Here is a 215,999-nt window from a genome sequence, read left to right as displayed (position 1 = left end):
GAGCAATTGAATAACCGGCCCAGAAAACGGCTGGGCTACCGGACACCGGCAGAAGTGTTCTGGGGTGAATATTCCGGGGCACTGTGAATGAGTGGTGCTGCGGTTATTGGTTGAATCCACGACCCACCCACCCTCCACTTTGCGCTAACCTAAGCAAAAAGGAGGCACGTATGCTCAAGCGAGCGCTGGTTTTTATTGGTTTTTTCATTCCTGTATTTGGCTACGCCGCTGTGTATCAGTGTGAAAGCGATGGCCAGACCATCTTCTCCGACCAACCCTGCGGCAGTGATGCCAAGCGCATTCACGTTAAGGCGCCGGTGCGTATGGGCGGTGGGCCTATGGTGAATGAGCGTGGGCAGAAGTTTCTTGAGAGCCGCGACCGGAAAAAAGAAGTGGCGGGGATAGACAGGGATATCGAAAGCCTGCGCCGCCAGAAGGCGAGGGCGAAGATGTATCTGGATAATACGCTCATCCGGTATCAGCGCCAGAAAGCCCATGCCAACAACAACCTGGCCGGGGCGACCTGGGAAGGTTCGCTGGCTCAGGAGGCGGAGGTGATGCGTAAGCGTTATCAGTCGGAGATAGATGAAGCCAATCGCCAGATTGAACAGTTGCGGTCGCAGCGGCGCAGGGTGCTTCAGGGTGATTGAGCCACCACCTGCCTCAAGTTAACTCCCACCGCGCCGTTACAACTGATAACAATCAATTTTTTAAGCTGGTGCGTAAGCAAAATTGCGCAGCTTGGCAGGGTGTTTTTATGTTTGTAAGCGAGAAGCGGGCAAAGGAAGTTATTCAGAACGTGCTGGAGAATGGTGTCACTTCATCCTGTCCCTCTTGGGCGGAGCCGTTGGCTCACTACCTTCAGGCTACTGAGACTGCAGATTTGGCGGTGGCCAATACAACCGTCGCCGCCTCGCGGCATATTTCAGAGTTAGGGCAGGGCGCTCTGGAGTTTGATGGTCGCGTTCACCGGCTGGTAAGTCATATTCAAACATTATCTGCTGCTATTGAAGAAATGTCAGCCAGTGCTTCCGAGGTTGGGTCTCTGGGTCAGGAGGTGCTGAACCAGGCAACGCAGGTTAATGAGTATACCGAAGAATCCATCGCAGCCCTGGAAGACATGGAAGAAAGACTGGCAGAGGTGGATGTCGCACTTACCCAGGCCAACGAAGAAATGCGTTTGCTCGCCGAACAAACCCATAGTATTGAATCCTTGACCAATACCGTGAATGAAATCTCGGACCAGACCAACCTGCTGGCCCTTAACGCCGCTATTGAAGCGGCCCGGGCAGGTGAGGCCGGCCGGGGCTTCTCTGTGGTGGCTGATGAAGTGCGGCAGCTGGCAGCGCGAAGCTCCAGTGCGGCCCAGGAAATTAATAGCATAGTAACCGGAGTAATCTCACGCTCTGAAACCGTACAGACAGGACTGGGTAGGTCTGTACAGGCGGTTCAGGCCTCAGGGGAGAGCCGGGAGCGCGTGGCGGGAGTGATTCATCAGTCCCGGAAGTCTTCCAATATTAACTACGACCAGGCCACCTCCATTGCAACTGCAGCGGAAGAGCAAAGCCAGGTGGCAGCAGACATGGCACAGCAGGTAAGCGCCAACTCGGATGATTCAGATGCACTGGCCAGAATATTCAGCGAGTTGATGCAAGCTATCCAGCCCTTGCGTGATGAAGTCTCTCAGGTGTTTGGCAATATACGCCTGAGCAGCCCTAGTCTGATGCTGGCAAGCGCAAAACAGGATCACGTCGTCTGGGTTGATAAACTGATTCGTTATGCCGTGTTTAATGAGAACTCAATTACGGAAAATGAAGTAAGAGATCACACCCAGTGCAGACTTGGCCTCTATCTTGGCAGCGAAGAAGCAAAGCCCATGTACAACCTGCAGGCCGCTGACCGCCTCATAAACCATGCGCATCCACAGGTTCACAAGGCAGGCAGAGAACTCTATAAAGCCGCGACAGATTACCATGCGAATAAACTGAGCCCAGAGCGCTATACCAACATATCCCAAGAGCTGGTAGAAACGCTGAAAGCATCATCTGGTGAGGTGGTTGAGCTGTTGGATCGGATGATTGCAGAAGTGCTTGAGAGGTAGGTGGGCAACTGGTTGCTCGCCGTCGGTGATTTCGTGGACAGGCACACCTGAGCCTGCGAGCTTATAAGTTCAGTTAGCTGTGATTGTTTCACCCGCAAAGTGATACTATAGTGTCACTATTGACCTGGATCAGGGTGAACCCATGAAAGTTGAGCTTGTTACAAACCTTAAGCGTCAGGCTACAAAAATCCTGGCAGACCTTCATCAGTCTCAAGAGCCGGTACTGATCACTGAACATGGCAAGCCATCGGCTTATCTTGTAGATGTACAGGATTACGAGTTCATGCAGCGTCGGCTTGAGCTGCTTGAGGGACTCTCACGAGGAGAGCGTGCTGTACTTGAGGGAAGAACGTACAGTCAAAGTGAGGCCAGGGAGAAAATGAGTAAATGGCTGAAGTAATCTGGACTGAGCCAGCCCTTGAAGAGTTAAACGCAATCGCAGAGTACATTGCTCTGGATAATCCTGTCGCTGCAAGACGCTTGGTAGAAGAGGTTTTCGATAAAACCGACCGTTTGCAAGATTTTCCCCAATCCGGTCGGGTTCCCCCAGAGCTCCCTGATTCGGTATACAGGGAAGTCGTTTTCCCACCGTGTCGCATTTTTTATCGTGAGAATGAGACGCGGGTTTTTGTCCTCTATGTTATGCGAGAGGAGAGGCGGCTTCGTGCGTTCATGCTTGGGCGCGAATAATTAAGAACAGGTACTCCTTAGCTGTGATGAACCAGTTACAGAAGACTGGGTAGAGGTTGTCGTGGACAGGCACAGCCTATCCTCAGGCGCCGATCACACCTCCATCATCACGAGTAACGATCACCGTTGCGTCCCGGGGATGATCTCCCTCATTTCCGAACGGCCAGTCTTTTGCCGGGTGCTGAATATTTACAAACATGGTTTTAACGTCGGGTGTTGTCACCACTCCGGTCACTTCGCATCCCTGGGGTCCCACAAAGAACCGCCTGATATCACGGGTTGCGGGGTTGGCCGCCAGCATCATGTTGTTCTGATAAGGGGGCGCATCAGACCCGTCAGTCTGAATCCAGAGGCGACCGTTGTAGTCAAACCACAAACCATCGGGGCTGTTGAATATGTTGTCGTCGGTAAGTGATGAGGCCATGGACAGGCACTCGAAGCTGATCATGACAACGGGTCATTAGTTGTAACGGCTTGCATTCCATCGCGGCGGGTTCAGGCTTTCTGCAAATATCGGTTGCCGCGATGGCCTGAGATCCTTATCGCTTCTCCCGTGTGTGCCACAGTCGCAGAACATAAATCATCTCGCCCGCAATCTCATACCGGATTTCGTACTGGTCAATGAGGATACGCCGCACCTCGCGCGGCTCGAATAGGAATAGCTGCTCGCCGACGCGCGGGTTGCTCAACAGCAGCGTTGGCGCCTTGGTCAGCGCTTGGATCGTGCGTGCGGCCGCCGCAGGATTCACTGGCGCCAGGAACTCGTAAAGCCGTTCCAGGCCGAAGAGCGCCTTGCTGGTCCACTTCAATTCCATCAACGTGGCGCCGATAAGGGCGCATCGGTACCGAGACTGTCCGCCCAGGCCTGTATCGCCTGGTGGTTGATGACCTGGCCAGCATCCACGTCGGCCAGCGCTTCTAGAGTCAGGCGATCGCGCTCTTCCTCCTGAACTATCCAGGAGGAAAGCGCCTGCTTCATGATCCAGCCGCGCGAGCGCTCAAGACGGTGGGCCAACTGGTCCACCTTCTCGGCCAGCGGGACGGGGACGTGTGCGGTCAGCACACGGGTTTCGGCTTTGGCCATGGTCAATCTCCTTACCTGAAATGATTGCCTTCAATCATAATGATTAATATTAAATCACGCAATCAGGAGAAAATTATCAGGGACGCATGGTCATGGACAAAAATAATCATGGACAGAATAATTATGGACAGGCACACCCCCATGGACCTCTTCGGTCACCTCACTCCACCAGAAAACCTCCTGCCGTACGATGGCGATGTCCGGTATTACGGCCAGGTGATGGGCCTCAATCAGGCGGATCACTTCACCGAGCGCTTACTGGCAGAGATCGCCTGGGCTCACGATGAACTGGTCATGTTCGGCCGGCCGGTGGTGACTCGCCGTAAAGTGGCCTGGTACGGAGACCGGCCTTTCTCTTACACCTATTCCAGAGCCACCAAGCAGGCACTGCCGTGGACCCCGGTTTTGCAAGAGCTGAAAGCGCTTGTTGAGCAGCAAAGCGACGAAAGCTACAACTCCTGCCTTTTAAACCTCTATCACCATGGTGAAGAAACCATGGGCTGGCACAGCGACGCCGAGCGCGACCTCAAAAAACACGGTGCCATCGCGTCGTTAAGCCTTGGCGCACCTAGGCGCTTCGCCTTCCGGCACAAACAAAGCAAAGAGCAGGTGAAGGTTATGCTGGAGCATGGCAGTTTGCTGGTCATGCAGGGGGTTACCCAGACCTTCTGGCAGCACAGCCTGCCGGCTATGAAGAAGGTGCAGTCGCCGCGAATTAACCTCACTTTTCGGACGATTGAGGGTTAAGATACAACTACCCAACTTTTGATATCATACGAAACTCAGGGCGAAACCGTACTCATTCAGGCGTTTATATGTATTTTGCTACCGATCTCCATTGGTCAATCCAGCCAAATCGCGAGAGGGCGTTAATGCTCGCGCAGCGTGAGGTGTCGGTTTTTGTTTACGATGCCGTTCAGCTTGAGGGGCTCAACTTCACCCTGCCCGAAGTGCAAACGCTGATGCAGGGGATAACCGTGGGTGGGCATCGGCTCAGTGATCAGCAAATTGCTACTAACCAGGCCGATGCATGGAAGGAATTGTTCCGGCTGATCAGAGAGAATCAATTCGAGTTAACGCAAGATTGTGCGTGTAGTTTGCACCGTATTGCCGGAAAGGAGGAAGCGCTGGAGTGGGGCTGCTTTCGTTCAGGCAGTGTACTGATAGCGGGTACGGACTATGAGCCTCCGGGGGCGGATCAGCTTGTTGGCCTTTTTCGGGAAATGATTAACCGCCTGTCGGACTTCGAAGATGTGTATGATCAGGCCATTCATCTGTTCCTGACGATGGCGCGCTACCGCTTTTTTTACAACGTTAATAAGTGCATGGCCCGCTTTATAATGAATGGACATCTGCTGAACTGCGGGTATCCAGCTATTAATATCCCGGCATCGCGCCAACTTGAGTTTAATGAGCTGATGCTCGAGTTCTATAGCTCAGATGACCAGGCAAAAATGAACCGGTTTGTGCGTAGCTGCATGGATGAACGAGTTGTCCGGATTATGAAAGAATAATTATGATTGACGTATCTGCATTCCCAAGGATTATGACTGTAAATGACTAAAAGCGATTTGGTTTTTCAGAGCTATGGACGGTGCTGTAGCCGTGATGAGTTCTTTGTGGATTTTTATGATCACTTTATGTCGAGTTCTGATGCTATCCGGAACCGTTTTGTAAACACCGACATGGCCGCGCAACGCCACCTTCTGCGTAACGGGATTATGCAGCTGATCCTAACGGCCCGCGGCATGCCGGATCGCAAACTCAGAGCTCTGGGTGAAAGCCATAACCGCTCAAACTACAACATCAAACCGGAATGGTATGAGTTCTGGCTTGATGCGCTTATGAAAACCGTACGCCAGCATGACCCCGAAAATACCCCGGAACTTGAAAAGGCCTGGCGTGAGGTGCTTGCGCCAGGGATTGAGTTGATTCGGGGGGCTTACTGATTATTAGGTCCATGGACAGGCACAGCCCACCAACAAATGTTTTCAAAAACGAAAACTGTGACTAGGCTTGTTGATGAGTATTCATATCACAGGGTCGGTGAGGCTGCCTGTGTCAGAGACGCAATATGTGCCAATTATTATCACGCTTTTGGTAATAACCTCATAATTCAAAGGGGCAAGGAGAAAAAACCATGTATAACAAAATCCTGGTTCCCGTAGATCTGGCTCATACAGATCAGATGTGGAAAGCGCTCAATATCGCCATCGACCTTGCGCAAAAATACAACGCCTCACTGTGTTACATCACCATAACCAACTCTACCCCCTCCTCAGCTGCCGGAAATCCGAAGGAACTGGAACAAAAGCTGGACACCTTCGCGCGTGAGCAGGGGAAATCTCACGGCATTGATACCGAAAGTATTATGGTTCTGACTGCCGACACCAGCGTAGAGCTTGAGCGGCGCATTCTCGAAGCTATTGAAAGCACCGGGGCCGATCTTGTGGTTATGGATTCCCACGTACCCGGTATTGGCGACCGGTTGCACTTCATAAGATCGAACAGTGCAAACGTTGTCAAACATAGCAGCGTGTCGGTGTTTGTGGTTCGGTAGGATCGCTCAGAGCTTTTTCATGGACAGGCACCCCCCAAACATTGCGTAACTGTTTTAAATTGTTGGAATTGCTTCCTTGGCCGCCAGTTTGCGTTAGACTTCCGTTTTCAGGATTTTCGGGAAACTTGCTAAGGAAGTGATGCATGGCGTTTGAATACGGTACTCAGAAGCTCAATATCCGGAACCCATTCCGGTTTGAGGGGCTTATCCGGTCTGTTCGCGGGGTGATTCTGACAGCAATTGGCGTTTATCTTCTGCTGCAGATTCAGCCGCTGCTCTCTACGGATAAGGCCCAGGCCTGGCTGAGTCTGGCAATTGGCAGTGTGTTTGTTATCGGTGGTTTCAAAGCTCTGGGTGTGGGGCTTTTTCAGGTGATGCGCTTTTTTGTGGGGCGCATGGCACCAGCGTCGCTCACTGAAAACGTCGCACGGGAGGCGGTACAGGAACGCGAGCCAACGCTGTATAACCCTAAAACCATTCACAGCATGCTGATGAGCAAAACCAATCCCACGTTCACCGAACCCAAAGGCTGGTTTGCCCGCGCCGTGCATTCGGTGTTTCCCGGTCTGATTGTGACTCCCTGGCCAATCCGCAATGCCGCTAAAACGCTGGTGATGAAAATAACCCGAAGCCTTATCGCCCTGGGTGCTTTTCTGGTTGCATCGCTTGTGGTAATGATGGTGTTTGCTGGCTCGGAAGGCGGCGAAGCCGGAAGCATTGTCGTATCACTGGCTCTGCAATTGGTACTGTTGATTTACCTGGGGCTTGTGTGGGTAAAACTGGGTAACCCGCTGGCTCGGGAGAACATGACCAAGCTGCACACATATTCCAGTGGTGGCCTGGCCCTGGTGGTGATTGGTGCCATTGTGGTGCCCGTATTGATGGCCCAGGGTTGGATTGCGCTTTGGGAGAACCTGAGCCCCGGAGACCGTGCCAGCTTCATTCAGTTATTGCCGGCGGTTGAGCCGGTTTTTAGAACCGGCACTCTGCTGACTCTCACCATTATCTGTGCTATTGGCCTTACTGCACTGGCGGTGGTGTTGATTCGCGCGCGCATCAGCATGGTTGAAATTAAAACCAGCAGCTCAGAGAAAAACAGCAGCTGGCGTTTTGATCTGCATCCAAGGCAGATTTTCACCACGCTCAGAGACCTGGTTCTGATGCAAAGGCGTGAGCAGGAATTGCCGAACCGAATGTATCTGGATGAGAACGATACAGGCCAGGCGAATCGCGATAACGAGCAGTTTAATGGCGATTTGATCACGGAAATCCAGCCGGTTGTTGAGGAAGTGTCTGAGTCGGCGGCCATGCGCTATTCGCGGATTGCGGGCACGGTCACGGCACAGGTTCTTATGCTGATCGGCGCAATATTGTTCTGGCAGGCGGCTGTAAGTGTGTTGCCGCATATGAACGCCTGGGACCAGCTTGTCTCTCAGAATGCCGGCGTTGACGCTGTATTCACTCAGTTATTTATTCCTGCCGGTGGCACCGCCGCCATGCTGCTTGCCGGCCTTCTGATGATGGGCTTTGGTCGCACCCTGGACAGAATCTGCCACATGTTCTGGGCCGAGATTTTCTTCCGTTCCAAGGTGTTCGATTTTCATTGCGAAGGCACGGTGATGCGCGCCACCCATTACCGCGGGGCCGACCGCCATAGCTCGTCCAGCGAGCAGGATGTGTTCACCTTCGATACAACCTATTTTGCCTTGGCTGCAGACGCTGTGAGCTCAACGTTTGCGGTGTCCGGGCAGTATAACCTGGAGCAGCCGCGCTACGTTCTGTCCATGAACGCGTGTGACGGTTTCATGAACAGCGTTATGGGGGATCTGGAAGACGAATTCCGTCGACGGAATGACGAGATTCAGAACGAAAAACGGGAAGACAAAGACCAGCGGCTCGATTACATCCGCCAGGAGCAGGAAGCCCGCCGAACCGGAGACATGACCGCCCAGGGCCTGGCCACGCATCAGCAGCAGGCACTTGATTCTGCAATGCCGGAAGCCGATCCGGAGCGCCAGAAAATCAGTCGCTGGGAAGGGGAGGGGGACTAGCCAGAATGCTTAACGAATTCTGACTAGTGTCATCACGGCGAAGAAGCCATGAACAGGCACAGCCTGGAAGCCGCTTGTTGGTTGGTTTTTGCGTCGCTATAATTGTGTTAATTATTAATACAGCGAAAGCAGGAGTGCTAGCTATGTCCAGAACGACAAGTGTGACTATCGGGGCTCCATTAGACGACTTTGTAGGGAAGCTAATCGAGTCCGGGCGGTATGGCTCAACCAGTGAAGTCGTACGTTCAGCATTACGACTGCTTGAGCGCCAGGAAAGCCAGTTGGCGGCATTAAGGCAAGCAGTGGAAGCGGGAGAGCGAAGCGGCGAAAGCGATCTTTCTCTAAGCGATATTGCCACTCGGGTGAAGCAACAGCACCGTGTATAAGCTCTCGAACCTGGCGGCTGAAGATTTTGCAGGAATCTATGAATATACACTGCTCAACTTCGGAGATGTTCAGGCGGATACTTACGCCGACGCCCTGGATAAAACCCTGAACTTGTTGTCAGAGTCGCCGTTGATGGGATACGAGTGCACTGAAATTGCCAACAATATACGCCGCCATGATCACCAGAAACACGCTATCTTTTACCGACAGCGTGGGTCCGATATCTTTGTAATTCGAATACTTCATCGGCAAATGGAGCCAGCAAAGCATTTCTTCGAGTTATAGAAATAGCAGCTTTTTCATGGACAGGCACATCTCCATTGGCACATCTCCATTGGCACATCTCCATTCACCGCCTTTTCCTTAAGTTAGTTTCCGCTCTGCCGTTACCGTTGATAATGATCAACTTAGCAGGAGGCAGGGCAATAGCAGCTCTGTGTGCCTTACCGGGGTGTTTTGATGTTTGTAACCGAGAAGCGAGTCAAGGAAGTCATCCAGAGCCTTCTGGAGAATGGTGTCACCTCATCCTATCCCAACTGGGCGGAGCCGTTGGCAGAGCATCTTCGCGCCACGGATTCTGCGGATCTGGCTGTGGCTAATGGAACGGTAGCTGCTTCACGACATGTTTCTGATCTGGGGCAGGGTGCATTGGAGTTTGATGGGCGCATCCATCGTCTGGTCAACCACATTCAGACGCTGTCTGCTGCTATCGAAGAAATGTCTGCCAGTGCTTCTGAGGTAGGCAGTCTGGGGCAGGAGGTGCTGAATCAGGCGTCGCAGGTAAATGAGTATACCGAAGAGTCCATCACAGCTCTGGAAGATATGGAAGCCAGGCTGGCGGAGGTGGATGTAGCGCTCACTCAGGCAAACGAGGAAATGCGTTTACTTGCTGAGCAAACCCGCGGCATCGAATCCCTGACCAATACCGTGAATGAAATCTCAGATCAGACTAACCTGCTCGCGCTTAATGCGGCAATTGAGGCCGCCCGGGCAGGTGAAGCAGGCCGGGGGTTCTCCGTGGTTGCAGATGAGGTGCGGCAACTGGCCGCCCGTAGTTCCAGCGCGGCCCAGGAAATCAACGGAATTGTTACAGAAGTTATTTCTCGCTCAGGAACGGTGCAGAGCCGTCTGGGCCATTCAGTGCAGGCCGTTCAGGCCTCAGGAGAGAGCCGGGAGCGTGTAGCGGGAGTCATTCATCAATCCCGGGAGTCCTCCAATATCAACTACGACCAGGCCACATCTATTGCAGCTGCGGCTGAACAGCAGAGTCAGGTGGCAGCCGACATGGCGCAGCAGGTCAGCGCCAACTCTGACGACTCAGATGCACTGGCGAGAATATTCGGAGAGCTGATGCAGGCAATCCGGCCGCTCAGAGACGAAACTTCGGAAATCTTCAGCAATATACGTCTGACTAACCCCAGCCTCGTACTGGCCAGCGCCAAGCAGGATCATGTGGTATGGGTCGACAAGCTGATTCGTTATGCTGTGTTCAACGAAAACTCAATCACGGAAAACGAAGTGAGAGACCATACCCAGTGCAGACTGGGCACCTTCCTTGGCAGCGAAGAAGCCAAGCCTATGCACAGTCTGCAAGCAGCCGATCGCCTTATAAATCACGCGCATTTGGAGGTCCATAACGCAGGCAAAGAACTCTACAAAGCCGCGACAGACTATTATGAGAACAAGCTGAGCTCCGAGCGTTATACCAGTGTCTCTCAGGAGTTAGTGGAAACACTCAAAGCCTCATCCAATGAAGTGATTATGCTACTGGACCAGATGATCGCGGAATTACGGCAGGCACCACCTGGTCGCGTTTAAAAGCAGGCTTTCCATGGACAGATTTTCCATGGACAGGCACTGCTCTCAACAAAGGTTTTAAAAACCGGGAATGGTGACTAGGCTTGTTGGTGAAGGTTCATATCACAGGGCCGGTGAGGCTGCCTGTGTCATAAACAGAAGAGGAGACGAACATGCAACGTATGAAATCCGCGCTACCCCTTCTGGCAGCGTCCGCTGCTTTGGTTCTGTCGGCTTCGCAGGTGCTCGCAGAGCCGAAACTTGAAGTGGAGATGTTTGAAGTAGGTGTTGAAGGCCAGGGGGATTCTCTGGGGACAGTCACTCTCGTTGCTTATGATCAGGGCGTATTGATCGAGTCCGATCTTCGTGAGCTGGCGCCGGGAATTCACGGTTTTCATCTTCATGAAAATGGTGATTGCAGTCCCTCAAAAGGCGGTGAAAAAACAACGCCGGCAGGCGCTGCTGGTGGACATTATGACCCTGAAAATACCGGACAACATAAAGGCCCGTTCGACAAATCAGGGCACCTCGGGGATCTGCCGCGATTGCACGTAGGCCAGAGTGGCGAAAACGCCCAGACCAATATTGCGCCACGGCTGAAACTGGACGACTTCAAAGGCCGGGCACTGGTGATTCACAGTGGCAGCGATAACTACTCGGATACGCCTCAGCCTCTGGGCGGCGGTGGTGCCCGTGTGGCTTGTGGGGTTGTTGCTGATTAGGTAAGTGCTTTCTTAGTGTGGACAGGCACTCCTTTTCCTTGGACAGGCACTCTCCAGTAGACTCTGCCCATGTTTGAGGGAATGAGTCTCACATCTCTGGCAGGGCAGTTGGTCAGTCTGGTTGCTTTGGGCTTGTGCATCGTAGGCTTTGCCAGCAAGCGCGACGACCGGCTGATGCTGTTGTTAATTTCTGCAAACGTGGCCTTTGCACTGCAGTTTGCGCTTTTCGGTAGCTGGACAGCAGCGATCCTGAGCCTGCTGGTCATCGGCCGCATTATGCTGGCGCGGCGCTATGTGGGCAGTTGGCGTGTATTGTTGGCCGTGCTGGCGGTGAACCTGATTGCCGCGGTGTTGACCTGGCAAAGCGCGGTAGACATTTTCGCCATTGCCGCGGCGGTTTTTGGCTCCGTGGGCATGTTCATGCTTCGGGGTATCCCCATGCGGCTGATGCTGGCTGCTGCCGCAGTTGCCTGGATGCTGAACAATATCGCCATAGGTTCCATTGGCGGCACACTGGCTGAAGCCATGGTTTTGGTTACCAACTTCATCACCATATACCGGCTGGCGAGAATGAAGCGGCGCTATCCTGGGGTTTTTTAGTGTGGACAGGCACTGCATGGAGGCAGGCTACCTCATAGAATACGGAAGTCCTTGTGGAGCATGCTCCAGTGCTGGGTGAGCCATTGTTTGTGGCCTTCGTTCATCGGCAGGTCTTTGAGTTTCTCAGGCCAAAGGCTTCTGGCTTTTTCCATGGTTTTATCGAGATGAGGCTTGATTGCACGCCACGGAATTCCTGAACGGTTAGCCCAAGAGCGAAAGTGCTCATATGAAGTTGTATACCAAGCCTTGGTTTTCCCTAAATTCAGTGCGTAATGCCTTTCATCTTCAATGTAAACACTGGTTGTTACGATATCATAAGCAGGGGAGAGCCTGGGCGTAACCTGGTCAGGGTAGAGTAAGCTCCAGTTCTTGAGATGTGCATCGCCATTAGCAAGTAAGATATTAACCAGTAATCGTTTTGCAAACTGTTGCGCATCAGCCAGCCCTTCACCAGAAAACTCGTACAGAGCCCTGCCAATCTGTTCGTAGTTTGCTGAGTTGTATTTTTCATGGGGATATTTCATTAATACCTGAGCAAAGTCTTCCATGTGAATGCGCGCATTAGCATTTCGATCAAAACGCTTGATCGCAAAGGCCATGTTTTCGTCAGGTAGTCGTATTTGGGGAAGATTTTCCAGTCTGGTGAGCTCAACTAGCTTAATTTCTGGAATATTGACTCCCGCCTCTGCCGCAAGCGACATGGCTGAGAATTCGTTTGCCGGCACCTCTTTATGGTGTGTCGATGGCGTTTTAATAATCCAGTCGCCCAGTGCGTCATTACTGGAGAGATTGTAACGCCCTTCTTTTTCTTTCATCGAAAATTTCATCTGTACGCCGGCCAGAGAAAATTTGTTTATTCGCGAGAACTTTCTGAGTTCAACTGCTCTGGCTTTATTATGGGCACTTAAAATACTGTCTGGTATATCTTCCGGTTCCATAGGGTCTGCTATCAGTGCACCGGGCAAGTCCCGGCCAAGATATGACAGAATCTGAAACTCGTTATCAATGTGTACCTTGAGCCCTTGCGCAATCAGCTCTCTTAAGGCTCCTTCTGGAAGTAAATTAGATAGGGTAGGATGGAGCCTTTGATGTCGTGCCCAGGACTCTGCCATTAACGTTTCTGCGTGCGGAAACGCGGGGTGGGTAGTCAAGCTGAACGTGGGGCGGTCTGGATCGTTCTTGTACTCTTCAGAAAAGCTGAGTACATTTCGGCCGTTTTGGAAGCCTGCCAGATGGCCAACCAGCCTGTCATGCAAGGTTAGTCTGAGCACACTCATTGAATCATTGCTCATCAATCATCTCCCAGCAAACCTTCCCACGGGTCGTCGGATAACTGTTTGCTACCACCCTCTCTTGCTGAGTCATCCGGCAGTTTACCAGGTGCATCTCCTTCCAATGCGGCAATAACAGCAGGAAGCTTGTCCCGCGGGATGAGCATAAGCTCGCTGCTGAGCCCCGCCGCTAAGAGCTCTAGCGTGTTCAGTCTGGGGTTTCCTTTGGATTCTAGGCGCTGATACTGCTGACGCGACATACCGGCTCTCAGCATCATATCGCTTTGTTTGAGGCCGAGTGCCAATCGTCGCTTTTTGAGTTGTTGAAGTAAGGAGGCCATGGCTGTAAACGTATATGTTGCTTACTTTAGGTATAGAAACATACTAGATGCTTTTGGGAACCTAGGCAACATATATGTTGCTGGATGTGATTGTGCCTGTCCATAGCTTGCCTAAAACGAGTGCCTGTCCAGGGGAGAGAATGCCTAAAACGAGTGCCTGTCCAGGGGAGAGAAGAAGCCATGGACAGAGAAGAAGCCATGGACAGAGAAGAAGCCATGGACGAGAAGAAGCCATGGACAGGCACTGCCCTGATCAGAAGGACAAGTCGAGCCCCATTTGCCAGAAGTCGATTTCAAGCCGGGTAGCATCACGGAAAATGGTGGTAAGTTCTTCGAAGCGCTCATCGGTTACCGTTGCAAGGCGGGCGTTCAGCCAGTTGATCTCATCGCGCATGGCAGCCTGGAAACCTTCGCTTTCGTACATCGCAATCCAAGAGTCGTAGGGGTTGTCGGCGCCGCGCAGAGTGTTGGCTTCGCTGTTGAGCCAGTTGGCGATTTCGCCGTAGCCGACCAAGCAGGGTGCCAGAGCTACGTGCATGTCCAGCAGGTCGCCTCGGTTGCCCGTATCGAGAACATAACGGGTGTAGGCCATGGTGGCTCTGGCTTCCGGCAGCCGTGCCAGGTCTTCTTCTGAAACACCCCACTGCGTGCAGTAGTCCACGTGCAGTGTTAACTCCAGATCAACAATGACCTTCATGCCATCGAAACTATGGCGCAATTCCGCCATGTTACGGCTTTTGTAGGCGGCCAGGGCGTAGGCGCGAGCGAAGTGGATCAGAAACAGGTAGTCCTGCTGCAGATAGTGCCGGAACGCGGCCGGGGGCAGGGTGCCAGCGCCAAGCTGCTTCACAAAATCATGCTGAATATAGTTCTGCCAGTCTTTCTTACCCGCAGCTTTCAGATCATCAAAACTGTAACCCATGGAATCCTCCAAAGATAAAATGGCGATCCGGAGGTGCGGGTGAGCAGGGAGAAGCCGGGTGGGGCAGGCCAACGAAATCCACCGCTTGAATCCCTACGCCGGTACCCGTCTGCTAACGCACACATTCGCCGGATCAGGTTCAACGGGTTGGTGTTTAAGCGCTCACAAGAGCTACACCTCTCAGCCGGATTTGCCGGCACCCCGTCAAGCAAGTCCGACTAGTCTATCAACCTTTGGGGTGTTGTCTATCTTTGTCCATGGACAGGCACTGGCTTATTGGAATCACCAAACCCCGGCTGTTTTTTTAAAGCTCGGGGTATCGTCTTATTCGGAAGGTTCTGATTTTTGAGTAGCGGGGTCAGGAACATCTTTTGGGTTAATAAAAACCATAGGGAGTATAAGCGGCCCGTAGGGTCCCTTGGCAGTGACGCTGTGGAGGGCATCTCTGCAGCAGCCAGACAGTATCTGCACGGCGTTTACAACCAGAGGTTTTAGCGTTTTGTTCAAAAAGCTCTCATCAAGGCTGGGCTCGGGCGATTCCCCGCTGAGTATTTGAAAGTTAGCAAACGCTTCTAGTTTAAAGTCGTAGGCATCAAGCTCATTCAGCTCTTTGGTTTCTATTGCAAGCTCAATGATTAGCCAATGATTTTCAGCATCAAGGCGATACTCAAACTCCAGATTAAAAACAGGCTTCCTGCGTTTTTGCTCTTTTGCATTTGCGAAATGATCTTTATTCGCTTTTGAGCTAATGCTTGGAAACATGAAATGATTCAGTTCAAGCTGGTACGTCGCCATTACTTGCTCCACTGATGCGTGCCCTTTGGGAGTAAATGCTTTTTCCTTCGTCGAATTCATACTGCCCGAAGTGGGTCATGACCTCTTTAAAACCGCCGGAGGGAGTGCACTCAATCCAGTCAACCTTGTTGTGTTGATCGGAAATGTGAATGTGCAGGCGGCCGCCAACACTACTTGCAAGCTTAACCATAGACTCGATAGTCAGATTTTCGTCTCCTGCCATGACACGAGAGATATAAGGGGCAGATAAGCCAAGCTTGCGAGCCAGGGCAGATTTAGTCATACCCTTTGACTTCATTTGGGCAAACAAGGCGCCGGTGAAGTCAAGTTTTGACTTTTCTACCCAGTAGCCTTCAGATTTTCGAATTTTCTCTTTGAGTGATTTCCATTTTTTTATGCTCATGACGACACCCTGACTGTTGTGTTACTCAAGAAATTCAATAACCTGATATTCTCAGTTCAACGACCTTCATTGGCCAACCCAGATATTAACCTATGAGTTAAGTTTCTGCCACAACACCCAACCATAACCTAAGCAACCTTCAGCCGGCTCTCAGGCCGGCGGAAATCCTGATAGCTGTCCTCAAAATCAGTAGCCCGCTGGCACCAGCGCCCCGGATCCAGGTTCAGCCTTTCCAGAATCGGTAGAGCGCGTTTATCAATAGAACCGCGTTTAGCGCTTCGGCTGAGGCGTCCGGTGCTGTCCAGCAGTTTCAGATAATCGTCAAAACCGAAGGGAATCCCGTGCGGGGAACCCTGGCGGGTCGTGCCCTCAAAGCTCAGCAGAGGTTTAAGAGGCACTAAAAATTCGTTCAGCGCCTGCTGTTCTGTTTGTCGCGCTATGGCCTCAGCCAGGTTAAATTCAGGTCGGCAGCGCTCTTTAATGCTGGTGTGGTCAGACGTTTCCGGAGCGTTCGAAATACCGGCCCGGACAGGGTTCAGGTCGACATAAGCCATGCAGGAGAGCAGGGCCTCTTCAGTTTCCAGAGCCTGAGATTTGAAGCGGCTTTCCCAGAAATGGCCAGTGCATTCATCTTCCTTGTTGGCCTGGCGGGCGATGGGCTCATTCAGGCATTTCATAAACCAACTAAGACTGCCCAGGCGTTGTCGGTAGGCCTCAGCGTACTCTTCCACTCGTCGCAACTCTGCTGCACACAGGTTGTCGCCCCGGCGGTAGCGCTGCACCAGTGAAGGGCCTTTATAGAAGCTGCACCACCGCGCCAACACCTCATCGTCACACCATTTAGCCGCATCGTCCGGGCAAAGCTTCACCACCAGATGGTAGTGATTCGACATGATTGCATAAGCGGCGATATCAATGGCGAAAACCGATGCCAGCAGACGAATGCGCTCTTCAATCCAGCCGCGCCGGTGCTCGTAACAGCGCCCGGTGGCGTAATCCTTGCCGCATAGAAACGTTCGCCGCACACAGCGGGAAACAACATGGTAAAACGGCGTGTCTGATACACAAACCAGCTCAGATCGGGCTTTGGGCATGGTGCACTCCTTGTCTTCCGTGATTGGTGGTGCCAGGCATTGTCGAACACTGTGGTTATATACAGTAGTCGGGTTTGGGCAGGATCGCAAGTTTTGTTGGTGGACAGGCACTCAGCCAGGGCAGGCACTTAGCACGCACTTAGTGCCTGTCCGTAGTCAGTAGGGAGAATCCAGTGCTTAGTGCCCGTCCATCAGTGCTTAGTGCCTGTCCATAGTTAGTAGGGAATGCCTGTCCAGGAGTGAGCCATGGACAGGAGGAGTGAGCCATGGACAGGCACTCCCAATCCCGGCAAAGTACTGTTCCTGTTTCTAAGTGAGTGTCTGACTATGAGTATTAACTGGCTCTTGCTGATTATCGGCGGGCTTTTCGAGACTGGTTTTGCGATCAGCCTGGGCAAAGCCCAGCAAACGAGCGGTAAGCAGATGGGGCTTTGGCTGGCCTCGTTTGGGGTGTGCGTAGCCATCAGCATGTTTTTGCTGTTCAAGGCGATGGGCGGCGAAAAAGCGATTCCCGTGGGTACGGCCTATGCCGTGTGGGGCGCTATCGGCGCCATTGGCACGGTAGTGGCCGGTGTGGTGCTGTTCCATGAACCGGTTACGTTCTGGCGAATGTTTTTCCTGAGCAGCCTGATTTTGTCAGTGATAGGACTGCAGGTGGTTAGCACCTGAGAGTGCCTGTCCACGACAGAGAAGGCTAAAGCACGAGTGCCTGTCCCTAGATAGGAAGAGTGCCGGCAAAGAAGGCTGGACAGGCACTACAACCTGGGTTGACTAGCCCGACACAAGAGAAGTGCCTGTCCAAAGGGAAGGGGATGCCCGGCATTACATGCAGGGGCGGTGGCGACCTTCGTGAACTTTTACACGATCGATCTCAAAGCCATCAAATTTTCTTACGAAGGTATTTGTACCGACACGCTCGAAAACGCTGCAGCCTCCCCGGTGTCCGTAGCCGACGTTGATACAGAATTCTCCGTCTTTCACTTCCCACTTTCCAAGATACCGGGTATAGCCGGAGGCATGAGCTGCTCGTTTTTCCTGGCCATAGATCTTTCCATCTTCAGAAAAGTATTCGTAGAAGGTATGCCGGCATTCACCTGCTTCCTGATAATCAGCCTGGAGCGTGTTGCCTACTAAAATATCCCGAATCTGTTCACCTTCGAGGATTTCCTGGGCCGTAACAGCCCCAGAGAATGAGAGCAGGGCAGCCATTAGACTGAACGCAAACAGTTTTTTCATTTTTCTTCCTTGGTCATGAGTGTATAGGCAGGAGTATAGATTAGTTATTTGGTTTTAAAACACGACTCGAATCGTTGTCGGTGGACAGGCACAGCATTGGGTTTCAAAACTGTGAACTGTGTCGCCCAGTGCCTGTCCACACCAAAACTTGTCCACACCAAAACTTCGCCCGTGCCTGTCCACACCAAAACTCACTCCCCATTCCGCTTCTCAACATAAGCCGAGCGGGAGCCGCCTTCGGCTTCCATGCTCAGGTTGATTCTGGGGGCGGCTATGTCGATGAAGCGTTCTTCCATGTTGCGCTTTAGCAGGAGGTTGAAGGCGCGGGAGACGTCCCACTGGTACTCGGGTTTGGTGCGCATGCGCATGCGCAGTACCGGGCAGCCTTCTTCGAAGGAGTGGATGCCCTGCATTTCCAGGGGCGACCAGATCAGCCAGCGCATGTCGGGCTGGCTGCGGAGTTCTTCGGCGGTTTCGTTCATCAGCAGGATGGCGTCGTCGATGGGCAGTTCCCGGGGGATGCGGATTTTTATCAGGGCGATGCCGAACTGCCGGGACATGTTGTGAATCGAGCTGATTTTACTGAAGGTAATGTGGTGCACAATGGCGTCCAGATCGCGCATGCGCACGGTGCGCAGGTTGAAGCCCTCAATCGTGCCCATAAAGCCGTTGATCTCCACAAAGTCGCCCACCGACATGGAGTCTTCCACGACAATAAACAGGCCGGTGATTAAGTCCTGCACCAGCGTCTGGGCACCAAAACCCACGGCCAGACCCACAATACCGGCACCTGCCAGCAGCGGCGTGACATCCACGCCCAGGGTAGACAGGCTCACCAGAGTGGCAATTACCAGAATAGTGACCAGCAGGGTGTTGCGGGCAATGGGCAGAATGGTCTGGGCCCGGGCCGGGTTAATGCGCTTGTTGCGGTCGCCGCCGCGCATGGCCCGCTCCAGAAACTCATCCACAAAAATCCACGTCAGCTTGGCAACCAGCCAGGTAATCAACACTCCAAGCAAGCTGCCCGCCAGGCCGGCACTCACAGACGGGTGGCCGCCGACACCAAACAGGGAAAAGTCCCAGATCTGCAGAACCAGCTCAAGGAACAATAGCCACGCCGCCATCTGAACCAGGTGATACCCAAAACGCACCAGCCGCTGGCTGAATGTGCTCAGGGCCTGATGCGCCGGCCGGTTTTCCTGAATACCAATCAGCCCCTGCAGTGCCAGAGTCAGTGCCAGCATCAGCGCACAGATCATCGCTTTGCCCAGGGCGGCATCCGTCTCGCCGCCGTTCATGAACACCGCCACCACAGAGGCACTGATCGCCAGCAACATGGGAATGTGCCACAGCCGCGCCAGCAGGGCAGTGACCTCACGCCATACGCCCTGGTCCTTGCGCTGCTCGTAAGGCCGGTTGCGGATGAGGTGAGTCACCGGGCGCCGGTTACGGATAATCACGTAAAAACTCAGCAGCGCCGCAATCACACTGAACACCAGAGCCAGAGCACTGGCCAGCTCACTGCCCAGCATATCCGTCAGCTCCGGTGTCGCCAGAGCGTCTTCCAGGCCGAACAGCACACCAACAATAAATAGTGGCAACAGAATACGTCGACGCAGAATCAACACCGCCGTCAGCCGATGGCCGCTGGTAAAAATGGAAATCAGTACATCAAACAGCGACGTCAGCGCCCGGGCAATCAACGCTGCATAGGAGAAAATCAGAATGGTCGACTGGGCGCCTTCCGACATCCCAAACGTCGGCAGCCCCGCCAGCAATGCAGTGAAGGTGATCAGCCAGGGAGCGGTACGCCGAACAAAGTGCGCAATCAACATCCAGGGCCGTGCCTGTCTGGGCATCTGCAAAGGCCAGCCGCGCCAGAAAAAGAACAGGCTGGCCAGATGGGTCAGGCCCCATAACGCGCCGATCCAGGCAATCATGCCGGCGGTGATTTCCGCAATCGTGCGGAATGAGGCTCCGGCCACAAGCTTCTTGGCGGCGCTGTAAGCATTGCGGAAATGGGTTTGCCAGAGGCTCAGAGCCGTTTCATCCGACTGGGCCACCCGGGCGGTTTCATCAAAAAACTCTGCCAAAGCGCCCAGTAATCCTTCACCATCGGCAGCGGCCAGCCCCGTCTCGGTCGACTCCGCCTGCAGCCCCACCTGAATGGATTTGAGCTGCTTAACCAGTGCTTCCCGGCTTTCGTCGTCCTGCAGCGCCTTGATGGTGACGTTGATGGACTCTTCCAGCTCCTCCCGCGAGGCCGTTTGTTTCTCCTCCTGTTTGCCGAAGCCGGCCATGCCCGGAATCGAAAAAGACTGAGCCTGGGCGCCACCTACAAAGGAGAACAGCAGGAAAAAACCAAAAAAGAGAGTGCTTAACCTCAAACCTCTACCTCGTCAAATAAATCAGGCACCTCAGCGTCCCAGCCAAATTTGTCCTGGATACGCTTGCGCATAATATCGCTGGCCAGCATCTCGCCATGGGTGACATACACTTTGCTCGGCTGCAGAGACCCCTGCTCAAGCCAGTGCAGAAGCTCATTATAGTCACCGTGGGCGGAAAGCGAATTCATGTTGTGAATCGTGGCCCGTACTGGCCAGTACTCCCCGTGAATCCGTACCTTATCCACACCGGCCACCAGCCGGTCGCCGCGCGTGCCCGGTGCCTGAAAGCCCGCAAACACCACACTGTTCCGGTGATTCGGCAGCAGCGTTTTCAGGTGATGCAGCACCCGGCCGCCACTGGCCATGCCGCTGGCAGACACAATAATGCAGGGGTAACGGGCCGAGTTCAGCTTGATCGATTCGTCCACCGTGCGCACAAATTCCGTATGGCTGTCGATAACCTCGCACTGTTGGGCGCTCAGCTTGTGCTCCTTATGGTACCGGCAGAAAATCTCCGTGGCCTTAATCGCCATGGGGCTGTTCAGAAACACCGGCAGCCGGGGAATCCGGTCCTCCCGCATCAGTTTATGAATCGCATACAGCAGCATCTGGGCCCGGCCCACGGCAAACGAGGGAATCAGCACAATGCCGCCACGGCTCACGGTGGTGTTCACAATCTCCGCCAACTCTGTTTCCGGGTCTGTGTCTCCATGCAGCCGGTCGCCGTAGGTGGATTCACACACCAGTACATCGGCTTTCTGAATCGGTTCCGGTGGCCGCATAATCAGATCATCCTGCCGGCCCACATCACCGCTGAACACCACCGTGCGGTTATGGGGTTTATAGCGAACATGCACACAGGCTGAACCCAGAATGTGCCCGGCGGGGGTGAACGTCACCTCAAAGCCTTTCACCGGCTCAAACGTCTGGTGGTAATCCAGCGATTTGAACTGCTTCAGCGCTTCCCAGGCATCCTGAACGGTAAACAGCGGCTCCGGATGCTTGTGCCGGGAAAACTTCTTTCGATAGGCGTACTTGGCGTCTTCTTCCTGCAAATAACCTGCATCCGGCAACAATACCTTGCACAAATCGTGCGTGCCGCGGGTGCAGTAAATCGTCCCCTTGAACCCGTGCTTCACCAGCGCTGGCAGATACCCTGTGTGGTCGATGTGGGCGTGAGTGACCACCACCGCATCAATCGTGGACGGATCGACCGGGAATTTCGCCCAGTTCCTGCGGCGCAGGGTTTTCACTCCCTGGTACATGCCACAATCCACCAGAACCCGGTGGTTTTCGTCGGATAACAGATAGCGGGAACCGGTCACCGTGCCTGTACCGCCAAGAAAACGCAGTTTCATAGTAAAAACCTTATGCCCGACAGGAAAAAAAGCGCCAGAAATCAATTGCGCCAGATTGCCTCAAAACGCCTGTGTAAACAAAGCCTGAATACGGAACCATGGCAAACTTTGGTATCATATAAGGCCACACGCTCAGCAGGATGCAGGCAATGGACTACAGCGACCTACTCCGGGAAGTCATCAAAGTGGCAGACGAAGCCAGCAACAAAGTGTTGCAGATCTACCACACAGATTTCCAGGTGAACTATAAGGAAGACGAATCCCCCATTACCGCGGCGGATGTGGCCAGTCACGAGATTATCGTAAAAGGCCTGCGCAACATCAGCCCGCATATACCGATACTATCAGAAGAAGGGCTGCAGGCCCCGTGGGAAGAACGCCGCCAGTGGCAGCGCTTCTGGCTGCTCGACCCCATCGACGGAACCAAAGACTTCACCCAGCGCACCGGTGAATTCACCGTAAACATCGCCCTCATCGAAAACGGCGAACCAGTCCTGGGCGTCGTCACCGCCCCCGCCCTGGATGAAGCCTTCTGGGGCATCAAAGGCATAGGCGCCTGGAAGCGCGATGGGCGTGGACAGGCACACGCCGAAGAGCATGGACAGGATAGCCGTGGACAGGCACAAAGTGGTGGACAGGCACTCACCGAAGAGCATGGACAGGCACCGCAAAGTGGTGGACAGGCACAGCCCTTTGGCCATGGACAGGCACACCCCATAGAAGTCGCCGTGCCTCCGTCGACGCGGCGGGTGGTAGCCAGCAAAAACCATCTGAATGAGGAAACCCGCGCCTTTATCGACAGCCTGGGCGCCCATGAAACCCTGCAAGCAGGCAGTTCGCTGAAATTCTGCCGCATCGCCGAAGGCGCCGCCGACATCTACCCGCGCATGGGCCCCACCAGCGAGTGGGACACAGGCGCCGCCCACGCCGTACTCCTGGCCGCCGGCGGTAACGTACACACACTGGAAGGCAAGCCGTTACGGTACGGTAAGGAAGACGTACTGAACCCACACTTTATCGCCGCCGGCAACTGGTACTTCTGAAACACGGAGGGTTGAATGACCTGGTACGCACTACAACTGAAACCCGCCCAGGGCGACCGAGCCCTGGCCAACCTGCAGAATCAGGACATCGCCTGCTTCTACCCGAAAATCCAGGTGGAAAAAGTCCGCGCCGGCAAACGCACCAAAAAACTCGAACCCCTGTTTCCCGGTTACCTCTTCGTAAACCTGGAACAAACCGACCCCATGTGGGCCAAACTCCGCTACACCCGGGGCGTACTGCGCGTGGTCAGCTTCGCCAACAAACCCGCCCCCATAGCGGATGGCGTTATCCAGCAAATCAAAGACGGCCTCGACACCGTCCAGAAACAGGGCGGCCTCAAACCCGGCACCGCCGTACAGCTCACCGAAGGTGCCTTCGACGGCATCAACGCCGTGTTCCAGGCTTATGATGGGGAAGAGCGGGCGATAGTGCTGATTAACTTTATGCAAAAGCAGCAGAGGGTAAAAGTGCCTGTCTCTGCTATTCGTCCATAATCTGCCCTGCCCCCTCTCCCCCGGCCCCTCTCCCGCGAGGGGAGAGGGGAGGCTACTCCCCAGGCTTGAACATTAGTTAAGCCCCTCTCCCTAGCCCTCTCCCGCAAGGGGAGAGGGGAGGCTACTCCCCAGGCTTGCACATTAGTTAAGCCCCCTCTCCCTAGCCCTCTCCCGCGAGGGGAGAGGGGAAGCCACTCCCCAAGCTTGCACAAGCAAAGCCCCTCTCCCCCCGAGGGAGAGGGGTTGGGGAGAGGGGGAGTGAAGATTTAACAATCCTTTACTCCAATACGGCACGTCTTAACATTTGCCACTTGTGTCAAAAATTTGAACCAGTACAATTCCCACGCTTGAAATCCGTGAATTTTTGTTCATGCACAGAAAGCGCGGATTTTTTTCTTTTACGGTCGGTAATTTAGCCTATGTCCTTAAAGCACTGTGCCCTGGTCGGTGGGGCGGTAGCGTGCCTGAACGCCTTATCTGCAGTAGCCGCCCCCTGGGCAGAGCCAGGTGATCCAAGAGCCAGATTCGCCATTCAGAAGCTGGCCGACCGCGGCCATATAGAGCGTTCTGTCACCACCTGGCCCATCAGCTGGGCCGACGCCACTGCAGGTGCAGGCAGCGCTGGCCGGGATCAACAGGCCGTAGGCACAGCCGCGGCTTACCTTAACTTTGAAAAAGATCAGCAGGCCAGCCCGGGCTTTCGGGGTGAGTTCAATATTCGTGGCCAGAACGAAGTGCCCGGCATCACCGGCTTTACCCAAACCGGCACCGGCAAAGCTGAAACCAGTCTCAGCCTGCAATGGCAGGGCAGTGCCTGGGCCATGGGCCTCAACCCCACGTACACCAACGAGCCAGACGACGATGAAGAACTGCGCCTCGATGGCTCCTACCTGGCCTTTAACCCCGGCAACTGGGTATTCGGCGCCGGCGCTATCGACCGCTGGTGGGGGCCGGGCTGGCAATCCAGCCTGATATTGTCAAACAACGCCCGCCCCATGCCCAGCGTGTGGCTGACCCGCAACAGCACCGCCGCGCCACAGAACGATTGGCTGAACTGGATCGGCCCCTGGCAGTTCACCACCTTTATCGGCGAGTATGAAAGCGACCGCGAGGTACCGGATGCCAGATACGTGGGCATGCGCTTTGCCTTTCAGCCCATCCGCAACCTGGACATCGGCCTGTCCCGGGCCATCATGTACGGTGGGGAAGGGCGACCAGACGGTCTTTCTACTTTCTGGGATGCCTTCATCGGCCGAGACAACGGTCAGAAAGGTGAAGACGACCCGGGCAACCAGCTGGGCAGTATCGACATTCGCTACGGCTTCGCCGTGGGCCATCAGAGCATGGGCCTGTACATTCAGATGATGGGTGAAGACGAAGCCGGCGCCTTTCCGGCCCGAAAATCCTGGCTGATGGGTGCCGACTGGACCACACAACTGTTTGCCGCCGACCAGCAGTGGTTCCTGGAATACACCAACACCACTGCCGACGACCTGATGGGCAGCGCCATGCCCGGCATTACCTACGAGCACAGCCGTTACCAGACAGGCTACCGTTACTATGGCCGTAACCAGGCCACCAGTCTGGAAGGTGATGCCGAAGCCATTACACTGGGCGCACACCATTTTCTGAACAGCGGCAGCAACCTGAGCGCACGCATCACCTACGCTGAGCTGAACCGATTCAACCGGCTTCGGCCCAGAGGCACAGACCCGGATGTGTTCTATAACGTGCCCGCAGCAAACCAGACCGTTGCCATCGCAAAAGTCGGCTACGGCACAGAAATATTAAGCGGCTGGCTGGACCTCAGCGTCCAGGTCAGTGATAAAAAGATCGAATACACCAGCGGTGAAAAAGACCAATACACAGCCTCCGCCAGCTGGACCTACCGTTTCTGACATTTCAGCAAAAAAACCGGAACATAAAACCGTGAACTTTAAAAAACTCCTGCTCTCCATGGCCCTGCTGCTGCCCATCGCAGCCCAGGCCCAGTCCATCAGCCCGGCACAAATCGAACGCTTCAAAAGCCTGCCCAAGGCCCAACAGGAAGCGTTGGCTAAACAGTACGGCGTGGACCTGGATTCAATTGGCGGTTCAGGTACTGGCAGCACCAACGGTGATCAGGTGCGAAACCCACCTCCGGTGGTACAGTCAACCTCCGGCCAACAGGATGCTGAGCTGGAAGAAAGCAACGTAGAAACGAAAGGCAGCAGTGCCGAAAACAAACAGCAGACCAGTCGTCTTGAGCCATACGGATATGACCTGTTTGCTGGCAGTCCCAGCACTTTTGCGCCGGTTACCTCGGTGCCTGTCCCCGGCGAGTACACCATAGGCCCGGGTGATGAAATCCGTATACAAATGTGGGGTAAACAAAACCGGGAGTTCACGCTCACTGTAGACCGCAACGGCACAATCAGTTTCCCGGAAATCGGTCCGGAACCTGTCGCAGGGATGTCTTTCGCTGATCTGAAAGAACGAATCAGCGCGCTGGTTGATCAGCACTTCATTGGCCTGAAAGCCAGTGTCAGTCTTGGAGAACTGCGGAGCATGCGGGTGTTTGTACTGGGTGAAGCCAGAACGCCGGGTGCGTACACAGTGAGTTCCTTGTCTACTATTACCAATGCCCTGTTTGTATCTGGCGGAGTTCAGCGTACTGGTTCTTTGCGTAACATTCAGCACAAGCGCAACGGTAAACTGGTTGGAACCCTAGATTTGTACGACCTCCTGCTGGAGGGGGATACCAGTGAAGATGCGCGCTTGCAGCCAGGTGACGTTATTTTTATTCCGCCGGTTGGCCATCTCGCCGGTATAAAAGGCGAGGTGCGCCGCCCAGCCCTGTATGAACTTGAAAACGGCCAGTCAGTGGGAGATATTATCCGGCTTTCTGGTGGTTTTACCGCAGACGCCTACCCCAAACGCGCACAGCTGCAGCGGGTTGATGAGAGTTTTAATCTCAGCATTCAGGACCTGGATCTGACGAGTGCCAGCGCGAAGCGTACTGCACTGAAAACGGGTGATGTGCTCACTATTTCATCAGTCACTGAGCTGACAGAAGGCTTTGTTGCTTTAGAAGGTGAGGCCGTGCGCACAGGCCGCTACGCGTGGGAGCCTGGATTGAGAGTGAGTGACCTGGTCAATAGCCTGACCTTCGATGTCACCCGCAATGCTGACTACAACTATGCCCTGCGTATTCGGGAGCGAGTAGAGCGCAATATTGTTGAAGTTAAATCTTTCAATTTACGCAAAGCAGTGGCTGATGAAGATCCTCAGCATAACCTGAAACTTCAGTCCAGAGACAGAGTTCTGTTGCTGTCGGAAACCAGCGGCGAAGCGCGCCAGAATGCCCTGGCCGAGATCAATAGACGCTTGCAAGCCCAAACCGGCCCCAACGAATGGGCGCCGGTAGTCCGGGTAGCCGGAGCAGTGCGCTTTCCGGGTACCTATCCAATGCCAGAAAATGGCACTCTAAAGGAATTGCTGGATGCGGCCGGAGGCCTTCGGGAAAATGCTCTGCTACTGGAAGGCGAGATTACCCGTTACACCACAAGTGAGCAGGGAACCGGTGAAACCCGCGTTATCAATTTCACTCCATCTAAAGTGCTGGAAGGCAGTGATAATGTCGCATTACAAGGCCGCGACAGGATATTAATTAAAGGCGTTCCGGATTTTGCAGAAAACCGCACAGTTACCGTTTCTGGAGAAGTAACCTATCCAGGGGAATACACATTTCAGGATGGTGATACCCTGACTGATGTACTCAAACGGGCTGGGGGGCTTACCAGCAACGCATTCCCGAAAGGCGCTGTATTTACTCGCGCTAAGCTGCGCCGGCTTGAAGCTCAACGGCTGCAGGAAGCCGAAGAGCGCCTCAAAGGCGACCTGCTGGGAGTTCAACTGCAGGGCGACAGTTTAAGTGGGGATGCAGCCGAACGCGCTCAAAGCGTTGAAAGCCTGCTCGACGAAGTACAAGGGAGCCGCCCTGTAGGTCGAATGGTGATTGATCTGGCAGCTATAACCAGCGGGAATACGCACCAGCCCATTCGTCTGCAAGACGGCGACCGCCTGACTGTGCCGGAAATCCCACAAGCAGTAACAGTATTCGGCGAAGTCCAGTTCCCAACCAGCCACCTGCACCAGGCCAGCCTCACTGTAGAAGACTACCTGGAACGCTCCGGCGGCCCCACCCGCCAGGCCGACGAAAGCCGCGCCTACGTTGTTAAAGCCGACGGCTCCGTGATGATGCCCAAACGCAGCAACTGGTTCGGCGGCGGTGGCAGTCAGCTGGAGCCGGGCGACACCATCATCATGCCAATCGACGTCGACCGCCTGAACCAGCTTGAACTCTGGACCAACGTCAGCCAGATCGTATACCAGATGGCCCTTGGTGCAGCCGCAGTGGGTAACCTCTAATGAATCAACCCGTAATGACACAAATGGCCGAACAGCCATACTACCCGGATGATGAAATCGACCTGCGCGAACTCTTTGCCACCCTGTGGCAGGGCAAGTGGATCATCATCCTGTTTACCATCGTATTTGCAGCAGCCGGTGTGTTCTACGCCCTGAGCAAGCCCAATATCTACCAGGCCAATGTGCTCCTGGCCCCAGCTCAGGAAGAGGGCGGTGGCGGCGGCCTCAGCGGCCAGCTGGGTGGCCTCGCAGGCCTGGCCGGCATCAGCCTGGGCGGAGGCAGCGCAAGCCAGACGGTTATGGCCAAAGAAGTACTGCAATCCCGCGCCTTTCTGACCGACTTCATACACCGCCACAACCTGACCGTTCCGCTTATGGCGACCGAAAGCTGGGATATAGAAAAACAGGAATGGGTAATCAATAAAGAAGTCTACAACCCCGACTCCCGAGAGTGGCTGACCGACGACAAAGGTGAGAACCTCAAACCCACGGATTGGGATATGGTGAAAGCATTCAAGGAGCACCTCAGCGTTTCCAGCAACGACGAAACCGGCATGGTGACTGTGAGTATTAAAAGCCAGTCACCTCCGGTCGCCAAAGATTGGGCCACAAAACTTGTACACGACATTAACGAACACATGCGTGAGCAAGACGTAAAAGAAGCCGAAGCCCGCATTGCGTACCTGGAGCAAAAGCTCAGCGAAACCAACATTGCCGGCATGCAGCAGGTGTTCTACCAGCTGATAGAAAGTGAAACCCGCACCGTAATGCTGGCTAACGCGCAGGACGAATACGTGTTCAAAACCGTAGACCCGGCCGTGGTGCCACAAGAGAAAAGTGAGCCTAAGCGAGCACTTATTGCCGTCGTTGCCACTATGTTGGGGGGGATGCTTGGGGTATTTACGGTGTTTGTAGTTGCATTTGTGCGTTCAGGCAGGGAAGAGACTCCAGAAAAAGTGGAGAAATAATCAGTACTGATAAGGTGCCCTTATCAGTTTTCAAGGGGGCCAATATAATCAAAGAGTTAGGTTTTCGAATTTCCAGCACCGGAAACAGAGTTTCCAGTCCTTCTCAGAAATTTGTCACCGAAATTTATTTCCAGCTTTGGAAACTCCAGTAGCCCATTTCCAGCAATGTAAAAACCATTTCTACGGAAAGTCACCTTTCACAACCGATAGTATGTTTCCAGGCTCGGAAAGCCAGCTTCCAATTTTAAAGATTAAGGTGGTTGCAGGTTGTTTAAATTTAGTCATGTCAGCAAATCCGTCCTGCCCGAATTCTCACAAACAGACAGGCCCCAAGCTTGAGGAAATACCTTAGACACATACAAGGCGAAAGCCTCAAAGCCCAATTAATAAGGGGAGCAGGCGGATCAGCTGGGATCCAGGTGGTTAATCTTCTGCTTACCTTGGTAAGTGGTGTGCTACTGGCTCGCACTTTGGGGCCTGAAAGCTACGGTACCTACGCTTTTGTCCTATCAATTATCACATTGCTAAGCCTACCTGCAAAGGCTGGTCTCCCCACTCTACTGGTCAGAGAAACTGCGAAAAATCAGTTAAATAAAGACTGGGGATTGATGCGAGGCTTACTCAAAGCCTCAAATCTGTTCGCAATCGGCTATTCGGTCATCGTTGTGACGATTGTTGGATCGTGGCTGCTACTGAGGGGGGATGACACCTTAGAAACTGCCACATTGCTTTGGGCCCTCCTGCTGTTGCCGTTGATGGCGTTCGAAGCCGTTAGAACAGGTACACTAAGAGGGCTAAGGTGGGTACTCTCAGCCCAAGCTCCGGAACAAATTGTTCGACCGGCCACGGTCATCTTGCTCGTAGGGAGCGTGGTTCTTTTAGGCAGCGAGTTGAGCGCAGTTCGCGCAATACAGTTCAATGTGATCGGCGCATTACTGGCCTTTACGTTGGGTGTGTTTTTGTTACTCAAGGCGCTTCCTCAGCGCGCAAAAACAGCCGAATCCAAGTATAACATCAAGCCATGGGCGGCTAGCCTTTTGCCGCTATCACTGTTTGCTGGTTTGAAACTCCTGGATTCGCAAGTGTCGATACTATTTCTTGGTTTCTTGGCGACGAGCGAAGAGGTCGGCTTGTTTCGCGTAGCGGCTACAGGGGCAGCACTCGTAGCGTTTGGGCTGAATGCAGTCAACATGGCTATGGCACCACAGATTGCTCGCCTTTATAACTCCGGTGAGCTAGAGAAACTCCAAAGAACGATCACTCTTAGTACCCGGGTTGTTGCTTTAGTATCTTTTCCTGTTGCTATAGTTTTGATAGTTTTTGGTGGACCTATTATTGATATTGTGTTTGGTCAAGAGTACGTGTCGGCAGCAGCATTAACAATATTATGCCTTGGGCAACTTGTTAATGCATCAGCAGGGTCGGTTGCATTAGTTCTAAATATGACAGGCAATGATAAATCGACAGTGATAGGCGCTGCGCTAGCTTTGATAGTAAACTTGATTTTGTGTCTAATATTGGTGCCGTTTTTAGGGTTGGTGGGGGCTGCCATCGGATATTCTATTTCTCTGTCAGTTTGGAATGTCTTACTAATGTTTATGGTGAGAAAAAAGCTAGGAATAAATACTTTTGTTTTTGCTAAGTAAATATTAAACGTCATGGGGATAAGTCATTGATGAACATTTTTTTACTATCGCCTGGTCGAACAGCTACTACGACCCTTTCCGAGGCTTTCAAAAAGATTGAGGGTTATACGTCAGCACATGAATCGAACTGTCAAATGCTTGGAGAGAAGCGTGTTGATTATCCTGAAAACCACTTTGAGTGTGACAATCGACTAGTTTGGTTTTTGCCTAGATTGACCGCTCGATATGGCTGTAGCTCACTACTCGTAAAGGTGATAAGAGACAAGGAAAGCATATCAAAAAGCTATAATAGGAGGTGGGCGGGTATTAAGATGATGAAGTCGTATTCACAAGGAATACTGATGCGGCCTCTTGAGGTTAACGACATCAGGGTTTGTAGAGATTATGTCAATAATGTTTATGAACAAATTGATTATTTTTCTAAGGACTGGGCGTATTTTGTTGAGCTAGATCTAGATAACCCCAAGCCAGGGCTAGATAAAATATTTTCCATTCTTGAAGTATCTGGAGTGGGGGTTAATGAATATTTGTCAGCTAAATTTCTAAACAAAAATGTGTCCGGGCTGAAGCATAAGATTGATTATCTTAGGTATAACATTAAGCATACAATCATGGATTTCATGCATACTTAGTGGTATTGTCATTGTAAATTCCATTCATAGATAAAGTTTAATTATGATGGGATAGGGTGACTCGCTGCTTGAGCATTGTTCGTAAAAAAGCAAAACCTCGACGAGCTGGCAGCTATCAATACCAATTCCACGTGGCCTGTAGAGTCACCAGACCACCTCAACCATCCATGTCGACAGTTGTACGCTGGCAGTTTTAACCTGGGAACGGCGAGTGTTAAAGTGCTGATATTGATGCCCGCAGTTAACCTGAAGCAACCAACACCCCAAAACCACCCGAGCAAGCCACCATGAACATCAACCTCCTTTACCTGGACCAAATGGTCAACAAAACCGCCGAATCGCATTTGGCCGAGTTAGGTGGCCAGGCAGACAGGGCGGTGAGTAAGGCATTTGTGTTTCTGGCAGCCAAAACCCTGCTGGATCTGGATTCAGACGAAGAAGTGCTGGACTGCATCTACGATGGCCGGGGCGATTTTGGTATTGATGCGCTGTACATCTCAGATATTGTGGATGAGTCGTTCCACGTAAAGATTTTTCAGGGCAAGTACACGCGGCTGGAAAAAAGCAATGGCGCGAGTTACGAGGGTGGCAGCCACTTCCCGGCCAACGATGTGCAAAAAATGGTGTCTGTGGTGCGGACCATTTTTGACCCAAACCAGACCTATCAGGCCAGCCCGCAGCTGAAGGCCAGAATTGAAGAAATTCGGTCCATCATGGTGAACGAGGGCATTATTCCCTCCATTGAAATAGTGCTGTGCAACAATGGCTTGCCGGTTAATCGCGAGGGCCAGGATTACATTGATAACGCCCATTTCCCGGACTACGTCAACTTCCGGCACTTTAACCATGATGATTTCGTGGCGCTGTCAAAAGGCAAAAAGAAAGTTGACGAACACCTGAAGTTTGCCGGCTACCGGATAGTGGAAGACTTCAACCGCAAGCGTTTCTTCCTGGGTAAAGTGCCTGTCAGCGAATTTCACCGCATCTTTGAGAGCCACGGCGACGTGCTGCTGGAGCGAAACATTCGGAAGTTTCTGGGTACTAAAAGCAATAAGGTGAACAGCTCGATCGCTGAAACCCTGCGCAGTCCGGAAAAAAACAAAGACTTCTTTTTCATGAACAACGGCGTAACCATCGTTACGTCGAAGATCACCTACAACAACCTGCAGGAAAAAGACGTGCGTGTTGATATGAAAGGCATGCACATCATCAACGGCGGGCAAACCTGTAAGACCATACACACGGTGTTATCAGAGAATCCCGGGCTGGATGTAAACCAGTGCTTCGTGCTGGTGAGAATTTACGAACTGGATGACGACAACGACGACATCATCAGCAAAATAACGGTGGCCACCAACTCACAAAGTGTCGTGGATTTGAGTGACCTTAAATCCAACGACGAAATCCAGAGAACGCTGGCCCACTCCGTGCCGTTACTGGGTGAGAAAGACGGAAAGCCACTGTACGTTTATCAGACCAAGCGCGGCGAAAAGGCCCCTGCCAGCGTATACACCCCCATCAGCCTGGGCGTTGCCGCCGAGGCCGTGCTTTCTGTATGGAGAGCAAAACCGAACAACGCCCGGTTCCATAAAAACAAGCTTTTTGGCCAGTTGTATGACGAAATTTTCGGCGATCTGAATGCCGCGCAACTGGTGCTCGCCGTGAGCATCTGGCGGTACGTGGAAAACAAACGCAAACACGAATCCGAAAACTACATTGGCGAATATTTATTCTTGCCTTACGCCTCCAACGTACTGGCGATGCAAATCGGGCATGAACTGTTACGCGAAAAAGGCCTGACCCTGGCCCAGGTAACTCCACAAAAGTTCCCGGCGATGATCGAAGCCTTCGAAACCAACAAAGAAACGTTATACAACCAGGCCCTGACCAACACCAAACACGCCATGGAACAACTCGGCATCCGGTGCGAAGAAGCCAGTCTACAGCGAATAGCCGCAACCTTCCGGCGGGCAGATTTGACGGTGGCGATACGGCAGCGGTTTATGTGAGGGGTAGTAGCCTGAAGCTAGTATGCAATCCCTAATCAACCAGATCCTCCCCCAGCTCCAATCCAGAATCGCAAGCCCAATGTTCAACAAGGCCCATGCGATTGAGTGGTTGCAACACGGGTATGGTTTGCAGAGTTCGGTTTCTCTGAGTACCGCCAAGCGTCTCGACAGCGCGCTGGAAAAGTTCACCATAGAAATTAGCGGGTTAACTTTCCCGGCGTCGTCCGGCAAGGACGACGTACCCACTTATCAAGTGATTCTGAGCAAACTGAAACGAGTCCGCTTCAAAGACTGCACTTTTGACTGTGACCGTCTTGAGCTGCCAGGCGTTACTCAGTGGTTTGAAAGCTGCCACTTTTCAGCAGGTTGGTCGGTATCGTGCATCGGGTGCAATCATGGCTATACAGAGCAGGGCGACTCGCTGTTCGAGGATTGTACGTTTCAAGGTTCAGTAAGCATTCACCAACCCGGTGTTGACGCGGATAGTCTTGGACAATACAGCGGTCTGTTCTGGGAGTGCTCGGCAAAGTCGCTGATGCTTTCCTGCGTGAATCTACATACCCGGCTTTGGTACACCTCAGCTCCACCGTGGGAAAACAAGCAATACCTCGACGAGCTGGTAATCATCAATACCAATGCCACTTGGCCTATAGAGCTGAGCCACCAGACTATCTCAACCATCCATGTCGACAGTTGTACGCTGGCAGGCTTCGATTGCTCCGGTGTCAAGGCCGATAAGCTGAGCATCAGCGACACCGAATTGAATGGAAGTGTTAACCTGGGAATGGCAGGTGTTAAATCACTGACGTTTATGGATGCGACCTTCACCCGACCGGTTAATTGTGGTGACGCCAAAATCGGGTCTTTCGTTGTGTTGAGATCGGATTTTGAAAAGGTGTTGGCCTGCGGGTCGGCGGCTATTGAAGATGACATACGCCTCAGCTCAGTGCGTTACGCCGTCGCCCCGGATTTTCTGGATTTAGCCCTCACCGAGCAAGCTAAAGCCGCCGTCGACAGGGAAGCCTTTCGCCTGATCAAACACAGCTTTGAAGCCGTTGCTAACCGCATTGAAGCCAATCGCTTCTTCGGCCTGGAAATGGAAGCCTACCGGCGGGAATTGGAACAACAGGAGCCGTGGTATGGCCGAGAGCGCCTGCTGGTAGGCTTCAACCACTCTGTATCCCGCCACGGACAAAGTTACACCCAGCCCTTGGTACTGTTGCTGCTAACCGCAGCCATTAACGCATGGCTAGTCGTCAAGAACGGCTGGCAGCTGCCCGAGGGGCTGGTAAACGAAACCGTCCAGGCAAACATACTGGCAGTCGGCGACGCGCTTAATAACTTCGCCAAGGGCTTCACGCTGGCTCGCCCGGTTATGCACACAAACATGGAGTTCGCCAGCCTGGTGCTGGCACTGTTGATGTCTACATTCCTGTGGCACTTTCTGGTGGCGGTGCGGCGATTTCGGCGGGGGTAGGTGGACTAGGTAGGGAGGCTCCGAGGTAGAAACAGCTTTGTTGCGTTCACAAGCTGGCTATAGGTTGGTCAGTGGGCCTATTACTTGATCCATTGGTAACTGACTTGCACTGGAATGTTCATGCGGCGCATAAAGCCTGAAATCTGCTCAGGGCTCCAATGTTCCTTCAGCCGTTCAGAGACCCAATCTGTCAGCCACTGTACTCGTTTGTGGCGCTTGAAGGCGGTTCTACGCAGGGTGTTCGCCTGACGCTGCGCCATCTCTGGTTCATAGCCATGAACGCTGTTACGCCGCAACTCGCGGCTGATCGTGCTGTCGTGGCAGCCCAGCATTGCAGCGATCTGTCGTTGGCTTTTGCCGGCCACACGCAGGGCCGAAATCTGGTATCGTTGTGTCTGGGTCAGTTGTCGGTACTTCATCACTGCTTCACTTTGGTCGGTAAAGCCCGTGAGGGTACCGGCGACGGCCCTCCCGCCTCTACCTGGTTATGCCAAAGCGCTGCAGTTATTATCTGAATTCACGAGCAAAGTTACCGGTTGGAAGTACGTGAAGCAGAGCATCAGAAGAGTTCTTGGGGCAGATAACGTTCAAAAGGTCAAAGTGATTATGCGAAAAGCGCGAGTTTGAATTGGACTATAAAACAGTAAGCCCTATGAAAACCTACGACACCTTCAACGGCGACGCAGACGGCATCTGTGCCCTGATCCAGCTCCGCCTGGCTACCCCCTGTGAATCCACACTGGTCACAGGCGTAAAGCGCGACATAGCCCTGGTTCAGCGTATTCCGGCTGATGCCCCTGCGCAGGTAAATATTCTCGATATCAGCCTCGATAAAAACCGTGCTGCGGTTGATAAGCTGCTGGCAGCCGGTTGTTCCGTTTTTTACGTAGACCACCATTTCCCGGGCGATACCTTGCCGGATGCATCTGGCTTTATCTCGTTAATCGATACGCAGCCCACCACCTGTACCAGCTTGCTGGTGGACCAGTATTTAGGTGGCCGTTTTCATAACTGGGCGATTACTGCGGCCTTCGGGGATAACCTGAATTCAGTGGCTGAAGAATTGGCGCAAAAGGCGGGTCTGTCTTCAGAGCAGGCCAGCGCACTGAAAACCCTGGGTGTGTGCATGAACTACAACGGTTATGGCGCCACCGTGGAAGATCTGCACTTTCATCCGGCGGATTTGTACCGGGAGTTTGTGAAATTTGCAGACCCGCTTGATTTGATCGCCTCTGAGCCTGCCGCCTGGCAACAGTTGCGTGACGGGTATCAGGCGGATATGGAGAAAGGCCTCGCGGCGCCTGTACTAAACGAAACCACCACCTCTCTCGTGGTTAAACTGCCGGATGAAGCCTGGGCCCGCCGGGTGAGTGGTGTTCTGGGCAATGAACTGGCGAACCGCAATGCGGATAAGGCCTGTGCCATTGTGACGGAGAAGGCCGATGGTAGTTATCTGGTGAGTATTCGTGCGCCGTTGAATAACCGCACCGGTGCGGATGAAGTTGCACGCCAGTTTCCCACAGGTGGCGGGCGTAAGGCGGCGGCCGGGATTAATGAGTTGCCGGCTGAGCAGTTGGATGCGTTTGTTGGCGTGATGTCCAATTTTTGGGATAAATGATTATTTGCCACTAAATCCACTAAAAAACACGAACAAAGACTACTGATTAGATAGAGCAAGGCGTTTTATCTTTTATTTCGTGTTCTTTCGTGGATTTAGTGGCCAAACAAATAACTGGAAGAGTAATGACCTTAACACCCCCCAAGAAAACCCATCTCAAACAGCTTGAGGCGGAGTCGATTCACATTATTCGCGAAGTGGCGGCGGAGTTTGATAACCCGGTAATGCTGTACTCCATTGGCAAAGACTCAGCGGTAATGCTGCATCTGGCCATGAAAGCCTTTGCACCGGGCAAGCCGCCGTTTCCGCTGATGCACGTAGACACCACCTGGAAGTTCCGGGAAATGATCACTTTCCGGGACAGGATGGCGGAGAAGGTGGGCATGAAATTGTTGGTGCATACCAACCCGGAAGGCGTGGAGCAGGGCATTGGGCCGTTTACCCATGGCAGTGCCACCCATACAGATGTGATGAAAACTCAGGCCCTGAAGCAGGCGTTGGATAAGTACGGCTTTGATGCGGCCTTTGGCGGTGCTCGCCGGGACGAGGAAAAATCCCGGGCCAAGGAGCGGGTGTACTCGTTTCGGGATAAATTTCACCGCTGGGATCCGAAAAGCCAGCGCCCTGAGCTGTGGAATCTGTACAACGGCAAAGTGAGCAAAGGCGAGAGCATTCGGGTGTTCCCTTTGTCTAACTGGACCGAGCTGGATATCTGGCAGTACATCTATCTGGAAAACATCGACATTGTGCCGCTGTATTACGCGGCGGAGCGCCCGGTGGTAGAGCGCGATGGCACCCTGATCATGGTAGACGATGATCGCATGCCACTGGAGCCGGGCGAGAAGCCCATGATGAAAAAGGTGCGTTTCCGCACCCTGGGCTGCTACCCCCTCACCGGTGCCGTTGAATCGGAAGCCGCCACATTGCCGGAAATCATTCAGGAAATGCTGCTGACCACTACCTCGGAACGCCAGGGCCGGGTAATCGACCATGATTCCGCGGCGTCTATGGAGCAGAAAAAACGCGAAGGGTACTTTTAAGGAATAGTTATGTCTCATGCATCCGAATTAATTGAATCCGATATCCTTGCGTACCTGGATCAACACGAAAACAAAGACCTGCTGCGATTTTTAACCTGTGGCAGTGTTGATGACGGTAAGTCCACGCTGATTGGTCGCCTGCTGTTCGATTCCAAACTGATTTTTGAAGATCACCTGGCTTCTTTGCATAAAGACAACGAGCGCCAGGGCAATGCCGGCGATGCGCTGGATATGGCGCTGTTGGTGGATGGCCTGGCCTCTGAGCGGGAGCAGGGGATTACCATCGATGTTGCCTACCGGTACTTTTCAACCGATAAGCGCAAGTTCATCATTGCCGATACCCCGGGCCACGAGCAGTACACGCGCAATATGGCAACGGGTGCCTCGACCTGTGATCTGGCGGTGGTAATGGTAGACGCCCGTAAAGGTGTGCTCACCCAGACTCGCCGGCACTCGTTTATTGCCTCCCTGTTGGGGCTGAAGCACGTTGTGGTTGCCATCAATAAAATGGATCTGGTGGACTTCAATGAGGCCCGCTTTAACGAGATTCGTGAGGATTATGAACAGCTGGCCAGGCAGTTGGGGCTGGGGAATGTCTATTACGTGCCGATTTCTGCCTTGAATGGCGACAACGTGGTTAACCGGAGTGAGAATACCCCCTGGTACCACGGCGAAACGCTCATGAACATTCTGGAGCATGTGGAATTGCGCCAGGATCAGAACGTGACGGATTTTCGCTTCCCGGTACAAATCGTAAACCGGCCGAACCTGGATTTTCGGGGCTATTGCGGCACCGTAGCCAGTGGCGTGGTGCACAAGGGGGATGAACTGGCGGTATTGCCTTCGGGCATGACATCCCGGGTTAAAGGCATTCATACCTACGAAGGCGAGATTGAGCGAGCCTGGCCCGGTGATGCAGTTACCATCACCCTGGAAGATGAAATCGACGCATCTCGCGGGGATATGCTGGTGCACGCTAACCAGCAGCCGGTCATGGGCCAGCGCTTTGCCGCCCATGTGGTCTGGATGAGTGAAAACGCCCTGGTGCCCGGCCGGGAATACGGCATTAAAATGGGCACCAAAGTGACCGGATGCTTTGTGAACCGGGTGCTGGAAGAAATTGATGTGAACAGTCTGGAGCGCAGTACCCAGACGGCCAGTGGCCTGGAGCTGAATGGAATCGGCCTGTGTGATATTGAATTGGCAGAGCCTGTGGTTCTTGAAGATTACCAGAACCACCCCGGCACAGGGGCCTTTATCCTGATTGACCGGCTGAGCAACGTAACCGTAGCCGCAGGCATGGTGAACCATACACTGGACGGAGCTGGTGAACAGCCGGTGCGCGAGTACACCGAAGCCGAGCGCAACCTGAACCGGTACATTCGAGAGAATTTTCCCGAGTGGGGGTGTAAGGCGGTATGAGCAACATAGTCTGGCACAACCACAAAGTAACCCGCGCCGAGCGCGCATCTAATAAGAACCAGAAGCCTTGTCTGCTCTGGTTTACCGGCCTGAGTGGTTCCGGTAAATCCACCGTGGCCAATGCTCTGGATGTGGCTCTGCACGAGCGGGGCTATCACACCTTTTTGCTGGACGGCGACAATGTGCGCCACGCTCTGTGCAAAGACCTGGGTTTCACGGACAGCGACCGTATAGAAAATATCCGCCGTATTGGCGAGGTGAGCAAGCTCTTTGCAGACGCCGGCCTGATTGTGCTCAGTGCGTTTATCTCGCCCTTCACCAGTGATCGCCGTTTGGTGCGCAACCTGTTCCCCGCCGGAGAGTTCATTGAAGTGTTTATGGACACTCCGCTGGACACTTGCGAGCAGCGAGACCCTAAAGGCCTGTATGAAAAAGCCCGGGCGGGGGAGATTCGTGACTTCACTGGTATAGATTCGCCCTATGAGGCGCCCGAACGCCCGGAGTTGCGGCTCGATACGTCTTCAATGAGTGTGGATGAGTGTGTGAACGCGCTTATCGATTTTCTCATCGGCAACCAACTCATTCGTTAACGGGGTTAACCCCGATCCGGGCTTCATCGCATGGAATGGCAGGCGGTTTTAACGCTGTTTACATTAACCGGGGTGTTGGCAACTCTGGTGCTTACCCGGGCATCTGCCGATCTGGTGCTGATGAGTGCGCTGGCATTATTGCTGCTGACCGGGGTGCTGGGGCCGGCTGAAGCGCTTTCCGGTTTTTCCAATCCGGGTGTAATCACCATTGCCACACTGTATGTGGTGGCCGCAGGCCTTAAAGAAACCGGGGCCGTGCAGTGGATTGCTCGCTTACTGCTGGGCCATCCCAAAACGCCCCGCGGTGCCCAGCTGCGCATGATTGCACCTACCGGCGTGTTGAGTGGTTTTATGAACAATACGGCCGTGGTGGCCATGTTCATCCCGGCCATTCAGGACTGGGCCCAGCGCCTGGGTATTCCCGCTTCCAAGTTGCTGTTGCCCCTCAGTTACACGGCCATACTTGGGGGCACTTGCACACTGATCGGTACCTCCACCAACCTGGTGGTGGATGGCATGCTCCAGAGCCGACTCGGAATACATCTTGGGCTGTTTGAACTGGCCTGGGTGGGCGTGCCCTTATTGCTTGTAGGCGGTGCTTTTCTGGTACTGGTGGGCCATCGACTGCTGCCCGACCGGGGAAGCTTAACGGAAGAACTGGACCAGGTTCGGGAATACGGGGTTGAGGTGGAAGTGACCAGCCCCGGCCCGCTGGTGGGAAAGACCATTGCCGAGGCAGGGTTACGGGCGCTTACCTACGGTTACCTGACAGAAATAGACCGGGGCGGACGATTGCTTACAGCGGTAGGGCCAGACCGCACATTGCAGGGCGGCGACAAGCTCTATTTTGTAGGCGCCCCGGAATGCGCCAGCGAACTGCGCCGCATTCACGGCCTCAAACCGGCCAACGGTAATGTGCACAAACTGGCAATACAGAACAACCAGCGATGCCTGGTAGAGGTGGTGCTGGGGCCAGAATTTACGGCGCTGAATAAAACCATTCGCGACAGCCGCTTCCGCACCCGTTTTAATGCCGTGATTCTGTCCGTATCCCGCGAGGGCAAGCGGGTGCCGGGTAAACTGGGTGATATCACCTTTCGCATGGGCGACACCCTGTTACTGGAGGCCAGCCACCAGTTTGAAGAGCAATACCGCTTCCGCCGGGACTTTCTGCTGGTGAGCGCCTTAAACGATTCAACACCGCCGGATTTTCACAAGGCCCCCAGGGCACTGGGCATATTGGCGGTAATGGTATTGCTCAGTGCCAGCGGCCTGCTGTCGATTCTTGAAGCGGCGTTCTTAGCCGCCGGCGGCATGATTGTCTCCGGCTGCCTTACCGCCAGTCGCGCCAGACGCAGCGTCGATTTGCCGGTGCTGGTGGTGATTGCCGCCTCGTTCGCCCTGGGCAACGCCATGACACAAACTGGCGCTGCCCAGTGGGTCGCCGGTGGTTTACTGGGCTTCGGCCCGCTCACCCCCTGGCTGGCGCTGGCTATGGTGTATGCGTTAACCGCCCTGTTTACCGAAATGATCACCAACAACGCCGCCGCCGTGCTGATGTTCCCCATAGCACTAGCAGTGTCTGAACAACTGGGCGTGAATTTTATCCCCTTTGCCGTCGCCGTCATGTTCGCCGCCTCTGCGTCGTTTATCACCCCGCTGGGTTACCAGACCAACCTGATGGTATACGGCCCAGGGCGCTACCGGTTTACGGACTATGTGCGGATTGGGGTGCCGTTGTCGGTGCTGGTGGGGAGTGTAGCGGTTGGGTTGATACCGGTGGTTTGGGGGTTTTGATGCGATATTTGCAGCACCTCAGCGCCGTGCTTATAATGTGTACCTGAACACACCTATTGAGGTTGATTCTATGAGTGTTGCAGCAATGAGCTTTATTTCCGGAAAAGATGAAGCCACGACAAAACGCATCACCAAAAAGAAGTCGCCGATTAACCGCACCCGCATGAAGCAGGCCCTGAACAGCGGCAAAGCGACTAAAGTTCCACACGGACTCTCACGTGAAGAGATGCGTCAGTTCATCCTTAATGCGCAGTGAGAGTGCGCTTAACAAGGATGTTGTGAGTGCAGTATACGGTAGAGTTCCTGCCTAGGTTCGCCCAAGAATTTGGCAATTTTCCAGAAGAACACCAAAACAAAGTACTCGATTTCATACGAACATTTCAGATCCATGGGCTCTCAGATTTTTCCATCTATGAGGGAAAAATCGCGCCAAGTTGGGTGTCTGGAAGCCCTGAGTATTATTTTGCTCGTTCTAATGCCTTGTGGCACTACCACATAGGCATTCCTGCTTACACACAGCGCCACGGCCGCTATAAAACCTCTGATATGGTGCTTCACTTTCAGTGGAAGAACAAAGGAAACCATATAAGCTTGGTGGATATGTACGATCACTACACCAGCGAAGGCCGGTTTTACCTGCCTTCGGGACACTATCTGGATCGGTGACGGAATTACAACTGCGTCAGCCTCCTTTTCCTTTATCAACCCGCTGGGTTACCAGAGCAACCTGATGGTCTACGGCCCTGGCTGAGGAAGATCAGAAGCGATCATCTCAACGAACACCGACACTAGGTAAACCCTGATAAATGACCGAGCTCTTTCTCAAAAGCTGGAACTGCAGCAACCTGAAGCAGCAGCGATGAAAGAGGTAATGGAAGACCACGAGCTTTTTGCTGCCTTGTGTCGCTCCACCTACTTCAAGCAGGCGTTGGAAACCCACCCGGTCATAACCCGGCTAAGAAGTAACGTTTTTAATCCTGGGGGAGGTATTGCGCCTCTACCAATTTGTATAGATCTGGATGGCATCGCGCAGCATTACGGGCTCCCAACCCAATACCTGGATATCACCAGTAATTTTTCAGTGGCCAGCTTTTTTGCCACTCAGCGTTGGGACAGCAAGGCCAAAAAATTCGAACCCATGCGGATGAACCCGCTACCCGGTGTTATTTATCACCTTCAGCCGGATGTTCTCATAGCAAAACCAGGTAATGGCGGTATCCCATACACGCCCGTTGGCTGGCAACCGTTTCCAAGGCCAGAGCAGCAACGGGCGAATGCTATTCATCTGGGAGCAGGTGAGGATTTCGTTAAAACACTGCCTGTGGCCAGTTTCCGTTTTAAACACAGCCGCAACCAGTCGAAACGAATCCACGAGGAATTTGAGGGCGGAGACAAACTCTTCCCAGCGGATGATCTGGCTGATTTTGCCGAAAGTGTGCAAAGCAAAACCAGCTTTCCTCAGTGCACCCTCGACGAGGCCTTCAGGCTCTACGAAAAGCGCAGAAAGCCCCAAGACACAGCAGAAAAACGCGAAAGCCTAATGTCCCGGGCCGGTATTACACTGGACAGCCAGGAAAGCCATGTAACCCAGCAGTGGGATTTCTGCCAAAAGAAATTCGATGCCGAGATTCAGCGAATGCTGGGTAGGGTGCGGTTTCGAGGTGTGTGCTATGCCCTGTGAGCCGTTATTTCCAAGCCAATATGGAAGCATTGTTAACCACCTACCTGGACGAGTAGCTGGCAGGTTTCGATATTCGAAAAGAACTTGCGCTCCTCAACTCACCGGCGCCGCTAAGCGAAATAATACGGAACATTCTCATCAACTGATCGAAGTAACATTACATGACCACCAATAACCAAGCCCTAGCCATTATCGGCCTAGGCTACGTAGGCCTCCCCCTCGCAGTAGAGTTCGGCAAGAAACGCAGCGTAATCGGCTTCGACATCAATCAAAGCCGTATTGACCAACTCCGAAACGGCCGCGACGTCACGCTCGAAGTGGAAGATGAACTCTTGGCTGAAGCCACGGGCCTGAGCTTCACCAGCAATGCAGACGACCTGAAGGCTGCCAACACTTACATCGTCACAGTCCCGACGCCCCTCACAGAACACAAAGCGCCCGATTTGACTCCATTGATTAAAGCGAGCGAAACCATTGGTAAAACGCTCAATTCGGGCGACATCGTGGTTTACGAAAGCACGGTTTATCCGGGTGCGACTGAAGAAGACTGTGTACCGGTTTTGGAGAAGGCCTCCGGCCTGACCTTTAACCAGGACTTCTTTGTAGGCTACAGCCCTGAGCGCATTAACCCTGGTGACAAAGAACACCGAGTAACAAGTATCAAAAAAGTGACCTCCGGTTCCACGCCCGAAGTGGCAGAGTTAGTGGACAAGCTCTACAAGGAAATCATCACCGCAGGAACCCATAAAGCCAGCAGTATAAAAGTAGCTGAAGCGGCAAAAGTGATTGAGAACACCCAGCGGGATCTGAACATCGCTCTGATCAATGAACTCGCTGTGATTTTCAATAAGCTGGGAATAGACACCGAAGCCGTGCTTGAGGCAGCTGGCACTAAATGGAACTTTCTACCCTTCCGGCCAGGTTTGGTGGGCGGTCATTGTATTGGTGTGGACCCTTACTATCTCACCCATAAAGCTCAGTCCATTGGCTACCACCCGGAAATTATCTTGGCTGGCCGTCGCCTGAACGATGGCATGGGCGCTTACGTGGTCTCTCAGTTGGTGAAAGCTATGTTGAAAAAGCGGTTGCATATTGAGGGTGCGAGAGTGCTGGTAATGGGGCTGACTTTCAAAGAAAATTGCCCGGATCTGCGGAACACTCGTGTTATTGATATTGTTCGTGAACTGGCTGATTACAACACACAAGTGGATGTGTACGACCCATGGGTTTCGGCGGCTGAGGCTCAGGAGGAATACGGAATAGCGCCTGTGACACAGCCAGAGCATGGGGCATATGATGCCATTATTCTGGCTGTGGGGCACAAGCAGTTTAAAACGATGGGAGTAGAGGAAATTCGGAAGCTCGGGAAGGGTGAGCATATTCTTTACGACTTGAAGTACCTGTTACCTGCCGATTATGTGGACCTGCGGCTGTAACACACATAGATGTATGGCAATGAATGTATTTATAGTACGTAATGCGGAGCTTACCGAGCTACATTTTATCGAGCTGTTGTTAGAGCGAGGTGATAATGCCTTGCATCTAAAGATAAAAAATCAGAAAATTGAGTGAGTGATAATGCAAGACCCTGAGCTGCCATTTTTTAGTGTTATAGTCCCGGTTTATAATAAAGAGCTGCACATATCGCGTTCTATCGAGTCGGTTCTTAACCAATCGTTCTCAAATTTTGAACTGATTGTGGTTTGCGATCCCTCTACGGATAACAGTAATGCTGAAGTCGCAAAGTTTACCGATCCGCGTATTCGAGTTTTTTATCGCGATGAGCCTGGACCAGGGGGATATGCTGCCAGAAACCTTGGTATCTCAGAAGCTAAAGCAAAATGGATTGCCTTTCTAGATGCAGATGATGAGTGGTACTCTGAACATTTAATGAAAATGAAAGAGGGCATTAACAAATATCCAGATTGCATGTTTTTCTCATGTGCCAGAATAGCTGATTTTAAAAATGTTCGGAAAAGAGATGCCTTCTCTTTGTCTCAAAAATCAAATCCCGTGACAATAACATTTTTAGAATATTTGCAGCTCTGTAAATCTGGTAGACGGCCCAATAACACCAACTCTGTCGTGATAAATAAAAGATTGATGCCAAGCTCTATTTGGTTTCCAGAGAGTCGTTGTGATCGGTCAGGTGACCTCTATCTTTGGGTTGTTTTGATGTCTAAAGCGAAAGAAATGGTTTGGCTTTCGCATGTGGGTTCTATCTCTTATAGAGATATTGTTGGTGTATCGAAAAGTAGTGTCCCGAGTATAGACATTAATAAGCAAATGGTAGCAGAGGTATCTGAAGAGCTAACTGACTGTGAGTTGCAAGCTCTGAGGTCATATTCTAACAGGCTCATAAGAACAGCTTGGTTAGAGGTTCGCAGAATTGGTAGGTTTGATTCGGGAAGATTATATTCTCATTTTTTCTGGACAAAAAAAGATTTTGGATTTTGTTGTTTTTGGTCTTTTGTTTCTTTACTTCCATCTCAGGTGATAAATCTTGCAAGATCTATTAAAGGTGCGATTTAAATGGTATCGGAATATCTATCGATTTGTCAGGAATATCATCTGGCATCAGACCTAGCCGCCGAACACCCCCTATACCTCTACTGGCCAAAAGACAAATCAACCCTTCTCTACAGCCAGTCCATCACCGAGCTACTGGACGACTCCCGCGTACCCAAACCACTGGCCATCTCCAACGAAGGCGTCTCCTTCTTGCTACAGAGCGGCGTGGTTCCGCCGCCTAAAACCGCCTACGAAGATATCTATATTCTGGGTATTGGTGATCAAGCCAAGGTATCAACCCAAAACGGCAAGGTAGAGGTCGAATTCACCCACGAATTCCCATTCCTGAATGGCAATCGGTTATCACCCGGCGAAATGGAGCCGGACGAGGACAAGATCCTTGAAATGCTGGCGGAAGCCACGATCAGCCGTATAGACCCTTCCCGGCCTAGTTTTCTGTTCCATAGCGCAGGCAAAGACAGCAACAGCATCGCCCTGGCGCTGGCGGAAGCTGGCTGGCAAGACAAGGTGACGCTGATTACCCACAAGTCCAAGGGTAAGGTTGACGAAAGCGAAATTAGCGCGAAGATTGCCAAACAACTCGGCTTCAGGCACCAGGTCTTGCACGAGGTAGACAAGCTCAGGTCGGAGCACAAACAGGCAATCCACGACTACTTTGTGAATGCGCCTTTTCCGTGTACAGACAACGTAACGCTCGCATATCCACTCTACGCCTGCCAGATACCGGAGCTGAAAGGGGCGAATGTGATTGATGGCGGCGGCAACGATAGCCACATGACCACCCCGCCAACTACGCGTGACCTGAAAGCCATGCCTTTTGCTAAATTCGCACACAACGCGAGTGTGTTGCGTAACTTGGTTAAATCAGAAAGCGTTATGACCCCTATGCTGCGTACCCCGGCGGAGTGGTGTGGTATGAGTGGGTTTAGCCTGGGCGACACAAAGAAGATTTTTTCTGGCGCCAGTAATGTCTACGGGCACTGGAAGCATGAAAGCTTAGCGCGAGCAGATTGGGATTTGTTTGATCTGAAAACATCCGTGTATTCGTCGGTGACCATTGCGGAAATGCACATGAGAAAGGCACGGAATTTTTCCGACTCCATTAATTCAAACCTAGTACTGCCGTTCGCGCATGAGGGTATTGCAAAATACTTTCAACAGCTCCCGGAAAAACACCTCTTTGACCGCACCACTCTCAAAAACAAACTGATCCTCCGAAAAATCCTGAAAGACCGCCTGGGGCTTGATTCGGATGAGCTTGGCAAGCTTGGCTTCAGCTACGATTCTCGCTCCGTAGTGCTGCAAAACTGGGACGATATAACCCATGAAATCTATGCCTGCGAACTGTGGAGTCAGGCTGGGGTGCGTGAGGTTGTTCAGCGGTTGCGTAAGCGGATGGATGGGAAAGGCTGGGGGGCAGGTACTTCTGGCCGGCTGTTGTATAAGCTTTACGTTTTGAGTTGTTGGGTTAATAAGAATCGGTGGATTAATCCGATTACGGCTTCCTAAAAAGATGGGCGCTAGTTATTGTATGAAAAAAAAAGTGTTGCATGTGATCACTGGCTTGAACCAAGGTGGAGCTGAGCGGCAACTAGCTAACTTAGTCACGCGGATGCCAGATGAATCAGTGGTATTCTCATTGCTTAAGCCAGGGGTGATGGCAGATGAGCTAAAAGAGGCAGGTGTTCATCTGTACCATGGCGGTGTGACTCGAAGCTTCTCTCCGGCTTGGCTTGCCGCGTTGCGAATAGCGATAAAAACTGAGCGTCCTGATATTGTTGTGGGTTGGATGTATCATGGAAATGTTGCCGCATCACTCTCAGCTCTGTTAGGTCATAAAGGCCCAATATTGTGGAATGTTCGCCATTCGGTTCATGATATTGCGCGTGAAAAAACAACTACTCGACTGGCTATAAAGGCAGGAAAACTATTAGCGAAAACGCCTGCTCGTGTTATTTATAACAGCGAGGTGGCAGCAACTCAGCATGAGTTGCTTGGGTATCCTCGAAGCAAGCGGGTAGTCTTGCCGAATGGGTTTGACCTGGCGCGTTTCCGTGTTGATGATGAAACCCGTTGCCATTGGCGATCCAAACTAGGTCTTAGTTCAGATGCCTTACTATTAGGTGTTGTTGGGCGATCACACCCTATGAAAAACCACATTGGATGGCTCGAAGCGTTTTATGAAGTTGTTCGAGAAAAACCGTCCGCGCATTGTGTAATGATTGGCTCAGGCGTAGCCGAGAATAATGGCTCAGTAGCTAGTGCGGTGCGTGAGCTAGGGCTGTCGTCGAACGTAACACTACTTCGACCTACGGCTACACCGGAAACTTTATACCCTGCATTTGATCTCCTTGTCATGCCCTCTCTGTGGGGGGAAGGTTTTCCAAACGTCGTGGGAGAAGCGATGGCTTGCGGCGTTCCAGCGCTAGTCACTAACGTTGGTGACGCGGCTCTGGTAGTAGGCAATACGGGGTTTGTGGTTGATGGGGATTCTCCCGGCGCACTGGCCAAAAGGACTGTTTTAGCTCTTGATCTCGGGCAGTCAGGGCTGAAAGAGCTTGGTGGGCGTGCGCATGAGCGAATGCATGAGTGCTTCAGTTTAAACTCCGTAGTCCAGCGTTATCGTGATATTTTTGAATCCACTATAAAATGTTAGAGATGAAGGTTTGGATAGACAAATATGGCCGTTCATCTTGAGTACTGGCGTAGAGGTAACCATTTGCTCGTTAAATCTGTTCGAAAAAGCCTAGTCCCTCGTCGGCCCTTCAGCGACTAAGGCCAGCCCTACACTGTCTGATGGAAACTGCCAAGGCTAACAGCCGGGTTTGTCAAGGTATTTGGAACCATTGGCTTTTATCCACTATTTTCGAAAGCGAAGAGTCACGCAGATACTCTCGAAACTTGAAACACAGTTGTCCTGTAAAGCGCATTCGGCAGCTTAAGCAGTTGGAGCTAGTGAAATGACAGATCTTAATTGGGTGATGTCGGCAGGTTTTCTAGGCATGCGATTCTACGACTTGCCTAATTTCTTTATCTGTGCATTATGTGTTCTTCTTGGCTGCAAGCTCTTTCGAGTTAGGCTCGCAGTTCAGTTAGTACTGATGTTGCATTGCCTCATACCTTTTTTCTTGAACGATTTTCTTTTCCCCACCAGTTATATGTCTGATCAGTTTAAGTATTGGCGGCAATTCAATGCAATTCGCGCCGGTGATCTGTCGGTGGTAGATGCTTGGGCAGCCGGTGGAAATGTAGAGCAGGCCGCAGCATTGTTGTCATTCGTGCCTATGCCGCTGGCAGTCTCGCCTATTAGCCTAGGTTTTTTTAATACCTTTCTATGGATAGCCCTTTTTTTCTGGTTATATAAGAAGCAAGTTTTTACTCCAGTATCTATGTGGTTTTTCTTGCTTTACCCCAGCATGGCTCTATACACAGGTCTTTCGCTACGTGATACCTTTATTTTTGTATTTATGGTAATGGCCGTTCAGTTTGGCAGAGAAGGACGGTGGTTGCCTATGTTTTTGGTTTTTGTTCCTTTGTATGCGATAAAGTTCCAAAACTTTTTCATTTTGATGCCCGTTCTGCTGATTTATGTGTTGCTTGATATCCGCTCTAAGGGTGTAACAGTGTGGCGAGGAATTCTCACTGTGATCATTAGTTTGGTTGGTCTGGTGGCTGTATCACCGATAGCGTTGCCATTGGTGAACCATTTTCGTGCAGCCATGTTTAGGGAGGATGGTGGTGTCACAGACCAGCTCGAACTGATTGAGGGACCTGGGGAGTTTGTGAAAGAGGGAATGATTAGTGGATTTTATTTCTTATTAAAGCCTCTTCCTTGGGAGTCTCAAGGTTTCTTGCAGCTTATTCAGTCGGTAGAAAATTTGGCAGTGGTTGGTTTCCTAGCATTAATTGCTCGATCTGCATGGCATCGGGTACCAAAGCAGCTGGTTTTCTGGCTTTTATTTATGATTTTCGCGCTGTCTATATACGGTCTGGTGGTATTCAATTATGGAACGTCTGCGCGTTATCGCTATCCATTCATTGTTATTTTCGTGCTGTTCGTGTGCGCGGATTGCCATGTTCGGTCAATCTTTAAACCTTTTGCACCACCTCGTTGGCGTGTCAGGCGTGCTGGGTAAACATCAGGCATAGTAATCGTAACTTTAATGATACGAAGTTGTGAATTAAAGAAAGCATTGCAACGTTGATGCGCTGGTTCAGGGAGAATTAAATGAAAAAAATTGCTGTTATAGGCCTCGGCTACGTAGGCCTTCCACTCGCTGTAGCCTTTGGTGAAAAACGCCCCGTTGTCGGTTTTGATATCAGCACCAAACGTATTACCGAGCTGAGAAAGAGTGAGGACTATACACGTGAGGTGTCTACTGAGGAGCTGGCCGCTGCTTCCCAGCTTTCGTTCACCGACTCGTTGGGCGACATCGCAGGTTGCACAATATTTATCGTCACCGTGCCAACACCCATTGATGACTATAAAACGCCGGACCTTACTCCGTTGGTGAAGGCAAGTGAGAGTTTGGGCGAGGTTCTTAAATCTGGGGATATCGTGATTTATGAATCTACGGTATACCCTGGCGCAACCGAAGAAGTGTGTATGCCTGTACTAGAGCGTGTGTCGGGCTTGAAGTTTAATGAAGACTTCTTTGTTGGTTACAGTCCGGAACGGATTAACCCGGGTGATAAGGAACACCGGGTAACCACAATCGCTAAGGTCACCTCAGGCTCTACTCCCGCAATTGCCGAGGAAGTGGACTCCCTATACGCGGATATCATCACCGCCGGTACCCACAAAGCAAGCTCCATCAAGGTCGCGGAAGCTGCAAAGGTAATTGAAAATACCCAGCGGGACCTGAATATTGCGCTGATGAACGAGCTGGCCATGATCTTCGCCAAGTTGGGTATTGATACCCATGAAGTGCTGGCAGCCGCTGGAACAAAATGGAACTTCCTACCGTTCAAGCCTGGTCTTGTAGGCGGCCACTGCATTGGGGTAGACCCGTACTATCTCACACACAAAGCCCAAGCCATTGGCTACCACCCGGAAGTCATATTGGCGGGCCGCCGTACGAATGATGGCATGGGTCCCTACGTGGCTTCTGAACTGGTAAAAGCCATGATCAAAACGGGCCACACCATCGCTAATGCACGGGTGCTGGTAATGGGCTTCACCTTCAAAGAAAACTGCCCGGATTTGCGCAATACCCGTGTGATTGATGTGGTGAAAGAATTGGAAGAATTTGGCTGTCAGGTGGACGTAACTGACTGCTGGGCAGATAACGCCGAGGCGGAGCATGAATACGGCATCAGCTTGACCGATAAGCCGGCGCAGGGTAGCTACAGCGGCGTGATTATGGCGGTGCCGCACCGCGAGTACGCAGAAATGAGTGCCAGTGATATTCGGGGTTATCTGACGGCAGAGGGTGTGCTGTATGACCTGAAAGGCATCTTGCCGTTGGGTGAGGCGGATTGTCGCCTTTAAGGTGCAGCTCCGAAGCGATTCAATTACAGGTTAATTTCACGAGGCACTATGACGGCTTATCAAAATCTACTCGAAACTCTCAGGCAAAACCCCAAAACCTGGCTCGTAACTGGCGTGGCAGGTTTTATCGGGTCGAATTTGCTGGAACACTTGCTGAAGTTGGATCAGCAAGTGGTTGGGCTGGATAATTTTGCAACTGGCCACCAGCACAACCTGGACGAGGTTCAAAACCTCGTCACGCCTGAGCAGTGGAATCGTTTCCAGTTTGTTGAAGGCGATATCTGCAACCAGACTGACTGCGAGAAAGCCTGTGAGGGGGTGGATTATGTTCTTCACCAGGCGGCGTTGGGCTCTGTGCCACGCTCTATAAAAGACCCGGTTACCACGAATGCCGCTAACATTACGGGCTTTCTCAACATGCTGGTTGCGGCACGGGATGCTGGCGTTCAAAGCTTTACTTATGCGGCCAGCAGCTCGACTTATGGTGACCACCCCGCATTGCCGAAGGTGGAGGAAAATATTGGTAAGCCACTTTCGCCCTACGCTGTCACCAAATACGTGAATGAGCTGTACGCGGATGTATTCGCCAAAACTTATGGCTTTAACACCATCGGCCTGCGCTATTTTAACGTGTTTGGCAAACGTCAGGACCCAAATGGTGCCTATGCCGCTGTCATCCCGAAATGGACCGCCTCGATGATTTCGGGTGATGACGTATTTATCAACGGCGATGGTGAAACCAGCCGGGATTTCTGTTTTGTAGAAAATGCTGTGCAGGCCAACTTGCTGTCAGCCACGGCATCCGCTGAAGCCAAAGATGAGGTCTACAACGTGGCCGTGGGCGACCGCACCACACTGAACGACCTTTTCCATGCCCTGCAGTCGGCACTGGCTGAAAACGGCAAGCCGTATGAGAAATCACCGGTGTATCGTGATTTCCGGGCAGGGGATGTAAGGCACTCTCAGGCAGATATTAGTAAGGCGGCTGATAAACTCGGGTACGCGCCGGAGTTTCGGATTATGGACGGGATTGCTAAGGCTATGCCTTGGTATATCCAGAATGTAGGGTAACAACGGATTGGCTGGCTCCAAGAAAAAGATACTTTTTGTTGTTAATGCCCCCGAGTTCTTTCTCTCGCACAGATTGCAATTAGCCGTTGCTGCAAAGAAGGCGGGTTATGAAGTGCACATTGCTTCAGCCCATGGGGCAGCAGTTAGTCAGATTGAAGCGGAAGGCTTTCACCACCATGTTGTGAGTTTCGCCCGAAGTGGGCAAAACCCGATTGTGGAGTTGAGAACACTGGTTAGCCTTGAGAAGCTTTTTCGACAGATTAAGCCGGATCTTGCGCACCTGATTACGATAAAGCCCGTTTTATACGGTGGGTTGGCAGCTCGTTTGTCAAAGGTGCCTGGAGTGGTTTCTGCTGTATCGGGACTGGGGACGGTCTTCCTTGCGGAGTCGCCGCTTGGGAAAGCGCGTCGTTGGCTGATAGGCAAGTTATACACAGCGGCGTTTCAACAAAAGAGTCTGGCAGTCATTTTTCAGAATCCGGACGACAGAGATACGTTGCTGTCTATAGGTGCACTGTCCGAGCAGAATGCCCGCATGATTCGCGGGTCGGGCGTGTCTCTTCACGAATATCCCTATCTGCCAGAGCCTGAAGGAAAAATTGTCGTTGTCATGGCAGCGCGGCTGTTACGAGATAAAGGGGTGTTTGAGTTTGTAGAGGCTGCCCGCGAGTTAAGACATCGTGGTGTTGCTGTTGATATGAAACTGATTGGCTCTTCGGACCCAGGTAACGTGAGCAGTGTTACTCAAGCAGAGCTTGATGCATGGGAAGAGGAGGGAGCCGTAGAGCTGTTAGGATTCCGTTCGGATATAGCGGAACAATATGCCTCAGCGAATATAGTATGTCTGCCTTCTTACCGTGAAGGCTTGCCAAAAGGCCTTGTAGAAGCTGCTGCCTGTGGGCGTGCGGTTGTAACAACCGATGTGCCAGGTTGCCGTGACGCAATTACTCCTGGCGAAACCGGTTTACTGGTGCCTGTGAAGGATTCAATCGCTTTGGCTGATGCTATTCAAACTCTTGTGGAGCAGCCAGAGCTCCGAAAAAAAATGGGTGCGGCCGGCAGAGTCTTGGCTGAGGAAGAGTTCGCCATTGAGAAAATTGTCGACCAGCACTTGCAGATTTACAGAGGAGTTTTAGGTGAACGAGGATAAAAGGCGTTGGACCCTGTGAACGTTTTGCTGACAGGTGCCACCGGGTTTGTTGGTAAACGCCTTGCTCGTCAGGTTGATGAGCAAGGCGATTTTAAATTGACGTGTGCCGTTCGACGGTTGGATAGTGCGGTTTGTGGCAATGAGGTTGTTGTCAAAGAATTGAGTGAGGAAACTGATTGGTGTGAGGCTTTGGCTGGGCAAACTACTGTTGTTCATATCGCCGCCCGCGCCCATATCATGAAAGATGAATTGCCAGACCCGTTGGCGGAGTACCGCAAAGTTAACGTAGAAGGCACGCTTAATCTTGCCCGCCAGGCTGCGAAAGCGGGACTGTCTCGTTTTATCTATATCAGCTCAATCAAGGTTAACGGTGAACAGACTTCCTTGGGCAAACCCTTTACTGCTGAGGATGTGCCGGCACCTGAAGATCCCTATGGTGTTTCCAAGCTGGAGGCTGAGACTGGCCTGCATGAGATTGCTTCTGAAACCGGGATGGAGGTTGTCATCATTCGCCCGCCTCTGGTGTATGGGCCAGGTGTAAAGGGCAACTTCGCGAGTATGATCAAGTTAGTTGAGAAAGGGTTGCCGCTGCCCCTGGGCGCCATTCACAACAAGCGTTCACTCGTGGCTTTGGACAACCTGGTTGATTTAATCATTACGTGCATTGATCACCCCGCTGCGGCGAACCAGGTATTCCTTGCCGGTGATGGCCAGGATGTTTCCACCACTGAATTACTTAGGGGCGTCGGCCGGGCCATGGGTAAGCCTGCCCGGCTGATTCCCGTGCCTGCAGGTATGCTGACGTTCGGTGCCGGTTTGTTGGGTAAGAAAGCCGTTGCCCAGCGTTTGCTGGGTTCATTGCAGGTGGATATTTCCAAGGCGCGTAATCTATTGGGCTGGGAGCCGCCACTGTCGGTGGAGGACGGGCTTCGGCGTTGTTTTGTTTCGGAGAATGAATGTTGATTCGGTTATTTGATTTTTTCTTTTCGTTGTTTGGTTTGCTGTTCGGCTTCCCGGTGCTGTTGGTTCTGGTGGTTATTGGCTTTTTCGATACCGGCTCTCCGGTTTTTCGACAGGAGCGGGTAGGGCGCAACAAAAAGCCGTTCACTCTGGTGAAGTTCCGCACCATGAAAAAAGACACCGCCTCTGTCGCCAGCCACCTGGCCAGTGCCAGTGCGATTACGCCTTTCGGGCACTTTCTTCGCCGTACCAAGCTGGATGAGTTGCCGCAGTTGTGGAATGTGCTGAAAGGCGAAATGAGCCTGGTGGGGCCCCGGCCTTGTTTGTTCAATCAGGAAGAGCTTATTGCCGAGCGTGAGCAGCGTGGTGTGTTGGCTGCCCGGCCAGGTATTACCGGGTTGGCGCAGGTGAATGATATCGATATGTCTACACCTGTGTTGCTGGCGGAGACGGACCAGAAGATGCTGGAGAACCTGACAGTGGGCGCTTACTTTAAGTACATTTTTATGACTGTGGCTGGCCAGGGTGCTGGGGATCGCGTACCAGGGAAAGATTAATAGGAGTATTAGATGAAAATCGCTATCGCCGGTACCGGCTATGTAGGCCTGTCTAACGCCATGCTGCTGGCCCAGCATAACGAAGTGGTTGCTCTGGATATTGATCCGGAGAAAGTCGAGCTGCTGAACAACCGCAAGAGCCCGATTATTGATGCGGAAATTTCCGACTTTCTGGCCAATAAAGAGCTGAACTTCACCGCCACGCTGGATAAAGAACAGGCGTATCAGGGCGCGGATTTTGTCGTGATTGCCACGCCGACGGATTACGACCCGCAGACCAACTACTTCAACACGAAAACCGTGGAGTCGGTGATTCAGGATGTGATGGCCATTAACCCGGGCGCGGTGATGGTGATTAAATCCACGGTGCCGGTGGGCTATACCAAAGAGCTGTGTGAGCGCTTCGAAACCAACAACATCATCTTCTCGCCGGAGTTTCTGCGTGAAGGTAAAGCCCTGCACGACAACCTTTACCCGTCGCGCATTATTGTGGGTGAGCGTTCGGAGCGCGCTGAGGTGTTCGCCAACCTGTTGAAACAGGGGGCGGTGAAGGAAGATGCGCCGGTGCTGTTCACCGACAGCACGGAGGCCGAGGCCATCAAACTGTTTTCCAACACTTACCTCGCCATGCGCGTGGCCTACTTCAACGAGCTGGACACCTACGCGGCCCGGCACGGCCTGAACAGCCGGCAGATTATCGACGGCGTAGGCCTGGACCCGCGCATCGGCGATCACTACAACAATCCGTCATTCGGCTACGGCGGCTACTGCCTGCCCAAAGACACCAAGCAACTGCTGGCCAACTACGAAGAAGTGCCCAATAACCTGATCAAAGCCATTGTGGATGCCAACCGCACCCGCAAGGACTTCATCGCCGATGACATCCTGGCTCGCAAACCGCAGGTAGTGGGCGTATACCGCCTGGTGATGAAATCCGGCTCCGACAACTTCCGCGCCTCGGCCATTCAGGGGGTGATGAAACGCCTGAAAGCAAAAGGGATCGAGGTCATCGTCTATGAGCCGGAACTGCACGAAGACGAGTTTTTCCACTCTCGTGTGACGCGCGACCTGGAGGCTTTCAAGCAGGAAGCGGATGTGATTGTGGCCAATCGCCGGAGCGAGAACCTGAAAGACGTGAGTGAGAAAGTGTACACCCGCGATTTGTTTGGAAGCGATTAAGGCCCGGCCAGATCATGATTCAACAGCAAAAGGATTCGCGGGAAGGTAAACAAGGCCTCATGGACGTCCTCCACCAACACGCCAACAGTCTGAGGCAGACGTCTTTAAATGCGTTGTTGTGCGGTGAGGGTAGTCAGGCGCGCGCCAAGGCCCTGCAGTTTAGTTTCCACTCACTTCAGGTGGATTTCAGCAAACAGCGGCTAACGGAAAACTCCCTCGACTTGCTCACGCAATGGGCCGAGAGTATCGGCCTGGAACAAACGCGAGACGCGTTGTTTGCCGGTGAGCCCGTCAACGTGTCTGAAAACCGAGCGGCGCTGCACATGGCCGCTCGCTGGCCTTCGGATGCTGCCGCGCCTGAGGGCATGGCCCCGACGGTGTCGCTTTGCGGGCAACAGCGTGAAAAGCTGGCTGAGTTGGTTCGCCAGGTGCATTCCGGCCAGTGGCGTGGTGTAACCGGTGAGGCGTTTACCGATGTCGTGCACATTGGCGTCGGCGGTTCGGACCTCGGCCCCAAGTTGGTCAGCGAAGTGTTGGGCGACACCCAGGGCCAGCGGTTTGTGCGGGCGCATTATGTGTCCACCATGGACGGCGCTCAGCTGTTGCCGCTGATGCAATCGCTGAACCCGGCCACCACGCTGGTGGTGCTGGCCTCCAAATCCTTCACCACGGCCGATACCCGTTTTAACGTGCGCACCGCGTTGGCCTGGTTGTGTGAGGGCTTGGGTGTGGATGCCAGTACCGTGTGCCAGCACCAGTTATTGGGCGTGTCTGCCCGGCGGATGTCACGTTGTTGCACGTACGCCAGGGCGAAGCCAAGGGCCTGGGCCACGCCATCAGCTGCGCCCGCCCGGCGGTGGGTAACGAGCCCTTTGCCGTGGTGTTGCCGGATGTGTTGATTGATGATTACGAGTCCGATCTGTCCCGCGACAACCTGGCGGCCATGGTTAAACGCTTCGACGAGTCCGGCGCCAGCCAGGTGTTGGTCGAGCCCGTGCCCATGGAGAAGGTCTCCAGCTATGGGGTGGTGGACACCAACGGCTCGGAGCTCCAAGCCGGCCACTCGGCGGCCATGCAGGCGATTGTGGAAAAGCCGCCGGTAAATGAGGCGCCTTCCAATTTGTCTGTGGTGGGCCGCTATGTGCTGTCCAACCGTATCTGGGATTTGCTGGAGAAAACCCCGCCGGGCGCCGGTAACGAGATTCAGCTGACGGATACTATCGGCATGCTGATGGACGACGAGCCGGTGGAGGCGTTCCACATTCAGGGGCGCTCGCACGATTGTGGGAACAAGCAGGGGTATATGCAGACGTTTGTGACCTACGGCCGCCGGCATCCTGAGCTGGGTGGGGCGTTTACGGAGTTTTTGAGTGATTTGAAGTAAAGAGCTTTCGCGGGCAAAAGTATTTTGTATCAACTCCAAGGAATAGGAGCCGAAAATGAAAAACATCATCATCTGTTCAGACGGCACCTGGCAATCGCCGGAATCGGATTCGGCCACCCATGTATTGCGGCTGGCCCGCAGTATTGCCCCTGAAACCCCCACAGGCCACAAGCAGGTTGTGTTTTATGACTGGGGTGTAGGCTCGGAAGGTGACAGGCTCTCCGGTGGCATTACCGGTAAGGGGCTGGATAAGAACATTCAGGATTGTTATCGCTTTTTGGTTCATAACTACGAGCCAGGCGATGCCTTGTACTTGTTTGGTTTTAGCCGTGGCGCTTACACTGTGCGCTCGCTGGCAGGGCTGGTTCGTAACTGTGGCATTCTCCGGGGAGAGCATGCCGATAAAATTGCTGAGGCCTACGCTCTTTACCGCAACCGCAGGCGAACCTCAGCGCCGGGGCAGGGCAAGGCGGCCGCGTTTCGGGAGGCCTACGCGGTAGCCGATGTTACCCGCATTCATTTCATTGGTGTGTTTGATACCGTGGGCGCACTGGGTATTCCCGCGCCGTTTTTGGGAACATTAGGCACAGACCGCTACCTGTTTCACGATACCGAGCCCAGCAGCATTATTAACCATGCCCGCCATGCGGTGGCGATTGATGAGAAACGCCAGGATTTTGAACCAACGCTGTGGTCTGCCAAAGCCGGAGTGGATGTGCAGCAGGTGTGGTTTGCCGGCGTGCATACTGATATTGGCGGCGGCTATCCGGACCATTCGCTGGGGGACCTGGCCGGTGTGTGGATGGCCGATGAAGCCGACTTGCACGGCCTGGCGCTGGAGCCGTATTTGTTGCAGCGTTTTAATCCCGATTATGCGGGGCGTATGCATAATGAGTACAAGGGCTTTTACCGGGCCATGGGGCGCAAGCATGTACGTACGGTAGAGCCACTGCTGCATGCAAGCGTTAAGCAGCGCTGGGAAGATGAAACCGTAAAGTACAAAAGCCCGGGCTTGGCAGACTTGGTTAAGCGCGTGGGTTGGGAGGGCGTAACGTTAGTTGAGAGGGGGCTACGAGAGTAAAGCTTTGGGGGCCACTAAATCAGTAGCTCTATCAATAAGCAGGCACACAGAACCAACAGGATAAACCATGAAAATCACCATCGCCGGCACCGGCTACGTGGGCCTTTCCAACGCAGTGTTACTGGCCCAGCACAATGAAGTGGTTGCTCTGGATATTGATTCAGAGAAGGTTGAGCTTCTTAACAAGCGCCAGAGCCCGATTCTGGACCCGGATATCTCCGACTTTCTGGCCAATAAAGACCTCAATTTTAACGCCACGCTCGATAAAGAACAGGCCTACGTTGGGGCGGATTATGTGGTGATTGCCACCCCCACGGATTACGACCCCAAAACCAACTATTTTGATACCAGCACGGTGGAGTCTGTGGTTCAGGATGTGATGGCCATTAACCCCGGCGCGGTGATGGTGATTAAATCCACGGTGCCCGTGGGGTATACCAAAGAGCTGTGCGAGCGTTTTGAAACCAACAATATTATTTTCTCGCCGGAGTTTTTGCGTGAGGGGAAAGCGCTGCACGATAACCTGCATCCGTCGCGGATTATTGTGGGCGAGCGCTCGGAACGGGCTGAGGTGTTTGCCGGGCTGCTGAAGCAGGGTGCGGTGCGCGAAGATGTGCCTGTGTTGTTCACCGACAGCACCGAAGCCGAAGCCATCAAACTGTTCTCCAACACCTACCTGGCCATGCGTGTGGCCTACTTCAACGAACTGGACACCTACGCCGCCCGCAACGGCCTGAACACCCGCCAGATTATCGACGGCGTGGGCCTGGACCCGCGTATTGGCGATCACTACAACAACCCCTCGTTCGGCTACGGTGGCTACTGTCTGCCCAAAGACACCAAACAGCTGCTGGCCAACTACGAAGAAGTTCCCAACAACCTCATCCGCGCCATTGTCGATGCTAACCGCACCCGCAAAGACTTCATTGCCGATGACATCCTCACCCGCAAACCGCAGGTGGTGGGTGTGTACCGCCTGGTGATGAAATCCGGCTCCGACAACTTCCGCGCCTCGGCCATTCAGGGCATTATGAAGCGCATCAAAGCCAAGGGCATAGAGGTGATTGTGTATGAGCCCGAGCTGGAGGAGGACACCTTCTTCCACTCCCGGGTGATTCGCGATCTGGAGGCGTTTAAACAGGAAGCGGATGTGATTATCGCCAACCGCCGGAGTGAGGTGCTGGCGGATGTGGATGAGAAGGTTTATACAAGGGATCTTTTTGGGAGTGATTAATACCCCCTCTCCCTGGCCCTCTCCCGCGGGGGGAGAGGGAAGGTTTTCCTCTAGCGTGAGAGTTACAGGTAAATAATGTCAGAAATTAATAAAATCATTGCTGCCTACTCCGAACGCACCCCCAACCCGGACAAACCCGAAGAGCGTGTGAGTTTTGGCACGTCCGGGCACAGGGGCAGTTCGCTTAAAGGCAGCTTTAATCATCACCACATTCTGGCCATTGCCCAGGCCGTGGTGGACTGGCGCAAGGCGCAGGGTATTACCGGGCCTTTGTTTATTGGTAAAGACACCCATGCGCTTTCGGGGCCGGCCATGGACTCGGTGCTGGAGGTGTTGTCGGCGAACGATGTGGCGATGCGTGTGGACTCAGCGGGAGGCTATACGCCCACGCCGCTGGTGTCCCATGCCATTTTGCGCCATAACGCCCGGGGTACGGGTGAGCTGGCGGATGGGTTGGTGATTACCCCCTCCCATAACCCGCCGGAAGACGGGGGCATAAAATACAATGGCCCGGACGGTGGCCCGGCCGATACGGAGGCAACCGGGTGGATTGAGAACCGCGCCAATGAATTTCTTGCGGCTGATATGGCCGGTGTGCGTACCTCGCCCCGCCGGATGGCGGTACTGGAGGCGGTACACTACGACTATGTGAGTGAATATGTGCAGGCGTTAGGCGAGGTGGTGGATATGCCCGCCATTGCCGCCAGTGGGCTGACCATTGGCGTAGACCCCATGGGCGGTTCGGCGCTGGCGGTGTGGGAAGCGGTGGCAGAGCATTACGGCCTGGCGCTGGAGGTGGTTAACCGCACCATAGACCCGGCCTTTGCGTTTATGCCCCCGGACCACGATGGCAAAATTCGCATGGACTGCTCCAGCCCTGCGGCCATGGCGAAACTGCTCACGGTCAAAGACCGTTTTGATCTGGCCTTCGCGAACGATCCGGATGCCGACCGCCACGGCATTGTTGACGCCGCCGGGCTGATGAATCCGAACCGCTACCTGGCCGTGTGCGTGGACTACCTGCTGAAACACCGTGAACACTGGCCGGACACCCTGGCCATTGGCAAAACCCTGGTGTCGTCTTCCATGATCGACCGGGTGGTAGCCGCCAACCGCCGTGAACTGTACGAAGTGCCGGTGGGCTTTAAATGGTTTGTGGAAGGCCTGCACCAGAGCCGTTTGGCTTTTGGGGGTGAAGAAAGCGCCGGGGCCAGTTTCCTCACGTTTGCGGGCAAACCCTGGAGCACCGACAAAGACGGTATTATCCTGTGCTTGCTGGCAGCGGAAATGGCCGCGAAAACCGGCAAGCTGCCCAGTGAGTATTACCAGGGGCTGACCGAACAGCACGGTGCGCCTTATTACCAACGCAAAGACTTCGCCGCCACAGAAGAACAGAAACAGCGATTGAAGGCGTTAACACCGGACGATATACCGTTCACCGAACTGGCCGGCGACCCGGTAACAGGCGTATTCACCGAAGCGCCGGGGAATGGTGCGGCCATCGGCGGGCTGAAGGTAACCACAGAGAACGGCTGGTTTGCCGCCAGGCCCAGCGGCACGGAGGATCTTTGCAAGATATATGCGGAGAGCTTCGTGGGGGCGGAGCACCTGGAGCGAATCTTTGAGCAGGCTGAGGGGCTGCTTTAGTGGCCCGTTTTTATCTTTCCGGTACAACACCCATGTATAAAATATTTAACACAGTAGACGACGTATCCCGCTACACCGCCCAGCGGTTGTTTGACCAGATTTGCGCCAAGGCGGATTCGGTTCTGGGCCTGGCTACCGGCAGCACCATGGAGCCTGTTTACGCCCGGTTGATGCAATACCTGGAGCAGGATCCGGTGGATGTGTCCCGGCTGACTACGTTCAATCTGGACGAGTACATTGGCCTGGGGCCGGAGCATGCCCAGAGTTATTGCTTTTACATGTACCAGCATCTGTTTAATCAACTGCGCATACCCGGGGAGCGGGTGCATCTTCCTGATGGCACTGCAGAGAATGCCGAGCGTGCCTGCCAGGCGTATACCGAGGCCATTCAGGCCATAGGTGGCATGGATTTGCAGCTGCTGGGCATTGGCACCAACGGCCATATTGGTTTTAACGAGCCCAAAACCCCGTTTGACAGCCGCACCCATGTGATCGAGCTTACCGAGCAGACCCGTATTGATAACGGCCGTTTTTTCACCGATCAGCGGGAAGTGCCTACTCACGCTATTACCATGGGCATTCAGGAGATTCTGGAGGCGAAGGAAGTGATTCTGGTGGCCACAGGCCCCAAGAAAGCGGCGATTATGGCGGAGTTGTATCACGGTGAGGTGAGCGAAGACTTGCCGGCGTCTGTTTTAAAAATGCACCGCAACGCCACCATTGTGATGGATAAAGAGGCGGCGGCATTGCTTCCGACGAAAGAGGGGCTGATTGCCGGGGCCTGAGTTGTGTGCACCAGGACCAGCGATTGACTGCCATTAGTGTTCCGCAGTTATCAGGACATGTTTCATGCTGAAAGAGCGCTTAATTGACTTAAGTTACGCCCAGAAGCGTTTGTTGCAGATTGTGGCAGACGTGGTGTTACTCTGGCTGGCTTTGTATTTATCTTTGTATTTGCGCCTGGGTGGTGAAGGCTGGGTATGGCCAGAGGGCAACGAACTGTGGTTGTTTGTTCTGGCGCCGATGACTGCTCTGCCATTTTATGTGGTAACTGGCATGTATCGGGCTGTGATGCGCCATTTTGGTGGACAGGCGCTGCTGACGATTTTTAAAGCGGTCACCCTGGGCTTTGGTACATTGTGTCTGTTTGTGTTTTTTTCCCGCGCAGCCGGCTTAGAATTACTGATCCCCCGCTCGTCTCTGGTCAGTTACTGGTGGCTGAGTTTGCTGCTAATTGGTGGCTTACGCCTGGCTGCCCGTGAGTACTTTGTTGGTGACTGGCTGCTGGCCAATGGCAGTGGGGCCGCTTTGCAAAACACTGAGCAGGAAGCCGGTATGCCGGTGGCGATTTATGGCGCCGGGGCCTCCGGTAACCAGTTGCTGGCGTCTTTGTGGGTGGGGCGTTTGTACCGGCCTGTGGCGTTTATTGATGATGATCCGGGCCTGATCGGGCGCAGCATTGCCGGGCTGCGAGTGTATTCTTCCCGAAACATTCCGCGGATGCTGGATAAAACAGGCGCTAAAGAAGTGTTTCTTGCCATTCCCTCTGCCAGCCGCGCCGAGCGCCAGAAAATCCTCCACAATCTGGCCCGCTTTCCTGTGTATGTGCGCACCATGCCCGGGCTGATGGACATTGCCAGTGGCAAGGTGAAAGTGGATGACATGCAGGAGGTGGATGTAGCGGACCTTCTGGGGCGGGACCCAGTGCCCCCGGAAGAAGCGCTGCTGGGCCGCTGCATTGATCAGCAGATCGTTATGGTTACCGGTGCCGGCGGCTCTATCGGCAGTGAGCTGTGCCGCCAGATTGTGAATAATGGCCCCACCACACTGATTCTGTACGAGCACAACGAGTATGGCCTTTACTCCATACACAAGGAACTGGAAGGCTGGGTACGGTCACAAAATCTTGATGTGCATCTGGTACCGATACTGGGCTCTATCCGGAATGGCTCGCGCCTGCGGGATATAATGACGGCCTGGGGGGTGGATACGGTTTACCACGCGGCCGCCTATAAGCATGTGCCTATGGTGGAGCACAATGTTGCCGAGGGTATTCTTAATAATGTGTTCGGCACCAAAAATGTAGCGCAGGCGGCCATTGTGTGTAATGTGCCCAACTGTGTGTTGATCTCCACCGATAAAGCGGTGCGCCCCACTAACGTGATGGGCGCCACCAAGCGCCTGGCAGAAATGGTGTTGCAGGCTCTGAGCGCTGAGCAGGCCCCGGAACTGATTGGCGATACCGAAGGCATCAGCCGGGTAAACCGCACCCGTTTCACCATGGTGCGCTTTGGTAATGTGCTGGGGTCTTCCGGCTCGGTAATCCCTTTGTTCCGCGAGCAGATTCGTCGCGGCGGTCCGGTTACCGTGACGCACAAGGACATTACCCGTTATTTTATGACCATTCCGGAGGCCGCCCAGCTGGTGATACAGGCAGGCTCCATGGGTCAGGGCGGGGATGTGTTTGTGCTGGATATGGGCGAGCCGGTGCGCATTGTTGAGCTGGCCCGCAAAATGATTATGCTTTCGGGCCTGACGGTGTGTGATGAGATGACGCCCAACGGCGATATTTCCATCAGCTTCACCGGCCTGCGCCCTGGTGAAAAGCTGTACGAAGAACTGCTGATTGGTGACAACCCCCAACCGACCCATCACTCAAAGATTCATCGGGCCGACGAAGCTTTTGTGCCCTGGCCAGAACTGCGCAAAACCCTTATGGCCATGCGTGCGGCACTGAAAGACGATGCGTATGAAGAGGTGCGGGAAATGTTGCTGCGTACGGTGCAGGGGTATGAGCCCAGTAATGGGATTGTGGATTTGATTTGGGAAAAGCGAAAATTGAGTATTCGGTAATGGAAGTTACGTACTGAAACATTTAGTATTGCCGGGCTTATGGGTGTTTGTCGGGTTCTTTATTCTGTTTGCAATCGGCGGTATTTATCGCCGAGTTCAGCTCAACAGTAAGGGAAGCATTGAAGGAGCAGAAAGCGCGTTGAATAAGCCGCAATAAGTCTGCACCCTGAGCTGCATACCTTTTATTTTTGTATTTTATGTCAACAAGGACTGTTGCATGATTAAAATTAAACACCATGGCGCTGTAAAAGGCGTCACCGGCTCCTGCCACGAACTGTCTCTGTCTTCGGCTGAGCACCACTCTGAAGCCGCAGTGTTAATTGACTGCGGCCTGTTCCAGGGCCAGGATGCCAATGGCCGTTCCTCCGCCGAGGATCTGGCCATTGATTTTCCCCTCGCGCATATCCATGCCCTAGTGGTTACCCATGTGCATATTGATCATGTGGGACGTATTCCTTATCTTCTTGCGGCGGGTTTTGAGGGGCCGATTGTGTGTTCCGAACCTTCGGCCATTATGCTTCCGGAAATTCTGGAAGATGCCCTTAAAATCGGTTTTACCCGGGACAGGGAGCTGATTGAGCGCTTTCTGGGTGTGGTTCGTGAGCGTTTGGTGCCTGTGCCTTATAACCAGTGGCACCCTGTGTTTTCAGAAGCTGGCAGTTCACTGAGCGTGCGATTGCAAAGGGCCGGGCATATTCTTGGTTCCGCTTATGTGGAGTGTGATGCCCGCAGCGGCGGGGAGGCCGAGCGCGTTGTGTTCAGTGGTGATCTGGGCGCGCCCCATTCGCCTTTGTTGCCGGAGGCGGTACCGCCGGAGCGGGCGGACCGGCTGGTGATTGAGAGTACTTATGGCGATAAAGATCATGAAGACAGGGCGACCCGGCGATACCGCTTAAAGCAGGTGCTGGAACATGCCCTGGAAGACGGCGGCACGGTGCTGGTGCCGGCGTTCAGTATCGGGCGTACCCAGGAGTTGCTGTATGAGATTGAGGGGCTGATTGCCGAGTTTGGGGATGAGGCCATTGAGGGGGTGCCGCTTGATGGCAAGCCGCTGACCTGGAGCCGGCTGGAGATTGTGGTGGATTCGCCTCTGGCGGCGGAGTTCACCCGTATATACCGCCGTCTGAAGCCCTTCTGGGATGATGAGGCCCGGGCGCGGGTGAGTGCCGGGCGGCATCCGTTGTCGTTTGATCAGCTGACGGTGATTAATGATCATGAAGACCATCTGAATGCCGTAGAGTACCTTGCCAGATCCCACCGCCCCTGTGTGGTGCTGGCCGGTTCCGGCATGTGTGCAGGTGGCCGGGTGGTGAATTATTTGCAGGCCATGCTTGGCGATGCCCGTAACGATGTGTTGTTTGTGGGGTATCAGGCAGCAGGCACGCCCGGCCGGGATATTCTTACCTATGGGCCGGGTGGCGGCTGGGTAGAGCTGGACGGCGAGCGTTATGACATTCGCGCCAGGGTGCATCAGGTGGGTGGGTATTCGGCTCACGCGGGGCAGAGTGATTTGTTGCGCTTTGTGGATGGCATTCCCCAGGCGCCGAAAGAGATTCGTGTGGTGCATGGCGATGCAGACGCCAAGGCCGCGTTTAAACAGGTTCTGGAGTTGCGGTTTCCGGAGTCGGAGGTTGTGATTCCTGTGGAGCCGGGTTCGGTTTAAATTGTATATATTGGCTGAAATAAAGCACAGAGTATTATTTTCGGCTCAATAATATGTCGGTTCCATAATATATTTTGCCATAAATGATTATGTTGATTATTATGTTCGCCTGATATTCGGTTGTGCATGCTGGTCAACATTTTTTTAATTCATATGGTGTTTAATCCATACTTTTTCAGGGGATTTGTTTTATGGCAAAGCTTAAAGACTACTACCAAAAGAAACAGCTGATGGAACAGCTTGCAGATGAGATCAGTAAGCTTGAAGAAGATGAAGCTCTCAAAAATGAACTGGCGTTTGAAGACAGTCTTCGTACGTTAATGGCTGAATACAATAAAACGCCAAAGCATGTGCTGCAGATTCTTAAAGCGATTGATCCTTCTCTGGCGCCCGCCAAAGCGGAAGGCGGTACAGGCACCCGTGCCAAACGCCCGTTGAAAACCTATAAGAACCCGCATACCGGTGAGGTGGTTAAAACCCGCGGCGGTAACCACAAGGTTCTGAATGCGTGGCGTGAGAAGTATGGTAAGGAAGCTGTGCAGAGCTGGCAGGAGGACTGATCAGCCGGCTCAGCCTTGATAAACCACAATCCGGTTTCTGCCGCTGCTTTTGGCGGCATATAATGCGTCGTCGGCCTGTTGCATCCATTTCATATGATTTTTAGGTGCGTGTGTTAATTGCGCAATGCCTGTACTGATTGTGTAATGGATGGGGCCGGCGGATGTTTTTACTTCACTGTTTTCTATTGCCTCTCTTATACGCTCGCATATAATGCGTGCCCCTTCTATATCGGTTTCGGGTAATATTATTCCGAACTCTTCCCCTCCGTAACGGCCCAGACTGTCGGACTGGCGCAACAGGCCTTTGACGGTTTTGGCGATATGCTTAAGCACTTCATCACCGGCCAGGTGGCCGTAGCGATCGTTTACGCTTTTAAAGGCGTCTATATCAAACATCACCAGGCTGGTGTTCTGGTTGTAGCGCCGGAAGCGTTCAAACTCGGCGTCGACCAGGTTTTCCCAGGTGGCACGGTTGAGCAGGCCGGTCAGCCGGTCTGTCATGCTCAGCCTGGACAACTGCGCGTTGGCCCGTTCCAGCGCCCGTTTGTGGGTGGCTATGTCGGTTACGTCGTACACCATCAGGCACAGTTTCTCGACCTCGCCGCTGCTGTTGCTCAGCGGGCTGATGGTGAGGTTCTGGAACATGTAGTCTTCTGTGCCGGTGATTGGCCGGGTGTTGCGGAAGCGGAACAGGTAAGGGCGCTGCTCCCAGGAGGTGAAGGCCCGGGTGTTGAGCAGGGTGACGGCATCTGCCTTGCGAGTCAGCCAGGCTTTCGGGATTTCCGGGAATACATCAAACAACACCCGGTTATGAATGTTGCTGGCGGTGATGCCACTGTGGTTTTCCATAAACCCGTTCCAGAGTTGTACCCGGAATTCCCGATCCAGCACGATCAGGCCCACTTCCACGGAGTCCAGCATGTCTGTCATCCAATGCAAAGACTGAGGAGTCGGGTTGTTTGCGGTCATGATGTACTCATCAACTGGTGTAGGTGTTGTTGCAAAAACGGCATGGAATCTTCGGTCAGCAGCACAAGCATGTCGCATTGTAGGCCGCGTTCTTCAAGGTTATAGCTGATTTCAATGCACAGCAGTTGTTCCTGGCGTGCGCTTTGGTTTTCCAGCAGTTCGGTTACCGGCTGTTGCTGGCCCAGTACAGTGGGGTGGCCAGGGCCGAGCATCATATCCAGCTGGTCGCCCATGCCTTTGAGGAAGGCGCCGAAGAGGATGCTGGACATGTCCATCAGAACCTCCACCTGGGTGGCTTCGCCTTTGGTTATGTCGTAACGCAGGAGTTCGGCCATTTTCCGGAAGTTGGCATCGGAAAACAGCAACAGGGCTTCACCGGCGATGTTTGCCCCTGTGAAGCCCTGGCACACTGCTGAGTAGGTGCTGCTGTTGTTGGCCGCCGAGATGGCCATGCTGAGTTCGGAGTTGGCGATAAGCGACACTTTCGGAACCGGCTGTTTAACAAACACCTGCAGCAGCCGCGCCAACAGATCCGACGCACGCCCCATGGCTATATTGGCCACTTCCTGCAGGTAGTCGTTCAGGGATAAGGGGATTTCCGGGAAGTCTGCGGCATCGCCGGGGTCCAGCAGGTCGTCGTTAAGAGCAGCGTGTTCCAGTTCGCCAGGGCGATAGAAGCCGTATTCCGCAAGCAGGGACAGCACAGCCCCGAGTTCTATGGGCTTGGTGATGAAGCCTATGGCTCCTAGGTTGCGTACTCGTTCCTGGGCTTTGGGCTGAATGTCGCCCGACACCACAATGGTCAGAACCGCCAGGTTTTCAGCCTGGACGTGCTCCAGAACCTGATAGCCATCCACTTCCGGCATATTCAGATCAAGAAACATCAGATCCACCGGCTGCGCCCGCAATCTGGCCAGTGCCTCTGCGCCGTTGCTGACAAACTGAAGGACATAATCCGGGCCTGGGGGCAGCGCCCGTGCCATTTGCTTTCTGGCAAGTAACGAGTCGTCGCAGATCAGTACACGGGTGGTCATGTTGGTGGCCAATGAGTGCTGTCGGGTGTGCGGGGCAGTATAAACAGCAAGGTTGTATGTGTATATATAAGCAACAGATATATCACAGGGTTTTACAATGTGTGAAATGTAACGGATTGTTATCGGGGTTTGTGATTTGGCTCACGCTCAGGGTTGAGCAGTATCCGCTATAGTGCGGTCAATTCAAATTAAAACAATGTTAGCTGTCAGTGCAGGCGCGTTGCGCGCTCTGGTCCATGTAGTCTGGCTCTTAACGCTTTCTAAGAGGCATTGCTATGAGACACCACAGGTACAGGTATGCGGCCTTTATTGCCATATATATGGGGGCGGTGCCCGCCGCCTGGGCGGAACTGGAGCCCATTACCGATACCGTTATGGGGGAAGTGACCGGGCAGGCGTTTATGCAGGTTGAGACTATTCCCGGTACCCACAGCTCCACCCGCATGACGTTGAATATGGATGTGGAAACCCATGTAAATATTGACGATGTGCAGGTTGGCCAGATAGACGGCGGTACGGATTTTTCTGCCCGGCATGTGGCCCTTGGGCACATTGCCCGCAACAACGGCGATCAGTTCAACGGTGTGACTTACAATGCCGGTGACAAGGTGCCGTTTGAGGCGCGTCTGCCTTACCTTGAGCTGGCCGAAGATGAGCACGGGCTTGTGGGCTTTCGTATGGGCTTTGGTCAGGCGCGGGGGTCTGTATCGTCCTCTACCGACAGTTTCAGTGGCGATATCGGTTTGCAGTTTGAGGATGGTTCCGGCGCATTGCATGATGCTGTGCTGATGGACAGTAATGGTGTTCCGACCAATAAACGGGCGACGCATATTGGCGTTGCTCCGGGTGATTGTGCAAGCGGAGCGACCTGCACGGCGGCATTAACCAAATTGCGCTCTGTTAACGTAGGTGAGGGGAATAACGACTTCACCGACGGCTTTTTTATTGGCTTTCAGCGCGAAGCCATGGACTGGCAGAAGCTGGACGGAACCGGCGCCATCAGTGTGGGCGAGGGCGTGTTTATTAACCTGCCGACGAACATGAAGGTAAACCTGGAGAATTTTGTAACCTCCGGAGTGGAACGTTTGCAGACCCATCCGGTGGATATGGGTACGAACCTGTTTTGATTTGCTAAACTTCTGCCTTTCATGATTCATATGGCAGGAGTCTTGTTTTGATCCGTTCGTTTTATTGGCACGATTACGAAACGTTTGGTGTGGACCCGGTTCACGACAGGCCGTCGCAGTTTGCAGGTGTGCGAACGGACGCGGATCTGAACATTATTGAAGAGCCGCTGGTGATTTACTGCAAACCCACGGACGATTACCTGCCTTCACCGCAAGCCTGCCTGATTACCGGCATTACCCCGCAAAAAGCCCTGGAAGAAGGGCTTCCGGAAACCGAGTTTATCGCTCAGATCAACGAAGCCTTCAGCCAGCCCGGCACGTGCGTGGTGGGCTACAACAACCTGCGCTTTGATGATGAAGTAACCCGCCACACCCTGTACCGCAACCTGCGCGATCCCTATGCCCGGGAATGGCAGAACGGCAACTCCCGCTGGGATATTATCGACATGGTGCGCCTGACCTACGCGTTGCGCCCCGAAGGCATTAACTGGCCCCGTAAACCGGATGGCAGCCCCAGCTTCAGGCTGGAAGAGCTTACCGAAGCAAACGGCATTGCCCATGAGGCGGCCCACGACGCCATGTCGGATGTGGAAGCCACGTTGGCGGTGGCCCGGCTGATTCGTGATAAACAGCCGCGGTTGTTTGAGTTTGTGCTGAACAATAAAGACAAGCACTCGGCCCGCACCATGCTGGACACAGCCACCATGAAGCCCGTGCTGCACATATCCGCCAAATACCCCGCCACCCGGGGTTGTTGCGCCATGGTTGCACCGCTGGCCGAGCACCCCGGCAACAAGAACCAGGTGATTGTATACGACTTGCGGGAAGACCCGGAAGAGCTGATCAACGCCACCCCGGAACAGATCCGTGAGCGGGTGTTTACCTCTCAGGCGGAATTGGGCGATGCGTCGCGCTTTCCGCTGAAAGGCGTACAGCTGAACAAATGCCCGGTACTGGCCCCGGCGGCTATGCTTTCTACCCTGTCCGCAGAGCGGCTGGAAGCGTTGCAGCTGAACGGCGATACCCTGCGCGCCAACCTCGCCCGCCTGAGAAAAGCCCCGGACCTAGCCGAACGCATCGCCGAAGCCTTCGACCAGCCTTATGAGGGCAACCTCACCGACCCGGACGAACAACTCTACGCCGGCGGCTTTCTGTCTCCCGCCGACCGCAGCGAACTCAACCGCGCCCTGCAGACCCCGCCGGACATTCTCGCGGAAGAAACCTTTCACTTCAGCGACCAGCGCCTCCCCGAAATGCTCTTCCGCTACCGCGCCCGCAACCACCCGGACACCCTCAGCAGCGAAGAATCTGAACGCTGGGAGCAGTTCCGCAGCCAGCGCCTGATGAACCCCAAAAAAGGCTGGCGCTCCCTGGAAGCCTACGGCCACGAGCTGCAGCGCCTGGCCAATGATCCGGAGCTTACGCCGGAGAAGCAGCTGATACTGGAGGAGCTGCATTATTATGGGCAGTCGTTGGTGCCGTATCTGTAAAGGAAGGAAAGGTGTCGGCCCATCGGGCCGGCACCTTAGCTATTACCTGCGCCGCTGAAAATACACACTCAATCCCTGCCCCAGCAAACTCTGCACCTCACTCCCCAGCGCCTCTGCCTGTATCTGTTTTTGCACGGGCTGGGTCGCCAGGCTGTGGCCGTCTTCATCGCGGGCTTTTACCAGTTTCCATTCCACTTCGTTGCTCAGCATTGCCAGCAGGTCTTTTAGCTGTGCTTTGTTTTGTGGATTAAACCAGCGGTCGCGACAGCCGCCGAGGCTGTAGAAGTCTTCCTCCTGAACCAGTGCCTGCCAGGTCGCATCCTGTTGGTGGTTCAGGACCATCCGGCGGAGTTGGCGCAGGGTAGTGCGGGTTGGTTTCAGGTTGTGTTGGGCGATGAGGGTGCGCATCTGGCGGTCGCCGGTTGTTTGCTCTGTGACCGCGGTGTGCAGGTGCACAACAGCCCCGGAGCTGGCAGCTGTGTGAATCAGTTGCGCCAGTGAGAGATCGGTCATGGCCGGGGAGGGCAGGCGGCCGATTTCTATCCAGTGCACTTGCTGGCCGTCGGCAACGAACTGCTGAGCGATGGACCAGGGCCAGAATACGATGTTTCGCACATTCGTTTCTGCCGCCATGCGGGTGCCTTTGGCGATGTTGGCCAGGGATTCGTCTACAGCGATCACTTCTACATCGGACAGGTAGTGAGCCAGTTCCATAGCGCGCTGGCCGGAGCGGGCGCCGCATACCATAATGCGCAGGGTGTCTGGCAGTTTGTCGGTCTGGAGGCCGAGTTCGTTGGCCATGATGGCTTTCAGGCTGTTTTTCTCGTGATAAGCAAGTGTCGACCAGGACGGCCAGGCCTGGGGTACGTCGGTTTTGTCCAGGGCCAGCTCTTCAGCCTTTTCATCAAAGCATTGTTTGATGCTTTCTTCTTCGGCGCGGTGGTAGTAGCTGGTGGCCATAACCGGCTGCAGTGCCAGGGGCCAGTCCACCAGGTTCCACTGCCCCAGGTGTACGGCAAAGTCCTGATGGAACAGGGCGCCGTACATGGCGCTGAGCATTAGTGAGCCAGTCAGCGCCGTTTGCGGCTCGCCCATGATGAGCTGGGCTTTGAGGCTGTCATTGATTGCCGCGACCAGGCGTGCTTCGTCCTCTGCAGCGGGCAGGGCATAGCCGGTGCGGTCGGCGTACCGGGCGATGGCGAGGGCGAGTTGCTGAAGCTCATCGCGCAGTTCTGCAGTTTGTGCCACTTCTGCCACAATGGCCCGGCGCAGCATAACAATCAGTTCTTCCACGGCCGGGTCTGGCATGAGTGTTTTTTGCAGGGCCAAAATCAGCAGTTCGTCGGTGCCCGCTGCATCCAGATGAATCTCTGCGTCTGGGTTGTCCAGATCGTATTGCAGGCGGATGATCGCCCCCACAAACCGCCCGATTTCCTGATGGGGCAAGCCTTCGTGTTTTAGCAACGCAATGGCATCCAACGCCAGGTTGTTATCGGCTTTGTTAACCGCAAGGTGTTGCGCGCACGAAAGCATGCCGCTGTAAACAGAATCCCATTCGGTGCCGGTTTCCAGCAACTTGCGGTAATGCAGGTAGGCCACATCGTACTGCCCCTGCAACCGTTTGGCATGAGCCACACCACAGAAAGCGGCGGCGGATTGCCGGTCGTAGTCCAGAGCCTGCAGGAAGTGCTGTTCCGCCAGGGCAGGGCGCTCGGTTTTCAGGGCCCAGTAGCCAAGGTTGGCGTACTGCTGCGCCTGTTGGGAATGGGATTCCTGAATGTGATGTTTGGCTTGCATGGGATACCTCATCTACCTGCCGCTAAATTCAAAAATTGCGGCAAAGGCCTGCAGTTTTTGGTTGTTTGCTGTGGTTTGTATGAGGTGTAGCGAAAGGTGTGCCAGTTTTGTCGTGAGCTCGCTTCTTATTGCTCAATATGCTCGGAGCTTGGCTCAGTATTGAGAGTGGGTGCGTGGTAGGTTACCTGCTAATTTGTACATACGGATGTAAGTACAGGCGCGTGTAAAGTGTTTCGAGTGCCAGGTTACAAGGCCGTGATATCAGTGCCTTTGGCGGCTCGCATAAGTTAGGGGTGAATAAAACTTAGTCCTTTTTAGTGAGCTCACTGGCTCTGAGTGAGAGGTATTCGGCAATGTCCTCGCCAACCAACTGTTCCTGGTGATCGGTTAGAAGAATTTTTCTTGTTGCCATGCTAAGGCCTCCGGATTACTGATTGGCATATAATGCCAATCGTGTGAGTGCATGCCAAAGAGCGTTTACTATTCAAATCAGCAGTTGAAAGAAATAGGAGTTATCATTTATGATGACCTCTGCTATGGAAGGACTGTTGTATGAAATGGACGATTCAGTTTTACGCTGGCGTGGAGAGAGATATTCTTTCAATGCCACCGAAGATACAGGCGCGAATGATCAGACTCTTGGAAATGATAGAAATACACGGTGCCAATCTCGGGGAGCCGCATACGAAACCATTAGGCGCTGGGCTATTCGAAATACGAGCTAAAGCTAAGGAGGGTATCGGGCGAGGGATTTTCTGCTATATGAATAATCAAGCGGTAACTGTTTTGCACGCCTTTGTTAAGAAGGATCAGAAAATTCCGAAAAAGGAATTGAAGGTGGCGCTGGACAGGTTGCGGGAGGTTAAAAAATCATGAGTTTGGAAGCACTAAAACAGAAAGCATTGCAGAACGAGACGGTCCGTACTGAATATGAAAAGCTGGCGGACGAGTTTGACCTGATGAATCAATTAATCACCATGCGAACCAATGCAGGCTTAACTCAGGAAGATCTGGCGAAGCGAATCGGAACGGCAAAAGGCAATATTTCCAGGCTCGAGCGCGGAAAAGGAAACCCTAGCTGGGCGACACTGAAAAAGTATGCCAATGCCTGCGGTTATCAAGTGAAGCTGCAAGCGGTTTCCAGCAGCATGATCTCACCAAGTGCAGTGAACGAATAATTCCATACCGATAAAGCGCAAAAAGCCCGACTCGGACATCCGAATCGGGCTTTTTCGTGCCGGGCTATTAGCCCTGCAGCAACTGCAACACCTGCTGCGGCCGTGCGTTCGCCTGAGAGAGTACCGACAAACCCGCCTGCTGCAGCACCTGAGTGCGGGCCAGTTCGGCAGATTCCGCCGCAAAGTCCGCATCGCGAATGCGGCTGTTGGAGGCCGAGAGGTTTTCTGAGGTAGTGCTCAGGTTGGCGATGGTGGACTCGAAGCGGTTTTGCACGGCGCCGAGTTCGGCGCGGTAGCCGTTGATCTGGTCGATGGCGTAGTCGACGGTAACCATTGCTTCGTCAGCGCCTTCAGGTGTCGATATATCCAGATTGTTCATTGATCGTGTGTTGGCTTTCGCAGTAGCGCTCGTACTGAGTGTAAAATTATCCGGGGTGCCGTCACCGTTGAGGTCCGCATCCATGTTTACTTCAAAGTCTTCGCCATGCTGAGCTGAAAAAATAATATTGGTGTTTGATTTGTCAAGGTTTGCTTTCACGCCTGTATCGTTTGCCTTGGCGTTTACCTGGCCTACAACATCCTGGAGTGATCCTACATCGTTGGCAGTGAAGCTGATGCCATTCACTTCAAACTCAAATGATCCGGTATTGCCGGCTTCAAAAAACTTGTCCAAGCCGCCACCCAGCGCGTTCAGGTTGTCTTCGTAAACTTTGTTGGGAGGTGTAGCGTTATCTGCAAGATTAAAGTTAACGGGAACGTCTGCCCCGGAAGAGTTGATAACGGTAATGCGGCCGGTTTCGTTATCGCCCTTAATGAGTAAATCCGAATTGGTGTTATTGTCATTAATCAGACTTGCTAAGCCCTCAACATCGCTGACAGTGTTGTTGATGTTGTAGGATTTCTCGCCAATGGTTACTTCACCAACTACCAGGGTGCTGCCATTGATTGGTATGCGGCCTGTTTCACTGCTGACAGGTGTAGTTTGGTCAAATAAATCCGTTGTCTGAGCTATAACACTACCCAGCTGGCTTCCCCTGGAGTCCAGCCCACTAATCCCGATAGTCTCACCAGAATTCGCCCCCACCTGAAATGTCTGCGTACCAAACGTCCCATCCAGCACTTTCAATCCGTTAAAGGAAGTCTGGCTGGCAATCCGGTTGATTTCTTCAACCCGCTGCTGAACCTCTTCATTAAGAGCCTGACGGTCAGAAATGCTGTTGGTGGCGTTGGCCGCCTGAACCGACAGTTCACGAATCCGTTGCAGATTGTTGGTGATCTCATCCATCGCCCCTTCCGCCGTTTGGGCCAGGGAGATGCCATCGTTGGCATTTCGCTGAGCCTGATTCAGGCCCGAGATCTGCGATTGAAAGCGTTCAGAAATGGCAAGGCCAGCCGCATCATCTTTGGCGGAGTTGATTCGCAGGCCGGATGACAGGCGTTCAAGAGCCGTGTTCGCCTGGCCCTGTGACGCATTGAGGTTTCGTTGTGCGTTCAATGACGCCATGTTGGTGTTGATAACCTGAGACATATCGTTCTCCCTGTTCAGAGATGCCGGAAGCTCAGAGCCTGTTAGCCAGGGCGCCTTGCCGGCGGAAAATCGTTAAGTTGCCGTTTTGCAGGGATATAAGCGAAGGTCGTGCCAGGATTGGAAGTTTTCTTTTATGGTATTGGTTTTGTTAGGTTTTTTTGATTTTGTGTTGGGTGGCCTGCGCACTACGCGCCAAAGAGCCGACACATACAAACGGAAGGGCGTTGCCGCTTTTTACGGTGTTTTACAAAGAATTTTTTATTTTCCCTAAAGCAACCCGAAAGGCTGCCGTTAAGTGAAGTAACAGGGCGGCGCTCCCAACCTAGAAGCCGGGCGCCAGGCCTCTTCCATGAAATAAAGACTTCTGTTGAAGGAGAAGCATAATGGCTCTCGGAATTAACACTAACGTTGCATCACTGTCTGCTCAGAATCAGTTGAGTAAGTCTCAGGGAATTAACGATCAGGCGCTGGAGCGGTTGTCATCTGGTTTACGGATCAACTCAGCCAAAGATGATGCGGCTGGAATGGCCATTTCTACACGCTTTCAATCGCAGATCTCGGGTCTAAATGTTGCTACCCGTAATGCGAACGACGGCATCTCCCTGGCGCAAACCGCTGAAGGTGCGCTGGATGAGATTACTAATAACCTCACGCGTATTCGGGAACTGTCTGTTCAGTCTGCAAACGCGACCAATAGTGCTTCAGACCGGGAAGCACTCAATGATGAAGTGCAGCAGCGCATTGCTGAAGTTGATCGTATTGCAGCACAAACAGCTTTCAACGGTTTGAATGTATTAGATGGCTCTCTTAAATCACAGAGTTTTCAGGTTGGTGCGAACGCCGGTCAGACCATTGGTGTTGATCTTGCGCAGAGTGTGCGTACAGCGGATTTTGGCGAGTTGGCTATCGCTAAGAGTACAGTGACCTTTAGTGATGATCTCGAAGCGGGTGGCACTGTAAAAATTACTGTGGGCGATAATGATGCAACGACAGTAACTTTCGACATTGATGCGGATGTTCTGACCACCGCTAAAGCTACCGTTGGGTCGGATCCGGACAATCTTGGTGCTGATGAGGTTACCCAGGAGGCGCAGGATGCTGCTCGAGCCACCGTCCTGAGTACTATGTCTGATCAGATTAATGATCAGGTGGGCGGGGTATTTGCTTCGGCCAATGAGGATGGCGACGGCCTTGAAATACGCTCCGCGCAAGCGCTGGATGTGGCTGAGGGAAATGGCATTGCTGCGGATGCAGGTGTGGCAGTAACCAGTGGTAATTTGGGCGATGTCACGGTTGATACCGTCGCGAATGCCAACGACGCCATCATGCGAATGGATGCAGCGCTGGATACGGTTAACAAATTCCGTAGCGAGCTGGGTGCGGTCCAAAACCGCTTCGAATCTACCATCGCCAACCTGAGCACCTCTGTAGAGAACCTCAGTGCCTCCAACAGCCGAATTCTGGACGCCGATTTCGCCGCAGAAACCGCCAACCTGGCCAAATCCCAGGTGCTGCAGCAGGCCGGTATCTCGGTTCTGTCTCAGGCTAACGCCCGTCCGCAGCAGGTTCTGTCCCTCCTGCAGTAAGGGGCTAGCGGTAACAGCCGGAACTTTCGGGTTCCGGCTTTACGCCGTTTGAGTATAGCGAGGTAATGCTATGAATGACGTTAACCTGAATAACCCGGGCCTGAAGCTGCTCACCGCTGGTGGCAGGTCTCCGGTGAAGGCAATGCCGTCATCTCAGGCCGAGGAGAGGAATGCCTCTGATCTGGCTTCTCCATTGTCAAAAAACCAGCAGCCGCTTGACCTGAAGGCCGCCAGTGAACTGTCCGGTGCGGATACGTTGAAAAAAGCCGGCGAGGCTCAAAGCGAAGGCCTAGGCCAGGCGGTAAGTCAGCTGAACGATTATGTTCAGCACGTTCAGCGCGATCTGCAGTTTGAGGTGGATAACGATCTGGGCCAGACTGTTGTTAAGGTGGTGGATCAGGAAACTCAGGAAGTCATCCGGCAGATTCCCGATGAAGTGGCTTTGAGGTTGGCAGAGAAATTGCAGCAGGATGAGCCGCTGACGTTGCTCAACATTAAAGTGTAAAAACTTGCCGCTTTTGTGGCTTTGTTGGCTTCGCAACTTCAGCACCGCCGCCTCTTATAGGGAGCCGGCGGTGTTTTTGGTTTGGCTGGCCGCGAAATCCACGAAAGAACACGAAAAATGAATATCAAAAAAGGCAAAGTTTTGCCGCTTCCGGCCGTTAACGGTAATAGTACAAAGATTTGCCCCCACGAGGAGGCTTGGTTATGGCAGGTATTTCATCATTAGGTATTGGCTCCGGCGTTCTTAACTCGGATCTGGTTGATCAGTTGACGGCCGCAGAGCGCAAGCCTACGGAAGTGCGGCTGGATCAGAAAACAGAACGCACTGAGGCGTTGATTTCAGCTTATGGCATGCTGCGCAGTGCTGTTACTGAGTTGCGGTTACCGATGCGGCAGCTTGGCTCTTCGGATGCCATGAAGTCTTTTTCTGCTTCGTCTTCCGGCAGTAATGTTGAGATTTCTGTAGATGCCAGCAAGGCTGCTCGCGGTTCTTATAGCGTCGATGTCGTCGGCCTTGCTGAAGCCCAGGCGCTTGCAAGCGAGCAAACCTTTGCTGATCGCGATGCCACCAGCGTTGGTCAGGGCACTCTTACGCTTCAGGTGGGCGACAAAACCACTGAGATTACTATTGATTCCAGCAACGACACTTTGCAGGGGTTGGCGAACACTATTAATGACGCCAACAGCGGTGTATCGGCTGGCATAATTGATACTGGTAGTGGCTTTCGTCTGACGCTTTCCGCTGATGAAACAGGCGCGGCTAATGCGGTGAAGATTACCGCTAACGAAGACGCTGGCGCTGAAGGCCTGGCACGCTTCGCGTTTGATCCGGCAGATAAATCCGCCAATCCGGACATGAAGCAAACCATCGATGCTGCCGATGCGCAGATGAAAATAAACGGAGTACTGGTTACTCGTTCAACCAATACTGTGGAGAATGTAATAGATGGGCTGACCTTCGATTTGAAGGAGACCGGCCAATCGACTGTCAAGGTTGAACAGGACACAGGTAAGGTAGCAGAGCGTGTTCAGTTATTCGTAGATAAGTTCAACGAGCTTCAGGGGACCATTCGAGAGCTGTCGACATTTAATAGCGACACCGGTCAGGGCAGTATTTTAACGGGTGATTCCACCGTTCGTAATATTCAAAACCAGCTCAAACGTGTGCTCACGGATATTGTCCCCGGGCTGGAAAATGCCAGTGTGCGCAGTCTGGCGGATGTGGGTATCGGGACTGATTTTCGCACCGGTGAGCTTCAGTTTGATAGCCAGAAATTTCAACAGCAGCTTCGGGAAAACCCTGATGACGTAACCGCTTTGTTTGCAGAGCAGGGCAGAACGACTGATTCTCAGGTGGAGTTTGTGCGTAGCGGCTCTGGCACGATACCAGGCAGTTACGATATTGATGTTACCCAAATGGCCACCCGGGGTAACTTGAACTATTCGGCTGCCGATACCGGAACGGTCACTGTTAAAGCAGGCAATCGGTTTACCTTTGAGGTTGATGGCGAAACTCAGGTTAATGTGCATTTGGAAAATGCACCGGATGGATCACCGCTTTCCAATACAGGCGATAACTTTACTGGTGAAGAGTTTGCTGCAGCTATGCAGCAGGCTTTGAATAACAGTACGGAGTTAAAGTCTGCAGGCCGTTCGGTGCAGGTAGCCTGGGATGCGACAGACGGGCTTACCTTTACATCTGGCAAGTACGGCAGTGATTCGAATGTACGATTGACCGGGGCAATGAACGTACCGGGGCTGAATGCCAAAGATGGAGAAGCTGGTATAGATGTAGCTGGAACCATTAACGGCCAGACTGCGAAGGGTGATGGCCAGGTGTTGTATCTGGCGAACAGCGACAATAACGAGGCGGCCGGTCTGCAACTGCGAATTACCGGCGGTGATGTGGGCAGACGGGGTGCCGTTAATTTTATTGAAGGGGTGAGTGAACGGGCCGTTGATACCATCACCGATATTTTGGGCGCCGAAGGAGCCCTGAGCTCTCGCACTGAATCGCTCAACCGGGATCTGGAACGTATTCAGGAAGACCGCGTGAAGCTGGATATGCGTATTGAGAGTTACCGTGAAAGGCTGGTAAGCCAGTTCAGCTCCGCCGATTCACTGATATCTCAGCTAAACAACACCCGCGATTACGTAACACAGCAATTAGCGGCGCTGGCTCCGCAAAATAATAAAAACTGAGGGTAAAAAACCTGAAGTTTTGTGAATTCCGGCCGTTACACGGTTCAGAACAGGATGTAATGAGGTAGATTATGAAGGGTTTACAGGCGTACCAGCGTGTTAACACTCAGACCAGCATCACCGATGCGGACCCGCACAAGCTGATCCAGTTGCTGTATAACGGTGCTCTGGAGCGAATCAACATGGCCAAGGCCCGCATGCAGGCGAAAGATTATGAAAGCAAGGGCAAGCTGATTGGCAAGGCCATTGAGATCATTGGCGGCCTGCGCAGCTTTCTGGATTTCGAGAAGGGTGGTGATCTGGCAGCTCGCCTTGAAGGCCTGTATGACTACATGGAGCGTGCGCTTCTGGAAGCCAGTGCCAGGAACGATATGGCCAAACTGGATGAGGTGGCAAACCTGCTTCGGTCGGTGAAAGAAGGCTGGGACGGCATACGCGAAGAGGCGGTGGCTCAGGCGGGTTGAGGTAGCAGGTGCTGAAGGCTATAGCCGACTGGGTCGGTGCTATGGTGCCAGGTGCGCTCGCCGCTCTCCGATACCGTGATGCTGAAAACCACAGGGCTCTCACCGAGTGGCACCGGGCCCTGTTTGAAAACCATCCGGATGGTGTCTATACATTTGATCTTGATGGCCACTTCCAGAGCTGTAACGAGGCTCTGGAAAGAATCACCGGCTATTCAGCCGGTAGTATGCACAATCTTCATTTCAATACCTTTATTGAGTCTGATTACCGCGCTCAAACCCAGGCTGGATTCGACAAAGCCCGAAACGGTGAGGTGGTTACATACGAAACCATGGGCATCCATGCCTCCGGCTCTCCCTACTATTTGGAGATCACGAATTTCCCGGTCACCATCCAGGGTGAAATCGTGGGTGTCTACGGGCTCTGCCGGGATATTACCCGCCAGAAGGAACAGGAAGCTCAGATTGCCTACCAGGCTACTCATGACCTTCTTACCGAGTTGCTCAATGATGCCTCGTTTCAGAAAAAGCTGAGTGATACACCGATTGAGGAGGATAACCGAAAGGCGGTGCTGTACCTGGACCTGGATGGGTTCAAATCCATCAATGATGAACTGGGTCATCATGTGGGTAATCAGGTACTCAGAAAAACGGCCCGACGGCTTATCGAGCTGACACCACCCGGAGCGACCGTTGCGCGATTGGTCGGCGATGAATTTGGTGTGTTGATTTCCGATTACAGAAGCCGGGATGAGATTATTCAATTGGTTGAGCGAATACTGGTACACCTTGCTCAGCCAATCGAAGTGGATGGCCAGATGGTTCACATCAGTGCCAGTATCGGGATTGGCTCTGACTGTGGGCCTCTGGATGGTGCTGAAGACCTGCTTCAGTTTGCCGATGTCGCACGGGAACGGGCCAAGCTTGGAGGCAAAAATACCTGGCAATGGCACAGTGGCCAAAGGGCCGAACACAGCATCAACAGTGTAAACCTGAGGCATGATCTTCATACCGCATTGCAGGAAAATCAGTTCGAAGTCTATTATCAGCCCCTGATCGATACTGTGACCGGGCATATCTGCAGTTTTGAAGCTTTGGTACGGTGGCATCACCCCGCCCGGGGACTGATCTCTCCCGGTGAGTTTATTCCATTGGCTGAGCAAACGGGGCAGATCGTGCCACTTGGCCTGTGGATTCTCAGGCAAGCCTGCACAGAAATAGCGGAGTTCAATGCCTGCCGCGAAAAGGCGCTGGGTGTTGCCGTGAATATATCTTCGCTGCAATTCATTCGTGACAGTTTTCTGGATGACATCCGGCAGGTACTGACAGAAACCGGGCTTTCACCGCAGATACTGGAGCTGGAAGTGACCGAAAGTGTGTTGCTGGTTGGCACGGAGCCTGTGATCGAGTTGATGGAGGCGCTGAGAACGCTGGGCGTGCGTGTGGCTCTGGACGATTTCGGAACCGGCTTTTCCAGCTTGAGTTACCTTCGGGATCTACCCGCTCAGAAGTTGAAGCTTGATCGGGTTTTTGTAGAGGAAGTTACAACGGATCGCCGGGTTGCCGCTATTGTTCAGGGCGTGATAACGATGGCCCACCATATGGACATGGTCGTGGTGGCAGAAGGCATTGAAACCTGGGAGCAGCAGAACGATCTGGTTCGCAGGCATTGCGATATTTTGCAAGGCTACCTGTTTGCAAGACCTATGCCTTTGGCCGATCTGAAAAAACTCCCTGCCAAAAACTGGCTAACGTAGCCCCAACGCTGTTGAGGGCGAGTCGTGCGCCGCAGGCAAGGTTTATAGCCAACTCTCCCTCCATCCCGTACAATATCCCCCTTCTTTTTATTTCATCCATTCTGTTCAGTCTGGAGCACAGACATGTCTGATATTAATAAGGTCGTTCTGGCCTATTCCGGTGGCCTGGACACCTCCGTTATTGTTCGGTGGTTGCAGGACACTTACAACTGCGAAGTGGTGACGTTTACGGCCGATATTGGTCAGGGCGAGGAAGTTGAGCCGGCGCGGGCCAAGGCGGAGGCGCTGGGAGTTAAGGAAATCTACATTGAGGATTTGCGCGAGGAGTTTGTGCGCGATTATGTGTTCCCGATGTTCCGCGCCAATGCGGTTTATGAAGGCGAATATCTGCTGGGTACGTCGATTGCGCGGCCACTGATTTCCCGTCGTTTGATTGAGATTGCCAATGAAACCGGCGCGGATGCGATTTCCCACGGTGCTACGGGTAAGGGGAATGACCAGGTTCGTTTTGAGCTGGGTGCTTATGCCCTGAAGCCAGGCGTTCAGGTGATTGCGCCCTGGCGTGAGTGGGATCTGAACTCCCGTGAGAAGCTGCTGGCGTACTGTGAAGAGCGTGGTATTGAGGTGGAGATGAAGAAGGGCAAGAGCCCTTACTCCATGGATGCCAACCTGCTGCACATTTCCTATGAGGGGATGAACCTGGAAGATCCCTGGGCAGAGGCCGAGGAGGAGATGTGGCGCTGGAGTGTGTCTCCGGAAGATGCACCGGATACGCCGACGTATATTGAGCTGACTTACAGCAAAGGCGATATCGTGGCCATTGATGGTCAGGAAATGAAGGCCCATGAGGTGCTGGAGTATCTGAACAAGGTGGCCGGTGCCAATGGTATTGGTCGTCTGGACATTGTTGAGAACCGTTACGTGGGCATGAAGTCCCGCGGTTGTTACGAAACCCCGGGCGGTACCATCATGCTGCGCGGCCACCGTGCCATTGAGTCTCTGACTCTGGACCGGGAAGTGGCGCATCTGAAAGACAGCCTGATGCCCCGTTACGCCGAGATTATCTACAACGGCTACTGGTGGTCCCCGGAGCGTGAAGCTCTGCAGGCCCTGATCGACCAGACCCAGACTTATGTGAACGGCGTTGTACGTCTGAAGCTGTATAAGGGCAACGTGGATGTGGTTGGCCGTAAGTCTGAAGATTCTCTGTTCGATGAGAAGATCGCGACCTTTGAGGAAGACGAAGGTGCTTACGATCAGAAGGATGCAGAAGGCTTTATCAAGCTGAATGCGCTGCGTCTGCGGATCGCGGCTGGTAAGGGTCGCAAGCTTTAAGGTCTGATACAGTGTCTGACCAAGGCCGGTACAGACTCCCGGAAAACGCCTGAGGCAACTCAGTAGTCAGACAGGCCGGGGCGGGGCCCACCTTCCGGAAACGTGGAGCGCCAGGGATGGCGCGACCGAGCCCTACATGGACGTATTTACGGGCGTTTTCCGGAAGGTGGGCCCCGCCCCGGCCGTTTGCACCTGACTATACCGGCTCGCCGGACTGCCTGAACTCTCCGGGTGTTATTCCTGCTGTTGCTTTGAACTTTCGGTGAAACGACGCGGTTTCACTGTAGCCCAATCTTAAGGCGATATCTGGAATGGTCAGTTCACTGTTCTGTAAATAGTCCTCCGCCATTTTCTGGCGCACTTCATCCAAAAGCTTCTGATAAGAAACACCTTCCTGACTGAGTTTTCGTTGCAGCGTGCGGCTGGTTACGCCCAGGTTTTCTGCCACCATGTCTTGCCGGGTGATGCCGTGCATGAGTTGTTGCTGGATGCTGTGTTTTACCTGAGTTACGAGGTCTGTGTCTGTCTCCAGTGCGGCGAGTTGGGTGAGGGCGTGGGCTTCCAGGGTTTTGCGTAGCATGGGGTCGGGCTGGCGCAGGCGGGTGTTCAGTAGTGCCTGTTTCAGGGTGATGGTGTTTTCTTCCGTCCCGAATTCCACCGGGCAGTTCCAGCGACTCTGGTAAGCCTGTTCGTAGGCTTTTCCGGGGGACTGGCGTTTCAGTTTTACCAGAGAAGGGGAGGCCTCGGTGTCGTCGGCCAGCCAGCGGGCGTAGTTCACCCAGGAGGCGAATACGTTGTCGACCACCTGGGGCTGGACCACCGGATGGTCGTAGTTGCAGTGCCAGGTGAGGGTGATGTCGTTGCCGGCCATGGTGAGGCTGGTGGTGCCCATGTCGCCGACCAGTTTTTCAAACGGGGCGATGCGGGCCACGGCTTCTCCGAGGGTGGCGCAGCTCATGGTGATGTAGCCGAGTATGCTGTAGGAGCCGGGTTGTACGAAATCGCCGGTTTCCAGTCCGAGGATGGGGTTGTTGGTCTGCGTACACAGTAACAGTATAAAATTCTGGAGTTGCTCGCCGTTGATGCGGCCGTCGTCGGACTCCAGCAGGGCCGGGTTGAGGTCTGCCTGGGTCAGCAGGCTTTCGGTGTTTACGCCTTTGGCGTCGGCGGCGCGGACGTATTGGCGGAGTGCAGCAACAGAGGCGGTTCCCAGTTTTTTCATAGTGACAGCAGATGTTTTTGAGTTTTCAGGTGAAAACATTGTAACGGATTTGTTTGCGCTTGATTGCCTGATGCGGTGGCTTGCCGGGCTTGGTATGCTTGGCGCCTGCTTTTCATTCACGTCTGCCACTGATCCGGAGGCTTGTTATTTCACACGGCTCACGCCTGGCTCCGATCCGGGATACGTTGTACATCTACACGCGCTGGCAGGTGATTGCCCTTCTGTTTCTGGGGTTTTCCGCCGGGCTGCCGTTTTTATTGGTGTTTTCCACGCTGAATGCGCGGCTGGCGGATGTGGGCGTGGAAACCGCGACCATTGGTTTTTTCAGCTGGCTGGGGATTACCTATTCCATCAAGGTGTTCTGGGCACCGGTGGTGGACCGGTTACGGCTGCCGCTGCTGGACCGGTTGCTGGGTAAGCGCCGCAGCTGGATTCTGCTGGCTCAGGCGGGGATTGCCACCGGGTTGTATCTGATGGCGCAGGTGGATGCCACGGTGATGCCCCAGACCATGGCTTTGTGCGGTCTGCTGGTGGCGTTTTCATCGGCGACTCAGGATGTGGCGATTGATGCCTATCGCATTGAAATTGCGGAAGAGCGGCTGCAGGCGGCGCTGGCGGCTACGTATATTTTTGGCTATAGGCTGGCGTTGCTGGTGGCGGGGGCTGGTGCTCTGTATCTGGCGGAGTTCTGGTCCTGGCAGGTGTCGTATCAGGTGATGGCGGCTCTGGTGGGCGTTGGTGCGCTGACGGTGCTGGTGGCCCGGGAGCCCAGGGTAAACCATTTTGCGGCGGCCAAAGACATTGCCCGGCAGGTGGAAGAAGAAGCGGCCAAGCGCACGCACCTGCCTCCGCGTCTGGCCCGGTTTACCGGCTGGTTTTATGCGGCGGTGGCCGGCCCGTTTCTGGATTTTTTCCGGCGCTATAAAGAACTGGCCATTGCGATTCTGCTGATGGTGGCGGTGTATCGTATTTCCGACATTGCCATGGGTGTGATGGCCAATCCGTTTTATCTGAATTTTATGGGTTTCAGCAAAACCCAGGTTGCGGATGTAACCAAGGTGTTCGGGTTTTTCATGACCATTGCCGGTTCTTTTGCCGGCGGTGTACTGGTGATGCGCTACGGCATCCGGAAGATCCTTCTTGCTGGGGCCATTATGACCGCGGTCACCAATCTGTTTTTTGTGGGTCTGGCGCAGTATCCGCCCAATCTGGCGACGCTGGCGGTGGTGGTCAGTGCCGATAACCTCAGCGGCGGTATTGCCAATGTGGCGTTGATTGCCTGGCTGTCCAGCATGACCAGTGCTTCGTTTACCGCCACTCAGTATGCGCTGTTCAGTTCCCTGATGACGCTGCCCGGGAAGTTTCTGGGGGGCTTCTCCGGTGTGGTAGTGGCCGGTTTCGGGTATGCCGAGTTCTTTCTGGTGGCGGGGCTGATGGGCATTCCCGCCATTCTTCTGGCCTGGTTTATGATTCGTCAGGGCGACCGGCTGGATGCGCTGGCACCGGATCACTCTGATGCACCCGACACTGCCCATGCAGCCAGGAGCTAGTGACGATGAGTGATGAACAGGAGCCGGGAAAGGATCAGAAAATCTGGCAGGTGGTGGCGGCCATTCCGCCCGGCAAGGTTGCCAGTTATGGCCAGGTGGCCGAGATGGCAGGGCTGGGGCGCCAGGCCCGTTATATCGGCCGGGCTCTGGGCAAACTGCCCCGGGGCCATGAAATACCCTGGTACCGGGTGATCCGCAGCAATGGTCAGATTGCCTTTCCCCAGGGCTCGGATACCTACCACGAGCAGGTCAGTCGCCTGCAGGCCGAGGGTGTCGAGGTCGTCAACGGCCGCGTAGCCATGAAGCAATTTCGTTGGTAGCAGGCCGGCCGTGTCTGCGACATCTTGAAGTTTTCCCATTCGCCCTTAATTACTACTCAGGCTTTATTCCTAAAACGGGGGCCAGATGCCCATACTATTGTTTGTTTTTATCATCATGCCCATCGCCGAAATGGCGGTGCTTATTCAGGTTGGCACTGAGATTGGTGTGTTCAACACCATCGGTCTGGTTCTGCTTACCGCGGTGCTGGGTGCCTGGCTGTTGCGGCAGCAGGGTCTGGCGACGCTGTTGCGGGCCAACCAGCGCCTGAACAGTGGCGAGTTGCCGGCCAAAGAAGTGGCCGAAGGCCTGATTCTGGCCGTTGGGGGTGTGTTACTGCTGACCCCCGGTTTTATCACCGATGCGGTGGGTTTTCTGTGCCTGATTCCGCTCTCCCGGCACTGGCTCTCGGCCCAGGCGTTGAAGCGGATGCTGGTGTCTGGCCGAAGCCGTGGCTTTTATTTTCGCTCTGGCGGCGGTCAGAACCCGTTTGGTCAGGGGCCGTTTGATGGCGGGCAGCCTTTCAGCCGGGATGAGAACGGCGAGATTATTGAAGGCGAGTACCAGGATAAAACCCGCAGTGACCGGGACCGGCTCGATAAAAAGTAAAAAAATCAGGCCGGGGGTATTGAAATGCGGCCGGCCGACCCCAAATAGGTTTCACAAGTTCGCCACAGGCTGAATCCTGCTGACAAAACAGAAGGTTAGAGGCCAGGGGCAATTTGCCGGGTTATGCAGATAGCCCGGTTTATTAACAGCAAATGTCATTGCCACATTAATCGGACTATTGGAGAGAAAGAGCAATGAAGATTCGTCCGCTACACGATCGTGTTGTTGTACGCCGTAAGGAAGAAGAAGAGAAAACTGCGGGTGGCATCGTGCTGCCGGGTAATGCTCAGGAAAAGCCGTCTCAGGGCGAGGTTATCGCTGTGGGTAACGGGCGTGTTCTGGAAAACGGGGAAACCCGTGCCATGGCAGTAAAAGCGGGTGACACCGTGGTCTTCGGCCAGTACGCCGGAAACACCGTAAAAGTTGACGGTGAAGAGCTGCTCATTATGAGCGAGAGCGATATTTACGGCGTACTTGAGTGATCGCTGAGGCAATTCGCACGAACAGTCATAATCCCGATTGATTCAACGAATTCTATTTAACGAACAGGAATAGAAGACATGGCAAAAGAAGTTAAATTCGGTGATAGCGCTCGCAAACTGACCGCTGCGGGTGTCAATATTCTGGCAGATGCAGTTAAGGTAACCCTGGGCCCCAAGGGTCGTAACGTGGTTCTGGAGAAGTCGTTCGGCGCTCCGACCATTACCAAAGACGGCGTGTCTGTTGCCAAAGAAATCGAGCTGAAAGACAAGTTCGAGAACATGGGCGCGCAGATGGTGAAGGAAGTCGCTTCCCAGGCCAATGACACAGCCGGTGACGGTACCACCACCGCCACAGTTCTGGCTCAGTCCATCGTTAACGAGGGTGTGAAGGCGGTAACTGCCGGCATGAACCCGATGGATCTGAAGCGCGGCATCGACAAGGCCACCACTGAAGCCGTTAAGGCCATCCGTGAAATGGCCAAGCCGTGCAGCGACGGCCGCAGCATTGCTCAGGTAGGCACCATCTCTGCCAACGGTGACGAGACCATTGGTAAGCTGATTGCCGACGCAATGGAAAAAGTTGGCAAAGAAGGTGTTATTACCGTTGAAGAAGGCCGTGGCCTGGACGACGAGCTTGATGTTGTAGAAGGCATGCAGTTCGATCGTGGTTTCCTGTCTCCGTACTTCATCAACAACCAGGACAACATGACTGCCGAGCTGGATGACCCGTACATCCTGCTGGTGGACAAAAAGATCTCCAACATCCGTGAGCTGCTGCCAACGCTGGAAGCGGTTGCCAAAGCCGGCAAGCCGCTGATGATTATCGCCGAAGACATCGAAGGCGAAGCGCTGGCGACTCTGGTTGTGAACAACATGCGCGGCATTGTAAAAGTGGCGGCTGTTAAGGCGCCTGGCTTCGGTGACCGTCGTAAGGAAATGCTGCAGGACATTGCGATTCTGTCCGGTGGCACGGTCATTTCTGAAGAAGTAGGTCTGACTCTGGAGAACACCACTCTGGACGATCTGGGCACTGCCAAGCGTGTGAACATCAGCAAGGAAGAAACCACCATTATTGATGGTGTTGGCGCCGAAGCTGATATCAACGCCCGTGTTGAGCAGATTCGTAAGCAGATTGAAGACAGTTCTTCAGACTACGATAAAGAGAAGCTGCAGGAGCGTGTAGCCAAGCTGGCGGGCGGCGTTGCCGTTATCAAGGTTGGTGCCGGTTCTGAAGTGGAAATGAAAGAGAAGAAGGCCCGTGTTGAAGATGCTCTGCACTCAACCCGTGCGGCCGTTGAAGAAGGTATTGTACCAGGGGGCGGTGTGACTCTGATCCGCGCGATTTCTGCCCTGGATGCAGTCGATGCCATCAACGACGAGCAGGCAGCGGGCGTGAACATTCTGCGTCGCGCTATGGAAGCACCTCTGCGTCAGATTGTTTACAACGCAGGCGGTGAGTCTTCTGTTGTGGTTGCTGCGGTTCGTGACGGCGAAGGCTCCTTCGGCTACAACGCCACAACTGAAGAGTATGGTGACATGCTGGAAATGGGTATTCTGGACCCGGCCAAGGTCACCCGTTCTGCACTGCAGGCGGCTTCTTCCATCGCGTCTCTGATCATCACCACCGAGGCGATGATTGCAGATGAGCCGCAGGATGACGCTGCAGGCGGCGGCATGCCCGATATGGGTGGCATGGGCGGAATGGGAGGCATGGGCGGCATGATGTGATGCCGGTCATGACCTGCTGATTCCGGTTGTGCTCTGAATTCAGAGCGCTTCCAGAACTGCCTTCAAAAACCCCGCGCTGGTTCACACTGGCGCGGGGTTTTTGCGTTTTTATCATGAACTCAGAGAGCGCCTTTGCTAGACTCGGCAACCGGCCAACTGCGCGCGTGTACTCAAATGAGCAATGCTGAACCCAAACCCTTCCTGCGCCCCGGCAAGCTGTTCTTGCTTGTTCTGCTGGGGCTGTGTGTGTATCTGGGAGCCCTGATTGTATTTGTGCCGGCCGGCTGGGTTTGGCAACAGGCGTCGGCACACGTGTCTCTGCCGCCGCAGGTTGAGGTGCAGCGGGTGACTGGCAGGGTATGGGATGGCAGTGCCGGAGTGGTGGTGTCCGGCTTTCCTGTACGGCTTATGTGGCAGCTGGGCTGGCCATCGCTGACCCGTCTGGAGCAACCCCTTGAGGTGTCTCTGGCGTCGCGGCAGTCGGCGGTGTCCGGGGATGTCACTCTGGGCTGGCCGGGCAGTGCCCGCGTAAATGCCCGGGGAAACATTGTGGTGGCCGAGTTTGAAGAGCTGATCCGCCGCAGTGGTGGTGCCCTGATTGAAGGCGATGTCAGCATTGATCGCCTGACGCTGGAGTGGGCGGATGAACGCCTGGTGCAGGCCGATGGTGTTGGCCGCTGGGCCGGTGGTCAGGTGAGCTGGCCCATGGGTGGACAGACGCAGCAGGCGCAGTTTCCGCCTATGCGGGCCCGCCTGGATACCGCCCAGGGCGGTGTGACTCTGGACGTAGCGGAGCAGGGCGGTGATGGTCCGGCGGCACAGGCCAGTCTTCTGTGGAACGGCATGCTGGATTTGCAGGTGTATAAGCGCATGATTGATCTGGCCGGCCAGCCCTGGCCGGATTCTGCCGGTCCCGGTGAGGTAGTGTTTCGTGTCAGGCAGCCGCTGCTGCCGGGGGCTGGCTGATGTTGGTTCCGGTCCGCACCCAGCATCGCATTGCCCGGTTAGTGGCAAACCTGTTGTTGATCTGGCTGGTGGTGTATCTGGGTCTGGCGCTGGCACAGGTTACCTGGTGGTCTGTGTGGCAGGAGAAACCGGTCAGGATGACTGCTGCCGGCGGCGCGTCTGCCAGCCCATTTTCCAGTGCCTCGGGGTATTCTATGGCCAGTTATGATTTTTTTGGCCGCGCAGAATCAACGGGTGAAGTGGCCGAAGCGGTTAAGGAATCGGCGCCGGAGACCGGGCTGAGGCTGACGCTGGCCGGCGTGCTGGTAGGCGGGAACCCGGAGGATTCCGGCGCCATCGTGGCTGGCAGCAATGGTGAAACCGCCTGGTACCGTGTGGGCGAGGTGCTGCCTGGCAACGCCGAGTTGGCAGAGGTGGAACCTTCCCGCATACTGATCCGCCGCAATGGCCGCTATGAGTCCCTGACCTTTGATGAGGACAATGCGGTTACCATGGTTGCACAGGAGGCCCCGGAGCCGGCAGAATCGTCACCCCATGCGTTTCTCGATAAGGCCAGGCAGCAGCTGGACAGTGAAGGCGCTGCGGCACTCACGCCTTTTGGTCTGAGCCCGGTGGATGGCAATGCCGGCTCCGGCTATGTGTACAACGGCTCCAACGCCATGCTGAACGCCGTAAACCTGAAGCCCGGCGATGTGATTACCGCCATCAACGGCCAGCGCCTGGGCAATGTGCAGGAAGACAGATCACTGCTGGAGAGTTGGCGTGACCACTCCAGCCTGGAGATAGAGATTGAACGGGACGGCTCGTTCCTAACCATTCGTTATGCCATACCTGAGCAGTGGCGCTGACCGGGTTCATCGATACAGGAAACATTCGCCAGATGTATAACAACCACAAAACCAGTTATTTGCGGGCCCTGGCTCTGCTTGTGCTTCTTCCTTTAATGTCCATGGCGTATGGCCAGGGTGAAACCTGGCGGCTGAACCTGAAAGACGCGGACATTCGTGCGTTTGTGACTCAGGTGGCCGACATTACCGGTTACAGTTTTGTGGTGGACCCGCGGGTGAAGGGGAAGGTGACGGTGCTTTCCAGCGCCCCGATGAATAAAGACGAAATTTACGATTTATTTCTGGCAGTGCTGAATGTGCACGGGTTTACCGCCATTCCCGGGGAAGAGGTGATCAAGGTGGTACAGCAGGTGGATGCCAAGCAGTCCGCCGAGTCCACCAAACGCTTCCAGACCGTACCTTCGGAGCAGCTGATCACCCGGGTGATTCAGATTGATAACGCCAATGCCCTGGAGCTGGTGCCGATATTGCGGCCTTTAGTAGCAAAGTACGGGCATCTGGCGGGGGTGGCAGCGGCCAACGCTCTGATCATCAGTGATCATTCTTCTAATATTCAGCGCATCGAGCAGATTGTGCGGGAGCTGGATAGCCCGTCCAAGTATGAGGTGGAGGTGATCCGGCTGAAAGAGGCCTGGGTTGGCGACATGGTGACGCTGCTGCAGGAACTGGCGCCGGATGAACTGGGCCGGGGCAGTAAGGATAATGCGGCCAGAAAGTACAGTGTGACCGCCGATGAACGCAGCAACCGCCTGATCCTCAGGGGCGATGAAGCTTTTCGCAGTAAAATGCGTGGGCTGATTACCCAGCTGGACCAGCCGTCTGCTACCGGAGGTAGTACCAAAGTCATCCGCCTGAAGCACGCAGACGCGGAAAAGCTGACCGAACTGCTGGAAGGCGTGATGGGTGAGCGTACCCGGGAAGGCGGAGGCACTGGTGGCACCAGCAGCGGCAAGCCTGACGGGAAGTTTTCGGTGTTTGCGGATGAAGGGCTCAATGCCCTGGTGGTGCGCGGTGAGCCGTCGCTGATGCAGGAAGCGGAAGAAATTGTAGCAGCGCTGGATGTGCGCCGTGCCCAGGTGATGATTGAAGCGGCGATTGTGGAAATCAGCGATGAGATGGGCCAGGACCTGGGGGTTCAGGTGGCTGTCGGGGATGAGTCTGGCAGTTCCACGCCGGTTATGGGCACCAACTTTGGCAATGTGGGCAAGAGTTTGGGGGATGTTCTCACCGCCATACTTACGGACTCTGCGATTCAGCCCGCGACCGGTGGTATTACCATGGGAGCCGGTGCCCGGGATAAGAACGGTCTGAGCTGGGGCGTATTGCTGCAGGCGCTATCCACTTCTGCTGCGGCCAATCTGCTGTCCACACCCAGTATCATTACCCTGGATAACCAGGAGTCGGAAATTATTGTGGGCCAGAACGTGCCTTTTCGTACGGGCCAGTCCACAGTGACCGGCGACGGCACCACGAATCCGTTTACCACCATTGAGCGCCGGGATATCGGCCTGACGTTGAAAGTAACGCCGACCATCAGTGCCGATGACCTGGTGCGGCTGGTGGTGGAGCAGACCACGGAAAATGTGGCCGACAGTATTGAAGACGCCTCAGACATTGTCACCAACAAACGTGAGATCAAAACCACGGTGCTGGCGGATGATGGCGAAACCATTGTTCTGGGCGGGCTGACCCGGGACGATTATCAGATTAACAAGAGCAAGGTGCCCCTGCTGGGGGACATTCCCTATCTCGGGCGCCTGTTTTCATCGGAATCCGAGCGCCGGGTGAAGCGTAATCTGCTGGTGTTCCTGCGCCCGAAAATCATGCTGGGTAAGGCAGATGCTGTGTCGGCCACCTCGGAGAAGTTCCGCAAGCTGTGGAAGGTCAATCTGGATATCCGCGACAAGCTGGAGCTGCCCTCGGTGGAGCGCAACCCGGATGTTGAGGTGCTATTCGAGAGAGGCAACAGTCCGGCAACGCCATAGCGCGGCCAGGCAGCTTACACCATCACCGGCGGCATGGGGCAGTCCATCTGGTCTGCCACCAGCCGCATCAGTTCGTATTCCCGGGCGTTGATTACCCCATCATGGGTGATGCAGTGGCCGCAGGCATCAATCACCGCCGGCTTGAGCAGTGGTGAGAGTCCATTCAGAGTTTTCAGAGCAGCTTGCAGTTCCCGCATACTGACTTTTGCCCGTATCGGATACTGACTGTTTTTATGGTCGCCAAAGCCCGCCATGGCTTCCTGGTACAGGGTGTCGGCTTCGTGGCCGGTTGCCGAGCCGGCTCTGGTCATCAGGCTCAGTAGTGCCTGCAGGGCGGGCATCGCGGTTTTATAGCTGCGATGGCGCACAGGCACCACCCGTTCCGCGCCTGCACCCAGGTGCCGTGACAGAAAGCTGGTCAGCGCCAGCTCAAACAGTGACACCCGGTTATCGGCGGCTACCAGTGTCTGTACGTTGGTCATCAGCGTGCGGCGCTCGTGTGGATCCAGTTGTCTCAGTGCCGGCATGGCCAGCTCCAGTGCCGGGAAGCGTATGGTCTCGCCAAGGCTGTTCAGTGTGGGTACCAGTTTTGCCAGCAGGTCGGGTTGCGGCCCGGTGAGAGGATGCGCGGGCAGTTGGCTGAGGTGCGCTTGCTGCTCCCCATCGCTGAGGTGGTTGATAAGCAGGGCGTAACACAGTTGTACCGCACCGGTACGGGCGTAAAGCAGGCTGCGAAAACTGGCTGGTAACTGCTCTAGCAGGCTGATGGCAAAGTCTTCACCGGCCGTGCTGGCGGTTCCTACCTGATCAGCAAATCTGTGCCCGGATCCGGGTGTGGCACCTGCGATACCGGAAGCAGCGGTTGGCTGATAAGCCGTGGTGCTCTGCTGGCCCTGGCGATCAGGTGCTGGCGTGGCATTACGGGCGCGGCTTTTCAGGCGGGTAAGCAGCCCCGGCTGAATCGCATTGATGCGTTTATCTATGGGCGGATGCGAGGCCAGCAGGCCGGCAAGCTTCATGGGGACGGCTTCGCCGAAGCACATGTGGTTCATGTTGCTGGCATGCCCTGTGGATTCCAGGTGGCTGCTCTGAGCGGCAATTTTGAACAGGGCGCCGCCGATGCCTTCCGGATTGCGGGTAAACTGCACCGATGAGGCATCGGCAAGGCTTTCTCTCTGGCGTGATACCGCGGCCTGTATCAGACGCCCGGAGAATACGCCCACATAACCAATAACAAACAGGGCAATGCCCAGGACACCGAAGGCTACTTCAGCATTGTTGTTGCGGTTACGGGCTCTGATGCGGCCGCTGCTGTAGAACGCAGACTGCAGCAGAAAGCTGCCGATTTGCCCGATCATCAGAATGCCGGCCAGCAGGGCAATCAGGCGCACGTTGAGGCGCATATCACCGTTAAGAATATGGCTGAACTCGTGGCCTACCACTCCCTGAAGCTCGTCCCGGGTCAGTTGGGTGATGGCGCCGTGGGTAACAACCATGGCGGCAGAGCCGGGCGTGTAGCCGGCCACAAAGGCGTTGATGCCGGTTTCGTTATCCATCATGTAGAGTTCGGGCACGGGAATGCCGCTGGCAATGGCCATTTCTTCGGCTATGTTGCGCAGCTTGCGTTCATCCGGATCGCGTGTTGCCGGGTCAATCGGGCGGGCGCCCACCATTTTGGCAACGCGGCTGCCGCCTCCCGCTAAATCAACCCAGCGTATCAGCGAGCTCATGCCAATGAGAGCAACCACGGTAGCAGCAGTAATCAGGCCATGGCCGGAGAGTAGCCAGTCATGAAATGGCTGTCCGCTGGTCTCACTGCGAGTGAGGTAATACCCCAGCAGGCATACGGCGAGGGTAATCAGGGTGACCGCTGTGACAAACAGGAGAACCAGCAGGCCGGTATTACGCCTGGCATTCGCCTGGCGCTGGAAAAATCCGGGTTGTGCCATGGTTCAGAGCCTCAGAAGGCAACCCTGGGCGCCTGACGCGCTTCCGGGGATTCCAGTTCCAGCTGGGACACAGGCTTAAAGGCAAAAAAGCCGGCAACGATGTTGTTGGGAAACTGTTCGCGAAAGGTGTTGTAGGTCATCACCTCATCGTTATAGGCCTGACGGGCAAAGGACACCCGGTTTTCGGTGCTGGAAAGCGCTTCCATTAATTGCTGTATGGTTTCGTTGGCCTTCAGATCCGGGTAGTTTTCCGCCACGGCGTAAAAGTTGGCCAGGGCCTTGGTGAGCAGGTTCTCGGCACCGCCCAGGCGCTGGATTTTAGTGCTTTCTCCAGGGTCACGGGCCGCTTCCTGCTGAGCGCTGACGGCGCCGTTTCTGGCTTCCATCACCTGGTTCAGGGTGTTCTGTTCGTGTGTCAGGTAGGCTTTGGCGGATTCAACCAGGTTGGGGATCAGATCGTGTCGGCGCTGGAGCTGCACATCAATCTGGGCAAAGCTGTTGCGGAACCGGTTACGCAGTGAAACCAGGCGGTTGTAAAGAAAAACCGGATATATTGCCAGGACGGCAATAACAATCAGACCGATAATGGTTGTACCCACGGTACGTCCTCTGAGCTGTAGTTATAGCGGTATACAAAAACGCCCGCATTCAGCGGGCGTTTTGTTTCAGCCGTGAGTGGCTGAGCCTTGAAAGCTGACCAGTTTATCAGGCCAGGTTTTCATTCACGAATTCCCAGTTCACAAGCTTCCAGAAAGCTTCCAGGTAGTTCGGACGGGAGTTGCGGTAATCGATGTAGTACGCGTGCTCCCAGACGTCTACGGTCAGCACTGGCTTGTCAGCACCGGTCAGCGGGGTTTCGGCGTTGCTGGTGTTAACGATTGCAACACTGCCGTCCGCTTTCTTCACCAACCAGGTCCAGCCGGAACCGAAGTTGTTGGCGGCTTTGTCGTTGAACTCTTTCTTGAAATCTTCGAAAGAGCCGAACGCTTTTTCAATGGCGTCTTTGGCTGCGCCTGTAGGCTCGCCGCCCCCATTGGGGCTCAGGCAGTTCCAGTAGAAGGTGTGGTTCCACACCTGGGCTGCGTTGTTGAACAGTGGGCCGCTGGCGCTCTTGATGATGTCTTCAAGAGATTTGTTGGCATCGTCGGTACCTTCAACCAGGCCGTTCAGCTTGGTTACGTAAGTGTTGTGGTGCTTACCGTAATGGTACTCGAGGGTTTCAGCCGAGATGTGCGGCTCCAGGGCGTTCTTTTCGTAAGGTAGTGCCGGAAGTTCAAATGCCATGAGGTCGTCTCCCTTTTCTCTCTGTGTTTTTGAGTGTTACTGACCCAATATAAGGTCGATTTGCGCGATATCAACCCCGGGACGCATTTATTGCGTATCGTTTTCGTTCAGCGAGCTGCTGAATTCGGGGCTGCCGGGCAAAAACTGCACGCAGTTACTGGCCCGCCATGCCAGTTCAGCATAGCTGTCTGCCAGCACATTCACATGGCCCAGTTTACGCCCGGCCCGTTCGCCTTTGTTGTAAAGGTGCATGTGAGCGTAAGGCAGTTCCAGCAGGCGTTCAACATCCCCGTGCTCGCCGATGATATTAATCATGCAGCTCAGGCCCCGGGCTTCGGTGCTGCCTAAAGGGTGCCCGCTGATGGCCCGTATATGGTTCTCAAACTGGCTGGTCATGGCGCCTTCGAGGGTCCAGTGGCCGGAGTTGTGTACCCTGGGCGCCATCTCGTTTGCTACCAGCCCGTGGGCGGTTTCAAACAGCTCCAGGGTAAGTACACCTACGTACTCCAGCTCGTTCAGCAGGGATTTGATGTAGCGTTCAGCTTCTTGCTGGATGTGTGGGCTCAGTTTGGGTGCCGGGGCAATGGAGTAGCGCAATATGCCTTCGTGGTGGATATTTTCCGCCATGGGATAGAAGGCCAGTTGGCCGTCTTCGGCGCGCACGGCAATCATGGAGACTTCACGGCTGAACTCCACAAACTTCTCTACCATCAGCCTTGGGTGGCCGATGGAGGCCCAGGCGGCTTCTGCCTCTTCCGGGGTTTTCAGTACCGCCTGGCCTTTGCCGTCGTAGCCTTCGGTGTTGGATTTGGCCACCACCGGGCAGCCGAGCTTTTCAGCAGCGGCTTTGAGGGATTCGGCGCTGTCGGCTATTTGCCACTGGGGTGTGGGAATGCCCAGCTCACCAAAGAGGGTTTTCTCGGCTTCCCGGTTCTGGCACACCTGCAGGGCGCGGGGGCTGGGGTGGACGGTTTTCTCTTGCGCCAGTTTTTCCGCTACTTCTACGGGCAGGTGTTCGAATTCGTAGGTTACCCGGTCGACCTGGCTGAGAAAGTCGTTCAGTTGTGTGCCTTCGGGATCGGAGATGGTTTTGCCGATTTCGGCGCTGGGGTTGCCGGACATGTCGTAGAAGACAAAACTTTTAGCCAGCGGGTATCCGGCAAGGGCAAGCATTCTTCCCAGTTGGCCGGCGCCTAGTACACCAATTCTCATTTGTGCTCTCCTGCCGCTAATGGATATTCGTCAATGGAGTATGGGGCTTGGGGACATGCTTTCCAAAACACGCTCCTTGCGGCACGTCCGTGTGACGCTTGGGCTCCGCCATCCCTGGCTCCGCACAGTTTTGGAAAGCATGTCCCCAAGCCCCACGCAGCATATGCTTTTGCTGTGAGTTTATTGCTCACCTGGAATGGGGTTGTCGAGGACTGTTTGGGTCTGGGTTGACCGGAACTCATCTACGGCCTGGCGCACGGTGTTGTCGAACGTACCGATGATTTGGGCGGCCAGCAGGCCGGCGTTGGTGGCTCCGGCGTTGCCGATTGCCAGGGTGCCTACGGCAACGCCGCCGGGCATCTGGGCGATGGACAGTAGTGAATCGAGGCCGTTGAGGGCTTTGGACTGTATGGGTACGCCCAGGACTGGCAGGGAGGTTTGTGATGCGATCATGCCGGGTAGGTGGGCGGCACCGCCTGCGCCTGCGATGATGACTTTCAGGCCGCGGTCGGAGGCTGTTTTCGCGTAGTCGAAGAGCAGGTCCGGGGTGCGGTGGGCGGAGACGACTTTGGTTTCGTAGGGTACGCCGAGTTTGTCGAGCATGTTGGCGGCGTTTTCCATGGTGGGCCAGTCGGATTGGGAGCCCATGATGAGTCCTACAAGCGGCTGCATACGCAACAGTCCTGTGATTATTGGAAAGCCGGATATTGTATGGGTTGCTTTGTGGCCATGCAAGGTGGGGCGTACTCTCTTATGCCATGGAGTCTGGCACAGCAGGGAAAGCCCCTCCGGGAAACGCTATGAACACGTCCGTGTGCGCTTGGCTCCGGCCGTCCTTGGCCGGAGACATTCCCGGAGGGGCTTTCCCTGCTGTGCCTTCCTCGGCAAACGCTATGAACACGTCCGTGTGCGCTTGGCTTCGGCCGTCCTTGGCCGGAGACATTCCCGGAGGGGCTTTCCCTGCTGTGCCTTCGGCGCTGGTGAATGGCATGGCGCTGTAACCTTGTGGTTTCGTCATTTCAACCGGTGAGCAAGTGCATGTATTATCGGGATCTAACATTTTTTAGTCTTTCCCAGGAGCTGTCATGGAACCCATTCGCCCAGATGAAGATGAGCTGAGAGCCGAGCGGTCGGATCGCGGTACGGGGCCGGCGGCGCCGGTGGATAAGAAGGCGCCGCGGAAGGCAAAAGGTGGGGGTGGCAGGAACGGTAATGGGCGTTCCGGGCTGGCGGTTTTGTGGTTGTTGGTGATTGCTCTGGCGGTTGCGTTTGTGGCCGGGTGGTATTCGCAGAGGCAGCAGATTGAGGCGCTTGAGGGGCAGTTGGCGGAGGCTGATGAGTGGGTTCGGCAGAGTAAGCTGGCGTTGGCGCGTTTTGAGGGGGATCTTTCGGAGACGGGGGAGTCTTTGAAGGAGCGTGGGTCGTCTTTGCGGGAGCAGTTGGAGGCACAGCAGAAGCAGCTGGATGAGGTGGATAGTGAGATCCGTAAGCTGTGGGCGGTTGCTAATGAGCGCAATAAGAAGCGGTTGAATGAGCATGAGGACCGGATTTCTTCAGCTGAGTCGGCGCTTGCTGAAAGTGAGAAGGCGCTGGCGGATGTGGGCGCGTCGGTGGAGAAGGCGCGTTCGTCGCTGAGTGCGGATGTGGCGGCGTTGTCGGAGCAGACGGAGGCGTCTGTGGCAAATCTGGAGGATGCCAACCGGGAGGCTTCGGAGCAGCTGACGCGTCTGAGTAAGCAGGTGGAGGAGTTTGATCAGTTGGTTGATCGCCGTGTGCGGCGGTTTGAGCAGGAGCAGACGCTGGGTATTCGCGATATAGAGGCGAGGTTGTCGGCGCTGGAGAAGAAGGTGGCCAATGTGGCTGGCAGCGACCGTACTCAGGCTCTTCGGAATGAGTTGGCTGAGGTTAAGCGGAATGTTGAGACGATCAGTTCTTCCCGGTCGCAGTTTACTTCGCGTCTTGTGCGGTTGTCTGAGGAGGTGAATCAGCTGCGAAGTCAGCTGGCCGGGCGGTAATTGGTCGGGGACGTTCGTTTTGTAACACTTTGTTAGCCATCCCTTGCGGTAGCTCTCATTTCTGCCGTTCGGCAGTTGCTATGATCAGGCAACTCGGCAATGGATGAAGAGTGAACAATAATGAACGTCCCTGCGTGTTTTTCTGCGTTTTTCCGGTTGCGTGTTGTGTGGCCGTTTGGTCTGCTGGCGGCTTTCGCGGTGTTTGCCTCCGGTTGTACTGTGTATCAGTCCATCGGTAAAAGTGCCGGTTCTTTCCTGCATCCGGTGTCCGGCCCTGATTTTCAGCCGATTGATAGTGATCTTTGGGACCGTGAGCACGCAGTGCTTTATTTCTACCGGCCGGATTCCCGGTGGGCGGCTGATGAGATTGAGGCTCCCAGTGTTTACGTCGACGATTCCCATTACTTCAATATTCGCAACGACAGTTACACCTGGCTGGTGGTGAGTCCGGGTGAGCGCCATATTGCCATGCGCCGGCCACTGCTGGGGCTTGAGGGGCTGAATTCGTTCAGTCTGAGCCTGATTGCCGATGCTACGCTGGAGGTGGAGCCGGGCGGTATTTACTATTTGCGTTATAGCGAGGTGTCGGAGCCTGCTGAGACGTACCCGGAACTGGAAGCCGACCATCCTCTTGCCCGGGGCGATCTGCAGCTGGTATCCCCAGAGTACGCCATGAAGGCGCAGGAGATTATGGCGACCCGTTTTCTGAATAGCGATCTGCTGGCGCCTAACCACGCCGGCACTTCCATTGTGGAGGCCGGCGAGGATGCGGATTATGAGCGCCGGCTGGCGTTGCTGGAGGAGGAGCGGGAAATTGAGATAGAGCGTCTTGAGCGTGAAGGCAGGTATAAACCGGCTCCCTGGTACTGGCCTTTCGGGGGCGAGCCGGATGTGGCTCTGGAAGCAGACCAGAAACGGGAGGAGCTGGAAAAAGACTATGCGCTGCTGGAGCAGGAGCGTGAGCGCCGTGAGGCGGAAGAGTCGGATGGGTGGTGGTTTTTTTAAGGATTGCACAAAAACATTTGACACCGGCAAACAAATGCTTAAAATGCGCGTCTCACTTGGTTGAGCAATGATGTTTTTAAGACATCAGCGCCGTATCAGGTGATTACCTGTGAAAGGTTATGAAGTGGGTGGTTAGCTCAGCCGGGAGAGCATCGCCCTTACAAGGCGAGGGTCACTGGTTCGATCCCAGTACCACCCACCACTTCTTTTCACGATTTGCATCAAACACTTGCGTTTGGTGTTCGATTCAGGTTTAATGCCGAATCAATGCGGAGCGGTAGTTCAGTTGGTTAGAATACCGGCCTGTCACGCCGGGGGTCGCGGGTTCGAGTCCCGTCCGCTCCGCCACTCTTTTCTGGGTGGTTAGCTCAGCTGGGAGAGCATCGCCCTTACAAGGCGAGGGTCACTGGTTCGATCCCAGTACCACCCACCAGATTCTGAAAGGGCAAGTCCGATAGACTTGCCCTTTTTTTTCACTTTCCGATCAGTGACTGGCCGCACACGCGCACCACGTTTCCGTTTACACCACCGGATGTGGGGTTGCAGTACCAGGCAATGGTTTCTGCCACATCCACCGGCTGGCCGCCCTGGGACAAGCTGTTCATTCGCCGTCCGGCTTCGCGCAGGGTGATGGGCATGGCCGCTGTCATCTGGGTTTCAATAAAGCCGGGTGCCACGGCGTTGATGGTTATGCCCTGTTTAACCTGTCTGGCCATGGCTTCTACATAACCGATTACCCCGGATTTTGCCGCAGAGTAGTTGGTTTGCCCGAAGTTGCCGGCGATGCCGCTGATGGATGAGATGCACACGATGCGTCCGTTTTCCCGGAGCAGTTCCCGGTTCATCAGTTCATCGTTGATATGTTCTTCGGCCGTGAGGTTAACGGCAATGGTCATGTCCCAGAAGTGTTCAGGCATGTTGCCCAGGGTTTTGTCCCGGGTGATGCCTGCGTTGTGAATCACCAGATCCACCCCGCCAAAGTGCTTTTCCACAAAATCTGCAATTTTTGTCGGTGCATCGGCCGCCGTGATGTCGCACGCCAGGGCTTTGCCCTGAAGCGGCTGCATAACCTGCTCCAGATCGTCCATGGCCGGCTCAATGTCCAGCCCGATCACCGTTGCGCCATCGCGGGTGAGGGTTTTGGCAATCGAGGCGCCAATGCCCCGTGAAGCACCGGTAACCAGGGCTACTTTACCGGTAAGGGGTGCCACCGGGCTGGTTGCAGGGCCCTCTTCAGCCTTGCCGATGCGCACAACCTGGCCGGACACGAAGGCCGACCGGGCGGAGAGGAAGAAGCGAAGGCTGGATTCCAGCTGGTTTTCGGCGTTCGGGGCCACCCAGAGCAGGTTGGCGGTGGCGCCTTTTCTTCCGACTTCTTTGCCAATGCTGCGGGTGAAGCCTTCTAGCGCCTGCTGTGCAGCTGAGTGGGCGGCTTTACGGCAGGTTGCCGGATTCTGGCCTATGATAACGACGCGGCCGTGTGTGCTGAGTTTTTTGATGCTGGGCTGGAAAAAGTCGAACAGTGCCCGCAGGTCGTCCGGGTTTTTGAGGCCGGTGGCATCGAAAACCAGGGCAGAGAACCGCTTTTCAGTGCCGGAGGCCAGGTCGAGCGCACGGGCCTTGTTGCCGGCTTTGGCTGAGTCTTCCAGAGTTGCCTTGCCACTGGCATGATGAACGGTAGCAGCACTGGCGCCGAGTACGCTGCCTAAGGTGGCAATGGCTTTGCCTCCGTTGCCGGCACCGACCAGTACATCGCCTTCAATAAACGGCTGGTCGGCACGTTTGAGGCGGTTAAGTGGCACAGGGGAGGGCAGCCCGAGCGTTTGTGCCGCGGTTTTGCCCAACGAGGTGTTGACGAGTTTGAGATACATATCAGACATGGCTTCGTCCTTGCATTGTTGTGTGGAACCCGTTGGTTCACAGGGTAAAGAATCTGCGAGCCAAGTGATTGACTCGGGGCCTGTCAGGGGTTGTCAGGCATGCCAATGTGAGTTTTGCTGCTGGCGCTAGACTGCTTCCATGCCCTTTTACCCCGGAACTTTAACGAAAGGATATCATCATGGCACAAGCTCAGAAGTCCAACCAGAAGAAATCGGAGACGGCACAGTCTGCGGCAAAAGGCGTGAACAGTGTTCGTCGCGTTGCCATTATCGGTGGCAATCGGATTCCATTCGCCCGCTCCAACACCGCCTACAGCAAGGCCAGCAATCAGGAACTGCTGACGTCGACCCTGCGCGGGTTGGTCGACCGTTTCGATCTTCAGGGCAAGCGCCTGGGCGAGGTGGTTGCCGGGGCGGTGATCAAGCACGCCCGGGATTTCAACCTCACCCGGGAAGCCGCTATGAGTAGCGGTCTGGCCCCGGAAACTCCCGCCTACGATATTCAGCAGGCCTGTGGCACGGGGCTTGAGGCGGCCATTCTGGTGGCGAACAAGATTGCTCTGGGGCAAATTGAGTGTGGCATTGCCGGAGGCACAGATACCACCTCGGATGCGCCCATTGGTGTGGGTGAAGGCTTGCGGGAAATGCTCCTGGATCTGAACCGGGCCAAAACCAACGGCGAGCGGTTGAAAATTCTGAGCCGTTTCCGCCCCGGGTTTCTGAAGCCGGAAATACCGGAGAATGGTGAGCCTCGCACGGGGATGTCCATGGGAGAACATGCCCAGATAACCGCCCATGAGTGGTCTATTCCCCGGGATGAACAGGATGCGCTGGCCTGGGAAAGCCACCAGAAACTGAACAAGGCGTATGAAGAAGGTTTTTTTGATGACCTGATGACCCCGTTTGCGGGGCTTGAGAAGGATAACGTGCTGCGTCCGGACACCACGCTGGAGAAGCTGGCGACTCTGAAGCCGGTATTTGATCGCGAAAAGGGCACCATGACCGCGGCCAACAGCACCGCCCTCACAGATGGCGCTTCCTGTGTGCTTCTGGCCAGCGAAGAGTGGGCGAAGGCTAACAAAATGGACGTTAAAGCCTGGCTGACCTTCTCGGAAGTAGCGGCGGTCGATTTTGTGGATAAGAAGGAAGGGCTGCTGATGGCCCCGACTTACGCTGTGCCGCGGCTTCTGGATAAGGCCGGGCTGACGCTGCAGGATTTTGATTTTTATGAAATCCACGAAGCGTTTGCGGCGCAGGTGCTTTCCACACTGAAAGCCTGGGAGGATCCGGCTTTTTGTAAGGACAAACTGGGGCTGAGTAAGCCGCTGGGCAGCATCGACCGGGAAAAGCTGAACGTAAAGGGCAGTAGCCTGGCGACTGGCCACCCGTTTGCCGCCACTGGCGGTCGCATTGTCGCCACCCTTGCCAAGTTGCTGGAAGAAAAAGGCAGTGGCCGGGGCCTGATTTCTATCTGTGCTGCTGGCGGCCAGGGGGTTACCGCGATTCTTGAACGCTGAGTTGCGAAAGATTGGAAATTTTCTTTGACACTGTGCGCTCCAGCCCTTACTATACGCGCCACGTTGATCAGGGTGACCTGGTTCACAAAAAGTTTGATGCGGGGTGGAGCAGTCTGGTAGCTCGTCGGGCTCATAACCCGAAGGTCGTAGGTTCGAATCCTGCCCCCGCTACCATATAAAAGAAAGGCAGATCAGTTAGTTGCTGGTCTGCCTTTTTTGCGTTTTGGGCCGCCAAACTTCCCTGTGACGAATATGTGACATATCTGTGCCAATCTTTGTGACGCCCCATTTGGATGGTTCGGTGAGATTGACCGTAAGTCTTTTGCTGTCACAGGTTGGGTAACCTCGCTGCGTATAGCCTGGTCAACCCTCATTTGGCAACCTCTTCTCTGGCATTACCCCAGTTGCCTTTAATTGTTGCTCACTGGTCTTCCTGAAACTCCAGCAGATCGCTGACCTCGCATTTGAATAATTTGCAGAGTCTGTCGAGCGCATCAAGATCGATCCGTTGAGCGGTCTCTTTATACAGCAGAGTCACCGTGTTGCGGTTCAGGCCGGTCTCTCGCGCCACATCTACGATTTTCATTTTGTGCTCGCCCATGATGCGGGCCAGGTGGCATCGAATCATCTCTAAATTATCCTTAATGAAAAAATGTCATCCAGAATGACAAAAAGCTCTTGCAAATGTCCTTTTGTTGTCTAAAATGTCATTCAGGATGACATTCTGATATAGGGAATGTCTTTTGTTGATTTAGAATATCGCAGCGGAAGGAATATTTCGATGGAAAACTCTTACACCTATCTGACCACTGAAGAGCTGGCTGGTCGAATCAAATATGACTGCCGGACCATTCGCCAGTGTCTGAAAGACACGGTTCTCCTTGAGGGCAAGCACTACATCAAGCCGTTCGGCCGCCGCAAGATTCTTTTTCTTTGGGAGGAGGTCGAAAAGGAAATGTTAGACGGTGCCAGGGAGCATGAGCATTTGGCTATTCCCATGGCGAGCGGGGTGGTTTGTCATGGGTAAGGTCAGGACAAGGAAAGAAACCGGAAAGCTGTATTTGGACTTTATGTACGCAGGTCACCGTTGTCGGGAGCAAACGGCCTTGATGGACACGCCTCAAAACCGAAAGCGTGTAAACGCACTTTTGCAGAAAGTTGAGGCCATGATTCTCTTGGGTGACTTCAACTATGCGGAGTATTTTCCTGATAGTCGTAATCTCAAGAAGATCCAGGCCAGCCAAGCAAATTCTGGGGCAACTAATACCTCAGAAAATGGCAGGGCGTCTGATACTCCTTTGTTCGCAGACTTCGCTGACCAGTGGTTCCTCGAATCCAAAATCCAGTGGCGGAACTCCCACACTCGCAACGTGGAATCCATCCTGGCCAGTTCTCTCAAGCCAGCCTTCAAGGATAAACGGGTAGGCGAGATTTCCAAGCCGGATATTCTGGCCGCTCGTAACAAGATGGCTCGGCGGAAAGGAAGAGGGGCCAGTGGCTTGATGGCGCCCAAAACCATCAACAGCCACATGACCATTTTGCGGATGATTCTAACGGAGGCGGCTGAGCGGTTTGACTTCACGAATCCCTATCTGAACATAAAGCCGCTCAAGCAGCAGAGGGTACACATCGAGCCTTTCTCCCTGAATGAGGTAGAAAAGATTCTCGAAACGGTCAGAGAGGATTACCACAACTATTACCTGGTGCGTTTTTACACCGGCATGCGAACGGGGGAGGTTGATGGCCTCAAGTGGGAGTACGTGGATTTTGAAAAGCGGGAAATCCTGGTACGTGAAACACTTATCCACGGCCAAACCGAATACACAAAAACGGACGGCTCACAAAGGGAAATTCCAATGTTTGGCCCCGTGTACCAGGCACTCAAATCCCAGTACGAGGCAACCGGCAAACTCAGCAAGTTCGTATTTTGTAACCGGCTGGGAGAGCCGCTGGACCACAATAACGTGACCAAGCGGGTTTGGTACCCTTTGTTGGAACACCTCAAGCTGAAGAAACGCAGACCCTACCAGACCCGGCATACAGCTGCGACGCTACTCCTCGCGTCGGGAGAAAACCCGGAATGGGTCGCCCGCACTCTGGGCCATTCCTCAACGGAAATGCTGTTTAAAGTGTATTCCCGCTATATCCCGAACCTGACTCGCATGGATGGCAGCGCCTTTGAGCGACTGATTCAGAGTCGGGTCATCGAAAACGATAAGGAGGTAGGTGATGAAACTGAATGATCTACGCCCGTTGATGCAGGAAACTTTTAAAGGCACCTACCGACTGACGGGGCCTGTTGCCTGTTTTGATGATGAAGGCATTCCGTATCTGAAACTTCGGTTGAGCAGCTGTGCCAGCGACATCGTGGTTCTGGCGGTAATTGGTTCTATATTGATTCCAGAGCACTTGGGCCACATGGATCTGGTCGTGGTCAAAGGGCAGGTGTGTGTGGGTGCGGAGGAAAGTGAGACCCTGCTGACCGATATCCGCCGCCTGTTGCAGGCAGACGTTGCCGGCTTGCCTGCATTGCAGACTTTGCCACGGACGTTCTGTCCGAGACCGGAGGCACTGGATCAGCTGGTGGCTGCGGTTCGGTCTTTGCAGTCAGCCCCGTTACAGATGTTCATTAAGCGAGTATTGGAGCGCCGTGACAGGCTGGAAGTCTTTCTAAAGGCTCCGGCGAGCAGGAATTACCATCATAACGAGCCTGGCGGGTTGCTGGCTCATTCCTTGGACGTGGCGAAGAACGTAGTGGTCATGACGAAGACCAATGAACCAGACATGCCACGAGAACTGCAGGAACTCGGTTTCGTCGCTGGTTTGTTGCACGATATTGGCAAGACCTACACCTATGATACGTGGGGTAAGCCGACAGCAACTGCAAGGTTGTGCGACCATGCCGACATGACTTTAGAGGCCTGCGCCTACGGCCTGGCTTATCTTGACAAGGTAGACCCTGATGCGGCTCTTGCACTCCGGCACATTTGGACCTGTGCCTCGCCCGGTGCTCGCTACGGTGTCAGCCCTGCGATGACGCTTGCCCGTTATGTTCGGGACGCCGATGCCCAGAGTGCCATGGCTGACAATCAGCGGAAGGCCTATCGAAAGCGCCAGCCAATCGGTTTTGGGCGGCTCGGAAACAACACATATTGGCGGCCATCGATAGAAGCTCACGGATGAGGCGGATGAAAACTACAGTGAGGGGTGTGAGCACGTTGCGGCCACACCCCTTTTTTATTCGATGTTGTGTGAGGACAGCAGCTGGGCCGTGAAACAGGCATTTACCCGGCAACGGTGCTAAGGTCAGGAAACATATCGCGTCCAGAGCGAAGGATATGCTGAAAATATACTACCTCCACGGCTTCGCCAGCCGCTTCGATATCACCAGCGACAAACTTAAAGCGCTCGCGAAGCTTGGCCCTGTCTATGGTCACGACATCGATTACACTCAAGTTTCGGAAGACGTCATTGAAGATAGCCTAGACAAACTGGTGCAAGTGAACCCGGACCTTCTGGTTGGGACCTCGATGGGGGGATGGCTGGCGGGTATTCTGGGTGCCGAATCCGGCATTCCGTTTGTCGCCATCAACCCGGTGACGGATCCTGGTCACACTCTCAAGCCCTGGATAGGGCAGGGTGTTGATCATCAGGGGCACGCCTATCAACTGACGGACGAAGTGGTTTCAAGCTACTATCCCTTCACCCACTATGGCAGCGGGCTTGTGTTGCTGGATCAGGGGGATGAACTGATTCCGTGGAACGACACCGTCAGGGCGCTTGGGGATTATTTTCCGGTTCATAGCTTTGAGGGCGGCAGCCATCGGTTTGAGCACCTGGAAGAAGCGTTGAAGCTGATTCGGAAGCATATCGAAAATTAAAATTTTGGAAGCGTGGGATTAAAGGCAGGGTAACGGATTTTCACTCGGTATCGAGGCAGCCGAATGCGTCAGGGCGCCGCCGAGCATTTTACTCCTGTAACCCGACCGCTAGCGCTGGCAAAGAACGCAGGTGCTTGTAGCAATGGCTCATGAGTGGTTTCATGCCGTTGATTCGAGGTGGGCCCAGTCACTAATAGCGGTCTGAACAATACTGGCCGGCAGAAACTCCTGCTCCAGCCGGCCCCGGTCTGACTGCTTAAGTCGTTGGTAAAGCTCAGCCTCGCCTTTGGTCAATCCAGGTGGAGTGATTGATGTGGCTGGCTGTGGTTCTTCAACAGCACTAGCGCCGGCGAAGGTGTCGAAGGTAACCGCGTCCATCAGCAGTGGTGTAAGCAATGGGAGGTGCTTCCGGGCGTTGGCCAGCATGGTTAGGCCCCAGGTGTCGATGTCGCCCCAATAGGCGGTCTTCCGGGGTTTCAGCCATGCTGCATTGAGCCAGGATAGGTTCAGCCCTGAGCCAAGTACGGCAACTGTACCGGATATCATGGGTAACTGGTGAATGCAGCGTTCGTTCTCAACCAATATCAGCCGTTCGCCAGGTAAAGGCGTGCTTTGAAGTTCGTGGGCCCGGACTCGCATTTGTGAGAAGGGCAATAACGAGCCATCAAGGTCAGTGACGAGTAACCAGTGGTGGCCTTCGTCTTCAGCGCCCAGAAAGGCCTCAAGGCCGGTTTCGCTGGCCTGGCCGTCAAACAGGATATCCAGCATCAGCGTTACAAGTTGGCGGTTGCGCTCGAAGAATTTGGTGTCAGTACCGGCGACCGACAGTGCCCTGAGGGGCTTGCCGTCTGCGCAGCCGGGCTGGAGTCGAAGGGCAACCTCACCGCTGCGAATAACGTCGGTCTCTGCTTTATCCAGCACGAGCCTGCGCCGGCGCACGATCAATGAGTGAAAGCTTCGGTCCAAGGCAGGGGCCAGGCGACTCAGCACATCGTATTCCCGCTTTACCTCATTGCTCCCCGTGGCCTGTATCCACTGACTGGGAGATTCCAGTGTCCAGTGGGTGGGAATGTCGATGGCTTCGCTGGCGCTCTGGAATCGGACCGGCTGCCACTGAACCTGCCCGGTCGTCACCTCCCGCCATTGCCGCAGGTGTTCCCGCACTTGCCCGATGTTATCCCGGACCTCTGCGCCGGTGGGTTTGCCGATAGACAGGGTGAGCGGCCAGCTCCCCGGTCGCAACAGGCGCTGTTCCCGCAGGTCTGCATTCTGCCATTGCCGGGCCAGGCGGCTTGCCAGTTCAGCCGGGGATTTCATGGGTTTTCCCGGTCATTTTTTTGGCGTGGGCCTCCAGCTCTTCCCAGCTCAGGGAGGTGAGGGTGGCCCGCTGGTCTTTCCGGTGCACCAGGATGGCAGATCGGGTGTGGACCCGGAGCAGCCGCATCTCTTTGTTGGGTGTGACGAATAGTGGGTGCAGGCCGAATTCGTTGAGTGCGGAGATGATGCGGCCGGCGACAGCGTGAGAGCTTTTGGAAAAGGCTTCATCCAGCACGATGGTGCCGAACAGTGGCTGGGTGGCTCCGTCCGGGCACAGGGCGTAGCTCAGGGACGCCGTGAGGATGTAGCTGGCGATGATTTCTTTTTCACCGCCGCTGCCACCCTGGGAGCCGGTGCGGGTCTCGATCACCGTGCCGGACTCCCGGTCCAGCACCGAGACTTCGAACTGAAGCCGGTAACGCGGGTCCAGAAGGGCCCGGGCACCCACCGTGCGTTTATTGTCTGCCGCGTCCCGCAGCAGGACCACCATGTTCTGCAACGCCCTAAAATGGCTTTCGCCCTGGTCGTCTTTAAGGGCGTCCGCCCGCAGCTGGCGTTGGGCGCGCTCCAGTCTCCGGAGGGATTCGTGGGTCACCCGGCGGGGCTCCAGGCGCAGGTAGCGGCCAGGCTGGAAGTCGACCCGGCGCAGGGTGGCGTTCAGGTCGGCGATGCGTTCCTCAATGATGGCCACCTGGTTCTGGATGTGGGCCAGTAGCTGGGTGACCCCCTGATCCGATGACTGGTTCAGGTAGCTGAGGAAGCGCTCCAGCTTCTGGGGCAGGGCTTCCTCTTCCAGTACCCGCAGGCGTTCCAGGTATTCCGGGATGTCCTGGATGTTGCTGCCGGTTTCAATCAGCGCCCCGGTATCGATGGTCAGCGCCTTTTCCATCAGCTGGGTCAGGCTGAGCTCGTAACCTTGGATCTGTTTGCCCAGTTTGCCGATGGCTTTGTCCAGTTGCTCTCGTTGGTCCCGCTCCAGGGCTTCCAGGCGTTCATACTGGTCCGCTTTCGGGGCGCGGAAGTGTTTGGCGGCCAGGCTTTGCTGGTCGTCCGTGAGGCCCTCGCCAATCCGGTCCAGCAGTTCCGTGCAGCGGGCCGTGGCCTGGTTGAGCTTTTCTTCCAGCAAGGCGAGGGTGGTTTCCTGCTGTGACAGCTGTCTCCGGCTTTCTTCCAGTTTTTGGCTGACAGTTTCGAATTCCCGCCGGGCTTTCTCCACATCCGAGTCCGGCGCGATCAGGGCCTCCAGCCGGCTTTGCAGGGTATCCAGCTCACGCTGTGCGCTGGGCAGGTCGATGGCGTTGAATTCGGTATCGCCAAGCAGTTCGTAGAGTTTTATCTGATCCTGGGTGTCTCTGAGATTTCTGCGGGCGGTTGTGAGTTGCTGCTCCAGGTTGTCCGCTTGCTGTCGGGTTTCGCTCAACTCGTTGTTGAGCGCAGAGAGGCGGTCACGGTTGTTGAAGCCGGTCATCCAGCCCTTGTCGAGCCGCTGGTTGTCCCTCTTTTCAAAATGGCCCTTCTTGCCGGACATCAGCCCCTGTTGGGTCATGCCGTGGGGTGTCTGGCGCAAGGTTTCGGGTGAGTCCACGCAGTGGCGGTCGATGCCGGCCAGCAACTGCTTCAGGGCCTCCCGGTGGGGGTGGTCCTTGAAGTTCAGCTTGCGGGTGAAGCCGTCATCCATGAACTGTGCAGCGGCCTGGGGCAACTGGGCCTCCAGCAGTCGGACGTGAAGACGGTTGTCCCGGTTATTGATCCTGTCCAGGGCGGATTGCATGGCGGCGGGCGGTACCAGCAGGCGCAGCCGGTGCCCGCCGATGGCCCGTTCGATGGCACCACGCCAGTCACGTTCTTCAGCTTTGACTTCCACCAGCTCTGCCACGAAGGGCAGGCTGTCTTCGTCCAGATTCAGGGCCTGGGCCAGTTCGCTGCGGAATTCCTGGTAACGCCCGTCGATGTTGGAGCCGGGGCGGGCCTTGATGCGGTCGATTTCTTCGCTGAGTTCAGTCAGGGTTTCGTTGAGTTTGCCATGACGAAGGCGCAGATCGAGCAGTGATTCGTCCTGTGTCTCCGCAAGTTCGGACAGTTCACGCAGCTTTTCCTCGCTCAGCTGCCTGTTCCGGGCCAATGCTTCGGGGCTCAGTGCACTGTCCAGATCAAGCTTGCCGGTCAGGGTCTGATAATCCCTGGCGTGGCGATCTCGATCCTCAACCCAGCGTTTCTGTTGGGCGATCTGATCCTTCAGCTGCTCTATGCTGGCTCCGCCGGCCTGCAGGTAAATGTCTTTCAGGGTGTCGGCTTTGCTGTTGAGTCGCGCAACCGTGATGGCCAATGACTCGAGGGTTTCCTTGCCCTCATCAAGCTGTCGTTCCAGGTCCTGTTTGCGTCCGTTCCATAACTCGTAACCGGTTTGCGCAAACCAGATTGGCAGGATGTCTTTCAGCAACAGCTGCTGATCCAGTTCGTTCGTGGCGCTCTGATGCTTTTCGTAGGTTTCTGCAATGGGCAGCAGTGACTGGTGCTGCTTGCGGGCCGTTTCCAGTTCGCTGTGGATTGCGGCCAGGTCGTCGAACTCGCTGGCCACCTCGGCCGCCCGGTCAAACGCCGAGTGGTCGTCCAGCACCAGCTCGCGGAAGATTTCGTCAATGCTGTTGAGCTGCTTGAGACCGGCGGCACGGTTGAGCAGGGTGAAGGCATTTTCCCCCACTTCGAAAAAGCGTCGTACCTGGGCAAGGTAGGCTTTTTTACTGTCGTTGGCCTGTAAGCCGGGATTATCCCTGGCGTATTGCTTGAGCTCCCGGGCGCCGCCCTCGTGGTGAATGGCCAGCCAGGTGTCCAGGCTCTGGTCGTCCTGTTCTGAAAACAGCCACAGGCGTTTCAGGTCGCTGGCGGCGGAGCTGCTTCCATCGATCCAGAACAGGGCGCCGATACGAATGGCCTTGTCGCCGTTGGCGAAGCGGGCGCTCACGGCTGTCACGGTTTTACCGGGGCGTGCTATATGGCTGTTGTCGCCGCTGTTGTTACCGGCACCGGATACACCCCGGATATAGGAAATCAGGTCACGGTCGCTTTCATGGCCGCCAGTAGACGCCAGGTTGTATCGGGGCTGCTGTGTCAGCAGGGTCATCAACGCGTCCACCAGAGTGGTCTTGCCGCTGCCAGTGGGGCCGATAATAGCGGTACCTTTCGGGTCAATCTCGGCGCAGTGCCGCCCCCCGAAAGGCCCCCAGTTGTACAGGTCCAGGTGGGTCAGGATATAGGCCGTGGGCGGTAGTACCTCGGCAGCAAAGAGATCGGTCTGGGGCTGGCTCATACATCCTCTCCGTCAGCGTCTTGCGGGGCGGGCTGGCCGGCCAGTTGCCGGAAATGGTGAAGCAGATTCTGCAGGTTTTCCGGGTTTGCCAGGTGGGTGATGATCGGGCGAATGATTACCTGGTCGTTGGCGTCGATGTCCGAAACGATGCCGTGGTTCTTCAGGTTGTCCAGCAGGTTGCGCAGCCGCTTCTGGTCGCGGGTGTCGCTGCCGGTGTCGCCCAGGTAAAGCTGCAGTTGCGGCAGTAGCTCATCCAGTTCCACCATGGCTTCGCCGGCGCCAAGACCGGCTTCCTGTTCGTGGGCGATAAAGTGCTGGCGCAGTATGGCCACCAGCAGGGATTGCTCCATGGTCAGGCGCTGACGGCGCACCAGCGGATGGGACCACTCGTCGTCGTTTTCTTCGCCTTCGCTGAACAGCTGTTCGGAAACCACAAGGAAAGCCAGCCCACGCACATCGTCCACTTTCAGGCGCAGGTCGAAGGGTTCCAGAATCTGATTGATCGCCGCGGTCTGGGTGATGGCAACCTGGTAGAGGTTGGGTTTGCGGTCGGCTTCCAGCAATCCGAACTTGAGCAGTTCCTGGGCGGTGGCTTTGACCTTGCCGGGTGTGTAGTGGCCAGCCTCAGCGGCCGCTTGTTCATCGACGTCGTCCATGGCCTGGGGTGTCTGTTGCGGCTCGTCCAGGGCTTGTTGGTCGTCTGCCTGGCTTGTCAGGCGGTCAAAATAGTCAGACATGCGGGTTTACAGCTCCCAGTCGATGGATTCGGCGGCTTGCCGGGTCAGCCTTAGTTGCGGCACGTGGAAGCGCAGTTTGTGTCCGTTGTTGTCGGTGATTTCCACGGCTTCCCGGTCGTCGGCGATTTCCACTTCTGCCTCACGGGCCATGGCGAGCCACAGGGCGATGGTTTCCAGGTCGTGCGTGGGTGGCAGGTGAGTAGCCAGGTCGCCGATGCTCATGGGGCGGTCGGTGACTTTCAGCAGTTCCACCGTCTCCTGGTACAGGGCTTCCCGGTCGAGGCCATCGAAGGCACGCCAGAACTCTTCGTCGACCTCTTCGAGGTTAACGCCCTGATCAGTCAGTTCCAGCCCTTGTGCCTGCTCTTCTGTGGCGGACTTGAATCGCAGGCGCTCAACCAGTGGCAGACTGGAAACCGCCACGGCGACCGGAGGCAGGGGTGTGTCGCCCTTGCGGACCTTATGGCTGGACCAGTCGATGTTAAGAGCGGTGTTCAGTATGCCATTGAGCAGTTCGCCCACCCTGTGGTTCTCGGCGGCGAGCCCGGTTTTGAGGAAGCCTTTGACGTCTTTTTCGCTGCGGGCCCGGGCGCGGATAACGGCAGCGGATTCCTGGATCAGACGGATGACCAGCCAGCGCAACTCGTCCTGTTGCTGCCGGGACAGGGCGTGGCGGGTTGCCGGATTCTTCAGGATGGTTCGCAGCCGGTGTTTCATGTTGTCCAGCTCGGTGGACCGGCTGAGCTGCTCGTTGAAGTTGTGAAAAACCTTGCCTTCGGCGGTTTCCAGCAGCGTGTCGTGGCCGTCCAGCAGGCGGTCGACGATTTCACCCCGGTGATGCTGTTCGCTGACAATGGACTGGCGCAACTGCCGGTCCGCCTCCCGGTAGGAGTCTTCTACCCGGCGGAAGTCAGCCCGCAGGCTGGTGGCGAGGTTGTAGACTTCGCGGACGCCTTCTGCCGCTTCAGCGCCTTGCAGCACCTTGAAGCGACCGGCCTCCACCTCAGCCAGTTCGTGCTCCAGGTCTTTGATCTTGCGCCGTATATGGTCGGCACGGCTTTGGGCATTCGGATTCAGTCGGGTTTCCAGGTTTTCAATTTCTCGCTGCACCGTAGCCAGTCGCGAGGCGGTGGACGTCATGATTTTTTCGTCCAGGTCCTCCACGAACACCAGGGCTTTTTGCAGGGCATCGGTGGCCATCAGCCGGCCGTCCCGCTCAACGATCAGCCCTTTACGAATCCAAGAGCGCAGCTCTTTCCTCGAATCGGCTGCCGGGTCGTCGCTGGACAGCTCCAGGTCATCGTTGTTGGCGTGCTCTCGCAGGATATCCGTCAGTATTTGCTGGGCATCCTCGAACAGGATTTCTTCCCGGTTTTGTTCCAGTAGTGCCTGCAGGCAACTGAGTACCAGAGGCCCGCGGGTCGCCGAGAGCAGCTTCCAGGCAGGGTGCTGGTGTCGGGCTACTAAATAGGAGCGGGTTCTCAGGTGGATTTGTTCGTCCATGGGCAATGTGCTTTTATCCGGATAACGGGTGCGAGCAAGCAGGGCTTGCTAATGGCATTTATATGTCGGTCATAATAGTATCGGCCTGATGGGCGTAGTAACAACTAAATAACCACCAGACCACTACAGGGGCGGTTGCAACCAAGGTTCCGTTTCAATACCTCGCCAATTTACGCGGTTCCGGCCAGATTTTTTAGCTTCGTAGAGCGCTTCATCTGACCGTTTTAGCGCGCTATCCAGCGTGTCTTGCCGATGTGCCTGAGTGACACAAAACTTGCGGTCAGTCTGCCGACAACCGGAAACCACTGGGCCTCGACGCGCATGCGTATTGCCTCAGCGAGCTGGCAAGCTTCTTCCAATTCGCTATGGGGCAGCAGGATGACAAACTCCTCTCTGCCCCAGCGTGACAGCATATCAATTTGACGTAGCTCCGCGCGTACGTATTTACAGACCTCAACAAGCACAGTGTCGCCAGCTTCGTGTCCAAAAGTGTCATTGACCACTTTGAAACGATCCAGATCCATCGTTATGACAGAGCAGGGTGCATCATCAGGTTGTCCAACTTATTGGGCCCACCTCATTACGAACAATCACCGCACCGACCTTGATTAGCTTGAGCCTCAGATTGCTGGCGCTCATCCGCTCGAAGGGCGTTTGCGTCAGGTAACCCCGCAGTCGCTCGAACAGGGTGTAGGCAAAACCCGACAGGATCAGTCGCCACTGGTTTGTCCACCACCGCGTGCTGGAGGTGCGATCTGCGAACAGACACAACTGTTGATCCTTGATCCGGTTTTCCATGTCACCCCGGGCACAGTATTGCTCGTAGTAGAGTTTAACGCCGTCGTCGTAACGGGAGCTGATAATGAACCTGGGGTTGGCACCCAGTTCGCACTCCTCCAGACGCGCGATCACCCAGCGGGGGTGTTTCCAGGTGTGGGCCTGGTACTGGAATCGATAGGTGGCGCAGACTTTTTCACCCAGTTCGTTGTGAGCCTTGCGAACCAGCATCGAGGGTACGTCTACCTCATTGAGCAGCCGGCTGTTCTTGCTGAGGCCCACCAGATAGTCCACGTTGTTCCGGTCGCACCAGCTCAGCAACCGGGGCCGATAAAAGCCGCTGTCACCCCGGAACACGATGCGGGTATTCGTCCAGTACTGCCGGATGAATTTCACCAGCAGGGCCAGAATGGCCCAGCTGTGGCGGCTGTCGCTTCGGTTGCTGGTGCGCAGGTAGCTCACCAGCAGATGGCGACCGCAGAACACGTACAGTGGGAAGTAACAATGGTGATTGTAGTAGGCGTTAAAGAACTTGCCGGGCTGGTCGCCATGCACCGGAACGTCGGTGCCATCAAAATCCAGCACAATTTCCTTGGGTGGAGTCTCGTGCTGTTCAATGAAGTGATGCCACAGCAGTTCGTGGGCCTTGACCACGGCCTGCCGGTCTACGCGCTGATCAGGAGTTGCTAGGTTTGGCATCGCTCATCTTGCTTAACCGCTTGGAAGCGATCGGATTCGCTAAGGATCATCAGGAACTCGCTCTACAAGCTCGTGCAGAGTTGGAAAATACGTTGTTAAGTCGAGGATTTGAGGCGCCAACGTCAGAACAGCCTGTTGAGCCAGCACCTGAGCAGGCCTACTGGAAAGCTCGAAAGACGGTGGCCTAAAACACTTGACCACTACAAACAGCAAAGTTAAGCTGGCAGGCGCCGCTCGCTCGGGAAAATGGCGAATCCCTGGCAATGGGCGAGATTGATCAATACATAGTGCGCTACGACACCCAGAGCAATATAGAAAAAATGGCGAATCAGGTCGTAATTGAGGATGGCCAGGTAATGGGATTTGAAGTTACCGGCCTGGAAGCGGGGACATGGTTTTTTGCGATTCGCACAGTAGACGTCGATGGACTTGAGAGCCAGTGGTCGGGCATCGTCAGTAAGACCATTACTCAGTAACAGTCTCGTTTGGCGCGAAGCCGCATAAGTCAAAAAAAACGGCTCCATTAAGGAGCCGTTAGAACAAAAATCCGATTCTCAGACGCATTGCAGTTGCCACATGAATCTAGCGCACGGAATATATTACAAATCTAGTTAGCAATCAATGAATGTCCTGCGTGAGTCAACAAGTTTCGTTACCTGTCCCATCCTTGTGCCACTCTGCTACAATCCAGCCCTGAAAATTCACACCGGAATCGCAACCCCATGGCAGTATCGCAACCCTGGAAACCCCTTGGCGCCTGGCTGGTGGAATTGGGCGCTGTTTCCGAGAAAGAACTGAATCAGGCGCTGGAAGTTCAAAAGCAGATTGGCGGGCTTCTGGGCAGTCTTCTCGTGCGCTCCGGGGCCACCAGTGAAGACGTAGTCTTGCAAGCTCTCTCGGCCCAGTGGGGGTACCCGCTCCTCGGCAAACAGCAGCCAGCGCCAGATGACTTTCAGGTATACGAAACCCTGCGGGAATTGCCGGTCAGCATGGAATGGATGCTGGAGCAGGAAACCGTCGCCTGGTTTGATGAGGCCCTCTCTGAAGCGGCAGATCAGCCTGAGGAAAGAACTGTCTGCGTGCTTTCGTCCAGGTTTCACAGCGACGAAATCCGGGAAGTGCTTGAAACCTCTCTGGAACCCAAAGGCTTCAGGCTTCGGTGGGTGCTGGCTTCGACTTATGAGATCGAGAGACTGGTTGGTTTTGTCCGTCAGGAACTCGCGGTCACCAGGTTGTTCAGCGAGCAGGGCAGTCAGAGTTTGCTAGAGCTGGCCGAGGAAGCTCCGGTCGTCGAGCTCGTCAATAACGTACTTGCCAAGGCCGTCGAAGCAGGCGCCTCGGATGTGCACATCGAGCCGGGTGAGGAATTCTTCATCATCCGCTATCGGGTCGATGGCGTGCTGCATTCCCAGATGACTCAATCGGCCAGCCGTTTCCCCGCCGTTGCCTCACGCATAAAGCTTATCAGCGGCATGGACATTGCCGAATCCCGGCTGCCCCAGGACGGCCGGATCAGTACGCGACTTGGCGGGCAGGAAATGGATATCCGGGTATCCACCGCCCCTTGCTCCTTCGGCGAATCTGTGGTCATGCGTTTGCTGCCCAAAAACCGGGAATCTTTGTCATTGGAAAGCCTGGGCATGGAGCCGGACCACCTCAAGCTAATGCGGTCGGTGCTGGGCTTCTCTAACGGTATTGTCCTGGTTACGGGGCCAACAGGTTCAGGTAAATCGACAACCCTGTATAGTGGTTTGTCAGAACTGGTGGACGGGCGTCAGAAGCTGATTACCGTTGAAGATCCTGTTGAATTCCAGGTTCGGGGCGTAACCCAGATCCAGGCCAATGGTGATATCGGCTACACCTTCGCAAGAGCGTTGAGAGCTATACTGCGCCAAGACCCGGATATCATCATGATTGGTGAAATACGGGATCTCGAAACCGCAGAGATTGCCATACAGTCGGCGCTTACGGGCCATCTGGTGCTGTCCACCCTGCACACCAATGATGCTCTTTCGGCATTTACCCGGCTTGTGGATATGGGGGTAGAGCCCTACCTGGTTGCCGCGCCGGTCAAAGCAGTACAGGCACAGCGGCTCGTGCGCAGGGCATGTCCCAACTGCAGTGAGCCGGCCAATCCTCCGGAGTCGCTCTGGAAACCGCTCGCCGGAGACTGGATCAAAAATCCGGCTTTTGTGGAGCCCAAAGGTTGCGAACGCTGTCATGGTACCGGGTACAGGGGCAGGTTAGGTATTTATGAAATCATTCCGGCCACCGAAGAGCTGCAAACCCTGGTTGCAGACAACGCCGATATCAGCGATTTGCGTCTGTGGGCGGCGCGCCACGGCCATCGCAATCTGTTGCAGGACGGTCTGATCAAAGCCGCCCGTGGTGAGACAACCATAGAGGAAGTTATGCGAGTGGCCGGCACCAGTGTGGCTGAAGATGAGGCCTCTGAGGCATGAACTTCAAGTATCAATCCATTGATGCGCAGGGCCGTACCCTGGAAGGCGACGTAGAGGCTGAATCACGAAAACAGGCCCTCGGCAAACTGAAACAACAGGGATTGCGAGTAACGAGCCTGAGCGAAGCCGCAGGTAAGCCTGGTGCAAAAAGACCCAAAGGCAAAATCAGCCGCGAAGAACTGCTACTGGCCCTCTCTGAGCTTGCTACCTTGTTGCGTTCAGGGGTCAGTCTCAAAGATGCTATTGACTCCCTGACGGGTGGTGAGCGGGCAGCCGCGATGCAGTCAGTCTTTGATCGTTGGTCTTCCGGGCTTCGTCAGGGTGAGTCCTTCAGTGATGCGCTTCGGGCCTCCGGCGTGCCAGTGCCTGAATATCTGTTCCAACTGGTTAAAGCGGGTGAACTGACAGGCGAAATGGGGGATAGCCTGCAAACCGCCGTCAGTCAGATGGAGTACGAAAAACAGATTGCAACGGAAATGAAAAACGCTTTGGTGTATCCCGCCATTCTTTGTTTTTCCGGCGTAGGTGCCGTGTTATTGGTATTCACTTTTGTGGTACCGCAATTCCAGAATTTGCTGGAACATGGCGACAAGCTCCCATGGCTTGCCTGGGCGGTGCTGGCCACCGGCAAATGGGTGAACGCAAACATGGCCTGGGTGATAGGTGCAGCGCTGGCCGCAATCATAGTGATGGCCAGGGTGTTCAGCCTGCCGGCCGTGCGCTCGCGTTTTATGGATGGGCTTCAGAGTGTGCCGGTAGTGGGAGACTGGATTGTCGAGGCGGAAACCGCCCGTTGGGCATCGATTCTGGCTGCATTGGTCAACCATCGGGTCGCAATTCTGGATGCACTGGAGTTGGCTCGGAACACCGTAAGGCTTCCTTCCCGGCAAAGCCGGCTTAGCCGGGTGTCCGGGCAAGTGAAGTCCGGTGTGCCGTTGTCTTCTGCGTTGAAGGAAAACTCTGTCATCACCAATACCGGCTACAATCTGCTTCGCGCCGGGGAGAAATCTGGCGAGGTGGCGCGATTGCTCAAATCGCTGGCAGAGCTTCACGACACCAGTGGGCGCAACCGGATGAAGCGTTTTCTTGCCCTGATTGAACCAATTGCCATTCTGTTGATCGGAGGGGTGATTGGCGTCATTATCATGGGCGTTATCCTTGCGATTACCAGCGCAAACGATATCGCCTTCTGACCAGATTGAGCACTTGTAAACACATTAAAACTCAGATCGGAACCCTATGAAGAAGTCACTGCGAAACTCTGATGCCGAAAATGGCTTTACCCTGCTGGAACTCCTGGTTGTGCTCGTTATCCTCGGCCTTCTGGCCGGCCTGGTTGGTCCTCGCCTGTTTGGTAAGGCGGACACCGCAAAGGTCCAGACGGCAGAAACCCAGATTCAGATGCTTAAATCTGGTCTGCTGACGTATCGTCTGGATGTGGGCAGCTTTCCCAGTGAGCAGGAGGGCCTGAACGGTCTGAACAATCCTCCCTCAGACGAGCGTCGCCGTGGCTTGTGGGATGGTCCCTACCTGGGCGACGATCTGCCCACAGACCCATGGGGTATGCCCTATCAGTACAAGCCCAGCTCCAGTCACCCCCAGGGCTTTATTCTTTATTCCTATGGCGCAGACGGTAAACAGGGTGGGGAAGGCGTAGACGCCGACATCGGCTACCTCCCTGAGTCCTGATTGGCTATGGCCCGTCATCGCAATCAGGGTTTCACCCTGCTGGAATTGATGGTCGTGCTGTTGATTCTCGGGCTTGGCGCGGCCGTTGCCACGCCTGCGTTGGTGCGCTTGGCCGATGCTCTTGCAGAGCGTAACCAGCAAGACCAGGTTGTCATGCTGCTTCAAAACCTCCCGGTTGGTGTCATGAAGCAGGGGGGGGAGTTTTCTCTGCCCTCTACCTCTGGATTTGTGCCCTATCAGGAAGTGTTTCAGGGAGCCCCGGCATCATTGCCTCGGGAGAACGCCGGGTCAATGCGTGTGTGGGTGCCCTCCGAGATAGAATACCGTGCTAATGGAGCCTGCACCGGGGGCGCCATTCACCTTGAGCTTGAAGCCGGAAAGCGTGTTACCTATCAGTTGGCACCGCCATTGTGCAGGCCGCGGATCGAAGCCTGATATGAGACGGTCCAGAGGTTTTGCCTTGCTCGAAGCGCTGGTCGCCCTGGTGATCGTTGCCGGAGTGGGTGCAGCTCTGTTTGCGCTCATTAATACCGGGTTGCAAAATCTTGCGAAAGCTGAAGCGCACGTAGCGACAACCTCCGTTCAGCCTCAGATACTCGCCTGGGTGAAAAGTGCCGACCTGTCAGAACTTCCCGAAAACCATGAGCACTCAAGGGTTTTTCAGACCTCTGCCGGTGAGATAGAGGCGCGCGCAGAGTATCAGCGCTTTCAGGGGCCAACCTTTGCGGTAACCGGTAGCGGCGCGATGGGGATACATCAGGTTGCGCTCTACAATGTGCGTGTCAGCCTTTACCTTGGTAGTCGCAGGTTGGAGGATATTCTTACCCGCCGGGTAGCCAGCAAGCAGGTGTTTGATGAGCCAACACTCTGAACGTGGTATGACCCTCATGGAGTTACTGGTTGCCATGGTCATTGGCAGCCTGGTGATTACCTTGGTGGTTAGGGGGCTCGGGTTAACACTTAATCTGTACGATCGGGTTGCCGATGTGACCTCGTCGATGGACACGCAATTTCGTGAATCCCAGTGGTGGGCCGATTCGCTGGGGAGTCTGGTGCCCTGCACCGATCTGGATCATTGCCTCGTGGGTACCTCAAGCAGCCTCAAGGGTTACAGTCTGGCTCCGGTGTTGGAAACCCCCGGCTTGCGTACAGAGATAACCTGGGAGCTTCAGAGCGCAGCAGGTGCAACGAGGCTAGTCTACAAGGAGCACAACAGCAACGAGCTTGCGATGAGGCTTTCATTGCCGCAAGAGGCCGAGTTCCGTTACCTGGGGCCTGACGGGCGCTGGTCTGAATCCTGGAACACCAATGGTGAAAACGCCCGATTACCGGATGCCATCATCGTGGAAGGTGGAGCAGGGGATACCTGGTTGTATGCAAAGCCTGGAATGCGCCCCTATGGACGGGAAGACTACCGCGATATGTTGGGCATAGAATGAGCATCCTCATTGTTAACAGGCAGCAGGGATTCGTGCTGGCAGTTGTACTCTGGAGTATGGCTGCGCTCACGCTGATTACCGGTGGAATCGTTGCCCGAATCAACAACACCCTGAATCAGGCATATAGCATGCGCGAGTTTGCTCAGCTGGATCAGGACATGATGGCGACTGAACAGACTCTGCTCTACATGTTATCGGCGCGCCCGCACAACCCGGCAGGTGTGGATCTGGCGGCCGGGAGTGTTGAGAGTGATTCTGCTGCCAATCCGTTTGAGAGCGGTGATGCCGATCAGCAATATGGCCCGACCCTCCGCATGGATGGTTCCTGGTATTCAGGGGTAGGGCAGGTTGGGTTTGCTCTCCAGGACGCAGGGGCGAGTTTCAGCCTGCTGGAGCCGAGGCGGGAAAACTGGCTTCGCCTTATGGAACTGCTGGAGGTGTCGCCTACCGAGGCTGATCGCTGGTACGACCAGTTCATGGACTATCAGGATCGGGACAATCTCACCAGGCTCAACGGCGCCGAGGAAGAAGACTACCGTGAGCGTGGTATGGTGCCGCCTTCAAACAGGTTTCCGGTAACGCCTTTTGAAATCCTCAACGTACCCATTGCCCGTGAACATCCGGATATTGCCGATAGAATCATCCGGTCCTCAACCATAGGAACAGGAACCTCATCCAACCTGAATACCTCTCCACCGCTGATGCTGGAGCTTGTTCACTATCTCAGCCGCTCAGAAGCACAAATGGTTACCAGTGAACGTGGCAGCAACGTGTTAAGCTCCCTCTCCCAGGCTTCCGCAGAGTTTGGCGTGCTGTTTCAGGGGGGGGAGTTTGAGTCTCTGTGGCAGCCGTCCGGCAATATCAGAATCATGCTGGGAGACCGTCAAGGCAGACACAAACGGTGGATTGAAGTAAAATTCACGGCCACAGCCAACGGGGCGCCCTGGGTTATTGAATACAGTCATCCAGTGCCCATCAACCAACGCAAGCAGGAGCCCGCTAAAACGAATGCTTTCGGCCTACCCACAACGCCTGAAACAGCGCCTCGCGCCAATGACTGGCCCTATTATTCGGCGTTTTTCCCGGAGCAGCTACCGCTGGACTGACAGAGGGTGCGAACCTCTGGGGGTCTTGCCTGGAATCCCCGGTGGGGCCTGTGTTCTGCCTCGTGAATCCTTATTGTTTGCACGGATAGATCTGGCCAGCGTTCCACCACGACAGCGGCTTGATGCTCTGAAACTGGAGCTGGAACAGAAATCCCCCTTCGACGAACTGGAAGGCTGGGTTGTCTGGCAAGAGGCGCTGGCGTGTGTCTGGTATTGGCCCAGACAAATTGAAGCGGCCGCTCAGGCCAGCCTCAAAGAGGCCGTCGGCCGTCGCCAGTTTCTGGCGGAGCCAGCACTCTGGCCGCGGCTCAGCGCCGGCAGTTACCGATGGGTGAGTGATGGTGAACGGGGCCTTTATCTTCTCCAGTATTGTCATCCTGAAAAAGGGCTCTACGAAAAGCGCTTTGCCAGGCCGGTTTCCTCAGAGGAAGCCGCCGCATGGCTTCGGCGCCATGGGGCTACTGGTGCTGCTGCAGAATCGCCTCGTTCCGAGGGCGTGCCGGCTTTCTCGGCCCCGATGGGGCAAAGCCTGCAACCTCAACCGTCGTCACTGGAGCACAGGGTGTTCCCGGTCAGCGCCGCTCTGCTGGCATTCTTTGCCGTTGCCTATGGCGTAGCTATCATTCGGGCTGATTACCAGGCTCAGATTACGGCCCGGCAAGCCAGCCAGTTGGAACAGCAGATTGACGGTGTGGTTGATCTTCGTCAGAGGGCCGGCACCTTGCGTACTGAGTTTTTGGCACTACAGGCTTATGATTCCGTTCCTCAGGTTCAGGTTGCTGCACGAATTGCCGACATGCTGGATGTTAAAGGCGGGCGGCTCGTGCGCTGGGCCTACCGGGATGGTCGCCTGGAACTTAGCTGGGAGCCGGAAGGGGAACTCCCCGATGCAACCCGATTGATTACCGTACTGGAGGAATCCGGTGCGTTCTCAGAGGTGCAGGCCCAGACTCGTGGAGACAGCCTGGTTGAGCTGAGTTTGCAGGTTGAGCAAAACCTCAATGCCGCCAACGAGGTATCTGGCGATGAATGAACGGTTGAGGCAGGAACTGCTCCAGCAGTGGCAGGATAGCCAGTTGCTCCGCCTGGGCGCCTGGGCCATCGCATTGATTCTTCTTGTGTACCTCCTTCTCTGGCAGGATGACCAACTGGCTCTGAAGCAGCTGGAGTGGCGGCGTGCCCAGGCTAATGTGGCAGAATGGCAGACGCTGGCACAACAAGATTACTGGCCTAACCTCGTGTCTGCACTTGAAAGCCAGCGAGAGCAGGCGCTGGCTATGGCCTGGGCCTACCGTACTACCGGGCTTGCCAAGGCGGCGGTGAGGGAATTTGTGAATGCAACCATCGCCGAAAGCCAGCCGGCGCTTCGGGTACGGAACCTGGAACTTGCCGAGCCACGCCCTGCAACCGGTGGTGTCTACGAAATGCGCGGAAGGTTGACGGCCAGTACCGAAGAAAGTATTGCCCCCTGGGGTTGGATAGCGGCGTTGGAGAGCGCACAGCCGGCGGTTTATATCGATAGTCTGGATATTCGCGTAGGCCGCAAATCCGGGGTTGCCGTGATTCTGGAGTTTCGTGTGCTGGTAGCCGGGCTGGAGCAGGGGGCATCCTCATGATGCGGGCAGTGATCTATGGGGTATTGGCCCTGACGCTGGCAGGCTTGCTGGGCTGGAACCTGGCTGAAACAGAGCCTCCACGCATGGGATTTGATGGTAGCGAGTTGCCTACCTTGCCCGCCACCGACAACCCCGGCTCAGGCCACAATCTGGAGCAGGACCTCGCCGCACTCTATGAGCGGCAAGCGTGGTCTGCCAGAGCCCCCCAGAGCGAAGAATCCGGGCACACTGAACCATCTGAGACGGAAGGGCCTGAGGGGCTTGATCGTTTTCGCCTGCTCGGCATTCTCAGGGTGACGGGCAGTGTACCGGAGGCCCTGCTGCGTGATCAGAACGCAAAAGACAATACCCCGGCCGTTTTCCGTGCGCAGGAAGGCGAGCTCCTGAAAGACTCCGAAGTGACCCTGGCCGCCATTGGCCAGCAACAAATTTCCCTTGAGCAGGCGGGGGAGAGCAAAACATTGTTCCTTTTCCCGCGCCGCCCAATGAATGGAACCAGCGAATGATCATGTTGTTTAAACGCAGTCCCCTGGCTCTGGCCACCTCCCTGGCGCTCGGTTTACTGACCGGTTGCGCTGCCACCTCCGGCGGTCAAGATGATGCCGCCCGTTCACAAGCCGGATTTCAACCCAAAGATCACTTCCGGGTGGAATTGCTGGACAGGCAATTGCCCCAGGGCGAGACCAAAGAGCCTGCAGCGGAAGCCGGCGGGGATAGCGCGCGTGATGTGCCGGACACCGCCATGAAAGCCGAATGGGGGCCCAGTGCCCGGGGGCGGGATACCGGTGCCACCGTGGGCCTGACCTCCGATGACGGCCCAGAGCTGACGGGTGATCCAATATCCCTGGAGCTGAACGATTTGCCCCTGCCGGTGTTTATCAACGAAGTATTCGGTGAAAAACTGGGGCTGTCATTCTCGCTGGCGCCGTCACTGGCCGATAAAACCGACCTTGTTACGCTGCGCCTGAGCACCCCGCTGGAACCTTCCGCCCTGTTCCGAACGGCCCGTTCAGTGTTGGCGGACTATGGCGTGGCCATGGAGCAGAAGGAAGGGCTATGGGTGTTCTCTCCGGCAGAGAACGTTTCAACCCAGGGCGTTCCGCTTCTGGTCTCCGGTGAAGCCTTGCCGGATGTTCCAGCGAGCCACCGGCCGGTATTTCAGGTTATTCCACTTCACGTAGTGGGCAACACGCAAATAAGAAGCGTGGTAAGTTCGCTCTTTAAAGGTGGCAAGCTTGAGATCACTGATGATCCCGTTAGGAATGCAATTATCCTCAAAGGCGATCGACAGACCGTTGCAGAGGCGGCACAAGCGGTCACATTTTTCGATCGTCCGATGCTTCAAGGTAGGAATAGTGTTGTATTGCGGCCTGTCTATCGTGATGTGGGGAGCCTTGCAGCAGCACTTCAGGATATTCTTGCTGCCGAAGGATTTGCCGTAGGTCGTCCAGGAGGGACAGGGGTGAGCATGAGTATTTTGCCGTTACCGGAGCTGGGCTCAATCGTTGTTCTGGGCCGAAGTCGAGAAATTCTCTCACACGCCCGCCAATGGGCGGAGAAGCTGGATCAGGACTTTCAGAGGGAGATCGAATCCGGCATGTTTACCTATGAGGTGCAGAATACCAGCGCGGAAGAACTGGCATCTTTGTTGTCGCAGCTCTATGGGGGGAGTGAACTCAGTGGAAGTAGTCGTAGTCGCTCTGGGGAGAGTAACACGGGGGGCGACAATAGCTCTGAGCAAGGAGGGTCAACTAATGAGCGAAAGGTCACTGGGAGCGGTTCTACAGCTGAGGTTGCTGGCGGTAGACTAGTTGTAGATAAAAATCGCAACGTATTGATTTTCAGAGGGAGCGGCGCAGACTGGTTGAAATTAAGGGACATTGCTGTAGAACTCGACAAACAGGTTCCGTCGGTACTGATGGAAGTAGTGCTGGCCGAAGTGACTCTCAACGATAACCAGGGGATGGGCGTAGAATGGCTGGCCCGCAACAGCGTGGGCGATCTTTCCGGTACGCTGGAGACCCTCGGTGGCCTTGGTATTGGTGGGCGAGGGTTCAGCTATACTTTGAACAGTGCTGGCCAGACCCGCGCGGTACTCAACGCGTTCTACGATTCCAATCAGGCCGTTATCCGGTCGTCACCCAAAATCATGGTGAAGAGTGGCGAGACTGCCACCATTGAGGTAGGTAACGAGATTCCGGTGCTTACCTCCACACGGCAGAGCGATACCCAGACCGATGGCGATACCGATGTTCTGCAGCAGTTCCAGTACCGGAAAACCGGTGTGGACCTCACGGTGGAACCGATCGTTCAGGCCAGCGGGCTGGTGGACATCCGAATCCGCCAGAGCCTGAGTGAAACCCAGGACACCAGTGGTGGTGACAGTTTCCTGCCCACCATTCTTAATCGCGCTGTGGAAACTTCCCTTACCCTGAGAGACGGTGGCTCGGTAGTCCTTGGCGGACTGATCTCCAAAACCAACAGCCAGGGCGAACAGGGTGTGCCCTGGCTTGGAAAGCTACCGTTGCTCGGGCCTCTGTTCCGTACAGACTCTGACAGCACCTCCACCACTGAGTTGATGGTGATGGTGGTGCCCTATGTGGTGCGCAACGATGAAGAAGCCCGCAACGTCTCTGAGCTGTTGCGGGAGCGTATTCAGAATTCCAGCACGGAAACCTGGGAAAGCACCAAAATGTTTCAGTGACCGGGGCGGGGCTTTCTCATTTTCTGGAAGGCCCTGTTGAAGGAAAGGCCGGTGTCGTCAACCCAGTCGATCATGGCCTGCGAGCGGGTCAGCATGGCCCAGCGCTGGATAGGGTGGGGCCAGGCCAGGGGCTTGAACATCAGCCCCGCTTCGCTCACGAGCCCCTGAAAGCTGTCTTCGGTAAATCGCACCAGCCCGGGATAAAGCCAGCCGGCTTCCCCGGAATTTTCTTGCCCGGCAACCCAGGTGGCAATGATAGCGCCATCATCTGCCAGATGGGGGGGCAGCTCTTTTAGCCAATGCCGAACCAGATCTTCCCCGCAATGGGAGAAGATGGATTGCAGCAGCATAAAGTCAAACCGTTCGTTGGTATCCAGTTCCTGGCAGTCGGTGCGGTAGGAAAACCGTGCCCCTTTCAGAGTAATCGCATCCTTCCCAAGTTCCTTCTCAGCACCTTCTTGCACCAGCCACTCGTTCGGTTCGATACCCACGTAACCGCCGTGTCGCAGGTAGGGGATCAACAGGCGCCCGTTTCTGAGCGATCCGCAACCCACATCCAGCACCCGGTGGTGGTCCCTCAGGCCAAGCGTGGTCAGCAGATTGAACACGGTGGCGGCAATCAGGTCGTAGTTGTCTGGGTCGCCCACGTAAGCGCGGTAGTGCGGGTCTCCGGGTTTCATGGTCATATAAAGGCTCGTGCTGTCTATCGATAGGTAAGGCGCCAAAGTCTACCGGAGCACAAAAAAAAAGGCACCCCGAAGGGTGCCTTTCTCACAACGTGTCTTCAGATCAAATTACTTGGTCTGGAAGAAGGAGTTGTTGTCGCGGCTCACAGTTACACCTTGGATGTAAATGCCGTCTGCGCGACGATCTGTCAGAGTAGCAGTGTTGGCATCAACTGCGTCATCGCCGAACTCGCCGCGTACTTCTACGCGTAGCTTGTTACGGTTTGTCAGGCCTCGGCCCTCAGTCAATCCAAAGTTGCTATTCTCTAATTGAGCAGCTGAGTAGAGCTCGTTGATGTCAATCAGGCGAGTGCTACCGCGGGCTTCGAGCACAGCAGGAATGCCGTCGAGTTGATCAATGCCGAAGGTTACCGTCTGTCCAGCGTCGTTGATAACCGTTACTGTGACTGCACCCGGAGTACCGCTCGGGTTCGTGATGCGAGCGTATTGTTTAAACGCGCCATCCGGCGTCAGGGCAAAGTCCAAGCGATCAGTTGAACCACTGTACAGAATGCTGCCGCAAGAGGCGGAAACATTGCCTACAGAGAATACGTCACCGGAAGCTTCTGGGACAGATACCGTGAAGCTTGTTGGTACCATCTCTGTTGTACCGTCGTTAGTAACAGTGAGGTCATCTACAACTGCGTCGTCAGCAAGGCCGGTGAAGGTTGCTGAATCGAACTCTGCGGCAACAGAGCTAGCTGCTGTGCCGCCGATTGCGATGTTGGGAGCGCCATTACCGTCGTCTGCGAATGCTTCCAAAGAACCATCAACAGTGACAACAACATCATTACCGTTGAAGTAGTCAGTAGCAGCAACTGCAGTGCCGTCTGCCAAGTGAACGGCTGTGTCAACATCGAAAACAACGCCGGCAACAATTTCGGTGCTGATATTGTTGTTCAGCCACCTTTCTGGATCCACTACATCGATGCGATCCGGAGTTCCAACATTACACTCAGCCACTACGCCAGGGGCAAAGTCAAACCAAGTACTGGTGATGTCTTTGTACTGAAGAGCGGTGTCTTCTTTGATTGCAGCAGGACCGGAATCAAACAGACGGTAACGAAGCTGGCCACCGTTGTAGTTTTCGGTGGTTACACCATTGGCCGGCTCAAAAACGATTTCCTGATCGAAGTCAACCTCAACCGCTGCTTGGATTTCGTAAATGACGAAATCGGTATCAACCTGGGAAACACCTACGGTGTAATCTGTCTCAGAGACAAGGTCGGTGAGTGTCAGGTCAGAGGCACGAGGCGCTGCTTCAAATTCTGCATTTGAGATATCAATCCGAACGTACTTGGACTGACCCTGAGAAATGGAGAAGCCGAGCTCTGTTTTGGCTTCCAGAACGCCACCGGTACCGCTCTTCAGCACCAAGCCGGCTGCAGTGACGTCGATTTCCTGAGCGTACGATTTCAGCTCAGCATTTGTGTCCAGGTTTACGGCAGATGCAGTCCCAGAGACTCCCATTGCAGCAGCGATCGCTGAGCTCAAAAGGATCTTTTTATACATGAGAAACGTTCCTATAAGTTTCCAAGTTTTAATGACCTTGTCGACAAGGTTTTCCTGAATTCACGGAACCCGGCACACGCGGATATCCCGCCGCAGGTGCCGGAATTCACGTGTCGATGGTAGGTACAGTGTGTTGGGTTGTCAACTAGCAAGCGCATTACGAAACAAAATTTCAGTTGGATTTCGGGAAGTTACAAAAGTATACACAAAACTGATTAAAAAACGCCTGATTTGATCAAAAGTTGGTCAGATTTCGGGTATCGGGTGGCGGTTTTGTAACCTGTGGCGCTTGCGTTCGGCACGGGCTGGGTAAATAAGGTAATATCTCGCCGCTTTATTGGTGGTGGCCCTTGGATGGGTGGTTCAGTTTCAGGCTGGTCGGAGGTTGAGTTGAGTATAAAGGAAGCGGGTATCAAGCCCCCGGTTATTATTCTGGGTATGCATCGAAGTGGTACCAGCTGTCTTACAGGTTCCCTTCAGCAGGCGGGCCTGGCGTTGGGGGATGTTCATACGGCGAATCCCTTCAATAAGAAAGGCAATCGGGAGCATCCTGATTTGATGGTCCTGCATGAGTCCCTGTTGGAAAGCAATGGGGGTAGCTGGCACCAGCCCCCGAAAGACGTGGTGTGGTCTGCCGACTATATAAAGAAGCGGGATCAGTTTTGTGAGCAGTTTGTCGGGGCCGGGGACTGGGGGTTTAAAGACCCAAGAGCCCTGTTGGCACTGGACGGCTGGCTGGCCCGGTTTCCGGATGCGAGACTGGTAGGTACCATTCGCCATCCCCTGTCGGTAGCCCGCTCCCTCCACCGCCGGGATCCCTCTCTACATACCCTTGAGGAGTACATGCAGGTATGGGCAGAGTATAACCGGCGCCTGCTGGCCGCGTGGCGTGTGCGGCCGTTTCCTGTGGTGGATTTTGATCAGCCAGACCCGGTGTACATGGCCTCGTTACAGCGGGTGCTGCCGGCCCTTGGTTTGCGGGAAGGGCTGGTTAGCCTGGTTCGTCGTTTTGGCTTGGTGAAAGGATTGCGTCTTGCGCTGGGTGGTGAAAGCGAGCCGTTTTTTGATCCGGATTTGCGCACCCACCGGCTGGAATCGCTGGATGGTTTGCCGGCGGAGATTGCAGAGCTGTATCTGGAGCTCAAGCAGATGGCATCGGCCTGGTAATAACGTTTTGTGAAAACGGAGAGTGAACTATGTTGCGAAACTGGATAGCACGGCGCCGGGCGGCCGATTCGGGCAAGCCTCTGATCTCCTTTGTGGTGATTGCCTATAACATGCAGCGTGAGGTGCCCCGCACCGTGGAATCCCTGTCGCGTCGTTACCAGCAGGGGTCTGAAGGCATTGATTACGAGGTGATAGTTGTTGATAACGGCTCGCCCGAACCACTGGATCTGTCGGCGGTGGGCGATGTGGGCGTTCCCCTTACGCTGATTCGCCGTGACAATGCCCGGGTTTCACCTGCCGATGCCATCAATATTGGCGTGGCCCGTTCCCGGGGCGACTATGTTGCGGTCATGATTGATGGGGCTCGTATGCTTAGCCCCGGCGTGGTGCAGGGTGCGGCGAAGGCGATTGGTCTTGCCCAGCAGCCCGTTGTGGCTGTGTTGGGCTTGCATCTGGGCCCGGCGCACCAGCGGGTTACGGTTGAGCAGGGGTACAGCAAGCTGGTGGAAGATCGGTTGCTGGATTCCATTCAGTGGCCCGCCCATGGTTACAAGCTGTTCGAGATTTCGGCCTGGGGAGGTTCCTGTGCCGCCGGTTGGCTGGGTATTGCTGCTGAAAGTAACTGCATTTGTGTATCCCGTAGCTTCTATGACGAGCTTGGGGGCTACGACGAGGGCTTTGAAATGCCCGGGGGCGGACTGGTTAATCTGGATTTTTACAAGCGGGCCGTTGAGCACCCGGGTTCCACGCTGATTTATCTGGCGGGTGAAGGCTGTTTTCATCAGCTCCATGGTGGTGTAACCACGGATAAACGCCAGCAGGGGCATTCGTTCGAAGAGCTGAACGAAGAATACTCGAGGCTTCGTGGTGAAGGGTTCACGGCTCCCATGGTCCAGCCCGTGCTTTATGGCAGGCTGAATCCCATGCATGCTCCGGCACTTTTGAACGCGTGCCAGAAGGTTCTTGATACCCATCCGCTTACAACCGTGGGTGAGCGTTGTGCTCCGTTTCTTGCAGGCGAAGCCGGAGAAAATGGTGGCGATGTGGCGCCGGAGGGCAGTGGTGAATAGAGCGGCTAACTGGTTTGATATTGTCTGGCTGAGGGCGGCGGCGGAGCTGCACCGGGATGTTACGCGCACCTATCTGGGTATTCTTTGGTGGATTATTGAGCCTTTGCTCTACATGACAGCCTTTTATCTGATTTTTGCCATGGGGATTCGTGGCGGTGAAGGTGGCGAAGGCTATGTGGGTTTCTTGCTGGCTGGGTTGGTGGTTTGGAAATGGTTCTCCACAACCGTGATTCAGGGGAGCGCCGCTCTGCTGGCTAACCGCGGGCTGATGCAGCAGGTGTATTTGCCAAAGGTGTTGTTGCCATTGATTCCAGTAACAGCCAATACACTGAAGTTTGGTCTGGTGCTGTTGCTGTTGCTGGGCTATGTGTGGGTGTTTCAGCGCACCCCGGGCTGGGACTGGCTTGCACTGGCGCCGGTGCTGGCGGCGGCGCTACTATTGGTGGCTGGTTGTACGTTGTTTGCCGCCGCATTGGTACCTTTTGCGGAAGACCTTCGCATGCTGATCAATAACGGCATGCTGCTGCTGATGTTTCTCTCTGGTGTGTTTTTCAATGTGGCTGAATTCCCGGAAGCGGTTCGCGGCTGGTTTTACCTGAACCCGCTGGTTGGCTTGCTGGAGGCGGTGAGGGCCGTTCTTTTGGAGCCGGGGCTGCCGAACTGGGTCCATGTTGCTTATGCTGCGGGCTTTGGTGGTGTGCTCTGCAGCCTGGGGGTGTTTTTTCTGGTTCGGTTTGATCGGGTATACCCGAAGCGGGTGGCGTAATGAAGGTATCTGACGATTGCCTGCTGCAGGTTTCTTCTGCCGGAGTGGCCTATCCGGCCGGCGGAGTTTTTTCCCGGCACAAACACTGGGCGCTGGAAGATGTGAGTTTTGATCTGGCAGACGGTGAGGTTGTAGGTGTTATCGGTCGCAATGGTGCGGGCAAAAGTACCTTGCTGAAGTTGCTTGCCGGCATTATTCGGCCAGACAGGGGCACGGTCTGGCACAAGCCCGGAGTGCGTGCTTCGCTTTTGGCCCTGCAGGTCGGATTTTTACCCGAGCTGACAGGCGAGGAGAATGCCGTGCTTAGTTGCGTGCTGCTGGGTATGACCCGCAAAGCCGCCCGCCAGAAACTGGAGGCTATTGCCGAGTTTGCGGAAATTGGCACCGCTATGGCTGACCCGCTCTCAACCTATTCGGCGGGCATGCGGGCCCGGCTTGGTTTTGGGGTGGCTCTGGCGGCCAGCCCGGATGTGTTGCTGGTGGACGAGGTTCTGGGCGTTGGTGATGCACCTTTCCGCAAGAAATCTGCGGCTATGTTGAGGGAGCGCATGGAAGGGGGGCAATCGGCGATTGTGGTTTCCCACAGTGTGAATACGCTTCGTAATCTTTGTAGCAAGCTGGTGGTAATTGATAAAGGGCGCAGTGTGCTCTGTGGTCCGATTGCTGAAGTGCTTCCCCGCTATGAGGCAATGGTGGCCAATGGCTGATCTGATGTGCAGGCGTTTAGCCATCTCGCTGGTGGTGCACGAGTGGCGGGAAGCAGATATCTATCCTGCGCTGGAAAGCCTGGCCGCAAGCCTGGGGCAGGCTGTGGACGCTGGCTTGCTGGAGTCGGCGAGTCTGTTTGTGGTCTACAACGGCAGGCAGGGCCAGCCGGAAGGCAGAAGGGGGCGGGAATTGGCGGAATTTTTCCCGTTTCCGGTAGAGGTGCTGCCTACTCGGCCGAATCAGGGGTATGGCAGGGCGAACAATGTACTGCTTCATAGCCTTTCGCCCGCTGATTTTGATGCTGTTCTGGTCATGAATCCGGATGTGGTTATAGAGCGAGAGGCGTTGTCGCGCCTCCTCTGGCGGTTGTCTGGGGATCCATCCTGCGGACTGGTGGTGCCCCGGTTATTGGACCCGGCCAGCGGGCGGGATGTTCATGGGTGTAAACGCTATCCCTCGGTTGCGGTGCTGGCGGTTCGTCAGTTCCGGTTTTTACAGCGTTTTGGTTTTCTGCTTCGGCTGAACGATCGTTATGAATACCGGGACTGGCAACCGGACTGGGTGCACCGGGGCGTGGAGTTGTGCAGTGGCTGCTTCATGTTAGCCAGCTTGCGATTCTGGCGGGATGTCGGTGGCTTCGACAGCCGCTATTTTATGTATTTTGAGGATTTTGATGTCTCGCTGCGGGGTTCAAAGCGTGGTTGGGTGCATGTCTACGAACCTGCGGCCGTTGTCAGGCACTCCGGCGGGGGCGCCGCGCGAAAGCCGATGATTCACCGGTGGTGGTTTGTGCAGTCCGCCTTTCGATTTTTTATGAACCATGGCTGGCGTTTATGGCGGGTGGGGAGGAAGCGGGACTGACAGGTTACATTTCCGCAATCGGTACCACCTGAGTCCATTGTGACAACTGGAGTGTTATCTGGGATAATCCGCGGCTTTCACACTGGTTCACGGGGATGATTGCGGATGATTTTGGTAACAGGTGGCTGTGGGTTTATTGGTTCGAACTTTATCCGCCTTTGGCTGGCCGAAACCGATGAGCCAATTGTCAATGTGGATGCTCTGACGTATGCCGGTAACGCGGAAAACCTGGCAGATATCCAGCAATCCGAGCGATATTTTTTCGAACAGATTGACATTCGTGATGCCGCTGCCGTTGCCGGAGTGCTGGAGCGCTATCATCCACGAGCAATATTACATTTTGCCGCTGAGAGCCATGTAGACCGATCCATTAAGGAGCCTGAGGCGTTCCTGCAAACCAACGTGATGGGTACGTTCAATCTCCTGAATTCCGCCCTTGGTATCTGGAATCAGAGTGGTCAGTCTGAGCGATTCCGTTTTCTGCATGTATCTACGGATGAAGTATACGGCTCACTAGGCCGAACAGATCCAGCTTTTTCAGAAAAACATCCATACCAACCCAATAGCCCTTATTCCGCGTCCAAGGCGGCTTCGGATCACCTGGTCCGGGCCTGGTACCATACCTATGGGTTACCTGTACTGACCACAAACTGTTCCAACAATTACGGCCCGTATCAGTTCCCGGAGAAGCTTATTCCGCTGATGATTGAGCGGGCGCTGGCGGGCGAGACGCTGCCGGTTTACGGCGACGGCAGTAATGTTCGGGACTGGCTTTACGTTGAGGACCATTGCCGGGCAATCATGACCGTGCTCGATAGGGGTGAGCCAGGCGAAACCTACAACATTGGCGGTAATGAGGAGCGCACCAACCTGGAGGTGGTGGATGCGCTAACCAATGTGCTGCAGATTCTAAGGCCCCGCAGTGGTGGGTATCGCGAGTTGGTGCGATTTGTCGATGACCGCCCGGGCCATGACAAGCGTTATGCCATTAACGCGACCCACATTGCAGATACACTGGGTTGGCGGCCAGAGGTCGATTTTCGTGAAGGCCTGATTCGTACGGTTGAATGGTATCTGGAAAACCGCCAGTGGGTGGAGCATGTGAAATCCGGAGAATATCGCAACTGGCTGGAGCATCAGTATCGCGCTGATTCTTCTCCTTCAGGTGATGATGAGGGGGCTGCATGAAAATTCTGGTAACAGGCAGCGACGGCCAGGTTGGCCATGAGCTTTTGAAAACTCTGGCACCGTTGGGGCAGGTGATTGGGGTTACGCGCAAGGACGCAGACCTTGCCAGTGAAAAAGAGGTGGCTGCACTACTGGGCCGCCACAATCCAGATGTGGTGGTAAACCCGGCTGCTTACACCGCGGTAGACAAGGCTGAGACGGAGCAGGATGCCGCCTACGCCCTGAATGAACGTGCGCCGGAGTTGATGGCAGCCTGGTGCCATGCCCAGAACCGTCTGCTTGTGCACTATTCCACGGATTACGTGTACCCGGGCACGGGCGACGCCGCCCAAACGGAAACCACGCCAACGGGGCCGGCCTCTGTTTATGGTAAATCCAAACTGGCCGGGGATGAGGCGGTATTGCGCGAGGCGCCAGAGGCCCTGATTTTCCGGACATCCTGGGTCTATGGTGCCCGGGGGCGCAATTTTATGCTGACCATGCTGAAGCTTGCCGCCGAGAAGTCGCGGTTGACGGTGGTCGCCGACCAGGTTGGCGCTCCTACCCCTGCGTGGCTGATCGCTCAGGTGACGGCGATAGCCGTTCGGGAGAGGCTTGCAGGCAGAGCAGACATTTCTGGTGTTTTTCACCTGACTTGCCGTGGTGCGGCAAGCTGGTGTGATTTTGCCAGGGAAATCGTGGCCCGTGCACGTTCGGCGGGTCGTACTCTGGCGATGGATGAAAACCAGGTGTACCCCATTCCCACCACGGATTATCCGGCGCCCGCGCCTCGCCCCGCGAATTCGCGCCTGGATGTGAGCCGGCTGGAGCAGGCTCTGGGCTTGACGCTGCCCCAGTGGCAATCGGCTTTGTCTATTACACTCGCAGATCTCAGGGAGGAGTGAGCTTATGATCAGTAGCAAACGCAAGGGGATAATCCTTGCCGGAGGGTCTGGCACCCGGCTGCATCCCTGTACGCTGGCAACCTCCAAGCAGCTGTTGCCGGTGTACGACAAACCGATGGTGTATTACCCGTTGTCGACACTGATGCAGGCCGGTATTCAGGACATTTTGCTGATTTCAACGCCTCAGGATCTGCCCCGGTTTGAGCAGTTGCTGGGTGACGGGAGCCAGTGGGGCATTTCCCTGCAGTACGCCGTTCAGAACGAGCCCAATGGTCTGGCTGAGGCCTTTTTGATTGGTGAGTCGTTTCTCAATGGTAAGCCGAGCGCGCTGGTGCTGGGTGATAACCTGTTCCATGGCAGCAATTTTCGTGCATTGTTACGGCATGCCAACGAAGAGAAAGACGGGGCGACCGTATTTGCCTATCCGGTAAATGATCCCGAGCGTTACGGTGTGGTGGCGTTTGATGGCAATCGCAAGGTGATCAGTATTGAGGAGAAACCTGAGGCACCGAAATCCCGCTATGCGGTGACCGGGTTGTATTTTTATGACGAACAGGTGGTGGATTTCGCCAAAGCCGTGCGGCCATCCCGGCGTGGTGAGCTGGAAATCACCGATGTAAATGCCCGGTACCTCGAGCAGGAACAGCTGCGGGTTGAGTTGATGGGGCGGGGCTACGCCTGGCTGGATACCGGTACTCATGATTCGTTGCTGGAAGCATCCCACTTCATTGCAACCCTGGAGCACCGCCAGGGCCTGAAAGTGGCGTGCCCGGAAGAGGTCGCCTGGCGCAACGGCTGGATTGATGACGATACCCTGCAGCAGATGGGGGAGCAGTTCAGCAAGACCGGTTATGGCAAATACCTGCTGGACCTGTTGCGATTCGGAGATTTGGAGAGTTGAGATGAATGTTGTGGAAACCCCGCTGGAAGGGGTGCTGATTCTGGAACCCAGGGTGTTCGGCGATGACCGGGGCTGGTTCTACGAGAGTTTTAATGCCGAGCGGTTTGCCGATGCTGTTGGTAAGCCTGTTGCATTTGTTCAGGACAATCATTCCCGCTCCGCCAAAGGCGTGCTTCGGGGTATTCATTTCCAGACCGGCAGTGCAGCCCAGGGCAAGTTGGTGCGCGCAACGGTGGGTGAGGTGTTCGATATTGCCGTGGATCTGCGTAAAAGCTCAACAACGTTCGGGCAGTGGACCGGAGTGCTTCTGAGTGCGGAAAACAAACGGCAGTTGTGGGTTCCCGCCGGTTTCGGGCATGCCTTTCTGGTAACCAGTGATGTCGCGGAAGTGCAGTACAAGGTCGATGCCTATTGGTCTGCTGAGCACGAGCGTAGCCTTCGCTGGGATGACCCTGCGGTGGCCGTTGAGTGGCCGGAGGTAGGCGAGGTGCAGCTGTCCGAGAAAGACCGCCATGCGCCAGACCTGAACGTTTTGAATGCAGAGGGTGATTTGTTTGAGTAAGCCCACAGCAATTTTTGTTCTTGGTATGCACCGCAGTGGCACCTCAGCCCTTGCCGGTGCCCTTGCAGCTTCGGGCGTCTGGCTTGGAGATGACTTGCTGGAGCCGGCTCCCGGTGTTAACGACAAAGGATTCTGGGAACACAAAGAGCTGGTTCGTATAAACGAGGCTTTATTGGAGCGGGCGGGTCTGCACTGGTATTCGCCACTCGCTGCAAGCAGGTTTGCCTCGTTCGAGACAGGTGAGGGCGAGTCGCTGGAGGACTTGCGGGAACTGGCGGTCCGGTTTGCCAGCGGTTTGCTGTACCAGGCTGAGGAGCGAGGTTCTTCGGTGGTGGCGATTAAAGATCCGCGCCTGTGTCTGACGGCCGGGTTCTGGCAGAGGGTGTTTGAGGATGCCGGTGCCCGGGTCGTGGGCCTGGAGCTGGTTCGTCACCCGGTCGAGGTTGCCCGTTCCCTGGAGCGGAGGGACGGGATGGTCCCTTCTCACTCGAATGTTCTATGGCTTGATCATTTGCTGGCGTCTGTGAGTTTCTGCCGCGGCCTGGATGCCGCTTTTCTGGGGAGCTACGACGATCTCATGTCGTCACCACGGGCTTTCACGGAGTTGGCCTTTAAAGAACTTGCAGTCCCACTGGCTCCGAAACCGGATCAGCTGGAAAAGTGGATTCAGCAGGATCTTCGCCATCATGCCGGCACGCACGGCGGAGCCTCCGGCCTGTTAGGTGATGAAGTATCTTTGCTGTATGCGGAGGTCGTGCAACGAGGCTCACTCGATAACACAACGACCAATCAACTTGTTAGCCGCGTTTCCGCAGTGTTTGAGGATCTTGAAGCTCAGTTCCAGCGGTACAACCGAACAGTTATCCAGCTTCAGGAAGTCAGTGCCAAACTCGACGAGCTGGGCAGGGAGCATACTCGGGCCCTGGAAACCATTGCTCTCAGAGATAAGGAACTGGCCGCCAGAGAGCTTGCTTTGGCAGAAAAAGAGGAACTGATTGCCCGTTCAGCCGATGACATTGCGACAGTTAGAGAGCAGTTACAGAATCTGGGAGACCAACATCATCACGCGCAGCTGGTTGTCGCTGAACGGGATCATCAGCTGGAGGTGTTGAACCATAGAATCGCGAGTTTTGAACGGTCTCTGATCGGCAAGGTCTATCGTGTATGGTCCAGGTTACGTAACGGGATTTCGCCGAACAGGGGTAACAATAACGGCGAAGCCGGGCAGTCGCCCTCCAGCGCTATGGCGGGCGTTACCCGTTTTCCGAACTCCGGCCAGCGACCAGCGGTGGATGTGATCATCCCGGTTTATGGTGGCTTTGAGGAAACCTGTGCCGCGGTGGAAACGGCTGCAGGCTCTATCGATTACGCTTGGGCCAGGCTGGTAATCATCAATGATTGCTCTCCAGTGCCTGAGATAACGAAGTGGTTGCGCGAGAATCAGCACCGGCTTGGTTATGAGTTGCTCGAAAACGAAGTCAATCTGGGCTTTGTGGGCACGGTCAACAGGGGCATGAAGCTACGGCCTGAAGCTGATGTCCTTCTTCTCAATAGCGATGTGGAGGTGGCCAATAACTGGCTTGAACGCCTGCAGGACTGCGCCTATTCAAGGGAAAAAGTGGCTTCAGTTACAGCTACGGCAAACAATGCCACCATCTGCAGTTTCCCTGTTTTTTGTGAAGACAATGAACTTCCCCGGGGATTCGATGTAAAACGCCTGGATGAGGTGTTTGCTCAGTCTGTGCCGGCCAATATGGCGGTGGAAATACCTACGGGGGTGGGTTGTTGCATGTATATGCGGCGCGACTCCATGGATGCCATCGGCCTGTTTGATGAAGAGGTGTTTGGCCGGGGCTATGGCGAGGAAAATGATTGGTGTCAGCGGGCTATTTCGGATGGTTGGTCCAACTTGCACGCGCTGAATGTGTTTGTGTATCACAAGGGCGCGGTGAGCTTTGCGGAAGAGTCTGATCCCCGGAAGGAAGAAAATTTAAGAGCCCTGCTGGGGCGCTATCCCGCCTATAACGCAGATGTTCAGGCCTTTATACAGCAGGATCCCGCCAAAGTGTGGAGAACAGCTGCGTTTGTTGCCACGCTGGGCCGCAGTGAGCTGCCGAAAGTGCTCCTGTTGGCACACGGTATGGGCGGTGGTGTGTATACGCACATCAAAGAGTTGATCCGGGAGCATCCCGGGCTGCACTACCTGCTGATCGAGCCGGCGACCGACGGCAATATTCGCCTTTATCTGGCCCCGGAACAGATGCCGTTGTATCTGGACTTCCGGATGGATGAAGAATACTCCCGATTGCTTTCTGTGCTGGAGTCGGCCGGTGTGGGGCATCTTCATATTCACCATACTATGGGGCTGCCTACCAGATTGTGGGGGTTGGCCCGTGATCTTGCCGTTACTCTTGATTACACGCTTCACGATTACGCAATAGTGAATGGAAACCCGTCTTTGCTGGACGGCAAAGGTCGGTTTGTCGGTGATGACGAGAAGCGGGATGAGTTGTGTGCGGATCGGGTGCCGCTTCCGGATGGTGTTTCCGCACAGCAATGGCGTGAAAATCAATTATTTCTTCTCGAGCAGGCGCGCTATCTGATATGCCCTTCGGACGATATGCACCGTAGGCTGGCCGCAGTTCCAGAGTTCTCCCACCTCCAGAACTGGGTGGTAACTCACCATATGGATGCTCGGAGTCTTCAGACGGGTGTTGTGGCTACCTCTCCTGAGAGCAATCTCCGGGTATTGGTGGTGGGCGCGTTGAGCCCGGAAAAAGGCGCGGACGTTCTTGAGGCCGTTGCAAAGGAGTTGGCGGGTGTCGAGATCGAGTTCCATTTACTGGGCTATGCGTATCGTTCCCTGGACAAATTGGTAGTTACACACGGCCCCTACAAGGAAGAGGAAGCGGTATCACGGATTCGTGAAATTGAGCCCCATGTGCTCTGGTTTCCTGCACAGTGTGCGGAGACCTATAGCTATACGTTGAGCCTTGCGCTCCAGCTAGGCTTACCCGTTGTGGCTTCTCATATAGGTGCGTTTCCTGAGCGGCTTGCAGGTCGGAATTCCTCGGTTCTGTTCAGCGACTTCCATTCCAGTCCTGCCTGGGCAGCATTCTGGCGTGATGCGGTTGGCGATTTTGACTTGATCCTGAAAAGCTCGGTTCCTGATCACCTCTTTGCGCCCTCGGATGAAGAGTTTTATGAGCACAGGTACCTCGAAGGACTCGTTGCTTCCAAAGATGCCCCGGTTCTGCCGATGTATTTTATGGGCGAGTGCCTCGCTAATGCTGAGAAGGCGGATGTGCTGATGGGGCGACGGGAGAGGCTCTTCCGTATTCTCGTGAAAATTGTCCAAACCCGTTTTGGTAGTTTCGTAGCTAAAGCTTTCCCCGTTTCTGTTCAGCGCAATATAAAGCGTTATCTGACGCGAAAGCCGTTGCACTAATTACTTTATATCTATTTTAGGGTTCTGGTGAAATGAAGACAGTATACTTGCATATTGGTGCTAACAAAACTGGTAGCACATCGATTCAAAGGTTTATGAATAATAATAAAAAATGGCTGGCTGATCATGATGTTTTTTATCCGAACTTAGGGGTTTATGACAATGCTCATTATGAGGTGAGTGAGTTTTTTGGATTTGGCCCTAAGCTATCTGGTGCTCCTCTCTTTTTCGAGAAGAAGCTTTCCAAATGTATTGCAGGCTCGGAGCAAAATAAGGTTGTTTTAAGTTCTGAATACCTGATGCTTGATGGTAGTATTGATAGGGTTAAAAGCTTCCTTTCTGATTATCGTGTTAAAGTCATCCTATATATTAGGCGACATGACCTTTGGTTCGAGTCATTATATAATCAGGCGGTGAAAACTGCTCAAAACCCTCCATGGGAAAAGGGCGCTTCTTCTTACCTTGATTATCAAATGAATCGGGGGCGTCAGCGATTCGATTATCTCGAGGTGATTGAACGATGGGCGAGTGCCTTCGGCAAAGATGCCATGATTGTTAGACCTTTTGAGAGACAGCAATTTTTCAAAAAGGACTTGATTTCGGATTTCATAAAATCTCTAGGGGTCGGTTTTGAAAGCCGTCCACATGAAGTTGACGACGTGGCTAATGAGTCTTTGTCGGTTAGGATATTAGATTTTGTAGATTCACTTAATCGCATCAAAAATATTTCTGCTGATGATAAAGCGCTGGCAATAAAAGCCGTTTCTGAGATGACGAAAGGAGATAAAAAAAGATTCGCATTATCTCCCTCTCAGCGTATCGAGTTAATTCGGCGTTTTGAACCAAGCTACAAAGTAATAGCGACTACCTACCTAAATAGATCGGATGGCCGGTTATTCTATGAGGATTTTCCCGAAGCTGACGCAGATTGGATGGAGCCAGAAAAGGCTACATTAGCTCAGGCCATAGGTTTGTTTGCAAAACTATCTCAGCGAATCCAATTTTAGCTACTAGCTCAAATTTCAAATGAAAGACATAGACCTTTTTAACGGAGACGCAGACGGAATTTGTGCTCTAATACAGCTACGCTTGGCCGATCCAGCGGAGACTGAACTAGTTACTGGCGTAAAACGAGATGTGGCGCTGGTTGAACGGGTCGTGAGTTTGAAGCCAAGACATATTGTGGTTTTGGACGTGAGTCTGGACAAGAATCGGTTCGCCGTTGACGAACTTCTGGCGGCCGGTAGTCGCGTGTTCTATGTGGATCATCACTTTCCGGGTGATAGCCTCCCTGATCACCCGAATTTTGAAGCCTTAATTGATACCCAGCCTAACACCTGTACAAGCCTGTTAGTTGACCACTACCTGGGAGGAAGGTTTCATAATTGGGCCATTGCAGCAGCATTCGGCGATAATCTGAATGCGGTAGCGCAGGAATTAGCATCGCGTGCAGGTTTGAGTTCGAGCCAGGCCGAGGCCCTGAAAATGCTCGGTATCTGCATGAATTACAACGGTTATGGTTCCACATTGGAGGATTTGCACTTTCATCCGGCAGACCTCTATCGCGAGTTTGTAAAGTATTCGGATCCGCTGGACCTGATAGCCTCAGAGCCAGAGGCATGGCAGAAACTCAGAGCCGGCTATACCGAGGATATGGCAAAAGGACTGGCTGCGCCGATATTGAACGATACGGCCACATCTCTTGTCATCAGATTGCCAAATGAGCCCTGGGCAAGGCGGGTGAGTGGTGTTCTGGGCAACGAGCTGACCAACCGACATCCTGACAAGGCTTGTGCAATAGTTACGGAGACTGAAGGTGGTAGCTATTTGGTGAGTATCCGGGCGCCGTTGAACAATCGAACTGGTGCTGATGAGGTGGCCCGCCAGTTTCCTACAGGTGGTGGGAGAAAGGCTGCGGCCGGGATTAACGAACTCCCTTCATCACGCTTGGATGAGTTTTTGACACTATTGGCAGAGTTCTGGAGTTAACGGATTATCATGACACTAACCCCTCCCAAGAAAACCCACCTCAAGCAGCTTGAGGCGGAATCGATTCACATCATTCGTGAAGTGGCCGCGGAGTTCGATAACCCGGTGATGCTGTATTCCATCGGCAAAGACTCCGCGGTGATGCTGCACCTGGCCATGAAGGCCTTCGCCCCCGGCAAGCCGCCGTTTCCCTTGATGCATGTAGACACCACCTGGAAGTTCAAGGAGATGATCACCTTCCGGGACAAAATGGCCGAAAAACTGGGTATGAAGCTGATTGTCCATACCAACCGGGAAGGCGTAGAGCAGGGCATCGGGCCGTTTACCCATGGCAGTGCCAAGCACACCGATGTGATGAAAACTCAGGCTCTGAAACAGGCGCTGAACAAATACGGTTTTGATGCCGCTTTCGGCGGTGCCCGCCGGGATGAGGAGAAGTCCAGGGCGAAGGAGCGGGTGTATTCTTTCCGCGACAAGTTCCACCGCTGGGACCCGAAAAACCAGCGCCCGGAGTTGTGGAGCCTTTACAACGGCAAGGTGAACAAGGGCGAGAGCATTCGCGTGTTCCCGCTGTCCAACTGGACTGAGTTGGATATCTGGCAGTACATCTATCTGGAAAATATCGACATTGTGCCCCTGTACTACGCGGCCGAGCGCCCGGTGGTGGAGCGCGACGGCACGCTGATTATGGTGGACGACGACCGCATGCCGTTGGAGCCGGGTGAGACGCCTGAAATGAAGATGGTGCGTTTCCGTACCCTGGGTTGCTACCCGCTGACCGGTGCGGTGGAATCCGAGGCGGCGACTCTGCCGGAGATTATTCAGGAAATGCTGCTGACCACCACCTCTGAACGCCAGGGCCGGGTGATTGACCACGACGGTGCAGCATCCATGGAACAGAAGAAGCGGGAGGGGTATTTCTAATGTCGCACGCATCGGTTTTGATTGAAAAAGACATCCTCGCGTACCTGGATCAACACGAAAACAAGGATTTGCTCCGGTTTCTAACCTGTGGAAGTGTGGACGATGGTAAGTCCACCCTGATTGGTCGCTTGTTGTTCGATTCCAAGCTGATTTTTGAAGACCACCTGGCGGCGTTGCATAAGGATAATGAGCGTCAGGGCAATGCGGGCGAAGCTCTGGATTTGGCGCTGCTGGTTGATGGCCTGGCTTCGGAGCGAGAGCAGGGCATTACCATTGATGTGGCGTACCGGTACTTCAGTACCGACAAACGCAAGTTCATCATCGCGGATTGCCCGGGCCATGAGCAGTACACCCGCAACATGGCCACCGGGGCGTCCACCTGTGATCTTGCCGTGGTGATGATCGACGCCCGTAAAGGCGTGCTCACCCAGTCCCGCCGGCACAGCTTTATTGTCAGCTTGCTGGGCCTGAAGCATGTGGTGGTGGCCATCAACAAGATGGACCTGGTGGAATTCAGTGAAGAGCGGTTCAACGAAATTCGCACTGAGTACCAGAAACTGGCGGACCAGCTGGGGCTTCAGGATGTCTATTACGTGCCTATTTCGGCCCTGAACGGCGACAACGTGGTGAACCGCAGTGAACAAACGCCCTGGTACACCGGCGAAACCCTTATGACCATTTTGGAACAGGTTGAGCTGCGTAAAGACCAAAACGTGGAGGATTTCCGCCTCCCGGTTCAGTTTGTAAACCGCCCGAACCTGGACTTCCGTGGGTATTGCGGCACCGTGGCCAGTGGTGTGGTTCACAAGGGTGATGAGCTGGCGGTGCTGCCGTCTGGCAAGACTTCCCGGGTGAAGGGTATTCACACCTACGAGGGTGAGATTCCCCGGGCCTGGCCTGGTGATGCAGTGACCATTACGCTGGAAGACGAAATCGACATTTCCCGGGGCGACTTGTTGGTGCACGCCAACCAGCAGCCGGAAATGGGCCAGCGTTTTGCTGCTCACATCGTTTGGATGAACGAGAAAGCGTTGGTGCCCGGCCGCGAATACGGCATTAAAATTGGCACCAAAGTGACTGGCTGCTTTGTGAACAAGGTGCTGGAAGAGGTGGATGTAAATACCTTGGAGCGCAATACCAGCGTAGCCGGTGGACTGGAACTGAACGCCATTGGCCTGTGCGATGTGGAGTTGTCTGAGCCGGTGGTGGTTGAGGGCTATCAGAACCATCCGGGCACCGGGGCGTTTATCCTCATCGACAGGCTGACCAACGTGACGGTGGCCGCTGGAATGGTGGAGCGGGCGCTGGATGCTTCTGGGGAGCTGCCTGAGCGGGAGTATTCGGAGGCAGAGCGGAACTTGAATAAGTTTATCCGCGAGAATTATCCCGAGTGGGGCTGTAAGGCAGTGTAAGGCGATAGAGAAGGGTGGGGTCAGCCCCCACCTTACTGCCAGCGGCAAACACCAAAGCTAAAGGAATCAGAAGTTGAACAACATAGTCTGGCACGACCACAAAATTACCCGCGCTGAGCGCTCCGCCAACAAAAAACAGAAGCCCTGCCTGCTCTGGTTCACCGGCCTGAGCGGCAGCGGCAAATCCACCATCGCCAACGCCCTGGACGTCGCCCTGCACGAGCGGGGCTACCATACCTTCCTGCTGGATGGTGACAACGTTCGCCACGGCCTGTGCAACGATCTGGGCTTTTCCGATGATGACCGGGTAGAAAACATCCGCCGGGTGGGCGAGGTGTGCAAACTCTTCGCCGACGCAGGCTTGATCGTTATGAGCGCCTTCATTTCCCCCTTCACCAGCGACCGCCGCATGGTACGTAAACTGTTCCCGGCCGGCGAATTCATCGAAGTATTCATGGACGCCCCCCTCGAAACCTGCGAGGAGCGCGACCCTAAAGGGCTTTACAAAAAAGCCCGCGCCGGCGAGATCAAGCACTTCACGGGCATCGACTCGCCCTACGAAATACCCTCGCACCCGGAAATCCGCCTGGATACGTCCCGAAACACGGTAGACGAGTGCGTGAACTCCCTCATCGACTACCTGTTAGAACGCAAATTAATCGCAAGCAAATAATGGGGTAGCTGAACGCATGGAATGGCAGGCTGTTTTTACGCTGATGATCTTGGCGGGGGTGCTGGGCACTCTGGCGCTGACGCGTATTTCTGCGGATTTGGTGCTGATGGCGGCGCTGGCTCTATTGTTGGTTTTAGGGGTGTTGGGGCCGGTGGATGCGCTAGCGGGGTTTGCTAACCCTGGTGTGATTACGATCGCCACACTTTATATTGTGGCGGCTGGCCTAAAGGAGACGGGCGCTGTGCAGTGGATTGCCCATCGGTTGCTTGGTCATCCCGGCACTGAAACTGGTGCACAGATTCGCATGATTGCGCCTACGGGGGTGCTTAGCGCGTTTATGAATAACACCGCGGTGGTGGCGATGTTTATTCCGGCTATTCAGGACTGGGCCCAACGTTTGGGCATTCCTGCATCTCGGCTCCTTCTTCCATTGAGTTATGCAGCAATTTTGGGAGGCACTTGCACGCTTATCGGAACCAGCACCAATCTGGTGGTGGATGGTATGTTGCAGAGTAGCCAGGGAATTCACCTTGGGTTATTTGAGCTGGCCTGGGTGGGTGTGCCACTACTGCTCATTGGTGGCGGTTTTCTGGTGTTGTTCGGGGCGCGCCTGTTGCCCGATCGTGGCGGTATTTCCGAAGAACTGGATATGGTTCGGGAATATGGCGTGGAGGTGGAGGTTGCTGTAGATGGTCCGTTGGTAGGCAAGACTATTGCCGAAGCCGGGCTGCGGGCCTTGAGCTATGGTTACCTCACGGAAATAGACCGCGCCGGCCGTTTGATAACAGCCGTTGAGCCTGACCGAACCCTGCAGGGCTGTGACAAGCTGTATTTTGTTGGCGCGCCCGAATGTGCCAGCGAGCTGCGGAGGATTCATGGCTTGAAGCCGGCTAATGGCAGTGTGCATAAGCTGGAGGTAGCGAACCATCAGCGCTGCCTGGTGGAAGTGGTTCTTGGGCCAGAATTTTCGGCTCTGGGTCAGACTATTAGGGATAGCCGGTTTCGTACCCGTTTTAATGCGGTGATTCTGTCTGTGTCCAGAGAGGGCAAGCGCGTTCCCGGTAAGCTGGGTGACATTACCTTCCGGATGGGCGACACACTGCTATTAGAAGCCAGTGAGCAGTTTGTGGAGCAGTATCGTTTTCGTCGGGATTTTCTGCTGGTAAGTGCTCTGAACGATTCAACCCCACCGGATTTTCACAAGGCACCCAGGGCGTTAGGTATTCTCGCGGTGATGGTGCTGCTGAGCGCTACGGGCTTGCTTTCAATTCTGGAAGCTGCGTTTCTGGCTTCTGGTGCGATGATTGTCAGCGGTTGTCTCACAGCCAGCCGCGCTCGCCGAAGTGTTGATTTGCCGGTGTTGGTGGTGATCGCCTCTTCGTTTGCTTTGGGTAATGCCATGACGCAGACGGGGGCGGCGCAGTGGGTAGCTGGCGGCCTGCTTGGATTTGGTTCGTTAACACCCTGGTTGGCACTCGCTATGGTGTATGTTTTGACAGCCTTGTTCACGGAAGTAATCACGAATAACGCTTCTGCTGTGCTAATGTTTCCTATAGCGCTGGCTGTTTCGGAACAGCTGGGCGTTAGCTTTCTCCCGTATGCGGTTGCGGTGATGTTTGCGGCTTCTGCATCGTTTATTACGCCACTTGGATATCAGACCAATCTGATGGTATATGGTCCAGGTAGATATCGTTTTATGGACTACGTCAGGATCGGTACCCCACTGTCTTTGTTGGTGGGAACAGTTGCTATAGGTTTGATACCCCTTGTTTGGGGCTTTTGAGGGTATTGGCTTGATGCGGTTTTGGTGTAGGTGTTTGGACGTGGTAATTGCCGGGTTTGGCTTGGTGTTGTTATTTCCCCTGTTGGTGTTGCTATTTGTGGTGGGCTATTTCGATACTGGCTCGCCGATCTTCCGCCAGGTAAGGGTTGGTTTGAACCAGGATCCTTTTGTTTTGATTAAGTTTCGGACGATGAGAATGGGAACGGCGGCAGTTGCTACACACGAGGTAGACGCGAACGCGGTGACAGGTTTTGGTCGCCTTCTACGAAAAACCAAGCTGGATGAGCTGCCTCAGCTCTGGAACGTGCTGAAGGGGGAGATGAGCCTTGTTGGCCCACGCCCATGTTTGCCAGTTCAGGATGAGTTGATTCGTGAGCGTGCCGCCAGGGGCGTGTTTGGTGCTCGTCCCGGAATAACCGGCCTTGCGCAGTTGAAAGGTATTGATATGTCGGAGCCCGCGCTTTTGGCCAGAACAGATGAGCAGATGTTAAGAACACTTACGTTACCACGTTATGTCATGATTATAGTACTGACTGCATTGGGTAAGGGAATTGGAGACCGGGTGGTTGAGCGTAAGTAATGCTCAGCTCCGGCTTGAGGGATTATGACTGAGATATTTGCTCGCCTTATAAGCTGGCTGTTCGAATTGCCAAGGCCGAAGAAGCGTCTGATTTCTGTAATAGCGGATACGCTCTTTATTTTGCTTTCCTTATGGGGTGCCTATGCGTTAAGGCTCGAAGATTTTTCATGGTTGCCGGATGCCAGTCAGTTTTCGGTGTTTCTATGCACCGCATTGGTGTCGGTTTTTGCGTTTGTCAGGCTGGGCTTGTATCGGGCGGTTATACGGTATATCAGCGAAAAGGCGCTTGTAGTGGTGATGGCTGGTGTGGCGTTATCTTGCATTGCCCTGATAATCTCAGGGTTTTTGTTTCAGGCGATGGTGCCTCGCTCGGTGCCGGTGATCTACGCGGCATTTGTATTTCTATTGGTTGCCGGGACTCCCCCTCTGGCAGGATAGTTGGCACTACTTAATTTTTAACCAGTTGGGCGGTACAGGTGTTGATAGTGCCTCGTTATTCCATTGAACGTAAAGCCGCAGTACTGGCAAAGTTGTCGCCGCCCCAGAGTATGACCGTATCCGCTTTGGCGCGAGAGGAAGGCATTTCGGAGCAAACCCTTTACAATTGGCGGACACAAGCCAGAGAAGAAGGACGTCCGGTGCCCGGTTCAAAAGCCAAGTCAGACCATTGGTCAGCAGAAGCAAAGCTGGCCACCGTGATTGAGACAGCATCGCTGTCCGAAGAAGAATTCAGTCAGTACTGCCGGGAGAAAGGCCTTTATCCTGAGCAAGTCCGGCGCTGGAAAGAAGAGTCCTTGCAAGGCTTTCAGCGCAGTGCCGACCGGGAAAAGCAACTGCGTAAAAAAAGCCAGGCCGATCAGAAACAGATCAAGAAACTTGAGCGCGAGTTACGCCACAAGGAAAAGGCGCTGGCCGAAACTGCTGCATTGTTGGTGCTGCGAAAAAAGCTGGATGCGCTCTGGGAGGACGACAACGGGGACGACTGACCCCGGTCCCTGAGCGCAGGGTAACCATTGACCTGATCCAGGAAGCGAACAACGCTAGAGCCCGATTATTCAAAGCTTGCGGTGAAGCCGGTATTGGCCTGCGCACCTATCGTCGTTGGTTCCGTGAAGGCCAGGTGCAGCCCGATAAGCGCCCGCAGGCGGTACGCCCCAAACCTGCGAACAAACTCACTGAAGAGGAACAGGAGAGGATCTTGTCGACCTGCAACTCAGCCCGTTACGATAGCCTGCCGCCATCTCAAATCGTACCCTCGATGCTGGATGACGGTGTGTATCTGGCTTCTGAATCGTCATTTTACCGGATACTGAGAGCGCACAACCAATTGAATCATCGAGGCCAAAGCCTGGCGCCCCAACGCTCCCGAGAGGCGACCACACATCATGCCGCTGGGCCTTGTGAGCTCTGGAGTTGGGATAGTGTGCCGCAGAGGCACCAGATAGTGGACGCAAGGATGCAGACACTTTACTGAGCCATAAGCTCAGCAAGAGATGGTGGTGGGCCCACCGGAGTCGGCTGTCGGAAGCAGGCTTCAAACCAGCCCAAGCTGCATGCATTAAGAGTGCTTGTGGTGAGCATTGGGTCAAAAGGCTGCACAGCGATGCAGTCAGGTGTGATATTGAGAGGCGAGCGAGAGCGAACCCATGATGACGTGCCGAAAACCATACGTGACATCAAAACCGGGGGCGTGTCCCATCCCCGGGATGAGCTTGCGGGTGTATTCCGAATGCTGCGCAAGTGGTGTCCGGCATAAAGTGGGCGCGACTCAATATCAGGCTCATGCTGGGAACTGCGGGAACCAGTCATCGTGATGTTCAAGGGAGAAGGCACAAGTGGCGACCACCACAAGGCCGAGAGTACCGAGGCACGATACTGGGACGGAGCTGTTCGTAGTAGTGACGAAGCCTCTGTAATGGAGGTGGAGCGAAGGGACAGCGTCAAGCAGTCTGAATCCCGGTTTCAACTGCGAAAGCAGGAGGAGGGTCGGTGTCAGACAAAACCATTCGACATTGATAAGTGGTTATTTGTTGAAGCTTACAATCGGGTCAAAGCCAAGGCAGGATCTGCTGGCGTAGATCGGCAGTCCCTGGAAGATTTTGACCGTGATCGCAGAAACAATCTGTATAAACTCTGGAACCGAATGTCTTCGGGCAGCTACATGCCGCCCCCTGTTCGTGCCGTCTCAATTCCAAAGAAATCAGGAGGTGAGCGGACACTGGGCATTCCGACCGTAACGGATCGAATCGCCCAGATGGTGGTCAAACTTCAGTTCGAACCTGAGGTAGAGCCGCACTTTCTTCCTGACTCCTACGGGTATCGCCCGGGAAAATCGGCGATACAAGCAGTTGGAGTCACTCGAAAGCGGTGCTGGCGCTATCCATGGGTGCTGGAGTTTGATATCCGTGGTCTATTCGACAACATCCCGCATGAACTCCTGTTGAAGGCGATTGATCGGCACACCGCGAATCCATGGGTGAAGTTATACATCAGACGATGGCTAACAGCATCTTTGGTGCACGCGGACGGCCGAACGGTTGAGCGCGACAAGGGAACACCGCAGGGCGGAGTTATCAGCCCTGTTTTGGCCAATCTCTTTTTGCATTACACCTTTGACCGATGGATCAGTCGGCACTTTCCGGCCATTGAATGGTGTCGGTATGCTGACGATGGTCTGCTTCATTGCAGTACTCGGAGGCAGGCTCGATTCCTGCTGCACAGCCTGCGTGAGCGGTTCAGGGAGTGCGCGCTTGAGCTGCACCCAGAGAAAACCAGAATTGTTTACTGCCAGGATCACCGTAGAACCGGAACCCATGCACACACATCTTTTGATTTTCTCGGCTACACGTTCAAAAAGCGTGTGGTGAAGGGCCGATCCGGCGATCTCTTCATGGGATTTTGTCCGGGCATCAGTCGCCCTTCAATCAGGGAAATTATCCAGAAAGTGCGATCGTGGCGAATAGGGAAGCGAACTGATCTATCCATCATGGATATCGCTGACTTTATCAATCCATACCTGCACGGTTGGTGGAATTACTATGGGCAGTATTACCGGTCTTTGATGTACCGGATATCGCGCTACGTAAATCAGCGACTGGTCAGGTGGGCTATGCGAAAGTTCAAGCATCTTCGAGGACGGAAGACCAAAACAATTGCCACACTTGAGCGACTGGTGAAAGCGCGACCGACTCTGTTCGCGCACTGGTCGCGAGGAATGTCGGGTGCGTTTGCTTGATGGGAGCGGTGTGAGCCGAGAGGTTCACGCACCGTTCTGCGAGAGGCTGAGAGTGAAATTCCCTTGGTCTACTCACCGTGTGCCGCAGAGGCACCAGATAGTGGACGCAAGGATGCAGACACTTTACTGAGCCATAAGCTCAGCAAGAGATGGTGGTGGGCCCACCGGAGTCGGCTGTCGGAAGCAGGCTTCAAACCAGCCCAAGCTGCATGCATTAAGAGTGCTTGTGGTGAGCATTGGGTCAAAAGGCTGCACAGCGATGCAGTCAGGTGTGATATTGAGAGGCGAGCGAGAGCGAACCCATGATGACGTGCCGAAAACCATACGTGACATCAAAACCGGGGGCGTGTCCCATCCCCGGGATGAGCTTGCGGGTGTATTCCGAATGCTGCGCAAGTGGTGTCCGGCATAAAGTGGGCGCGACTCAATATCAGGCTCATGCTGGGAACTGCGGGAACCAGTCATCGTGATGTTCAAGGGAGAAGGCACAAGTGGCGACCACCACAAGGCCGAGAGTACCGAGGCACGATACTGGGACGGAGCTGTTCGTAGTAGTGACGAAGCCTCTGTAATGGAGGTGGAGCGAAGGGACAGCGTCAAGCAGTCTGAATCCCGGTTTCAACTGCGAAAGCAGGAGGAGGGTCGGTGTCAGACAAAACCATTCGACATTGATAAGTGGTTATTTGTTGAAGCTTACAATCGGGTCAAAGCCAAGGCAGGATCTGCTGGCGTAGATCGGCAGTCCCTGGAAGATTTTGACCGTGATCGCAGAAACAATCTGTATAAACTCTGGAACCGAATGTCTTCGGGCAGCTACATGCCGCCCCCTGTTCGTGCCGTCTCAATTCCAAAGAAATCAGGAGGTGAGCGGACACTGGGCATTCCGACCGTAACGGATCGAATCGCCCAGATGGTGGTCAAACTTCAGTTCGAACCTGAGGTAGAGCCGCACTTTCTTCCTGACTCCTACGGGTATCGCCCGGGAAAATCGGCGATACAAGCAGTTGGAGTCACTCGAAAGCGGTGCTGGCGCTATCCATGGGTGCTGGAGTTTGATATCCGTGGTCTATTCGACAACATCCCGCATGAACTCCTGTTGAAGGCGATTGATCGGCACACCGCGAATCCATGGGTGAAGTTATACATCAGACGATGGCTAACAGCATCTTTGGTGCACGCGGACGGCCGAACGGTTGAGCGCGACAAGGGAACACCGCAGGGCGGAGTTATCAGCCCTGTTTTGGCCAATCTCTTTTTGCATTACACCTTTGACCGATGGATCAGTCGGCACTTTCCGGCCATTGAATGGTGTCGGTATGCTGACGATGGTCTGCTTCATTGCAGTACTCGGAGGCAGGCTCGATTCCTGCTGCACAGCCTGCGTGAGCGGTTCAGGGAGTGCGCGCTTGAGCTGCACCCAGAGAAAACCAGAATTGTTTACTGCCAGGATCACCGTAGAACCGGAACCCATGCACACACATCTTTTGATTTTCTCGGCTACACGTTCAAAAAGCGTGTGGTGAAGGGCCGATCCGGCGATCTCTTCATGGGATTTTGTCCGGGCATCAGTCGCCCTTCAATCAGGGAAATTATCCAGAAAGTGCGATCGTGGCGAATAGGGAAGCGAACTGATCTATCCATCATGGATATCGCTGACTTTATCAATCCATACCTGCACGGTTGGTGGAATTACTATGGGCAGTATTACCGGTCTTTGATGTACCGGATATCGCGCTACGTAAATCAGCGACTGGTCAGGTGGGCTATGCGAAAGTTCAAGCATCTTCGAGGACGGAAGACCAAAACAATTGCCACACTTGAGCGACTGGTGAAAGCGCGACCGACTCTGTTCGCGCACTGGTCGCGAGGAATGTCGGGTGCGTTTGCTTGATGGGAGCGGTGTGAGCCGAGAGGTTCACGCACCGTTCTGCGAGAGGCTGAGAGTGAAATTCCCTTGGTCTACTCACCTCAGCTATTGCCCGTCAGCGGTGCGTGGCCACTGTACCTGATCATGGACATCTACAGTCGCAAGATCGTTGCCTGGGAAGTCCATGAGGCGGAGTCTGGCGAGCTGGCCCGGAAACTGGTTGAACGCGCCCTGTTACGAGAGGGCTGCTGGCATAATCCGCCGGTTCTGCACTCTGACAACGGAGCGCCGATGACCTCTTATCTGCTCAAGGCCCGACTGGCTGAGCTGGGCATGTTGATGTCTCACAGCCGGCCTAGAGTCAGCAACGATAATCCTTACTCGGAATCATTGTTCCGGACAGTCAAATACTGCCCGGAGTGGCCGTCAAAGGGCTTTGAATCGCTCACGGCGGTGCGTGACTGGATGCTGGCGTTCGAGTACGCCTACAACGAACAGCACCTGCACAGCGGCATCCGGTTCGTGACACCGGCTGACCGACATCGTGGTGTTGATCACGAGCGCCTGGCGCACCGGAAACTGGTTTATGAAAGAGCAAAACGCCAGAATCCACGGCGCTGGTCTGGCAATACCCGGAACTGGGAAGTAACCGGACCGGTATCGCTCAACCCTGGCAAATTGCAGGAAATAGAGCGCAATAAATTGGCCGCTTAAACGCGGTCATTTGGACAACTGGGTTGAAAATCGCCGCCCTGGTGGTTTTCAGGCTTGCATTATCAGGGTGACTTCTTCATCACCCCGCATATTGAAAAATAGAACGAGCGCTCGAAATCCGCAAGTTTAAATTTTGACCACTTGCCCTCTCTAAATCAGATGGCACGTTTGTAGTTCGCAACCAGCTATGATTTGATTGATTCTCATTTCTGAAATGGCTTTTTGGGGGACATGCTTAATATGGAGTCTATCGAAGCACTTTGGGCTAAAGGGGGCAGCTTGTCGCCCTGGATATTTATCGCTTTTCTTATTGTTGTTTTACTGGTGGCTACCCGTATTCTGCGTGGCGTAATCAATATGCTGGCGAGAAAGGCCACGCCCGAAAAGCAGGTTTGGCGTAACGCTATCCTGGTTTCAATGAATACCCCCCTGAATGGTTTTATCTGGATAACGGTGTGCGCGCTCGCAGTTCGGGGGTTCTACCCTATGGGCGTTAACGAGACCATAGACGCATCAATGCCGCCGATTTACCAGGTGTTGTGTACAACGCTTGTGACCTGGTTTCTGCTTCGGTTGGTGAATAACACCCGCAAAAACATGCAGGCCCAGGCTGTAAGCCGCGGTGGCGATATCGACCAGACGGCTGCCGAGGCTATCAGCAAGCTGGCCTGGGTGGTGATTCTTGCAGCCGCTACGCTGGTTGTTATGCAGACGCTGGGCCTCTCAATCGCCGGCTTGCTGGCATTCGGTGGTGCTGCAGGTATTGCGGTGGGTTTTGCTGCCCAGAATCTGGTGTCCAACCTCTTTGGTGGTCTCACTGTTTTCGCCAGCCGGATCTTCAAAATTGGCGAGTACATTATTATCCCCGGCACGAGTTTGATGGGTGAGGTGAAGCACATTGGCTGGCGTTCAACGCTGGTGATGGGGTTCGACCGGAAGCCGTTTTACATTCCTAACGCACTGTTTAATTCCAGCACGGTGATTAACCATTCACGCATGGATCGGCGCTGCATTGAGCAGACCATCCACATGCGGTATCAGGATATCGATAAGGTTGAGGCGGTGATCCGCCGTGGTAATGAACTGATCACGAGCCATAAGGACATTGATCAGGAGTTTTTCGTTTTCCGCTTCAACAATTACGGCGAACGTTCGCTGGAGCTGTTTTTGTATGCGTTTCCGTTAGCGACCGGGTACGTAGACTATATGGTTCTTAAAGAGGAGTTAAGTCTGAACATTGCGCGCATTATCCGCGAGGAAGGTGGCGAGGTGATGCCGGTAACCAATATACATATGCCCGAAGCCGATTTGGTGGCGGAGCAGACCCGGCAGGCACCCGCGACTGCACATTAACGGCGGATGAAGAACGTGTCCTTCAGGAAGCTTGCCAGGCAGGTGTCATTGACCATGCTGCAACGACGTTTGCCGCTGCTGCCATACCAAAAAATGCGTTGCTCATTACCCTTGCGCGATTGCCGGGTCACAGACGTTGTTTATGAAGGTGTAGGTTACGCTCGCTCGCAGGCAGATTTTACCGTTAAGGTTGATGCCATGCTGCCCGAGCCAGACACAACCTTCCTGAGCGTAATGCTACGTACTTCCAGGCCGAAAACGAGTTGGGTTTTGTCTGGGTAAACCTGACAGAAGACCGGATGGCCCGCCTGGAAAGCCCCTGAGCGGAGCGCCCTGGTTACTCAGGGTCGCTCCGGCTGGTATCTCTGAAAGCGTGAAAGTAAAGCACCGGTATCACCACCAGCGTCAGCAGGGTTGAGACCAGAACACCACTGGCCAGGGTAAGGCCCAGTGGTTCCAGAGCCGGCTCAAGGATCAGTACGCCACTGCCAAACATCACGGTGGCGGCGGTGAGGAGGATCGGGCGCGTTCGCTGCGCGCCGGCCTGGATCACCGCTTCCTTCAGGTCCATGCCTTCATCCAGGCGTTGCTGGATAAAATCAACCAGAAGAATGGCGTTGCGGGTAACAATACCCCCCAGGGCAATAACGCCCAGTACCCCGGTGCCGGCAATGTTGATGCCCCACAGCCAGTGCGCGGGCAGTACTCCGATGAAGATCAGCGGAATAGGGAGCATGATCAGGATCGGTAACAGGTACGAACTGAACCAGCCGGACAGCAGAACGTAGATCAGGATGATCACCACCAGGGCAGCCACACCCAGATCCCGGTACACATCCCGTGTCATTTCCCATTCACCGGACCAGTAGGCCACGGTGTCGCTGTTGGCGCTGTCGGGCGGGCGCAGCCAGCGGATGTCGGTATCAGGCCAGTGTTCATCGGTCAGGGATTCAATCTGGACTGCTGCGGGCTCTGCCACCGACCGGTCCAGGTCGGCGAACACGGTGGTCACCGGCATCAGGTTGCGCCGGAAACGGCTCTGGTCGCCCTGATTGTGATCAAAGTCGAGAAGCGATTCCAGAGGCACGGCCTCGCCTTCGGTGCTGACGGTGTACAGGCTGCGGATGGCCTGTTCCGAATCCCGGTCGGCTTTGTCGAGTCGCAGGATAATGGGCACGGAATTGCGTCCATAATCCCGGCTGGCCCAGTCGCCCAGGGTGTCACCGGCAATGGCCAGGTACAGGGTGCGTGTTACCTCGGCAGGTACGACGCCCAGGGTGGCGGCCCGCTCCGGGTTAACATGCAGATTCAGCTCAGGCATAGCCGCACTTGGGCTCTGGCTGGTGGATATCACGCCTTCCTGCCGGGCCAGCCATTGCTCCAGTTTATCGGCCGTGGCCTGACGGCTTTGTTGGTCGGCCCCGTACACTTCTGCGGTAATGGCCCGGTCGCTGGCCGGCCCTGAGGGGATGCGTCCTATATGACCTGTGGCTCCGTATGGTTCCAGCCAGCTGCTCAGCTGGTGGGCTATTTCGCGGTTGATTTCGTAGCTCTGACGGTCGCGCTCTTCTTCAGGCACCAGGTTTACGTGCAGAGTCAAATCTCTTGGCGCTTTGTGTTCCGGTGAGGTAAGGGTTTCCGGCGGGTAAAGCATGGGTGCTGAAAGCCCCGCGTAAACGGTAATGCCTCTTACTTCCGGTATCTCCCGCAGTCGCCGGTTCAGGTCGGAGGCGGTCGTTAATGAGTCGGTCAGGGTGGTGCTTGCCGGCAGTTCGACGTTAACCGCAAACACGTTACGGTCGAGCAGTGGCGTCAGGCCAATCTGTACGGTCCGGGTTGCCACCAGAGCAAAGCTTGCGACCAGCATCAGGACCAGCACCAGGTAAAACAGCCAGCGCATGGCGGCCGAGCCGATAAACGGAGACAGCATCAAGCGGTAGAAGGCAACAAACCGGCTTTCCTGTTCCTGGGCGCCGGGCGTGTCGGTGTTCTGACTGGCGGGTTGTTCCACCTTCAGCAGGCGGTAACCAAAGTAAGGGGTTATGGTCAGAGCCACCAGCAGTGAAAACATTACGGCTGCAGAGGCGCCGATGGGGATGGCGCGGACATACTGGCCCATTTCGCCGGTGATATAGGCCGTGGGCAGCAGGGTTGCGACTACCAGAAGGTCTGCCAGGATGGTGGGGTTGCCCACCTCGTTAACGGCATTTATGGTGAGTTCGCGGCTTTTTTTGCCGGCTCTCTGAAAGTGCCGGGCAACGTTTTCCAGCATCACTACTGCATCGTCTGACAATATGCCGATGGCGAGGATCATGGCCGCAATGGAGACCGGGTTCAGGGTAAAGCCCAGGTAGTTGTACAGGTAGGGGACGACGGCCAGGGAAACCGGCATCATAATGGCAATGATGACAGCGGCGCGCCAGCCCAGCCCCAGCCATATAATACCTACCACGACCAGGGTTCCGGTGAGCAACTGCGAGAGTACACTGTAGACGCGGGCGGTGGCATCTGTACCGGAATCGTGGGTGATGTCCAGCTGGACGTCAGAGGGCAAGGCACTGTCCTTGAAGGCTTGCATGCGCTCAACCACAGCTTTGGTAATTTCGCTGACGTTCTGGCCTTCCAGAGAGGTGACGGCCAGGGTGACCGCTGGAAACACTGTCGAGTAGCCTTTTTGCCAGTGCAGTACTGCTTGGTTCTGCTCTATCCGGCCCGAGCGCAGATCTGCTACCTGTTCCAGATAGACCGGCCCGCCACCATCGCTGCCAACGGGAATGCGGCCCAGTTGCGCCAGGGTGTCGAGGCGCAGTCCGGCCTGAAGGTTGGTGACTGGCTGGCCTTCGAGGCGGCCTGTAGGTATCTGTCGGTTGGCGCCGGCAACAGCCTCGGCTATCTGGTTCAGAGGGATTTTTCGGGCTGCAAGTTCAGTTGGTTTGGGCAGTATCTCAATGGCCGGGCGGTCACCGCCAAATTGTTCCACACCCCTGACACCGGGAATGCGCAACAGGTCGGCGGACAGCTCTGTGGCAATGTCTTCCAATGTACTGGGGCTGGCGGTTTTGCTGCTGAGGGTGGCCATTAACACCACCAGCCGGGATTCACCAAAGGTTTCAATGGTCGGGGTGCCGGCCGTAGCAGGCAAGTCTGCGGCATGGGCCCCGAACAGTTCAGCAAGCTGGGCGTAGGCTTTTTCCCGGGCGGTGCCGGCTTCAAATTCGACCGACAACAGGGCGGCATGGGTGGAGCTGCTGCTGCGCACTTCGCTGACTGAGGCAATCTCCTGCACCCAGCCGGCGGCTTTTCGGGCCAGCTGGTTATCCACCCGCTCCACTCCGGCGCCGGGCCAGGGAATCAGGACCATGGCGGTAGGCACATCAATGTTCGGCCGGTCTTCCCGTGGGGTAACCAGCAGCGCGTAGCCGCCCATCAGCAGGCTGGCAATCAGGAATAACGGAACCACCGGAGAGTCCAGCAGGCGTTTGGCGATACGGCCGGCCAGGCCCAGATTATTGTCCGCCATTTTCGCTCCCGGTCAGAGCTATGGTTACAGATTGTCCGTCCTGCAACTCCGCTGACGGGTTAAGCACCACCCGGTCTCCGGCTGTCAGGCCTTCGGTAACAGGGATCAGATGGGTGTTGTTACCCGGCGGGTTTACAGTTGTCACCCACGTCAGGTGCACTGCAAAAGCGCCTTCTGTTTTTTTGACCACCAGCGCACCTGTGAGCTGACCACGGCGGATCAGCGCCTCTTCGGGCAGGCCGACCCAGTTGTTTTGTGGGGATTGCTCCTGGCGATGGCCATCCGGTACCAGCACAGATACCACCTGGCCCGGAGCCAACTCGTGTTGCGTATCCTGCAGCGACAGCCTCAGCCGCTGCCCTGTGCCTTTGTTCTCCAGCGCTGGTATCACGCCGGTCAGATGGGCCGGGAGCGGGTTTTTGCTTTCGGTCATCACGGACATCAGCTGTCCGGGGGTCAGGCTGGCCGCCAACTGGCTGGATACCGGCACATCCACACGCAAATGCTTCCGGGCTTCCAGTACCAGCAGGGCGGTACCCGGCCCCACAAAACTGCCGGCATCCACGAGTGTTTCGGCAATCTGGCCTGCGAACGGGGCGGTGATACGGGCGTAGCTGAGCGTGCTTTGACGGGCTTCCAGATCGGATTGCGCCTGTTGCCGTTTCGCTTTCAGCTGGTCCAGCTGTACCTGCGCCTGCTCGGCACGCACCCGGGCGATCAGGTCTTCTTCGTACAGCCTCTGCAGTCGCTGGTGATCCTGGCGGGCCTGTTGCACGGCCGACTCGGCGGCGCTGATGTTTGCCCGGGCAGCGGCAATGCCTGCGTTGACTTCCCGGGCATCGGTTTCAGCCAGCAGATCGCCGGCTTCGACGGTATCGCCCGGCTCGACGTTCACTGAAATCAGTGTGCCGGCAACCCGGGTGCTGAGAACCGCGCGTTTACCCGGGCGCACAACACCGGGCAGTACTTTGCTGGCGGGCTGTTGCCAGGGCTGGATTTCAGTCACTGTCACCTGGGGCATCTGGCCGGAGGGTTCCGGGGTTTGCGGCGTGTCACTGAAGCAGCCTGTCAGAACCAGTGGGGTCAATAGCATGAGAACCCGTGTGAATACTGTCATTAGTACGGCTCTCCTAAGGCCAGAAGTGGGTCGCGACCGTGTTGCAGGTGGTGGTTCATGGCAGCCAGAACTGCCTGGTACCGGGTATCAATTAAAGTGGCGCGCTCTCGGTCGAGCCGGGCCCGGGCCGTTAGCAGGTCGGTCATTGAACCGATATTTTCCTGGTAGCGCCGTGTGGCCAGGCGGGCGGCTTTGGCGGCTGCCTGGGTTGATTTCTCCGCGGCTTGCCAGGCGGCATAGCCGGCGCGCCACTGGCTTGCAGATACCGCCTGCTCCTGGTCAATATGGCGCCGGGTTTCTTCCAGTTGCGCTTTGGTTTGCAGGGTTTTGGCCCGGGATTCCGCAATACGCCCCTGCCGGCCCATGCCATCAAACAGGGTCCACTTCAGGTTTACTGCCAGCAGCCAGCCATCGGCGTTTTCATCCAGTGGTTCTTTGCCGTGGGCCCACTGTTGTCTGGCCAGCAGGTTAACTCTGGGTATCCATTCTGCCCGAGAGGCGCGGGCCTGGGCTTCGGCGGCTTCAACAGCAGACTGGCGCGCTTGTAGGTCTTTGCGGGGGGCTCCCTCGCCGGTTATGGCGGGCATTGGCGGCTGGGGGATGGGATCGCTCAGGTACAAAGGCTCTCCGGTAGTCATTCCCAGCAGGCTTTGCAGCTGATACTCGGCTTCTTCGGTGGCAGCGCGGGACTGGCTGATTCGTGCCAGGGAAGCCGCCAGTTCGGCGTCGGCCTGTTCAACGTCAAGGCGGGCCGCCAGACCTTCATTATAACTGCCGTGAGCCAGTTCCGATGCCCGGCTGGCGGCAGAGTGGGCCTGTTTTGCGGCGATTTCCTGCTGGCGCAGCCGCAGAATATTAAAGTAGCGCCGGGCCACTTCCAGACGTAAGGCCTGTCTTGCCCACTGTTCAGACTGACGCCGGGCCGTCACATTGCGCTTAGCCGCGTCACGCTGCTGCAGGGCATCTGCATTGAACAAGGGTTGAACCAGCTGTACGCCGGTTACGGTACCTTCTACCGGCCCCAGGTCCGTGCGCTGAATGCCGCCGGGAGCCGTCGGGGAGGGTACAGGTATATTGGTGATCAGGGAGGAGTCGGCGCGAAGCCAGGTGGCATCGGCGCTCAGTTTTGGCAGAAAGGCCTGGGCTGATTGTTGCTGCATGGCTTCGGCTTGCCGGGTTTCAGCGCTCAATGTTTGCAGCGTGGTGGCCTCTCGGCTGGCAAGGCTTTGGGCTTCATCCAGCGATAAGGCGCTGGCCCCGCCTGACAGCAAGAGAAGGGCAACAATAACGGCCTGAATGTAACGCAAAGAGCCTCCCTGTCTGGCGCTGTTATTCAAAAACGCGAAGACTATACCATGCTGATTGGTTTTTTTTGAGGGAAAGCAAGAAGATTGGTGTTTTTACGTAACACTGAATGCAAAACGGGAAGGGCCTTTGGCCACTCCCCGTTAATCAGGTTCAGCATACATTCAGCTGTGAAGGATCAGTTTTCCCCCGGCAGCCACTGCTGAACAATCTCGGGGTTATCTTCTACCCATTTTTTCGCTTCTTCGTACGGGTCGCCGCCTTCTTCCTGCATGAGCATCACTTCGCCCATCTGTTCAGGTGTCCACTGGAAGGCTTCCAGGATGGCATAGGCTTCTGGCATATCTTCCTTCAGCCCCTGGCGCGCGATGGTGTGGATTTGTTCAGCACCGCCGTAGGTTTTCTTCGGATCTTCCAGGATTTTCAGGTCCCAGCGGGCAAATTTCCAATGCGGTGTCCAACCGGTCACTGCGATGTCTTCTTCGTTGGCAATGGCACTCTGGAGTGCGGCTGTCATGGTTGCGCCACTGCCGCTGACCAGATCGAAGTTGAGGTTGTAGTCTTCGATAACCTGCTCGGTCAGGCGCATAACGCCGGCGCCCGGATCAATGCCCGTGATTTCGCCATCAAAACTGTCTGCGTGGTCATTGAGCTCGGCAATGGAGTCTACCTCGGTGTAAGCCGGTACCACCATGCCCAGTTTGGCGCCTTCGAGGTTCACGCCAACATCTACCAGCTGGTCTTTAAGCTGGTCGTAATAGTCTTCGTGCGTAACAGGCAGCCAGCCGGCCAGGAATGCATCCGTATCGCCGGTTGCTACGGACTGCCACATGGCTGCCGCCGACAGTGAGGTGGACTTGACGTCGTAGCCGGCGTTCTCCAGAACAACCTGCATCACGTTGGTGGATGCAACGGTTGAGGCCCACTCAACATAAGACAGGTGCACAGTGCCTTTGTCTTCTGCGTGGGCTGTACCTGCGGCAAATGCCACGCCGGCAGCCAGTGCCACGCTGGTCATGCGAATACGGTGACTCAGAGAATGCTTTCTCATCTCTCTCTCCTTATTATGGGTTCACGTTTCTTACAATGGTGTTAATCCCTTACAGATGCAAGTAAGGATGAGTGTCTTACTCTTTACGCTTCTTGCGCAAAGACTGGGTAAGCCGGTCCAGAAGCATGGCCAGAATAACCACCGCAATACCTGCCTCAAAACCGTCGCCCGGGCGCAGACGCTGAATGGCACGCCATACTTCGCTGCCCAGCCCGGATGCGCCGATCATGGCGGCGATCACCACCATCGACAGTGCCAGCATGATGGTCTGGTTGATACCGGCCATCACCGTTGGCAGCGACATGGGCAGTTGCACCTTGAACAGCTTCTGGGTGCGGGTGGCGCCGTAGGAATCGGCCGCTTCAATCAGCTCGCCTGGTACCTGGCGAATCCCCAGGGTGGTAAAGCGAATCGCCGGTGGCATGGAGAAAATAACGGTGGCAAAGATGGCGGACATCGAGCCGATACCGAAGAACGGGATGGCCGGAATCAGGTAAACAAACGCCGGCATGGTCTGCATGAAGTCCAGAATCGGCATGATAAGCTTATACAGCCTTTCTGACAGTGCCGCTGCGATGCCCACGGGCAGGGCAATGACAACCGCCACCAGTGTCGCGATAACAACCAGGGTGAGGGTTTCGATCATCGGAATCCACAACCCCATGTTCCAGATCAGAGCCAGGCCCGCAGCTGCACCAATGGCTAGCCGGTAGTTGGCAATCCACCAGCACAGGCCGGCAATGATCACCAGCAGTACGCCGGGCGGCAGCCACATAAGGACATCATTGAGCCAGTCGATGCTGGCTACGGTAACGTCTGCAATGCCGCGCGTTACGTTGGAGTACTCTGTGGTCAGCCAGTTAAGGCCGTTCTCGATCCAGTCGCCCAGTGGAATTCTAGGAATATCTATAGCCATTACTCGTTCTCTCCTGCCTGTGCCTGTGCCAGTTGGTCGAGGACAGCGCCTTTGACGACAACGCCGAGCAACCGTTTATCAGCATCCACCACGGCGATGGGGAAACTCTTTTCGCTGAACATGGAAAACAGGTTCTGCAAAGGCTCGTCGGGACCGACGGTTCGGAAATCCTGGGTGAGGGTGCCTTCGATGGTGTCTTTGCCTTCATCGGCCGCCTTTATAACGGCATCCACTTCAGCCAGGCCCTGCAATGTGCGGTCGCGGCGGGTGACATAAATGGAGTCTATGTTGTTTTCGTGCATTTTGCGCAATGTGGTGCGAGGGCCGTCGGTGTCCCGGGCAACGGCGCGCACTTTGCGCATGGCATGTTCCGCCGTCAGGATTCTGGACATATCCACGCCTTCCACAAAGCGCTTCACATAATCATCGGCCGGGTTCGTGAGGATATCTTCAGGGGTGCCGATTTGCACAATTTCACCATCCTTCAGAAGAATGATGCGATCCGCTATATTCAGTGCCTCGTCCAGATCGTGAGTTATAAAAACGGTGGTTTTCTGCATCCGGCTCTGCAATTCCTGCAGTTCTTCCTGCATGTCGCCACGAATCAGTGGGTCCAGGGCCGAGAATGCCTCGTCCATCAGCAGCACTGTGGCGTCGTTAGCCAGAGCCCGCGCCAGACCAACCCGCTGCTGCATTCCCCCGGAAAGCTGGCTTGGGTAGGCGTCCTCCCAGCCATCCAGGCCCACTTGTTTGAGTGCATTGGCCGCAATCTCTGCGCGCTTGGCTTTGTCTATGCCGCGAATCTCAAGGCCAAACTCGGTGTTTTGCCGGACGGTGCGATGAGGGAACAGCGCAAAGTTTTGGAAAACCATGGAAAAATGGCGTCTGCGACTCTCCCGAAGGGCTTTGTCTCCCAGTGTGGTTATATCTTCATCGTCAATAACAATCTCACCCTCGCTGGGTTCGATCAGTCGGTTGAGGCAGCGGATCAGGGTAGATTTCCCTGATCCTGAAAGTCCCATGATTACCAGAAGTTCACCTTCGTAAACATCAAAGTTGACGTTTGAAAGGCCCAGCGTCTGGCCGGTTTTATCAAAAATTTCGGAGCGATTGAGCCCCTGGTCGCGCATCTCGAGCGCTTTCTTCGGGTGTTTCCCGAAAACTTTGCTGAGATTGCGAACCCGGATTTTCACGTTTCGCTTAGTATCTTGCATGTACCTTGCCTTTGATCGGACTTTCAGTTTTGTAACATACTAACTGACTATTGCAGTATTCGCATCCATGGACATGTCGTCAGGATACGGGTACTCCTTCATCCGCTTTGGCAATTCTATGCGTATTTTGCGTTAGTTGCGTGGTTTATGAGCGATATCTCTCTCCCGGCCTCTGAGCATGTAATCAAAGTAGAAAGGAGGCAGTGCACGTTTTTTAACTTGCCAGTAGAAAGCGGATTCTTTGAACGGGCTCAGCGGCAAAGTGGGCGTTACCTTACCGCCATACACGAACTCTGCCAACATGACTTTGCCGTAACCGGTGACAATCGGGCAGGATGTATAGCCGTCATACTCTGCTTTGAGCGGGCCGTTGGCGAGCCTGGCAAGAATGTTTGTGGCCGCCACCGGAGACTGTTTGCGCACCGCTGCGGCGGTTTTGGAGGTGGGCAGAGAACTGCTGTCGCCCAGGCTGAAAACATTGGCGTAATGCACATGCTGCAGTGAGTGCGGATCTACATCTACCCACCCATCGGCATTGGCCAGAGCACTGTTTTTTACAAAATCCTGGGCGCACTGGGGCGGCGTTACATGGAGCAGGTCAAAGTTTTCAGTGATGTCCCGGGATTTGCCGGCGCTGTCGGTAACGCGGAAGGTGGCTTCTTTCCTGTCACCATCAACAGCCACCAGGTTGTGGTTCATGTGCAGGTGAATATTGTAGCCGCGGGCCACGTCTTCCAGATACGGAACGAAATCCGGAACGCTGAAAAGCGCTCCGCCGGCGGCGTAGAAGCGTAGGTCGGCTTGTTCCGATACCTGCTTCTGGCGGAAATGATCAGCGGCCAGGTAAGCGATTTTCTGCGGCGCGCCAGCGCACTTGATGGGTGCCGGGGGCTGCGTGAAGAAGGCCTTGCCGCCACGAAACTGTCTGATGCATTGCCATGTGTACTCAGCCAGAGACGGGTCGTAATTGCTGCAGACACCGTTACGCCCCAGTGTTTGTCGCAGGCCATCCACTTTATCCCAGTCCAGCTTCAGCCCGGGTGTCACTACCAGAATTTCGTAGTCGACCGCTCGGCCATCTTCCAGGACGACACGGTTGTGCTCCGGTTGCAGTTCCCGGGCGGCTGCCCGTATCCAGCGAGCGCCTTCGGGCAGTGTGCTGGCCTGGGGGCGGGCGGTTTTTGCCAGGGAGTAGGCACCGCCACCGACAAGCGTAAATGCAGGCTGATAATAGTGTACGTCGCCGGGCTCGATGATCGCGATATCCAGACCCGGCCGCTGACGTAGTAATGAAGCAGCAACACTGGTGCCGGCAGCACCAGCGCCGATAACAACCACCTGGTGAGTGGCAGGGGAGTTCAGGGACATTAAACAGGCTCCTTGTATGTGTGGAAATCGATGGCAGTAGCTTAAAATACATTGCTTATTCCGCGTGATGATTAATGTCATTTCGTTAATAACGATTATGCATAATGATAATGTTCTTATAGAACAGTGAGTTACGCTGCATATTGGTGAAATCGATTTACCTGACCTGACTATTCCATTTTGTCGTTTAATCTCTGGTTTTTAGAGTGCGTGCAGGTTTTCCGGGTATTTCCGGATCAGCCGTTTACATACAGTCCACACGGATCACTCACTATGACCACAGATCTGAACGCTTCTCCGTTATCGGCAGACCAGCAATCACGATTGACGGAGGTTCTTTCTGAATTAAATGACGGTCAGCTTTTCTGGCTTGCCGGGTTTCTGGCAGGGAAGTGCGCAGGCGGCTCTGTCAGTGCCAGCAGCCAGGCTTCGGGCGTTGCCCCGGCGACCAGTGCCGCCCCCGCCGCCGGGGCTGAGCTGACCGTTCTGTTCGGTTCGCAGACGGGTAATGCCGAGGAGCTGGCGCAGCAGTTAGCCGCTCGTGCCGCTGATAAAGGCGTATCTGCCAAGGTGGTGGATATGGCGGACTATAAGCCCAGGCAGCTGAAAAAAGAGCAATACCTGGCGTTGCTGACCTCGACACATGGCGAGGGTGACCCGCCGGACAGCGCTCTGGATTTTTATGAATTCCTGAATGGTAAAAAAGCACCGAAGCTGGAGGGTTTGCGCTACAGCGTGCTTTCACTGGGGGATTCCAGCTACGAGCACTTTTGTAAAACCGGACAGGATTTTGACCGGCAGCTGAGCAGCCTGGGCGCAACGGCCCTGGCGGAACGGGTCGACTGTGATGTGGATTACGATGAGCTGGCGGACGACTGGATTAACCGGGTGCTGGAAACCATGGCCAGTGAAGCCGGAGCCAGTCAGCCGGCGGCCAACACCGCGGCTGCCGAACAGACACCCGTGGCGTCTTTATTCAACCGCAAAAACCCCTATGCAGCCACCATCCTGACCAACCAGCTACTGAGCGGCCGTGGGTCTGATAAAGAGGTGCGGCATATCGAGTTGTCACTGGAAGATTCCGGGCTGACTTACAAGCCGGGAGACGCTGTGGGGGTTTATCCGGAACATAACCCCGCGTTGGTGGATGAGCTTTTAAGCACTCTGGGCTTTGAGGATGAAGCGTCAGTTACTGCAGACGATCAGGAAATCACATTGCGGGAGGCGCTGGCTTTCTACCGCGAAATCACCATGCTCACACCGCCATTGATGAAGCACTGGGCGGAGCTTGTGGGTGATGATGCGCTCAGTGCTCTGGTAGCCGATACCACAGAGCTGAAAGCCTGGACAGAAGGTCGCGACCTGATAGATCTGGTCCGCGCCTGGCCGGTGCCGCAGCTTACTCCGCAGACATTGGTCAATCTGCTGCGCAAGCTGCCACCCAGATTGTATTCCATCAGTTCCAGCCAGGCAGCGGTGGATGACGAAGTCCACATTACCGTGGCGGCTGTGCGTTATTCCAGCCACGACCGGGACCGTGAAGGTGTGGCCTCCGGATGGTTATGTGACCGCATGGATGAGGGAAATGAGGTTCGTATGTATATCGATCCCAACAAGAAGTTTGCGCTGCCGGATGACAGTACGCCTGTGATCATGATTGGCCCTGGCACGGGTGTTGCGCCTTTTCGGGCGTTTTTACAGGAGCGGGAGGAACGTGAAGCAGAGGGTGACAACTGGCTGTTTTTTGGAGATCGCCGCTTTCGCAGTGATTTTCTGTATCAGTCGGAGTGGCTGGCGTGGCGCCGCGAAGGGCTGTTGACCCGGCTGGATGTAGCTTTCTCCCGGGATCAGGCGGAAAAGCGCTATGTACAGCACAGCCTGAAAGAAAAGGGTGCTGAGGTGTGGGCCTGGATACAACGGGGCGCCAGCCTGTTTGTGTGCGGCGATGCCGACCGAATGGCGCCGGATGTGCACCAGGCTTTGCTGGATATTGCCAGCGAGCATGGCGGCCTGACGCCGGAGCAGGCGGAAGAGTATCTGCGCCAGTTAAACCGGGACAAACGTTATTTACGGGATGTGTACTGATGAGTGAAAAACTGCCGGAAGCGGAAGTAATCAAGCGTGAAAGCAACTACCTACGCGGAACCATACTGGAAGGGCTGGCGGACCGTACCACCGGTGCTCTGCCCGAGGATGACACCAAACTGACCAAGTTTCACGGCTCCTATCAGCAGGATCACCGGGAAGTGCGGGATGAGCGCAGGCGCCAGAAGCTGGAACCCTTGTATCAGTTTATGGTGCGCCTGCGTCTGCCCGGAGGCGTGCTGACTACGGATCAGTGGCTGGGGCTGGACCGGATTGCAGACGAGTGTGCGGACTCTACGCTGCGCCTGACCACGCGCCAGACTTTCCAGTTCCACGGTGTGTTCAAGGAACAGATGCAGCCGTTCATGCAGAAAATACATGCGCTGGGTCTGGACAGCCGTGGCGCCTGTGGTGATGTGAACCGTAACGTGATCAGCAATGTAAACCCGGACCAGTCGCAACTGCACGGAGAAATTCACCGGTTGTCTTTGGAGATCAGTGAGCGCTTACGCTGGCGCTCAGCTGCCTATGCGGAGATCTGGTTGGGGGAAGAGTGTGTTGAAAAACTGGGGGAAGAAGAGGAGCCTTTCTATGGCCACAAGTATCTGCCCCGCAAGTTCAAGATTGCTCTGGCTGTGCCGCCGGAGAACGACTGCGACGTGTTTGCCAATGATATCGGCCTGATTGCCATAATAGAAGACGGGCAGGTTGCCGGTTTCAATATTGTGGTGGGCGGCGGCATGGGGCTGACCTATGGTGATCCGGCCACCTACCCACGCCTGGCCACAATGGCCGGGTATGTGCCAAAAGCCCGGGTGGTGGATGCCTGTGAAGCCATCTGCGCCATTCAGCGGGACTTTGGTGACCGCACCAACCGCGCCCACGCCCGCTTCAAGTACACAATCGATGATTATGGCATGGAGTGGTTCCGGGAGCGTTTCGCGGAATATCACGGGCAGGCCTTTGAGCGTCCGCGTTCTTTCAGTCTGAGCCATAACGGGGACCGGTTTGGCTGGGTTGAAGGTGAAGACGGCAATCAACACCTGACGCTGCTGATACCCACCGGTCGTGTAGCGGACACAGACAACGGGTTGTTGCGAACCGCTTTGCGTAAAATTGCCGAAGTGCACGCTGGTACTTTCCGGATTACCTGTAACCAGAACCTGGTGATTGCCAATGTGGCCCCGGAAAACAAAGCCGCGGTGGATGCTGTTGTGGAAGAGTACAAGCTGGATGCGGGTAACCGCAGTTCACCTCTGCGTCAGAATTCGATGGCCTGTGTTGCGCTGCCAACCTGTGCTCTGGCTATGGCTGAAGCCGAGCGCTTTTTGCCGGAGTTTGTAACCCGTATAGAGCAGGCCATGGCCGGGGAAGGGCTGGAGCCAGAGGCGATCAACCTGCGTGTGACCGGGTGCCCCAACGGCTGTGCCCGCCCTTACCTGGGGGAGATAGGGCTGACGGGCAAGGCGCCCGGAAAATACAACCTTTATCTGGGCGCCGACTTTTCCGGCCAGCGCATGAACCGGTTGTATCGGGAGAATATCGATACAGACACAATCCTGGAGGAGCTGAAACCCTTGTTCCGGGCTTATCGGCAGGAACGAGAGGCCGGAGAAGCGTTTGGTGATTTTATGGTACGAACTGGTATTGTAGAATCAGAACGCACGCCGGCCATGTTGCACCAACCATTAAAATGAACCGGGCCGTGCTTGGGGAGTTTTATGAGTGATGCAGAAACCAGAGAGTGGGAACGCCTTGCGTTTGTAGCAGGGCGCGACGGTATACCGGCTGCCGTGGCCTTTGCACAGCAGGGGTTCAAACAGTATACCGCCGCCATTCGCGAGGCCGACTCAGGCGGCAACCAGTATGGTGCCGCCTATCGGGACAGCCTGAACACTTCGATTGCCGTGTACGAGTTGTATATCGCCCGGAACGGGTAGGTCGGTCAGGGCAACTGCTCCCGCCAGCGCTTGACCCTCACCTGGCCTTTAATTGCTTCAATGATTTCATTGATCAGTTCGATCAACGCCTCATTACGGGTATCCGTGCCAGCGGGGCCACGTATGAAGGCGTTAACGACATCTTCAATAAACTCGTGGTTAGCAGAAGACGCCAGATCTTCGAGAATCTGTTGAATGACGTTAGCAACAATATCCCCCGTCGCTTCTTCGAGAGTGTCCCGGATGGTTGATCCAACAACCGGCAGGTATTTTAGCCGTGATAGCTCTACGTTCTGTCTGAGTGCATGATCCACCCGATCTTCCAGATAGCTTCTCAGCGCCCCCCGGTTGGGCAGATAGCCTTCTTTAGCCGCCTCGGCGACCCGCTGGGAAATCCAGCCGGAGAGCATGTCCCGGCGCGGGTACAGAATGTCGTTCTGGATTTTTTCAAACAGCGGCGAACCCAGAGTGATTTCATGTTGCACACCGCTCAGGACTTTGGCGACGATGCGATCAGAGAGTTCTTCCATGAAGGCTTCGTAGTAAAAGTTGAAAAAGCGGTAGATCCGGGTATCGGTAATATCGATTATTTTATATTGCTGCAGGCGGGAAATAATGGAAATTACCCGTAAAATCCGCAGAAACCGCAGGCTCCCTACCGGGATACAGCCCACCAGATCGTACCAGTGTATGAACGGATAGAAGTACCAGCGATCGTACACTCTGGCTTTGGTGGCATAGCCCCAGCGCAGGAAAAACTCACTCAGGAAGACTGCAACAAACAGGAAATCATAGAAAATGAAGTTTTCGTGTATGGGATGGTAGGCGGACTGAAGTGCCGGAAGCCTTTCCTGCAGCACATTCTGGATGGCCACAAAGCTGTAAACGGAGTCCCAGACAATCAGTGCGAGGTTAATAATAAGAAGGCCCAGCATCAGAAGGTCTATAATAAACCAGCTGAGCTGGTGGCTGGTTCTGAGGTTCTCGCGGTTAATTTTAAGCATTCGCGGGGGCCTGTTCTCTGTGGTGTAATAAGGGACTATGATTGCGCCACAGGTTAGCGCATTTCGTCCGGGCCGACGACGGCTCAGGCGCAGATTCACTTGACTGAACACAACCGCCCTTATGACTGATACAGAAGCAGCCGGATGTTATCACCTGAATCGATTCTGAAGTCTGGCCGACTCCGGCTGCTGGCTATGCTGGCGCTTCTATGGTGTTCACCCGGCCTGGCACAGCAGGTTGAAGTTCGTGTGGACGGCGATTATCCGGAGCTGAAAGATAATGCCAAAGCCTTCATTGGTGAGGTAGAAGGCCGGAGTGCCGGAAACCTTCGTCGCTATGCGTCCACCGCGGTTGCCCAGGCCAGTAAGGCATTGCGGGCACTGGGCTACTACAACCCGGTTGTGGACTGGCAGGTAGAAGAAGGGGATTCAGAAGACACGGCGCGGCTGATTCTGGATATTACCCCCGGTGACCCGGTACGCATTAAAAAGCGCACGGTCGAGATTCGCGGGGCAGCAGCTGACGATCCAAGGTTTACGGACAACCTGCCGGAACGTCCGGCTGAAGGCGATATTCTGAACCATGGGGACTACACCAGTCTGCGCAATACCTTGCAGACCCGGGCCAGGCGCAGAGGTTATTTTGACGCCCGTTTTGTAACCCGTACCCTTGAGGTAGACCCGGAAGCCCGGGAGGCCACTATTACTCTGGTTTTTGAAAGCGGCGAAAGGTACCGGCTTGGAGCAGTAACGTTTGAAGACGGCCACTGGTTTGAATCACGCCTGCTGCACCAGTTTGTAACCTTTGAACCGGGTATCCCCTACCACGCCGATGAGATTGCCCGGCTTAATAATGATCTGCTCGGCAGTGGCTACTTTGCCGGTGTGGATATCAATGCGGCACCCAGCAGTGCCGAGGATGGGGTGATCCCGGTAAAAATAGGGCTGACCCGTCGGGAGCGCCGCTCCATTGCGGCGGGTCTGGGTTTTTCTACCGACGTGGGCCCCCGGTTTCGAAGTACCTGGCGGGAGCACTGGATTAACCAGATGGGACACACCCGCGGTGCCGAAACGGAATTGTCCGGGCCCAGGCAGAACCTGAGTACCTGGTATGAGTTGCCGCTGGATCCACCGATGACCGACCTGATACGGCTGTCGGCCGGGTATCAGCGGGAAGACATTGAGAATGTGGATTCGGAGCTGCTGACATTCGGGCAGCAGTGGCAACATCAGCTGGACAACGGCTGGCTGCAGGTGTTGTCAGTGCGCTGGGAAGGTGAGCGATTCAATATTGGTGATGATGAAAAGGGCACCAGTTCCCTGCTGTTGCCGGGAATCGGTTATTCCAAGCTGCATGCAGATTCACCATTGGATCCGTCGCGAGGCTACCGCCTGCAGGTTAATGTCAGCGGGTCTCATCGGGCTGCATTGTCGAAGGTAGATATACTCCATGTAAATGCCGTGGCCAAAGGCCTGTTTACTCTGGGTGGCAAGCACCGTTTCTTGTCACGCCTGCAGCTTGGCGGTGTAGGCACAAACCGGTTTGAGGACGTGCCGCCGTCTTTACGCTTCTTTGCCGGTGGCGACCAGAGTGTTCGCGGTTACGGGTATCAGACGCTGTCGCCGGAAAATGATAATGGTGTGGCTGTGGGCGGCCGATACACCATCGTCGGCAGTGCGGAATATCAGTATGAGTTTGCCGACAGGTGGCGGGCGGCCGTGTTTGTGGATCATGGTAACGCAGTGAATGATCTGTTTGATCCACTGGCCACTGGTGTGGGTACGGGCATTCGCTGGATAAGTCCGCTCGGACCCTTACGGCTGGATATTGCCAAGGGTCTGAATGATGAGTTTGGCGGAGAGTGGCGAGTTCACTTCTCGATGGGGCCGGAACTGTGACCAGAGCATCGGAAAGCAAGCAAAAGCCGGACAGCTCAGGCAAACCGGCACAGAAGAAGAGGCACCGTCTGCGGTTCTGGGTTTTGGTGCTTCTGGGTCTGCTGGTGCTTTTGCCTGTACTGCTGGTCTCCGCGATTCTGCTGGCACTGCGCTCGGAAACAGGAACGGCCTGGGTGATTGATCAGGTCCCCGGGCTGGAAGCTGTTAATGACCATGGCTCTCTGTTTGGAAACTGGCAGGCGGATCGTCTGCAGTGGCAGGGCTACGGTGTTGAGGTAGTGGCCCTGTCGCCGCTGGTGGACTGGTCGCCTTCGTGCCTTTTTAATCTGCGGTTGTGCCTAGACGCTCTGCATCTTGAGCGGCTGGATGTGACCGTGCAGCCTTCAGAAAAACAGCAGGAGCCAGCTTCCGATATCAACCTGCCGGGCGTGGAGTTACCCCTGTCAGTGAGAGCGGATAACGTGCGTCTGGGGCGCTTTGTTTTAAACGGCAGTACGGTCTGGAACCGGATTGAGCTGGACGCCGGGGGCTCAGGCGCAGACTGGGAGCTGGAACGGGTTTACTACACGTACGGAGACTACACGGTGTTGGCTTCCGGGCGCGTGGAGACCCGCCGGGACTGGCCGGTAAACCTGGAGGTGAATGCGTCTTTGCCCCCGCCTTATGGTGACGACTGGGCGATCGACCTGGCGCTCTCGGGCAGTGTGCGCGACCTGGCAGTTGCCGGGCAGAGCCGTGGCTACCTTGATGCGACGCTCAAAGGCAACGTCGAACCCCTGGCCGCCAATCTTCCGGCGCGTTTACGGGTCACCTCGGATACCTTCCGTGCGGTAGAGGCCTTGCCGGACACCCTGGTTCTGAACGACTGGTTTGTGGAGGCCAAAGGCAGTCTGCAGAACGGTTTCAAAACCCGGGGTGAGGCCACCTTACCGGGTACCGAAGGGCCGGTTGCACTGGCACTGGAGGGACTGGTTACAACAGCGGAAGCCAGAGACATACGGCTGAAGCTGACTGCGAAAAACGGGCAAGACGCCGGCAGCGTCGACACACAACCCCGGACCTTGCTGGTCACCGGGGGTACCCGCTGGCAGGGTGGACTCAGTGCCAGTGCGGACGTGCAGCTTCGGAAATTCCCCTGGTATTCACTAGTTGAGGGGCTGGAGGAGCTCCCCGTTGCTCTGCATACACTCGATGGCGAGGCCAGGTGGGAGGATGGGCGCTATCAGGCCAACCTGAAAGCAGAGCTGGATGGCCCCCAGGGCAATACCAGCCTGACAGCGGCAGCTGAGGGTGATACTGCCAGTGTACAGCTGACAGAACTGCATGCAGAAACCGGTGCTGGTACGCTCTCCGGGGACGGGGCCGTAAGCTTTTCCGGGCCTTTAAGCTGGCAGGCTGCGTTGCAGCTGCAGGATTTTAACCCCGGGTTCTGGGTGCCGGCTCTGGAAGCCCGCCTCAGTGGCGACGTAAGCACCGAGGGTGAGCTGACCGACGGTGCCGTTCCGGCCATGAAGGCCCGCTGGGACCTGGATGGACAGTGGCGTTCCAGCCCCACGGTTATAGCCGGCCGGCTGGATACCTCCACCGGACACTGGGTCGTGCCGGAATTACAGTTACAGGTGGCTGATAACCGCCTTGCAGGCAGTGGTCAGTGGGGCCCGGAACTGGAGGCCAGCCTGGATCTGAGTCTGCCTGAACCTGAAAAAATAATGCCGGGGCTGGCCGGGCAGGCTGAGCTTCAGCTTAACCTGACGGGCACGCCGGACGATCCGCGTGCCAAACTGACGGCCAGTGGCAGGGAGCTGCAGTGGCAAGAGCTGGTGTTTGCTGAGTCGCTGAACCTGGATGCGGAGCTGGCGTCTGGTCTGCACCTGGACAGCCAGTTGCAGGTGGACGGCATAAACGTAGCCGGGCAGGCGTTTGAGCGGCTGAAGGTTGAAGCAAATGGCACGCAGGATGACCATCGGGTAGAGCTTGATGTACGGCATCAGGAGGCCGGATTGCTGCTGGGTTTTTCCGGGGCAGCGGGTGCGGCCTGGGCAAGCTGGCAAGGTAAGCTTGAAAAGGGCGAGATTGATGTGCCCGGACAGCAGCAAAACTGGGTGCTGGATTCGCCGGCGGGGCTGACCTACAGCAAAAGCGGTGATTTAACGTTTGCGGCTCATTGCTGGCGTTGGCAGCAAAGCTCGGTGTGTGCAGAGGAGCAGACCCTGTTGCCAGTGCCGGAGATTGCCTACCGGATTAACAATTTCCCGGCGGCGGCACTGGCGCCTGTGTTACCGGAGACACTGCGCTGGGACTCAGTCATCAACGGCGAGATGTCTTTCACGGCCGCAGAAAGCGGCCCGGTGGGGCACGTGCAGCTGGATGCCGGCCAGGGCAGGTTTGAAGTGCTTCTGGATGGCGACTGGGAAACCCTGAGCTATAACACCCTGTCCACTGAGCTGAACCTGAAGCCTGAAACAGCGGGCCTTGCCGTTCAGCTCTCTGGTCCTCAGCTTGGCAGCCTTTCCGTGGATATGGCCGTGGATCCGACTGCAGAAGGACGGCCGGTGGACGGCCAGTTCCGTCTGCAAGGCCTGGACATTGCGCTGGCGGGGATTTTCACCGGTCTGGAAGAGGTGCAAGGCACAGTAAATGGCGAGGGCACACTTACCGGGCCGCTGATGAAGCCTGCGATAAACGGTCAGATCTCCCTGGAGAATGGCCGGGTGATGGACCCGCGCCTGCCTCTGCCCATGGAGGAAGTGGTTGCCAGTGTCCGGCTGAACGGCTACTCCGCGGACATTCGTGGCCGCATTGCGGCCAGCGCCCGTAGCGAGGCGATTATTCGTGGCGAGGTAAACTGGCAGGGCACGCCCGGAGGTGAAATTCGCATCACTGGCGACAGGCTGCCCGTCAGTATCGAGCCCTACGCCCGCCTGGAGGTGGCACCGGACCTGGCGATTGCCTTCCAGGATGGGGAACTGAGCGTGAAGGGCCAGGTGGATGTACCCCGGGGCGATATCGAAATCACAGGGTTGCCGGAACAGGCCGTGTCTGTCTCTGAAGATGAAGTGATTGTGGGAGTAGAGCAGGAAGAGCCGCTGGTGCGGTCTCTGGCTATGGATGTCAGCGTTGTCGTGGGCGAGGATCAGGTGAGCTTCGTGGCTTTCGGGGTGACAGGCGATCTGGAGGGAACTCTTCGGATCGGCAATGATATGGACACCCGGGGGACGTTGCAGCTGGTGAATGGAGAATATGAGGCCTTTGGTCAGGAGCTTGAACTGCGCCGTGCCCGCCTTCTGTTTGTGGGTAGTCTGGTTGAGCCCTATCTGGATATTGAGGCAGTGCGCAAAGTAGATACCGTTGTAGCGGGAATTCGGCTGAGCGGACCGGTACAGTCTCCGGAAACAGAGGTTTTCTCCAGCCCGGACATGCCCCAGTCGGATGCATTGTCGTATGTGATTCTTGGAAGGGCTCCGGGAGGGCAGAGTGATGATGGCCAGATGAGCCGGGCCGCCATTTCACTGGGCCTGACTCAGGTAAATAAAGTCACGGGGCAGATTGGTGATGATCTGGGTATTCGCCAGCTTACCCTGGAAGCCGAGGGCAGTGGCGATGACACGTCGGTTGTGGCCAGTGGCTATCTGACCGACGAGCTCAGTATCCGTTACGGTGTGGGCGTTTTTGAGCCTATCACCACGGTAGCCCTGCGGTACGATCTGGGTAAGTATTTTTATCTGGAAGCGGCCAGTGGTCTGGCGGCTTCCCTGGATATTTTCTATACCCGGGATTTCTGAGTGCTGCGCAGTCTGAACTCGCCCGCTGCCTGCAAAAAACGGCCAAAAATACGCCGGTGCCCGCCATGGTAAAGCAGGTATTCGGGGTGCCATTGCAGCCCCATGAGCCACTGGCTGTGGGTGCTTTCGATGGCCTGCACAAACAGGTCGTTGTCCACCGCGGTTACCGTGAGGTTTTTACCCAGGCGTTTGATAGCCTGGCTGTGAATCCGGTTGGCGCCGGTCACCGGTGCGCCCATCAACTGCCCGAGTCGGCTGGGGGTTACCAGCCGGACGGTTTGCAGGGGAAGTAGCAGGGGGCGATGCCGGGTGTTAACCCTCAAAGGTGTGACGTTCTGACACAAGGAGCCACCATGAAACACATTGATGAACTGGGCCCCCCTGCAGATGCCCAGTACCGGCATGCCCACAGCCTCTGCCTGGTCCAGTAACAGCTGGTCCGTGGTGTCCCTGGCCAAATCATACCGGGCGCTTACCCGGGGCTCCTGGCCGTAGCGGGCGGGATGCACGTGGGTACCGCCGGACAGCACCAGTCCATCCAGCCGGGAGACACTGACCCCGGCCCCCGGGCGGATATAACAGGTTCGCGCACCTTGCAGGCGCAGGGCCAGGCTGATCAGGCGCTGGGCCAGCCGTTTCCGGGCCGGGCCGCTGATACCGATCATCAACCCGGCTTTTTTGTCAACGGATGTGAACTGTTCAGACATAACCTTTGTGTTGCAGCCATTGTGCGGATGTTTCCTGCCAGCTCCGGGTAAGGTTGCGCAGGCTTATTTTCCGGCTCTCCCGGTAAAGGGCGCGCAGTTCTGCCAGGTCTTCAGCGTGGTTGGCCAGCTGCTCTACCACAACCCAGTCGTTCCAGGCGCTGGAAAAGTGCCAGTCGGGGTTGTCGATATCACAGTCTGGTAGCCGGTAATGAAGCGTGGGGCGGCTTTTAATGCGCGGATCGTTCACGTACTGATCGAGCAGCGGCTTGTCCAGCCAGGCAAACAACGGCAGCAGGTCCAGCGCGCGGTTGCGGGTCGGGTTGGAACTCAGGTAGTCGATCATCATCTGACGCTGGTCGGGGGCGTAATTGTCGGCCATCAGCAGGTCGGTGTAGCGCGTACTCCAGGGCTCTATGTAGCTGGTGAACTTGCGGCTGATATCCAGCTGGTGACGGGACTTGAGCCAGTCATACAATGCCGCAAATGCCTGGAAGTAGCGCACCAGTGTGGTGGTTCTGAGGTCGGGCAGCTCCGGGTTCAGTTGCAGACCAAAGGCAAAGTAGATGGCTTCGCGGCTGCCCAGTGCACCGGCCTGGCGCAGCTTGTCCACCAGAGTTTCGATGTGATCAAGCTCGGAAAGCGGCAGGGGCGGCGTGATAATTTCCAGCGGAACTATGCGCTCGGCTGCGGCGTCTATCACGTCCATGGCCTGCCCGCCAAGCTCCCGTACCGAGCGGGGCAGGCGTTCATCTTCCAGATTCAGGTCTTTGACAGGGTCTGAGTCCAGCTCTATTACAAAGGCTCCTGAAGGCGTATCAATGGCGCTGACGTAGCGGGATTCCAGAACGGCTGTGCCACCCAGAAGTTCTTCAGCCAGCCGGACGAGCTGCTCATAACCAAGCCCGGACAGCTCAATCTCAACCCCCACACGGCGCTCCTCGCCCTCGGCTGTGTAGTGTACATCTGGCATTCTGCAAGGAAGGGTCCGGTTCATAAATCGCTGCCATTCGCTGAAAGTTGATTGCACTTTACCACGAAAATCCACTGTGTGACTTTACACTGGATAAAACACTGTATATAGTCAAAACACTGTACAAAAAGACAGGCATGCGCAATGTCTGCATGCAGCAAATGGAGCGGCGAAACGATGAAGCTGACAGCAAGACAGTCCCAGGTACTGGATATTATCCGCCGGTATGTGGATGAAACCGGTTACCCACCCACCCGTGCAGAGATTGCGGCGGAGCTGGGGTTCCGCTCGGCCAATGCCGCTGAAGAGCATCTGCGGGCACTGGCCCGTAAAGGCGCCATTGAAATGGTACCGGGCGCCAGCCGGGGCATACGTCTGCCAGAGGTAGCGGAAGACCCCGGCCTGCCGGTGATTGGCCAGGTTGCTGCCGGCAGTCCGATTCTGGCTCAGGAGCATGTTGAGGACCACTGTACTGTGAAACCGGAGTTCTTCTCCCCATCCGCCGATTATCTGCTGCGGGTGCGGGGTATGAGCATGAAGGACATCGGCATTCTTGATGGCGACTTGCTGGCCGTACACAGCACTCAGGATGTTCATAACGGCCAGGTGGTCGTGGCCAGGGTTGGCGACGAGGTAACCGTCAAGCGTTTCCGGAAAGACGGCTCCAGGGTATCTCTGATTGCCGAAAACGACGAGTTTGCGCCAATAGAAATCGACCTTGAAGAGCAGGAATTGTTCATTGAAGGGCTGGGGGTAGGTGTTATCCGCCGTTCTGATCTGCATTGACCGTAACCGTGCACCCACAGGCTCATTGATAAACAGGTGATGTATGGAACAGCTTAGCTTCAATCAGCACACAGCGTGGCAGCAAGGTATGCCGTCTTACCCGGTGCCGGATTATGCACCCCGGCAACGGCGTAGCGTGCTTCGGGCGCGGCAGAAACCGGCCGCAAAAGAAGCCGCTCCCGCTGGTAATGTAACCGAGATTATCCTGCCGGAAGGGCAGATAGAAAACTTCCAGCTGCTGTTACCCATGCTGACCCAGCTCAATCAGGAAAAGCGCTGGCTGGCCTGGATTGACCCACCCCAGGCGCTGGTAGGCAAGTGGCAGAAAATGCATGGCATCGTTGCCGGTGAACTGCTGGTGTTGCGTTCAACCGCCGGACATCCCGCTCCGGAACTTGCCGAGCGGGCCCTGAGTGCAGGCACCTGCCATGCGGTCGTTATGTGGACAGATAAGCTTGCCAGAGCGGGCTTTGAAGCCCTGCAACATGCGGCGGCCAGAGGTAACAGCCACGGTGTAGTGCTCCGGCAACGTTAAAGGTACTTTTAGTGCAGAGTGTAAGCGGGCTGTGCGTCTGATACGTCCAGCTCGTCGTCTTCCCAATCAATGTCGTGAGTAACACTGCCTACCGCTTCTATTCCGGCGGCAATCATGGCTTTAGCTACCGACATCTCCTTATCATCCAGCATATCCCTGGCTTCATTGGAAAAGGAAATTCTGACCAGCGGTGCACTGTCGTCGTCGATGCGTCGCAAGGCATAGTCGCCGTTGTTCAGCTGTACGATTTCGAAAAACGATGGTGACATCTTTTATAACCCTTGGTTGCTGCTGAAGGTACCGTGGTGAAGTTACGGCTGCCCAGCCTGTGTAATGCTTTATTGTATCATTTTAGCCTGCCGTTTTCTTTATCCCTTTCGTACATGTTACCGGGTGACAATAAGACACAAACATTCGCTTGAAACGGTTGTTTGAATTTGGCAAAAAGGATTGGTGTGGTGACATGTAATCGGTCTGGAGGGATCAGGAATGCGGAGTCGGGTAGCAGCGGGCATCACAATGCTTGCGCTTGCAGGATCGGGGCAGGCATTTTCAGCTGTGTCAGTAACGGAAGCAGAACAGTTGAGGCAGGCACTGACCCCGGTGGGGGCTGAGCGTGGTGCCAATACATCCGGTAGCATTCCGGAGTGGACGGGTGGGCTGTCTGAACCTCCGGCAGGCTGGCGCAGGGGGCAAACGGAGGTAAACCCTTTCCCCGATGATGAGCCTTTGTTTGTGATCACGGCAAACAATATGCATCTGTATGAGGACAAGCTGTCAGAGGGCTCCTTGAAGATGCTGGAGCAGTATGGCCCGGATTTTTTTATGCCGGTTTACCAGACCCGGCGCACTGCAGCTTTCCCCGAGCATGTCTACGACAAATATTATGAAAACGCCCTGAGTGCCGAGGTTCTGGATAATGGGAACGGGGTGCGCGACACCATTATGACCAGCCCGTTTCCCATTCCGGAGAACGGGCTGGAGGTTATCTGGAACCATATTCTGCGCTACCGGGGTGAAGAGGTATCCTTTCGCAGTGCCTCAGCAACACCGCAGGTAGACGGTTCCTATAACCCGGTGGTGAATCAGTACGATTATTATTTCGCCTACAGCAAGAAAGGCGCAGAGCTGGAGGATATTGATAACAAGATCTTCTACCTCAAGACGGACACTATCTCGCCATCCACGCTGGCAGGAACCATCACTCTGGTGCATGAGACTCTGGATCAGGTACGCTCTCCCCGTCTGGCCTGGCGTTATGATGCCGGCTCCCGGCGCCTGCGGCGCTCGCCCAACCTGGCCTATGAGACAGACCTGCCCAACTCCTCTTCTCTGCGGTCGGTGGACCAGAAGGATATGTACAACGGCGCACCTGACCAGTACCACTGGAAGTTGAAGGGTAAGCGTGAAGTGTTTGTGCCTTACAATGCTTACAAACTGCATGATAAGTCTGTAAGGCCAGACGATGTAATCCGCGCTGGCCATATTAATCAGGAGCTGGCCCGTTATGAACTTCATCGTGTATGGGTGGTTGAGGCTACCCGCCGTACCGGCATCAAGCACATCTACGACCGGCGTGTGTTTTATGTGGATGAAGACAGCTGGCAGATTCTGATGTCGGAAGAGTATGATGAGGATGGTAATCTGTGGCGGGTTTCTGAAGCGCATAACATCAGCTATTACCAGGTGCCAGTGTTCTGGACGACCATGGAGATGACTTACGATCTGAAGGCCAGGCGTTATTACATTGATGGTCTCGATCAGAACTACCCGGCCTACAATTTTAATCCGGGATTCCGTGGCAAAGAGTTTACCGCCTCGTCGGCAAGGCGGGCAGCCAGGCGCTGAGTCTCAGGCTGTAAATGATGTTATGAAGGGGGTAATTTGAACAAGCTTGATCAGCTGATCGCCGCGCTTGAGCAGGCACTCAGTAACAAAGACTGGGATGAGCTGGTGCGCCTTAATGAACAGGTGCAGTCGACAATTGAATCTGTGATGGAGGCACTGGAAGCCGGGCAGGAGGATCCGGAGCAGGTGCGAACACGTCTGGAAACCTTGCGTCGGTTTGTGGATACAGCCGGTGCCGGTGCCAGCCAGGCAAAGGCCGAAGCAGAAGCTGAACTGAAAGGTGTGAGTCGTAACCGCAACGCCGCTCAGGCCTATGCGCACGTATCTTCGACCCGTTCAAAATAGCGTCATAAAATTGACTCTGCAAAGCAGACAGTCTTAAATACCGCACAAATTCCCAAAGAGACGCTTGTGAATGTCTGAAAGTAACAAGGTGCTGGTGCTGAGCGAGGATGAGTCGCGGCGCCGGGACATGTCGGTTATTCTTGAGTTCATCGGCGAAGAGCAGGTTGTAGCAGGCAGCGAAGCCCTGGCTCTTCTGGAGTCTGGTGACACGGAAGGTCTGGCGCAGGTTTCCGTTGTGATTATAAACGGTGAGGATGCGGGGCTACGGAGTACCGTGGAAAAAGTGTGCCGGGCGGTTGAAGGGGTTCCGCTTCTTCTGGTTGGTGATCCCGAACTTACAGATCTGGCCGATCATGATGCCGCCCGTATTATCGGTCGCGTTGAATGGCCTCTGGGTTATACCAAGTTTGTCGACAGTCTCTACCGGGCCCAGGTTTATACAGATCAGTATCGCCGCTCCACCGGCCACGGGCAGCAGCGGCCATTGCACCTGTTCCGGAGTCTGGTGGGTAATAGCCGTAAGGTCCAGCACTTGCGCCAATTGATGGCACAGGTGGCAGACAAAGACGTCAGTGTACTGATTACCGGTCCATCCGGTACCGGGAAAGAGGTGGTTGCCCGTAACCTTCACTATCATTCGTCGCGTCGCGATAAACCGTTTGTGCCGGTTAATTGCGGTGCTATTCCGGCGGAGCTTCTGGAAAGCGAACTTTTTGGCCATGAGAAGGGTGCGTTTACCGGTGCTATAACAGCCCGGAAAGGGCGTTTTGAAATGGCTGAGGGTGGCACATTATTTCTTGATGAAATCGGCGACATGCCGCTCAACATGCAGGTAAAAATACTGCGGGTTTTGCAGGAGCGCACTTTTGAGCGTGTTGGCAGTAGCCGGACACAGTCTGCAAACGTGAGAGTGATTGCGGCGACTCACAAGCAGCTTGAGGACATGATCGAGTCGGGCGAATTCCGTGAAGACCTGTATTACCGCCTGAATGTTTTCCCCATAGAAGTACCTTCCTTACGGGACCGGGTTGATGACATTCCGTTGCTGATCAACGAGCTTATTTCGCGGATGGAGAAAGAGAAACGTGGCTCTCTGCGAATGAACTCCGCGGCTATCATGAGCCTATGTCAGCATGACTGGCCGGGCAACGTCCGGGAACTGGCGAATCTGGTTGAAAGGCTCGCGATCATGCACCCCTATTCCGTTATCGGAGTACAGGAACTGCCTAAAAAGTTCCGCTATGTGGATGACTATGATGAGAACTCGCCCGCTGAAGACACGGCTGTGCCGGCGGACATTCCCGGACTCGTCGGGCTGGACAGGCCGGCTTTATTGCCGGTCGATGGACTGGACCTGAGAGACTACTTGTCTGATCTGGAAAAGCAGTTGATTCAGCAGGCGTTGAGTGAGGCGGGGGGTGTTGTCGCCCGGGCAGCGGAGAAACTGAGAATCCGGCGTACAACGCTTGTTGAAAAAGTCCGCAAGTATGGGTTGCGGGAACAGGAAGCGACGTAAAACCGTCGCCTGCCTTTTAAGAGTTTTACTTACCTGTTGATTTTAAAGAGCAAATTGATTCTGGCATGAACTTGGCATAACGATCTTAAACGAATTATCCGAAGGGATTGGTCCGCAGTGCGGAGAGATCGGGAGTCAGGTTATGAATCAGGCACAGTTTGTTATCGGGTCGGCAGAGAGCAGAGCCGGAACTAATGCGGCCGCGGATGTTAATGATAAGGTCAGGGCGCTTTTTCCCGAGCAGGATAACGAAGCCGTTGGCTCTGCGCTTGAGATGTTCAATCAGATGTCGCGGCAGATAACTGATTCCTACCGTACCCTGGAATCAAGGGTTAATCAGTTGTCCGGTGAATTGAGCCAGGAGTCTTTGCAACGTCAGCAGGAGCTGGAAGAAAAGGAGCAGCTGGCAGACCGGTTGTCGACCTTGCTGAAGGCGTTGCCTGCCGGAGTGGTGGTCCTGGATAGTCAGGGTGTGGTAACCCAGAGCAATCCGGCCGCGATTGCGTTGCTGGATGAGCCTCTGGATGGCGAACGCTGGATTGATGTTATTCAGCGTTGCTTTTCGCCGCGCCAGGACGATGGTCATGAAGTCTCCCTGAAAGATGGTCGCAGAGTGAGCATCGAAATCCGCACCATGGATAATCAGCCAGGCCAGCTGATCCTTCTTACCGACCTGACTGAAACCCGTCATCTGCAATCCCAATTGGCCCATGCCCAGCGACTGTCTGCTATGGGCAAAATGGTGGCTTCTCTGGCGCACCAGATACGCACGCCTCTGTCTGCCGCTATTCTTTATGGTGGCCACTTAATCCAGGATGATCTCGACGACGAAATGCGCCAGCGCTGCGCCTCACGGCTGATGTCGCGTCTGACACATCTGGAGCAGCAGGTTCGGGATATGTTGATCTTTGCCCGTGGCGAGACACGTCTGGCAGAAGAATTGTCAGCTGCTACGCTGGTTTCAGCTCTGGCGTCTGCCGTCGACAGCCTGAAACCCCGGGATGGGCAGCATGTCGCGCTACAGGGGGATTTACCCGAAGAGTGCCGGTTGATGTGCAACCGGGATGCTCTTGTCGGTGCGTGTACCAATCTCGTGAATAACAGTTTTGAGGCGGGCGCCACTGAGGTTGTGGTCAAGGTAGCCGCGGAGAAGAGTGAGCTTTTGGTGCGTGTTTTCGATAATGGCCCGGGGTTTGCCAACGAAGACGCAGGCCAGCTTGCTGAGGCCTTTTACACAACCAAGTCCCACGGCACCGGATTAGGCCTGGCCGTTGTGCAGGCCGTTGTAAAAGCACATCAGGGCCAGTTTTTCATTGAGTCGCCGGCGCAAGGGGGTGCGATAGCAACTGTGCGCCTGCCATTACTGCGAAACAAAGATTGATCGGAGGCAACCATGGCCAGGGCCAGGATTTTGATTGTTGAAGATGACCAGGATCTGCGGGAAGCGTTGGTAACGACGCTGGAGCTGGCAAAGTTTCGTGTGCGCGAGGCAGCGAATGCCCGCGAAGCCTTGCAGCGGCTGGCAGAAGCGCCGGCAGATATGGTCGTCAGTGACGTAAATATGCCCGGGTTATCCGGCCATGAGTTACTGGGAGAGGTGCAGCGCCTGTATCCGGGACTGCCAGTTATGCTGATTACGGCCTATGGGCAAATCAGTCACGCGGTTTCTGCTATGCAGTCTGGTGCGGTGGATTATCTGGTCAAGCCATTTGAGCCCAAGGTACTGGTCGATGCCGTCACCAAAGTGGTCGGGGGTGGTCAGCAGAAATCCGGCGACGAACCAGTGGCGGAAGACCCGGTCAGTAAACGCATATTCCAGCTTGCAGCCAAGGTTGCAGGCAGCGACTCAACGGTGATGATTTCTGGCGAGAGTGGTACCGGCAAAGAGGTTCTGGCCCGTTACATCCATCAGAAATCACCACGGGCAGAGCAACCGTTTGTTGCCATTAACTGTGCTGCAATTCCCGAGAATATGCTTGAAGCTATTCTGTTTGGTCATGAAAAAGGGGCTTTTACGGGGGCGATTGCATCGGTTCCGGGCAAATTTGAACAGGCAAATGGTGGCACCATCCTTCTGGATGAAGTTTCTGAAATGGACCCCGGCTTGCAATCCAAGTTGCTGCGGGTCTTGCAGGAGCGTGAAGTTGAGCGGGTAGGCGGGCGTAAAACCATTGCGCTGGATGTCCGGGTGATTGCGACGACTAACCGCGACCTGATGGACTTTGTCAGGGAAGGCCGCTTTCGTGAAGATCTTTACTATCGGCTGAGTGTGTTCCCTATGCACTGGCAGCCACTTCGGGAGCGCCCGCTGGATATAGTGCCACTGGCCAAATCATTGTTAAAAAACCACTGCCGCAAGATGAAGCTGACAGGCATCAGCTTTGCTGAGGATGCTCGTCATGCATTGATGCAGCATCCCTGGCCGGGCAACGTGCGGGAGCTGGACAATGCTATACAGCGCTCGCTGGTTCTGCACCAGGGAAATGTAATTCACGGGGAGGACCTGTGCCTTGAGATCGGCCCCGGAATGCACTTCGGTGGCCAGAGTGCAGAGACACATGCTCAGGTGCAGACTTCCAGGGCGCCCGCCCCTGAAGCAGGCGAAGCCGAAACAGCCGCTCCGGCCGCAACGGAAACGGCCTCCCTTGAAGATGACCTGCGTCAGCAAGAGTTTCGTATTATTATCCAGACCCTCAGAAGTGAAGGTGGGCGACGCAACAGGGCGGCTGAGCAGTTGGGCATCAGCCCGCGCACACTGAGGTACAAGTTGGCACAGATGCGTGAAGCAGGAATTGATCTTGAGGCGGAGTTGGCAGCCGCTTGACTCAGGCTGTATTCCCTCCTTAATCAGGCACCCGTTCGGGTGCCTTTTTCTTATCTGTCAAAAAAACGTCGTCGGTTTTGTCCTGATCTTAATGTGTGTTTTAACCTGTTGTTAATTAAGAGTAATAAAATGTTGGCCTGAGCATTGCTTGGTCACTGTTCAGTTAATTGTGACCAGTAAACCTTTCCTTGTGGAAATGGGGCCAGGAGAAAGCAATGGTACAGCGTGCCGACATCAACAGTGTTTTGTCCGATATTCGTTCACTGCGCTCGCAGATGATGCAAAACCAGCAGGTTGAGCAGGACCAGTCGGTGCGTGGCCGTGTAGACGGGCCGCGCCAGGTTGAAGAGACCCGGGAAACAGCCAGCTTTGGTGACATGCTGGGTAAGGCGGTAGACACTGTGAACGAGACACAGCAACAGGCCAATGAGTTACGAACAGCGTACGATATGGGCGATCCGAATGTGGATATTACCCGGGTCATGATGGCTGCTCAGAAATCTACCGTGTCTTTCGAGGCCCTGACCCAGGTGCGAAATCGTGTGGTCAGAGCCTATGAAGACATCATGAATATGCCAATCTGATAACGGAGTACAGGCATGGCAACCGTCCCCGCTGAATCCAGCTCAAACACCCCCGCCGCTCAGGATGATGGGAAAAACGTGAGTAACAATGAACTGTTCCTCGGGTTTAATCGCCTGAATCTGTTTCGGCAGATTGGTCTGATGGTCGGACTGGCCGCCAGCGTTGCGCTGGGGGTTGCCGTGGTTCTGTGGGCTCAGGAACCAAACTACCAGCCGGTTGTTGGCGACCTGTCGGCCTATAACCCTCAGGATGTGACGACCATTCTTGAGAGTAATGGCATTGATTATAAAATGGATACGCGCACCGGGGCGCTGCTGGTGCCTTCCGAACAAGTGTACAACGCCCGGCTGAAGCTGGCCGCGGAAGGTGTTACGGACCAGAAAACCATGGGTTATGAGCTGCTGGATGAAGACCGCGGGCTGGGAACCTCCCAGTTTATGGAAACCGTTAGTTACCGGCGTGGGCTTGAGGGCGAACTGGCCCGCACAGTGAGCAGCATGCGTGGTGTGCGCAGTGCCAGGGTGCACCTGGCGATTCCGGAGCGTTCTGTTTTTGTGCGGGATGCCCGTGAGCCCTCCGCTTCGGTATTTCTTGAGGCGTTTGCCGGACGCCGTCCCGAGCCAGAGCAGATTGCCGCCATTGTTAACCTGGTTGCTGGCAGTATCCCCATGATGAATAAAGAGCAGGTTACCGTGGTGGATCAGAACGGCAATCTGCTCACCGGCAAGGAAGGGCGTGGCGATGGTGAGCGAATGCAGGATCAGTACGAGTATACATCGAAGCTGGAAGAGCGCCTCACTCGCCGGGTGGCTTCTTTGATTGCACCGATTGTCGGTGAGGGCCGGTACCGGGCCGAAGTGTCTGCCGACCTTGATTTTTCATCCGTTGAGCAGGCAGAGGAGCTGTTTAACCCTGAGCAGCAAGCGGTACGCAGTGAGCGTAATCTGAAAGAGCAACGGGTTGCCGGTTTTAACGGTGGTGTGCCAGGTGCATTGTCTAATCAGCCCCCGGCAGATGCATCGGTCCCTGAACAGATAAATCCGCAGACCGGGGAAGATGAAGCGACTAGTGTGGCGGCAGAGCCGGTAAATGTCCGCGAAGAGTCGACCCGTAACTATGAGATGGATCGCACCGTAAGCTATACCCGGCAAGAGCTGGGTCGTGTGCGACGGGTGACGGTGGCGCTGGCTGTGGATGACATGAAAGTGGTTGATCCGGCGACTGGTGAAGTCAGCTATGAGCCCTGGCCTGAGCAGGAGTTGCAGAGGCTGAACATGTTGGTGCGGGATGCTGTGGGTTATTCTGCGACCCGGGGCGACAGTGTGACTGTCATGAATACCGCCTTTGCTCCGGTAGAAGCAGTTGAGTATGACGCGCCGGGGTTCTGGGAGCAGCCGTGGTTCTGGGACCTGATGAAACAGGTGCTGGCCGGACTGGTTATTCTGGTGCTGGTACTGGGGTTGCTGCGGCCGACCCTGAAAAGCTTGTCTGGCGGTAGCCGTCGTGATCGCACTGATGAATCTGGCGACGGTGGCTATGGCGACTTTGATGGTGATGGTAGCAGTGGTGCTCTGAGCCATGCCATGTCTTCTCAGGATGACCTGCTTTTGCCCGGGGCGACAGACAGCTATGATAGGCAGCTAAATGCCCTGAAAGGGCTGATTGCCGAAGATCCTGCAAGGGTTTCTCAAGTTATGCGTCAATGGGTGAATGTTGATGACTGATCAATCCCGGCCGCAGGGCAATGACGCCCCCCAGGTGCCGCAGCGGAAAATTCCGCGAGTGGAGCAGGCTGCCATTCTGCTGATGACTCTGGGCGAAGCGGACGCTGCGGAAGTGCTCAGGCACATGGGACCGAAAGAAGTTCAGCGCGTCGGTGTTGCCATGGCCCAGATGAAGGACATCAGTAAGGATGACGTAACCTACGTACTCAACCAGTTTGTGGATGCCGTAGGCGGGCAGACCGGGCTGGGTGTGGGTAATGACGATTATATCCGGGCCATGCTCACTCAGGCCCTGGGTGATGACAAGGCGGCCAGCCTGATTGACCGCATTCTCATTGGCGGCAACACCACCGGCCTGGATACACTCAAATGGATGGAACCGAGGGCAGTAGCGGATATTATCCGTTATGAACACCCACAGATTCAGGCTATTGTGATTTCCTATCTCGACCCGGACCAGGCCGCAGAAATCCTTGCAACTCTGGGTGAAAAAGTACGTCTGGACGTTATGATGCGGGTAGCATCACTTGAGACCATTCAACCTCAGGCCCTGCAGGAGCTCAATGACATTCTGGAAAAACAGTTTTCCGGCGGATCTGCCGCCCAGACCAGTCGCATTGGCGGGGTGAAGCGTGCCGCGGATATCATGAACTTTATGGACCGCAGCATTGAAGGGGGGCTGCTGGACTCTATCAAGGATGTGGATCCGGATATGGCAACCAACATTGAAGACCTTATGTTTGTGTTTGATAACCTGAAAGATATTGAGGATCGGGGCATTCAGGCGCTGCTGCGTGAGGTCTCGTCGGAAGTTCTGGTTGTGGCTCTGAAAGGGGCAGATGACAGTGTTCAGGAAAAGATCTTTTCCAATATGTCCAAGCGCGCTGCGGAGCTGCTTCAGGATGACCTGGAAGCCAAGGGCCCGGTGCGGGTCAGTGAAGTTGAAGCTGCCCAGAAAGACATAATTACCATTGCCCGTCGCATGGCTGAAGCCGGAGAAATTACGCTGGGCGGTGCCGGTGAAGAAATGATGTGATGAACGACTCCTCCGACAATTACTCAAAATCAGCCCGGCGCATTCCCAAAGAAGAGCTGACGGCGTATGAGCGCTGGGAGCTGCCTTTGCTGGATGAGCAGGGCAACGAGGTTGTGCGCGAGGAAGAGCGCACTGTAAAGCCTCTGACGGCAGCAGATATTGCAGAGATTCGCCAGGCTGCCCATGAGGATGGCTTCAATGAGGGCCGGGACAAAGGGCTGGAACAAGGGCATACCGAAGGTTACGAGCAGGGTCATAAGGAGGGTCTGGAGGCAGGCTTCAGCGAGGGAAAGGCGAACGGGCAGAGTGAGGGTTACGAGGCAACCCGGACCGAGGTGGCAGAGCGCCTGGAGCGGCTGGAGCAGTTGATGGGGGAGCTCGTGTTACCCATTGGCCGGCATCAGGATGAGATTGAAACGTCGCTGCTGAACCTTACCCAGGCACTGGCGCGGGCCGTTGTGTACCGGGAGCTGGCAATGGATTCGTCGCAGATACAGCAACTGGTGCATCGGGCCGTCGAGGCTCTGCCTTCAACGGCCGACAATGTCCGTATCTATGTGCATCCGGATGACTACAACGATGTGAAAGAGGTTGCCGGGCAACTTGAAACCTCTGCCTCTGTCAATGAAGATGCCGGAGTGTCAGCCGGGGGCTGTCGCGTTGAAACACTCAATAGTCTTGTAGATTTTACCGTTGAAAAGCGGTTTGAGCGTGCAGTAGAGGGTTTGCTCGAACAGGAAACCGACAACTCTGATGAAGGTGTCGATGATGAACATTCCTCTGGCTGAGCGTTTGGACAGGTACCTGGCCGGGCTGGCTGAAGCTCCGGAACCGGAAGTGTCGGGGCGGTTGACCCGGATGGTCGGGCTCACGCTGGAGTGTGTGGGATGCTCGATGATGGTGGGGGACCGCTGTGTTATTGAAGGCCAGGGGACCACAGCCGTTGAGGCAGAAGTGGTCGGGTTTGAGGACGACAGGGTTTACCTGATGCCGCTTACGGCAATTGAAGGCCTCAGGCCTGGTGCCCGGGTAACGCCTATGTCTGCTGCAAGCCGCGTCCCCGTCGGTCCGCTCATGCTCGGTCGTGTCCTGGATGGCAGCGGTGAACCTCTGGATAATAAAGGGCCTTTGCAGGCGGAAGCCCGCGTGCCATTGAGTGGTGACATCATTAACCCGCTTAACCGTGCTCCGGTTCGGCAATCCATGGATGTAGGCATACGGGCAATCAATGCACTCCTGACGGTGGGGCAGGGGCAGCGTCTGGGTTTGTTTGCCGGCAGTGGTGTGGGTAAGAGTGTGCTGCTTGGTATGATGACCCGGTTTACCGATGCCGACATTACCGTAGTTGGCCTGATCGGCGAGCGGGGGCGTGAAGTTAAAGAATTTATTGAGGATATTCTGGGGGAAGAAGGGCTTGCCCGGTCTGTGGTGGTCGCCTCCCCCGCAGATGACTCACCCCTGATGCGTTTACGGGCGGCCATGCTGACCACGAGAATCGCCGAATATTACCGGGATCAGGGTAAGCGGGTACTTTTGCTGATGGATTCACTGACCCGGTACGCTCAGGCACAGCGTGAAATTGCGTTGGCCGTGGGGGAGCCACCCGCAACCAAAGGCTATCCTCCGTCTGTGTTTGCCAGGCTGCCACAACTGGTAGAGCGTACAGGTAACGGTCTGCCCGGCGGAGGCTCCATAACGGCATTCTATACGGTGCTGACTGAGGGTGATGACCAGCAGGATCCGGTGGCGGATGCAGCCAGAGCCATACTCGATGGCCATATTGTTCTTTCGCGCCAGTTGGCTGAAGAAGGGCATTACCCGGCCATCGACGTAGAAGCCTCAATCAGCCGGGTGATGCCCCAGGTAACCGAGACTGCCCACTTTGCTCGAGCCCAGCGTTTCAAGCAGGTGTATTCACGTTATCAGCAGGCCCGGGATCTGATCAGTGTCGGAGCCTATGTGAAGGGCTCTGATCCGGAAACCGATTTTGCCATGGCGCATATCAGTAATATGCGTCAATTCCTGCAGCAGGGCCTGAACGAACAAGCGTCGCTGGCAGACAGTGTCGAAGGCTTGCTGTCGGTTGTCCCCGAAAGACGATCGCCTGAGCGGCTCAAATCTGCGGTTCCTGAGCCAGGTACTGGCAGAGGTGCAGGTTGATGTTACGGTCACAACGTTTAGGGGTAGTGCTGGCGCTTGAAGAGCGAAAAGAGCAGGAAGCCCTGGAGCGAATGGGGCAGGCACGCGAGCAGATGGAGCAGCATACAACACAGGTTGCCAGCCTGAATCGCTACCAGCAGGAATACCGGGACCAGATTCGTGAAAGCCAGCACGGTGTGGTGGCGGTGAGTCGTTTGCAGGCCTGGCAGGCGTTCATTGCCCAGCTTGATCAGGTTATCCTGCAGCAGCAAAAACAGTTGTCCCAGGCAGAGGCGGCTTATGAAGCTCGCAGGGATGAGTGGCAAAGGGCCTGGGAACGCCGCCGGGGTATGGAAAAATACATTGAGACGTGCCGGCAGCAGGAACGCCGGGCTCAGGATCTGCAAGAGCAGAAACTCTCTGATGAAGCTGCAGGTCGTGCTTTTGTTCGTCGGCGTCGCTAATGCGTGACCGGCATAACTCCGGTTGTACAGAAACAAGAGGTTTTGTCATGGTTGATCAACCGCACCTTGATGAAGAGGCTCTGGCAGAGCTTCAGGATGTGATGGAAAATGAGTTCGGCACACTGGTTGAAACGTACCTTAGCGATTCAAAAGAGCGCATAGAAAGTTTGCAGAAAGCCGCAGCAGATGGCGATGCAGATTCATTTACCAGAACTGCCCACAGCTTCAAGGGCAGCTGCATTAATATTGGTGCCCCACGCCTGGGTGAGCTGTGCCGCACAGCCGAGCAAGCCGGTCGGGACAATCGGCTTCAGGATGTACCGCCATTGCTGGCCGCCATTGAAACAGAATTCAGGCAGGTGACTGACGCATTTCACAGGCTTTTGGCACGGGGTACCGGACCGGCTTGAACCTTGGTGTAGGTATTGCTGGCATTGCTTTTGCTTCAGTATGGCAAACTGCGTTTGAAACAGCCTCTGAGCGGCTGAAACAAGCGCCTACGAATTAAAAGCGGCAAGAGGTTGCCATGAAACAGATGGTTCTTCCCCAGACTCCTGCGCCAGGGATGCAGAATGACGCCGGTGCGCCTAAAAGCGAACCGGCTGCCAGTGATACTACCGGTGAAAACCGGTATGAGTCTGTCTCCCGTGCGGAGCAGAAACGCCTCGATCGTAAGCAGTCCGAACCTGCTGAAAACCGGCCGCAGGCGGCAGATAAAAAGCAGACGGAGGCTAAAAAACCGCAAGCCGGAGTCGCAAGTAAAGAGGTTTCGGAAGAGGCCGTAGAAATGGAGGCCACCGCAAGCCCGCTGACATTTGCAGAGCTGCAGGCATTATTGCCGGCCAGCGGCAGGCCCGGAGTAATGGGTGACACTGCGGGACTTTTTCAGGCCGGGCTTTCAGGCGGTAAGCCCGGGCAGCCGGTTTCAGGCGAGGGCGCTGGACTGATCGCCGGCCTGCAGTTGCCCGAAGGCCTTTTTTCAGCAGCTGGGGAGAAGGCCGGTGCTTTGGATACCGCCAGTCTGCTCACCGGTAATACGCGTTTTGAGTCGGCTGTGGAGCTGGTGACACAGCAAAGCAATACATTGGCGGGCAGGCTGGGGACAGAGGCACAGGTGCCTTTGCGAAGTTATGCCACCTCGGTTGATGTGCCAGTGAATCATGCCGAATGGGGCGACAAACTGATGGGTAAACTCAGCTGGCTCACGGCCAAAAACCTGTCGGAAGCCGAGATTCACCTGACCCCGCCAGACATGGGGCCGATGGAAGTACGTGTCCGGGTTCAGAATGACCAGGCCGCCATTACCGTGCATGCAGCGAACCCGGTTGTGCGGGAGCAGTTAGAACTGCACTCACATCGGTTACGAGACATGCTCGACGAGCAGGGTTTCTCTCTGGCGGGGTTTGATGTGTCTGATAACCCGGGCGGCGAATCACGGGAGCAGGAGGCTCATGAAGGACAGGAGGCGCCCCGGGGACGGGGAGGTGTTGTATCGGCTGTTGAGGACGGAGGAGAAGAGGCGCAGTCAGGCAGTCTGGACTTGAGCTGGAAGGGGGTGGTAGATATTTTTGCCTGAAATGGGTCTTCTGGCAAAATGTTGACCATTTAACCGTTTTGCCCATCCTTTCACGCAACGCTAAACTGCGGCCTTTAAAGCACGCCGGTCTCTGATAGCCTGCCCAAAGTAATGGAGCTTAGATAAAACCATGGCACAGAACAGTTCAGCTGCGGCGGAGGAGCCCGCCAGGAAAGGAAAACTGAAACTGGTAATCCTGATTGTGAGTGTTGTGGCGCTTGCCATTGCCTTGTCGGTCGGAGGAACCCTCTGGTTTCTGGACACCGAAAGTGCTGGGGGGCAGGATGCGGTGGCTGATGAAGGCAGTGCTGGAGAAGCGTCTTTTACACCCAGTGTTTATCTGCCGATGGAAAAAGCATTGGTAACGACGGTGCAGGCCGAAGGGCGACAGCGTTATGCTCAGGCGTACCTGGCTCTGGAAGCCAAAGATCCGAAAGCTCTGGAGGCGGCCAGACTGCATTCACCCCTGATTCGCAGCCAGCTGATTATGGCGCTGGGCAATAGCAGCTTTACAGAGCTGCGGACACCTGAAGGCAGGCGCGGTCTGGCTGATACCATGTTGACGACAGTGAACCGGATACTAACGCAGGAAGGTGAACCTGCAGTTGACCATGTATTGTTCAGAAACTTTGTAGTGCAATAGAGCCCCCACGCGGATAGCCCATTTCAGCGGCAGGATAACGTATGCAGGATTTGCTGTCACAGGATGAAATCGATGCGCTTCTTCACGGCGTTGATGATGGTGATGTTGATACTCATGACGAAGGCGATGATACCGGCGTAAAATCGTACGACCTGTCGAGCCAGGACCGTATTGTTCGTGGCCGGATGCCCACCCTGGAGATGATCAACGAGCGGTTTGCCAGGTACACCCGTATCAGTCTGTTCAACCTGCTTCGCCGGAATGCGGATGTGTCCACCGGCGGCGTCCGGATTATGAAGTTTGGTGAATACGTACATACGCTGTACGTGCCTACCAGCCTGAATCTCTGCAAGGTAAGGCCACTCAGAGGTACCTCTCTTTTTGTTCTGGATGCACATCTGGTATTCAAAATGGTGGATAACTTTTTTGGTGGGGAAGGTCGCCATGCCAAGATTGAGGGACGCGAGTTTACGCCTACGGAAAACCGCATTGTGCAGATGGTGCTTAATCAGGTTTTCAACGATATGAAGGAAGCCTGGCAGGCTGTTCTCAAAGTGGACTTTGAGTACCTGAGCTCGGAAGTAAATCCGGCCATGGCGAACATAGTCAGTCCCAGTGAGGTCGTGGTTGTCAGCACCTTTCACATTGAGCTGGATGGTGGTGGCGGTGAACTTCAGTTTGCATTGCCGTACTCAATGATTGAACCGATCCGCGATATTCTTGATGCTGGCGTACAAAGTGATGTGGACGATGTTGATGAACGCTGGGTTGGCGCTTTACAGGAAGATATCAAAGACGTTGAGGTGCCCGTAAACACCACCGTATGCCGGCGCCGTATTTCGTTACGTGAGGTCGCGAAGCTGAAAGAGGGAGATATCATACCGGTAGAAATTCCCGAACACCTTACTGTTACTGCAAATGGGATACCCATCTATACCGCGACCATGGGAACACGAGACGGCAAGCTGGCGTTGAGAATACATGAACGGGCAAAGCGCCCTAAAGTAAAAAAACAGTTGAAGGTAGGACGCAATGGCTGATGACAACAAAGACGGTCAGGAACTGAGCGAAGACGAAAAGCTGGCAGCCGAGTGGGAAGCGGCCATGGAAGAATCGGGTGACAGCAACGCGAATAAATCTCTGGATGACGAGTGGGCCCGGGCTATGGAAGAAGCCGGCCAGGCCAGTGATGGCACAAACGAAAGTACTGACAGTAATGTACGGACCGCCCCCATGGAAGAGTTTGAGGATGGTGTTGCAACGACTGAAGGCGATACAACACCCCCGGATCTGGATGTGATTCTGGACATACCGGTCAGCATTTCCATGGAGGTGGGCAATACCCAGATACCTATCCGTAATCTGCTCCAGCTGAATCAGGGCTCTGTAATTGAACTGGACCGTCTGGCTGGCGAGCCTTTAGATGTGTTGGTTAATGGAACGCTCATTGCCCACGGTGAGGTTGTAATGGTGAACGAAAAGTTTGGTATTCGTCTGACCGACGTGATCAGCCCGGGCGAACGTATTAAGCGGCTTCAGAAGTAATGCGGTTCCGAACAGCAGTGGCAGGGCTGGTCCTGGTGGCACTGCCTGTGTTGGCAGAGGAACAGGCAGAACCTGCACAGAGTGCCGGCAGAAACACTGTAAGCAGCGCTCCGGATACGCTGGGCACGCTGCTCAGTCTGGGAGCAGGCTTATTGGCTGTTATCGCCATTATCTATGGTTGCGCCTGGATTATTCGCCGAATGAACGGCATGACCGGCATGAATAATAATGCTATCCGGGTTGTTTCAGTCATGGCGCTGGGCGCGCGGGAGCGCATTGCACTGATTGAGGTAGGCGGCCAGCAGATCCTTTTGGGGATCACTCCGACGGCCATCCGGACCCTGCATGTATTTGAAGAGCCGGTTGTGGATGCCGGTAATGCACCGACCGGAGACTTTGCAAAGCGACTGCAGAGCATGATCGGCAAATCCTGGAACGCGCCGGGTAAGGAATGATCAGTTTCATGACGGTGGTGAACCTTAAACGCCTCCTTTCGTTGGCTGTGCTTACAGGAGGTCTTTTCTGGGCACCGCTGGCGCTTGCGGACCTGCCGGGGATTCCTGCGTTTACCGTGCAGCCCGGTGAAGGAGAAGGGGTAGAAGAGTATACGGTAACACTGCAGATACTGGCGTTGATGACCGCGCTCACGTTCCTGCCGGCGATGCTCATGATGATGACATCGTTCACGCGGATTATCGTGGTATTCGCCATACTGCGCCAGGCTCTTGGCCTGCAGGCAACTCCGTCTAACCAGATTCTGCTCGGCCTGGCCTTGTTTCTCAGTATCTTTATCATGAAGCCTGTGCTTGAAGAAGCCAATCGTGTGGGGCTGCAGCCTTATCTGCAGGAAGAAGTGACCTCGCTGGAGGCAGTTGAACAGGCAAGCGAGCCTTTCAAAAAGTTTATGCTTGAGCAGACCCGGGAGGACGACCTTGGCTTGTTCATGCGCATTGCCGATGTTCAGTATGACACAGCGGAAGATGTGTCTTTCTGGGTACTGATGCCGGCCTTTGTAACCAGTGAGCTCAAGACCGCGTTTCAGATCGGCTTTATTCTGTTTATCCCGTTTCTGATTATCGACATGGTGGTTGCCAGTGTTTTGATGGCTATGGGTATGATGATGTTGTCCCCGATCATTATATCTCTGCCGTTCAAGATTATGTTGTTTGTGCTGGTGGACGGCTGGGCCCTGATTATGGGCACGCTGGCGGCCAGTTACGGGATTTAAACCGATTATGAGAACCAGGAGAAGGGCATGACTCCGGAAACTGTTATCGACATTGTGCGTGAGGCGTTATGGATGATTGTGCTTTTTGCCTCCGTTATTATCGGGCCGGGACTGGTGGTTGGCCTGGTAGTCAGTACGTTTCAGGCTGCCACACAGATTAACGAACAGACTCTCAGTTTTCTGCCTCGCCTTCTGGTAACACTCATTGTCCTTATTGTTATGGGACCCTGGCTATTGACCAGGTTGCTGGATCATACGCATCGGCTTATTTCCAGTATTCCGTTTCTGATCGGCTGACCCGTGATACCTGCAGAACTCAGTGCCGGCCAGCTTGGTCAGTGGGTAGGGCAACATCTTTGGCCCCTGTTCCGCCTGGCCAGCTTTTTGATGGTTATCCCAATCTTCGGTACTCAGCTGGTGCCCGCAAGGGTGCGTCTGGGGCTGGCGCTGTTAATGACCATACTGATCGTGCCCATGATCCCCGATGTGCCCGAAGTGGAAGCCCTGAGTGCAGACGCGGTGGTGATCACTCTGCAACAGGTGCTGATTGGTGTGGGCATGGGGTTTGCGCTGACAGCCCTGTGGCAGCTGTTTGTCATTGCCGGGCAGATGATAGCCATGCAGATGGGGCTGGGTTTTGCTTCCATGGTGGACCCGGCCAATGGTGTGAATGTGCCCGTGCTGTCGCAGATTTATACCATTACCATTACGCTGCTGTTTCTGGCCATGAATGGGCATCTTGTGGCATTTGAAATATTTATTGAGAGCTTCCGGGTGATGCCGATTGGCCTGGAAGGCCTGGGGCAGGCAGGCGTGTGGGAGTTGGCTCACAGGATAAGCTGGATGTTTGCAACAGCCATGCTACTGGCATTGCCGGCGGTAACGGCTGTGTTTATTGTCAGCATCTCCTTCGGGGTAATGACCCGGGCCGCGCCCCAGATGAATATTTTTGCCCTGGGCTTTCCCATTGGCCTGATTTTTGGATTGTTTTCTATCTGGGTGCTGCATGCCAATTTTCTGCCGCACTTTCAGGAATACACCCAGCAGACATTTGAGTTTATGCGGGGGCTTCAGAGGCCCTGAGGCTTTATTGCCCGTGGCCGGGAGTTCAGGAGTCAGAGCATGGCTGAAGAGAACGACAACAGTCAGGAAAAAACAGAAGAAGCTACCCCCCGAAGGCTGGAAAAAGCCCGGGAGGATGGCCAGACTGCCCGATCCAAAGAGCTGGCAACCATGGCTGTGCTGATGGCAGGTGCCGGTGGCCTGCTGATATTTGGTACGCACCTGGGAGCGTCACTGGCCGACATCATGCGTGACAGTTTCACACTGGAACGTTCGGCCATTTATGACACCCGGCATATGAGCATTCAGCTGATGGGAGCCGCTAAAGAGGCAGCCTGGGCGCTGGCGCCACTGCTTATAGTTCTGGTTATAGCAGCCGTAGCCGGGTCTATTGGCATCGGTGGTTTGTTGTTCAGTGGTAAAGCCATTGCACCCAAACTTAACCGCATGGATCCGATGAAAGGTCTGGGGCGTATGTTTTCCGCGCGTTCTCTGATTGAGCTGGTCAAGGCCATCGCCAAGGTGGGGCTGGTGATGTTTATCGCCATACTCATTCTGAACGCCCGCACTGAGGATCTGCTGGCCATTGCCGGTGAACCGGTCGTTCCTGCTATGGAGCACGTACTCTGGACCCTTGGCTGGAGCTTTTTCCTGCTCTCCTGCGCCACCATCATTATTAGCATGATCGACGTGCCCTTCCAGATTTTTGATCACCAGAAAAAACTGCGAATGACCAAGCAGGAGGTGAAGGATGAATTTAAAGATACGGAAGGTAAACCCGAGGTAAAAGGCAAGATTCGCCAGCTCCAGCGGGAAATGGCTCAGCGCCGGATGATGCAGGACGTGCCCACAGCGGATGTGGTGATTACCAACCCGACGCACTACGCCGTGGCGCTAAAGTACGATCAGGACTCTATGGGAGCGCCGGTTGTCGTGGCAAAAGGTTCGGATGAGACGGCCTTCAAGATTATGGAAATTGCCCGGGAGCACAAGGTGGAGCTTCTGCGCACACCGCCACTGACACGGGCGGTGTATCACAACAGTGAAGTGGGCGATGAAATCCCCGATGGGTTGTACATGGCGATTGCTCAGGTGCTGGCCTATGTGTTCCAGCTACGGCAGTTCCGCAAAGGACGCGGACCCAGACCCGGGATGCCTGATTTCCCCATACCATCCGACTTACGGCGTGATATCTAGTTTGTTTTGATACCGTAATTTTTCGATAGCTGCCATGCGGAGCCCCTCCCAAAAATGTCGGTGGCCAGGGAAGGCCACCGTCAAGCGCACATGGATGTGCTCGTAGCGGTTTTTGGGAGGGGCTCCGCATGGCAGTAGCCACCAAACATCTGGCTACACAAGAATAAGACAGGTCAGTCCTGGTGCTCGTAAATCGCCTTACCCCAGGCTTCGCGGCTGCCCGGAAGAATCAGGTTCAGGATAATTGCTGCTACCGCACACAGCGCGATGCCCTCAAGGTGCCCAAGCACCATGCCGCCGATGCCGAACACAAGAGTGACCCCCACAATCACCAGATTCCGTGACTGGGACAGATCGACCTGATGGCGAATCAGCGTGCTCATACCCACCACCGCAATCGAACCAAACAGCAGGCACAGAATGCCGCCCATCACGGGCACAGGAATGGTCTGCAAAACGGCACCAAACTTGCCTACAAACGCCAGTACAATCGCTGTGCACGCCGCCCACCACATAACCTTCGGGTTGAAGTTGCGGGTCAGCATAACGGCGCCAGTGACTTCCGAGTAGGTTGTGTTGGGCGGGCCGCCCAGTATAGCCGCGGCACTGGTGGCCAGACCATCGCCCAGCAGGGTGCGGTGCAGGCCGGGCTTTTCCAGATAGTTTTTGCGGGTAACATTGCCAATGGCAAGAATATCGCCAATGTGTTCGATGGCGGGTGCAATGGCTACCGGGACCATGAACAGAATGGCGTTCAAGCTGAATGCCGGCGCGACAAAATCGGGAATGGCCAGCCAGGGCGCCTGTTGTACCGGGGTGGTATCTACAATGCCGGCAAATGCAGACAGAATATAACCGACGACCACGCCAAACATAATCGGAATCAGCCGGAAGATTCCCCGAGACCACACAGACGCAATAATGGTCACAACCAGAGAGATCATCGCTATCCAGAGCGCCATATCTTCAGGTACCAGTTGCGTGCCGCCATCGCCGGTGCGCCCGGACGCCATGTTCACAGCAACCGGAGCCAGCCCCAGGCCGATGACCATAATGACCGGCCCGATAACCACCGGCGGCAGCAGGCGGGTTATAAAGCCCGCGCCGCGCAGGCGGATAGCGCCACTGAGCAGAATATAAAGCACGCCCGCTGCCATCAGCCCGCCCAGGGTTTCCTCAAGACCGAACTTGCCTTTTGAGGCGATAACCGGTGCGATAAACGCGAAGGATGAGGCCAGGAAGATCGGAATCTGGCCGCCGGTTACGATATGGAATATCAGGGTCCCAAGGCCAGCGGTAAAAAGCGCAACGTTGGGGTCAAGGCCTGTGATCAGTGGCATCAGCACCAGAGAGCCGAAGGCCACCAGCAGCATCTGGGAGCCGGCAATCGCCTGCTTCCAGGTTGCGTCTGTCGCGTGATCTTCCATGATCAGACGTCCTTTTGCTTGGTGCCGAAGATCTTGTCGCCGGCATCCCCGAGTCCGGGCAGAATGTAGCCTTTCTCGTTCAGGGAATCGTCCACAGAGGCTGTGTAGATAGACACGTCCGGGTGTGCTTCCAGAACCTTCTGGATGCCTTCCGGTGCGGCGACCAGCACCAGGGCCCGGATTTCGTTGCTTCCGGCCTTCTTGAGCAGATCGATGGTGGAAATCATTGAGCCGCCGGTGGCAACCATCGGATCCACAATCAGAGCCATGCGCTGGTCCAGTTCACCCACCAGTTTTTCCATGTAGGTGCTGGCCTCAAGGGTTTCTTCGTTCCGGATCTGGCCGACAACGCTGACGCGTGCTGCCGGTATCAGGCTGAGTACGCCATCCAGCATGCCAAGCCCGGCTCTGAGAATAGGGACAATGGTGACCTTTTTACCCTGAATCTGTTCGATTGTGACCGGTCCTGCCCAGCCGTCGATGGTGGCTTCCTGCAGACTGAAATCTTTGGTGACTTCATAAGTAAGCAGCGTTCCGAGCTCCTGCGCCAGTTCGCGAAAATTCTTGGTGCTGATATTGGAGCGGCGCATGAGGCCAAGTTTGTGCTGGATAAGGGGGTGTTTTACCTCGTGGATCGGCATGGGCTCACCTGTGTGTTGTGAATTCCGGAGTTACAGAGTTAGTGTCGCGATTCAGTGGCGCAAGGATACCGTATCTCAAGAGGTGAGTCAGGCTTCAGAGGGGCGCTGATGAATGAAAAATTACACAGACTGGTATGGATCTTGCCGTGATACATCCAGAGTCGGATAAACGTCAGAAAATCGACCTTTTAAATCCTGAAAAAGCAGTGAACCGGAGATGTTGCTGGCATGGACAGAGCTTTAGTCCTGAATAATGTCAAATCCCTGACGCAGGGTAACCTGGGCATTCCTGTGATGTTGATGGGTTTGCTTGGCATGATGATTTTGCCCATGCCGGCTTTTCTGCTGGACGTGTTCTTTACGTTCAATATCACGCTTTCAATTGTCATTCTGCTGGTGTGTGTGTACGCCCTGCGCCCCATGGAATTCGCATCTTTTCCGACGGTCCTGTTGGTCGCCACCCTGCTGCGTCTGGCGCTGAACGTGGCATCCACCCGGATTGTGCTACTGGAAGGTCATGAGGGGGGAGATGCCGCTGGTAAGGTAATCGAGTCGTTCGGGGCTGTTCTCATTGGCGGAAACTACGCGGTTGGCCTCGTGGTTTTCGCTATCTTGATGATTATCAACTTTTTGGTGGTTACCAAGGGCGCCGGACGGGTTTCTGAGGTCAGTGCGCGATTTACGCTGGATGCCATGCCGGGCAAACAGATGGCAATAGACGCGGACCTTAATGCGGGACTGGTGAACCAGGAGGAGGCCAAGCACAGGCGCGAAGAGATTGCCCAGGAAGCGGATTTCTACGGGTCTATGGATGGTGCCTCCAAATTCGTCAAAGGCGATGCGGTTGCCGGTCTTCTGATTCTTGCGATCAACATTGTTGGTGGGGTCGCTATCGGCATGCTACAGCATGGGCTGGGCTTCGGGCTGGCGATGGAACGGTACGCATTGCTTACTATTGGTGATGGCCTGGTTGCCCAGATACCGTCTTTGCTGCTTTCTACATCCGCGGCAATTATGGTTACGCGGGTAACCTCCAGTCAGGATATGGGCGGGCAGATCCTGCAACAGATGTTTAATGCGCCCAAGGCGCTGGCAGTTGCAGCCGGCATACTGATTCTGCTGGGCATAATTCCGGGTATGCCCCATGTAGCGTTTCTTGGGCTGGGTGGACTGGCTGCGGCCAGTGCCTGGTTTATCTGGAAGAAAAATCGCCAGACAGTTGAGGAAGGGGGCGCCTTTGCCGGACGAGGTGGCGCGAGCTTTATGCCGGGTTCAGGCGGGCGCGAGGTGTCTCAGGCCGGCGATGTCGGAGCCGATCAGGAACAACTGCCTGCACCCGGAGAGAGTCGGGAGCTTGGCTGGGATGATGTTGCCACAGTCGATATTGTGGGACTGGAAGTAGGTTACCGGTTAATTCCGCTGGTTGATAAGTCCCAGGGCGGTCAGTTGCTCAGCCGCATAAAAGGTGTGCGTAAAAAGCTCTCCCAGGACCTGGGATTCCTGATGCCCTCCGTACATATTCGCGACAATCTGGATCTTATGCCCAACGTGTATCGTATTACGTTGATGGGGGTCACCATTGCGGAGGCCGAGATTCATCCCGAACGGGAGCTTGCCATCGATCCGGGACAGGTTTTCGGAAAAATAGAAGGGATAGAAGGTAAAGATCCCGCCTTCGGGCTTGATGCAAGCTGGATTGAGCCGGAGAAGAAAGATCAGGCACAGACGCTGGGATATACCGTTGTCGATGCCAGCACGGTTGTCGCCACACACCTGAACCAGATTCTGCAGACCCACGCGTATGAGCTTTTGGGTCATGAGGAAGTTCAGAAATGGCTGGACCAGCTGGAGAAAATCTCACCCAGGCTGGCGGAAGAGCTGGTTCCAACCACCATTTCAATCAGCATTTTGTTGCGTGTACTGCAAAACCTGCTCAAAGAAGAAGTGCCCATCCGGGATATGCGTTCCATTGCCGAGTCCATGGTGAACGTACATCCGAAGACCCAGGATCCGAAGCTGTTGACGACCGTTGCGCGCCAGGCATTGCGTCGGATGATTGTTCAGAGTATCTGCGGCAATGATCAGGAGATACCGGTCATCACGCTGGATCCGGACCTGGAACAGTTATTGCTTAAGTCTGTTCAGCAGAGTCAACAATCCGGCGGTCAGGAAGACATAGGTATGGTTCTGGAGCCGAATATGGTGGAAAAACTGCAGCGCTCTTTGCAAGACAGCGTGCAGCGGCAGGAGATGCTGGGGAAGCCCGCCATACTACTGGTTTCGGCACCTCTGCGACCGGTGCTGGCGAAGTTTGCCAGCTATGGTGTGGAGCGGTTGCACGTGCTCTCTTACCAGGAAATACCGGATAACAAACAGATTACGATCGTGGCCTCCGTAGGCCAGTAAACGCAGCTTGCGGATGTAAAAAGCGGACAACGCCGGAACAGCGTTGCCGGTGGAGGACGTACCATTATGAAAGTGAAGCGTTTTTTTGCCAAAACCATGGCTGAAGCACTGAAGCAGGTGAGCGAGCAGATGGGCCCCGATGCGGTCATTCTCTCTAACCGGCGGGTGGATGGTGGTGTTGAAATTGTGACGGCGCTTGATTACGACGAAAATATGGCGCGTCAGAGTCTGGGCGGGGAAGCCAGCGAGGCGGTTAATGGCTCCAGGCTGGCAGAGATGCAGGCTGAGCGCCACCGCCGGCTGGAGGATGAGCTGGACCGCTCCCGCGCCCGCATTCGTGAAGTGCGCGAGTATAGTGGAGGGCGTAACCAGGATTACGCCGGTACAGCGTTCGATGCCTTGCCTGAACCAGAAACGGCAATGTCCGGTGGGCCTGCGAGCAGGGACGTGGACGATACAGGCTACTCCGGTGAGTTGGCCCGCATGCGGGCGGAAATAAGTTCGTTGCGGGATCTTGTGAGTGGTCAGCAGGGCGCTCCGGATAAGGCAGGTATTCATGCGGCTCAGCAGCGACTTGCTGAGCGGTTGCAGGAACTGGGTCTGAGTCAGGACCTGGCAGCCTCGCTATCACGCCGGCATAAGGGCGGAAAGCTGGATGAAGGCTGGAAGCAGACCCTGAAAATGCTGGCGTCCGGTGTGCGTACCCCGCATCGGGAATGGCTGGACGAAGGGGGAGTGTACGCTCTGGTCGGCCCTACCGGTTCCGGTAAAACAACCACGATTGGCAAGCTGGCGGCGCGCTATGTACTGAAATACGGCGCCGATTCTTTGGCGCTGGTGACAACAGACAGATACCGGGTGGCGGCACACGAACAGCTTTTCGTGTTTGGACGCATACTGAATGTGCCGGTTCGTGTGGTGGATGAGAGCCATACGTTGGACGATATTCTTGATGAGCTGTCAGATCGCCATCTGGTGCTGATTGATACTGCCGGCCTGACCAGCTCGGACAGAGGGTATCAGGAACAACTTACAGAGCTGGCGCGCAGCCACCATAGCGTTCGCACCCATCTCGTGGTGTCTGCGACCAGTCAGCCACGGATTATGAAATCTGTCTGGCATTGCTATAAGATGGCGGGTCTTACGGGCTGCGTGATCACCAAGATTGACGAAGCCCTGACTCTGGGTGAGTCTCTCGGGTTTGTAGTGGAAACCGGGTTGTCGGTGGCCTATTACACAGACGGGCAAAAGATTCCGGAAGATCTGCATCACGCCCGGTCTGCACCGCTGGTGCGCCTCGCAGTTGAGCGCCTGGAGGCCTTTCAGCAGCCGTTGGCAGCAGAGGCTGCACCTGAGCCAGAGCACCCGCGGGAAACCGCTTGAGGCCCTGCAAACCAAGATGCATCCGGCATAAATTGAGACCCGGTAAATACGTGGCGAGAGATAGTAGAAAGCATGAGCAAAGCACATCCTGTACAGGTTATAGCGGTTACCGGCGGTAAAGGCGGAGTTGGCAAAAGTAATATATCGGTCAACCTGGGCATTGCCCTCGCCGAAAAAGGCAAGCGTGTTGTTTTGCTGGATGCCGATCTGGGGTTGGGCAACCTGGATGTCCTGCTCGGAATAACGGCCCGTCATACGTTGCAGGATGTTCTGGCTGGCGAATGTGACCTCAGGGATGTGCTGGTTAACGGACCGGGCGGTATCCGGATTGTGCCAGCTTCTTCAGGAACTCAGCGCATGACACAGCTCAGTCCTATGGAGCACGCAGGTCTGATTAATGCGTTTAGTGAGCTGGGAGATCAGATCGATGTACTTATTGTGGATACGGCTGCGGGCATTTCCGAATCTGTTGTCAGTTTTCTGAGGGCGTCCCAGGAACTGCTGTTGGTTGTCTGTGATGAGCCAACTTCCATTACTGACGCCTACGCACTGATCAAACTGATGAATCGGGACTACGGAACTAACCGTTTCCGTATCCTTGCGAATCAGGTAAGCGGCGAGCAGGAAGGGCGTGTTTTGTTTGATAAACTGACCCGGGTAACGGAGCGGTTTCTGGACGTGGCTCTGCAATACGTAGGCATAGTGCCTTACGACGAGGCCGTGAAAAAATCTGTGCAGCGGCAGAAAGCCGTACTGGAAGCCTATCCCCGGGGCAAGGCATCCGTTGCGATCCGGGCGCTTGCCGATCAGGTGGAAAACTGGCCGCTGCCCGTGGCCCCCCGTGGACACCTTGAGTTTTTTGTGGAGCGACTCGTCGAAGTCTGAATACGGATCCCGTCAAACAAACCGGATGCATGACATTGACGAACAATCTCGGAATGTACAATCAGACTGGCGCCGCAAGCCCTTCGGAATTGATTGAGAAGCATGCGCCGCTGGTCAAGAAAATAGCACTTCATCTGATGGCACGGTTGCCGGCATCGGTGCAGCTTGATGACCTTATGCAGGCTGGAATGATTGGCCTGCTGGAGGCAGCACAACGCTATAGCTCAACCAGAGGTGCCACCTTTGAAACCTATGCGGGGATACGCATTCGCGGATCCATGGTGGATGAGATCCGCAAAGGCGACTGGGTACCGCGTTCTGTGCATCGCAATGCCCGGAAGGTTGCCAGGGCAATCAAGATTGTAGAGGACCGTGCCGGCCGCGAAGCCCAGGATTCTGAAGTGGCTGAAGAGCTTGGTATGGACCTGTCTGAATACTACGCCACCTTATCCGATTCCAATAGTGGTCGACTTTTTAGTCTCGAAGAGCTCAATGAATCCGGTGAGCTGCCGATAGATGAAACAGAGACCAGCGATAATCCTCTGGATGATGTGACCACCAGTGCTTTCAGGGCCAGTCTCGCCGGGGCTATCGAGGATTTGCCGGAGAGAGAAAAGCTGGTGCTCAGCCTGTATTACCAGGAGGAGCTGAACCTGAAAGAAATTGGTGCAGTTCTGGGTGTGAGCGAAAGCAGAGTCAGCCAGATACACAGCCAGGCGGCGCTGCGCCTGCGGGGAAGGCTCTCGGGCTGGCAGGCGAGCAGTACCGCAAAGCTCTGACATTAATTTTTTATGAATTCCGGGTCGTACTAACTGGAGGTCCCTTTGGACAAGAATATGAAAATTCTCATTGTGGACGACTTTTCCACAATGCGACGGATTATCAAAAACCTGCTCCGTGATCTGGGCTTTACCAACACCGATGAAGCAGACGATGGCAATACGGCGATGCCGATGCTGAAAACCGGCAAGTATGATTTTCTGATAACCGACTGGAATATGCCCGGAATGTCGGGCTTTGACCTGCTGAAAAATGTTCGGGCTGATGAGGATCTGAAAACCCTTCCCGTTCTCATGGTTACAGCAGAAGCCAAGCGCGACCAGATTGTTGCAGCCGCCCAGGCGGGTGTGAATGGTTATGTGGTTAAGCCCTTTACCGCCGCTGTTCTCAAAGAAAAAATCGAAAAGGTTTTTGAGCGCATCCAGTAACAAAGGTATCGGGTAGGTCGTATGAGCAATGACAGAAAGATCCGCCGGGACCTTGAGCCGGAAGTGAGTGACAAGCTTCGGCAACAGGTGGCGGAGCTCAACCAGTGTCTTGAAGACAATGATTATGCGGGTGCGATGAACCTGATCAATGAGCTGAGTGAGGTCAGGGATCAGAGTCTTTATCGCGAAGTCGGGCGGTTGACGCGCACACTCCATGAGGCCATTCGCAACTTCCAGATAGATCCGCGCAGTGAGGAGCAAAAAGAGGTTCTGTCGCTAATGACAGATGCCTCGGACAGGCTGGCCTATGTTGTGCAGATGACTGGGCAGGCGGCCAACCGCACCATGGATCTGGTGGAAGAAAGCATGCCGGTTGCCCAGGCATTAGGGGATGAGGCCACGGTGCTGAGGGAGGAGTGGCAGCGTCTGCGCCGCCGCGAAATGCAGCCTGCCGAATTCCGGGACCTGTTCGGGCGAATCGATGCTTTTTTTGTAAGTGTAACCAGTGACGCAGAGGCAATTTACAACAGCCTTTCCGAAATATTGCTGGCGCAGGATTTCCAGGACCTGACAGGACAAGTGATTCAGCGTGTGACGGCATTGGTCAAAGAAGTGGAAGAGCAGATGCTCAGCCTGGTGGTTATGGCCAGTCACGTCGATCAGCTGACCGGCACCGTACACCAACTTGAAAATCAGGTTGTTTCTGCTGAACAGGGCCAGGGACCACAAATGAAGGCGGAGGAGCGGGAAGATGTCGTCTCCGGCCAGAACGATGTTGATGATCTGCTGTCCAGTCTCGGTTTCTGAATAAAAGAGGTAAACCCATGGTGTTTGATGCTGATGAAGACATCCTCCAGGACTTTATTGTAGAAGCCGGGGAAATTCTGGAAAAGCTGTCTGAGCAGCTGGTGGACCTTGAGCAAAACCCGGATGACGGTGAGTTGCTTAATGCCATATTTCGTGGGTTTCACACCGTAAAGGGTGGCGCAGGGTTCCTGCAGTTAGACGCACTGGTTAATTGCTGTCACTCGGCAGAAAATGTGTTCGACACCCTGCGCAACCATAAGCGAGAGGTAGACTCGGAGCTTATGGACACTGTGCTGGAGGCGCTTGACCACACCAACGCCATGTTTGAACAGGTGCGCCACCGGGAAGAGCTGACGCCGGCACCGGATGAGCTCATTGCCGCACTGGATGCACTGGCGTTGCCCCACGGGGCAGCTGAGCAGGCAGACGCTGAACCCAGGCCCCGTGAAGAAGAGCCGGCAGCAAGTGATGAAACCAACGGGGACATCACCGATGAAGAGTTTGAGCAACTGTTGGATGCCCTGCACGGCGATGGCCCTGTTACTGGTCCGGCAACAGGTGCAGCGGAAACGCCTTCCGAAGAAACCAGTGGCGGGGCCAGTGACGAAATTACTGACGATGAGTTTGAAGCGTTACTGGACGAGCTGCATGGTAAGGGTAAGTTCACAGCAGAGCCAGCAGCCGGTACACCGGATAAAGATAGCGACAATGCTGATGAGCAGATAACAGACGATGAGTTTGAGAATCTGCTTGATGAGCTTCATGGCAAAGGCAAAAGCCCGACGCCTGCAGAGTCTGAGAAAGAGACTGTTACGCCACCGCCCCCGGAACCTGCCAGACAAAAATCCCCGAAAGCCCCCGGGGCACCCACCAGAGAGTCGGCGCCCGTTGCCGAAACAACGGTACGGGTGGATACCAGGCGCCTGGATGACATCATGAACATGGTGGGTGAGCTGGTGCTTGTGCGTAACCGGCTGCAGCGGCTGGGCTCTGAAAGTGAAAATGAGCACATGCACAAAGCCGTTTCCAACCTCGATGTCGTAACGACGGACCTTCAGGCTGCGGTTATGCAGACCCGCATGCAGCCGATCAAGAAGGTGTTTGGTCGCTTTCCACGGGTGGTGCGAGATCTTGCCCGTAACATGAAAAAAGAAGTGACCCTGGTCATGCATGGCGAGGACACGGATCTTGATAAGAACCTGGTTGAAGCATTGTCTGATCCGCTGGTGCACCTGGTACGGAACTCGGTGGATCATGGTATTGAGTCGCCAGAGGTTCGTGAGCAGAAAGGCAAACCACGCAAAGGCACGGTCACCCTTTCCGCGGAGCAGGAGGGAGACCACATTCTGCTGTCCATTGATGACGACGGTGCCGGCATGGATCCGGAAGTGCTGCGGCAGAAGGCGGTTGCGAAAGGACTGTACGATCAGGAAGCAGCGGATCGCCTCACAGATAATGAGTGTTTCAATCTGATTTTTGCAGCAGGTTTCTCCACCAAGGAGCAGGTCTCTGACGTTTCCGGTCGTGGCGTGGGTATGGATGTGGTGAAAACCAAAATCAGTCAGCTGAATGGGCAGCTCAGCGTTGTTTCAGCTCAGGGCAAGGGCTCTCGCATTATCATCAAGGTGCCTCTGACTCTGGCAATCATGCCAACCCTGATGGTGATGCTGGGCGGACAGTCATTCGCGTTGCCGCTGGTGAATGTGGTGGAGATTTTCCACCTTGACCTCACTCGCACCAACATAGTGGATGGGCGTGAATGCATTGTCGTGAGAGACAAAGTCTACCCTCTGTTTCACGTAAAACGCTGGCTGGTCCAGGGAGCGGCCGCGGAAGAAGAGACCCACAACGGACATGTTGTCATTGTTGCCATGGGTACGCACCAGGTGGGCTTTGTTGTCGATGAACTGATCGGCCAGGAAGAAGTAGTTATCAAACCCCTGGGGCAGGCCCTGCAGGGAACACCGGGTATGGCGGGTGCGACAATCACCGGTGACGGTCGTATTGCTCTCATCATTGATGTCCCCAGCTTGCTGCAGCATTACAGCTGAGGGCAGCGCGGGACATAACTTTTGCAGGAGAAACGAATGACAGTTTCTGTCCTCGTTGTTGACGACTCAGCTTTTTTCCGTAAACGGTTAACGGAGATACTGACAGCGTCGGGTCAGATTCGCGTGATTGGGGTGGCCGCCAATGGCCGCGAAGGGGTTGAGCTTGCAGAGTCATTACGTCCGGACGTTATAACGATGGATTACGAGATGCCGGTAATGGATGGTATCTCGGCTGTTCGTGAAATCATCAAAAAGCGCCCGGTGCCGGTGCTGATGTTTTCCTCGCTAACCTATGAGGGCGCCAGAATAACCCTGGATGCACTGGAGGCAGGCGCAGTAGATTTCCTGCCCAAGAACTTCGAGGAAATTGCCCAGGCAGGTAGTGGGCTGCAAAAAACACTGGTTAACCGGATACTGGACGTGGCCGGTAGCCGGCCTGACAGTCGTGCGCCATCTTCACCGAAACCCGAGCATTCATCATCCCCGCCTGCGGCTAAAAGGCCAGTCCCGGAGCGTCAGCCGGCGAGACGCCGCCCGGCGCCCCCGGACGGTACAAAGGATGATCCTGTCACAACCAGGCCCAAGGGGAGAAAAACGCCAGCGCAGCACTATGCAATAGTGGGTATTGGCACCTCAACCGGTGGCCCTGTTGCGCTTCAGCGGGTACTGGCAGCTTTGCCCGCGAGTTTTCCGGCCCCGATCGTGTTAGTACAACATATGCCTGCAAGCTTTACTCCGGCTTTTGCCGAGCGCCTCAACAAGCTCTGCAGGATAGAGGTCCGGCAGGCGGTCGATGGCGAATACTTGCGTCCGGGGCTGGCACTGCTTGCCCCTGGCGGTAAACAGATGATGGTGGAAAACCGCGGCGGCCAGCCCCGGGTTCGTATTCTCCCGGGCGATGAGCGGCTGAACTACCGACCCAGTGTGGATATTACTTTTGGTTCCATTGCCCGCGCATTTCCTGGTAAGGGGTTAGGTCTGGTGCTGACGGGTATGGGGGCCGATGGCCGGGAAGGCTGCCGCATGATGAGGCAGAGAGGCTCCCCCATATGGACCCAGGATGAAAAGTCCTCTGTGATTTATGGCATGCCCATGGCTGTGGAAAAGGCCGGGCTGAGCGATGAAGTGCTTGCACTGGATGAGATAGGTCCGCGCCTGGTTGAGGGTGTGTGTTGATGGATGTGCTCAGTCTGCTCGGGATCATTCTGGCCTTTGCCGCAATTGTTGGCGGCAACCTGCTCGAAGGCGGAGCGCTGGGGTCGTTATTTAATGGCCCGGCAGCACTGATTGTGATTGGTGGCACTCTGGCTGCGACGATTCTCCAGACATCCTGGCCGGTCCTGAAGCGGGCGGCTGCTCAGGCGCGCTGGGTGTTTGTTCCGCCGTATATCAATGTTCAGGACGGAATTGACAAGATCGTTGACTGGAGCCTTCTGGCACGGAAAGAAGGGCTTCTCGGGCTCGAGAGATTATCGGATAACGAGCCTGAGCCATTTGCCCGGAAAGGCTTGCAGTTGCTGGTGGATGGAGCAGAAAAAGAGACCATCCGCAGCATAATGGAAGTCGATCTGGATTGCCGGGAGCAGCGGAATCTTGATTCGGCACGGGTGTTTGAAGCCATGGGAGGTTACTCCCCGACAATTGGCATTATTGGCGCTGTTATGGGGCTGATTCAGGTGATGACAAACCTGGAGGATCCGGATTCGCTGGGGACGGGCATAGCGACGGCATTTGTAGCCACTATTTACGGGGTGGCACTGGCAAACCTGCTGTTTTTTCCGGTGGCCAGCAAACTGCGCGGGCTGGTCAAAGAGCGTTCAATGTATGAAGAGATGATCATTGAGGGGCTGGTTGCCATTGCCGAGGGTGAAAACCCGAAATCCACTGAGTTGCGGCTGCAGGGGTTCCTGCAGTAAGCAGATCCGGTGTCTATCATGCGTCGACGCAGGCGGTCACAAGACAATTTGCATAACAATGAGCGCTGGCTGATTTCCTATGCGGACTTCATAACCCTGCTGTTTGCGTTTTTTGTGGTGATGTATTCTGTATCGTCTGTGAACGAAGGAAAGTACAAGGTTCTTTCGGAAACGCTGACTGGTGTATTTAATGCGCCACAGCGGTCCTTTCAGCCCATTGAAATTGGTGACAGACCTCCGGTAGCCGGCGATGCGCTGAAGGTCATTCCCCCCGCAGTAACCGAGAGGCCGGTAAGTCCGGAAGCGGACACTGACGCTCGTACAGAAGCTCTGAATACCATGGCTGATCAGCTGGCCTCAGCGTTTGGTGATCTCATTGACCGGGGCGTGATTACATTGGAAACCAGTGATCGCTGGCTTGCCCTCCAGCTGCCGGACAGTCTGCTTTTTGGCAGTGGCGATGCAGAACCTCACTACGATGCGTTTGACGTGACAGAAAAAGTGGCAGAGGTGCTAATAGGCCGGGATAACGCCGTGAAAGTCGAGGGTTTTACCGACAACCGGCCTATTCGTACCGAGCGTTACCCCTCCAACTGGGAGTTGTCAGCTGCACGCGCTGCAGCGGTGGTAAGGATGCTGACAATGCAGGGGGTTGAGCCAGAGCGGCTGGCAGCTGTTGGTTATGGGTCGCATCAGCCAGTAGCCCGCAATGACACTGCGGAAGGACGTCGACGTAACCGGCGTGTCGTACTAATGATTTCCCGCGAGTCCGGCTTACAGCCAGCTCAAGTTTTTCCGGGGCCCGCCGATAAGCCGGTAGACAGTGAGATCCAGTAGGCCATTGGCAGCTGATTAATGGAGAGTAGGTGTGCGAATCTGGGCAGTAGCCAATCAGAAAGGCGGTGTAGGAAAAACCACATCCGTGGTTGCTCTGGGTGGCCTGCTGGCGGAGCGCGGTAAACGTGTTCTGGTGGTGGACCTGGACCCCCACGGCTCGCTGACTACCTGGTTCGGCTATGATCCGGATACACTTGCACATAGTGTACTGGATCTGTTTCAGCATGAAGGCAAGGTACCCGAGGGGCTTCCGGCCCAACTGATCAGGGAAACCAGTTGCTCCGGGCTTTCCTTATTGCCTGCGAGCACAGCCCTGGCCACACTGGAGCGCCGGATGGTGGGCGTTGAAGGGATGGGGCTTATTGTTTCCCGGGCACTGGCACAGCTGTGGGACGATTTTGATTATGTGATTCTGGACAACACGCCCACGCTAGGTGTGTTGATGGTGAATGCGCTAGCAGCGGCACAGCACCTGATTATTCCTGTGCAAACCGAGTTTTTGGCGATCAAGGGCCTTGAGCGTATGTTGCACACCCTGAAAATGATTATGCGGTCCCAGAAAAGCGCCCTGTCTTACACTATTGTGCCCACACTGTACGACCGGCGCACCCAGGCATCTGTCAAAAGCCTGAACCTGCTGCGTGACACCTACCCGGATACCCTGTGCAAGTATGCCGTGCCTGTCGATACGAAATTCCGTGATGCCAGCCAGGCTGGCCTGATCCCGTCAGAAGTCGATGCTCAGACTCATGGTGTCCGAGCCTATCGGAAATTGCTGGATGAGCTTCTGAAAAGGACCGGGGTTGTGCAGGAGCATCAGGATGGCTGACAAAAAAATGACGAAGCTGGCAGAACCAGCTAACGCTATTGCCAGCTACCTGGATGACCTGTTGCGCACCGCAACAGATACAGCCTCCCAAGAGAGCGAGGAGCAGCCACAACCAGCTCAGGAACTTCTGGGATCAGAGCCTGAGCCAGAAACTCCTGAGCCAGAGCCGGAACCAGAGCCGGAACCAGAGCCGGAACCAGAGCCGGAACCAGAGCCGGAGTGGTCGGAGCGTCCGTTTGAGTGCCTGGTTTTTACAGTCGCCGGGTTACAACTTGCGGTACCACTCGTTATGCTTGGCGCGATTCACCGTGTAGAGGAGGAGATCCGGCCGCTTCCTGGCAGCCCCCGCTGGTATATGGGAATTCTGCCGGATTCCCGGCAGAACCTGCGAGTGGTGGATACTGCAGAATGGATTATGGCCGGCCGGGTGCCAGCTAGCGCCCGGGAAAACTACCGTTTTGTCATACGGCTGGACAACAGCGACTGGGGGCTGGCCTGCGACGATGTCGCCCAGTCATTCACATTGAACTCCGATGATGTGCGCTGGCGCACGGCCCGCAGTAAGCGGCCCTGGCTGGCGGGCACAGTGATTGAACAAATGTGTGCTTTGATTGATGTGCGTACCATGGCCAACATGCTGGCGCGGGCGGAGCGTGAACACCACCTGGACCTCGGCTAGCCGGCAGGTCCGGTTACGTAATGAAACCAACCCGTGCTGGCACGAATTATGCTCATGACTTTAGTATTGGGCAACTGATGATGTTTTTTTGACGATCAGGTCGCCGGCGGCAACTGAACAGGAGATACAGGTTATGGCATCCGCGAGCGGACACTTACACGATGAGGGTCAGGACGACCAGGTTTTGCAGTATGTAACCTTCCAGCTGGAAAATGAGACATACGGCCTCAATGTCATGCAGATACAGGAAGTGTTGAGGTACACGGAAATTGCGCCAGTGCCGGGCGCTCCGGACTATGTGCTGGGTATTATCAATCTCAGAGGGAATGTGGTAACCGTAATCGACACCCGGCGCCGTTTTGGCCTGGCCGATGCCGAGGTCACTGACGCTTCCCGGGTTGTCGTGATGGAGTCGGGCGATCAGGTGATGGGCATTCTGGTGGATTCGGTTGCCGAGGTTGTATACCTGAAAGCCAGTGAAATTGAGACTGCACCGAATGTGGGTAACGAGGAAAGCGCCAGGTTCATCCAGGGTGTGTGCAATAAGGATGGTGAACTGATTATTCTGGTCGATTTCGACAAAATGCTGACAGATCACGAGTGGGCCGAAGTAGCAGCCCTGTAAAGCCGGAGATGTCCCTGATGTTTAGTCATATGCCTTCTTATCTTCCCTGGGCCCTGACCGTTACCGCTTTATTGCTGGTTTTTACCCAGGGCGTCCTGCTCAGACGGCAGCAAAAACAGCTCAGAGCCATGCTCAGGGAGCGTTGCGAGACGCTGGGCCGGGAGCTGCATGCTACTGCCAGTGGCAGTATGGGGGTGGGGCAGCGCCTGGTGGAGTGTGAGAAGCAACTCCATGAAATGCGTATGACTCTTGACGAAATGCGTCAGAACGACCCTCTGCGTATACCCTATGATGAAGCCTCACGGCTGGTTGATCTGGGAGCCGATGTGGACGATCTGATGAATACCTGCGGAATCTCCCGCCCTGAGGCCGAGTTGGTGTCAGCACTAAAAAAGCGAAAGGCCGCCTGAAGTCAGGGCGTAGGCGTCCGGCCCCGTATATGAAAGGCGAATGCAAGAATTTCTGCAATCACCCGATAGAGGTTTTCCGGTATTTCCTCATTCAGGGATAAGCGCGCAAGAATGCCGGCCAGTTCAGCATTTTCGTACAGCGGCACATTGTGTTCCCGGGCTATCCGGATGATTTCATCCGCCAGTTCATAGGTGCCGGTTGCAGCAATCGTAGGGGCTTTTTCGCCGTCGTATTTCAGGGCCACCGCGTTGGAGGGCTGATCGGTACTCGGTTTGTTCATGCGCGCGTGTCTACCAGTCTGTGTTCCAGTTTAGTGATCGGGGCAGACGGGCTGCCCCGCCGGGATTCAAGGTTGGTCACCTCCAGGCCCAGTTCGCTAAGGCTACGCCGTAGAAGCGGCAGCTCTTCGTTGACCTTTTTTAGTGTTTCCTGCTTTTCAGCCCAGACCCGGGCGCTTACTTCCTGATGGCGCAAAGAAACCTCGAAGTTCAGTGCCCCTGCCAGCTCCAGGTCAATAGCAAGGTTCAGGCGCCATTCGCTGGCGGTTGCAGCCTGTGCCTTGTTCTTTTTTGATGCCGAGCCTTCTTCATGCTTTGTGTGTTGCTCAATGCGTAATTGTGCAATTCCCGGTTCATTCTGGGGGGTCACCCAGGGAAGATCCAGGAGCATAGTAGAGGACGGAGCAGGGCCTTCGCCTCCGGCTCTGGCTGAGAGTATCTGGCTGTGCAGCTGGTTCACAGTGATCCGGTTCAGCATGCCTGCCAATAACCTGAGTGTCTGGCCTGTAGAGGCCGGGTCTGCGTTCGCCGAGGGTGTTGCGGAAGTTGTGCTCCGGGGAAACTGTAAAGGCGCTTGCACAAGCTCAGGGCTGGCCAGT

Annotated in this window: 201 protein-coding genes, 4 tRNA genes, 5 pseudogenes and 1 riboswitch (1 of these 211 only partly in view); of the genes and pseudogenes, 161 read left to right on the top strand and 49 right to left on the bottom strand. The window is 55.1% G+C overall.

What is annotated here, in order from left to right:
- Positions 1-170: 170 nt before the first annotated feature.
- The 4 genes from FFI95_RS10885 to FFI95_RS10870 all read left to right on the top strand — a co-directional run bounded on the left by FFI95_RS10885 (position 171) and on the right by FFI95_RS10870 (position 2,791).
- Entirely contained in the window at positions 171-650 is a 480-nt protein-coding gene (locus FFI95_RS10885) for a DUF4124 domain-containing protein (protein WP_144822409.1), read from the top strand.
- Positions 651-757: 107 nt separating this feature from the next.
- Positions 758-2,101, top strand: a complete 1,344-nt coding sequence (locus FFI95_RS10880) for a methyl-accepting chemotaxis protein (protein ID WP_144822408.1) — start codon at positions 758-760, stop codon at positions 2,099-2,101.
- A 142-nt stretch (positions 2,102-2,243) separates the two neighbouring features.
- Positions 2,244-2,501 (top strand): type II toxin-antitoxin system Phd/YefM family antitoxin, encoded by a 258-nt coding sequence (locus FFI95_RS10875; protein WP_144822407.1) that lies wholly within the window; start codon positions 2,244-2,246, stop codon positions 2,499-2,501.
- Complete coding sequence (locus FFI95_RS10870; protein ID WP_144822406.1) at positions 2,489-2,791, top strand: type II toxin-antitoxin system RelE/ParE family toxin; 303 nt, start codon at positions 2,489-2,491, stop codon at positions 2,789-2,791. Before FFI95_RS10875 ends, FFI95_RS10870 begins: the two co-directional genes overlap by 13 nt.
- Positions 2,792-2,873: 82 nt before the next feature.
- On the opposite strand, the pseudogene FFI95_RS10865 reads toward FFI95_RS10870, so the two are convergent.
- The 3 genes and pseudogenes from FFI95_RS10865 to FFI95_RS10855 form a co-directional block, all read right to left on the bottom strand.
- Positions 2,874-3,206, bottom strand: a pseudogene (locus FFI95_RS10865) (alkaline phosphatase PhoX); the annotation flags it as partial.
- A gap of 124 nt (positions 3,207-3,330) precedes the next feature.
- Positions 3,331-3,606 (bottom strand): type II toxin-antitoxin system RelE/ParE family toxin, encoded by a 276-nt coding sequence (locus FFI95_RS10860; protein ID WP_144822405.1) that lies wholly within the window; start codon positions 3,604-3,606, stop codon positions 3,331-3,333.
- A complete protein-coding gene (locus FFI95_RS10855) occupies positions 3,606-3,875 on the bottom strand; it encodes a CopG family ribbon-helix-helix protein (RefSeq protein WP_144822404.1) in 270 nt (89 codons plus the stop codon). Before FFI95_RS10855 ends, FFI95_RS10860 begins: the two co-directional genes overlap by 1 nt.
- Before the next feature lie 108 nt (positions 3,876-3,983).
- On the opposite strand from FFI95_RS10855, the gene FFI95_RS10850 reads away from it, so the two are divergent.
- The 10 genes from FFI95_RS10850 (at position 3,984) to FFI95_RS10805 (ending at position 11,992) form a co-directional block, all read left to right on the top strand.
- Positions 3,984-4,622: an alpha-ketoglutarate-dependent dioxygenase AlkB family protein gene (locus FFI95_RS10850; protein WP_246069485.1), complete on the top strand. Its 639-nt coding sequence runs from the start codon at positions 3,984-3,986 to the stop codon at positions 4,620-4,622.
- 125 nt (positions 4,623-4,747) lie between these two features.
- The gene (locus FFI95_RS10845; protein ID WP_246069484.1) at positions 4,748-5,389 is read left to right on the top strand and encodes a Fic family protein; all 642 of its coding nucleotides are present in this window, start codon (positions 4,748-4,750) and stop codon (positions 5,387-5,389) included.
- A gap of 42 nt (positions 5,390-5,431) precedes the next feature.
- The gene (locus FFI95_RS10840) at positions 5,432-5,824 is read left to right on the top strand and encodes a globin (protein ID WP_144822402.1); all 393 of its coding nucleotides are present in this window, start codon (positions 5,432-5,434) and stop codon (positions 5,822-5,824) included.
- A 191-nt stretch (positions 5,825-6,015) separates the two neighbouring features.
- The gene (locus FFI95_RS10835; RefSeq protein ID WP_144822401.1) at positions 6,016-6,435 is read left to right on the top strand and encodes a universal stress protein; all 420 of its coding nucleotides are present in this window, start codon (positions 6,016-6,018) and stop codon (positions 6,433-6,435) included.
- Positions 6,436-6,578: 143 nt separating this feature from the next.
- Entirely contained in the window at positions 6,579-8,486 is a 1,908-nt protein-coding gene (locus tag FFI95_RS10830) for a hypothetical protein (RefSeq protein ID WP_144822400.1), read from the top strand.
- A 143-nt stretch (positions 8,487-8,629) separates the two neighbouring features.
- A complete protein-coding gene (locus tag FFI95_RS10825) occupies positions 8,630-8,872 on the top strand; it encodes a type II toxin-antitoxin system ParD family antitoxin (protein WP_144822399.1) in 243 nt (80 codons plus the stop codon).
- On the top strand, positions 8,865-9,158 hold the full coding sequence (locus FFI95_RS10820) for a type II toxin-antitoxin system RelE/ParE family toxin (protein WP_144822398.1): 294 nt from the start codon (positions 8,865-8,867) through the stop codon (positions 9,156-9,158). The genes FFI95_RS10825 and FFI95_RS10820 overlap by 8 nt, the downstream gene beginning before the upstream one ends.
- Positions 9,159-9,332: 174 nt before the next feature.
- Positions 9,333-10,691: a methyl-accepting chemotaxis protein gene (locus FFI95_RS10815; RefSeq protein WP_144822397.1), complete on the top strand. Its 1,359-nt coding sequence runs from the start codon at positions 9,333-9,335 to the stop codon at positions 10,689-10,691.
- A gap of 152 nt (positions 10,692-10,843) precedes the next feature.
- A complete protein-coding gene (sodC, locus tag FFI95_RS10810) occupies positions 10,844-11,392 on the top strand; it encodes a superoxide dismutase family protein (RefSeq protein ID WP_144822396.1) in 549 nt (182 codons plus the stop codon).
- Between the two features lie 69 nt (positions 11,393-11,461).
- A complete protein-coding gene (locus FFI95_RS10805) occupies positions 11,462-11,992 on the top strand; it encodes a YgjV family protein (protein WP_144822395.1) in 531 nt (176 codons plus the stop codon).
- A gap of 32 nt (positions 11,993-12,024) precedes the next feature.
- Here the strand turns inward: FFI95_RS10805 and FFI95_RS10800 are convergent, their stop codons facing one another.
- The 6 genes from FFI95_RS10800 to FFI95_RS10775 form a co-directional block, all read right to left on the bottom strand.
- The gene (locus tag FFI95_RS10800) at positions 12,025-13,284 is read right to left on the bottom strand and encodes a type II toxin-antitoxin system HipA family toxin (protein WP_144822394.1); all 1,260 of its coding nucleotides are present in this window, start codon (positions 13,282-13,284) and stop codon (positions 12,025-12,027) included.
- On the bottom strand, positions 13,284-13,604 hold the full coding sequence (locus FFI95_RS10795; protein WP_144822393.1) for a helix-turn-helix domain-containing protein: 321 nt from the start codon (positions 13,602-13,604) through the stop codon (positions 13,284-13,286). Before FFI95_RS10795 ends, FFI95_RS10800 begins: the two co-directional genes overlap by 1 nt.
- A gap of 253 nt (positions 13,605-13,857) precedes the next feature.
- The gene (tenA, locus tag FFI95_RS10790) at positions 13,858-14,526 is read right to left on the bottom strand and encodes a thiaminase II (protein ID WP_144822392.1); all 669 of its coding nucleotides are present in this window, start codon (positions 14,524-14,526) and stop codon (positions 13,858-13,860) included.
- Positions 14,527-14,598: 72 nt separating this feature from the next.
- Positions 14,599-14,740, bottom strand: a riboswitch (TPP riboswitch).
- 110 nt (positions 14,741-14,850) lie between these two features.
- Positions 14,851-15,321, bottom strand: a complete 471-nt coding sequence (locus FFI95_RS10785) for a hypothetical protein (RefSeq protein WP_144822391.1) — start codon at positions 15,319-15,321, stop codon at positions 14,851-14,853.
- Entirely contained in the window at positions 15,302-15,724 is a 423-nt protein-coding gene (locus FFI95_RS10780; RefSeq protein WP_144822390.1) for a helix-turn-helix domain-containing protein, read from the bottom strand. Before FFI95_RS10780 ends, FFI95_RS10785 begins: the two co-directional genes overlap by 20 nt.
- Positions 15,725-15,852: 128 nt before the next feature.
- Positions 15,853-16,818, bottom strand: a complete 966-nt coding sequence (locus FFI95_RS10775; RefSeq protein WP_144822389.1) for a transposase — start codon at positions 16,816-16,818, stop codon at positions 15,853-15,855.
- Between the two features lie 246 nt (positions 16,819-17,064).
- On the opposite strand from FFI95_RS10775, the gene FFI95_RS10770 reads away from it, so the two are divergent.
- A complete protein-coding gene (locus FFI95_RS10770) occupies positions 17,065-17,487 on the top strand; it encodes a DMT family transporter (protein WP_246069482.1) in 423 nt (140 codons plus the stop codon).
- Positions 17,488-17,640: 153 nt separating this feature from the next.
- On the opposite strand, the gene FFI95_RS10765 is transcribed toward FFI95_RS10770, so the two are convergent.
- The 3 genes from FFI95_RS10765 to FFI95_RS10755 form a co-directional block, all read right to left on the bottom strand.
- Complete coding sequence (locus FFI95_RS10765; RefSeq protein ID WP_144822388.1) at positions 17,641-18,054, bottom strand: hypothetical protein; 414 nt, start codon at positions 18,052-18,054, stop codon at positions 17,641-17,643.
- Between the two features lie 191 nt (positions 18,055-18,245).
- Positions 18,246-20,441: a mechanosensitive ion channel family protein gene (locus FFI95_RS10760; protein ID WP_246069481.1), complete on the bottom strand. Its 2,196-nt coding sequence runs from the start codon at positions 20,439-20,441 to the stop codon at positions 18,246-18,248.
- Positions 20,438-21,799: an MBL fold metallo-hydrolase gene (locus tag FFI95_RS10755; RefSeq protein WP_144822387.1), complete on the bottom strand. Its 1,362-nt coding sequence runs from the start codon at positions 21,797-21,799 to the stop codon at positions 20,438-20,440. The genes FFI95_RS10760 and FFI95_RS10755 overlap by 4 nt, the downstream gene beginning before the upstream one ends.
- 149 nt (positions 21,800-21,948) lie before the next feature.
- Between FFI95_RS10755 and FFI95_RS10750 the strand changes: the two genes are divergently transcribed.
- From FFI95_RS10750 to FFI95_RS10710, 9 genes are all read left to right on the top strand, one after another.
- The gene (locus tag FFI95_RS10750; RefSeq protein ID WP_144822386.1) at positions 21,949-22,842 is read left to right on the top strand and encodes a 3'(2'),5'-bisphosphate nucleotidase CysQ family protein; all 894 of its coding nucleotides are present in this window, start codon (positions 21,949-21,951) and stop codon (positions 22,840-22,842) included.
- 15 nt (positions 22,843-22,857) lie between these two features.
- Positions 22,858-23,337, top strand: coding sequence for a transcription/translation regulatory transformer protein RfaH (gene rfaH, locus FFI95_RS10745; protein WP_144822385.1), 480 nt, complete (start codon positions 22,858-22,860; stop codon positions 23,335-23,337).
- A gap of 419 nt (positions 23,338-23,756) precedes the next feature.
- Complete coding sequence (locus FFI95_RS10740) at positions 23,757-25,235, top strand: capsule assembly Wzi family protein (RefSeq protein WP_144822384.1); 1,479 nt, start codon at positions 23,757-23,759, stop codon at positions 25,233-25,235.
- Positions 25,236-25,266: 31 nt separating this feature from the next.
- Complete coding sequence (locus tag FFI95_RS10735) at positions 25,267-27,747, top strand: SLBB domain-containing protein (protein WP_144822383.1); 2,481 nt, start codon at positions 25,267-25,269, stop codon at positions 27,745-27,747.
- On the top strand, positions 27,747-28,715 hold the full coding sequence (locus FFI95_RS10730) for a Wzz/FepE/Etk N-terminal domain-containing protein (RefSeq protein ID WP_246069480.1): 969 nt from the start codon (positions 27,747-27,749) through the stop codon (positions 28,713-28,715). The genes FFI95_RS10735 and FFI95_RS10730 overlap by 1 nt, the downstream gene beginning before the upstream one ends.
- A gap of 335 nt (positions 28,716-29,050) precedes the next feature.
- Complete coding sequence (locus FFI95_RS10725) at positions 29,051-30,361, top strand: flippase (RefSeq protein WP_281288520.1); 1,311 nt, start codon at positions 29,051-29,053, stop codon at positions 30,359-30,361.
- 29 nt (positions 30,362-30,390) lie between these two features.
- Positions 30,391-30,993, top strand: a complete 603-nt coding sequence (locus FFI95_RS10720; RefSeq protein WP_144822381.1) for a hypothetical protein — start codon at positions 30,391-30,393, stop codon at positions 30,991-30,993.
- Between the two features lie 287 nt (positions 30,994-31,280).
- Positions 31,281-33,002: an AIPR family protein gene (locus FFI95_RS10715; RefSeq protein ID WP_144822380.1), complete on the top strand. Its 1,722-nt coding sequence runs from the start codon at positions 31,281-31,283 to the stop codon at positions 33,000-33,002.
- A 22-nt stretch (positions 33,003-33,024) separates the two neighbouring features.
- Complete coding sequence (locus FFI95_RS10710; protein ID WP_186312004.1) at positions 33,025-34,479, top strand: hypothetical protein; 1,455 nt, start codon at positions 33,025-33,027, stop codon at positions 34,477-34,479.
- 80 nt (positions 34,480-34,559) lie between these two features.
- Here FFI95_RS10710 and FFI95_RS10705 read toward each other — a convergent pair whose 3' ends face one another.
- Positions 34,560-34,898, bottom strand: coding sequence for a helix-turn-helix domain-containing protein (locus FFI95_RS10705; RefSeq protein WP_144822378.1), 339 nt, complete (start codon positions 34,896-34,898; stop codon positions 34,560-34,562).
- A gap of 209 nt (positions 34,899-35,107) precedes the next feature.
- Between FFI95_RS10705 and FFI95_RS10700 the strand changes: the two genes are divergently transcribed.
- The 28 genes from FFI95_RS10700 to FFI95_RS10565 all read left to right on the top strand — a co-directional run bounded on the left by FFI95_RS10700 (position 35,108) and on the right by FFI95_RS10565 (position 65,989).
- On the top strand, positions 35,108-36,097 hold the full coding sequence (locus FFI95_RS10700) for a DHH family phosphoesterase (protein WP_246069479.1): 990 nt from the start codon (positions 35,108-35,110) through the stop codon (positions 36,095-36,097).
- 125 nt (positions 36,098-36,222) lie between these two features.
- Positions 36,223-37,137 (top strand): sulfate adenylyltransferase subunit CysD, encoded by a 915-nt coding sequence (gene cysD, locus FFI95_RS10695; protein ID WP_144822376.1) that lies wholly within the window; start codon positions 36,223-36,225, stop codon positions 37,135-37,137.
- A 9-nt stretch (positions 37,138-37,146) separates the two neighbouring features.
- The gene (gene cysN / locus FFI95_RS10690; protein WP_144822375.1) at positions 37,147-38,559 is read left to right on the top strand and encodes a sulfate adenylyltransferase subunit CysN; all 1,413 of its coding nucleotides are present in this window, start codon (positions 37,147-37,149) and stop codon (positions 38,557-38,559) included.
- Positions 38,556-39,149: an adenylyl-sulfate kinase gene (gene cysC, locus FFI95_RS10685; protein WP_144822374.1), complete on the top strand. Its 594-nt coding sequence runs from the start codon at positions 38,556-38,558 to the stop codon at positions 39,147-39,149. Before cysN (FFI95_RS10690) ends, cysC (FFI95_RS10685) begins: the two co-directional genes overlap by 4 nt.
- A 30-nt stretch (positions 39,150-39,179) precedes the next feature.
- A complete protein-coding gene (locus FFI95_RS10680) occupies positions 39,180-40,946 on the top strand; it encodes an SLC13 family permease (RefSeq protein WP_144822373.1) in 1,767 nt (588 codons plus the stop codon).
- Positions 40,947-41,016: 70 nt separating this feature from the next.
- Positions 41,017-41,202 (top strand): hypothetical protein, encoded by a 186-nt coding sequence (locus tag FFI95_RS10675; RefSeq protein WP_144822372.1) that lies wholly within the window; start codon positions 41,017-41,019, stop codon positions 41,200-41,202.
- A gap of 26 nt (positions 41,203-41,228) precedes the next feature.
- Positions 41,229-41,612, top strand: coding sequence for a hypothetical protein (locus tag FFI95_RS10670; protein ID WP_144822371.1), 384 nt, complete (start codon positions 41,229-41,231; stop codon positions 41,610-41,612).
- 193 nt (positions 41,613-41,805) lie between these two features.
- Positions 41,806-42,627: an FRG domain-containing protein gene (locus FFI95_RS10665; protein WP_144822370.1), complete on the top strand. Its 822-nt coding sequence runs from the start codon at positions 41,806-41,808 to the stop codon at positions 42,625-42,627.
- Between the two features lie 161 nt (positions 42,628-42,788).
- Positions 42,789-44,063, top strand: coding sequence for a Vi polysaccharide biosynthesis UDP-N-acetylglucosamine C-6 dehydrogenase TviB (tviB, locus tag FFI95_RS10660; RefSeq protein WP_144822369.1), 1,275 nt, complete (start codon positions 42,789-42,791; stop codon positions 44,061-44,063).
- A gap of 142 nt (positions 44,064-44,205) precedes the next feature.
- Entirely contained in the window at positions 44,206-45,159 is a 954-nt protein-coding gene (locus tag FFI95_RS10655) for a glycosyltransferase family 2 protein (RefSeq protein WP_144822368.1), read from the top strand.
- The gene (locus FFI95_RS10650) at positions 45,160-46,668 is read left to right on the top strand and encodes an asparagine synthetase B family protein (protein WP_144822367.1); all 1,509 of its coding nucleotides are present in this window, start codon (positions 45,160-45,162) and stop codon (positions 46,666-46,668) included.
- A gap of 22 nt (positions 46,669-46,690) precedes the next feature.
- Positions 46,691-47,815, top strand: a complete 1,125-nt coding sequence (locus FFI95_RS10645) for a glycosyltransferase (protein ID WP_144822366.1) — start codon at positions 46,691-46,693, stop codon at positions 47,813-47,815.
- A gap of 304 nt (positions 47,816-48,119) precedes the next feature.
- Positions 48,120-49,295, top strand: coding sequence for a hypothetical protein (locus tag FFI95_RS10640; protein WP_144822365.1), 1,176 nt, complete (start codon positions 48,120-48,122; stop codon positions 49,293-49,295).
- Between the two features lie 92 nt (positions 49,296-49,387).
- Positions 49,388-50,650, top strand: coding sequence for a Vi polysaccharide biosynthesis UDP-N-acetylglucosamine C-6 dehydrogenase TviB (gene tviB, locus FFI95_RS10635; protein ID WP_144822364.1), 1,263 nt, complete (start codon positions 49,388-49,390; stop codon positions 50,648-50,650).
- A 48-nt stretch (positions 50,651-50,698) separates the two neighbouring features.
- The gene (locus FFI95_RS10630) at positions 50,699-51,721 is read left to right on the top strand and encodes an NAD-dependent epimerase/dehydratase family protein (RefSeq protein WP_144822363.1); all 1,023 of its coding nucleotides are present in this window, start codon (positions 50,699-50,701) and stop codon (positions 51,719-51,721) included.
- 7 nt (positions 51,722-51,728) lie between these two features.
- Positions 51,729-52,871 carry a glycosyltransferase family 4 protein gene (locus FFI95_RS10625; RefSeq protein WP_144822362.1) on the top strand — a complete coding sequence of 381 codons (1,143 nt, stop codon included), beginning with the start codon at positions 51,729-51,731 and terminating at the stop codon, positions 52,869-52,871.
- 15 nt (positions 52,872-52,886) lie between these two features.
- Positions 52,887-53,834, top strand: a complete 948-nt coding sequence (locus FFI95_RS10620; protein WP_144822361.1) for a UDP-glucose 4-epimerase family protein — start codon at positions 52,887-52,889, stop codon at positions 53,832-53,834.
- On the top strand, positions 53,831-54,388 hold the full coding sequence (locus FFI95_RS10615; protein ID WP_144822466.1) for a sugar transferase: 558 nt from the start codon (positions 53,831-53,833) through the stop codon (positions 54,386-54,388). Before FFI95_RS10620 ends, FFI95_RS10615 begins: the two co-directional genes overlap by 4 nt.
- Positions 54,389-54,400: 12 nt before the next feature.
- Positions 54,401-55,567 carry a nucleotide sugar dehydrogenase gene (locus tag FFI95_RS10610; RefSeq protein WP_144822360.1) on the top strand — a complete coding sequence of 389 codons (1,167 nt, stop codon included), beginning with the start codon at positions 54,401-54,403 and terminating at the stop codon, positions 55,565-55,567.
- 14 nt (positions 55,568-55,581) lie between these two features.
- The gene (locus tag FFI95_RS15485) at positions 55,582-56,466 is read left to right on the top strand and encodes a glucose-6-phosphate isomerase (protein ID WP_246069478.1); all 885 of its coding nucleotides are present in this window, start codon (positions 55,582-55,584) and stop codon (positions 56,464-56,466) included.
- Positions 56,358-56,951 carry a UTP--glucose-1-phosphate uridylyltransferase gene (locus tag FFI95_RS10600; RefSeq protein ID WP_246069477.1) on the top strand — a complete coding sequence of 198 codons (594 nt, stop codon included), beginning with the start codon at positions 56,358-56,360 and terminating at the stop codon, positions 56,949-56,951. The genes FFI95_RS15485 and FFI95_RS10600 overlap by 109 nt, the downstream gene beginning before the upstream one ends.
- A 55-nt stretch (positions 56,952-57,006) precedes the next feature.
- Positions 57,007-58,032: a DUF2235 domain-containing protein gene (locus FFI95_RS10595; RefSeq protein WP_144822358.1), complete on the top strand. Its 1,026-nt coding sequence runs from the start codon at positions 57,007-57,009 to the stop codon at positions 58,030-58,032.
- A gap of 67 nt (positions 58,033-58,099) precedes the next feature.
- Positions 58,100-59,266 (top strand): nucleotide sugar dehydrogenase, encoded by a 1,167-nt coding sequence (locus tag FFI95_RS10590; protein WP_144822357.1) that lies wholly within the window; start codon positions 58,100-58,102, stop codon positions 59,264-59,266.
- A gap of 75 nt (positions 59,267-59,341) precedes the next feature.
- Positions 59,342-60,913 (top strand): phosphoglucomutase (alpha-D-glucose-1,6-bisphosphate-dependent), encoded by a 1,572-nt coding sequence (gene pgm, locus FFI95_RS10585; protein WP_144822356.1) that lies wholly within the window; start codon positions 59,342-59,344, stop codon positions 60,911-60,913.
- 32 nt (positions 60,914-60,945) lie between these two features.
- On the top strand, positions 60,946-61,698 hold the full coding sequence (gene nagB, locus FFI95_RS10580; protein ID WP_144822355.1) for a glucosamine-6-phosphate deaminase: 753 nt from the start codon (positions 60,946-60,948) through the stop codon (positions 61,696-61,698).
- Positions 61,699-61,762: 64 nt separating this feature from the next.
- Positions 61,763-63,766 (top strand): polysaccharide biosynthesis protein, encoded by a 2,004-nt coding sequence (locus tag FFI95_RS10575; RefSeq protein ID WP_144822354.1) that lies wholly within the window; start codon positions 61,763-61,765, stop codon positions 63,764-63,766.
- Positions 63,767-63,983: 217 nt separating this feature from the next.
- Positions 63,984-65,429, top strand: a complete 1,446-nt coding sequence (locus FFI95_RS10570; RefSeq protein WP_144822353.1) for an MBL fold metallo-hydrolase RNA specificity domain-containing protein — start codon at positions 63,984-63,986, stop codon at positions 65,427-65,429.
- Positions 65,430-65,620: 191 nt separating this feature from the next.
- Complete coding sequence (locus FFI95_RS10565) at positions 65,621-65,989, top strand: histone-like nucleoid-structuring protein, MvaT/MvaU family (protein WP_144822352.1); 369 nt, start codon at positions 65,621-65,623, stop codon at positions 65,987-65,989.
- Between the two features lie 9 nt (positions 65,990-65,998).
- Here the strand turns inward: FFI95_RS10565 and FFI95_RS10560 are convergent, their stop codons facing one another.
- Positions 65,999-66,958 carry a GGDEF domain-containing protein gene (locus FFI95_RS10560; RefSeq protein WP_144822351.1) on the bottom strand — a complete coding sequence of 320 codons (960 nt, stop codon included), beginning with the start codon at positions 66,956-66,958 and terminating at the stop codon, positions 65,999-66,001.
- Positions 66,955-67,992, bottom strand: coding sequence for a response regulator (locus FFI95_RS10555; protein WP_144822350.1), 1,038 nt, complete (start codon positions 67,990-67,992; stop codon positions 66,955-66,957). The genes FFI95_RS10560 and FFI95_RS10555 overlap by 4 nt, the downstream gene beginning before the upstream one ends.
- Before the next feature lie 275 nt (positions 67,993-68,267).
- On the opposite strand from FFI95_RS10555, the gene FFI95_RS10550 reads away from it, so the two are divergent.
- Together FFI95_RS10550 and sbcB are read left to right on the top strand one after the other, a co-directional pair.
- Positions 68,268-69,119 (top strand): hypothetical protein, encoded by an 852-nt coding sequence (locus FFI95_RS10550; RefSeq protein ID WP_144822349.1) that lies wholly within the window; start codon positions 68,268-68,270, stop codon positions 69,117-69,119.
- A 47-nt stretch (positions 69,120-69,166) separates the two neighbouring features.
- The gene (sbcB, locus tag FFI95_RS10545; protein ID WP_144822348.1) at positions 69,167-70,609 is read left to right on the top strand and encodes an exodeoxyribonuclease I; all 1,443 of its coding nucleotides are present in this window, start codon (positions 69,167-69,169) and stop codon (positions 70,607-70,609) included.
- Positions 70,610-70,651: 42 nt separating this feature from the next.
- Here sbcB and FFI95_RS10540 read toward each other — a convergent pair whose 3' ends face one another.
- Entirely contained in the window at positions 70,652-72,406 is a 1,755-nt protein-coding gene (locus FFI95_RS10540; RefSeq protein WP_246069476.1) for a hypothetical protein, read from the bottom strand.
- Between the two features lie 552 nt (positions 72,407-72,958).
- Between FFI95_RS10540 and FFI95_RS10535 the strand changes: the two genes are divergently transcribed.
- Complete coding sequence (locus tag FFI95_RS10535) at positions 72,959-73,282, top strand: type II toxin-antitoxin system RelE/ParE family toxin (RefSeq protein ID WP_144822347.1); 324 nt, start codon at positions 72,959-72,961, stop codon at positions 73,280-73,282.
- Complete coding sequence (locus tag FFI95_RS10530) at positions 73,279-73,584, top strand: helix-turn-helix domain-containing protein (RefSeq protein WP_144822346.1); 306 nt, start codon at positions 73,279-73,281, stop codon at positions 73,582-73,584. Before FFI95_RS10535 ends, FFI95_RS10530 begins: the two co-directional genes overlap by 4 nt.
- 67 nt (positions 73,585-73,651) lie before the next feature.
- Here the strand turns inward: FFI95_RS10530 and FFI95_RS10525 are convergent, their stop codons facing one another.
- On the bottom strand, positions 73,652-75,112 hold the full coding sequence (locus FFI95_RS10525; protein ID WP_144822345.1) for a flagellin: 1,461 nt from the start codon (positions 75,110-75,112) through the stop codon (positions 73,652-73,654).
- Positions 75,113-75,495: 383 nt separating this feature from the next.
- Between FFI95_RS10525 and FFI95_RS10520 the strand changes: the two genes are divergently transcribed.
- The 6 genes from FFI95_RS10520 (at position 75,496) to FFI95_RS10495 (ending at position 82,957) form a co-directional block, all read left to right on the top strand.
- The gene (locus FFI95_RS10520; RefSeq protein ID WP_144822344.1) at positions 75,496-76,698 is read left to right on the top strand and encodes a flagellin; all 1,203 of its coding nucleotides are present in this window, start codon (positions 75,496-75,498) and stop codon (positions 76,696-76,698) included.
- Between the two features lie 70 nt (positions 76,699-76,768).
- Entirely contained in the window at positions 76,769-77,203 is a 435-nt protein-coding gene (locus tag FFI95_RS10515) for a flagellar protein FlaG (RefSeq protein WP_144822343.1), read from the top strand.
- A gap of 203 nt (positions 77,204-77,406) precedes the next feature.
- Positions 77,407-79,404, top strand: coding sequence for a flagellar filament capping protein FliD (gene fliD, locus FFI95_RS10510; RefSeq protein WP_144822342.1), 1,998 nt, complete (start codon positions 77,407-77,409; stop codon positions 79,402-79,404).
- Between the two features lie 71 nt (positions 79,405-79,475).
- The gene (gene fliS / locus FFI95_RS10505; protein ID WP_144822341.1) at positions 79,476-79,868 is read left to right on the top strand and encodes a flagellar export chaperone FliS; all 393 of its coding nucleotides are present in this window, start codon (positions 79,476-79,478) and stop codon (positions 79,866-79,868) included.
- Between the two features lie 8 nt (positions 79,869-79,876).
- Positions 79,877-81,622: a putative bifunctional diguanylate cyclase/phosphodiesterase gene (locus FFI95_RS10500; protein ID WP_246069475.1), complete on the top strand. Its 1,746-nt coding sequence runs from the start codon at positions 79,877-79,879 to the stop codon at positions 81,620-81,622.
- A 123-nt stretch (positions 81,623-81,745) separates the two neighbouring features.
- Positions 81,746-82,957 carry an argininosuccinate synthase gene (locus FFI95_RS10495; protein ID WP_144822340.1) on the top strand — a complete coding sequence of 404 codons (1,212 nt, stop codon included), beginning with the start codon at positions 81,746-81,748 and terminating at the stop codon, positions 82,955-82,957.
- A gap of 196 nt (positions 82,958-83,153) precedes the next feature.
- On the opposite strand, the gene FFI95_RS10490 is transcribed toward FFI95_RS10495, so the two are convergent.
- Positions 83,154-84,179 carry an AraC family transcriptional regulator gene (locus FFI95_RS10490; protein WP_144822339.1) on the bottom strand — a complete coding sequence of 342 codons (1,026 nt, stop codon included), beginning with the start codon at positions 84,177-84,179 and terminating at the stop codon, positions 83,154-83,156.
- Positions 84,180-84,277: 98 nt separating this feature from the next.
- On the opposite strand from FFI95_RS10490, the gene FFI95_RS10485 reads away from it, so the two are divergent.
- From FFI95_RS10485 to gspD, 8 genes are all read left to right on the top strand, one after another.
- Positions 84,278-85,729, top strand: coding sequence for an AmpG family muropeptide MFS transporter (locus tag FFI95_RS10485; RefSeq protein ID WP_425463056.1), 1,452 nt, complete (start codon positions 84,278-84,280; stop codon positions 85,727-85,729).
- A gap of 5 nt (positions 85,730-85,734) precedes the next feature.
- The gene (locus tag FFI95_RS10480; RefSeq protein ID WP_144822338.1) at positions 85,735-86,049 is read left to right on the top strand and encodes an MGMT family protein; all 315 of its coding nucleotides are present in this window, start codon (positions 85,735-85,737) and stop codon (positions 86,047-86,049) included.
- Positions 86,050-86,134: 85 nt separating this feature from the next.
- Positions 86,135-86,656 (top strand): FxsA family protein, encoded by a 522-nt coding sequence (locus tag FFI95_RS10475; protein WP_144822337.1) that lies wholly within the window; start codon positions 86,135-86,137, stop codon positions 86,654-86,656.
- 194 nt (positions 86,657-86,850) lie between these two features.
- Positions 86,851-87,138, top strand: coding sequence for a co-chaperone GroES (gene groES, locus FFI95_RS10470; protein ID WP_144822336.1), 288 nt, complete (start codon positions 86,851-86,853; stop codon positions 87,136-87,138).
- Between the two features lie 78 nt (positions 87,139-87,216).
- A complete protein-coding gene (gene groL / locus FFI95_RS10465) occupies positions 87,217-88,866 on the top strand; it encodes a chaperonin GroEL (protein ID WP_144822335.1) in 1,650 nt (549 codons plus the stop codon).
- A 174-nt stretch (positions 88,867-89,040) separates the two neighbouring features.
- The gene (gene gspN, locus FFI95_RS10460) at positions 89,041-89,832 is read left to right on the top strand and encodes a type II secretion system protein N (protein WP_144822334.1); all 792 of its coding nucleotides are present in this window, start codon (positions 89,041-89,043) and stop codon (positions 89,830-89,832) included.
- The gene (locus FFI95_RS10455) at positions 89,832-90,680 is read left to right on the top strand and encodes a type II secretion system protein N (RefSeq protein ID WP_342778852.1); all 849 of its coding nucleotides are present in this window, start codon (positions 89,832-89,834) and stop codon (positions 90,678-90,680) included. The genes gspN and FFI95_RS10455 overlap by 1 nt, the downstream gene beginning before the upstream one ends.
- Positions 90,681-90,712: 32 nt before the next feature.
- Positions 90,713-92,665 (top strand): type II secretion system secretin GspD, encoded by a 1,953-nt coding sequence (gene gspD, locus FFI95_RS10450; RefSeq protein ID WP_144822332.1) that lies wholly within the window; start codon positions 90,713-90,715, stop codon positions 92,663-92,665.
- Between the two features lie 14 nt (positions 92,666-92,679).
- Here the strand turns inward: gspD and FFI95_RS10445 are convergent, their stop codons facing one another.
- The 6 genes from FFI95_RS10445 to FFI95_RS10420 all read right to left on the bottom strand — a co-directional run bounded on the left by FFI95_RS10445 (position 92,680) and on the right by FFI95_RS10420 (position 98,101).
- The gene (locus FFI95_RS10445; protein ID WP_144822331.1) at positions 92,680-94,614 is read right to left on the bottom strand and encodes a M48 family metallopeptidase; all 1,935 of its coding nucleotides are present in this window, start codon (positions 94,612-94,614) and stop codon (positions 92,680-92,682) included.
- 11 nt (positions 94,615-94,625) lie between these two features.
- On the bottom strand, positions 94,626-95,213 hold the full coding sequence (locus FFI95_RS10440) for a LemA family protein (protein ID WP_144822330.1): 588 nt from the start codon (positions 95,211-95,213) through the stop codon (positions 94,626-94,628).
- Between the two features lie 106 nt (positions 95,214-95,319).
- On the bottom strand, positions 95,320-95,898 hold the full coding sequence (sodB, locus tag FFI95_RS10435) for a superoxide dismutase [Fe] (protein ID WP_144822329.1): 579 nt from the start codon (positions 95,896-95,898) through the stop codon (positions 95,320-95,322).
- Positions 95,899-95,985: 87 nt separating this feature from the next.
- Entirely contained in the window at positions 95,986-97,110 is a 1,125-nt protein-coding gene (locus tag FFI95_RS10430) for a 5-(carboxyamino)imidazole ribonucleotide synthase (RefSeq protein ID WP_144822328.1), read from the bottom strand.
- Positions 97,111-97,290: 180 nt separating this feature from the next.
- The gene (purE, locus tag FFI95_RS10425; protein WP_144822463.1) at positions 97,291-97,782 is read right to left on the bottom strand and encodes a 5-(carboxyamino)imidazole ribonucleotide mutase; all 492 of its coding nucleotides are present in this window, start codon (positions 97,780-97,782) and stop codon (positions 97,291-97,293) included.
- Between the two features lie 79 nt (positions 97,783-97,861).
- Positions 97,862-98,101 carry a hypothetical protein gene (locus FFI95_RS10420; protein ID WP_186312003.1) on the bottom strand — a complete coding sequence of 80 codons (240 nt, stop codon included), beginning with the start codon at positions 98,099-98,101 and terminating at the stop codon, positions 97,862-97,864.
- A gap of 94 nt (positions 98,102-98,195) precedes the next feature.
- Here FFI95_RS10420 and FFI95_RS10415 point away from each other — a divergent pair, with 94 nt between their 5' ends.
- The 5 genes from FFI95_RS10415 (at position 98,196) to FFI95_RS10395 (ending at position 100,563) form a co-directional block, all read left to right on the top strand.
- Positions 98,196-99,125, top strand: coding sequence for a hypothetical protein (locus tag FFI95_RS10415; RefSeq protein WP_144822326.1), 930 nt, complete (start codon positions 98,196-98,198; stop codon positions 99,123-99,125).
- Positions 99,126-99,245: 120 nt separating this feature from the next.
- Positions 99,246-100,130: a DUF2846 domain-containing protein gene (locus tag FFI95_RS10410; RefSeq protein WP_144822325.1), complete on the top strand. Its 885-nt coding sequence runs from the start codon at positions 99,246-99,248 to the stop codon at positions 100,128-100,130.
- Positions 100,131-100,256: 126 nt separating this feature from the next.
- Positions 100,257-100,332 (top strand) — tRNA-Val (locus tag FFI95_RS10405).
- 69 nt (positions 100,333-100,401) lie between these two features.
- Positions 100,402-100,478, top strand: a tRNA-Asp gene (locus FFI95_RS10400).
- A 9-nt stretch (positions 100,479-100,487) separates the two neighbouring features.
- A tRNA-Val gene (locus tag FFI95_RS10395) sits at positions 100,488-100,563 on the top strand.
- A 40-nt stretch (positions 100,564-100,603) separates the two neighbouring features.
- Here the strand turns inward: FFI95_RS10395 and FFI95_RS10390 are convergent.
- A complete protein-coding gene (locus FFI95_RS10390) occupies positions 100,604-102,010 on the bottom strand; it encodes a 3-oxoacyl-ACP reductase (RefSeq protein ID WP_144822324.1) in 1,407 nt (468 codons plus the stop codon).
- A gap of 179 nt (positions 102,011-102,189) precedes the next feature.
- Here FFI95_RS10390 and FFI95_RS10385 point away from each other — a divergent pair, with 179 nt between their 5' ends.
- Together FFI95_RS10385 and FFI95_RS10380 are read left to right on the top strand one after the other, a co-directional pair.
- A complete protein-coding gene (locus FFI95_RS10385; RefSeq protein WP_144822323.1) occupies positions 102,190-103,527 on the top strand; it encodes an acetyl-CoA C-acetyltransferase in 1,338 nt (445 codons plus the stop codon).
- A gap of 97 nt (positions 103,528-103,624) precedes the next feature.
- Positions 103,625-103,701, top strand: a tRNA-Met gene (locus tag FFI95_RS10380).
- 247 nt (positions 103,702-103,948) lie between these two features.
- On the opposite strand, the gene FFI95_RS10375 is transcribed toward FFI95_RS10380, so the two are convergent.
- A complete protein-coding gene (locus FFI95_RS10375; RefSeq protein ID WP_144822322.1) occupies positions 103,949-104,155 on the bottom strand; it encodes a helix-turn-helix domain-containing protein in 207 nt (68 codons plus the stop codon).
- A gap of 153 nt (positions 104,156-104,308) precedes the next feature.
- On the opposite strand from FFI95_RS10375, the gene FFI95_RS10370 reads away from it, so the two are divergent.
- The 4 genes from FFI95_RS10370 to FFI95_RS10355 all read left to right on the top strand — a co-directional run bounded on the left by FFI95_RS10370 (position 104,309) and on the right by FFI95_RS10355 (position 107,408).
- On the top strand, positions 104,309-104,554 hold the full coding sequence (locus tag FFI95_RS10370) for a hypothetical protein (protein ID WP_094625544.1): 246 nt from the start codon (positions 104,309-104,311) through the stop codon (positions 104,552-104,554).
- Positions 104,547-105,770 carry an Arm DNA-binding domain-containing protein gene (locus FFI95_RS10365; RefSeq protein ID WP_144822321.1) on the top strand — a complete coding sequence of 408 codons (1,224 nt, stop codon included), beginning with the start codon at positions 104,547-104,549 and terminating at the stop codon, positions 105,768-105,770. Before FFI95_RS10370 ends, FFI95_RS10365 begins: the two co-directional genes overlap by 8 nt.
- Positions 105,757-106,710, top strand: coding sequence for a TraI domain-containing protein (locus FFI95_RS10360; RefSeq protein ID WP_144822320.1), 954 nt, complete (start codon positions 105,757-105,759; stop codon positions 106,708-106,710). The genes FFI95_RS10365 and FFI95_RS10360 overlap by 14 nt, the downstream gene beginning before the upstream one ends.
- Positions 106,711-106,865: 155 nt before the next feature.
- Positions 106,866-107,408: a YqiA/YcfP family alpha/beta fold hydrolase gene (locus FFI95_RS10355; protein WP_144822319.1), complete on the top strand. Its 543-nt coding sequence runs from the start codon at positions 106,866-106,868 to the stop codon at positions 107,406-107,408.
- 159 nt (positions 107,409-107,567) lie between these two features.
- Here FFI95_RS10355 and FFI95_RS10350 read toward each other — a convergent pair whose 3' ends face one another.
- From FFI95_RS10350 to FFI95_RS10325, 6 genes and pseudogenes are all read right to left on the bottom strand, one after another.
- The gene (locus FFI95_RS10350) at positions 107,568-108,725 is read right to left on the bottom strand and encodes a Wadjet anti-phage system protein JetD domain-containing protein (protein WP_144822318.1); all 1,158 of its coding nucleotides are present in this window, start codon (positions 108,723-108,725) and stop codon (positions 107,568-107,570) included.
- Positions 108,709-112,032: an ATP-binding protein gene (locus tag FFI95_RS10345; RefSeq protein ID WP_144822317.1), complete on the bottom strand. Its 3,324-nt coding sequence runs from the start codon at positions 112,030-112,032 to the stop codon at positions 108,709-108,711. Before FFI95_RS10345 ends, FFI95_RS10350 begins: the two co-directional genes overlap by 17 nt.
- On the bottom strand, positions 112,029-112,769 hold the full coding sequence (locus FFI95_RS10340; protein WP_144822316.1) for a DUF4194 domain-containing protein: 741 nt from the start codon (positions 112,767-112,769) through the stop codon (positions 112,029-112,031). The genes FFI95_RS10345 and FFI95_RS10340 overlap by 4 nt, the downstream gene beginning before the upstream one ends.
- A 6-nt stretch (positions 112,770-112,775) precedes the next feature.
- Complete coding sequence (locus FFI95_RS10335; RefSeq protein WP_144822315.1) at positions 112,776-114,272, bottom strand: DUF3375 domain-containing protein; 1,497 nt, start codon at positions 114,270-114,272, stop codon at positions 112,776-112,778.
- 224 nt (positions 114,273-114,496) lie between these two features.
- A pseudogene (locus tag FFI95_RS10330) lies at positions 114,497-114,808 on the bottom strand (GGDEF domain-containing protein); the annotation flags it as partial.
- A gap of 43 nt (positions 114,809-114,851) precedes the next feature.
- Positions 114,852-115,739, bottom strand: a pseudogene (locus FFI95_RS10325) (IS1380 family transposase); the annotation flags it as partial.
- Between the two features lie 2 nt (positions 115,740-115,741).
- Here FFI95_RS10325 and FFI95_RS10320 point away from each other — a divergent pair.
- The 13 genes from FFI95_RS10320 (at position 115,742) to FFI95_RS10260 (ending at position 126,764) form a co-directional block, all read left to right on the top strand.
- Positions 115,742-115,936: a hypothetical protein gene (locus FFI95_RS10320; protein ID WP_144822313.1), complete on the top strand. Its 195-nt coding sequence runs from the start codon at positions 115,742-115,744 to the stop codon at positions 115,934-115,936.
- A gap of 75 nt (positions 115,937-116,011) precedes the next feature.
- Complete coding sequence (locus FFI95_RS10315; RefSeq protein ID WP_144822312.1) at positions 116,012-116,224, top strand: fibronectin type III domain-containing protein; 213 nt, start codon at positions 116,012-116,014, stop codon at positions 116,222-116,224.
- 246 nt (positions 116,225-116,470) lie between these two features.
- Positions 116,471-118,210 carry a GspE/PulE family protein gene (locus FFI95_RS10310; RefSeq protein WP_144822311.1) on the top strand — a complete coding sequence of 580 codons (1,740 nt, stop codon included), beginning with the start codon at positions 116,471-116,473 and terminating at the stop codon, positions 118,208-118,210.
- Positions 118,207-119,403: a type II secretion system F family protein gene (locus FFI95_RS10305; protein WP_011786093.1), complete on the top strand. Its 1,197-nt coding sequence runs from the start codon at positions 118,207-118,209 to the stop codon at positions 119,401-119,403. Before FFI95_RS10310 ends, FFI95_RS10305 begins: the two co-directional genes overlap by 4 nt.
- Positions 119,404-119,449: 46 nt before the next feature.
- A complete protein-coding gene (gspG, locus tag FFI95_RS10300; protein ID WP_144822310.1) occupies positions 119,450-119,899 on the top strand; it encodes a type II secretion system major pseudopilin GspG in 450 nt (149 codons plus the stop codon).
- Between the two features lie 6 nt (positions 119,900-119,905).
- Positions 119,906-120,334, top strand: a complete 429-nt coding sequence (locus tag FFI95_RS10295) for a pilus assembly FimT family protein (protein ID WP_144822309.1) — start codon at positions 119,906-119,908, stop codon at positions 120,332-120,334.
- A gap of 1 nt (position 120,335) precedes the next feature.
- Positions 120,336-120,770: a type II secretion system protein gene (locus FFI95_RS10290; RefSeq protein ID WP_186312002.1), complete on the top strand. Its 435-nt coding sequence runs from the start codon at positions 120,336-120,338 to the stop codon at positions 120,768-120,770.
- Positions 120,754-121,338: a PilW family protein gene (locus tag FFI95_RS10285; RefSeq protein ID WP_144822307.1), complete on the top strand. Its 585-nt coding sequence runs from the start codon at positions 120,754-120,756 to the stop codon at positions 121,336-121,338. Before FFI95_RS10290 ends, FFI95_RS10285 begins: the two co-directional genes overlap by 17 nt.
- A 32-nt stretch (positions 121,339-121,370) precedes the next feature.
- Complete coding sequence (locus FFI95_RS10280; protein WP_186312001.1) at positions 121,371-122,444, top strand: type II secretion system protein GspK; 1,074 nt, start codon at positions 121,371-121,373, stop codon at positions 122,442-122,444.
- Positions 122,347-123,477 (top strand): hypothetical protein, encoded by a 1,131-nt coding sequence (locus tag FFI95_RS10275; RefSeq protein WP_186312000.1) that lies wholly within the window; start codon positions 122,347-122,349, stop codon positions 123,475-123,477. Before FFI95_RS10280 ends, FFI95_RS10275 begins: the two co-directional genes overlap by 98 nt.
- Positions 123,470-124,060: a hypothetical protein gene (locus FFI95_RS10270; RefSeq protein WP_144822304.1), complete on the top strand. Its 591-nt coding sequence runs from the start codon at positions 123,470-123,472 to the stop codon at positions 124,058-124,060. The genes FFI95_RS10275 and FFI95_RS10270 overlap by 8 nt, the downstream gene beginning before the upstream one ends.
- Positions 124,057-124,566: a hypothetical protein gene (locus tag FFI95_RS10265; protein WP_144822303.1), complete on the top strand. Its 510-nt coding sequence runs from the start codon at positions 124,057-124,059 to the stop codon at positions 124,564-124,566. Before FFI95_RS10270 ends, FFI95_RS10265 begins: the two co-directional genes overlap by 4 nt.
- Entirely contained in the window at positions 124,563-126,764 is a 2,202-nt protein-coding gene (locus tag FFI95_RS10260; RefSeq protein WP_144822302.1) for a secretin N-terminal domain-containing protein, read from the top strand. Before FFI95_RS10265 ends, FFI95_RS10260 begins: the two co-directional genes overlap by 4 nt.
- Here FFI95_RS10260 and FFI95_RS10255 read toward each other — a convergent pair.
- Positions 126,758-127,450 (bottom strand): class I SAM-dependent methyltransferase, encoded by a 693-nt coding sequence (locus FFI95_RS10255; protein ID WP_144822301.1) that lies wholly within the window; start codon positions 127,448-127,450, stop codon positions 126,758-126,760. The two genes, FFI95_RS10260 and FFI95_RS10255, sit on opposite strands and share 7 nt — an antisense overlap.
- Positions 127,451-127,558: 108 nt before the next feature.
- Positions 127,559-129,001, bottom strand: coding sequence for a hypothetical protein (locus FFI95_RS10250; RefSeq protein ID WP_144822300.1), 1,443 nt, complete (start codon positions 128,999-129,001; stop codon positions 127,559-127,561).
- Between the two features lie 390 nt (positions 129,002-129,391).
- Between FFI95_RS10250 and FFI95_RS10245 the strand changes: the two genes are divergently transcribed.
- The 25 genes and pseudogenes from FFI95_RS10245 to FFI95_RS10135 all read left to right on the top strand — a co-directional run bounded on the left by FFI95_RS10245 (position 129,392) and on the right by FFI95_RS10135 (position 155,086).
- A complete protein-coding gene (locus FFI95_RS10245) occupies positions 129,392-130,168 on the top strand; it encodes a sulfotransferase (protein WP_186311999.1) in 777 nt (258 codons plus the stop codon).
- A 29-nt stretch (positions 130,169-130,197) separates the two neighbouring features.
- Positions 130,198-131,238: a glycosyltransferase family 2 protein gene (locus FFI95_RS10240; RefSeq protein ID WP_144822298.1), complete on the top strand. Its 1,041-nt coding sequence runs from the start codon at positions 130,198-130,200 to the stop codon at positions 131,236-131,238.
- Entirely contained in the window at positions 131,231-132,004 is a 774-nt protein-coding gene (locus FFI95_RS10235) for an ABC transporter permease (protein ID WP_049756891.1), read from the top strand. Before FFI95_RS10240 ends, FFI95_RS10235 begins: the two co-directional genes overlap by 8 nt.
- The gene (locus tag FFI95_RS10230) at positions 132,004-132,711 is read left to right on the top strand and encodes an ABC transporter ATP-binding protein (protein ID WP_144822297.1); all 708 of its coding nucleotides are present in this window, start codon (positions 132,004-132,006) and stop codon (positions 132,709-132,711) included. The genes FFI95_RS10235 and FFI95_RS10230 overlap by 1 nt, the downstream gene beginning before the upstream one ends.
- Positions 132,704-133,573 (top strand): glycosyltransferase family protein, encoded by an 870-nt coding sequence (locus FFI95_RS10225; protein WP_186311998.1) that lies wholly within the window; start codon positions 132,704-132,706, stop codon positions 133,571-133,573. The genes FFI95_RS10230 and FFI95_RS10225 overlap by 8 nt, the downstream gene beginning before the upstream one ends.
- Positions 133,574-133,678: 105 nt before the next feature.
- A complete protein-coding gene (rfbB, locus tag FFI95_RS10220; RefSeq protein ID WP_144822295.1) occupies positions 133,679-134,761 on the top strand; it encodes a dTDP-glucose 4,6-dehydratase in 1,083 nt (360 codons plus the stop codon).
- Positions 134,758-135,645 carry a dTDP-4-dehydrorhamnose reductase gene (rfbD, locus tag FFI95_RS10215; protein WP_144822294.1) on the top strand — a complete coding sequence of 296 codons (888 nt, stop codon included), beginning with the start codon at positions 134,758-134,760 and terminating at the stop codon, positions 135,643-135,645. The genes rfbB and rfbD overlap by 4 nt, the downstream gene beginning before the upstream one ends.
- 4 nt (positions 135,646-135,649) lie before the next feature.
- Positions 135,650-136,546: a glucose-1-phosphate thymidylyltransferase RfbA gene (rfbA, locus tag FFI95_RS10210; protein WP_144822293.1), complete on the top strand. Its 897-nt coding sequence runs from the start codon at positions 135,650-135,652 to the stop codon at positions 136,544-136,546.
- Position 136,547: 1 nt separating this feature from the next.
- Entirely contained in the window at positions 136,548-137,108 is a 561-nt protein-coding gene (rfbC, locus tag FFI95_RS10205; RefSeq protein ID WP_144822292.1) for a dTDP-4-dehydrorhamnose 3,5-epimerase, read from the top strand.
- Complete coding sequence (locus FFI95_RS10200) at positions 137,101-140,556, top strand: glycosyltransferase (RefSeq protein ID WP_186311997.1); 3,456 nt, start codon at positions 137,101-137,103, stop codon at positions 140,554-140,556. The genes rfbC and FFI95_RS10200 overlap by 8 nt, the downstream gene beginning before the upstream one ends.
- A 32-nt stretch (positions 140,557-140,588) precedes the next feature.
- Positions 140,589-141,563, top strand: a complete 975-nt coding sequence (locus tag FFI95_RS10195) for a hypothetical protein (RefSeq protein WP_011786072.1) — start codon at positions 140,589-140,591, stop codon at positions 141,561-141,563.
- Positions 141,564-141,582: 19 nt separating this feature from the next.
- Positions 141,583-142,545, top strand: a complete 963-nt coding sequence (locus FFI95_RS10190; protein WP_144822290.1) for a DHHA1 domain-containing protein — start codon at positions 141,583-141,585, stop codon at positions 142,543-142,545.
- Positions 142,546-142,554: 9 nt separating this feature from the next.
- Positions 142,555-143,469, top strand: coding sequence for a sulfate adenylyltransferase subunit CysD (gene cysD, locus FFI95_RS10185; protein WP_144822289.1), 915 nt, complete (start codon positions 142,555-142,557; stop codon positions 143,467-143,469).
- Positions 143,469-144,881 (top strand): sulfate adenylyltransferase subunit CysN, encoded by a 1,413-nt coding sequence (cysN, locus tag FFI95_RS10180; protein WP_144822288.1) that lies wholly within the window; start codon positions 143,469-143,471, stop codon positions 144,879-144,881. The genes cysD (FFI95_RS10185) and cysN (FFI95_RS10180) overlap by 1 nt, the downstream gene beginning before the upstream one ends.
- A 73-nt stretch (positions 144,882-144,954) precedes the next feature.
- Complete coding sequence (gene cysC, locus FFI95_RS10175) at positions 144,955-145,554, top strand: adenylyl-sulfate kinase (protein ID WP_144822287.1); 600 nt, start codon at positions 144,955-144,957, stop codon at positions 145,552-145,554.
- Between the two features lie 16 nt (positions 145,555-145,570).
- Positions 145,571-147,337: an SLC13 family permease gene (locus FFI95_RS10170; protein WP_144822286.1), complete on the top strand. Its 1,767-nt coding sequence runs from the start codon at positions 145,571-145,573 to the stop codon at positions 147,335-147,337.
- 13 nt (positions 147,338-147,350) lie between these two features.
- Positions 147,351-147,917 carry a sugar transferase gene (locus FFI95_RS10165; RefSeq protein ID WP_144822462.1) on the top strand — a complete coding sequence of 189 codons (567 nt, stop codon included), beginning with the start codon at positions 147,351-147,353 and terminating at the stop codon, positions 147,915-147,917.
- A gap of 24 nt (positions 147,918-147,941) precedes the next feature.
- A complete protein-coding gene (locus FFI95_RS10160; protein WP_144822285.1) occupies positions 147,942-148,355 on the top strand; it encodes a hypothetical protein in 414 nt (137 codons plus the stop codon).
- A gap of 47 nt (positions 148,356-148,402) precedes the next feature.
- Positions 148,403-149,337 (top strand): annotated as a pseudogene (locus tag FFI95_RS15480) (transposase); the annotation flags it as partial.
- 153 nt (positions 149,338-149,490) lie between these two features.
- On the top strand, positions 149,491-149,673 hold the full coding sequence (locus FFI95_RS15395) for a hypothetical protein (RefSeq protein WP_222120392.1): 183 nt from the start codon (positions 149,491-149,493) through the stop codon (positions 149,671-149,673).
- Between the two features lie 57 nt (positions 149,674-149,730).
- On the top strand, positions 149,731-151,152 hold the full coding sequence (gene ltrA / locus FFI95_RS10150) for a group II intron reverse transcriptase/maturase (protein ID WP_246069500.1): 1,422 nt from the start codon (positions 149,731-149,733) through the stop codon (positions 151,150-151,152).
- 229 nt (positions 151,153-151,381) lie between these two features.
- Complete coding sequence (locus FFI95_RS15390; protein WP_222120392.1) at positions 151,382-151,564, top strand: hypothetical protein; 183 nt, start codon at positions 151,382-151,384, stop codon at positions 151,562-151,564.
- Positions 151,565-151,621: 57 nt separating this feature from the next.
- Positions 151,622-153,043 carry a group II intron reverse transcriptase/maturase gene (gene ltrA, locus FFI95_RS10145; protein ID WP_246069500.1) on the top strand — a complete coding sequence of 474 codons (1,422 nt, stop codon included), beginning with the start codon at positions 151,622-151,624 and terminating at the stop codon, positions 153,041-153,043.
- A 64-nt stretch (positions 153,044-153,107) separates the two neighbouring features.
- Positions 153,108-153,733 (top strand): annotated as a pseudogene (locus FFI95_RS10140) (transposase); the annotation flags it as partial.
- 240 nt (positions 153,734-153,973) lie between these two features.
- Positions 153,974-155,086 (top strand): mechanosensitive ion channel family protein, encoded by a 1,113-nt coding sequence (locus FFI95_RS10135; RefSeq protein WP_186311994.1) that lies wholly within the window; start codon positions 153,974-153,976, stop codon positions 155,084-155,086.
- Between the two features lie 337 nt (positions 155,087-155,423).
- Here the strand turns inward: FFI95_RS10135 and FFI95_RS10130 are convergent, their stop codons facing one another.
- The 7 genes from FFI95_RS10130 to FFI95_RS10100 form a co-directional block, all read right to left on the bottom strand.
- A complete protein-coding gene (locus tag FFI95_RS10130; protein WP_144822281.1) occupies positions 155,424-158,606 on the bottom strand; it encodes an efflux RND transporter permease subunit in 3,183 nt (1,060 codons plus the stop codon).
- Positions 158,593-159,723 (bottom strand): efflux RND transporter periplasmic adaptor subunit, encoded by a 1,131-nt coding sequence (locus FFI95_RS10125; RefSeq protein ID WP_144822280.1) that lies wholly within the window; start codon positions 159,721-159,723, stop codon positions 158,593-158,595. The genes FFI95_RS10130 and FFI95_RS10125 overlap by 14 nt, the downstream gene beginning before the upstream one ends.
- Positions 159,723-161,030, bottom strand: coding sequence for a TolC family protein (locus FFI95_RS10120; protein ID WP_144822279.1), 1,308 nt, complete (start codon positions 161,028-161,030; stop codon positions 159,723-159,725). The genes FFI95_RS10125 and FFI95_RS10120 overlap by 1 nt, the downstream gene beginning before the upstream one ends.
- A gap of 176 nt (positions 161,031-161,206) precedes the next feature.
- Positions 161,207-162,079, bottom strand: coding sequence for a glycine betaine ABC transporter substrate-binding protein (locus FFI95_RS10115; protein WP_144822278.1), 873 nt, complete (start codon positions 162,077-162,079; stop codon positions 161,207-161,209).
- Positions 162,080-162,155: 76 nt separating this feature from the next.
- Entirely contained in the window at positions 162,156-162,995 is an 840-nt protein-coding gene (locus FFI95_RS10110; protein WP_246069473.1) for an ABC transporter permease, read from the bottom strand.
- A complete protein-coding gene (locus FFI95_RS10105) occupies positions 162,995-164,209 on the bottom strand; it encodes a quaternary amine ABC transporter ATP-binding protein (RefSeq protein ID WP_144822277.1) in 1,215 nt (404 codons plus the stop codon). Before FFI95_RS10105 ends, FFI95_RS10110 begins: the two co-directional genes overlap by 1 nt.
- Before the next feature lie 132 nt (positions 164,210-164,341).
- Positions 164,342-165,577: an NAD(P)/FAD-dependent oxidoreductase gene (locus tag FFI95_RS10100; RefSeq protein WP_144822276.1), complete on the bottom strand. Its 1,236-nt coding sequence runs from the start codon at positions 165,575-165,577 to the stop codon at positions 164,342-164,344.
- A 273-nt stretch (positions 165,578-165,850) separates the two neighbouring features.
- Here FFI95_RS10100 and FFI95_RS10095 point away from each other — a divergent pair, with 273 nt between their 5' ends.
- From FFI95_RS10095 to FFI95_RS10085, 3 genes are read left to right on the top strand one after another with little or no spacing between them, the layout of a single operon-like run.
- Positions 165,851-167,662 (top strand): assimilatory sulfite reductase (NADPH) flavoprotein subunit, encoded by a 1,812-nt coding sequence (locus FFI95_RS10095; RefSeq protein ID WP_144822275.1) that lies wholly within the window; start codon positions 165,851-165,853, stop codon positions 167,660-167,662.
- Complete coding sequence (locus FFI95_RS10090) at positions 167,662-169,359, top strand: NADPH-dependent assimilatory sulfite reductase hemoprotein subunit (protein ID WP_144822274.1); 1,698 nt, start codon at positions 167,662-167,664, stop codon at positions 169,357-169,359. Before FFI95_RS10095 ends, FFI95_RS10090 begins: the two co-directional genes overlap by 1 nt.
- 24 nt (positions 169,360-169,383) lie before the next feature.
- Positions 169,384-169,602 carry a hypothetical protein gene (locus tag FFI95_RS10085; RefSeq protein ID WP_144822273.1) on the top strand — a complete coding sequence of 73 codons (219 nt, stop codon included), beginning with the start codon at positions 169,384-169,386 and terminating at the stop codon, positions 169,600-169,602.
- Between the two features lie 5 nt (positions 169,603-169,607).
- On the opposite strand, the gene FFI95_RS10080 is transcribed toward FFI95_RS10085, so the two are convergent.
- Positions 169,608-170,606, bottom strand: coding sequence for a hypothetical protein (locus tag FFI95_RS10080; RefSeq protein ID WP_144822272.1), 999 nt, complete (start codon positions 170,604-170,606; stop codon positions 169,608-169,610).
- Between the two features lie 144 nt (positions 170,607-170,750).
- On the opposite strand from FFI95_RS10080, the gene FFI95_RS10075 reads away from it, so the two are divergent.
- Positions 170,751-172,505, top strand: a complete 1,755-nt coding sequence (locus tag FFI95_RS10075; RefSeq protein ID WP_186311993.1) for an autotransporter assembly complex protein TamA — start codon at positions 170,751-170,753, stop codon at positions 172,503-172,505.
- Positions 172,502-176,287, top strand: a complete 3,786-nt coding sequence (locus FFI95_RS10070; protein WP_246069472.1) for a translocation/assembly module TamB domain-containing protein — start codon at positions 172,502-172,504, stop codon at positions 176,285-176,287. The genes FFI95_RS10075 and FFI95_RS10070 overlap by 4 nt, the downstream gene beginning before the upstream one ends.
- Here FFI95_RS10070 and FFI95_RS10065 read toward each other — a convergent pair.
- Both FFI95_RS10065 and FFI95_RS10060 read right to left on the bottom strand, forming a co-directional pair.
- A complete protein-coding gene (locus FFI95_RS10065; protein ID WP_144822271.1) occupies positions 176,269-176,994 on the bottom strand; it encodes a gamma-glutamyl-gamma-aminobutyrate hydrolase family protein in 726 nt (241 codons plus the stop codon). The two genes, FFI95_RS10070 and FFI95_RS10065, sit on opposite strands and share 19 nt — an antisense overlap.
- Entirely contained in the window at positions 176,987-177,988 is a 1,002-nt protein-coding gene (locus FFI95_RS10060; protein WP_144822270.1) for an amidoligase family protein, read from the bottom strand. Before FFI95_RS10060 ends, FFI95_RS10065 begins: the two co-directional genes overlap by 8 nt.
- 153 nt (positions 177,989-178,141) lie before the next feature.
- On the opposite strand from FFI95_RS10060, the gene lexA reads away from it, so the two are divergent.
- On the top strand, positions 178,142-178,750 hold the full coding sequence (gene lexA / locus FFI95_RS10055; protein ID WP_144822457.1) for a transcriptional repressor LexA: 609 nt from the start codon (positions 178,142-178,144) through the stop codon (positions 178,748-178,750).
- Positions 178,751-178,793: 43 nt separating this feature from the next.
- The gene (locus FFI95_RS10050; RefSeq protein ID WP_144822269.1) at positions 178,794-179,285 is read left to right on the top strand and encodes a cell division inhibitor SulA; all 492 of its coding nucleotides are present in this window, start codon (positions 178,794-178,796) and stop codon (positions 179,283-179,285) included.
- An 8-nt stretch (positions 179,286-179,293) separates the two neighbouring features.
- On the opposite strand, the gene FFI95_RS10045 is transcribed toward FFI95_RS10050, so the two are convergent.
- Positions 179,294-179,554 (bottom strand): hypothetical protein, encoded by a 261-nt coding sequence (locus tag FFI95_RS10045; protein ID WP_144822268.1) that lies wholly within the window; start codon positions 179,552-179,554, stop codon positions 179,294-179,296.
- A gap of 220 nt (positions 179,555-179,774) precedes the next feature.
- Between FFI95_RS10045 and FFI95_RS10040 the strand changes: the two genes are divergently transcribed.
- From FFI95_RS10040 to flhB, 21 genes are all read left to right on the top strand, one after another.
- Entirely contained in the window at positions 179,775-181,133 is a 1,359-nt protein-coding gene (locus FFI95_RS10040) for a DUF1329 domain-containing protein (protein WP_144822267.1), read from the top strand.
- Between the two features lie 36 nt (positions 181,134-181,169).
- A complete protein-coding gene (fliT, locus tag FFI95_RS10035; protein ID WP_144822266.1) occupies positions 181,170-181,478 on the top strand; it encodes a flagellar protein FliT in 309 nt (102 codons plus the stop codon).
- A gap of 70 nt (positions 181,479-181,548) precedes the next feature.
- On the top strand, positions 181,549-182,994 hold the full coding sequence (locus tag FFI95_RS10030) for a sigma-54 dependent transcriptional regulator (protein WP_144822265.1): 1,446 nt from the start codon (positions 181,549-181,551) through the stop codon (positions 182,992-182,994).
- Between the two features lie 142 nt (positions 182,995-183,136).
- Positions 183,137-184,375, top strand: a complete 1,239-nt coding sequence (locus FFI95_RS10025; protein ID WP_144822264.1) for a sensor histidine kinase — start codon at positions 183,137-183,139, stop codon at positions 184,373-184,375.
- A 12-nt stretch (positions 184,376-184,387) separates the two neighbouring features.
- A complete protein-coding gene (locus FFI95_RS10020; protein WP_144822263.1) occupies positions 184,388-185,818 on the top strand; it encodes a sigma-54-dependent transcriptional regulator in 1,431 nt (476 codons plus the stop codon).
- A 215-nt stretch (positions 185,819-186,033) separates the two neighbouring features.
- Entirely contained in the window at positions 186,034-186,402 is a 369-nt protein-coding gene (gene fliE, locus FFI95_RS10015) for a flagellar hook-basal body complex protein FliE (protein WP_144822262.1), read from the top strand.
- A 15-nt stretch (positions 186,403-186,417) separates the two neighbouring features.
- Positions 186,418-188,127, top strand: coding sequence for a flagellar basal-body MS-ring/collar protein FliF (fliF, locus tag FFI95_RS10010; RefSeq protein WP_144822261.1), 1,710 nt, complete (start codon positions 186,418-186,420; stop codon positions 188,125-188,127).
- Positions 188,120-189,163, top strand: coding sequence for a flagellar motor switch protein FliG (gene fliG / locus FFI95_RS10005; RefSeq protein WP_144822260.1), 1,044 nt, complete (start codon positions 188,120-188,122; stop codon positions 189,161-189,163). The genes fliF and fliG overlap by 8 nt, the downstream gene beginning before the upstream one ends.
- Positions 189,163-189,951, top strand: a complete 789-nt coding sequence (locus FFI95_RS10000) for a flagellar assembly protein FliH (protein WP_144822259.1) — start codon at positions 189,163-189,165, stop codon at positions 189,949-189,951. The genes fliG and FFI95_RS10000 overlap by 1 nt, the downstream gene beginning before the upstream one ends.
- Positions 189,932-191,323: a flagellar protein export ATPase FliI gene (fliI, locus tag FFI95_RS09995; RefSeq protein WP_144822456.1), complete on the top strand. Its 1,392-nt coding sequence runs from the start codon at positions 189,932-189,934 to the stop codon at positions 191,321-191,323. Before FFI95_RS10000 ends, fliI begins: the two co-directional genes overlap by 20 nt.
- Positions 191,323-191,766, top strand: a complete 444-nt coding sequence (gene fliJ, locus FFI95_RS09990; RefSeq protein WP_144822258.1) for a flagellar export protein FliJ — start codon at positions 191,323-191,325, stop codon at positions 191,764-191,766. The genes fliI and fliJ overlap by 1 nt, the downstream gene beginning before the upstream one ends.
- Before the next feature lie 47 nt (positions 191,767-191,813).
- On the top strand, positions 191,814-192,176 hold the full coding sequence (locus tag FFI95_RS09985) for an Hpt domain-containing protein (RefSeq protein WP_144822257.1): 363 nt from the start codon (positions 191,814-191,816) through the stop codon (positions 192,174-192,176).
- 116 nt (positions 192,177-192,292) lie between these two features.
- Entirely contained in the window at positions 192,293-193,342 is a 1,050-nt protein-coding gene (locus FFI95_RS09980) for a flagellar hook-length control protein FliK (RefSeq protein WP_144822256.1), read from the top strand.
- A 130-nt stretch (positions 193,343-193,472) separates the two neighbouring features.
- A complete protein-coding gene (locus FFI95_RS09975; RefSeq protein WP_144822255.1) occupies positions 193,473-193,985 on the top strand; it encodes a flagellar basal body-associated FliL family protein in 513 nt (170 codons plus the stop codon).
- A 41-nt stretch (positions 193,986-194,026) separates the two neighbouring features.
- Entirely contained in the window at positions 194,027-195,025 is a 999-nt protein-coding gene (gene fliM / locus FFI95_RS09970) for a flagellar motor switch protein FliM (RefSeq protein ID WP_144822254.1), read from the top strand.
- Entirely contained in the window at positions 195,018-195,530 is a 513-nt protein-coding gene (fliN, locus tag FFI95_RS09965) for a flagellar motor switch protein FliN (RefSeq protein WP_144822253.1), read from the top strand. Before fliM ends, fliN begins: the two co-directional genes overlap by 8 nt.
- Positions 195,530-195,985: a flagellar biosynthetic protein FliO gene (gene fliO / locus FFI95_RS09960; RefSeq protein ID WP_144822252.1), complete on the top strand. Its 456-nt coding sequence runs from the start codon at positions 195,530-195,532 to the stop codon at positions 195,983-195,985. Before fliN ends, fliO begins: the two co-directional genes overlap by 1 nt.
- 8 nt (positions 195,986-195,993) lie before the next feature.
- Positions 195,994-196,758: a flagellar type III secretion system pore protein FliP gene (gene fliP / locus FFI95_RS09955; protein WP_144822251.1), complete on the top strand. Its 765-nt coding sequence runs from the start codon at positions 195,994-195,996 to the stop codon at positions 196,756-196,758.
- A 27-nt stretch (positions 196,759-196,785) separates the two neighbouring features.
- Complete coding sequence (gene fliQ / locus FFI95_RS09950) at positions 196,786-197,055, top strand: flagellar biosynthesis protein FliQ (protein ID WP_144822250.1); 270 nt, start codon at positions 196,786-196,788, stop codon at positions 197,053-197,055.
- A gap of 3 nt (positions 197,056-197,058) precedes the next feature.
- A complete protein-coding gene (gene fliR, locus FFI95_RS09945; RefSeq protein WP_144822249.1) occupies positions 197,059-197,841 on the top strand; it encodes a flagellar biosynthetic protein FliR in 783 nt (260 codons plus the stop codon).
- 39 nt (positions 197,842-197,880) lie between these two features.
- Positions 197,881-199,017 (top strand): flagellar biosynthesis protein FlhB, encoded by a 1,137-nt coding sequence (flhB, locus tag FFI95_RS09940; RefSeq protein ID WP_144822248.1) that lies wholly within the window; start codon positions 197,881-197,883, stop codon positions 199,015-199,017.
- A gap of 173 nt (positions 199,018-199,190) precedes the next feature.
- Here the strand turns inward: flhB and FFI95_RS09935 are convergent, their stop codons facing one another.
- Together FFI95_RS09935 and upp are read right to left on the bottom strand one after the other, a co-directional pair.
- Entirely contained in the window at positions 199,191-200,444 is a 1,254-nt protein-coding gene (locus tag FFI95_RS09935) for a uracil-xanthine permease family protein (RefSeq protein WP_144822247.1), read from the bottom strand.
- A 2-nt stretch (positions 200,445-200,446) separates the two neighbouring features.
- On the bottom strand, positions 200,447-201,085 hold the full coding sequence (gene upp / locus FFI95_RS09930; RefSeq protein ID WP_144822246.1) for a uracil phosphoribosyltransferase: 639 nt from the start codon (positions 201,083-201,085) through the stop codon (positions 200,447-200,449).
- A gap of 228 nt (positions 201,086-201,313) precedes the next feature.
- On the opposite strand from upp, the gene flhA reads away from it, so the two are divergent.
- The 14 genes from flhA (at position 201,314) to FFI95_RS09860 (ending at position 215,121) form a co-directional block, all read left to right on the top strand.
- A complete protein-coding gene (gene flhA, locus FFI95_RS09925) occupies positions 201,314-203,491 on the top strand; it encodes a flagellar biosynthesis protein FlhA (RefSeq protein ID WP_144822245.1) in 2,178 nt (725 codons plus the stop codon).
- 66 nt (positions 203,492-203,557) lie between these two features.
- On the top strand, positions 203,558-204,874 hold the full coding sequence (flhF, locus tag FFI95_RS09920) for a flagellar biosynthesis GTPase FlhF (RefSeq protein ID WP_144822244.1): 1,317 nt from the start codon (positions 203,558-203,560) through the stop codon (positions 204,872-204,874).
- Between the two features lie 72 nt (positions 204,875-204,946).
- Positions 204,947-205,759, top strand: coding sequence for a MinD/ParA family protein (locus FFI95_RS09915; RefSeq protein ID WP_144822243.1), 813 nt, complete (start codon positions 204,947-204,949; stop codon positions 205,757-205,759).
- A 29-nt stretch (positions 205,760-205,788) separates the two neighbouring features.
- On the top strand, positions 205,789-206,538 hold the full coding sequence (locus FFI95_RS09910) for an RNA polymerase sigma factor FliA (RefSeq protein ID WP_144822242.1): 750 nt from the start codon (positions 205,789-205,791) through the stop codon (positions 206,536-206,538).
- 45 nt (positions 206,539-206,583) lie between these two features.
- The gene (cheY, locus tag FFI95_RS09905) at positions 206,584-206,967 is read left to right on the top strand and encodes a chemotaxis response regulator CheY (protein WP_144822241.1); all 384 of its coding nucleotides are present in this window, start codon (positions 206,584-206,586) and stop codon (positions 206,965-206,967) included.
- Positions 206,968-206,988: 21 nt separating this feature from the next.
- Entirely contained in the window at positions 206,989-207,774 is a 786-nt protein-coding gene (locus tag FFI95_RS09900; RefSeq protein ID WP_144822240.1) for a protein phosphatase CheZ, read from the top strand.
- A 17-nt stretch (positions 207,775-207,791) separates the two neighbouring features.
- Positions 207,792-209,825 carry a chemotaxis protein CheA gene (locus tag FFI95_RS09895; protein ID WP_144822239.1) on the top strand — a complete coding sequence of 678 codons (2,034 nt, stop codon included), beginning with the start codon at positions 207,792-207,794 and terminating at the stop codon, positions 209,823-209,825.
- 36 nt (positions 209,826-209,861) lie between these two features.
- Positions 209,862-211,001 (top strand): protein-glutamate methylesterase/protein-glutamine glutaminase, encoded by a 1,140-nt coding sequence (locus FFI95_RS09890; protein WP_144822238.1) that lies wholly within the window; start codon positions 209,862-209,864, stop codon positions 210,999-211,001.
- On the top strand, positions 211,001-211,741 hold the full coding sequence (locus tag FFI95_RS09885) for a flagellar motor protein (protein ID WP_144822237.1): 741 nt from the start codon (positions 211,001-211,003) through the stop codon (positions 211,739-211,741). The genes FFI95_RS09890 and FFI95_RS09885 overlap by 1 nt, the downstream gene beginning before the upstream one ends.
- 18 nt (positions 211,742-211,759) lie before the next feature.
- A complete protein-coding gene (gene motD / locus FFI95_RS09880) occupies positions 211,760-212,578 on the top strand; it encodes a flagellar motor protein MotD (protein WP_144822236.1) in 819 nt (272 codons plus the stop codon).
- A gap of 31 nt (positions 212,579-212,609) precedes the next feature.
- Positions 212,610-213,407: a ParA family protein gene (locus tag FFI95_RS09875; protein ID WP_144822235.1), complete on the top strand. Its 798-nt coding sequence runs from the start codon at positions 212,610-212,612 to the stop codon at positions 213,405-213,407.
- Positions 213,400-214,086, top strand: coding sequence for a chemotaxis protein CheW (locus tag FFI95_RS09870; protein ID WP_144822234.1), 687 nt, complete (start codon positions 213,400-213,402; stop codon positions 214,084-214,086). Before FFI95_RS09875 ends, FFI95_RS09870 begins: the two co-directional genes overlap by 8 nt.
- A 133-nt stretch (positions 214,087-214,219) precedes the next feature.
- Positions 214,220-214,711, top strand: coding sequence for a chemotaxis protein CheW (locus tag FFI95_RS09865; protein WP_144822233.1), 492 nt, complete (start codon positions 214,220-214,222; stop codon positions 214,709-214,711).
- A 17-nt stretch (positions 214,712-214,728) separates the two neighbouring features.
- On the top strand, positions 214,729-215,121 hold the full coding sequence (locus FFI95_RS09860) for a DUF2802 domain-containing protein (RefSeq protein WP_144822232.1): 393 nt from the start codon (positions 214,729-214,731) through the stop codon (positions 215,119-215,121).
- A 2-nt stretch (positions 215,122-215,123) separates the two neighbouring features.
- Here FFI95_RS09860 and FFI95_RS09855 read toward each other — a convergent pair whose 3' ends face one another.
- Both FFI95_RS09855 and fliK read right to left on the bottom strand, forming a co-directional pair.
- Positions 215,124-215,402 (bottom strand): EscU/YscU/HrcU family type III secretion system export apparatus switch protein, encoded by a 279-nt coding sequence (locus FFI95_RS09855; RefSeq protein ID WP_144822231.1) that lies wholly within the window; start codon positions 215,400-215,402, stop codon positions 215,124-215,126.
- A protein-coding gene (gene fliK, locus FFI95_RS09850) for a flagellar hook-length control protein FliK (protein ID WP_144822230.1) crosses the window boundary here: on the bottom strand, positions 215,399-215,999 show its 3' end. It continues 758 nt past the right edge of the window; only the last 601 of its 1,359 coding nucleotides appear in the window; its start codon lies beyond the right edge, outside the window; its stop codon occupies positions 215,399-215,401. Before fliK ends, FFI95_RS09855 begins: the two co-directional genes overlap by 4 nt.

Origin of the sequence: Marinobacter piscis, assembly GCF_007671655.1 — a bacterium.
GTDB lineage: Bacteria > Pseudomonadota > Gammaproteobacteria > Pseudomonadales > Oleiphilaceae > Marinobacter > Marinobacter piscensis.
This window is presented reverse-complemented; position numbering and strand designations above follow the sequence as displayed.

Excerpts from the sequence above, each read along its gene's own strand:
- FFI95_RS10885 (WP_144822409.1), top strand. The coding sequence starts at position 171 with ATGCTCAAGCGAGCGCTGGTTTTTATTGGTTTTTTCATTCCTGTATTT.
- FFI95_RS10880 (WP_144822408.1), top strand. The coding sequence starts at position 758 with ATGTTTGTAAGCGAGAAGCGGGCAAAGGAAGTTATTCAGAACGTGCTG.
- FFI95_RS10875 (WP_144822407.1), top strand. The coding sequence starts at position 2,244 with ATGAAAGTTGAGCTTGTTACAAACCTTAAGCGTCAGGCTACAAAAATC.
- FFI95_RS10870 (WP_144822406.1), top strand. The coding sequence starts at position 2,489 with ATGGCTGAAGTAATCTGGACTGAGCCAGCCCTTGAAGAGTTAAACGCA.
- FFI95_RS10860 (WP_144822405.1), bottom strand. The coding sequence starts at position 3,606 with ATGGAATTGAAGTGGACCAGCAAGGCGCTCTTCGGCCTGGAACGGCTT.
- FFI95_RS10855 (WP_144822404.1), bottom strand. The coding sequence starts at position 3,875 with ATGGCCAAAGCCGAAACCCGTGTGCTGACCGCACACGTCCCCGTCCCG.
- FFI95_RS10850 (WP_246069485.1), top strand. The coding sequence starts at position 3,984 with ATGGACAGAATAATTATGGACAGGCACACCCCCATGGACCTCTTCGGT.
- FFI95_RS10845 (WP_246069484.1), top strand. The coding sequence starts at position 4,748 with ATGCTCGCGCAGCGTGAGGTGTCGGTTTTTGTTTACGATGCCGTTCAG.
- FFI95_RS10840 (WP_144822402.1), top strand. The coding sequence starts at position 5,432 with ATGACTAAAAGCGATTTGGTTTTTCAGAGCTATGGACGGTGCTGTAGC.
- FFI95_RS10835 (WP_144822401.1), top strand. The coding sequence starts at position 6,016 with ATGTATAACAAAATCCTGGTTCCCGTAGATCTGGCTCATACAGATCAG.
- FFI95_RS10830 (WP_144822400.1), top strand. The coding sequence starts at position 6,579 with ATGGCGTTTGAATACGGTACTCAGAAGCTCAATATCCGGAACCCATTC.
- FFI95_RS10825 (WP_144822399.1), top strand. The coding sequence starts at position 8,630 with ATGTCCAGAACGACAAGTGTGACTATCGGGGCTCCATTAGACGACTTT.
- FFI95_RS10815 (WP_144822397.1), top strand. The coding sequence starts at position 9,333 with ATGTTTGTAACCGAGAAGCGAGTCAAGGAAGTCATCCAGAGCCTTCTG.
- sodC (WP_144822396.1), top strand. The coding sequence starts at position 10,844 with ATGCAACGTATGAAATCCGCGCTACCCCTTCTGGCAGCGTCCGCTGCT.
- FFI95_RS10805 (WP_144822395.1), top strand. The coding sequence starts at position 11,462 with ATGTTTGAGGGAATGAGTCTCACATCTCTGGCAGGGCAGTTGGTCAGT.
- FFI95_RS10800 (WP_144822394.1), bottom strand. The coding sequence starts at position 13,284 with ATGAGCAATGATTCAATGAGTGTGCTCAGACTAACCTTGCATGACAGG.
- FFI95_RS10795 (WP_144822393.1), bottom strand. The coding sequence starts at position 13,604 with ATGGCCTCCTTACTTCAACAACTCAAAAAGCGACGATTGGCACTCGGC.
- tenA (WP_144822392.1), bottom strand. The coding sequence starts at position 14,526 with ATGGGTTACAGTTTTGATGATCTGAAAGCTGCGGGTAAGAAAGACTGG.
- FFI95_RS10785 (WP_144822391.1), bottom strand. The coding sequence starts at position 15,321 with ATGGCGACGTACCAGCTTGAACTGAATCATTTCATGTTTCCAAGCATT.
- FFI95_RS10780 (WP_144822390.1), bottom strand. The coding sequence starts at position 15,724 with ATGAGCATAAAAAAATGGAAATCACTCAAAGAGAAAATTCGAAAATCT.
- FFI95_RS10775 (WP_144822389.1), bottom strand. The coding sequence starts at position 16,818 with ATGCCCAAAGCCCGATCTGAGCTGGTTTGTGTATCAGACACGCCGTTT.
- FFI95_RS10770 (WP_246069482.1), top strand. The coding sequence starts at position 17,065 with ATGGACAGGAGGAGTGAGCCATGGACAGGCACTCCCAATCCCGGCAAA.
- FFI95_RS10765 (WP_144822388.1), bottom strand. The coding sequence starts at position 18,054 with ATGAAAAAACTGTTTGCGTTCAGTCTAATGGCTGCCCTGCTCTCATTC.
- FFI95_RS10755 (WP_144822387.1), bottom strand. The coding sequence starts at position 21,799 with ATGAAACTGCGTTTTCTTGGCGGTACAGGCACGGTGACCGGTTCCCGC.
- FFI95_RS10750 (WP_144822386.1), top strand. The coding sequence starts at position 21,949 with ATGGACTACAGCGACCTACTCCGGGAAGTCATCAAAGTGGCAGACGAA.
- rfaH (WP_144822385.1), top strand. The coding sequence starts at position 22,858 with ATGACCTGGTACGCACTACAACTGAAACCCGCCCAGGGCGACCGAGCC.
- FFI95_RS10740 (WP_144822384.1), top strand. The coding sequence starts at position 23,757 with ATGTCCTTAAAGCACTGTGCCCTGGTCGGTGGGGCGGTAGCGTGCCTG.
- FFI95_RS10730 (WP_246069480.1), top strand. The coding sequence starts at position 27,747 with ATGAATCAACCCGTAATGACACAAATGGCCGAACAGCCATACTACCCG.
- FFI95_RS10720 (WP_144822381.1), top strand. The coding sequence starts at position 30,391 with ATGAACATTTTTTTACTATCGCCTGGTCGAACAGCTACTACGACCCTT.
- FFI95_RS10715 (WP_144822380.1), top strand. The coding sequence starts at position 31,281 with ATGAACATCAACCTCCTTTACCTGGACCAAATGGTCAACAAAACCGCC.
- FFI95_RS10710 (WP_186312004.1), top strand. The coding sequence starts at position 33,025 with ATGCAATCCCTAATCAACCAGATCCTCCCCCAGCTCCAATCCAGAATC.
- FFI95_RS10705 (WP_144822378.1), bottom strand. The coding sequence starts at position 34,898 with ATGAAGTACCGACAACTGACCCAGACACAACGATACCAGATTTCGGCC.
- cysD (WP_144822376.1), top strand. The coding sequence starts at position 36,223 with ATGACCTTAACACCCCCCAAGAAAACCCATCTCAAACAGCTTGAGGCG.
- cysN (WP_144822375.1), top strand. The coding sequence starts at position 37,147 with ATGTCTCATGCATCCGAATTAATTGAATCCGATATCCTTGCGTACCTG.
- cysC (WP_144822374.1), top strand. The coding sequence starts at position 38,556 with ATGAGCAACATAGTCTGGCACAACCACAAAGTAACCCGCGCCGAGCGC.
- FFI95_RS10680 (WP_144822373.1), top strand. The coding sequence starts at position 39,180 with ATGGAATGGCAGGCGGTTTTAACGCTGTTTACATTAACCGGGGTGTTG.
- FFI95_RS10675 (WP_144822372.1), top strand. The coding sequence starts at position 41,017 with ATGAGTGTTGCAGCAATGAGCTTTATTTCCGGAAAAGATGAAGCCACG.
- FFI95_RS10665 (WP_144822370.1), top strand. The coding sequence starts at position 41,806 with ATGAAAGAGGTAATGGAAGACCACGAGCTTTTTGCTGCCTTGTGTCGC.
- tviB (WP_144822369.1), top strand. The coding sequence starts at position 42,789 with ATGACCACCAATAACCAAGCCCTAGCCATTATCGGCCTAGGCTACGTA.
- FFI95_RS10655 (WP_144822368.1), top strand. The coding sequence starts at position 44,206 with ATGCAAGACCCTGAGCTGCCATTTTTTAGTGTTATAGTCCCGGTTTAT.
- FFI95_RS10650 (WP_144822367.1), top strand. The coding sequence starts at position 45,160 with ATGGTATCGGAATATCTATCGATTTGTCAGGAATATCATCTGGCATCA.
- FFI95_RS10645 (WP_144822366.1), top strand. The coding sequence starts at position 46,691 with ATGAAAAAAAAAGTGTTGCATGTGATCACTGGCTTGAACCAAGGTGGA.
- FFI95_RS10640 (WP_144822365.1), top strand. The coding sequence starts at position 48,120 with ATGACAGATCTTAATTGGGTGATGTCGGCAGGTTTTCTAGGCATGCGA.
- tviB (WP_144822364.1), top strand. The coding sequence starts at position 49,388 with ATGAAAAAAATTGCTGTTATAGGCCTCGGCTACGTAGGCCTTCCACTC.
- FFI95_RS10630 (WP_144822363.1), top strand. The coding sequence starts at position 50,699 with ATGACGGCTTATCAAAATCTACTCGAAACTCTCAGGCAAAACCCCAAA.
- FFI95_RS10610 (WP_144822360.1), top strand. The coding sequence starts at position 54,401 with ATGAAAATCGCTATCGCCGGTACCGGCTATGTAGGCCTGTCTAACGCC.
- FFI95_RS15485 (WP_246069478.1), top strand. The coding sequence starts at position 55,582 with ATGATTCAACAGCAAAAGGATTCGCGGGAAGGTAAACAAGGCCTCATG.
- FFI95_RS10595 (WP_144822358.1), top strand. The coding sequence starts at position 57,007 with ATGAAAAACATCATCATCTGTTCAGACGGCACCTGGCAATCGCCGGAA.
- FFI95_RS10590 (WP_144822357.1), top strand. The coding sequence starts at position 58,100 with ATGAAAATCACCATCGCCGGCACCGGCTACGTGGGCCTTTCCAACGCA.
- pgm (WP_144822356.1), top strand. The coding sequence starts at position 59,342 with ATGTCAGAAATTAATAAAATCATTGCTGCCTACTCCGAACGCACCCCC.
- nagB (WP_144822355.1), top strand. The coding sequence starts at position 60,946 with ATGTATAAAATATTTAACACAGTAGACGACGTATCCCGCTACACCGCC.
- FFI95_RS10575 (WP_144822354.1), top strand. The coding sequence starts at position 61,763 with ATGCTGAAAGAGCGCTTAATTGACTTAAGTTACGCCCAGAAGCGTTTG.
- FFI95_RS10570 (WP_144822353.1), top strand. The coding sequence starts at position 63,984 with ATGATTAAAATTAAACACCATGGCGCTGTAAAAGGCGTCACCGGCTCC.
- FFI95_RS10565 (WP_144822352.1), top strand. The coding sequence starts at position 65,621 with ATGGCAAAGCTTAAAGACTACTACCAAAAGAAACAGCTGATGGAACAG.
- FFI95_RS10560 (WP_144822351.1), bottom strand. The coding sequence starts at position 66,958 with ATGACCGCAAACAACCCGACTCCTCAGTCTTTGCATTGGATGACAGAC.
- FFI95_RS10555 (WP_144822350.1), bottom strand. The coding sequence starts at position 67,992 with ATGACCACCCGTGTACTGATCTGCGACGACTCGTTACTTGCCAGAAAG.
- FFI95_RS10550 (WP_144822349.1), top strand. The coding sequence starts at position 68,268 with ATGAGACACCACAGGTACAGGTATGCGGCCTTTATTGCCATATATATG.
- FFI95_RS10540 (WP_246069476.1), bottom strand. The coding sequence starts at position 72,406 with ATGCAAGCCAAACATCACATTCAGGAATCCCATTCCCAACAGGCGCAG.
- FFI95_RS10535 (WP_144822347.1), top strand. The coding sequence starts at position 72,959 with ATGAAATGGACGATTCAGTTTTACGCTGGCGTGGAGAGAGATATTCTT.
- FFI95_RS10530 (WP_144822346.1), top strand. The coding sequence starts at position 73,279 with ATGAGTTTGGAAGCACTAAAACAGAAAGCATTGCAGAACGAGACGGTC.
- FFI95_RS10525 (WP_144822345.1), bottom strand. The coding sequence starts at position 75,112 with ATGTCTCAGGTTATCAACACCAACATGGCGTCATTGAACGCACAACGA.
- FFI95_RS10520 (WP_144822344.1), top strand. The coding sequence starts at position 75,496 with ATGGCTCTCGGAATTAACACTAACGTTGCATCACTGTCTGCTCAGAAT.
- FFI95_RS10515 (WP_144822343.1), top strand. The coding sequence starts at position 76,769 with ATGAATGACGTTAACCTGAATAACCCGGGCCTGAAGCTGCTCACCGCT.
- fliD (WP_144822342.1), top strand. The coding sequence starts at position 77,407 with ATGGCAGGTATTTCATCATTAGGTATTGGCTCCGGCGTTCTTAACTCG.
- fliS (WP_144822341.1), top strand. The coding sequence starts at position 79,476 with ATGAAGGGTTTACAGGCGTACCAGCGTGTTAACACTCAGACCAGCATC.
- FFI95_RS10495 (WP_144822340.1), top strand. The coding sequence starts at position 81,746 with ATGTCTGATATTAATAAGGTCGTTCTGGCCTATTCCGGTGGCCTGGAC.
- FFI95_RS10490 (WP_144822339.1), bottom strand. The coding sequence starts at position 84,179 with ATGAAAAAACTGGGAACCGCCTCTGTTGCTGCACTCCGCCAATACGTC.
- FFI95_RS10480 (WP_144822338.1), top strand. The coding sequence starts at position 85,735 with ATGAGTGATGAACAGGAGCCGGGAAAGGATCAGAAAATCTGGCAGGTG.
- FFI95_RS10475 (WP_144822337.1), top strand. The coding sequence starts at position 86,135 with ATGCCCATACTATTGTTTGTTTTTATCATCATGCCCATCGCCGAAATG.
- groES (WP_144822336.1), top strand. The coding sequence starts at position 86,851 with ATGAAGATTCGTCCGCTACACGATCGTGTTGTTGTACGCCGTAAGGAA.
- groL (WP_144822335.1), top strand. The coding sequence starts at position 87,217 with ATGGCAAAAGAAGTTAAATTCGGTGATAGCGCTCGCAAACTGACCGCT.
- gspN (WP_144822334.1), top strand. The coding sequence starts at position 89,041 with ATGAGCAATGCTGAACCCAAACCCTTCCTGCGCCCCGGCAAGCTGTTC.
- FFI95_RS10455 (WP_342778852.1), top strand. The coding sequence starts at position 89,832 with ATGTTGGTTCCGGTCCGCACCCAGCATCGCATTGCCCGGTTAGTGGCA.
- gspD (WP_144822332.1), top strand. The coding sequence starts at position 90,713 with ATGTATAACAACCACAAAACCAGTTATTTGCGGGCCCTGGCTCTGCTT.
- FFI95_RS10445 (WP_144822331.1), bottom strand. The coding sequence starts at position 94,614 with ATGGCACAACCCGGATTTTTCCAGCGCCAGGCGAATGCCAGGCGTAAT.
- sodB (WP_144822329.1), bottom strand. The coding sequence starts at position 95,898 with ATGGCATTTGAACTTCCGGCACTACCTTACGAAAAGAACGCCCTGGAG.
- FFI95_RS10430 (WP_144822328.1), bottom strand. The coding sequence starts at position 97,110 with ATGAGAATTGGTGTACTAGGCGCCGGCCAACTGGGAAGAATGCTTGCC.
- purE (WP_144822463.1), bottom strand. The coding sequence starts at position 97,782 with ATGCAGCCGCTTGTAGGACTCATCATGGGCTCCCAATCCGACTGGCCC.
- FFI95_RS10420 (WP_186312003.1), bottom strand. The coding sequence starts at position 98,101 with ATGCCATTCACCAGCGCCGAAGGCACAGCAGGGAAAGCCCCTCCGGGA.
- FFI95_RS10415 (WP_144822326.1), top strand. The coding sequence starts at position 98,196 with ATGGAACCCATTCGCCCAGATGAAGATGAGCTGAGAGCCGAGCGGTCG.
- FFI95_RS10410 (WP_144822325.1), top strand. The coding sequence starts at position 99,246 with ATGAACGTCCCTGCGTGTTTTTCTGCGTTTTTCCGGTTGCGTGTTGTG.
- FFI95_RS10390 (WP_144822324.1), bottom strand. The coding sequence starts at position 102,010 with ATGTCTGATATGTATCTCAAACTCGTCAACACCTCGTTGGGCAAAACC.
- FFI95_RS10385 (WP_144822323.1), top strand. The coding sequence starts at position 102,190 with ATGGCACAAGCTCAGAAGTCCAACCAGAAGAAATCGGAGACGGCACAG.
- FFI95_RS10375 (WP_144822322.1), bottom strand. The coding sequence starts at position 104,155 with ATGATTCGATGCCACCTGGCCCGCATCATGGGCGAGCACAAAATGAAA.
- FFI95_RS10370 (WP_094625544.1), top strand. The coding sequence starts at position 104,309 with ATGGAAAACTCTTACACCTATCTGACCACTGAAGAGCTGGCTGGTCGA.
- FFI95_RS10365 (WP_144822321.1), top strand. The coding sequence starts at position 104,547 with ATGGGTAAGGTCAGGACAAGGAAAGAAACCGGAAAGCTGTATTTGGAC.
- FFI95_RS10360 (WP_144822320.1), top strand. The coding sequence starts at position 105,757 with ATGAAACTGAATGATCTACGCCCGTTGATGCAGGAAACTTTTAAAGGC.
- FFI95_RS10355 (WP_144822319.1), top strand. The coding sequence starts at position 106,866 with ATGCTGAAAATATACTACCTCCACGGCTTCGCCAGCCGCTTCGATATC.
- FFI95_RS10350 (WP_144822318.1), bottom strand. The coding sequence starts at position 108,725 with ATGAAATCCCCGGCTGAACTGGCAAGCCGCCTGGCCCGGCAATGGCAG.
- FFI95_RS10345 (WP_144822317.1), bottom strand. The coding sequence starts at position 112,032 with ATGAGCCAGCCCCAGACCGATCTCTTTGCTGCCGAGGTACTACCGCCC.
- FFI95_RS10340 (WP_144822316.1), bottom strand. The coding sequence starts at position 112,769 with ATGTCTGACTATTTTGACCGCCTGACAAGCCAGGCAGACGACCAACAA.
- FFI95_RS10335 (WP_144822315.1), bottom strand. The coding sequence starts at position 114,272 with ATGGACGAACAAATCCACCTGAGAACCCGCTCCTATTTAGTAGCCCGA.
- FFI95_RS10315 (WP_144822312.1), top strand. The coding sequence starts at position 116,012 with ATGGGCGAGATTGATCAATACATAGTGCGCTACGACACCCAGAGCAAT.
- FFI95_RS10310 (WP_144822311.1), top strand. The coding sequence starts at position 116,471 with ATGGCAGTATCGCAACCCTGGAAACCCCTTGGCGCCTGGCTGGTGGAA.
- FFI95_RS10305 (WP_011786093.1), top strand. The coding sequence starts at position 118,207 with ATGAACTTCAAGTATCAATCCATTGATGCGCAGGGCCGTACCCTGGAA.
- gspG (WP_144822310.1), top strand. The coding sequence starts at position 119,450 with ATGAAGAAGTCACTGCGAAACTCTGATGCCGAAAATGGCTTTACCCTG.
- FFI95_RS10295 (WP_144822309.1), top strand. The coding sequence starts at position 119,906 with ATGGCCCGTCATCGCAATCAGGGTTTCACCCTGCTGGAATTGATGGTC.
- FFI95_RS10290 (WP_186312002.1), top strand. The coding sequence starts at position 120,336 with ATGAGACGGTCCAGAGGTTTTGCCTTGCTCGAAGCGCTGGTCGCCCTG.
- FFI95_RS10285 (WP_144822307.1), top strand. The coding sequence starts at position 120,754 with ATGAGCCAACACTCTGAACGTGGTATGACCCTCATGGAGTTACTGGTT.
- FFI95_RS10275 (WP_186312000.1), top strand. The coding sequence starts at position 122,347 with ATGCTTTCGGCCTACCCACAACGCCTGAAACAGCGCCTCGCGCCAATG.
- FFI95_RS10270 (WP_144822304.1), top strand. The coding sequence starts at position 123,470 with ATGAATGAACGGTTGAGGCAGGAACTGCTCCAGCAGTGGCAGGATAGC.
- FFI95_RS10265 (WP_144822303.1), top strand. The coding sequence starts at position 124,057 with ATGATGCGGGCAGTGATCTATGGGGTATTGGCCCTGACGCTGGCAGGC.
- FFI95_RS10260 (WP_144822302.1), top strand. The coding sequence starts at position 124,563 with ATGATCATGTTGTTTAAACGCAGTCCCCTGGCTCTGGCCACCTCCCTG.
- FFI95_RS10255 (WP_144822301.1), bottom strand. The coding sequence starts at position 127,450 with ATGACCATGAAACCCGGAGACCCGCACTACCGCGCTTACGTGGGCGAC.
- FFI95_RS10250 (WP_144822300.1), bottom strand. The coding sequence starts at position 129,001 with ATGTATAAAAAGATCCTTTTGAGCTCAGCGATCGCTGCTGCAATGGGA.
- FFI95_RS10240 (WP_144822298.1), top strand. The coding sequence starts at position 130,198 with ATGTTGCGAAACTGGATAGCACGGCGCCGGGCGGCCGATTCGGGCAAG.
- FFI95_RS10230 (WP_144822297.1), top strand. The coding sequence starts at position 132,004 with ATGAAGGTATCTGACGATTGCCTGCTGCAGGTTTCTTCTGCCGGAGTG.
- FFI95_RS10225 (WP_186311998.1), top strand. The coding sequence starts at position 132,704 with ATGGCTGATCTGATGTGCAGGCGTTTAGCCATCTCGCTGGTGGTGCAC.
- rfbB (WP_144822295.1), top strand. The coding sequence starts at position 133,679 with ATGATTTTGGTAACAGGTGGCTGTGGGTTTATTGGTTCGAACTTTATC.
- rfbD (WP_144822294.1), top strand. The coding sequence starts at position 134,758 with ATGAAAATTCTGGTAACAGGCAGCGACGGCCAGGTTGGCCATGAGCTT.
- rfbA (WP_144822293.1), top strand. The coding sequence starts at position 135,650 with ATGATCAGTAGCAAACGCAAGGGGATAATCCTTGCCGGAGGGTCTGGC.
- rfbC (WP_144822292.1), top strand. The coding sequence starts at position 136,548 with ATGAATGTTGTGGAAACCCCGCTGGAAGGGGTGCTGATTCTGGAACCC.
- FFI95_RS10195 (WP_011786072.1), top strand. The coding sequence starts at position 140,589 with ATGAAGACAGTATACTTGCATATTGGTGCTAACAAAACTGGTAGCACA.
- FFI95_RS10190 (WP_144822290.1), top strand. The coding sequence starts at position 141,583 with ATGAAAGACATAGACCTTTTTAACGGAGACGCAGACGGAATTTGTGCT.
- cysD (WP_144822289.1), top strand. The coding sequence starts at position 142,555 with ATGACACTAACCCCTCCCAAGAAAACCCACCTCAAGCAGCTTGAGGCG.
- cysN (WP_144822288.1), top strand. The coding sequence starts at position 143,469 with ATGTCGCACGCATCGGTTTTGATTGAAAAAGACATCCTCGCGTACCTG.
- FFI95_RS10170 (WP_144822286.1), top strand. The coding sequence starts at position 145,571 with ATGGAATGGCAGGCTGTTTTTACGCTGATGATCTTGGCGGGGGTGCTG.
- FFI95_RS10165 (WP_144822462.1), top strand. The coding sequence starts at position 147,351 with ATGCGGTTTTGGTGTAGGTGTTTGGACGTGGTAATTGCCGGGTTTGGC.
- FFI95_RS10160 (WP_144822285.1), top strand. The coding sequence starts at position 147,942 with ATGACTGAGATATTTGCTCGCCTTATAAGCTGGCTGTTCGAATTGCCA.
- ltrA (WP_246069500.1), top strand. The coding sequence starts at position 149,731 with ATGTTCAAGGGAGAAGGCACAAGTGGCGACCACCACAAGGCCGAGAGT.
- ltrA (WP_246069500.1), top strand. The coding sequence starts at position 151,622 with ATGTTCAAGGGAGAAGGCACAAGTGGCGACCACCACAAGGCCGAGAGT.
- FFI95_RS10135 (WP_186311994.1), top strand. The coding sequence starts at position 153,974 with ATGGAGTCTATCGAAGCACTTTGGGCTAAAGGGGGCAGCTTGTCGCCC.
- FFI95_RS10130 (WP_144822281.1), bottom strand. The coding sequence starts at position 158,606 with ATGGCGGACAATAATCTGGGCCTGGCCGGCCGTATCGCCAAACGCCTG.
- FFI95_RS10125 (WP_144822280.1), bottom strand. The coding sequence starts at position 159,723 with ATGACAGTATTCACACGGGTTCTCATGCTATTGACCCCACTGGTTCTG.
- FFI95_RS10115 (WP_144822278.1), bottom strand. The coding sequence starts at position 162,079 with ATGAGAAAGCATTCTCTGAGTCACCGTATTCGCATGACCAGCGTGGCA.
- FFI95_RS10110 (WP_246069473.1), bottom strand. The coding sequence starts at position 162,995 with ATGGCTATAGATATTCCTAGAATTCCACTGGGCGACTGGATCGAGAAC.
- FFI95_RS10105 (WP_144822277.1), bottom strand. The coding sequence starts at position 164,209 with ATGCAAGATACTAAGCGAAACGTGAAAATCCGGGTTCGCAATCTCAGC.
- FFI95_RS10100 (WP_144822276.1), bottom strand. The coding sequence starts at position 165,577 with ATGTCCCTGAACTCCCCTGCCACTCACCAGGTGGTTGTTATCGGCGCT.
- FFI95_RS10095 (WP_144822275.1), top strand. The coding sequence starts at position 165,851 with ATGACCACAGATCTGAACGCTTCTCCGTTATCGGCAGACCAGCAATCA.
- FFI95_RS10090 (WP_144822274.1), top strand. The coding sequence starts at position 167,662 with ATGAGTGAAAAACTGCCGGAAGCGGAAGTAATCAAGCGTGAAAGCAAC.
- FFI95_RS10085 (WP_144822273.1), top strand. The coding sequence starts at position 169,384 with ATGAGTGATGCAGAAACCAGAGAGTGGGAACGCCTTGCGTTTGTAGCA.
- FFI95_RS10080 (WP_144822272.1), bottom strand. The coding sequence starts at position 170,606 with ATGCTTAAAATTAACCGCGAGAACCTCAGAACCAGCCACCAGCTCAGC.
- FFI95_RS10075 (WP_186311993.1), top strand. The coding sequence starts at position 170,751 with ATGTTATCACCTGAATCGATTCTGAAGTCTGGCCGACTCCGGCTGCTG.
- FFI95_RS10065 (WP_144822271.1), bottom strand. The coding sequence starts at position 176,994 with ATGTCTGAACAGTTCACATCCGTTGACAAAAAAGCCGGGTTGATGATC.
- FFI95_RS10060 (WP_144822270.1), bottom strand. The coding sequence starts at position 177,988 with ATGAACCGGACCCTTCCTTGCAGAATGCCAGATGTACACTACACAGCC.
- lexA (WP_144822457.1), top strand. The coding sequence starts at position 178,142 with ATGAAGCTGACAGCAAGACAGTCCCAGGTACTGGATATTATCCGCCGG.
- FFI95_RS10050 (WP_144822269.1), top strand. The coding sequence starts at position 178,794 with ATGGAACAGCTTAGCTTCAATCAGCACACAGCGTGGCAGCAAGGTATG.
- FFI95_RS10045 (WP_144822268.1), bottom strand. The coding sequence starts at position 179,554 with ATGTCACCATCGTTTTTCGAAATCGTACAGCTGAACAACGGCGACTAT.
- FFI95_RS10040 (WP_144822267.1), top strand. The coding sequence starts at position 179,775 with ATGCGGAGTCGGGTAGCAGCGGGCATCACAATGCTTGCGCTTGCAGGA.
- FFI95_RS10030 (WP_144822265.1), top strand. The coding sequence starts at position 181,549 with ATGTCTGAAAGTAACAAGGTGCTGGTGCTGAGCGAGGATGAGTCGCGG.
- FFI95_RS10025 (WP_144822264.1), top strand. The coding sequence starts at position 183,137 with ATGAATCAGGCACAGTTTGTTATCGGGTCGGCAGAGAGCAGAGCCGGA.
- FFI95_RS10020 (WP_144822263.1), top strand. The coding sequence starts at position 184,388 with ATGGCCAGGGCCAGGATTTTGATTGTTGAAGATGACCAGGATCTGCGG.
- fliE (WP_144822262.1), top strand. The coding sequence starts at position 186,034 with ATGGTACAGCGTGCCGACATCAACAGTGTTTTGTCCGATATTCGTTCA.
- fliF (WP_144822261.1), top strand. The coding sequence starts at position 186,418 with ATGGCAACCGTCCCCGCTGAATCCAGCTCAAACACCCCCGCCGCTCAG.
- fliG (WP_144822260.1), top strand. The coding sequence starts at position 188,120 with ATGACTGATCAATCCCGGCCGCAGGGCAATGACGCCCCCCAGGTGCCG.
- FFI95_RS10000 (WP_144822259.1), top strand. The coding sequence starts at position 189,163 with ATGAACGACTCCTCCGACAATTACTCAAAATCAGCCCGGCGCATTCCC.
- fliI (WP_144822456.1), top strand. The coding sequence starts at position 189,932 with ATGAACATTCCTCTGGCTGAGCGTTTGGACAGGTACCTGGCCGGGCTG.
- fliJ (WP_144822258.1), top strand. The coding sequence starts at position 191,323 with ATGTTACGGTCACAACGTTTAGGGGTAGTGCTGGCGCTTGAAGAGCGA.
- FFI95_RS09985 (WP_144822257.1), top strand. The coding sequence starts at position 191,814 with ATGGTTGATCAACCGCACCTTGATGAAGAGGCTCTGGCAGAGCTTCAG.
- FFI95_RS09980 (WP_144822256.1), top strand. The coding sequence starts at position 192,293 with ATGAAACAGATGGTTCTTCCCCAGACTCCTGCGCCAGGGATGCAGAAT.
- FFI95_RS09975 (WP_144822255.1), top strand. The coding sequence starts at position 193,473 with ATGGCACAGAACAGTTCAGCTGCGGCGGAGGAGCCCGCCAGGAAAGGA.
- fliM (WP_144822254.1), top strand. The coding sequence starts at position 194,027 with ATGCAGGATTTGCTGTCACAGGATGAAATCGATGCGCTTCTTCACGGC.
- fliN (WP_144822253.1), top strand. The coding sequence starts at position 195,018 with ATGGCTGATGACAACAAAGACGGTCAGGAACTGAGCGAAGACGAAAAG.
- fliO (WP_144822252.1), top strand. The coding sequence starts at position 195,530 with ATGCGGTTCCGAACAGCAGTGGCAGGGCTGGTCCTGGTGGCACTGCCT.
- fliP (WP_144822251.1), top strand. The coding sequence starts at position 195,994 with ATGACGGTGGTGAACCTTAAACGCCTCCTTTCGTTGGCTGTGCTTACA.
- fliQ (WP_144822250.1), top strand. The coding sequence starts at position 196,786 with ATGACTCCGGAAACTGTTATCGACATTGTGCGTGAGGCGTTATGGATG.
- flhB (WP_144822248.1), top strand. The coding sequence starts at position 197,881 with ATGGCTGAAGAGAACGACAACAGTCAGGAAAAAACAGAAGAAGCTACC.
- FFI95_RS09935 (WP_144822247.1), bottom strand. The coding sequence starts at position 200,444 with ATGGAAGATCACGCGACAGACGCAACCTGGAAGCAGGCGATTGCCGGC.
- upp (WP_144822246.1), bottom strand. The coding sequence starts at position 201,085 with ATGCCGATCCACGAGGTAAAACACCCCCTTATCCAGCACAAACTTGGC.
- flhA (WP_144822245.1), top strand. The coding sequence starts at position 201,314 with ATGGACAGAGCTTTAGTCCTGAATAATGTCAAATCCCTGACGCAGGGT.
- flhF (WP_144822244.1), top strand. The coding sequence starts at position 203,558 with ATGAAAGTGAAGCGTTTTTTTGCCAAAACCATGGCTGAAGCACTGAAG.
- FFI95_RS09915 (WP_144822243.1), top strand. The coding sequence starts at position 204,947 with ATGAGCAAAGCACATCCTGTACAGGTTATAGCGGTTACCGGCGGTAAA.
- FFI95_RS09910 (WP_144822242.1), top strand. The coding sequence starts at position 205,789 with ATGACATTGACGAACAATCTCGGAATGTACAATCAGACTGGCGCCGCA.
- FFI95_RS09900 (WP_144822240.1), top strand. The coding sequence starts at position 206,989 with ATGAGCAATGACAGAAAGATCCGCCGGGACCTTGAGCCGGAAGTGAGT.
- FFI95_RS09895 (WP_144822239.1), top strand. The coding sequence starts at position 207,792 with ATGGTGTTTGATGCTGATGAAGACATCCTCCAGGACTTTATTGTAGAA.
- FFI95_RS09890 (WP_144822238.1), top strand. The coding sequence starts at position 209,862 with ATGACAGTTTCTGTCCTCGTTGTTGACGACTCAGCTTTTTTCCGTAAA.
- FFI95_RS09885 (WP_144822237.1), top strand. The coding sequence starts at position 211,001 with ATGGATGTGCTCAGTCTGCTCGGGATCATTCTGGCCTTTGCCGCAATT.
- motD (WP_144822236.1), top strand. The coding sequence starts at position 211,760 with ATGCGTCGACGCAGGCGGTCACAAGACAATTTGCATAACAATGAGCGC.
- FFI95_RS09870 (WP_144822234.1), top strand. The coding sequence starts at position 213,400 with ATGGCTGACAAAAAAATGACGAAGCTGGCAGAACCAGCTAACGCTATT.
- FFI95_RS09865 (WP_144822233.1), top strand. The coding sequence starts at position 214,220 with ATGGCATCCGCGAGCGGACACTTACACGATGAGGGTCAGGACGACCAG.
- FFI95_RS09860 (WP_144822232.1), top strand. The coding sequence starts at position 214,729 with ATGTTTAGTCATATGCCTTCTTATCTTCCCTGGGCCCTGACCGTTACC.
- FFI95_RS09855 (WP_144822231.1), bottom strand. The coding sequence starts at position 215,402 with ATGAACAAACCGAGTACCGATCAGCCCTCCAACGCGGTGGCCCTGAAA.